General features: G+C 62.7%; 173 protein-coding genes, 3 tRNA genes, 2 rRNA genes, 1 other RNA gene, 6 pseudogenes and 2 riboswitches. Of the genes and pseudogenes, 78 read left to right on the plus strand and 107 right to left on the minus strand.

What is annotated here, in order from left to right; translation table 11 throughout:
* Positions 1 to 250: 250 nt before the first annotated feature.
* Positions 251 to 727, minus strand: coding sequence for a PRC-barrel domain-containing protein (locus HJD22_RS16740; RefSeq protein WP_208653569.1), 477 nt, complete (start codon positions 725 to 727; stop codon positions 251 to 253).
* Positions 728 to 1,116: 389 nt separating this feature from the next.
* Here HJD22_RS16740 and HJD22_RS16745 point away from each other — a divergent pair, with 389 nt between their 5' ends.
* From HJD22_RS16745 to selB, 8 genes and pseudogenes are all read left to right on the plus strand, one after another.
* Positions 1,117 to 2,301 (plus strand): MFS transporter, encoded by a 1,185-nt coding sequence (locus HJD22_RS16745; RefSeq protein ID WP_208653568.1) that lies wholly within the window; start codon positions 1,117 to 1,119, stop codon positions 2,299 to 2,301.
* A gap of 73 nt (positions 2,302 to 2,374) precedes the next feature.
* The gene (locus HJD22_RS16750) at positions 2,375 to 2,791 is read left to right on the plus strand and encodes a hypothetical protein (RefSeq protein WP_248730303.1); all 417 of its coding nucleotides are present in this window, start codon (positions 2,375 to 2,377) and stop codon (positions 2,789 to 2,791) included.
* Between the two features lie 137 nt (positions 2,792 to 2,928).
* On the plus strand, positions 2,929 to 5,997 hold the full coding sequence (gene fdnG / locus HJD22_RS16755; RefSeq protein WP_208653567.1) for a formate dehydrogenase-N subunit alpha: 3,069 nt from the start codon (positions 2,929 to 2,931) through the stop codon (positions 5,995 to 5,997).
* 9 nt (positions 5,998 to 6,006) lie between these two features.
* Entirely contained in the window at positions 6,007 to 6,939 is a 933-nt protein-coding gene (fdxH, locus tag HJD22_RS16760) for a formate dehydrogenase subunit beta (RefSeq protein ID WP_208653566.1), read from the plus strand.
* Positions 6,936 to 7,640 (plus strand): formate dehydrogenase subunit gamma, encoded by a 705-nt coding sequence (locus tag HJD22_RS16765; RefSeq protein WP_208653565.1) that lies wholly within the window; start codon positions 6,936 to 6,938, stop codon positions 7,638 to 7,640. Before fdxH ends, HJD22_RS16765 begins: the two co-directional genes overlap by 4 nt.
* Positions 7,637 to 8,569, plus strand: a complete 933-nt coding sequence (gene fdhE, locus HJD22_RS16770) for a formate dehydrogenase accessory protein FdhE (protein ID WP_217267783.1) — start codon at positions 7,637 to 7,639, stop codon at positions 8,567 to 8,569. Before HJD22_RS16765 ends, fdhE begins: the two co-directional genes overlap by 4 nt.
* Before the next feature lie 63 nt (positions 8,570 to 8,632).
* On the plus strand, positions 8,633 to 10,105 hold the full coding sequence (gene selA / locus HJD22_RS16775; protein ID WP_248730304.1) for an L-seryl-tRNA(Sec) selenium transferase: 1,473 nt from the start codon (positions 8,633 to 8,635) through the stop codon (positions 10,103 to 10,105).
* Positions 10,102 to 11,949 (plus strand): annotated as a pseudogene (gene selB / locus HJD22_RS16780) (selenocysteine-specific translation elongation factor); the annotation flags it as partial. The gene selA and the pseudogene selB, both read left to right, overlap by 4 nt.
* Positions 11,950 to 12,047: 98 nt before the next feature.
* Here the strand turns inward: selB and HJD22_RS18140 are convergent.
* The 4 genes and pseudogenes from HJD22_RS18140 to HJD22_RS16810 form a co-directional block, all read right to left on the minus strand.
* Positions 12,048 to 13,973, minus strand: a pseudogene (locus tag HJD22_RS18140) (filamentous hemagglutinin N-terminal domain-containing protein); the annotation flags it as partial.
* Between the two features lie 61 nt (positions 13,974 to 14,034).
* Entirely contained in the window at positions 14,035 to 15,705 is a 1,671-nt protein-coding gene (locus HJD22_RS16800; RefSeq protein ID WP_217267784.1) for a ShlB/FhaC/HecB family hemolysin secretion/activation protein, read from the minus strand.
* Between the two features lie 447 nt (positions 15,706 to 16,152).
* Positions 16,153 to 16,548, minus strand: a complete 396-nt coding sequence (locus HJD22_RS16805) for a glutaredoxin domain-containing protein (protein WP_208655955.1) — start codon at positions 16,546 to 16,548, stop codon at positions 16,153 to 16,155.
* 42 nt (positions 16,549 to 16,590) lie between these two features.
* A complete protein-coding gene (locus tag HJD22_RS16810; RefSeq protein ID WP_208655954.1) occupies positions 16,591 to 18,000 on the minus strand; it encodes a hypothetical protein in 1,410 nt (469 codons plus the stop codon).
* Positions 18,001 to 18,158: 158 nt separating this feature from the next.
* Between HJD22_RS16810 and HJD22_RS16815 the strand changes: the two genes are divergently transcribed.
* Entirely contained in the window at positions 18,159 to 18,998 is an 840-nt protein-coding gene (locus tag HJD22_RS16815; RefSeq protein WP_208655952.1) for a DnaJ domain-containing protein, read from the plus strand.
* A 2-nt stretch (positions 18,999 to 19,000) separates the two neighbouring features.
* On the plus strand, positions 19,001 to 19,414 hold the full coding sequence (locus HJD22_RS16820) for a hypothetical protein (RefSeq protein WP_208655951.1): 414 nt from the start codon (positions 19,001 to 19,003) through the stop codon (positions 19,412 to 19,414).
* A 16-nt stretch (positions 19,415 to 19,430) separates the two neighbouring features.
* Here HJD22_RS16820 and HJD22_RS16825 read toward each other — a convergent pair whose 3' ends face one another.
* Positions 19,431 to 21,779 carry a mechanosensitive ion channel family protein gene (locus tag HJD22_RS16825; RefSeq protein ID WP_208655950.1) on the minus strand — a complete coding sequence of 783 codons (2,349 nt, stop codon included), beginning with the start codon at positions 21,777 to 21,779 and terminating at the stop codon, positions 19,431 to 19,433.
* Between the two features lie 175 nt (positions 21,780 to 21,954).
* Between HJD22_RS16825 and HJD22_RS16830 the strand changes: the two genes are divergently transcribed.
* Positions 21,955 to 22,962: an amidoligase family protein gene (locus HJD22_RS16830; protein WP_208655949.1), complete on the plus strand. Its 1,008-nt coding sequence runs from the start codon at positions 21,955 to 21,957 to the stop codon at positions 22,960 to 22,962.
* Positions 22,963 to 22,970: 8 nt separating this feature from the next.
* Positions 22,971 to 23,657 (plus strand): gamma-glutamyl-gamma-aminobutyrate hydrolase family protein, encoded by a 687-nt coding sequence (locus HJD22_RS16835; RefSeq protein ID WP_208655948.1) that lies wholly within the window; start codon positions 22,971 to 22,973, stop codon positions 23,655 to 23,657.
* Positions 23,658 to 23,704: 47 nt separating this feature from the next.
* Here the strand turns inward: HJD22_RS16835 and HJD22_RS16840 are convergent, their stop codons facing one another.
* The 3 genes from HJD22_RS16840 to HJD22_RS16850 form a co-directional block, all read right to left on the minus strand.
* Complete coding sequence (locus tag HJD22_RS16840; protein WP_208655947.1) at positions 23,705 to 24,136, minus strand: OsmC family protein; 432 nt, start codon at positions 24,134 to 24,136, stop codon at positions 23,705 to 23,707.
* 93 nt (positions 24,137 to 24,229) lie between these two features.
* Positions 24,230 to 24,730, minus strand: a complete 501-nt coding sequence (tpx, locus tag HJD22_RS16845; RefSeq protein ID WP_208655946.1) for a thiol peroxidase — start codon at positions 24,728 to 24,730, stop codon at positions 24,230 to 24,232.
* 64 nt (positions 24,731 to 24,794) lie between these two features.
* Positions 24,795 to 25,346: a DUF1415 domain-containing protein gene (locus HJD22_RS16850; protein ID WP_208655945.1), complete on the minus strand. Its 552-nt coding sequence runs from the start codon at positions 25,344 to 25,346 to the stop codon at positions 24,795 to 24,797.
* A gap of 161 nt (positions 25,347 to 25,507) precedes the next feature.
* Here HJD22_RS16850 and HJD22_RS16855 point away from each other — a divergent pair, with 161 nt between their 5' ends.
* Complete coding sequence (locus HJD22_RS16855) at positions 25,508 to 26,377, plus strand: aldo/keto reductase (RefSeq protein WP_208656915.1); 870 nt, start codon at positions 25,508 to 25,510, stop codon at positions 26,375 to 26,377.
* Positions 26,378 to 26,386: 9 nt separating this feature from the next.
* On the opposite strand, the gene nfi is transcribed toward HJD22_RS16855, so the two are convergent.
* Complete coding sequence (gene nfi, locus HJD22_RS16860; RefSeq protein WP_208655943.1) at positions 26,387 to 27,097, minus strand: deoxyribonuclease V; 711 nt, start codon at positions 27,095 to 27,097, stop codon at positions 26,387 to 26,389.
* A 126-nt stretch (positions 27,098 to 27,223) separates the two neighbouring features.
* Here nfi and HJD22_RS16865 point away from each other — a divergent pair, with 126 nt between their 5' ends.
* Entirely contained in the window at positions 27,224 to 28,507 is a 1,284-nt protein-coding gene (locus tag HJD22_RS16865) for an exonuclease SbcCD subunit D C-terminal domain-containing protein (protein ID WP_208655942.1), read from the plus strand.
* Positions 28,504 to 31,812, plus strand: a complete 3,309-nt coding sequence (locus tag HJD22_RS16870) for an AAA family ATPase (RefSeq protein ID WP_208655941.1) — start codon at positions 28,504 to 28,506, stop codon at positions 31,810 to 31,812. The genes HJD22_RS16865 and HJD22_RS16870 overlap by 4 nt, the downstream gene beginning before the upstream one ends.
* Positions 31,813 to 31,859: 47 nt before the next feature.
* On the opposite strand, the gene HJD22_RS16875 is transcribed toward HJD22_RS16870, so the two are convergent.
* The 4 genes from HJD22_RS16875 to HJD22_RS16890 form a co-directional block, all read right to left on the minus strand.
* Complete coding sequence (locus HJD22_RS16875; protein WP_208655939.1) at positions 31,860 to 33,179, minus strand: amidohydrolase; 1,320 nt, start codon at positions 33,177 to 33,179, stop codon at positions 31,860 to 31,862.
* Between the two features lie 17 nt (positions 33,180 to 33,196).
* Complete coding sequence (locus tag HJD22_RS16880) at positions 33,197 to 34,660, minus strand: sodium:solute symporter (protein ID WP_208655937.1); 1,464 nt, start codon at positions 34,658 to 34,660, stop codon at positions 33,197 to 33,199.
* Entirely contained in the window at positions 34,653 to 34,865 is a 213-nt protein-coding gene (locus HJD22_RS16885; RefSeq protein ID WP_208655936.1) for a hypothetical protein, read from the minus strand. Before HJD22_RS16885 ends, HJD22_RS16880 begins: the two co-directional genes overlap by 8 nt.
* Before the next feature lie 195 nt (positions 34,866 to 35,060).
* A complete protein-coding gene (locus HJD22_RS16890) occupies positions 35,061 to 36,311 on the minus strand; it encodes a D-amino acid dehydrogenase (RefSeq protein WP_208655935.1) in 1,251 nt (416 codons plus the stop codon).
* Between the two features lie 158 nt (positions 36,312 to 36,469).
* Positions 36,470 to 36,568, minus strand: a riboswitch (glycine riboswitch).
* On the opposite strand from HJD22_RS16890, the gene HJD22_RS16895 reads away from it, so the two are divergent.
* The 3 genes from HJD22_RS16895 to HJD22_RS16905 all read left to right on the plus strand — a co-directional run bounded on the left by HJD22_RS16895 (position 36,566) and on the right by HJD22_RS16905 (position 39,879).
* Positions 36,566 to 37,543: a LysR family transcriptional regulator gene (locus tag HJD22_RS16895; RefSeq protein WP_248730306.1), complete on the plus strand. Its 978-nt coding sequence runs from the start codon at positions 36,566 to 36,568 to the stop codon at positions 37,541 to 37,543. It overlaps the preceding riboswitch by 3 nt.
* 121 nt (positions 37,544 to 37,664) lie before the next feature.
* Positions 37,665 to 38,816 carry an acetylornithine deacetylase gene (gene argE / locus HJD22_RS16900; protein ID WP_208655933.1) on the plus strand — a complete coding sequence of 384 codons (1,152 nt, stop codon included), beginning with the start codon at positions 37,665 to 37,667 and terminating at the stop codon, positions 38,814 to 38,816.
* Between the two features lie 91 nt (positions 38,817 to 38,907).
* Positions 38,908 to 39,879 carry a YihY/virulence factor BrkB family protein gene (locus HJD22_RS16905; RefSeq protein ID WP_208655932.1) on the plus strand — a complete coding sequence of 324 codons (972 nt, stop codon included), beginning with the start codon at positions 38,908 to 38,910 and terminating at the stop codon, positions 39,877 to 39,879.
* Between the two features lie 22 nt (positions 39,880 to 39,901).
* Here HJD22_RS16905 and HJD22_RS16910 read toward each other — a convergent pair whose 3' ends face one another.
* The gene (locus HJD22_RS16910; protein ID WP_208655931.1) at positions 39,902 to 41,647 is read right to left on the minus strand and encodes an IlvD/Edd family dehydratase; all 1,746 of its coding nucleotides are present in this window, start codon (positions 41,645 to 41,647) and stop codon (positions 39,902 to 39,904) included.
* 151 nt (positions 41,648 to 41,798) lie between these two features.
* Between HJD22_RS16910 and HJD22_RS16915 the strand changes: the two genes are divergently transcribed.
* A complete protein-coding gene (locus HJD22_RS16915) occupies positions 41,799 to 42,764 on the plus strand; it encodes a LysR substrate-binding domain-containing protein (protein ID WP_208655929.1) in 966 nt (321 codons plus the stop codon).
* 272 nt (positions 42,765 to 43,036) lie between these two features.
* Here HJD22_RS16915 and HJD22_RS16925 read toward each other — a convergent pair whose 3' ends face one another.
* A complete protein-coding gene (locus HJD22_RS16925; RefSeq protein ID WP_208655927.1) occupies positions 43,037 to 44,740 on the minus strand; it encodes a DEAD/DEAH box helicase in 1,704 nt (567 codons plus the stop codon).
* A gap of 471 nt (positions 44,741 to 45,211) precedes the next feature.
* On the opposite strand from HJD22_RS16925, the gene HJD22_RS16930 reads away from it, so the two are divergent.
* On the plus strand, positions 45,212 to 45,664 hold the full coding sequence (locus HJD22_RS16930; RefSeq protein ID WP_208655925.1) for a YaiI/YqxD family protein: 453 nt from the start codon (positions 45,212 to 45,214) through the stop codon (positions 45,662 to 45,664).
* Here HJD22_RS16930 and HJD22_RS16935 read toward each other — a convergent pair.
* Positions 45,661 to 46,665 carry a glutathione S-transferase family protein gene (locus HJD22_RS16935; RefSeq protein ID WP_208655924.1) on the minus strand — a complete coding sequence of 335 codons (1,005 nt, stop codon included), beginning with the start codon at positions 46,663 to 46,665 and terminating at the stop codon, positions 45,661 to 45,663. The genes HJD22_RS16930 and HJD22_RS16935 overlap by 4 nt on opposite strands.
* 74 nt (positions 46,666 to 46,739) lie before the next feature.
* Entirely contained in the window at positions 46,740 to 47,660 is a 921-nt protein-coding gene (locus HJD22_RS16940; RefSeq protein ID WP_208655923.1) for a LysR family transcriptional regulator, read from the minus strand.
* Positions 47,661 to 47,766: 106 nt separating this feature from the next.
* Here HJD22_RS16940 and HJD22_RS16945 point away from each other — a divergent pair, with 106 nt between their 5' ends.
* Together HJD22_RS16945 and HJD22_RS16950 are read left to right on the plus strand one after the other, a co-directional pair.
* Positions 47,767 to 48,612: a pirin family protein gene (locus HJD22_RS16945; RefSeq protein ID WP_208656913.1), complete on the plus strand. Its 846-nt coding sequence runs from the start codon at positions 47,767 to 47,769 to the stop codon at positions 48,610 to 48,612.
* A 204-nt stretch (positions 48,613 to 48,816) separates the two neighbouring features.
* The gene (locus HJD22_RS16950; protein ID WP_208655922.1) at positions 48,817 to 50,571 is read left to right on the plus strand and encodes a peptidoglycan DD-metalloendopeptidase family protein; all 1,755 of its coding nucleotides are present in this window, start codon (positions 48,817 to 48,819) and stop codon (positions 50,569 to 50,571) included.
* A gap of 88 nt (positions 50,572 to 50,659) precedes the next feature.
* On the opposite strand, the gene HJD22_RS16955 is transcribed toward HJD22_RS16950, so the two are convergent.
* Positions 50,660 to 52,171 (minus strand): NCS1 family nucleobase:cation symporter-1, encoded by a 1,512-nt coding sequence (locus HJD22_RS16955; protein ID WP_208655921.1) that lies wholly within the window; start codon positions 52,169 to 52,171, stop codon positions 50,660 to 50,662.
* Between the two features lie 573 nt (positions 52,172 to 52,744).
* On the opposite strand from HJD22_RS16955, the gene HJD22_RS16960 reads away from it, so the two are divergent.
* From HJD22_RS16960 to HJD22_RS16980, 5 genes are all read left to right on the plus strand, one after another.
* Positions 52,745 to 53,611 (plus strand): nitrilase-related carbon-nitrogen hydrolase, encoded by an 867-nt coding sequence (locus HJD22_RS16960; protein ID WP_208655920.1) that lies wholly within the window; start codon positions 52,745 to 52,747, stop codon positions 53,609 to 53,611.
* 36 nt (positions 53,612 to 53,647) lie between these two features.
* Entirely contained in the window at positions 53,648 to 55,090 is a 1,443-nt protein-coding gene (gene hydA / locus HJD22_RS16965; protein ID WP_208655919.1) for a dihydropyrimidinase, read from the plus strand.
* 61 nt (positions 55,091 to 55,151) lie between these two features.
* Positions 55,152 to 56,531, plus strand: coding sequence for an NAD(P)-dependent oxidoreductase (locus HJD22_RS16970; RefSeq protein ID WP_248730307.1), 1,380 nt, complete (start codon positions 55,152 to 55,154; stop codon positions 56,529 to 56,531).
* Positions 56,528 to 57,877 carry an NAD-dependent dihydropyrimidine dehydrogenase subunit PreA gene (gene preA, locus HJD22_RS16975; protein WP_208655917.1) on the plus strand — a complete coding sequence of 450 codons (1,350 nt, stop codon included), beginning with the start codon at positions 56,528 to 56,530 and terminating at the stop codon, positions 57,875 to 57,877. Before HJD22_RS16970 ends, preA begins: the two co-directional genes overlap by 4 nt.
* A 202-nt stretch (positions 57,878 to 58,079) precedes the next feature.
* The gene (locus HJD22_RS16980; RefSeq protein ID WP_208655916.1) at positions 58,080 to 58,973 is read left to right on the plus strand and encodes an ABC transporter substrate-binding protein; all 894 of its coding nucleotides are present in this window, start codon (positions 58,080 to 58,082) and stop codon (positions 58,971 to 58,973) included.
* 18 nt (positions 58,974 to 58,991) lie between these two features.
* Here the strand turns inward: HJD22_RS16980 and HJD22_RS16985 are convergent, their stop codons facing one another.
* Positions 58,992 to 59,612 carry a TetR/AcrR family transcriptional regulator gene (locus tag HJD22_RS16985; RefSeq protein ID WP_208655915.1) on the minus strand — a complete coding sequence of 207 codons (621 nt, stop codon included), beginning with the start codon at positions 59,610 to 59,612 and terminating at the stop codon, positions 58,992 to 58,994.
* Positions 59,613 to 59,955: 343 nt separating this feature from the next.
* Here HJD22_RS16985 and HJD22_RS16990 point away from each other — a divergent pair, with 343 nt between their 5' ends.
* The 3 genes from HJD22_RS16990 (at position 59,956) to HJD22_RS17000 (ending at position 63,840) form a co-directional block, all read left to right on the plus strand.
* Complete coding sequence (locus tag HJD22_RS16990) at positions 59,956 to 61,311, plus strand: MFS transporter (RefSeq protein WP_208655914.1); 1,356 nt, start codon at positions 59,956 to 59,958, stop codon at positions 61,309 to 61,311.
* A gap of 129 nt (positions 61,312 to 61,440) precedes the next feature.
* The gene (locus tag HJD22_RS16995; RefSeq protein WP_208655913.1) at positions 61,441 to 63,294 is read left to right on the plus strand and encodes an ABC transporter ATP-binding protein; all 1,854 of its coding nucleotides are present in this window, start codon (positions 61,441 to 61,443) and stop codon (positions 63,292 to 63,294) included.
* 300 nt (positions 63,295 to 63,594) lie between these two features.
* Positions 63,595 to 63,840, plus strand: a complete 246-nt coding sequence (locus HJD22_RS17000; protein ID WP_208655912.1) for a hypothetical protein — start codon at positions 63,595 to 63,597, stop codon at positions 63,838 to 63,840.
* Positions 63,841 to 63,898: 58 nt separating this feature from the next.
* On the opposite strand, the gene HJD22_RS17005 is transcribed toward HJD22_RS17000, so the two are convergent.
* Complete coding sequence (locus HJD22_RS17005) at positions 63,899 to 64,699, minus strand: aldolase/citrate lyase family protein (RefSeq protein ID WP_208655911.1); 801 nt, start codon at positions 64,697 to 64,699, stop codon at positions 63,899 to 63,901.
* Between the two features lie 266 nt (positions 64,700 to 64,965).
* Here HJD22_RS17005 and HJD22_RS17010 point away from each other — a divergent pair, with 266 nt between their 5' ends.
* From HJD22_RS17010 to HJD22_RS17025, 3 genes are all read left to right on the plus strand, one after another.
* Complete coding sequence (locus HJD22_RS17010; RefSeq protein WP_248730308.1) at positions 64,966 to 65,694, plus strand: murein L,D-transpeptidase catalytic domain family protein; 729 nt, start codon at positions 64,966 to 64,968, stop codon at positions 65,692 to 65,694.
* Between the two features lie 114 nt (positions 65,695 to 65,808).
* Entirely contained in the window at positions 65,809 to 66,198 is a 390-nt protein-coding gene (locus tag HJD22_RS18145) for a nitrate- and nitrite sensing domain-containing protein (protein WP_340163054.1), read from the plus strand.
* Positions 66,199 to 66,328: 130 nt separating this feature from the next.
* The gene (locus tag HJD22_RS17025) at positions 66,329 to 66,748 is read left to right on the plus strand and encodes a GFA family protein (RefSeq protein WP_208655910.1); all 420 of its coding nucleotides are present in this window, start codon (positions 66,329 to 66,331) and stop codon (positions 66,746 to 66,748) included.
* A gap of 12 nt (positions 66,749 to 66,760) precedes the next feature.
* Here HJD22_RS17025 and HJD22_RS17030 read toward each other — a convergent pair whose 3' ends face one another.
* Positions 66,761 to 68,125: a VOC family protein gene (locus HJD22_RS17030; RefSeq protein ID WP_208655909.1), complete on the minus strand. Its 1,365-nt coding sequence runs from the start codon at positions 68,123 to 68,125 to the stop codon at positions 66,761 to 66,763.
* Between the two features lie 197 nt (positions 68,126 to 68,322).
* On the opposite strand from HJD22_RS17030, the gene HJD22_RS17035 reads away from it, so the two are divergent.
* The 7 genes from HJD22_RS17035 to HJD22_RS17065 all read left to right on the plus strand — a co-directional run bounded on the left by HJD22_RS17035 (position 68,323) and on the right by HJD22_RS17065 (position 74,150).
* Positions 68,323 to 68,799, plus strand: coding sequence for a peroxiredoxin (locus HJD22_RS17035; RefSeq protein WP_208655908.1), 477 nt, complete (start codon positions 68,323 to 68,325; stop codon positions 68,797 to 68,799).
* 131 nt (positions 68,800 to 68,930) lie between these two features.
* Positions 68,931 to 70,253 (plus strand): MFS transporter, encoded by a 1,323-nt coding sequence (locus HJD22_RS17040; protein ID WP_340163055.1) that lies wholly within the window; start codon positions 68,931 to 68,933, stop codon positions 70,251 to 70,253.
* A 102-nt stretch (positions 70,254 to 70,355) separates the two neighbouring features.
* Entirely contained in the window at positions 70,356 to 70,847 is a 492-nt protein-coding gene (locus HJD22_RS17045; RefSeq protein WP_302051018.1) for a GNAT family N-acetyltransferase, read from the plus strand.
* A 107-nt stretch (positions 70,848 to 70,954) separates the two neighbouring features.
* Positions 70,955 to 71,437, plus strand: coding sequence for a DUF4440 domain-containing protein (locus tag HJD22_RS17050; RefSeq protein WP_208655905.1), 483 nt, complete (start codon positions 70,955 to 70,957; stop codon positions 71,435 to 71,437).
* A 155-nt stretch (positions 71,438 to 71,592) separates the two neighbouring features.
* Complete coding sequence (locus HJD22_RS17055) at positions 71,593 to 72,888, plus strand: MFS transporter (RefSeq protein WP_208655904.1); 1,296 nt, start codon at positions 71,593 to 71,595, stop codon at positions 72,886 to 72,888.
* A 67-nt stretch (positions 72,889 to 72,955) separates the two neighbouring features.
* Positions 72,956 to 73,507: a GNAT family N-acetyltransferase gene (locus HJD22_RS17060; protein WP_208655903.1), complete on the plus strand. Its 552-nt coding sequence runs from the start codon at positions 72,956 to 72,958 to the stop codon at positions 73,505 to 73,507.
* A gap of 352 nt (positions 73,508 to 73,859) precedes the next feature.
* On the plus strand, positions 73,860 to 74,150 hold the full coding sequence (locus tag HJD22_RS17065; RefSeq protein ID WP_208655902.1) for a YkgJ family cysteine cluster protein: 291 nt from the start codon (positions 73,860 to 73,862) through the stop codon (positions 74,148 to 74,150).
* 67 nt (positions 74,151 to 74,217) lie between these two features.
* On the opposite strand, the pseudogene HJD22_RS17070 reads toward HJD22_RS17065, so the two are convergent.
* From HJD22_RS17070 to HJD22_RS17085, 4 genes and pseudogenes are all read right to left on the minus strand, one after another.
* Positions 74,218 to 74,298 (minus strand): annotated as a pseudogene (locus HJD22_RS17070) (acetamidase/formamidase family protein); the annotation flags it as partial.
* Positions 74,299 to 74,316: 18 nt separating this feature from the next.
* Positions 74,317 to 75,378, minus strand: a complete 1,062-nt coding sequence (locus HJD22_RS17075) for an AI-2E family transporter (RefSeq protein WP_208655901.1) — start codon at positions 75,376 to 75,378, stop codon at positions 74,317 to 74,319.
* A gap of 75 nt (positions 75,379 to 75,453) precedes the next feature.
* A complete protein-coding gene (locus HJD22_RS17080; protein WP_208655900.1) occupies positions 75,454 to 77,133 on the minus strand; it encodes a methyl-accepting chemotaxis protein in 1,680 nt (559 codons plus the stop codon).
* A gap of 197 nt (positions 77,134 to 77,330) precedes the next feature.
* On the minus strand, positions 77,331 to 77,672 hold the full coding sequence (locus HJD22_RS17085; RefSeq protein WP_208655899.1) for a zinc ribbon domain-containing protein YjdM: 342 nt from the start codon (positions 77,670 to 77,672) through the stop codon (positions 77,331 to 77,333).
* Positions 77,673 to 77,689: 17 nt separating this feature from the next.
* Between HJD22_RS17085 and HJD22_RS17090 the strand changes: the two genes are divergently transcribed.
* A complete protein-coding gene (locus HJD22_RS17090) occupies positions 77,690 to 77,887 on the plus strand; it encodes a hypothetical protein (RefSeq protein WP_208655898.1) in 198 nt (65 codons plus the stop codon).
* On the opposite strand, the gene HJD22_RS17095 is transcribed toward HJD22_RS17090, so the two are convergent.
* Genes HJD22_RS17095 through HJD22_RS17105 form a run of 3 tightly spaced genes read right to left on the minus strand, consistent with a single transcriptional unit; the run spans position 77,884 to position 81,633 of the window.
* Entirely contained in the window at positions 77,884 to 78,021 is a 138-nt protein-coding gene (locus HJD22_RS17095; RefSeq protein ID WP_248730310.1) for a hypothetical protein, read from the minus strand. The two genes, HJD22_RS17090 and HJD22_RS17095, sit on opposite strands and share 4 nt — an antisense overlap.
* On the minus strand, positions 78,015 to 78,929 hold the full coding sequence (gene cobA / locus HJD22_RS17100; RefSeq protein ID WP_208655897.1) for a uroporphyrinogen-III C-methyltransferase: 915 nt from the start codon (positions 78,927 to 78,929) through the stop codon (positions 78,015 to 78,017). The genes HJD22_RS17095 and cobA overlap by 7 nt, the downstream gene beginning before the upstream one ends.
* The gene (locus HJD22_RS17105; protein WP_208655896.1) at positions 78,889 to 81,633 is read right to left on the minus strand and encodes a nitrate reductase; all 2,745 of its coding nucleotides are present in this window, start codon (positions 81,631 to 81,633) and stop codon (positions 78,889 to 78,891) included. The genes cobA and HJD22_RS17105 overlap by 41 nt, the downstream gene beginning before the upstream one ends.
* 441 nt (positions 81,634 to 82,074) lie before the next feature.
* Between HJD22_RS17105 and HJD22_RS17110 the strand changes: the two genes are divergently transcribed.
* From HJD22_RS17110 to nirD, 5 genes are all read left to right on the plus strand, one after another.
* Positions 82,075 to 82,668 carry an ANTAR domain-containing response regulator gene (locus HJD22_RS17110; RefSeq protein ID WP_208655895.1) on the plus strand — a complete coding sequence of 198 codons (594 nt, stop codon included), beginning with the start codon at positions 82,075 to 82,077 and terminating at the stop codon, positions 82,666 to 82,668.
* On the plus strand, positions 82,665 to 83,687 hold the full coding sequence (locus tag HJD22_RS17115) for a CmpA/NrtA family ABC transporter substrate-binding protein (RefSeq protein ID WP_208655894.1): 1,023 nt from the start codon (positions 82,665 to 82,667) through the stop codon (positions 83,685 to 83,687). Before HJD22_RS17110 ends, HJD22_RS17115 begins: the two co-directional genes overlap by 4 nt.
* A gap of 237 nt (positions 83,688 to 83,924) precedes the next feature.
* Complete coding sequence (locus tag HJD22_RS17120; protein ID WP_208655893.1) at positions 83,925 to 85,274, plus strand: NAD(P)/FAD-dependent oxidoreductase; 1,350 nt, start codon at positions 83,925 to 83,927, stop codon at positions 85,272 to 85,274.
* The gene (gene nirB, locus HJD22_RS17125) at positions 85,271 to 87,799 is read left to right on the plus strand and encodes a nitrite reductase large subunit NirB (RefSeq protein WP_208655892.1); all 2,529 of its coding nucleotides are present in this window, start codon (positions 85,271 to 85,273) and stop codon (positions 87,797 to 87,799) included. The genes HJD22_RS17120 and nirB overlap by 4 nt, the downstream gene beginning before the upstream one ends.
* A gap of 73 nt (positions 87,800 to 87,872) precedes the next feature.
* The gene (nirD, locus tag HJD22_RS17130) at positions 87,873 to 88,247 is read left to right on the plus strand and encodes a nitrite reductase small subunit NirD (RefSeq protein WP_208655891.1); all 375 of its coding nucleotides are present in this window, start codon (positions 87,873 to 87,875) and stop codon (positions 88,245 to 88,247) included.
* Between the two features lie 124 nt (positions 88,248 to 88,371).
* On the opposite strand, the gene HJD22_RS17135 is transcribed toward nirD, so the two are convergent.
* From HJD22_RS17135 to HJD22_RS17150, 4 genes are all read right to left on the minus strand, one after another.
* Positions 88,372 to 88,812: an IS3 family transposase gene (locus HJD22_RS17135; protein ID WP_208655890.1), complete on the minus strand. Its 441-nt coding sequence runs from the start codon at positions 88,810 to 88,812 to the stop codon at positions 88,372 to 88,374.
* Positions 88,813 to 88,828: 16 nt separating this feature from the next.
* Entirely contained in the window at positions 88,829 to 89,179 is a 351-nt protein-coding gene (locus HJD22_RS17140) for an IS3 family transposase (protein ID WP_208655889.1), read from the minus strand.
* Positions 89,180 to 89,181: 2 nt separating this feature from the next.
* Positions 89,182 to 89,553: a transposase gene (locus HJD22_RS17145; RefSeq protein ID WP_208655888.1), complete on the minus strand. Its 372-nt coding sequence runs from the start codon at positions 89,551 to 89,553 to the stop codon at positions 89,182 to 89,184.
* Positions 89,554 to 89,652: 99 nt separating this feature from the next.
* Complete coding sequence (locus HJD22_RS17150; protein WP_217267786.1) at positions 89,653 to 90,180, minus strand: MltR family transcriptional regulator; 528 nt, start codon at positions 90,178 to 90,180, stop codon at positions 89,653 to 89,655.
* 109 nt (positions 90,181 to 90,289) lie between these two features.
* Here HJD22_RS17150 and HJD22_RS17155 point away from each other — a divergent pair, with 109 nt between their 5' ends.
* Complete coding sequence (locus HJD22_RS17155) at positions 90,290 to 91,081, plus strand: hypothetical protein (protein ID WP_208656101.1); 792 nt, start codon at positions 90,290 to 90,292, stop codon at positions 91,079 to 91,081.
* Positions 91,082 to 91,123: 42 nt separating this feature from the next.
* Here HJD22_RS17155 and radC read toward each other — a convergent pair whose 3' ends face one another.
* The 10 genes from radC to HJD22_RS17205 all read right to left on the minus strand — a co-directional run bounded on the left by radC (position 91,124) and on the right by HJD22_RS17205 (position 100,141).
* On the minus strand, positions 91,124 to 91,633 hold the full coding sequence (radC, locus tag HJD22_RS17160; RefSeq protein ID WP_208656100.1) for a DNA repair protein RadC: 510 nt from the start codon (positions 91,631 to 91,633) through the stop codon (positions 91,124 to 91,126).
* 442 nt (positions 91,634 to 92,075) lie between these two features.
* Positions 92,076 to 93,359 (minus strand): hypothetical protein, encoded by a 1,284-nt coding sequence (locus HJD22_RS17165; RefSeq protein ID WP_208656099.1) that lies wholly within the window; start codon positions 93,357 to 93,359, stop codon positions 92,076 to 92,078.
* A gap of 14 nt (positions 93,360 to 93,373) precedes the next feature.
* Entirely contained in the window at positions 93,374 to 94,051 is a 678-nt protein-coding gene (locus tag HJD22_RS17170) for a TIGR02391 family protein (protein ID WP_217267787.1), read from the minus strand.
* Between the two features lie 166 nt (positions 94,052 to 94,217).
* Entirely contained in the window at positions 94,218 to 94,523 is a 306-nt protein-coding gene (locus HJD22_RS17175) for a DNA-binding transcriptional regulator (RefSeq protein ID WP_182246418.1), read from the minus strand.
* Positions 94,504 to 94,887 (minus strand): type II toxin-antitoxin system RelE/ParE family toxin, encoded by a 384-nt coding sequence (locus HJD22_RS17180; RefSeq protein ID WP_208656098.1) that lies wholly within the window; start codon positions 94,885 to 94,887, stop codon positions 94,504 to 94,506. The genes HJD22_RS17175 and HJD22_RS17180 overlap by 20 nt, the downstream gene beginning before the upstream one ends.
* Positions 94,888 to 95,047: 160 nt before the next feature.
* On the minus strand, positions 95,048 to 96,247 hold the full coding sequence (locus HJD22_RS17185; RefSeq protein ID WP_208656097.1) for a site-specific integrase: 1,200 nt from the start codon (positions 96,245 to 96,247) through the stop codon (positions 95,048 to 95,050).
* Positions 96,248 to 96,652: 405 nt separating this feature from the next.
* Positions 96,653 to 96,768 (minus strand): 5S ribosomal RNA (rrf, locus tag HJD22_RS17190).
* Positions 96,769 to 96,893: 125 nt separating this feature from the next.
* A 23S ribosomal RNA gene (locus HJD22_RS17195) occupies positions 96,894 to 99,796 on the minus strand.
* Positions 99,797 to 100,010: 214 nt separating this feature from the next.
* Positions 100,011 to 100,086: transfer RNA gene (locus tag HJD22_RS17200), tRNA-Ala, on the minus strand.
* Positions 100,082 to 100,141, minus strand: a tRNA-Met gene (locus HJD22_RS17205). Before HJD22_RS17205 ends, HJD22_RS17200 begins: the two co-directional genes overlap by 5 nt.
* A 233-nt stretch (positions 100,142 to 100,374) precedes the next feature.
* Here HJD22_RS17205 and betI point away from each other — a divergent pair.
* The 4 genes from betI (at position 100,375) to HJD22_RS17225 (ending at position 106,812) form a co-directional block, all read left to right on the plus strand.
* Positions 100,375 to 100,965: a transcriptional regulator BetI gene (gene betI / locus HJD22_RS17210; RefSeq protein WP_217267788.1), complete on the plus strand. Its 591-nt coding sequence runs from the start codon at positions 100,375 to 100,377 to the stop codon at positions 100,963 to 100,965.
* 33 nt (positions 100,966 to 100,998) lie between these two features.
* The gene (betB, locus tag HJD22_RS17215) at positions 100,999 to 102,477 is read left to right on the plus strand and encodes a betaine-aldehyde dehydrogenase (protein WP_208657053.1); all 1,479 of its coding nucleotides are present in this window, start codon (positions 100,999 to 101,001) and stop codon (positions 102,475 to 102,477) included.
* Between the two features lie 49 nt (positions 102,478 to 102,526).
* Complete coding sequence (betA, locus tag HJD22_RS17220; protein WP_208654604.1) at positions 102,527 to 104,212, plus strand: choline dehydrogenase; 1,686 nt, start codon at positions 102,527 to 102,529, stop codon at positions 104,210 to 104,212.
* A gap of 149 nt (positions 104,213 to 104,361) precedes the next feature.
* Entirely contained in the window at positions 104,362 to 106,812 is a 2,451-nt protein-coding gene (locus HJD22_RS17225; RefSeq protein ID WP_208654605.1) for an acyl-CoA dehydrogenase, read from the plus strand.
* Between the two features lie 81 nt (positions 106,813 to 106,893).
* On the opposite strand, the gene HJD22_RS17230 is transcribed toward HJD22_RS17225, so the two are convergent.
* The 7 genes from HJD22_RS17230 to glsA form a co-directional block, all read right to left on the minus strand.
* Complete coding sequence (locus tag HJD22_RS17230; RefSeq protein ID WP_208654606.1) at positions 106,894 to 108,705, minus strand: SLC13 family permease; 1,812 nt, start codon at positions 108,703 to 108,705, stop codon at positions 106,894 to 106,896.
* A 167-nt stretch (positions 108,706 to 108,872) separates the two neighbouring features.
* Complete coding sequence (locus HJD22_RS17235) at positions 108,873 to 109,436, minus strand: carboxymuconolactone decarboxylase family protein (protein ID WP_208654607.1); 564 nt, start codon at positions 109,434 to 109,436, stop codon at positions 108,873 to 108,875.
* A 37-nt stretch (positions 109,437 to 109,473) separates the two neighbouring features.
* Positions 109,474 to 110,814, minus strand: a complete 1,341-nt coding sequence (locus tag HJD22_RS17240; RefSeq protein ID WP_208654608.1) for an aspartate aminotransferase family protein — start codon at positions 110,812 to 110,814, stop codon at positions 109,474 to 109,476.
* A 140-nt stretch (positions 110,815 to 110,954) separates the two neighbouring features.
* Positions 110,955 to 111,932, minus strand: coding sequence for an NADPH:quinone reductase (locus HJD22_RS17245; protein WP_208654609.1), 978 nt, complete (start codon positions 111,930 to 111,932; stop codon positions 110,955 to 110,957).
* A gap of 286 nt (positions 111,933 to 112,218) precedes the next feature.
* The gene (locus tag HJD22_RS17250) at positions 112,219 to 113,208 is read right to left on the minus strand and encodes a patatin-like phospholipase family protein (protein WP_208654610.1); all 990 of its coding nucleotides are present in this window, start codon (positions 113,206 to 113,208) and stop codon (positions 112,219 to 112,221) included.
* Positions 113,209 to 113,404: 196 nt separating this feature from the next.
* A complete protein-coding gene (locus HJD22_RS17255; protein ID WP_208654611.1) occupies positions 113,405 to 113,986 on the minus strand; it encodes a hypothetical protein in 582 nt (193 codons plus the stop codon).
* Between the two features lie 72 nt (positions 113,987 to 114,058).
* Complete coding sequence (gene glsA / locus HJD22_RS17260; protein WP_208654612.1) at positions 114,059 to 114,991, minus strand: glutaminase A; 933 nt, start codon at positions 114,989 to 114,991, stop codon at positions 114,059 to 114,061.
* 162 nt (positions 114,992 to 115,153) lie between these two features.
* Between glsA and HJD22_RS17265 the strand changes: the two genes are divergently transcribed.
* The 7 genes from HJD22_RS17265 to HJD22_RS17295 all read left to right on the plus strand — a co-directional run bounded on the left by HJD22_RS17265 (position 115,154) and on the right by HJD22_RS17295 (position 122,653).
* The gene (locus HJD22_RS17265) at positions 115,154 to 115,681 is read left to right on the plus strand and encodes a CinA family protein (protein WP_208654613.1); all 528 of its coding nucleotides are present in this window, start codon (positions 115,154 to 115,156) and stop codon (positions 115,679 to 115,681) included.
* A gap of 38 nt (positions 115,682 to 115,719) precedes the next feature.
* Positions 115,720 to 116,553, plus strand: a complete 834-nt coding sequence (nadE, locus tag HJD22_RS17270) for an ammonia-dependent NAD(+) synthetase (protein WP_208654614.1) — start codon at positions 115,720 to 115,722, stop codon at positions 116,551 to 116,553.
* 16 nt (positions 116,554 to 116,569) lie between these two features.
* On the plus strand, positions 116,570 to 119,137 hold the full coding sequence (ligD, locus tag HJD22_RS17275) for a DNA ligase D (protein ID WP_208654615.1): 2,568 nt from the start codon (positions 116,570 to 116,572) through the stop codon (positions 119,135 to 119,137).
* Positions 119,138 to 119,150: 13 nt separating this feature from the next.
* Positions 119,151 to 120,110, plus strand: coding sequence for a Ku protein (locus tag HJD22_RS17280; RefSeq protein WP_208654616.1), 960 nt, complete (start codon positions 119,151 to 119,153; stop codon positions 120,108 to 120,110).
* A 114-nt stretch (positions 120,111 to 120,224) separates the two neighbouring features.
* Positions 120,225 to 121,028 carry a glycerophosphoryl diester phosphodiesterase gene (locus tag HJD22_RS17285; RefSeq protein WP_208654617.1) on the plus strand — a complete coding sequence of 268 codons (804 nt, stop codon included), beginning with the start codon at positions 120,225 to 120,227 and terminating at the stop codon, positions 121,026 to 121,028.
* 112 nt (positions 121,029 to 121,140) lie between these two features.
* On the plus strand, positions 121,141 to 121,953 hold the full coding sequence (locus HJD22_RS17290) for a motility protein A (RefSeq protein ID WP_208654618.1): 813 nt from the start codon (positions 121,141 to 121,143) through the stop codon (positions 121,951 to 121,953).
* On the plus strand, positions 121,946 to 122,653 hold the full coding sequence (locus HJD22_RS17295; RefSeq protein ID WP_208654619.1) for an OmpA family protein: 708 nt from the start codon (positions 121,946 to 121,948) through the stop codon (positions 122,651 to 122,653). The genes HJD22_RS17290 and HJD22_RS17295 overlap by 8 nt, the downstream gene beginning before the upstream one ends.
* A gap of 4 nt (positions 122,654 to 122,657) precedes the next feature.
* On the opposite strand, the gene HJD22_RS17300 is transcribed toward HJD22_RS17295, so the two are convergent.
* From HJD22_RS17300 to cobT, 14 genes are all read right to left on the minus strand, one after another.
* Complete coding sequence (locus HJD22_RS17300; protein WP_208654620.1) at positions 122,658 to 124,103, minus strand: cobyric acid synthase; 1,446 nt, start codon at positions 124,101 to 124,103, stop codon at positions 122,658 to 122,660.
* Positions 124,104 to 124,106: 3 nt separating this feature from the next.
* On the minus strand, positions 124,107 to 124,718 hold the full coding sequence (cobO, locus tag HJD22_RS17305) for a cob(I)yrinic acid a,c-diamide adenosyltransferase (protein WP_208654621.1): 612 nt from the start codon (positions 124,716 to 124,718) through the stop codon (positions 124,107 to 124,109).
* Positions 124,719 to 124,723: 5 nt separating this feature from the next.
* A complete protein-coding gene (locus tag HJD22_RS17310) occupies positions 124,724 to 126,049 on the minus strand; it encodes a cobyrinate a,c-diamide synthase (RefSeq protein WP_208654622.1) in 1,326 nt (441 codons plus the stop codon).
* A gap of 1 nt (position 126,050) precedes the next feature.
* Complete coding sequence (locus HJD22_RS17315) at positions 126,051 to 126,818, minus strand: ABC transporter ATP-binding protein (protein WP_208654623.1); 768 nt, start codon at positions 126,816 to 126,818, stop codon at positions 126,051 to 126,053.
* The gene (locus tag HJD22_RS17320; RefSeq protein WP_254280827.1) at positions 126,818 to 127,798 is read right to left on the minus strand and encodes an iron ABC transporter permease; all 981 of its coding nucleotides are present in this window, start codon (positions 127,796 to 127,798) and stop codon (positions 126,818 to 126,820) included. Before HJD22_RS17320 ends, HJD22_RS17315 begins: the two co-directional genes overlap by 1 nt.
* Positions 127,799 to 127,805: 7 nt before the next feature.
* Entirely contained in the window at positions 127,806 to 128,672 is an 867-nt protein-coding gene (locus HJD22_RS17325) for a cobalamin-binding protein (RefSeq protein ID WP_208656788.1), read from the minus strand.
* 49 nt (positions 128,673 to 128,721) lie between these two features.
* Positions 128,722 to 130,554, minus strand: coding sequence for a TonB-dependent receptor (locus tag HJD22_RS17330; protein WP_208654624.1), 1,833 nt, complete (start codon positions 130,552 to 130,554; stop codon positions 128,722 to 128,724).
* A 125-nt stretch (positions 130,555 to 130,679) separates the two neighbouring features.
* Positions 130,680 to 130,894: riboswitch (cobalamin riboswitch) on the minus strand.
* 44 nt (positions 130,895 to 130,938) lie between these two features.
* Positions 130,939 to 131,367, minus strand: coding sequence for a bifunctional adenosylcobinamide kinase/adenosylcobinamide-phosphate guanylyltransferase (locus HJD22_RS17335; protein ID WP_208654625.1), 429 nt, complete (start codon positions 131,365 to 131,367; stop codon positions 130,939 to 130,941).
* Positions 131,319 to 131,960, minus strand: coding sequence for a histidine phosphatase family protein (locus HJD22_RS17340; protein ID WP_208654626.1), 642 nt, complete (start codon positions 131,958 to 131,960; stop codon positions 131,319 to 131,321). Before HJD22_RS17340 ends, HJD22_RS17335 begins: the two co-directional genes overlap by 49 nt.
* Positions 131,912 to 132,685, minus strand: coding sequence for an adenosylcobinamide-GDP ribazoletransferase (gene cobS / locus HJD22_RS17345; RefSeq protein WP_208654627.1), 774 nt, complete (start codon positions 132,683 to 132,685; stop codon positions 131,912 to 131,914). Before cobS ends, HJD22_RS17340 begins: the two co-directional genes overlap by 49 nt.
* Positions 132,682 to 133,215, minus strand: coding sequence for a bifunctional adenosylcobinamide kinase/adenosylcobinamide-phosphate guanylyltransferase (locus HJD22_RS17350; RefSeq protein ID WP_208654628.1), 534 nt, complete (start codon positions 133,213 to 133,215; stop codon positions 132,682 to 132,684). Before HJD22_RS17350 ends, cobS begins: the two co-directional genes overlap by 4 nt.
* Positions 133,212 to 134,330: a threonine-phosphate decarboxylase CobD gene (gene cobD, locus HJD22_RS17355; RefSeq protein ID WP_208654629.1), complete on the minus strand. Its 1,119-nt coding sequence runs from the start codon at positions 134,328 to 134,330 to the stop codon at positions 133,212 to 133,214. The genes HJD22_RS17350 and cobD overlap by 4 nt, the downstream gene beginning before the upstream one ends.
* Positions 134,330 to 135,331 carry an adenosylcobinamide-phosphate synthase CbiB gene (gene cbiB, locus HJD22_RS17360; protein WP_208654630.1) on the minus strand — a complete coding sequence of 334 codons (1,002 nt, stop codon included), beginning with the start codon at positions 135,329 to 135,331 and terminating at the stop codon, positions 134,330 to 134,332. The genes cobD and cbiB overlap by 1 nt, the downstream gene beginning before the upstream one ends.
* Complete coding sequence (gene cobT, locus HJD22_RS17365) at positions 135,328 to 136,380, minus strand: nicotinate-nucleotide--dimethylbenzimidazole phosphoribosyltransferase (protein WP_208656789.1); 1,053 nt, start codon at positions 136,378 to 136,380, stop codon at positions 135,328 to 135,330. The genes cbiB and cobT overlap by 4 nt, the downstream gene beginning before the upstream one ends.
* Positions 136,381 to 136,520: 140 nt before the next feature.
* On the opposite strand from cobT, the gene HJD22_RS17370 reads away from it, so the two are divergent.
* The 4 genes from HJD22_RS17370 (at position 136,521) to HJD22_RS17380 (ending at position 139,293) form a co-directional block, all read left to right on the plus strand.
* Positions 136,521 to 137,600, plus strand: a complete 1,080-nt coding sequence (locus tag HJD22_RS17370) for a PA0069 family radical SAM protein (RefSeq protein WP_208654631.1) — start codon at positions 136,521 to 136,523, stop codon at positions 137,598 to 137,600.
* A 54-nt stretch (positions 137,601 to 137,654) separates the two neighbouring features.
* Positions 137,655 to 137,777 (plus strand): hypothetical protein, encoded by a 123-nt coding sequence (locus HJD22_RS18035; RefSeq protein WP_283101706.1) that lies wholly within the window; start codon positions 137,655 to 137,657, stop codon positions 137,775 to 137,777.
* Positions 137,778 to 137,890: 113 nt separating this feature from the next.
* Positions 137,891 to 138,490 (plus strand): cob(I)yrinic acid a,c-diamide adenosyltransferase, encoded by a 600-nt coding sequence (gene cobO / locus HJD22_RS17375; protein WP_208654632.1) that lies wholly within the window; start codon positions 137,891 to 137,893, stop codon positions 138,488 to 138,490.
* 98 nt (positions 138,491 to 138,588) lie between these two features.
* Positions 138,589 to 139,293, plus strand: a complete 705-nt coding sequence (locus tag HJD22_RS17380; RefSeq protein WP_208654633.1) for a tellurite resistance TerB family protein — start codon at positions 138,589 to 138,591, stop codon at positions 139,291 to 139,293.
* 106 nt (positions 139,294 to 139,399) lie between these two features.
* Here HJD22_RS17380 and HJD22_RS17385 read toward each other — a convergent pair whose 3' ends face one another.
* From HJD22_RS17385 to HJD22_RS17400, 4 genes are all read right to left on the minus strand, one after another.
* A complete protein-coding gene (locus HJD22_RS17385; protein ID WP_208654634.1) occupies positions 139,400 to 141,205 on the minus strand; it encodes an acyl-CoA dehydrogenase C-terminal domain-containing protein in 1,806 nt (601 codons plus the stop codon).
* Positions 141,206 to 141,358: 153 nt separating this feature from the next.
* Positions 141,359 to 142,117 carry an SDR family NAD(P)-dependent oxidoreductase gene (locus HJD22_RS17390; RefSeq protein ID WP_208654635.1) on the minus strand — a complete coding sequence of 253 codons (759 nt, stop codon included), beginning with the start codon at positions 142,115 to 142,117 and terminating at the stop codon, positions 141,359 to 141,361.
* 41 nt (positions 142,118 to 142,158) lie between these two features.
* Entirely contained in the window at positions 142,159 to 143,829 is a 1,671-nt protein-coding gene (locus tag HJD22_RS17395; protein ID WP_208654636.1) for an AMP-binding protein, read from the minus strand.
* 204 nt (positions 143,830 to 144,033) lie between these two features.
* The gene (locus tag HJD22_RS17400) at positions 144,034 to 144,627 is read right to left on the minus strand and encodes a TetR/AcrR family transcriptional regulator (RefSeq protein ID WP_208654637.1); all 594 of its coding nucleotides are present in this window, start codon (positions 144,625 to 144,627) and stop codon (positions 144,034 to 144,036) included.
* An 88-nt stretch (positions 144,628 to 144,715) separates the two neighbouring features.
* Here HJD22_RS17400 and HJD22_RS17405 point away from each other — a divergent pair, with 88 nt between their 5' ends.
* The 3 genes from HJD22_RS17405 to arsB all read left to right on the plus strand — a co-directional run bounded on the left by HJD22_RS17405 (position 144,716) and on the right by arsB (position 147,848).
* Entirely contained in the window at positions 144,716 to 145,903 is a 1,188-nt protein-coding gene (locus HJD22_RS17405) for an acetyl-CoA C-acyltransferase (RefSeq protein WP_208654638.1), read from the plus strand.
* A gap of 159 nt (positions 145,904 to 146,062) precedes the next feature.
* Entirely contained in the window at positions 146,063 to 146,773 is a 711-nt protein-coding gene (gene arsH, locus HJD22_RS17410; RefSeq protein ID WP_208654639.1) for an arsenical resistance protein ArsH, read from the plus strand.
* A 10-nt stretch (positions 146,774 to 146,783) separates the two neighbouring features.
* A complete protein-coding gene (arsB, locus tag HJD22_RS17415; protein WP_248730311.1) occupies positions 146,784 to 147,848 on the plus strand; it encodes an ACR3 family arsenite efflux transporter in 1,065 nt (354 codons plus the stop codon).
* Between the two features lie 26 nt (positions 147,849 to 147,874).
* Here arsB and HJD22_RS17420 read toward each other — a convergent pair whose 3' ends face one another.
* The 9 genes from HJD22_RS17420 to HJD22_RS17460 all read right to left on the minus strand — a co-directional run bounded on the left by HJD22_RS17420 (position 147,875) and on the right by HJD22_RS17460 (position 156,566).
* The gene (locus HJD22_RS17420) at positions 147,875 to 149,020 is read right to left on the minus strand and encodes an MFS transporter (protein ID WP_208654640.1); all 1,146 of its coding nucleotides are present in this window, start codon (positions 149,018 to 149,020) and stop codon (positions 147,875 to 147,877) included.
* A 24-nt stretch (positions 149,021 to 149,044) separates the two neighbouring features.
* The gene (locus HJD22_RS17425) at positions 149,045 to 149,374 is read right to left on the minus strand and encodes a YnfA family protein (protein WP_208654641.1); all 330 of its coding nucleotides are present in this window, start codon (positions 149,372 to 149,374) and stop codon (positions 149,045 to 149,047) included.
* A 41-nt stretch (positions 149,375 to 149,415) separates the two neighbouring features.
* On the minus strand, positions 149,416 to 149,844 hold the full coding sequence (locus HJD22_RS17430; protein WP_248730312.1) for an arsenate reductase ArsC: 429 nt from the start codon (positions 149,842 to 149,844) through the stop codon (positions 149,416 to 149,418).
* Positions 149,845 to 149,859: 15 nt separating this feature from the next.
* On the minus strand, positions 149,860 to 150,642 hold the full coding sequence (pstB, locus tag HJD22_RS17435) for a phosphate ABC transporter ATP-binding protein PstB (RefSeq protein WP_248730313.1): 783 nt from the start codon (positions 150,640 to 150,642) through the stop codon (positions 149,860 to 149,862).
* 32 nt (positions 150,643 to 150,674) lie between these two features.
* Positions 150,675 to 152,063: a phosphate ABC transporter permease PstA gene (pstA, locus tag HJD22_RS17440; RefSeq protein ID WP_208654643.1), complete on the minus strand. Its 1,389-nt coding sequence runs from the start codon at positions 152,061 to 152,063 to the stop codon at positions 150,675 to 150,677.
* A 6-nt stretch (positions 152,064 to 152,069) separates the two neighbouring features.
* Entirely contained in the window at positions 152,070 to 153,440 is a 1,371-nt protein-coding gene (gene pstC, locus HJD22_RS17445) for a phosphate ABC transporter permease subunit PstC (RefSeq protein ID WP_208654644.1), read from the minus strand.
* Between the two features lie 81 nt (positions 153,441 to 153,521).
* Positions 153,522 to 154,538: a substrate-binding domain-containing protein gene (locus HJD22_RS17450; protein WP_208654645.1), complete on the minus strand. Its 1,017-nt coding sequence runs from the start codon at positions 154,536 to 154,538 to the stop codon at positions 153,522 to 153,524.
* Between the two features lie 116 nt (positions 154,539 to 154,654).
* Entirely contained in the window at positions 154,655 to 155,359 is a 705-nt protein-coding gene (locus HJD22_RS17455; RefSeq protein ID WP_208656792.1) for a sulfite exporter TauE/SafE family protein, read from the minus strand.
* Between the two features lie 22 nt (positions 155,360 to 155,381).
* Positions 155,382 to 156,566, minus strand: a complete 1,185-nt coding sequence (locus tag HJD22_RS17460) for a Bcr/CflA family multidrug efflux MFS transporter (RefSeq protein WP_208654646.1) — start codon at positions 156,564 to 156,566, stop codon at positions 155,382 to 155,384.
* A 159-nt stretch (positions 156,567 to 156,725) separates the two neighbouring features.
* Between HJD22_RS17460 and tal the strand changes: the two genes are divergently transcribed.
* The gene (tal, locus tag HJD22_RS17465) at positions 156,726 to 157,661 is read left to right on the plus strand and encodes a transaldolase (RefSeq protein WP_208654647.1); all 936 of its coding nucleotides are present in this window, start codon (positions 156,726 to 156,728) and stop codon (positions 157,659 to 157,661) included.
* Between the two features lie 16 nt (positions 157,662 to 157,677).
* Here the strand turns inward: tal and HJD22_RS17470 are convergent, their stop codons facing one another.
* From HJD22_RS17470 to HJD22_RS17510, 9 genes are all read right to left on the minus strand, one after another.
* Positions 157,678 to 158,184, minus strand: coding sequence for an STAS domain-containing protein (locus HJD22_RS17470; protein WP_208656793.1), 507 nt, complete (start codon positions 158,182 to 158,184; stop codon positions 157,678 to 157,680).
* Positions 158,171 to 159,370, minus strand: a complete 1,200-nt coding sequence (locus tag HJD22_RS17475; RefSeq protein WP_208654648.1) for a PP2C family protein-serine/threonine phosphatase — start codon at positions 159,368 to 159,370, stop codon at positions 158,171 to 158,173. The genes HJD22_RS17470 and HJD22_RS17475 overlap by 14 nt, the downstream gene beginning before the upstream one ends.
* 52 nt (positions 159,371 to 159,422) lie before the next feature.
* On the minus strand, positions 159,423 to 160,214 hold the full coding sequence (locus HJD22_RS17480; RefSeq protein WP_208654649.1) for a VacJ family lipoprotein: 792 nt from the start codon (positions 160,212 to 160,214) through the stop codon (positions 159,423 to 159,425).
* 21 nt (positions 160,215 to 160,235) lie between these two features.
* Positions 160,236 to 161,357, minus strand: a complete 1,122-nt coding sequence (locus tag HJD22_RS17485) for a beta-ketoacyl-ACP synthase III (protein ID WP_208654650.1) — start codon at positions 161,355 to 161,357, stop codon at positions 160,236 to 160,238.
* A gap of 111 nt (positions 161,358 to 161,468) precedes the next feature.
* On the minus strand, positions 161,469 to 165,500 hold the full coding sequence (gene hrpA, locus HJD22_RS17490; RefSeq protein WP_208654651.1) for an ATP-dependent RNA helicase HrpA: 4,032 nt from the start codon (positions 165,498 to 165,500) through the stop codon (positions 161,469 to 161,471).
* Between the two features lie 106 nt (positions 165,501 to 165,606).
* Positions 165,607 to 167,280, minus strand: coding sequence for an AMP-binding protein (locus HJD22_RS17495; RefSeq protein ID WP_208654652.1), 1,674 nt, complete (start codon positions 167,278 to 167,280; stop codon positions 165,607 to 165,609).
* Between the two features lie 248 nt (positions 167,281 to 167,528).
* Complete coding sequence (locus tag HJD22_RS17500; protein ID WP_208654653.1) at positions 167,529 to 168,308, minus strand: class II glutamine amidotransferase; 780 nt, start codon at positions 168,306 to 168,308, stop codon at positions 167,529 to 167,531.
* A complete protein-coding gene (locus tag HJD22_RS17505; RefSeq protein ID WP_208654654.1) occupies positions 168,301 to 170,214 on the minus strand; it encodes a vWA domain-containing protein in 1,914 nt (637 codons plus the stop codon). Before HJD22_RS17505 ends, HJD22_RS17500 begins: the two co-directional genes overlap by 8 nt.
* A 7-nt stretch (positions 170,215 to 170,221) precedes the next feature.
* The gene (locus tag HJD22_RS17510) at positions 170,222 to 170,716 is read right to left on the minus strand and encodes a hypothetical protein (RefSeq protein ID WP_217267789.1); all 495 of its coding nucleotides are present in this window, start codon (positions 170,714 to 170,716) and stop codon (positions 170,222 to 170,224) included.
* 72 nt (positions 170,717 to 170,788) lie between these two features.
* On the opposite strand from HJD22_RS17510, the gene HJD22_RS17515 reads away from it, so the two are divergent.
* Positions 170,789 to 172,885 carry a S9 family peptidase gene (locus HJD22_RS17515; RefSeq protein ID WP_208656794.1) on the plus strand — a complete coding sequence of 699 codons (2,097 nt, stop codon included), beginning with the start codon at positions 170,789 to 170,791 and terminating at the stop codon, positions 172,883 to 172,885.
* Here HJD22_RS17515 and HJD22_RS17520 read toward each other — a convergent pair.
* The 7 genes from HJD22_RS17520 to ffs all read right to left on the minus strand — a co-directional run bounded on the left by HJD22_RS17520 (position 172,880) and on the right by ffs (position 178,505).
* Positions 172,880 to 173,329 (minus strand): YcgN family cysteine cluster protein, encoded by a 450-nt coding sequence (locus HJD22_RS17520; protein WP_208654655.1) that lies wholly within the window; start codon positions 173,327 to 173,329, stop codon positions 172,880 to 172,882. The genes HJD22_RS17515 and HJD22_RS17520 overlap by 6 nt on opposite strands.
* 51 nt (positions 173,330 to 173,380) lie before the next feature.
* Positions 173,381 to 173,677: a YcgL domain-containing protein gene (locus HJD22_RS17525; RefSeq protein ID WP_208654656.1), complete on the minus strand. Its 297-nt coding sequence runs from the start codon at positions 173,675 to 173,677 to the stop codon at positions 173,381 to 173,383.
* Positions 173,674 to 174,819 (minus strand): HRDC domain-containing protein, encoded by a 1,146-nt coding sequence (locus HJD22_RS17530; protein ID WP_208654657.1) that lies wholly within the window; start codon positions 174,817 to 174,819, stop codon positions 173,674 to 173,676. Before HJD22_RS17530 ends, HJD22_RS17525 begins: the two co-directional genes overlap by 4 nt.
* Before the next feature lie 32 nt (positions 174,820 to 174,851).
* The gene (gene recR, locus HJD22_RS17535; protein WP_208654658.1) at positions 174,852 to 175,457 is read right to left on the minus strand and encodes a recombination mediator RecR; all 606 of its coding nucleotides are present in this window, start codon (positions 175,455 to 175,457) and stop codon (positions 174,852 to 174,854) included.
* Positions 175,458 to 175,472: 15 nt separating this feature from the next.
* Positions 175,473 to 175,799: a YbaB/EbfC family nucleoid-associated protein gene (locus HJD22_RS17540; RefSeq protein ID WP_208654659.1), complete on the minus strand. Its 327-nt coding sequence runs from the start codon at positions 175,797 to 175,799 to the stop codon at positions 175,473 to 175,475.
* A 50-nt stretch (positions 175,800 to 175,849) separates the two neighbouring features.
* Entirely contained in the window at positions 175,850 to 177,739 is a 1,890-nt protein-coding gene (gene dnaX / locus HJD22_RS17545; protein WP_208654660.1) for a DNA polymerase III subunit gamma/tau, read from the minus strand.
* Between the two features lie 669 nt (positions 177,740 to 178,408).
* Positions 178,409 to 178,505: signal recognition particle sRNA small type (gene ffs / locus HJD22_RS17550), an RNA gene on the minus strand.
* Between the two features lie 200 nt (positions 178,506 to 178,705).
* Here ffs and HJD22_RS17555 point away from each other — a divergent pair.
* Both HJD22_RS17555 and HJD22_RS17560 read left to right on the plus strand, forming a co-directional pair.
* Entirely contained in the window at positions 178,706 to 179,929 is a 1,224-nt protein-coding gene (locus HJD22_RS17555) for an acetyl-CoA carboxylase biotin carboxylase subunit family protein (RefSeq protein ID WP_208654661.1), read from the plus strand.
* A gap of 32 nt (positions 179,930 to 179,961) precedes the next feature.
* A complete protein-coding gene (locus HJD22_RS17560) occupies positions 179,962 to 181,995 on the plus strand; it encodes a hypothetical protein (protein WP_208654662.1) in 2,034 nt (677 codons plus the stop codon).
* Between the two features lie 5 nt (positions 181,996 to 182,000).
* Here the strand turns inward: HJD22_RS17560 and HJD22_RS17565 are convergent, their stop codons facing one another.
* Positions 182,001 to 183,029: an AbrB family transcriptional regulator gene (locus HJD22_RS17565; RefSeq protein WP_208654663.1), complete on the minus strand. Its 1,029-nt coding sequence runs from the start codon at positions 183,027 to 183,029 to the stop codon at positions 182,001 to 182,003.
* Positions 183,030 to 183,149: 120 nt separating this feature from the next.
* On the opposite strand from HJD22_RS17565, the pseudogene HJD22_RS17570 reads away from it, so the two are divergent.
* A pseudogene (locus HJD22_RS17570) lies at positions 183,150 to 183,905 on the plus strand (TlyA family RNA methyltransferase); the annotation flags it as partial.
* Between the two features lie 44 nt (positions 183,906 to 183,949).
* Here HJD22_RS17570 and HJD22_RS18150 read toward each other — a convergent pair.
* The 3 genes and pseudogenes from HJD22_RS18150 to HJD22_RS18160 form a co-directional block, all read right to left on the minus strand.
* A complete protein-coding gene (locus tag HJD22_RS18150; RefSeq protein ID WP_367947653.1) occupies positions 183,950 to 184,486 on the minus strand; it encodes a hypothetical protein in 537 nt (178 codons plus the stop codon).
* A gap of 26 nt (positions 184,487 to 184,512) precedes the next feature.
* Entirely contained in the window at positions 184,513 to 185,028 is a 516-nt protein-coding gene (locus HJD22_RS18155) for a hypothetical protein (protein ID WP_340163058.1), read from the minus strand.
* A 352-nt stretch (positions 185,029 to 185,380) separates the two neighbouring features.
* Positions 185,381 to 186,016: pseudogene (locus tag HJD22_RS18160) on the minus strand (hypothetical protein); the annotation flags it as partial.
* A gap of 171 nt (positions 186,017 to 186,187) precedes the next feature.
* On the opposite strand from HJD22_RS18160, the gene HJD22_RS17585 reads away from it, so the two are divergent.
* From HJD22_RS17585 to HJD22_RS17600, 4 genes are all read left to right on the plus strand, one after another.
* On the plus strand, positions 186,188 to 187,228 hold the full coding sequence (locus HJD22_RS17585; protein ID WP_208654665.1) for a phospholipase A: 1,041 nt from the start codon (positions 186,188 to 186,190) through the stop codon (positions 187,226 to 187,228).
* Between the two features lie 74 nt (positions 187,229 to 187,302).
* Positions 187,303 to 187,635, plus strand: a complete 333-nt coding sequence (locus tag HJD22_RS17590) for a YqjD family protein (protein WP_208654666.1) — start codon at positions 187,303 to 187,305, stop codon at positions 187,633 to 187,635.
* Positions 187,635 to 188,027, plus strand: coding sequence for a phage holin family protein (locus HJD22_RS17595; protein WP_208654667.1), 393 nt, complete (start codon positions 187,635 to 187,637; stop codon positions 188,025 to 188,027). The genes HJD22_RS17590 and HJD22_RS17595 overlap by 1 nt, the downstream gene beginning before the upstream one ends.
* The gene (locus HJD22_RS17600; protein WP_208654668.1) at positions 188,017 to 188,313 is read left to right on the plus strand and encodes a YqjK-like family protein; all 297 of its coding nucleotides are present in this window, start codon (positions 188,017 to 188,019) and stop codon (positions 188,311 to 188,313) included. Before HJD22_RS17595 ends, HJD22_RS17600 begins: the two co-directional genes overlap by 11 nt.
* Positions 188,314 to 188,332: 19 nt before the next feature.
* Here HJD22_RS17600 and HJD22_RS17605 read toward each other — a convergent pair whose 3' ends face one another.
* The gene (locus tag HJD22_RS17605) at positions 188,333 to 189,523 is read right to left on the minus strand and encodes an NAD(P)/FAD-dependent oxidoreductase (RefSeq protein WP_208654669.1); all 1,191 of its coding nucleotides are present in this window, start codon (positions 189,521 to 189,523) and stop codon (positions 188,333 to 188,335) included.
* 224 nt (positions 189,524 to 189,747) lie between these two features.
* On the opposite strand from HJD22_RS17605, the gene HJD22_RS17610 reads away from it, so the two are divergent.
* On the plus strand, positions 189,748 to 190,863 hold the full coding sequence (locus HJD22_RS17610; protein ID WP_208654670.1) for an efflux RND transporter periplasmic adaptor subunit: 1,116 nt from the start codon (positions 189,748 to 189,750) through the stop codon (positions 190,861 to 190,863).
* Complete coding sequence (locus HJD22_RS17615) at positions 190,863 to 193,994, plus strand: efflux RND transporter permease subunit (RefSeq protein WP_208654671.1); 3,132 nt, start codon at positions 190,863 to 190,865, stop codon at positions 193,992 to 193,994. The genes HJD22_RS17610 and HJD22_RS17615 overlap by 1 nt, the downstream gene beginning before the upstream one ends.
* 35 nt (positions 193,995 to 194,029) lie before the next feature.
* On the opposite strand, the gene HJD22_RS17620 is transcribed toward HJD22_RS17615, so the two are convergent.
* The 3 genes from HJD22_RS17620 to HJD22_RS17630 form a co-directional block, all read right to left on the minus strand.
* Positions 194,030 to 194,464, minus strand: a complete 435-nt coding sequence (locus HJD22_RS17620) for a DUF3617 family protein (RefSeq protein ID WP_208654672.1) — start codon at positions 194,462 to 194,464, stop codon at positions 194,030 to 194,032.
* A 65-nt stretch (positions 194,465 to 194,529) separates the two neighbouring features.
* Entirely contained in the window at positions 194,530 to 195,927 is a 1,398-nt protein-coding gene (locus tag HJD22_RS17625; protein WP_208654673.1) for a hypothetical protein, read from the minus strand.
* Between the two features lie 43 nt (positions 195,928 to 195,970).
* Positions 195,971 to 196,963 carry an SDR family oxidoreductase gene (locus HJD22_RS17630; protein ID WP_208654674.1) on the minus strand — a complete coding sequence of 331 codons (993 nt, stop codon included), beginning with the start codon at positions 196,961 to 196,963 and terminating at the stop codon, positions 195,971 to 195,973.
* 561 nt (positions 196,964 to 197,524) lie between these two features.
* Here HJD22_RS17630 and nhaD point away from each other — a divergent pair.
* Positions 197,525 to 198,151 (plus strand): annotated as a pseudogene (nhaD, locus tag HJD22_RS17635) (sodium:proton antiporter NhaD); the annotation flags it as partial.
* Between the two features lie 113 nt (positions 198,152 to 198,264).
* On the opposite strand, the gene HJD22_RS17640 reads toward nhaD, so the two are convergent.
* The 6 genes from HJD22_RS17640 to HJD22_RS17665 all read right to left on the minus strand — a co-directional run bounded on the left by HJD22_RS17640 (position 198,265) and on the right by HJD22_RS17665 (position 202,211).
* Positions 198,265 to 198,352, minus strand: a tRNA-Ser gene (locus HJD22_RS17640).
* A gap of 125 nt (positions 198,353 to 198,477) precedes the next feature.
* Positions 198,478 to 198,981, minus strand: a complete 504-nt coding sequence (locus HJD22_RS17645) for a YiiD C-terminal domain-containing protein (protein ID WP_208654675.1) — start codon at positions 198,979 to 198,981, stop codon at positions 198,478 to 198,480.
* Positions 198,982 to 198,985: 4 nt separating this feature from the next.
* Positions 198,986 to 199,546, minus strand: coding sequence for a nitroreductase family protein (locus HJD22_RS17650; protein ID WP_208654676.1), 561 nt, complete (start codon positions 199,544 to 199,546; stop codon positions 198,986 to 198,988).
* Positions 199,547 to 199,603: 57 nt separating this feature from the next.
* Entirely contained in the window at positions 199,604 to 200,437 is an 834-nt protein-coding gene (gene queF, locus HJD22_RS17655) for an NADPH-dependent 7-cyano-7-deazaguanine reductase QueF (RefSeq protein WP_208656796.1), read from the minus strand.
* A complete protein-coding gene (locus HJD22_RS17660; RefSeq protein ID WP_208654677.1) occupies positions 200,434 to 201,207 on the minus strand; it encodes an ABC transporter permease in 774 nt (257 codons plus the stop codon). The genes queF and HJD22_RS17660 overlap by 4 nt, the downstream gene beginning before the upstream one ends.
* Positions 201,204 to 202,211, minus strand: a complete 1,008-nt coding sequence (locus HJD22_RS17665; RefSeq protein WP_208654678.1) for an ABC transporter ATP-binding protein — start codon at positions 202,209 to 202,211, stop codon at positions 201,204 to 201,206. The genes HJD22_RS17660 and HJD22_RS17665 overlap by 4 nt, the downstream gene beginning before the upstream one ends.
* 38 nt (positions 202,212 to 202,249) lie before the next feature.
* Here HJD22_RS17665 and HJD22_RS17715 point away from each other — a divergent pair.
* Positions 202,250 to 202,458: hypothetical protein (locus HJD22_RS17715; protein WP_217267790.1), on the plus strand; the 209-nt coding region annotated here is incomplete at its 3' end.

A 202,458-nucleotide genomic window follows, 5' to 3' on the forward strand; every position in this document is an offset into this window, starting at 1 on the left:
ACCGCCCAGCACCGAACTTCTCACCCAGCTGGTCAACACCTCCGAAAACGCCACCAAGAAGCGCCACGAGCTGCTCGCCAAGATCGAAAAGGCGCTACAGGTTCATACCCAGATCAAGAGGAGATCTCATATCGACCTTTGAAAAAAACCGGTCATGAGCGCCGGTTTTTTAACGCAACGAGCAGCTAAATAAAAAGAAGCAGGGACCAAAGGTCCCTGCTTCTCTAGGCAACTAACTCAGAGAATGAGATTAGTTGTCGTTATCGCGCTCATATTCCGGCGCGTTTTCGAGCTCCTCGGAGCTGATATCGGTGCGGATGACATAATCATCGCCGAACCAGCCGGTTCCCATGGCATCGTCATTGTCCGCATCACGGCGTACATCTAGCGAATCCCACGAGATCGCCACATCACGATCGCCCATGCCTAGGAAACCGCCTACACCCACGATTACGGCCTGGATCTGACCATCTTCATCAATGATGAGGTCATTGACAGTGCCGAAGTCGTCATCGTCATTCTGGCCCTGAACGTTGGTACCGATCAGCTGGTCGGCATAGAACGCATTGTCAGGACGGCTTGACATGAAGTTGTCACCGTTCTGACCAACATTGGCGGTTTGATTGGCGGCGTTTGCGTCTTGCTCCCCAGCCACTACTGAACCCGCACCGAACATCACGGCGGGAACCAGCATTGTGCCAAGTGTCATGGAAATTGATTTTTTCATGGGTTTCTCCTTTCGGTTATCCGACAACCCTGTTCAGTTGCATACCAAGTAACTTTGATGCTGCTAATGCTGAAAACATGGGATCTTCGTAAAAATCCATGAAGCACTTACCAAGCTAGTCGAATCATTAACTTCCGTCAAATATGCTCAGGCGTACATGCGTTACCCGGATAAAACCTCATTGGCAGCGTCGAACTCAATCCGAATATGGCTTTTTTTAACATCTCACCCAAGGAGAATATGGGGCGAAACGTGGAACCGAATCTCGATATGTTTTCCTTGAACAGGGTCCGCCCCGGAGAGGATTGGTATAGTAAGTCGACTAAACATTCGCATCGCTAGTCATGGCAATTGATGATGCTCGCGCTGTAGTTGTAGAAAGGGAGAGAATGGTGCCTTCACGACAGATAATTCTGCTCTTGGCCTTGGCGGGATTTGCCAGCATGGCATCGATGCGGGTGACCGATGCCATGATGCCGGCCCTGGCCGGCGTATTCGAACGGCCCGTGGCGGACGTGGCGCAGAACATTACCGTCTTCGCCATCGCCTACGGCGTGATGCAACTCTGTTACGGCCCCTTGGGCGACCGATTCGGCACACTGCGCGTGGTGGCTCTGGCGACACTTGCCTGCGCCCTGGGCGCACTGGGATCGGCGCTCTCCGGCTCACTCTCGACACTGCTGCTGTTTCGTACCCTGAGCGGTGCTACCGCTGCCGCCATCATCCCGCTATCGATGGCCTGGGTGGGCGATAACGTGCCCTATGCCCAGCGCCAGGTGACGCTTGTTCACATGCTCTCAGGCTCGGTACTGGGCCTGATCAGCGGTCAGATCCTGGGTGGTCTGCTTGCGGAGACCCTGGGCTGGCGCAGCGCCTTCATGCTGCTGACGCTACTGTTCCTGTGTGCCGGCGGCTGGCTGCTGGTCACCCTGCACCGCCAGCCGGCACTCGCCATGGCTCAGGCAAGTCCAGGCAAGATCGCCTTTTTGTCGCGGCTGCGCAGTATTCTGGCCATCTCACGGGCCAGGCGCATCCTGACACTGGTCTTTCTCGAGGGCATTGCCGCCTTCGGTGCACTAGCCTTCGTGGCGACACATCTCCATGATCGGCTCGGCCTATCGCTGACCCTGGCCGGCTTCGTCGTGGCCCTGTTCGGTGCTGGCGGCCTGGTCTTTGCTGCCCTGGCCAAACCGTTGGTCAAGGGTCTGGGCGAGACGGGCCTTGCGGCCTGGGGCGGTATGCTGATGGGTCTGGGCTTCTGCCTGCAAGCCCTGGCGATGCATCTTGGGCTGGCCATGGCCGGCGCCTTCTGTGCAGGGCTGGGCTTCTACATGATGCACAGTACCCTGCAGCTCAACGCCACACAGATGGCACCTGCCGCACGCGGCACGGGGATGGCGGTATTTGCCGGCTGCCTGTTTCTTGGCCAGTCGGTGGGTGTCGTGCTTGGCAGTGCAATATTGCGCCTGACCGGCAGCGTCTGGGTGCTCGTTGGCGCCGGCGTGTGGCTGGCGATAGTGGGTGGAATCTTTGCCCGCCAGCTCCGCCATTGGCAGACTAACCGAGGCGAGTAGACGCGGCCGCTTCCGGCGGACTAGTCTGATGACCAGACATCGCTACTGCTCAATCTAGGGAGGTAAGGGAATCATGGAACGATACAAGACGCTACTGCTTGCCACCCTGACCCTGTCGGCCACCTTGATGACGAGTGCCTTTGCCGAGGAGCCGGCAAGCCCCATCGACGAGGCCGAATCGGGGTTGACCACAGAAACGACTGAGCCGCCCACTATCGACACTGGCACGGCGGGGACCACGAGTGGCGTTACCGGCGCGGATATGGATCAGGAGGATGAAACCACTGGCGGTGGCCAGTCCCAGGGGGATGCCATGTTCCAGACCCCGGCCTCCCAATCGGATGCTGGTCCTGCCTACGAGACCCAATCGCCGGAGCGCGAAGAGGCACTGCTTCCCGACGAACCGCTGGGAGCCGACGATAGCGGACGCCGGGAGGATGGCGAGCCGCAGGCCAGCACCAATGACTCACCGGACGGCAGTGACGACTAGGCGCCTTTCGTAACGCATTACAAAACATAACGCCCGCGTTGGGTCGACAGGGCCAGGAGTCGCTACGCTTAACCTAACAATCCTGTTTTGTTAGTGTTTGGCGACAGAACAGCATAATTCAGGCAGGAGGCCTTTCCATGACCCTACGCGTGACTCGCAGGCAATTCTTCAAGCTCGGTGCGACGGGGATGGCCACATCCAGCATGGCCATGATGGGCTTTGCTCCCGACCCCGCAGTCGCATCGATCCGTCACTTCAAACTGACCGGCGCCAAGATCACCCGCAGCAATTGCACTTACTGCTCGGTCGGCTGCGGCGTGTTGATCTACAGCCGCGGCGACGGCGCGATCAACAACATCGACAATATCTACCATGTCGAGGGCGACCCGGATCACCCGGTCAGCCGCGGCTCGCTGTGCCCCAAAGGGGCGGGGCTGCTCGACTACATCCAGAGCGAATCGCGGCTGAAGTACCCTCAGGTACGCGAACCTGGTACCGATGAGTGGAAGCGCATCAGCTGGGACGAGGCGCTGACACGCATCGCCCGGCACATGAAGGAGGATCGCGACGCCAACTTCGTCGACCAGGACGACGAGGGCCAAACGGTCAACCACTGGACCACGACCGGCATGCTGGCGGCTTCCGCTTCGACCAACGAGACGGCTTATCTGACGCAGAAGATCGCGCGCAGTCTTGGCATGGTGGTGCTCGACAACCAGGCGCGCGTCTGACACGGACCGACGGTGGCAGGTCTTGCCCCAACATTCGGTCGCGGTGCCATGACCAACCACTGGGTCGACATCCGCAACGCTGATCTGATTCTCGTCATGGGCGGCAATGCTGCCGAGGCGCACCCTGTCGGCTTCCGTTGGGTGATGGAAGCCAAGGAGCACAACGATGCCCGCCTGGTGGTGATCGATCCGCGCTTCAACCGCACGGCGGCGGTGGCGGATTACTTCGCGGAAATCCGTACCGGCACCGATATCGCCTTCCTGGGCGGTCTGATCAGCTATTTGATCGAAACCGACCAGATCCATCACGAGTATGTGCGCGCCTACACCGACGCGAGTCTCATCGTGCGCGAGGAGTTCGGCTTCGAGGATGGCTTGTTCACCGGCTACGATGCCGAGAGCGGTGAGTACGATACCGACACCTGGCAGTATGAGTACGACGACGAGGGTCACGCCCTGCGTGACGATACGCTCACCCACCCGCGCTGCGTGTTCCAGCTGATGCGAGAGCACTTCAGCCGCTACACCATCGATGTGGTCTCCTCGGTGTGCGGCACGCCACGCGACAAGATCCAGCACGTATGGGAGATGGTCGCCGACACCGTCGTGGACGACAAGACCATGACGATTCTCTACGCGCTGGGCTGGACACAGCACTCGATCGGCTCGCAGATCATTCGCACCGCAGCGATGCTCCAGCTACTGCTCGGCAACATGGGCATGCGCGGTGGTGGCATCAATGCACTGCGTGGCCACTCGAACATCCAGGGCTTGACCGACCTGGGGCTGCTCTCCGATCAGTTGCCGGGATACATGACGCTGCCGGATGATGACGAGCAAGATTACGAAGCCTATATCCTCGATCGCGCCCGGCCAGATCTGATACCTGGCGAGATCTCCTACTGGCGCCACTATGAGCGCTTTCATGTCAGCTTGATGAAGGCGTGGTTCGGCAACGCGGCGACCGAGGAGAACGATTGGTGCTACGACTGGCTGCCCAAGCTCAGCGAAAATCTCTATGACGTACTGCACACCTTCGAACGGATGAGCCACGGCGAGATCACCGGCTACATCTGCCAGGGCTTCAACCCGCTGGCGGCCTTTCCACACAAGGCCAAGGTATCCGCATCGCTTTCTCGCCTGAAGTACTTGGTCGTCATCGACCCGCTGAGAACCGAGACCGCCGAGTTCTGGAAGAACCATGGCGAATTCAACGATGTCGACCCTGCGCAGATCGATACCGAGGTGTTCCGGCTGCCGACCACCAGCTTCGCCGAGGAGGACGGCACCATCGTCAACAGCTCGCGCTGGCTGCAGTGGTTCTGGGCCGCGGCGCCGCCACCGGGCGAGGCGCTCCCCGACACCGCCATCCTGGCAGGGATATTCCTGCGCATGCAGCAGATGTATCGCGCCGAGGGGGGCGCTTTCCATGAGCCGATCCTCAACCTGAGCTGGCCCTATCGCCATCCGGAAGAGCCAAGCCCCGAGGAGCTGGCCCGGGAGTGCAACGGCTGGGCACTGGAGGACGTCGTTGATGAGGATCGCAATATCGTCTGCCGGGCAGGGGAGCAGGTCGAGGACTTCGGCATGCTGCGTGCCGACGGCAGCACGGCAAGTGGCTGCTGGATCTTTGCCGGGTGCTGGACCGAGGGTGGCAACCAGATGATGCGTCGCGACAACTCCGACCCCTACGGGGTTGGTCAGACGCTGGGCTGGTCCTGGTCATGGCCGGCCAACCGGCGGATCCTCTACAACCGAGCCAGCGCGCGGCCCGACGGTACGCCATGGGCCGAGCGCAAGGCAGTCATCTGGTGGAACGGTACCCGCTGGGTGGGCAATGACGTCCCCGACTTTCCCGAGGTGTCCGAACCGGCGCTGGGTCAGGGTCCCTTCATCATGAACCAGACCGGCCGGGGGCAATTCTTTGCCCGTGACCGTATGGTCGAAGGCCCCTTCCCGGAGCACTATGAGCCGTTTGAAACGCCGATCGCCAATAACCCGATGCACCCCAACAACCCATTGGCCAAGAACAACCCCGGCGCCCGGGTATTCGAGCAGGATCGGGCCAATTTCGGCAATTTCGATGAGTTCCCGCATGCGGCGACCACCTATCGCCTCACCGAGCACTTCCACTACTGGACGATGCACAACCGCCTGAACGCCATCGCCCAGCCGGAGAAGTTCATCGAGATCGGCGAGACCTTGGCAAGCGAGCTGGGTATTGCCAAGGGCGACCGCGTACGCGTCAGCTCCAAGCGCGGGCATATCGACGCCGTGGCGGTAGTGACCAAGCGTATCCGTCCGCTGCAGGTGGCGGGACAGACAGTGCATCAGATTGGCATCCCGATCCACTGGGGCTATCTGGGGGAGACCAAGCGCGCTCACCTGACCAATACGTTGACACCATCCGTAGGCGATGCCAACACCCAGACGCCGGAGTTCAAGTCGTTCCTGGTGCGCGTGGATAAGCTTTAAGGAGGCGAGATGAGAGGCGATCAAATCAATCTGCAGAACATCGTCAGACGCTCGGCGACCCAGGTACCCTCCCCGCAGGTGAGAAGCGGGGCTGTCGCCCCGGTCACCAAGTTGATCGACGTATCGCGCTGCATCGGTTGCAAGGCCTGCCAGGTCGCCTGTTCGGAGTGGAACGACCTGCGCGACGAGGTGGGCGAGAACGTTGGCATTTACGACAATCCGACCGACCTCACGCCCAACTCGTTCCAGGTGATGCGCTTCAACGAGTACGAGAACGAGCAGGGCAACCTCGAGTGGTTGATCCGTAAGGACAATTGCATGCACTGCGCCGAGCCGGGCTGTCTCGAGGCGTGTCCGGCACCCGGCGCCATCGTGCAGTACGCCAACGGCATCGTCGATTTCAACTCCGAGCACTGCATCGGCTGCGGCTATTGCGTCACCGGCTGCCCCTTCGACGTGCCGCGCATCTCCGAGAAGGATGGCAAATCCTACAAGTGCACGCTGTGCTCCGATCGTGTCTTCCATGGCCTGGAGCCGGCTTGCGTCAAGTCCTGCCCTACCGGGTCGATCATGTTCGGCACCAAGGAGGACATGCTCGATCTTGCCGAGACGCGTACCGACTTTCTCAAGGGACGCGGCTATCAGAATGCCGGCATCTACGATCCCGAAGGGGTCGGCGGCACCCACGTGATCTACGTGCTGCAGCATGCCGACAAGCCGGAGATCTACAACGACCTGCCCAATGACCCGCGCATCAGTCCGCTGGTCGAAGGCTGGAAAGGGATCACCAAGCCGCTGGCCTCGGTGGCCATCGGGCTTGCGGCGTTTACCGGATTCTTCCACTACGTCACCGCCGGCCCCAAGGAGACGCCAGAGGAGGAGGAAGACGAGGTGCGGTCCGACGAGGCGCGCGACCATGAACGTGAGGAGAAGCGGCCATGAGCGAGCCGAAGCGGCACTCCACCGATCCGGGCATTCTGCGCTACGACCGGTTCTCGCGCGTCAATCACTGGCTCATCGCCATTTCGTTCGTGATGCTGGTGCTCAGCGGGCTGCCCTTCTTCCACCCCTTCTTCTGGTCGCTGACCGGCCTGTTCGGCGGCCCAACCATGACGCGTATCCTGCACCCTTATATCGGGCTGTTCATGACGCTGTTCTTCCTCATCATGGCGGTGCGCTTCTTCAAGGTCAGTCTGATCAAGCGCCACGACATTCAATGGCTCAAGCAGATCAGGGACGTACTTAGCAATCGTGACGAGCGCCTGCCGCCGGTGGGCAAGAGCAACGCCGGGCAGAAGCTGGTCTACTGGATCATGGTGCTCTGCGTGCCGCTGCTGCTGATCACCGGCTTGCTCATCTGGCAACCCTACTTCGCCGACGCGATCCCCATCACGCTGCGCCGGCTGGCCTCCCTGGGCCACGCCCTGGCGGCGTTCCTGGCCATCGTCACCCTGATCATCCACATCTATTCCGGGATCTGGGTCAAGGGCTCGTTCACCGCCATGATTCGCGGCCGGGTCAGCAAGGCGTGGGCCAAGCATCACCACAATCTGTGGTATGAAGAGGAGATGGAGAAAGAGCGCAAGGAGCGCGAGATGGCCAAGCGCCAGCATCAGATCATGACAGGACAGGAGCCGAAGTGAACCACGCATATGGCAATGCCCCCATGGGCGTCATGGATCCCCCCTCCGTGGTACTGCCCGAGCCGGAGCACTTTGCGCAGCGTGCCCAGCGCCTGCGTGGCCTCGCCGAGCGTATCGAGCCACTCGCCGACTTCCTGGCCTTCATGGCGCAGCTCGCCCAGGCCCAGCAACGGGCCCTGGAGCAGAACGTCCCGGCGTGGCAGCCCGAGCCCGAGGCCTTCACCCTGGCGCTGGAGCATGGCATGCCGCCGCTTGGCGTCCAGGCGCTGCGCAGGGATATCGATTTTCACGGCGAGCTTTCGACGATCCTCGATGCCCTCGAGCTACATGTCGGCGCGGCGCAGCGGCCGCTGCTCAATGCCCTGCGCGCGTTGCCCAGGGAGGAGGTGGATCGCCTGGCCGAGGAGGTGCTCGAGGCTCGCCCCGGGCCCGAGGCGAGCCGTGGGCTGATGCCGTTGGTGGCGGCGGCGCTGCAGGTCGCCTGGCTACGCCTGGCACGCGCCCTGCCCAAGCCGCCGAAACGCCCCGCTGGCGAGGCCCGCTCGATCTGCCCCTGCTGCGGCTCGTTGCCGGTGGCAAGCGTGATTCAGATCGATCATCAGCGCAGTGGGGTGCGCTACCTGCAGTGCGGTCTGTGCGCGACCCAGTGGTATCTGGAGCGCTCCAAGTGCAGTGTCTGCGATCAGAGTGGCAAGCTCGACTACCTGAGCCTCGAAGATGACGACGGCGAGCTTCTACTTCCCGTGCAGGCCGAGACCTGCGGCGACTGCCACTCCTACCTCAAGCTCATGCCGCGAGAATTCGACGAACATGCCGAGCCTCTCGCCGATGACTTGGCAAGCCTGGCACTCGACCTGATGTTGAACGAGGAGAAGGCGTACCGCCGCAGCGGCTTCAACCCGCTGCTGATCGTCGCCGACCCCGAGTAATCGGAGATGCATGGACGCCAGGGGGCCTGGCATGCTATGCCATAGGGCCTGGTTATCTCTGGCATGGACAAGACTTCGACCATGGATGTTCGACGCAGCCTCCCCGCGGTCGATGCGCTACTGACGCATCCCGCCCTACATGCAGCCCGTGAGCGACACGGCTGGCGCCTGACGCGGCAAGCCGTGCGTCAGGTACTCGATGAGCAGCGCCGCCGCCTGGCCCGAGAGGCTAGCGGTGGAGAGTGCACTCCTCCCTCCCTCGATGCTTTGGCCAGCCGCTGTCTGGATGACCTGGCGCGTCTTGCCCGGCCCAACAGCCGGGCGGTGTTCAACCTGACCGGCACGGTGATCCATACCAACCTGGGACGTTCGACGCTTGCCGAAGCGGCCATCGAGGCGATGACCGAGGCGGCGCGCCACCCCGTGGCGCTGGAGTACGACCTGGCAAGCGGCGGGCGCGGCGATCGAGATCGCTTAGTCGAGGTGTTGCTCTGCGAGCTGACCGGCGCCGAGGCGGCCACTGTGGTCAACAATAACGCTGGCGCAGTGGTACTGACCCTTGGTGCGCTCGGCGCCGGCCGCGAGGCGGTGATCTCCCGCGGCGAGCTGATCGAGATCGGCGGCGCCTTCCGCATGCCCGACATCATGCAGGCGGCGGGCTGTCGGCTTCGCGAAGTAGGCGCCACCAACCGCACCCACGCCCGGGACTACCGCGAGGCGATGAGCGACGAGACGGGACTGATCGTCAAGGCGCACACCTCCAATTACGCCGTCACCGGTTTCACCAAGAGCGTGGCCGAATGCGAATTGGCCGAGATCGCCCACGCCCAGGGTGTGCCCTTCATGGTCGATCTCGGCAGCGGCGCGCTGACCGATCTCGCCGCCCTTGGCCTGCCCTATGAGGCCCAGCCCCGCGATAGCATTGCCGATGGCGCCGACGTAGTCACCTTCAGCGGCGACAAGCTGCTCGGTGGCCCCCAGGCGGGCATCATCGTCGGCCGGCGCGCGTTGATCGAGCGCATCAAGCGCCATCCGCTCAAGCGCGCGCTGCGCCTCGACAAGATAGCGCTTGCGGCGCTGGAGGCCACGTTGCGGATTTATCGCGACAGCGACACCCCCGATCAGGAGATCCCCACCTTGGCCCTGTTGTCGCGTCCGCGAGCCGAGATCGAGGCCACCGGCGAGCGGCTCTTGGAACGCGCCACCGGCCTGCTCGAAGGGCTCGATGTCACCCTTGCGCCTTGCATGAGCCAGCTCGGCAGCGGCTCACTGCCTGTCGATCGTCTGCCAAGCGTTGCCCTGGTGTGGCGCCCGACCGCCCACGAACGGCGCGAGCGCGAGAGGGGCTTGAAGCGCCTGGTGCGCGCCCTGCGCGAGCTGCCGCGCCCGGTCATCGGCCGCCTGAGCGACGGTGCGCTGCATCTCGACCTGCGCTGCCTGGCTGGGGAGGCCGAGGAGCAGGCGTTCCTCGCCCAGTTCGCCGAGCTGACAGGGACCTTCCCCTTGAAGACAGACGTGCAGGAGCAGGACGCATGATCGTCGGCACCGCCGGGCATGTCGATCACGGCAAGACCGCACTGATCGAGTGCCTTACCGGTATCGACACCGACCGCTTGAAGGAGGAGAAGGCGCGCGGCCTGACCATCGAGGCGGGCTTCGCCTATCCCGAGATGGCACCCGGCATCGAGCTCGGTTTCGTCGACGTGCCGGGCCACGAGAAGTTCATCCACAACATGCTGGCCGGCAGCGCGGGTATCGACACCGTGCTGCTGACGGTCGCCGCCGACGACGGGGTGATGCCGCAGACCGTCGAGCACGTGCAGATCCTCACACTGCTCGGGCTCTCCCGAGGCAGGGTGGCGCTGACCAAGTGCGACCTGGTCGACGAGACACGGCGTGACGCAGTGAAGCGTGAGATCGCCGCGCTGCTGGCCGACACGCCGTTGGCCGGGGCGACGATCCATGCCGTTTCGAGCCGTACGGGCGAAGGTATCGAGGCGCTGCGCGACGCGCTCTGGACCCAGGCCGCCGTGCAGCGTGCCACGCCTGCCCGGGGCGCGTTCCGGCTCGCCGTCGACCGTGTGTTCAGCAAGGCGGGCGCCGGGCTGGTGGTGACCGGCACGGCGCTGGCCGGCGAGATCGCCAAGGGCGACGAGGTACGCCTGGTGCGTTCGGGGCGCAAGGCGCGGGTGCGAGGGCTGCGCCGCCAGCATCGCGACAGCGACACGGCTCGTCAGGGCGACAGGGTGTCGCTCAACCTCGCCGGCAGCGGGGTGGAACGCGAGGCGCTCTCGCGGGGCGACTGGGTGGTCGCCGATACGCTTAAGGCCCCTCTGCTCAAGCGTATCGACATCGATCTCGTCCTGCTCGACAGCGCCGCTGCGCTCAAGCACTGGACGCCGGTGCATGTGCACCTGGGGGTGGCCCACCTCACCGGCCGCGTCGCCTTGCTCGAGGGGCAGCGCCTGGCACCCGGCGAGCGCATGCTGGGCCAGCTGGTGCTCGACGGCAGTGTGCACGCCTGCCTGGGGGACCGTTTCGTTATTCGCGACCATGGCGGGCACGTCACCCTGGGCGGCGGCGTGGTGCTCGATGGCGACCCGCCGCGGCGTGGCCAGCGCGCGCCCAAGCGCCTGGCCTGGCTGGCGGCGCTCACCGAGAGCGTGGCGTCCGGCCCCCCCTACGATCTGCACCACCCGCTTGAAGCTGCCCTAGAACTCAGGTCCGACGGGCTCGATCTCGATTCCATGGCACGCAACGCCAATGCCGGCCAGGCGACGCTGATCGCACTCACAGAGGCGCTTGGGGGACGTGTGGTGACGGTCCAGGGCCAAGCTCGCGCCTTCTCGCCACAGGCCATCGAAGCACTGGAGACAAGCATTCTCGAAGCGGTCGCCGCCCACCACGAACGTGAACCCTCGATGCTGGGTGTCGAGCGCGAGCGACTCAATCGTCAGGTCATGCCGAGTTTACCGAGTCCATTCTTCCGACCGCTGATGCAGGCGCTGATCGCTACCGGGCAGCTCGAAGGGCATGGCCCTTTCGTTGCCCTTCCTGGCCATCAGGCCGCCCTCGACGCGGCCGATGAGGTGTTATGGCAGCGGCTCGAACCCCTGCTTGCGGCGAATCCCTTCCAGCCGCCACGGGTACGCGACCTGGCGGCGAGCGAAGGGCTCGATGAAGAGCGTATTCGCAGCGCCCTAACGGCCTGTGCCCGCCTGGGCAGGCTCTACCAGGTCCGCAGGGATCACTTCTATCTGGCCAAGGCAGTGCACCAGCTGGCCGATATCGTCCAGGCGCTGAGCGATGAGCATGGCACGCTGCGCGGCGCCGCGTTCCGCGACCGGATCGGTACCGGGCGCAAACTGGCGATACAAATCCTTGAATTCTTGGCAACGTCGATACGCTTGGCCCGCCACTGCCCCTGGGTATTGTCGATATCGCCGCTGGCCTCAACGGCCAGGCTTTTGCCAGCGACGATATCGCCATCGCGATTGTTCAGCGCCGTTGCGGAAAGCCGAACGGTGTCGTTGCCTTGCAGGATGCCGGCCGCGTTGCGCACGTCAGTAGCCGCGACGGTCAGTTCGGCGTTACCGGCAATACGGCCATCAGCGTTGTCCAGTGTGCCCAACTCAAGCGCCAGATATCCCCCACCCGTGTGCAGCAATTCCCCTCCCCGATTGACGAGCGAGCCGGACTCGATCTCCAGCGTGCCGCCATTGCTGGCCAACCGCCCCGAGGTGTTATCGAGGACGTCGACAATCAGTGAAAGCGGACCTTCGCCGAGTTGCACGATGTCGCCGCCGACATTGGACAGCTCGTCCGCATCGAGATCGAGCGTGTCGGCGGCGACCCTGGCGTCGTCGGTGCGGAGCGTCTCAGGCGTACTTGCTCTGAGCGTGCCTTGCGCGGCGACAGTGGCACCGCTCATGTCGATCCCACCCCGCCGGGCCACGATGTCGATGTCGCTAGCCTGGGTGTGGCTGTCTCGCAATGTCACGGTATCGGCCTGTGCGTAAAGGCCTTCGGCAGCGATGTGCGAGCCGCTGGCATCGATGACATGGCCGGCTGTGAGATAGAGATTGCCACGTTCGCCCAGGGTCCCGTCGTCACGGACACCGGCGGCCATGAGGGTATCGATATCGCTGCGCAGGGCATCGGCCTCCAGGTGGATGTCGCCCTGGGCGATCATCGCGCCGGTTTTGCGATTGGCTATCTCGCCATCGCTGGTCACGAGCAGTCCGCCACCGGTACGCAGCATGCCATGGTTGACGACGTCGTTTTGGCCGGCCAGCCGCACGTCGCCTTCGGCGACGATGTTTCCATGGTTGGCAACGCCGTCCTGGCCGCTCAGCCGAATCTCGTTTTCGGCGAGCATGCTCCCCCGATTTTCGATGCGTCCGTCGGACTCGACGACGATCTCGCCGGCGTACAGGGTTCCGCCATGATGTACACCGACGCCTCGCTCGGTGGCCAGGAGGTGGATCTTGCCGGCATACATGCCGCCCAGATGCGCCACGTCGATGGCGATTTCGGGCGCCCCTCCCTTGCCCTCCACGACCTCCACCTGCTGGCGATCGACATCGATCCGGTTAGCGCCAGTGGTGACTTCGAGTTCCTCGGCCCAGACGCCGGCCTGGACTTCGACGGCACGTGCCAGGATCGAGGTGTAGTCGCTGCCGCTGGTATCCAGGCCATCTCCCGAGATCCGAATCGTGCCTTCCTCGATACGGTAGCCGGCCAGATCACCGTTCCTGAATTCGGGACGCCCAGTGGTCAGCGTGGTGCCGCTGGCGTTGATGAACCCCGCGCCATCGACATGGATACCGGCGGGATTGGCGATGACGACCTCGGCACGCCGCCCAGCGACTTCCACATGGCCGCGCAGATGGCTGGGATCACGCGAGTTGACCTCGTTGACGATCACCCGGGCTTCGCCGGTGGCGAGATTGGGATTGCCCTGCACCCAGCCGCCTAGCTGGCTCTGGGTGGCACTGCGCGAATTGTTGAGGATGGCGCCCCGGCCATCCACGTCGAACTGACTATAGGTATTGCGCGACACCCCCTGGGTGCTGGGCGTCTGGATGTTGACCTGAGGGGTGCCGTTGGCGCTCTCCAGCACGTGCGGCCGCTGTGCCCCCGGTGCGCTACGATCGGGGAAGATCTGCCCCTGGGCGGGCAGCGCATGCGCCAACCCCGACGCCACCAGAATGGCCCAACCCAATGGCTTTAAACACCAGAGCAGTGGCTTGAAACGCCCGAGCGGGAAAGCGGACGATAGACTTCCGGCGCCTGGCGTCGTGGCCCGTCCTCCCGCCTTGCCCTGGCACGAGCCGGCCTCGGAGACGACGACCAATAGGCACTTGGCCTTGTTGAACACGAGCCGGTAGCAGTGTTTGTTCATCTCGGTTCCCTACGTTTTTCGCTTCTTCGCGCTTTGTCTTTCTTGTCGTCTCTAGCAGCGTCTAAAGCACCAGATTCAGGCTGAACCCCAGGTCGTGCCCATCGGTGCGAAATCCCTCCGGCTTCCCGACCGGCGTGGCCAGGAGGATGTCGTAATGAAAGTGACGCAACAGGGTGCCGCGCAGTCCCACGACCGCACCCGTCAATTGCCTGCCCAGCAACCATTCCGAGCTGGCCCCGCCGACATGCCCATGGTCGATCCCGGCATAGAGCCGCTGGCCGCTGGCCCCCAGCGGCACCTCGAGCTCGTTGCGGACCAGCCAACCGCGTTCGGCGGCAAGGCTGGTGTCGTGGAAGCCTCGTACGGTGTAACGGCCGCCGATGGAGAAACGCTCCAAGGGCGACAATGGCGTCAGGTTGCGCTGCATGCGCCAGTGCCCGCGGTAGCGAAGCATCCACTCGCCGAGCTGAAAGGGGAGGTCGAGGTCGCCATTCGCCGTGACGATCTTGAAGCGCGAGGTGCCTTCATCGAAGGGCTCCTCCGGGGCTGGTCGTGCCCCGAAGGCGCCGGTGCCCCGCTGGTAGCCCAGTCCCAGGTCTAGGGTCGCCCGCCCGACGAACTCGCGATGATGCACGCCGGCTTCCCAGCCGCCCACGGTGCGGCGCTGCACCTCAATCTCGACATCGTCGATATAGTTGCGGGACTGGCGTTGAAAGCCTCCGAACTCGAGTGAGGTCTTTCGTGAGGCGTCGCGGTAGATCAGGCGCGACAGGCTGGCCCCGAGGGTGCGGCTGTTGCCGCTGTATACGTAGTCCTCAAAGGCGCCCGCCACGGTCTGGTGGTAATCGTAGTCGCTGGCCGTGGCGGCCAGATGCCAATAGCCCCAGGGTACGGAGTAGTGCAGGGTGCGACTCTTGTTACCGCGCCCGCCACGGTCTCCGCCCCCCAGGTCCTTGCCTAGATAGACGTAGAACAGATCGTTGATGCCCAGCAGGTTGTCGTAGGCCACGGTCACGCCGTTGAGATAACGGCCGGTGGCATCGCTGCCGCTGTCGTCCAGCGACCAGCCAGGGCGCAGCGGGAAACCCTGCTGATAGTCGATCACCAGATCGCTGCCACCGGGTTCCTCGGCGGGAGCGATCTGGATGTCGACCTCCACGGAAGGCAGGCGCTGGAAGTTCTCCAGCGCCTGTTCGATATCGCGCAGATTGAGGATGGCGCCTGGCCTGGCCGGCACGGCATTGCGCAGGGAGGCGTGCCGGCGTTCGGGTTCAGCGACTCGCAGACTGGCGATACGCCCCGGCAGGAGAGTGAGCGTGAGAACTCCATCGCTGAGATCCTGGGGCTCCACGAGCACGCGGCTGGTGACGAAGCCGCGTTCGATCAGCGCGTTCTGGGCACGCTTGAGCACCAGGTTGACGCCTTGGGCACCCAGGCAACGTCCGATGGGCGTGTCCCCTGGATCGCGACCGACGACCGCATCATCGAGCCACCCGAAGCGCTGGAGCTCATTGCCTCGCCATACCAGTTCGTGGATCACGAAACATGGCGATTCACGGTCGGGAAAGTGCTCCAGCGACTCCAGCGGCACCGACAAGCGCACGTCCGGCACCGTCTCCTGGCGCTCCTGCAGGGCCCGGTCGCGTTCGCGCTGGCGCAGCAGTTCGTCGGAAGGCAACTCTTGAGCCTGGATGCCAACGATGCCGCTCGTCAGCCACGCAATAAATGACAATCCGATGCCTCGGACGGCTACTTGCTTCATTTTGTTAAAAAACAATACTTGATCCCGTGCCAACCAAGCCTCCTCTGCATGTGAGCACTACGCTGAGCTTGCCAGCGACTGTCCACGGCACATGACGTGATGAAGAAGACCAGCGCCAACCCCTGAATGGCATTGGCGCGCTCAATTTGTCATCGGCAAAGTTCGGATTTACTTAAGTAAGGGATTGCTGATGGGTTTCGTAGGAAATTGTTGATGTGGGACACAGGGAATCTTGGACAATTTCTGTAAGCGATTCTCGACACGACACTGGAACCACACCGTGTTCTTTAGGGCAATGGTGGACTACTCAAGAAGGAAGGCATGGCAGAAGCGTTGCCCGACTCGTGCGGGCCGGAGAACATCGGCAAGCCTTCGCCGATGTCCTGACCGAGGTGTAACCTGGTCGTGCAGGGAGGCTCAGGCGTTCTCGAAGCGCTGGCGCAGGTAGGCGTTGATGTCGTTGGATTCGTACATCCACTCCTCGCGGCCATCGTCGTGGGTGATCAGCAGGCAGGGCACCATGGTGCGGCCGCCACCGTTGAGCAGCGCCTGGCGGTGCTCGGGGTTGCGCTGGACGTCGCGCAGTTCGATATCCAGTCCCAGTCGCGCCATCTCCTTGCGCACCTTGACGCAGAATGGGCAGCTTTGAAACTGGTAAAGCGCAAGCGATTGGCTTTCCTTTTCCACGCGAGATTGCTCCTCTGGGGTTCGTTCAATGGCGCTCTTGGGGGTGGTGAGCTTTTCCGACATCAGCATGACCGGCGTCAGCACCACTCTCAAGGTTCGAAAGAAATAGCGTAGCAAAAGCCTCATGAGGCAGGTAATCCTATCCGGAAATGGCAGCCCTCGATCTTATCACCGTTGCGCGCCGCTTGCTGCCGGCTTGGGCGTATCCACCGCTTCGATATCGACGATCTTCGAGCGGCTGATCACCACCTTCCAGCGCTGGATCACCGGCTCCCCATCGCCCTGCACCTCACGGGTGACCAGGTTGATCAGATGGCGCTTCTCCACCGTCTCTCGCACCACCTGGCCATCCTTGTGCCGGTAGACATGATGCGAGGACTTGTCCATCAGGCGCGACAGCACCGACAGGTCGATCACCAGCGTCTCGCGGGTCTGCTCATATCCACTAAGAAAACGCGTCGGCGACATCCGCGAGTGGCTACCGTAGTGAAGCACCACCTCTTCGCGCTGGGTGATGCTGCGCTTGCGGGCCGCCTTGATCGCCTCGTCGAGCTTGGCGTAGCGCTGGTAGTCGAACCACTCGAGCTGGCGCCCCACCAGCTGGTTGCTGTGCGCATCGTAGTATTGGCGACGCCACTTGGGGCGCCCCTTGCGCAGCAATCGCCACAGGGTGTTGCGCAGGTCGTCCTTGAATACCTCGCGCAACGCATAGATCACCGCCAGCACCAGCACGAACAGCGCCGTGACATCGCCCAGCGTCTGGCGGGCCTGCAACAAGGTCAGGGTGACGAACACCATGACCACTGCCGTCGCCAGCCCCTTGACCGCCTTCTGCTCGCCACCGCCGAGCTCCTGGCTCTTGTCCTTGAGCGTGACCGGATACTCGATCAGTCGCCTGAGCAGGCGCATCTTGTTGGACATCCGGGTGGGGTCCCGCGTCACCCGCTGAGAGTTGTACTCCTGCGCCTCGCGGTATTCGCTCTCGGCGGCGCAGATATCCAGCAGCCGGTGCTTGATCTCCCTGTAGTGGCGATCGCGGGAGAGGTGCGCCACCAGGGACAACAAGCGCTGTTCGGTGAACCACGACAGGTAGTTGTCGATGTTCTGGTAGTACTTCAGCAGGCTCTCCTCTTCCGGTTTGGTGCGCCGCAGGCGCTTGAGGATATCCAGCGCCAGCTCGATGAGCTCATCGATGCGCGCCAGCTTCTCTACACTGGCGTCCTGCGCATCGCTGCGTTCGCTGTCGCGCTTGTCGTCGTGCAGCTCGCGACTCGACCGCTCCAGTGCCGCCACGTACTGGTAGGCATAGAGGCTCAGGCTCAGCCGGTACTGTTCGCTGCCAAGCGAGCCGCGCCGCGCCAGCCGGCTCAATACCAGCGGCAGGTGGATGCGATCGCTGAAGTAAGTGCGTTTGACGTGTATGGCACTGTGGTAGAAGGCATTTTCGGACATCACCTCGGTGTTCAGCCCAAGCTCGCCGGGCACGAACAGGTAGACATCGAGCTTGTGCGATACCGATTCGCGCAGCACCCGCGATATCTTGAGAGAGAAGCCTTCCCGTCGCTCGACACTAATCAACGCTATCCATCCCCTTGCCAAACATGCGCTCATCTCCTGGTTTGGTTATATCATGGCAGATGCCGCTGCGGTGACTTGCCTTCCATGCCCAGCGAGGCGACCATGGCGAACCGAGCCCTACCCAACGCGACCAACAATAACGCCCTCGGAGACAGGGAATGCCCATCGCGCGTTTTTCACCCTTCGAGCTTCTGCTGCTGAAGAGCCGACACCAGGCGGACACGGCCGCCCTGCTGCTGCTGGCCTGGGTGTTGGCAAGTCATGGGCGCCTAGGGGAGGCGGAAAGAGCAAAGCTCGGCGAGCTGGCCGCGCATTATCGCCACGGCCATGACCTGCAGCCGTTGATCGAGATCGCCAGCCAGCAGAACCTCGATGCGATTCAGCTGGCCGCCGAGGTGATGCAGAAGCACTGCCTGGGCGAGCAGGCGCACGCCTTTCTACGCCAGGCCATCGGCCTGGCGGTAAGCGGCGGCAAGCTGGCCCAGGCCAACCATCATGTATTGCGCTTCCTCGCCGACCTGCTCGGGGTGTCGCCGGCGGAGTTTTCCCTGCTCTTCGAGGCGGCGGCGGGCAAGGCGTTCGGCAACCCCGACGATCCGAGCCGCAGCGCCTATTGGCAGGCCAAGGAGCACCGTCGCCAGCAGGAGCAGGCGCATGACCAGCAGCGTCATGAGGAGGAGCAACGCAAGCGTGAGCAGCAGCGCCACCAGCAATACGGCAGTGGCAGACAGGAGAGGGCCGGCGAAAGCCACCAGCGCCGGCGCCAGCGGGAAGCGCACCAGACCCCGCCTCCCAACGACCATACCCGCCGCGCCCTGGCCGTACTCGGCTTGCCCCCCGGCTCGACGCGCAGCGAGATTCGTACCGCCTACCGCCGTCTGGCGCAGCTGCACCACCCCGACCGCTTCTTTGCCCAGGGCGAAGCACGAGTCGCCTCCGCATCGCTGCGCTTTCAGAAGATTCGCAACGCCTATGACTACCTGATGCGGGTGAGCTGACCATGCGCGATCTTTACAAGCGCCTGGGCGTCGACCGCCGCGCCAGTGAAGGCGACATCACCACCGCCATCGAGGCCTGCCAGCACGCCACGCTCAGGGCCGATGCCCGGGCCGTACTGGAGGTGAAGTCGCGCCGCGAGGAGTACGATGCCCTGCACGCCACGCTCTGCAGTATCGGCCTGCTCAGGGCAAGGCTCGGCCTGACTCATGGCCCGCACTGGCTGGACAGCGCCGCCAACGACTTCTCGCTGCCCCCCGACGAGACCCGCTCCCCTTACGACGACATGGTTCATCGCGTGAGCCATGCGGTGGCGCTGCACGACCGCTGGCAACGCTGGCATATCCCCTGGCTCATGCCTGGCCTCGTGGTCCTCGGTATCCTGCTCGGCGCGGGTGCCTGCCACTGGCTGTGGTAGTGGCGCCATGCGTCCCCTAGCGGCCTGGATCAGGCTCCGGTGAGCCTCCGCTCGCGCTGGTTCTGCGGCCGGGATCGGCGATGCCGGCCTCTCCAGGCCCTCGCCCGGCGCTGTCGTGCATGCCACCGCCACCTGTCGTCTCTGCTGACGCCTTGTCGACCTCGTCTCCGGTGGCAGCCTCCATCTGGATGCTCATGCGCGGCATCGCCATGTCCAGCCCCTCGGCTTCCATGCGCTGCTTGAAGCGCAGGTTGAAGGCCCGCGACACATCCCACTGCATCACCGGCGCGGTACGCATGCGCATGCGCAGTACCGCCGCGCCTTCCTCGAAGCGGTCGACGCCCTGCAGCTCCAGCGGCGACCAGATGTGGTGGCGCATCATCGGGTCCTGGCGCAGCTCGTCGGCAACCTCGCGCACCAGCGCGATGGCATCGTCGATCTTCATCGAGTGCGGGACGCGCAGGCGCATCAGGGCGATGCCGAACTGGCGCGACATGTTGTGGATCGAGGTGATCTGGCTGAAGGTGATGATGTGCAGGATGCCATCCAGGTCGCGCAGGCGCACCGTGCGCATGGTCAACCCCTCGACGGTACCCATGTGGCCGCCCAGGTTGACGAAGTCGTCGATGGCCAGCGAATCCTCGATGAGGATGAAGACCCCGGTGATCAGATCCTGCACCAGCGTCTGCGCGCCGAAGCCGACCGCCAGGCCAATCACCCCGGCACCGGCCAGCAGCGGCGTGACATTGACGCCCAGATTGGCCAGGCCGACGATGCTGGCGATCACCACGATGGTGGCAAATATCACGTTGCGGATCAGCGGCGTGATGGTCTGCGCGCGCGCGTTGTTGACACGCCGGCCACGCACCCGCGCCGATGAGGTCAGCGCCCGCTGGATGGCGGTATCGGCAAAGATCCAGGCAAGCCAGGCCAGCAGAACGGTAAAGCCCACCGCCAGCAGCGCCTGGCCGATACGCGCACTGGCCACGCCTTGCTGGCCGATGCCGATCAGCGACCCGCCCCACAGTTGAGCGGAGAGCTCGGCGAAGGCGATCCAGCAGAACAGGTGCGCCAGCGCATAGCCGAAGCGCTGCAGGCGCTTGCGGTACTGCGAGATACGCCTGCGCTGGATCACGGTTTCGCTGTAGCGGCGGATCAGCCCGGTGATCACCAGGGTCAGCACCAGCAGCGAGGCGGAGATCAGCGCCCGGGTCAAGGCGCCTCCGGCATCGCCCACCGAGACGAACATCGCCAGCAGCGAAGCGACGACCAGCAGCAGCGCGGGCACATGCCACAGCCCCCCGACGACGCGAATCATCTCATCGGTGGCACTGGCCCGCTTGCGCTGGAAGTAGGGTCGGTTGCTGATCAAATGCTTGACCGGTCGCTTGAAGCGCAGCACGAAACTACCGGCGAGCAGTGCCGCCAGGATGTTGGAGAACACCGACAGCAGCACCGCGAGATCCTCGCCGAGCAGCTCGATCATGCGTATCGACTCCAGCGCGTCGGCCAGCGCCACCAGGGCGCCGATGGCGAAGAAGCGCCGCAGCGCTCGTTGGCGCAGATGCAGCACCGCCACATAGCGATGGCCGCGGGTGAAGACCGAGAACAGGATGTCGAGCACCACCGAAAGCAGGCGACCGCACAACGCGACATAGGCAAATACCAGGCCCAGGATATGCCCGGGGCCTACCTCGACGAACTGCACCGCTGCCAGTATCAGCGCAAAGGCCAGGCCCCAGGGCACGACTCGGCGCAGGAAATGGACCGCCACCATCCAGGCGCGCGGTTCGCGCGGCAATGTCAAAGGCCAGTCGCGGCGCTTGGCCAGCAGTCGACCGCCTCCCATCAACAGGATCACCATTCCCACCCAGGCACCTGCCGTGATCGCCGCATCGATCACCACTCGCACAAGCTCGCTGTAACTGGCCGCCGATAGCAGGGCCGCACCCTCGTCCAGCGCCTGGTCTATCTGCTGTTGCCAGATATTCAGCGGACTCTGACCAGCCTCGGTCTGGTCGCCGAACTCGCTGAAGGTATCGGCAATCGCCCCCAACAGCCCCTGGCGAGGCATCTCGAAACCCTGCTCCTCGGCCTGTGCCGAGGTCTGCTGCAGATCGCGCAGATTCTCCAGCAGGGCGTCACGCCGCTCGGCACTCTCGAGTGTGGCAATGACCTCCTCGAGGGAGCGCTGGAAGGCCTGAGGATCGTGCTGCTCAGCCTCCTCTTCGCCACCGCCCGTCAAGCCCACCAGCGGCGACGTCTGAGCATGCAGCGGCATCGCCACCCATATCAGCATCAGGCCCCACAGCAGCATGACAAGCGCTCGTCCCTGGCCAGCCACCACAATCGATAATCGGGGCATGAATCCCTCCATGTGAGTTGAATCAGACAAGTCTGCATAGACCGACGCATGGGGTAAAGGCTAGTTGCACAATCCCGGAGGCACCGCTAGCGATTCGAAAGCTGTCGAGACGACCACTATGCTGACTTCCACTATGCTAGGGTAACGCTTTGGTCGCACTGGCTCGGGAGCCCGTATGGAACCCCTACCGCCTCCGGTTTCATCCAACCATGAGGGCAACACGCGCCGAGTCGGCGTTGAGATCGAGTTCGCCGGTATCTCACCGACGGATGCCGCTCATCTCGTGTGCATGCAGTTCGGCGGCCAGATCAGCGTGCTCGGCCCCCACCGCATGAAAGTGGAGGGCACCCGCTGGGGAAGCTTCCATATCGAGCTCGATTCTCAGTACGTGCACCCCGATGCCAAGGTGATCGACAAGCCACTCGGCAGCGACGCTCAATGGCGCCGCCAACGCCACCAGATACGCGTCGATCTGCATAACAAGACACGCGAGCTGATCGGCGAAGTGGTGGCCGGCCTGGTCCCCACCGAGATCGTCTGCCCGCCGGTTCCCTGGAACGAGCTCGACGAGCTCGACGTACTGTTCGACGCGCTGCGCGTGCATGGCGCCAAGGGCACCGATGCCAGCCTGCTCTATGGTTTCGGCCTGCATCTCAACCCAGAGGTGCCGAGTTTCGAGATCGACACGATCCTCGCCTATCTGCGCGCTTACCTGCTGCTGGGCGAGTGGCTGCGTCACGAGATCGATGTCGATATCACCCGGGAAGTGCTGCCGCATGCCAATCCCTTTCCCAAGGTCTATGCCCTGAAGGTGTTCGATCCCGCCTATCGCCCCGACCTGGACACGCTGATCGGCGACTACATCGAGCACAACCCGACGCGCAACCGCGAGCTGGACCTGTTCCCGCTCTTCGCCTACCTGCGCCCCGGCTTTCCACATCCGGTCATGCGCAATGCTCTGGTCAAGCCGCGCCCCACCTTCCATTACCGCCTGCCCAACGCCCAGCTCTCCAACCCCGCCTGGGGGGCAGCCATGGAGTGGAACCTGTGGCTCGAGGTCGAGCGGCTGGCAGCGGACACCCCGCGTCTCGAGGAGCAGGCCAGGCACTATCTCGACCACCATCTCCAATCGCCCCTCACCCGCTGGCTCGACAGGATGCGCGGGTGGATGAAAGAATCCTAAGGAGTGGCATGTCTCGCCCACTGATCGGCATCACCACCTCGGATCGCAAGAGCTTGATTGCCTGGTTTTTCGACTGGCTGGCGGTGTGGCGCCATGGCGGTCGCCCGCTGCGCCTGTCGCCCTCCCGCGCCAAGCCAGAGTATCTCGACGGACTGATCATCGGCGGCGGCGACGACATCGAAGCGCGGCTCTATGGCGGCGAGGTGCAGCTCGACGTCCGCGTCGACCCGCAGCGCGACCAGCTGGAGCTCGAGCTGCTTGAGCGCTTCATTCCGCGTGGCTGCCCGGTGCTGGGCATCTGTCGCGGCGCCCAGTTGATCAACGTCTATCTCGGCGGCACTCTGGACAGCGACATCTATACCACGCACCAGGGCCTCAAGCGGCGTCGCACGGTGCTGCCCCGCAAGACCGTGGATATCGTCGCCGACAGCCAGCTGCACCGTATCCTCGAGGTCAGTTGGTGTCGCATCAACAGCCTGCACCATCAGGCCGTGCAACAGGCGGGGCGCGGGATCGAGATCGTCGCCCGCGACCGCGATGGGCTGGTGCAGGGAATCGAGTCCCGCGAGCACGCCTTCCTGCTCGGCGTGCAGTGGCACCCCGAGTGGCTGATCTTCAACCGCCCCCAGCAGCGCCTGATACGTGCGCTGGTCGAGGCCTCTCGCGTCGCCTCGTCGACATCGCGCCAAACGTAAGCGACCGCCCGAAGGCGGTCGCTGATATCGAAGAGGCTGACACCGGCTCAGCTCTCCAGCGTGGCATCCAGGGTGATCTCGGCCTTGAACAGCTTGGAGATCGGGCACCCCTCCTTGGCCTTGTTGGCCGCATCGTCGAATGCCGCCTGGTCGGCGCCGGGGATCTTGACCCGCGTCTCGAGATGGATGGCCGTCACGCTGAATCCCTCGTCACCCTTCTCCAGGGTGACGCTCGCCTGGGTAACGATGCTCTCGGCGGTCATGCCCGCCTCACCCAGTATCATCGACAGCGCCATGGAGTAGCAGCTGGCGTGAGCCGCGCCAATCAACTCCTCAGGGTTGGTCCCCGGCTGCCCCTCGAAGCGCGTGTTGAAACCATAGGGATTGGCATCGAGCACTCCGCTCTCGGTGGAGACCGTGCCCTTGCCTTGCTTAAGATCACCTTCCCAGTGCGCGGAAGCCTTCTTGATGATGCTCATTGCGTCTCCTTGGGTATTTTCCTGGCAAAACGACGTGTTACCACGCCATGATCAATCGAGTCACGACCAATCGAATGAACAGAACGCGAACCGTCAGGTTAGCGCGGCCAGCGCCGCATCGTAATCCGGTTCGTGTTTGATCTCGTCCACCAATTGACTGTAGATCACTTGATCGTTTTCATCGATGACCACCACCGCCCGCGCCGTCAACCCAGCCATCGGCCCGCTGGAGAGTGCCACGCCGTAATCGCGATGGAACTCGGGATGGCGGAACGTCGACAGGGTGATCACGTCATCCAGCCCCTCGGCACCGCAGAAGCGCTTGGCCGCAAAGGGCAGGTCGGCGGAGACGACCAGTACCACGGTATTGGCAAGCGACGAGGCAAGCTCGTTGAACTTGCGCGTCGACATGGCGCAAGTCGGCGTATCGACGCTTGGGATGATATTGAGCACCTTGCGCTTGCCGGCGTAGTCGGCAAGGGTCACGTCCTGCAGCTCCTGGTCGGTCAGCGTCAGGGCGGGGGCTTGCGTGTCCGGTGTGGGAAAATCGCCAGCCACGTCCACCGGGGTGCCGCCACGGGTTACCTGTTTCATGATCGCTCCTGCTGTCGAGGGAACCCCTGTTATGCGGGCGATGACAGCGTTTGGCAAGGCCCGATCAGCCAAGCATCTTGAGCGTCGCCAAGCGACGCTCCAGTGTTTCCCGGCCCAGCTCATGCATCAGGGCAATGTTTCGCTCAGGAATGCTTTCCGGATCGGGGTAGTGTTCCAGCACGCGGGTCAGGCTCGCTTCACGCAGCAGATGCAACATCGGCCACGGCGAGCGATTGGTGTAGTGGCTCTCGTCATCCTCGGCGCCCCCCTCGAAACGATAATCGGGATGGAAGCTCGCCAGCTGGTAGATGCCGTCGTACCCCTGGTCGGCGAGCAGATCCTCGGCCACGCCCAATAGGTCAAGGTAGTCATCGAAGTCATCGCTCCCCTCACTCAATACCAGCAGCGTGGTCTCGACCTCGCTATCCTCGTCGAGCCGGCGGCACTCCTCGAGCAGGGCAAGCAACGTCTCGCTCCAGTCATTGGCCGAGACGGCACGATACCGGATCCGCTGGGCGGCCACTTCGCGAGCGGCGAAGGGGCAGATACCATGCTTCACTACGAAGGTCTCGACCCAAGCCTGGGTAGCGGCAAGACAGCGCATGAGGGGTTCCATGACAAGCTCCTGGGGGGTGGCCGACAGTATAGTGGCCTTGCCCGTAAGGCGCATTGCAAAGCGCTCGAGGCTGGTTCAGCATTCATGAAACTCCTTTTCATTATCATCGAAGCACCATGAGGCCATCCATGTCGTCCGACGCCAGCGCCCCCCTTGCCACCATGGTCACCCTACCTGCTACCGTCAGCCAGCCCGACGTGACCCTACCGGCCATCGGCCAGGGCACCTGGCACATGGGCGAGGACATGACGGCTAACCGTGACGAGGTACGCGCCCTGCAGCAGGGGCTCGAGCTTGGCATGAGGCTGATCGACACCGCCGAGATGTATGCCGAGGGCGGTGCCGAAACGGTGGTTGGCGAGGCGCTTCTTGGCCGCCGCGACCAGGCATTCCTGGTCTCCAAGGTCTACCCGTGGAATGCCGGCCGCACTAGCGCCATCGAGGCGTGCGAACGCAGCTTGAAGCGGCTGGGCACCGATCATCTCGACCTCTACCTGCTGCACTGGCCGGGCAATATTGCCCTCGAGGAGACACTCGAGGCCTTCGAGCGCTTGCAGGAACAGGGTAAGGTCAAGCGCTTCGGTGTCTCCAACTTCGATGCCGACGCCATGGCCGCGCTGCATGCCGTGCCGGGCGCCAGCGAGTGCGCCACCAACCAGGTGCTTTACCACCTGGGCTCGCGCGGCATCGAGCGGCGCCTGCGCCCCTGGATGCGCGAGCATGGCATGCCGATCATGGCCTATAGCCCCATTGCCCAGGGCGGCCGGCTACGCGATGAGCTGATGACCGATGCCGACGTGCTGGAGATGGCATCCAGCCTTGGCATTACCCCGGCGCAATTGCTGCTCGCCTGGTCGATTCGCCCCGTCGCTGGGCAGCGCGATGTAATCGCGATTCCCAAGGCGGTCAGAAGCGAGCATGTCGAACAGAATGCCCGTGCCCTGGATATCGTGCTGGACGACGAGGTGATCGAACGGCTCGAGGCGGCATTCCCCGCCCCGGATCACGACGTGCCGCTCGATATCATCTGACGCGCAGGCCTAGGAGAGCGAATCGAAGAGCGAGCCGGCAGGAGCTGCCTTCACTCGCTTCTGGTCGCGCCGCGAGGCAAGCCGATCGGCCAGGCGCGTCGGTTCGGGCAGCTTGGTCTTGCCCAGGCAGCGCACCACCCATTCGATCGAGCTCTCCAGGCTAATGCGATGCCCCAGCGACACGAACACCGGCTTGACTTTCTCGCGGCTGCGCAGTGCAACGCCGATGGTCTCGCCGCGGTGACGCAGCGGTGTCCATCCGCCGCGCTGCTCGGGCACCTCGTCATGGCGACCGCACAGGATCGACTTGGCAACACCAATGGTCGGCAGATCGAGCCACAGCCCCAGGTGCGAGGCCACCCCCAACCGCCGTGGGTGGGCGATGCCCTGGCCGTCGACCATCACCAGTTCAGGTGTCATGGAGAGCTTGGCGAACGCGTCGAGCGCGGCGGGAATCTCGCGAAACGACAGCAGCCCGGGGATATAGGGCATCCGCGTCGGCTCGCGGTGGACCACCTGCTCGAGCGGGGTGAGCGACGGCCAGTCGAGCAGCACCACTGCTGCGCGAGTGATCGTTCCCTCTTCCTCGAAACCGATATCCACCCCGGCAATGCGCGAGACGTTGCCGATCCGGTCCTCGCGCTCGATGCGCGGGGCCAGCTCGCGTTGCAGGGCAATTGCCGTTTCCGGCGTGGGCGTCCATTCATGCAGAGGCGTCATCTAGGCATCCTTGCGTAACGGCTGTGAGCCTCCCAGTTTAGGCCCTCGGACGCGTCATCCCAACCCGGGCCTCTTCCCGGATCGTGTATCATCGGCGCAGACATTTTCCGTTGAGCCTTGAACGCCGTGCTTACGCTGATTCATACCGCCGACTGGCACCTGGGCCAGACCTTCCATGGCCAGGAGCGCCATGTCGAACATCGCGCCTTTCTCGATTGGCTGCTGGAGACGCTCGCCAAGCGCCGCGCCGATGCTCTGCTGGTGGCCGGCGATGTCTTCGATGTGGTCAACCCGTCGATGAGGGCCCAGGAGCTGCTCTACGACTTCATCGTCGCCGCACATCGCCGTCTGCCGCAGCTGGATATCGTGATGACCGCCGGCAACCACGACAGCGGCAACCGCATCGAACTGCCCGCACCCTTGATGCGACGCCTCAACACGCATGCCCTGGGCCGTGTGCAGTGGTGCGACGACGGCACCCTCGACGCCGAACGTCTATTGGTACCCCTGACCGATGCCGAGGGAGAGACCTGTGCCTGGTGCCTGGCGTTGCCCTTCCTGCGCCCCGCCGAGGTCACCGGTCACGGCCTGACGCCAAGCGATGACAACGAAAGCGAGCGCGGTAACCATTACGTGGCCGGCATCAGCCGCGTACATGAACAGCTGATCGCTGCCGCCCGCGAGCGGCGCGCTCCCGGCCAAGCGCTGGTCGCCATGAGTCATGCTCACCTGCGCGGCGCGGCCGTCTCCGAGGCGAGCGAGCGTCCCATCGTGATCGGCGGTGAGGAGTCGCTCTCCGCCAGCCTGTTCCCTGCGGACATCGCCTACGTGGCACTCGGCCATCTGCACCGCCCCCAGCAGGTCAGCGAGGCGCGAATCCGCTACAGCGGCAGTCCGTTGCCGTTGGATTTCAGCGAAGTGAGCTACCCGCACCAGGTGGTCGAGGTCACGCTCAAGGGCGAATCGCTGATGAAAGCAGAGGCAATTGCGGTACCCCGCACCATTGCCATGCAGCGCATCGGCCCCGCCGGCCTGGATGAGGTGCTGGCCGAACTCGAGGCCCTGGCGCCCGACCAGATGTTACCCCGGGAGCGGTGGCCCTGGCTCGAGGTGCGCGTCACGCTCTCGGCGCCGGTACCCGACCTGCGCGCCCGGGTGGAGGCCGCGCTGGAGGGCAAGGCGCTGCGCCTGCTGCGCCTGGAACGCCAGCTACCTAAAATCGACACTGACAGCGCCCCACAACGCGTCAACCTGGAATCCCTAGGCCCGAAAACGCTCTTCGAGCGCACCTGGCAGGCGCGCTGGGGAGAACCGCCCATCGACGAGGTCATGGCCGATTTCGACCGGCTGCGACAGGAGGTGCTGGATGACGATGACGAGGAACGCCCGAACGGGGAGGCATCGGCATGAAGATCCTTGCCCTGCGCTTGCAGAACCTCGCCTCCCTGCCCGGCCCGCTGGAGCTCGACTTCAGCGCCCCGCCGCTGCGTGACGTTGGCCTATTCGCCATCACCGGCCCCACCGGAGCCGGCAAGAGCACCCTGCTCGACGCTCTGTGCCTGGCGCTCTACGGCAATACGCCGCGGCTGCGTCAGGCCCCCGGTCGCGATGCCCCGCTGCCCGATGTGGAAGGCGAGACGGTCAGCACCGCCGATCCGCGCACGCTACTTCGCCGCGGCACCGCCCAGGGCCACGCCGAAGTCGACTTCCTGGGCCGCGACGGCCGACGTTATCGGGCCCGCTGGGCCGTGCGTCGCGCTCGCGAGAAGGCCAGTGGGCGCCTGCAAGCGGTCGAGCAGTCACTCTCCGACCTCGAAGACCAGCGCCTGCTCACCACCCAGAAGCGCGAGTTCGACCGTCTGCTGCCCGAGAGGCTGGGACTGAACTTCGAGCAGTTCACCCGCGCCGTACTGCTTGCCCAGAGCGAGTTCGCCGCCTTCCTCAAGGCCGATGACAACGAGCGCAGCGACCTGCTCGAACGTCTGACCGGCACTCATGAATACTCGCGGATCTCCATCGCTGCCTATCGCCGCGCCAGCGAGGCGAGAAAGTGCGTCGACGCCCTCGAGACCAAGCTTGCCGACGGCCTGCCCGCCGAGCCCGAGTCCCGCGCCGGACTGGAGCGTGAGGCCGAGGCCACCCAGCAAGCACTCACTTACCTGAAAACCCGTGAGGAGTCGCTCAAGACTCAGCAGCGTTGGCACGGCGACGATGCTCGCCTGCAGGCAGCCCACGCCGAAGGGTGCCGGCAACTGAACGAGGCCGAGACACGCTGGCACGCCCTGGCTTCACTGCGCACCGATCGTGAATATCGCAACCTGATCGCTCCCCAGCGTCATCGGCTGACGCGCCAGACCGAATTACCCGGTGAGATCGTCGCGCTCGAGACAATCCACGCCAACACGCGTCAGGCACTGGAGGCGGCCAACGCCAAGCAGAAAAGTGTCGAAAAGCATCGGGAGCAGGCGGATCGATGCCTGGCCGATGCGCAGCAGGCCAGACAGCGCGCCGAGCCTGCGCTGCGCCAGGCGCGCACCCATGACCAGGCGCTCGCCACCTACGAAAAGCAGCTGGCCGAGCTTATAAAGACCCAGGAAGAACGCCATCAACAAGCCAACAGGGTGGAGCATGAGCGACACCAGGCCCGACAGACCCAGCAGGCACTCGAGCAGCGGCGCGACACGCAGCAGGCCGCTTTGCACCAGTTGATGGGCGACCACCACCAGCTCGGCGATGCACGTCAGGCACTGCAGCACGCGCTTGACCAGGCCGCTAGGCGCAGCCTGGCGCTGAATGAGCTGAGCGCTTGCTGGCGGGAGGCCTGCCGCGCCGAGCAGGCGCATCGACATGTCACTCAGCGGCTGCAAGACGACAAAGCTCACCTGGCGCAATTGAAAACCCAAGGCAAGACCGCGCGCCGGCACCACGACGAACAGGAGCGGCGCTATCGCACGCTGAGTGCTTTCATCGAGCGCAATCGCGCCGCGCGCAGCGAAAGTGTGCTCGAGCTGCGCCAACTGCTGCATGAGGGCGGGCCCTGCCCGGTCTGTGGCGGCCATGACCACCCTTGGCGCCACCAACCGCCGCCTTCGCACGAGGCCGCGCAACTCGTTGCCCAGCAGGCCGAGGAGGAGCGTCAGCTGGAACAGACCAAGCAGGCACGCGATCAGGCCCAGCAGACACTGAATGCCCTTCTCGGCGAATATCGTGCCGTCACGACCACACTGGCACAGTGCCAGCAGGAGCGCCAGGAGGTCGAACGGCGTCTGGCGGAAGCGAGGAATACGCTTGCCACTCATGCGCTGCATGCCGAGCTTGCCGCCATCGACACGGCCGAATACGACGCCTGGCTGACACAACAGCGCCAGGCGAGCGATGCCGAGAGGAGACAAGCCGAGCAGGCGCTACAAACGCTGACCCGCGCCGAAAACGAGCTGGCACCGCTACAGGAGTCGCAGCGCCAGAGTGAACTCACGCTTGCCCAGCTCGACACTCAGCGTAGCGGGCTCGAACAGGAGCGAGCGCGTCTCGCGGCCCAGTTGCCGCCGCTACGCCAGGCGCATGATGAGGCCAAATATCAGCTCGCGTCACTGCTCGGCGAGCATCCTTCGGCGGATGCCTGGCAGCAACATCTCGACACGCGCCAAGAAGCCGCTCGCCAGGCGCGGGACAGCGCCATCGAGCAGTGCCATGCAGCCGAGCGCGACCAGGCCCGGCTCGCTCAACAAGCGATACATGAAGCGCAACGCATCGAGAGCCTCACGCAGGAGCGCGACACGCTGACGCGTGAGCTCGCCGAGTGGCGCCGCGCCCACCCGCAACTCGACGATGCCGGCCTGGCCCGGCTACTGGCGCAATCGGACGAAGATGCCAGACAGCAGGAGCGCGAACTGAACGACGCCGACGAGGCACGCCAGCGCAGTGAGGCGAGCCTCGCCGAGCGACGCCAGGCGCTATTGCAGCATCGTCGCGACCAAGGCCTGGCCGATGAACCAAATGCCGACAACGCAGCGCTGCTGGGCGAGGCAGTCGAGCATGAGATCGAGCGCCGCCGTCAGGGGATGATGGATCAACGGGATGCCCTCGCCCCGCAACTCGAGGCCACCCAACAGGCTCGCGACGAAGCCGCCCATGCGCTACGCGACGACGACCGCCGCCGGGCGCGCCAGCAACACGGCCAGGCCGAACTGGAAGCCGCCCGAGCCGAGTACGTGCGCTGGGGGCGTATCAGCGAGCTGATCGGCTCCGCCGACGGCAAGGCGTTTCGCCGCATCGCCCAAGTCTACAATCTGGAGCAGTTGCTGGAGCACGCCAACCTTCACCTGGCCGGCCTCAGCCGACGCTATCGGCTCGCCCGAGGCGGCACGCCGCTGGGCCTGCTGGTGGTCGATCACGACATGGGCGATGAGCGCCGCTCGGTGCACTCGCTCTCCGGCGGCGAGACTTTTCTGGTCTCCCTGGCGCTGGCCCTGGGGCTCGCCTCCATGGCCTCCGGCGAACTCGTCATCGAATCGCTGTTCATCGACGAAGGCTTCGGCAGCCTGGACCCGCAGTCGCTGGCACTCGCCATGGAAGCGCTGGATGGCCTGCAGGCTCTGGGCCGTCGCGTTGGGGTGATCTCCCATGTGCAGGAGATGCACGAGCGCATCCCGGTGCAGATCCAGGTGGAACCGCTGGGCAACGGGACGAGCCGCGCGCGTATCACCAGCCAATGAGCGCACCGCTCAGGTCATCGGCTGCTTCCGCCGGGAGCAAAGTTTTATCACTCGCGGGCGCTCCCCGCACTCAGGAAAGAGAGAGCACCGGCCGTCATGGCCTCGATGCCGGTTCTCAGGGTCATGGGGTTGCCCGGGAAGTAATAAGGAGAGTGCGGCATATCCAAGTGGCGCATCTTCTCGGCAACGCTTGTCCCCGGCGTCTCCACCCAACGTGATTCTGGCGTGGCACCGATGAACCAGTAGACGTAGGGGATGTCCTCGCCGCCGAAACCAGCGGCTTCTGCATTGCCAAAGAAGGGGAAGTCCTCACTGCCGTTCAGGCGCGGCATCTCATACAAGCACGCCTCGCCGAAGTGCTGGGCATGGGCCTGGCGCACATGACTAACTGCCGTAGGATCGTTGTTCAGGGCGATGGTCTCATTGAGCACTCGAAACGCCGGTGGCTTCGGCGAACGCCCGGCCTCGCACTCGGCGCGGACGATGCGTTCGATGGCGGCCACCACCTGCCGATGCAGAGCGTTGTCGAAGCTGCGAACGTTGATCTCGAGCTCAGCCGAGTGGGGAATGATATTGGCCTGAGTGCCGGCATGCAGCTTGCCGACAGTGACTACCACGGTCTCTTCCGGCGGTACTTCACGGGAAACGATGGTCTGCAATCGGGTGACCACATGGGCGGCGATCACCACCGGATCCACCGTCTGGGCGGGCATGGAGCCATGGCCGCCGTCGCCGTGGATGGTCACCGCCAGGTTGGTGCAGGCAGCCATGGCACGGCCGGCGATATGCCCGACCGTGCCCGCCAGCGCCGGCATGTTGTGCTGTCCCAGCACCACGTCCGGGCGAGCAAAGCGCTCATAGAGTCCATCGTCGAGCATCGCCCTGGCGCCCCCGAAGATCTCCTCGGCCGGCTGGCACACCAGCATCAAGGTGCCGCTCCAGTGCTCCTTGAGCGCCGACATTACACTGGCGGCTCCGACCACACAGCTGCTGTGCAGGTCGTGGCCACAGGCATGCATCAAGGGTACCGTGCTGCCATCCTCTGCGACGGCGGTTTCCCGGCTGGCAAAATCGAGCCTGGTCTCCTCCTTGATCGGCAGCGCATCCATGTCACCGCGCAGCATCACGCTGGCCCCCTCGCCGTTTCGCAGCAGAGCGACGACGCCGGTCCCACCCACGCCGCGAGTCACCTCGTAGCCGAGACGCTCCAGCGCCTCGGCGAGCCGCTCACTGGTCTTAAACTCATGGAAGGGAAGCTCAGGGTACTGATGCAGCTGGCGATAAAGCGCCTGAATATCCTCGAAGCTTGCTTCCACCTGGGCGCGAATCGCCCCTGGGAGATCCACTCCATTGGCTACGGTCGTCATCTTTGCCTCCATAGGAATCATTGGCTGGTGCTGCAGGACAGAACCTGTCCATTGCGGGCGGGTTTGAAGAGCCCCTGCCAGGCCGCCACGATGCCTACATTGAGCAACATGGCCCAGACACCGGCATGCCAGCCCAGCGGCGAAGCCCAGAGAAACTCCATCGCCAGGTAGGCAAGGCTTCCCACCAAGGCACCCGCCATGACGCTGGCACGACGCAACCGTGGCAGGAACAGGGCACCGAGCACCATGGGGAACAACTGAACGATCAAGCCATAGGCACCCAGCAGCAACAGCACCAGCGAGGCGGGATTGCCCAGTGCAAACAGGTAGGCCACCAGCGACAGACCCAGCACGCTCCAACGCGTCACGCTCACGGCGGCCTTCTCGCTGGCCCCTTTCATCACGGTAGGACCGAGCACATCGCGCACCAGTACGATGGCGGCGGTATGGGCCAGGTTGGCACCGGTGGACATGGCCGCCGCCAGTGCACCGGAGAGCATCAGGCCGATGACCCACGGCGAGAAATTGGCCACGTCCATGACCATGCGCAGCAGCACGGTATCGGAGCGTGCGAGGGGCTCGTCGGCAAACACCAGGATACCGGCGAAACCGATGAACAGCAGCGGCACCAGCAGGTAGGCATAGAGCGGATAGAAGACACTGACCTTGCGCAGCGTTCGGCCACTGTCGGCGGAGTAGAACTTCATGAACAGATGGGGCCACATGGCGCCGCCAAAGGCGCTGACTAGCACCGCCGTGCTGAAATAGCCCCAGTTCATGCCGGTAGCGCCGGGCATGGTCAGATACTCGGGCGCAGCCTGCTGCAATTGGGCAAACATCTCGCCCACACCGCCATAGAGGCGCTCGGGGATGGCCAGGCCCAGAAACCAGGCGATGGCAATCATCATGATGCCTTGAACGAGGTTGGTCCAACCGATGCCGCTCAATCCACTGCAGAAGACGTACGCCGCGACCACCAAGAATGCCAGCAGGGCGCCGAGCCAGAACGGAATCAGCCCGTCGGTGGCGGCTTGGAACAGCAGGCCGGCCCCGGCGATCTGGATGGTCAGATAAGGCACCAGCGCCAGCACGCCGATCACCCCCGCCAGTATGCCCAGCGGCTTGCTCTGGTAGTGGTCGGCGATCATGTCACCCTGGGTCAGGTAGCCCTTTTGACGACCGAGCTCCGCCACCCGCGGTCCCAGGGTCCAGATGGTGATTGGTATCAAGGCCAGGTAGGCGAGGATATAGAAGGCCGGCGAACCGTGCTGGTAAGCCCAGCCGGGAGCGCCCAAGAAGGCAAAGGCGGAGAATATCTCGGCGCCGAGGATAAAGAACAGGATCACCACGCCGACGTGACGGCCGCCCGCCACGTAGCCTTCAAGGCTGGAGCTCTGTTGGCCGCTGGCGCGTAGGCCCACCCAGAGCACTGCGGCGAGATAGGTCAGGGTGATGCCGACCACGATCAATGAATCAGTCATGACGGTCACCTCCATGACGGATCACGAAGGCCACCCACATGCCGGCAAACAGTACCAGCATCCACAGGATGTACCAGAAGAACAGGAAGGGAAGCCCCAGCACGGTGGGCTCGATGCGGTTGGCGATCAGGGCGCCAGGCCAGATCATCGCCAGGGTACAGAGCGCGAAGTGCAACCCCGTCAGGAGGTGGTAGGTCTTGGTCATGAGGAAGTCCAGCTCGCCGAAGCGAGTCTTGTTATGGGTTGTAGCTTGACTATGAAACAGATGCGTCGATCGAAAAAATATGTCTTTTAGATGGCTTCCATATCAGTTCGGTATGGGAGAGCATGCTCATTCGTGCACCCTCCGCGGAAACGGAGGGTTGAAAAAAGCAACGTTGCCAGCCTGCATCAATGACGTTCAGGAAGGTCTAGCGACAGGCCGCGAATCAGAAGCCGCTTCTGTCATGACGGCATCGGCGACCATTTCCGCCGTGACCGCCGACAATGTCCATCCCAGGTGGCCATGGCCCGTGTTATAGAACACGGTAGGGAGGCGCCCGCGCCCTACCCGCGGCATCATGTTCGGCATCATCGGCCTCAGGCCCGCCCAGGGAACGACCCGGCGCGTGCAGACTCCGGGGAAGCACTGCTCCACCCAATCGATCAACGGCCGGATCCGGTCTTCACGGATATCACGGTTGTTACCATTGAACTCCGCCGTCCCCGCGACTCGGAAACGCTCATCACCCAGGCGGCTCGTCACCAGCTTCGTCTCGTCATCCAGCAGACTTACCGTCGGCGCTGACTGGCGGCAGGAGGGACGGTCGAGGTGAACCGTAATCGAGTACCCTTTGACCGGATAGATGTTGACGCGGTCTCCCAGTCGGGCAGCCAATGCCCGACTGACGACACCGGCACAGATCACGAGGCTATCGAAGGACTGATGCATCACCTCATTGCCATCATGGGAGGTGATCGTGGCGCCTTCCGAGTCGGCTCTGACATCGCGCACGTCATGCCCGTAGAGCGTGGTGACTCCGTGGCGTTCAATGGCTGCTGCCAACCCATGGGTGAATTTGTGGATATCCCCCGTCGAGTCACTTTCGGTGAAGAAGCCACCGTAATAGTGGCCGGCCAGAGTCGGTTCGATGGCACGCATCTCCTCGGGTGTCACCGCCCGACGCTCAAGGCCACCTGCCGCGAGCAACCGGGACACCCGAGCCGCATGGTCGAAGCCGGCCTTGTCGCGGTAGATGTGCAAGATGCCCTGCCGCTTCAGATCGAAGTCGATGCTCTCATCCTTGGCCCACTGAAACAGATGGTCACGCGCGGCAATCGCAAGCCGTGCCGTCTCGGCAGTGTTTTGCTCATAGCTGGGAATAGCTGCAATGAATTCGGCAAACCAACTGAGCTTGTGCCAGGAGGGCTTGGGATTGACCAGCAGCGGCGCATCACGACGCAGCATCCACTTGAGGCCCTTGATCACGGTAGGCCAATGCGTCCAGACCTCGGCATTCGAGGCTGACAATTGCCCACCGTTGGCATAGGAGGTTTCCATGGCCGCGTAGCGATGCTTTTCGTACAGGGTGACCTGCAAGCCACGCTTGGCCAGGGTGTAGGCGGTGGTGACACCGGTGATGCCTCCACCGATAACGGCTACTCTTTTCATCGTAATCTCCAGGGACGTCGGGTTCTGCTACCCATCGAGATGACAGGCAGCACCCCTTCCGTCATGGAACCTGAGAGATTCACGTGCTGCCTTGGAGGCGGCCGCTTGCTCCTTCGGTGTGCCGACGGACGCTGACGCCGGCAACTCTTCGGAATGGTCTGGTGATAGCGGTCCTTTTGCCTGAGAGGTTCCGGGGCTGTTGCTCCTTCGGCGTCGCTTTCACCGATCGGTGAAACGATCTCTCCCACTATCACGTGCAATGGAACTACTATCGCGCGCCTAGACATCATAAAGAAAATATCAATAATGAATGGCAGCTATCTAATTCCGGTATCGATCTGCGTATGGAGTTTCGTCAACTCAGCTACTTCGTAGCCATCGTGGAGGCAGGCTCCATCTCGGCTGCCAGCCGGCAAGTCCATGTGGCTCAGCCAGCGCTGACGCGACAGATCAAACTGTTGGAAGAGGATTTGCAGGCCCGGCTGTTTGATCGGCACGCCCGAGGCATGCAATTGACGCTCGCAGGTCGGGCGCTTTATGAAGAGGCCATCGTCCTTCTGGATGCACGTACCCAGATCAAGGCTCGTCTGACGGCGCTGGGCAGCGGCCTGACTGGCAAGCTGAGCCTGGGAATTACCGTGACCCATCTCTGGGTACCCCAGGTTGCCGAACTGCTGGGCAGCTACCGGCAACGCTATCCCCATGTCGCCTTCGAGGTCTTTCCGCTACTTTCCGGCCCTCAACTCGATCGCCTGAGGGAAGACACGCTGGATGCCGGCATCCTCTATCTCGATAACGCAGACCAGCCGGGGCTCGAAACCCGACCGCTTCAGCATGATCATTTGATCCTGGCCGTACCGGAGGCATCCGTATGGGCGAAAGCACCACCGCGAACGCTCGAAGAAGTGAAGCATGCCGATTTCGTCTGGGGATTTCGTAGCGCCTCTCCCGCCTATTACGACCGTATGGTGGCCCACTTCCAGCGTTTGCAGTTCGAGCCTCGTGTCGTCCAGTACGGGGCGGACAACATCACTATCCTCAGCATGGTGGCCGCCGGGCTGGGTATCGCCATCGTCCCCTCGGCGAGTAGCTGTCATCCCATGCCTGGCATTCGTTTTTTGCGGATAAAGGCGCTTGACGCATGCGATATGCCGTTATGGATGGCCTGGCGCAAGACCAATGAGTCCCCCGCTCTCCAGAATCTGATAAAACTGGTTGATAACGTTCTTTAAAAAATCCACCTGTTCATAGGAGCAGCGGGTCAGACCTGTAACGGAGATAGAGTGCCCAAGCATCACACCGTGCTTGCCCGGCCATGATAGGCTGTTGAAAAAGCGACCTAAGGAGTGTGCCATGACTGCCGTGGAACTGCTCGACCGCCTGGTGGGCTTCCCTACCGTATCCCGCGATTCCAACCTTGCGCTGATCGAGTGGGTCGAGGCTTATCTCGACGATCATGGCGTGCCGCATTGGCGCATCGAGAACGATGACGGCAGCAAGGCCAACCTGCTGGCGCGCATCGGCCCGGCCGTTGAGGGGGGCGTGGTGCTGTCGGGGCACACCGACGTGGTGCCGGTGGAGGGCCAGCCGTGGAGGAGCGATCCATTCACGCTGGCCGACAAGGGCGACGGGCGTCTCTACGGCCGTGGCAGTTGCGACATGAAGGGATTTATCGCCTGCGCCCTGGCCGAAGTGCCGAACTGGGTGAAACAGACGCTGCACCGGCCGATTTTCCTGGCCTTCTCCTACGACGAGGAGATCGGCTGCCTGGGGGCTCCGCGCATGATCGAGCGGCTGATCGCCGACCAACCGCGCCCGGCGGCGGTGATCGTCGGCGAGCCGACGCTGATGGCGCCGGTGGTGGCCCAGAAGGGCATCACCAACTTGCGCACCACCGTCACTGGCCGCGCCGCCCATTCGAGCCAGGTCAACCAGGGGGTTTCGGCAATCCACGTTGCGGCGCGGCTGGTCACCAAGATCGAGGACATCATGGCCGAGCTGAAGGCCGAGGGACGTGTCGCCGAGGCGTTCAATGTCGCTCACTCGAGCCTGCATGTCGGCAAGATCCAGGGCGGCACGGCGGTCAACATCATGGCCCGCGAGTGTCAGTTCGATTGGGAGATCCGTCACCTGCCCCAGGACAGCTTCGATGAGCTGATCGGCCGCTTCACCGCCTATGCCGAAACGCTGGAGGTGGAGTTCAAGGGTCGCGCCCCCGATGCCGGCATCCATACCGAGCAGTTGACCGAGACCGTGCCGGCACTCGCCGACTACGACAATGCCGCTGCCCTGTCGCTGTGCCACGAGCTGCTTGGCGAGCGCCCTAGCGAGGCGGTGGCCTACGCCACCGAAGCCGGCCAATTCCAGCGCGCGGGGCTGGCAACAGTGATCTGCGGCCCCGGCAGCATCGGCCAGGCACATCAGCCCGACGAGTACATCGAGATCGATCAGCTCGACGCAGGAAGCCGTTTCATGCAGGCACTGGGCGAGCGGTTAAAAGACTAATCCTCATTGCGTTACTTCCCCGGCCTCCCTACCTTCTAGTAAGCGCTCCCTGCGGGCGCGCATGGATGCAGGATCAATCAAGGAGGATGGTATGGCCGCGAAGCGTACCTCGTCGCAGCGACAACATGGTCGCCAGGCGAATCAACCGACACAGATTCCGGCCAGGGGCTGGTGGGACATCCTGTGGCGCATCAAGGATGCGATGGCCAACGATCACGTGATGCTGGTGGCAGCGGGCGTCGCCTTCTACGGCATGCTGGCCATCGTGCCGACCATCGTGGCCACCATCTCGTTGTGGGCGCTGCTTTTCGACCCTCAGCAGATCGCCGCACAGATCGAAGAGATAAGTCACCTGCTGCCCGAGGAGGCGTCGGGAATCATCGTCGAACAGGCACAGCAAGCAAGCGAGGATGCTGCTACCGGCATGAGCCTGGCGGCAATCGGCGGGATCCTGTTCGCGATCTATAGCGCTTCCCGGGGCACGCGCAGCCTGATGGAAGGGCTGAACATCATCTATGACGAGGAGGAGAAGCGCGGCGTCGTCAAGAAGACCCTGGTGATGCTGGGGCTGACCCTGGGTGCGATCATCATGACGATCGTGGCGCTGGGTACCATCACCGTCATCCCGATGCTGGTCGAGATGCTGGGGCTGGACAACCTCCTGGGCACGCTCATCAACCTGGCCCGCTGGCCGCTGCTGATGGTCATCGTCATGGTGGCCCTCGCCGTACTGTATCGTTATGCGCCGAGCCGTGACGAACCGCGCTGGCAGTGGACCGGCACGGGATCGATCATCGCCGTGGTGATATGGCTCGCAGGCTCGATCGGCTTCTCGATCTACGTACGCAACTTCGCCGACTACAACGAGACTTACGGCTCTCTCGGGGCGGTGCTGATCCTGCAGATGTGGTTCTGGCTCTCGGCCTTCATCGTGCTGATGGGCGCCGAGCTCAATAGCGAGATGGAGCGCCAGACCCGGCACGACACCACCAAGGGCGAGAAACGGCCGATGGGCGAGCGCGAGGCCCATGCAGCGGATACCTTGGGTGAAGCGAAGGAGTAAGCGCTCTTGGCATAGAGGAAAATCAGTGCGAGTGCCTGGGTACCTCCGCGCCTCGACACCCCACCAGGAAGTCGAAGTCGCAGCCTTCGTCGGCCTGCAGCACCCGCTCGATATAGAGCTGGCGGTAGCCGCCTTGGCTGGCGACCAGTCGCGACGCCTCGGTGGGGTCGTTTTGTTTCAGGCGCGCCTCGAGCTCCTCATCGCTGATATCCAGGTGCAGCCGCCCGCCATTGCAGTCGAGCTCGATCCAATCGCCGTCGCGTACCGCGGCAAGCGGCCCCCCGGCGGCGGCTTCCGGGGCGACATGCAGCACCACCGTTCCGTAGGCGGTACCGCTCATGCGCGCGTCCGAGATACGTACCATGTCGGTGATGCCCTGCTCGAGCAGTTTGGCCGGTAGCCCCATGTTGCCGACCTCGGCCATGCCGTGATAGCCGCGCGGGCCGCAGTTGCGCAGTACCAGTATGCTTGAGGCATTGACCTCGAGCGCAGGGTCGTTGATGCGCGTCTTGTAGTGGTCGAAATCGTCGAATACCACCGCACGGCCACGATGCTGCATCAGTTCGGGAGTGGCCGCCGAGGGCTTGAGCACGGCACCATTGGGCGCAAGATTGCCGCGCAGGATGCAGATGCCACCATCCTCGCGCAATGGTCTGTCGAGCGGACGGATCACCTCGACGTTGTAGTGCGGGGCGTCCTTGACATTGTCCCACAGGGTCTGGCCGTTGGCGGTCAGCGCCCCCTTGTGTGGCAGTCGGTCGGCCTCGCCCAGCCGGCGCAACACGGCGGGCAAGCCGCCGGCGTAGTAGAACTCCTCCATCAGGAAGCGACCCGAGGGCTGCAGGTCGACGATGGTCGGTGTGCCGCGCCCGAGGCTCGTCCAGTCGTCGAGGGAAAGCTCGACCCCGATGCGCCCGGCAATCGCCTTCAGGTGAATCACCGCATTGGTCGAGCCGCCGATGGCGGCATTGGTGCGGATCGCGTTCTCGAACGCTTCGCGAGTCAGAATCTTCGATAGCTTCAGGTCTTCATCGACCATCTCGACGATCCGATTGCCAGAGAGATGGGCGAGCACGTAGCGGCGCGAATCGACGGCGGGGATCGTTGCATTGTGCGGCAGCGAAGTGCCGAGCGCCTCGGCCATGCAGGCCATGGTCGAAGCGGTGCCCATGGTATTGCAGGTGCCGGCGGAGCGTGACATGCCCGCCTCGGCGGCCATGAACTCATGCAGGGAAATCTTGCCGGCCTTGACTTGTTCCGAAAGCTGCCAGACTACGGTGCCGGAGCCGATGTCGCGGCCCTCGTGCTTGCCGTTGAGCATCGGCCCGCCCGTCACCACGATGGTGGGAATGTCGCAGCTCGCCGCCCCCATCAGCAGTGCCGGGGTGGTCTTGTCGCAGCCCACCAGCAGCACCACGCCATCCATTGGGTTGCCGCGAATCGCCTCCTCGACGTCCATGCTCGCCAGGTTGCGGGTAAACATCGCCGTGGGCCGCAGGTTGGACTCGCCATTGGAGAACACCGGGAATTCCAGCGGATAGCCGCCCGCCTCGAGGATGCCCTTCTTGACGTGTTCGGCGATCTTGCGGAAGTGGGCATTACAAGGGGTGAGCTCCGACCAGGTATTGCAGACGCCGATGATCGGCTTGCCCTGGAATTCATGATCGGGGATGCCCTGATTCTTCATCCAGCTGCGGTACATGAAGCCATTCTTGTCGGCGGTGCCGAACCACTGAGCGGAGCGCAACGGACGTTTCTGATCGGGCATGAGACTTCTCCTTGGGCGTCAAGCACACTGCCGGCAACTCAGCTCAGGCAGAGATCGTTCACCCTAGCCAGCACGGCGATAACCCTCCAATAGCCAATTCCAAGCTTCTTGATATACATTTAGTTATCGAACGGAGGGAGACGCTTGCACCATGGGCATGCTGGCCGATGACTGGTTCTTGCACTCGCGACTAAAGTTGCGCCATCTGCAGCTGTTCCTGGCGCTGGAGGAGCAGCGCAACCTGCATCGCGCCGCCGCCGTGCTGGGCATGAGCCAGCCGGCCGCGTCCAAGTTGCTGGGCGATCTCGAGAGCCAGCTGGGTATCCGGCTGTTCGATCGCCAGCCGAAGGGGCTCTCGCCCAACTGGTACGGCGAAGTAATGATTCGCCATGCGAAGGGTATGCTTGCGCAGCTACGCCACGCAGGCGATGAACTCAATGCCCTGCAGCAGGGCAATACCGGAGTGGTAGCGGTAGGCACGGTAATGGCACCCGCCGTGACGCTGCTGACCAGCGCGATCGAGCGCGTTCATCGTGACCACCCGGGGCTCAAGATCAGTGTCGATGTGGATGTCAGCAAGGCCCTGGTACCGCGCCTGCTGGAGGGCGAGTTCGACTTCGCCATCACCCGCATACCGGCCGGCCTTGCGCCGGAGGCCTTCGTGTTCGAGGAGATCGGCGAGGAGGAGATCTGCTTCGTCTGTCGCGAGGGGCATCCACTCACGGCGTGCGCCCCGCTATCGCTTGCCGACATGCTCCCCTACCCCTGGTCCCTGCAGCCTCCCGGGGCCCTGATGCGCCAACGGGTCGACTACCTGTTCAACCATCACGGTCTCGCCGCGCCGCGCCGGATCGTCGATACGCCGGACATCCTAGTCTCCCTGGCGTTAGTCGACAAGTCGGACACCGTCACGGTCACCACCCGCCAGGTCGCCGAGCTGCTCTGCGCACCCCAGCGCTTTTGCATACTGCCCTTCACCGAACGCCTGAGCGTACAGCCATATGGGCTGGTCAGCCTGCGCCAGCAACGGCTGTCGCCCGGTGCGGGAATCGTGATGGCGGCCCTGCGCGAGCTGATCGCCGAGCGGCAGCACGAGGAAGCCAGCATCATTCGATGAAAGCCTCGACCTTGGTGCGGTGCCCGAGCAGAAAGGCATCCGCCATGTGCCGCAGGGGGACGATGATCGGCGCCTGGCAGTTGCTCGGCATCTGCAGAGGAGCCTCCTTCAGGAAGAAGGCGTTCGGCAATATCGCGGTGATGATCGATAGCGCTAAACCTCAGCACAAGGATGCCGGGCCAGGCAAGATCATCGGGCACCAAAAAGCGGGCCGGGGATTACTCCCCGGCCCGCCTTGTCCGCTACCTCACCCGCCTGATGGCGAGTTGCGATCAGGCGCTGGTGCGGCGCCGAATCGGTGCGTCATCGTCGTTGCGGCGACGCGGCGCACGTTCGGGTGCACCGCTGTCTTCGCTGATCTCCAGCGGACGACCGGCGACGCGCGCGCGCGCCATCTTGGCCAGGATGCTGGCCGGCAGCGAGCTTGGCAGCTCGACCACGGAGAAGGCGTTGCGGATATCGATACGTCCGATACGCGCACCTTCGATGCCCCCTTCGTTGGCCAGCGCACCAACCAGCTGACCCGGCTTGACGCCATCCTTGTGACCGACCGATACGCGATAGCGCGTCATGCCTTCACGCGGCGCGCTGTCGCGACGGCGCGGCTTGTCGTCACGCGGGGCGCGATCGCTGCTGCGCTCGGCACGCGGTGCCGGCATGCGGCCAATCGGCGCCTCGTCGGCACGCGCCATGGCAGCGAAGGCACAGGCCAGCTCTATCGGATCGTGACCTTCGGCGACCAGGCGCTCGATCAGCGCACGCTGCTCATCGGCACCGCTGGTCAGGGCACCCACGACCCGCGCATGGAAGGCTTCATCGCGATGGGCGCGAATGGTCTTCTCGTCGGGCACCGGCATGTCGCTCATGTGCTGGCCGGTGGCCTGCTCCATCCAGCGCAGCTTGCGCGTTTCACGCGCACCGGCGAAGGTGATCGCGATGCCAGTACGACCGGCACGACCGGTACGGCCGATGCGGTGCGTGTAGGCTTCGCTGTCCTGCGGCAGGTCGTAGTTGATGACGTGGGTGATGCGCGCCACATCGAGACCGCGAGCGGCCACGTCGGTGGCGATCAGCACGTCGACCTTGCCACGCTTGAGGCGCGTGATGGTACGCTCGCGCAGGCTCTGGTCGAGATCGCCCGACAGGCCGGCAGCATTCACGCCGCGTGCGGTGAGCTGCTCGACCAGCGTGGTACAGGCGGCACGGGTACGCACGAAGACGATCGCCCCATCCACCGGCTCGACCTCGAGGATGCGTGACAGCGCTTCCAGCTTGGCGCCGCCTTCGACGCGCACCATGCGCTGCTCGATACTGGCGGCAGTGCCGACGCTCGCCTCGATGACCACCTTGACCGGGTCGACCAGGTAGCGATTGACGATACGCTCGATCTCCGTCGGCAGCGTGGCCGAGAAGAACACCCGCTGGGCATCCTTGGGGGTATCGGCAACGACGCGCTTGACGTCGTCGATGAAGCCCATGCGCAGCATCTCGTCGGCTTCATCCAGCACCAGGGCGGAAAGGCCGTCGAGCTTGAGGCTGCCGCGATCGAGGTGATCAATCACCCGACCGGGTGTACCGACTACGACCTGCGCGCCGCGCTTGAGGGCGCCGAGCTGCTCGCGGTACTCCTGACCGCCGCACAGGGTCGCAACTTCGAGACCCTTGAGGTTCTGGCCATACTTGCTGAACGACACGGCCACCTGCTGGGCCAGCTCGCGGGTCGGTGCCAGTACCAGCACCTGGGGCTCGCGACGCGAAAGCTCGAGGCGCGAAAGAATCGGCAAGGCAAACGCGGCGGTCTTGCCGGTGCCGGTCTGGGCCTGGCCCAGCATGTCGCGCCCTTCCATCAGCGCGGGAATGGTCTGCGCCTGGATCGGCGAAGGAGTTTCATAGCCCAGTGTTTCGAGGGCAGAAAGCACGGCAGGCAGCAGTGCCAGTTCGCCGAAGCTCGGCGAGGCGACAGAAGTCGAGGTCATTAATCACACCTTGGTAGGCCGGTCATTACCGGCAACAGAGTTTTGTGGCGCCCCTGACGCGAAATACGCGAGTTCGACGGTCATGATCGAAGCTGCCCCTGGGCAGAACCGTCGGCGGAGTCTGGGACGCCGGTCGCACCTGGCATCCGGTTCGCGTACTCATCCCCAGCCTGGCTGGGTCGAACCGCGCTATCGGCTGGGCATGAAATGCCCGGATAACGCTCGGCGAACCGCTGTGGCGACCGTTTGCGCTGTGCTCGTTCGATGAACGTGTGCACTGTAGCGCTCCATCTACATATCCAGACGCGGCAGCAATGCTTGCCTGGCGTCTTGCAAAGCGTCGTCTGATTTCGCTGTCGGTCATCATGCCGACAACGGGGACGATCCATTACGATGGTGGGGTCAACACATGCGAGGAGCGCGCATGCTACCATCGTCGACCTACTCTTGCCAACCTTTTCTGGAGCTGCCATGCCCACGCTGTGGATCGATGCCGATGCCTGCCCGAAGGTCGCGCGCGACATCATCGTCCGCGCCGCCGAGCGCACTCGCACCTCGACCTGGTTCGTTGCCAACCATCAAGTGCCGCTGCCCTCCTCGCAGTGGGTCAAGCCGCTGGCGGTGGCCAGCGGCTTCGATGCTGCCGACAACGAGATCGTCGCCCGAATAGAAGAAGGAGACCTGCTGATCAGCTCCGACCTGCCGCTGGCCCTGGAGGCCATCGACAAGGGTGCCGAGGTGATGACCAATCGCGGCGAGATCCTCGACAGGAACAACATTCGCGCACGGGTGCAAATGAGGGATTTCATGGAGACGCTGCGCGCTAGCGGTGAGCATACCGGAGGTCCCAAAGGCTACTCCGATACTGATCGCCGCGAATTCGCCAACGCACTTGATCGGTGGCTGGCTAGACGTAACGCTTAATCCTTCTCTCGCACACCCCACCCCGGCAGCCGCTCGCGATCGTGCGGGCGAGTGAAATCGAGCTGCGGCCCCTTGGGCACGATGCGGGTGGGATTGATGGAGTCGTGGCTGAAGTAGTAGTGACGCTTGATGTGATCCAGGTTCACCGTCTCCGCCATACCCGGCCATTGATAGAGTTCGCGCAGGTAGTGAGAGAGGTTGGGATACTCCTCGATGCGCCTGAAGTTGCACTTGAAGTGGCCGTAATAGACAGCATCGAAACGCACCAAGGTGGTGAAGAGCCGGATGTCGGCCTCGGTCAGCCACTCCCCCGCCAGGTAACGCTGCCTGCCCAGACGTACTTCGACCCGATCGAGCGCCTCGAACAGCGCTGTCACGTGCTTCTCATAGACATTCTGATCGGTGGCGAAGCCGCTCTTGTAGACGCCGTTGTTGATGTTGTCGTAGACATCGGCATTGACCGCATCGATCTCCTCGCGCAGCACCTCGGGGTAGAAGTCGAGGCGATTGCCCGTCAGTTCGTCGAAGGCGCCGTTGAGCATGCGCAACAGCTCGGCAGATTCGTTGTTGACGATGCGTCCCTGCTGCTTGTCCCATAGCGCGGGTACCGTCACGCGCCCGGTGTAGTCGGCATTGGTCAGGGTGTAGAGCTGATGATGAAACTCCACGCCATTGACCGGATCGCCACTCGAGCCCTCGTCCACTTTGTAGCTCCAGCCCTGATCGAGCATCAAGGGGCTGACATGGGAGACTCCGATCAGATCATCCAACCCCTTGAGCTTGCGCATGATCAGCGTGCGATGCGCCCAGGGACAAGCCAGCGAGACATAGAGATGGTAGCGTCCCGCCTCGGCGGGTAGTCCCGGCTGGCCCTGCGGCCCCGGCTGGCCGCCGCGCGTCACCCAATCACGCAGCTTGGCGGATTCACGCACGAACTCACCGCCATGCTTGCTGGTGTCATACCACTGGTCGTGCCACTGACCGTCGATCAATAGTCCCATCGGGTCGCTCCTGATTCGAGGATATGCGCCTAGCCTAGACCGCCAGGCACATGTCTCAAGCGCAACATTTCCTCTCAACCATTCGATTCGCTCGAAGTGCCCACTTGCGGGCAACAGGCGGTAACCGCCTCGCACAGTGCCGCCGCCATGGCGTGGGTGGCGGGGCCGGCCCGATCACGATCACGAAAGATCAATTGCATCGGCACTTCCCGCACCCCACCGGCAGAGAGCGGCAATGGCGCCAGGCGGCTCGTCTGCAACGACTCGCGGATCAACGTTTCGGGCACCCAGGCGAACCCCAGGCCACGCTCGAGCATGCCCACCGACGTGGCCAGGTGGCTCACCGTCCAGCGCTGCTCGGCCTTGAGCCAGCCGGCATCCACTGCCTGTCGCAGCGCGGAATCCCTGACCACCAGCTGACGATGTTGCTCCAGGTCGCGCAGATCCAGCTCGCGCCCCAGTCGATGCAGCGCGTGGTCGGAGTGCGCCACGCACAGAAAGCGCACCGTCGCCAACCCCTCACCCAGAAATCCTTGGGCGGCGAGCCCTGACACCACCAGGTCGGCTCGTCCGTCGTAGAGCATCTCGATACCGCCATTGAGCACCGTCTCGTGCAGCTGTACGCGAACATGCGGATAGGCATCGGAAAAGGTGCTCAAGGCGTGCGCCAGGGCGTCGGTCGGGAACAGCTGATCGACGGCCAGTACCACTTCAGCCTCGAGCCCCTCGGCCAGGCTTCCGGCCACATCCTCAAGCGCCGCCGCACTCTCCAGCAGCTGACGAGCACGTCGCAACAGCAGCTCACCCGCTTCGGTAAGCCGGACCTGACGCCCAACCGGTTCCAGCACCTTGATGCCCAGCTGCTCCTCAAGCTTGTGCACTGCATGATTGAGCGTGGAAGGACTCTTGTGAACGACTTCCGAGGCTCGCGCGAAGCCGCCATGATCGACAACGGCGGCCAGCATCTGCCATTGCGCCAGGGTGACACGGGACATTTCGATTTCCTCGCATGATGAAAGCAAAACTATGCGCTTTCTGCTCACCCCCTGCATCACCGACAATGCCTGGCATCGGCAACGAGCCTTCAACGGAGCAATCGCCATGCCAATCGATCAGCCGCTTCGCCGCATCACCTCGGCAATCAAAAGTCAACCCAGCCAGGATGGCGACGGCGTCAAGATCAAGCGGGTCCATGACTTCGCTGGGGGTCTCGATCCGTTCCTGATGATCGACGAGCTGGGATCGGATCGCCCCGACGACTACCTGGGCGGGTTTCCCAACCATCCGCACCGCGGCATCCAGACGCTCACCTATGTGATCCACGGCGGTCTTACCCATGAGGACCATCTTGGCCACTCGAGCACCATCGAGGCCGGCGACGCTCAGTGGATGCACACCGGACGCGGTATCATCCATTCGGAAATGCCGCTCACCGATCGCCATGGGTTGCAAGCCTTTCAGCTATGGCTGAACCTGGCAGCCGACGAGAAGCTGAGCGAAGCGCGCTATCGCGATGTTCGTGCTGCCGAAATGCCGCACCTAGAAACCGATCTTGCTCGCCTGGTGGCGATTGGAGGAGCATGGCGGCTGGGCGATCGGCAGGTGGTCGGGCCGCTGGATGCGCTGGCAGGCAATGGCGCCGCCGCGCACGTGATGCTAACGCCCAAGGGCGAACTCACCGTTGAGCAGACATCGCCCACGCTGCTGGTGTATGTCTTCAAAGGCTCGCTCACCATCGCTGGCGACGACGTAGCCCAGGGCCACCTGGCGCGTCTTGGCGAAGGCGAGACGCTGTATCTGGCTAGTGACGAAGGCGCCGAGGCACTGCTGCTGGCTGGCCACCCACACCATGAGCCCATCGCGCACTATGGTCCCTTCGTGATGAACAGCCGGGCCGAAATCGAACAGGCACTCAACGACTACCGTGAAGGCACGTTCACCGACTGATGCTCTAGCACCGCTGTTAAAAGCCAAATAACCTTATAAATTACAGCCTATTCGTTTTTTCTTATTCTCCGATCGCGCCAAAGCCCTGCGCCAGCAGGGTTTTTGGCCGCTTTCTGTATGGACGTACAGACTAGGCATACCCCTTAGCATGGGTTAAGGTTCGTAGGCCTTTTCACGTTCATCCTACAAGTACGGCATTTCATCATGTTGCGAATCCTTCATTCGCTACCCCGCACACACAAGTTACTTCTGTTACCGGTCGCCACCATGGTTACCGTGCTGGGTACGCAAAAGATTTTTACCTCCCTCGATAATAGCTCTGTCGATAGCGTTGCCTCCGGGTCGAACTCCGTTACGCTCGATATCGATGCCAGCGACACTGTTTCGATGGAGTTGATCAAAGACCCCATGGCGGAAGCGGTGCAACTGGCATCAAGGGCGCTGGATGCCACCCGCGAACACGTCCCGATTGCCGAACTCATCGTGCAGGACCTGATCGATATCCGCCCGATCGCCCTGGCTCATGCCGAGAACTCGCCCCCGGAAGCCTTCGCCGGCGAGGGTGACTCGGAACGCGACACCGTACTAGCCTCGACGGAAGCTCTCGAGCCCCCCGCCACCGAGACCGAAGTCGAACTCTCTCCCCGAGCGAAACGCCTGGATGACGATGTCCTGCATCTCGTGCTCCAGCTCGCCAATCCTGATGCTCACGACGCCGATTACGACCTGGCCGGCGGCACCTCCTACGACGACTTCTCCTCCGATCCGCTACTGCTGTTCGACGATAGCGAAGTCTATTTCGAGGAGGAGTTGTTCGCGAAACGCGAGTTCGTGCCGGAGTGGGAAACCTACACGGTACAGCAGGGCGACACCTTTGCAGTGACCGCTCAGCAAACCCTGGGGCTGGGTTATAGCGAAGTACTGAGACTGCTCGAGAACATGCCCGACCAGAACGTACTGACGCGCTGGCGAGCCGGACACAATTTCGACTATCAACTCAACGAGGCGGGCGAGCTGGCGGCACTGCGCGTCATGCGCAATGCCCGCAGCGGTTACCTGATCGAGCGCACCGAAGGCGACTTCGAGGTCTCCAGCATCGAGAAGGCCGGTGAAGCGACCCAACGCCTATTCGCCGGTACGGTGAGTGGCAGCTTTGGCCGCTCCGCCGAAGCGACCGGCCTCTCCTCTTCCGAAGTCGCCGAACTCTCCAAGCTGCTCGAGAAGAAGCTCGATTTCCGCCGTGATACGCGGCGTGGCGACCGCTTCCAGGTACTGATCGAGGCGGATGTCATCGATGGCCAGAATCTCGATTCCCGGGTACTTGCCGTACAGTACGAAGGGGCGCGCATGGATCTGACGGTAGTACGCAACAGCGCGGATAACCGTTTCTATACGCCAGATGGCGCCAGCCTCGATCCGGCCTTCAACCGCTATCCGTTCAATGGCAGCTATCGGCAAAGCTCATCGTTCAACCTGCGTCGCAAGCATCCGGTCACAGGGCGCGTCAGCCCCCACTACGGTACCGACTTCGCCATGCCCATCGGTACGCCGGTCAACGCCCCCGCCGATGGCCATATCGAGAAGGTCGGCAACCACCCGCTGGCGGGTCGCTTCGTGGTGATACGCCACGACAATGGCTACCGCACTCGCTACCTGCACCTCTCGCAGCCCCAGGTCACGCGTGGCGAACGCGTCAGCATGGGCGAGCAGATTGCCCTTTCCGGCAATACCGGGCGCAGCACCGGGCCGCATCTGCACTATGAGGTGATCGTCAACGATAACCAAGTGGACCCGATGCGCGTCGAACTGCCCGAGAACCAGAGCCTTCAGGGCGATGCCCTGGCCGCGTTCAAGCGTGAGTCGGAACGCCTGCTGGCCACGCTCGAGAATGGCGCCGAGAGTGGTACCGTCATCGCAAGCACCGGCAATCGCAACCAAGTGCCGCCACGCCAGCGCTGACGCTTGGTGTGGTATGCCTAACGACAATGCACCGCTCATGGCGGTGCATTGTCGTTTCTGCGTTGAGGATTCGACGTTGTAGCGGCGGCTACGGCTGCGGCTCGACATCGATCGCCGTCGCCGCCACCATCCCGCTCGATTGTGCCAGAAGGTGACTGGCGATGAAGTAGGTCACCCCGCCCAGGAGGGAGCCGGTAAACCAGCCGTAATCGTAGAACCAGTTCATGGTGCCGGTCATCAGCGACAGCAGGGTCAATGCCACCGGGAGGCCGAAGGCGATGAAGCCAGCCGGGTTCACGGCGGGATAGGCACGGTTGTCCAGATAGAGGCTCGGCACATCCAGCTGCTGACGCTTGATCAGGAAGTAGTCCACCGCCATGATGCCGGCGATCGGGCCAAGCAGGCTGGAGTAGCCTAGCAGCCAGTTGGAGTACATGCTCTCGAGCGACACGCCGGCGGTGATGATGCCGGCCGTCTGCATCAGGTCGTATGCCATCAGCAGTACGCCGATCGCTCCAGTGATCAGTACACCACGGGTCTGGTTGATCAGCTTCGGTGCCACGTTCTGGAAGTCGTTGGTGGGCGAGACGATATTGGCCGCGGTATTGGTCGACAGGGTCGCCACGATGATCAGGATCATGGCGATACTGACCCAGAACGGGTTGTCGATCAGGCCGATCAGGTTGACCGGATCGGCAACGGTCTGGCCGACCAGCGAGGCGGAGGCCGCCGTCATCACCACGCCGAGCGCCGCGAAGAAGAACATCGTCAGCGGTAGGCCGATCACCTGCCCGACGATCTGATCCTTCTGGCTCCTGGCGAAACGGCTGAAGTCGGGAATGTTCAATGAGAGCGTGGCCCAGAATCCCACCATGGCTGTAAGCCCGGCGAAGAAGTAGCCATAGACCGGTGCCCCTTCAGGCCGCGACGGCGGCTGCGCCAGCAGCTCGCTCATCGACATGTGCGGCCAGGCCCAGAACATCAGCCCCACTGCCACCGCCAGCAGCAGCGGTGCAGCCAGCGTCTCCAGCCACTTGATCGACTCCGCGCCACGAATCACCACATAGAGATTCATCGCACCGAACAGGAAGAAGCCGATCACCTCGCCAACGCCGCCGAGCGCCTGCCAAGGCGGAAAGATCGCTGACATCAGCAGGTGCAGTGCCAGGCCGCCAAACATGGTCTGGATGCCGAACCAGCCGCAGCCGACCAGCGCACGGATCAGGCACGGCACGTTGGAGCCGAGAATGCCGAACGACGAGCGCAGTACCACCGGGAAGGGAATGCCGAACTTGGTTCCAGGAAAGGCGTTCAAGGTAAGCGGAATCAACACCACGATATTGGCCAGCAGAATGGCGAACAACGCCTCGCCGACACTCAACCCGAAGTAGGCGGTAAGCACGCCGCCAAGCGTATAGGTCGGCACGCAGATCGACATGCCCACCCACAGCGCGGCGATATTCCACTTCGTCCAGGTTCGCTCGCTGGCCTTGGTCGGGGCGATGTCATTATTGAAGCGAGGGCTTTGCCGTACATCCTCCCCCTCCTCCAACTCGATCAGGCCTTGCCTGTTCAACATGCGTGAACTCTTTTCAGTCATTGTTATTCTCCTCGTCGATGATGATTCACGACGCCTTTTTTGCGACGTTTCAAATATGACGCAATAAGCATGCCCATCCACGCACATGCATTGGACGATCAAAGGCATCGGTCGCGACAACTTTCCTGATTTATCGACAAGCTCATGATTAATTTTAAAAACTGTCATTCAAGACAGGATACAACAGAAGAATCCTGAAGTTCATGAGGCGAATAAATCCGGAAATTTTTCGCTAACATGCATCCTAGACTCAAAATAAATTGGTGCAAGATAAACGCTAAAAGGGACTCTAACAGGCCACGATGCCATCCATAACCAATTATTTTATAAATAAAAATAACCAAACTACCAACGATCACCAATTGAGTGCAGCATCTCACCAAAGTGGTGTAACTACGATTATCTCAACCATTAGCCTTTCAATTACAATAACTTACTACAGCCAATAAAAAAACTTGCATCAATGATATGAACGGGTCTAGCTTTCAAAAACTGTCTTCAAGGTCAGCTTTAGGGGCAAGGGATCAAGCCTCCGTGGTCCCGATAACAAACACAACAAACGAGGAAGTCACTGTGCAAAAAATGAAGATCGGCCTCATTCAGATGGGGCTTAAAGCCAGTACCGACATGTCTCCCGAGGCGATACGCGATGCCATGAACGAGGCGCACCTGCCATTGATCCAGCAGGCAGCCGATGCTGGTGTGCAGGTGCTCTGCTTCCAGGAAGTCTTCAATCAGCCCTACTTCTGCCCTAGCCAGGACGCCAAATGGTATGCCGCCGCCGAACGCGTACCTGAAGGCCCCACTTGCCAGTTGATGCAGAAGCTCGCCGTCAAGCATCGCATGGTGGTCATCGTGCCGGTCTATGAAGAGACTGAAACCGGCATCTACTACAACACCGCTGCGGTGTTCGATGCCGACGGCAGCTACCTCGGCAAGTACCACAAGACGCACATCCCGCAGGTCGCCGGTTTCTGGGAGAAGTTCTTCTTCAAGCCCGGCAAGTCCGAGTGGCCGGTATTCGATACCGCCTACGGCAAGATCGGCGTCTACATCTGCTACGACCGGCACTTCCCCGAGGGGTGGCGGGCGCTCGCCCTGAATGGCGCCGAAGTGATCTTCAACCCCTCCGCCACCGTGGCCGGTCTTTCGCAGTATCTGTGGGAGCTCGAGCAACCCGCTTCCGCCGCTGCCAATGGCTGTTTCATCGCCGCCATCAACCGGGTTGGCAGCGAGGCGCCGTGGAACATTGGCGAGTTCTACGGCTCCTCTTATATCGTCAATCCCCGCGGCAAGATCGAGGCCCAGGCCAGCGACAAGGAGGATGAGCTGCTGATCCACGAGATCGACCTGGATATGGTGCGCGAGGTGCGCAACAACTGGCAGTTTTTCCGCGATCGACGCCCCGAGACCTATACCCGTCTCACCGATGGCGAGTGACCTCGAGCCAACCCATAACGACAAGCGAGAAAGATCATGACCCTACTGATCCGGGGCGGCACCGTCGTTACCCATGACGAGTCCTATCGCGCCGATATCCTGTGCGAGGATGGCAAGATCCAGGCGATCGGCACCAACCTCGAGACGCCGGCCGATTGCGAGGTGATCGACGCCGGTGGCATGTACGTTATGCCCGGCGGTATCGATCCGCACACCCATATGCAGCTGCCCTTCATGGGCACCGTGGCAAGCGAGGATTTCTATACCGGCACCGCCGCGGGGCTTGCCGGCGGCACCACCACGATCATCGACTTCGTGATCCCAAGCCCCGGCCAGTCGCTGATGGAAGCCTTCGAGACCTGGCGCGGCTGGGCGGAGAAGGCCGCCGCCGACTACGCCTTTCACGTCGCCATTACCTGGTGGGACGACAGCGTCAGCGAGGAGATGGGCACCCTGGTGCGCGAGCATGGGGTCAACAGCTTCAAGCACTTCATGGCCTACAAGGGCGCGATCATGGCCACCGACGACATCCTGGTGCAAAGCTTCTCGCGCTGTCTGGAGCTCGGCGCGGTGCCCACGGTGCACGCCGAGAATGGCGAACTGGTCTATCACATGCAGCAGAAGCTGCTGGCCCAAGGCATGACCGGCCCGGAGGCGCATCCGCTGTCGCGCCCGCCCCAAGTCGAGGGCGAGGCGGCAAGCCGGGCGATCCGAATCGCCAGCACCTTGGGCACGCCGATCTACCTGGTGCACGTCTCGACCAAGGATGCCGTGGACGAGATCGCCTACGCCCGCCAGCAGGGTCATCCGGTGTATGGCGAGTGCCTGGCCGGGCATCTGGTGCTCGACGACAGCGTCTATCTCGATACCGACTGGGGACGCGCCGCTGCCCATGTGATGAGTCCTCCGTTTCGCCCCAAGGGGCACCAGGAGGCGCTGTGGCATGGCCTGCAGTCCGGCAACCTGCAGACCACCGCCACCGATCACTGCTGCTTCTGCGCCGAGCAGAAGGCCGCCGGCCGCGAGGACTTCACCAAGATTCCCAACGGCACCGCGGGAATCGAGGATCGCCTGGCCGTGCTGTGGGACGAGGGTGTCAACAACGGCAAGCTGTCGATCCATGACTTCGTGGCGATCACCTCCACCAACACCGCCAAGATCTTCAACCTGTACCCGCGCAAGGGGTCGGTGCGGGTCGGCGCCGATGCCGACCTGGTGGTGTGGGATCCCAACGCCACGCGCACCATCTCCGCCAGCACCCATCACCAGAACGTCGACTTCAACATCTTCGAGGGCAAGACGGTACGCGGCATCGCACGGCACACCGTGAGCCAGGGCAAGTGGGTGTGGCGTGACGGCGAACTGCATGCCGAGCGCGGTGCCGGGCGCTATCTCGAGCGGCCGGCCTACCCCGGCGTCTACGAGACGCTCAAGCGGCGTGCCGAGATCGACGCCCCCAAAGCCGTCGAGCGCAGCTGAGACGCTCACTGCACGATGTAGAGACACGATAGCGAAAGCCAATAACAACGAGGCGATTACCGTGACCCACTCCCTGAATCACCTGCCCCGGGTCGGGGACGACCCGGCAATCAGCGCAGAGCGCCTGGCCGGCAACTTCAGCGACCTGCATCCGGCGCTCAACTCACGCCAGGCAAGCATCGAGAGCCAGCGCTGTCTCTATTGCTACGACGCTCCCTGCGTCGAGGCGTGCCCCTCGGATATCAATATACCGCGCTTCATTCGCCAGATCGGCGAGGAGAATATCAACGGCGCGGCGCACACCATTCTCGAGGCGAACATCCTGGGCGGCAGTTGCGCCCGGGTCTGCCCCACCGAGATCCTCTGCGAGCAGCGTTGCGTGCGCAACCACGACAGCGAATGCCAGCCGGTGCTGATCGGCCTGCTGCAGCGCCATGCCACCGACAACATGCGCTTCAGCGAGCACCCATTCAAACGCGCCCCCAACAGCGGACGCCACATCGCGGTGATCGGCGCCGGCCCGGCCGGGCTCTCCTGCGCCCACCGCCTGGCACTGCTCGGCCACCGGGTGACGATCTTCGAGGCCGAATCCAAGGCGGGCGGCCTCAACGAATACGGGATCGCCCGCTACAAGATGACCGATGACTTCGCCCAGCGCGAGGTCGAGTTCCTGCTGCAGGTCGGCGGTATCGAGATCCGCCACGGCCGGCACCTTGGCCACGACCTGAGTCTCAAGCAGCTGCATACCGATTATGACAGCGTCTTTTTGGGTCTTGGGCTTGGCGCCAGCCGCCAGCTAAGCCTGACCGGCGAACAGGCGCCCGGCCTGATGGCTGCCGTGGAGTACATCAAGGAGCTGCGCCAGGCAAGCGATCTGCGCGAGCTGCCCATGGCCCGACGCTGCGTGGTGATCGGAGCCGGCAACACCGCCATCGACATGGCGACGCAAATAGCCCACCTCGGCGCCGAGGAGGTGACCCTGGTGTATCGGCGCGGCGTGGAGGCGATGTCGGCCACCGCCCACGAGCAGGAGATCGCCAGGGCCAATGGGGTACGCATCGTGACCTGGGCACGGCCCCAGGAAGTACTGCTCGATGCCCAGGGCCAGGTGGCCGGCATGCGCTTCGAGAAGACTCGTGATGAGCAGGGGCGGCTCGTGGCGACCGGCGAGCAGGTCGAGATCGCAGCTGATGCCCTCTTCAAGGCGATCGGCCAGACCTTCGACAACGCGAGCCTCGCCGACCCGCTGGCCCGGGACCTTGAACGCATCGGCGACCGGATCGAGGTCGACGAGCAGTTCCGTACCAGCGTGGCGGGCATCTATGCCGGGGGCGACTGTGTCGCGCCGGGCCAGGATCTCACCGTGCAGGCCGTGCAGCACGGCAAGCTCGCCGCCCACGCCATTCATCAGGATCTCTTGGCCAAGCAGGAGGCCGCATGACCAATTTTCCCAAAGGACTCGGCGAGACGCTGGTCAACGGCGTCGATCTCTCCATCGACTTCGCCGGCATCAAGGCCCCCAACCCCTTCTGGCTGGCCTCCGCTCCGCCCACCGACAAGGCCTACAACGTGGTCCGCGCCTATCAGGCGGGCTGGGGCGGCGTGGTATGGAAGACGCTTGGCGAGGACCCGCCGGCGGTCAACGTCTCGTCGCGCTACTCGGCGCATTATGGCAAGAACCGCGAGGTGCTCGGCTTCAACAATATCGAGCTGATCACCGATCGCTCGCTTGAAATCAACCTGCAGGAGATCGCCCAGGTCAAGAAGGAGTGGCCGGATCGCGCCCTGATCGTGTCGCTCATGGTGCCCTGCGAGGTGGCCTCCTGGAGACACATCCTGCCGCTGGTGGAGGCAACCGGCGCCGATGGCATCGAGCTCAACCTGGGCTGCCCCCACGGCATGCCGGAGCGCGGCATGGGGGCCGCCGTGGGCCAGAATCCCGACCTGGTCGAGCAGGTCACCCGCTGGTGCAAGCAGTACTACTCCAAGCCGGTGATCGTCAAACTGACACCCAACATCACCGACATCCGTGTCGCCGCGCAGGCCGCGCTGCGCGGTGGCGCCGATGCGGTATCGCTGATCAACACCATCAACTCCATCACCAGCATCGACCTGGACAACATGGTCGCCAAACCCACCGTCGGCAGCCAGAGCACCCATGGCGGCTACTGCGGCAGCGCGGTCAAGCCCATCGCACTCAACATGGTCGCCGAGATCGCCCGCGACCCGGCAACCCAGGGGCTGCCGATCTCCGGCATCGGCGGCATCTCGAACTGGCGCGACGCGGCGGAGTTCGTGGCCCTCGGCGCCGGCAGCGTGCAGGTGTGTACCGCCGCCATGCTGCACGGCTTTCGCATCGTCGAGGAGATGAAGGATGGCCTGACGCGCTGGATGGCCCAGAAGGGCTACCGCTCGATTGCCGAGTTCTCCGGCAAGGCGGTGCCCAACACCACCGACTGGAAGCACCTGGACATCAACTTCAAGACCATTGCGCACATCGATCAGGACAAGTGCATTCAGTGCGGGCGCTGCTACATCGCCTGCGAGGACACCTCGCATCAGTCGATCGCCAAGCTGGCGAGTGCCGAAGCCGCGCGCCGCTACGAGGTGATCGACGAGGAATGCGTGGGATGCAACCTATGCCAGATCACCTGTCCGGTTCAGGATTGCATCACCATGGTGCCCCAGCATACCGGCAAGCCCTATCTGAGCTGGGACGAGGATCCGCGCAACCCGTTTCGCCGGCTCCCGGCCGAAAGCGGCGCAACGAGTTCCGTCACGTCTTGACCGTAAGGAAACCAGGCAATAAAGAGACTGGGTAATAGCAAGGTGCGACAGATTCAAGAAGGCCTCATCGCTGGCAGCGATGAGGCCTTCTTGGCGTCTTATCGAACGCAACGTTCCCTTGCCAGTCGGCGACAACGCTCGTGCGCCATGCAAGAATGAGAAACGCTTGTATATACTAACGATTCTCAGACATGGGGACACCATGAAATCGACCGCCTTTTTCGCCACCACACTGCTTGCGCTGACCGGGGGCCTGCTCGCCACCGGTAATGCCATCGCCGAAAACGACCGGAGCACTGCCGAGCGGGTCGCCACCTTCGACTTCGGCAGCCTGGATACGCTGGACGAACTGGGGCTTGATGATCGCGTCGTGGCCCTGCCCAAGCAGTCGCTGCCCGAGTATCTCGAGCAATACCAAAGTGACGACTATATCGACCTGGGCGGACTCAGGTCGCCAGATTTCGATGCGCTGCGCGATGCAGACCCCTCCCTGATCCTGTACACCGGCCGCCAGAACGAGTGGCAGGAGCAGTTCGAGGAGATTGCCGAGGCGATCAACGCCGGTCTGGGCGGCGATGATGGCTATATGGCCGGCTTCGATGCCAACGTCACGCGCCTGGCCGAGCGCTTCGCTGCCGGCGAACAGGCTGAACAGGCCCTGCATAGCCTGCATGCGCGTATCGACGAGACCCGCCAAGCGCTCGACGATGCGCCGCAGGTACTCGTCGCCACGCATAACGAAGGCAACCTGACGCTCAACACTCATCCCGTTGTGCATGAGGTATTGGGGCTGAGCGAACCGCAGATCCCGGAAAGCGTGCCCAGCGAGACCCGTGGCACTCGCACTTTCACCCCCCTCTCGGCCGAAACCATCGCCGAGATCGGCCCGGACGTGGTGCTGGTCATCGACCGCAGCGCCGCCATCGGGGGCGACGTGACCCTCGATCGCGATGCGCTGAGCGAGGCGCTCGAGCAAGCCGGTGCCGAGGATGTGCGCATCGAGGTGCTGACACCCGAGCTTTGGTATCTCTCCGGTGGTGGCCTGCAGAGCCTGAGCCGTCAGATCGAGGAAGTGGCTACCGCGCTGGAGCGCTGACAAGGCCAGGTTTGTCGCTCAGGGCGACAGACCGATGCCGCGCAGAATGATACTGGTCACCGACTGCACCGCCCTCTCGAACTGCACCTCGTCGAGAGGGCGGTCGTCGTTGATCAGGCATATCTGGTAATCGAAGTCGGCATAGTGCTGAGTCGAGGCCCAGATCATGTAGAGCAGGTGCGAGGGCTCCACGGGCAGGATCAGGCCCGCCTCGATCCAGTCGCGAATCTTGGCCTCCTTGAGTTTCGCCCACTCGTAGAGATTGTCGCGCAACCGCTCCTTGAGGATCGGCGCCCCCTGCATCACCTCCGCCGCCCACACCTTGGAGCCATGCGCACGGTTGAGCGAGTGATTCATCTTGGCGCGAATATAGCTCGACAGCACGATGCGCGGGTCGTCATAGAGCTCGAAGCACAGGGCATCCTGCTTCCACACCTCGAGCAGCCCCAGCAGCACCTCCCGATAGAGCTCCTCCTTGGTCGCGAAGTAGTAGTGCACATTGGACTTGGGTATATCGGCCAGCTGGGCGATCTCGCCCATCGAAGCGCCGGCATAGCCCTTCTCGGCGAACACTCGCTCCGCCACCAGCAGAATCTTGTCGATATTGCGCTGACGGATCGCACCCTTCTTCTTTGCCATCTTTCGCTCATTCCCCAAACGGCCGACATCGTCTCTCGCATGCAAGCCTACCACTACGGCACGCTAAAGCAGGCGATATCTCGAACGCCTGCCCCTTCCTGGCCCACCCGGCGAGCCGCACGCACCAAAGTGTGACGATCTTCTCGGGGCACGCGCCGGAATGATTTTCTAGTCAAATGATTTTCTGGAAAAAACCAAGACTTGGCAAGGGAGTTGCTTATAACCGGTAGTGGTGACTGACGTGGACCAGGCCCCTTCCGGGAGCACGAGTGCGTCAGACCAGACCTTCAATGGCGAAGGCCCGTGATCGTGAGTTCCATTGTCACTCGACGAGGCTATTCCCATGGAAATCCGCAACAAGGCCAACAGGATCCGCCTGTTCAGCTTCAACACCCCGCAGATGCGCGCCTTCCACCTCTCCTGGTTCGCCTTTCACATCTGCTTCTTCGGCTGGTTCGGTATCGCTCCCCTGATGGCGGTGGTACGCGAAGACCTCAGCCTGACCCAGGCGCAAATCGGCAACACCATCATCGCCTCGGTGCTGATCACCGTCATCGTCCGCCTGTTGATCGGTGTACTGTGCGACCGCATCGGTCCGCGCCTGGCCTACACCTGGCTGCTCTGCCTCGGTTCGCTGCCGGTGATCAGCATCGCCTTCGTTTCGAGCTTCGAGGGTTTCTTCCTGGCGCGCCTGGCCATCGGTGCCATCGGCGCCTCCTTCGTCATTACCCAGTATCACACCACCATGATGTTCGCCCCCAATGTGGTGGGCACCGCCAATGCCACCTCGGCGGGCTGGGGCAACCTGGGCGGGGGCACCACCCAGATCCTGATGCCGCTGATCTTCTCGGGCCTGCTGATGCTCGGCGTCAATGAAGCGTTCGGCTGGCGGCTGGCCATGGTGGTCCCCGGTGTGGTGCTGTTCCTGACCGGTATCGCCTACTACTTCCTGACCCAGGATGCCCCCGACGGCAACTTCAGCGAGCTGCGCGCACGCGGCGAGCTACCCCCCGCCGCCAAGGGCAGAGGCAAGGGCTCGGGCAGCTTCATGGATGCCGCCCGCGATATCCGCGTCTGGGCGCTGTTCGTGGTCTACGCCATCTGCTTCGGCGTCGAGCTGACCATCAACAACATCGCCGCCATCTACTTCTTCGATCACTTCGACCTGACGCTGGCCACCGCTGGCCTGATCGCCGGCCTGTTCGGGATGATGAACCTCTTCGCGCGCACCCTAGGGGGCGTCTTCTCGGATTTGTTCGCCAAGAACTGGGGGCTCAAGGGGCGCGTGCGCTGGCTGTTCATCGCCCTAGTGTGCGAAGGCATCGCCCTGATGTTCTTCTCGCAGATGCGCGTGCTGACCATGGCGATCGGCATCATGCTGGTTTTCAGCCTGTTCGTGCAGATGGCCGAAGGTGCCACCTACGGCGTGGTGCCCTTCATCAACAAGAAGGCGCTGGGCGCCGTGGCCGGGATCGTCGGGGCCGGCGGTAACGTCGGCGCCGTGGCGGCCGCCTTCCTGTTCCGCTCGGAAGCGATCACCTATCAGCAAGGGCTGTTCTATCTTGGCTTTACCGTGCTGGTACTCGCCAGTTGTGCGCTACTGGTACGCTTCTCTCCCGAAGAGGAGGCCGAAGAGGCCGCCGCCTTCCAGGAGGCGGTGGGTGACGACACCGGTGCCGGAGCCCTCTCGCTACGCTAGCCCCGTGATTCGACATGGTAAAAAGCCGCTCCCCGTGGAGCGGCTTTTTCATGGCCTTAGCACGCCAGGTAAGCCCCATCTGCTGACGCTTGCTACACTACGCCCCAGCTTCGTTATCCAGGATTCTCCTTGCGCCCTTCGCCAATCCACACTTCCAGCGGCAACTTGCTGAGCGGCTTCTTCGGGGTCTTCCGTTACAGCCGCCAGGCGCTCGCGCTGGTGTGGCAGACCTCCCGCCGGCTGACTGTTGGCCTGGCCATCTGCACGTTGATTGCCGGCGTATTGCCGGCGGTGGCCGCCTGGATCGGCCAACTGATCGTCGACGCGGTGGTGGAGGCGATGGCCTTTCACCGCGAGAACGAGGTGTCCGTCTCCTTCGACAGCGTATGGCCGGTGCTGCGTTACGCCCTGCTCGAGGCAGGCGCGATCGCCGCCATCGCCCTGGCGCAGCGGGGGTTCTCGGCGCAGCAATCGCTGCTGCGGGCGCTGCTGGGCCAGAAGGTCAACGTGATGATTCTCGAGAAAGCCGGCACCCTGTCGCTCTCGCAGTTCGAGGATTCGGAGTTCTACGACAAGCTGACCCGCGCCCGCCGCGAAGCGTCGACACGACCGCTGGGGCTGGTCACCAAGACCTTCGGCCTGTTGCAGAATGCCATCTCGTTGGCCAGTTTCGGCGTGCTGCTGGTGCAGTTCTCGCCCTGGGCTCTGCTGATCCTGGCGATCGGCGCGCTCCCGGTGTTCCTTTCGGAGGCCAAGTTCTCCGGCGATGCGTTCCGCCTGTTCCGCTGGCGCTCGCCCCAGAATCGCATGCAGAGCTACCTGGAGACGGTGCTGGCCCGAGAGGACAGCATCAAGGAGGTCAAGCTGTTCGGCCTGGAGCCACTGCTGCTTGCCCGTTACCGCGCGATATTCGATTCGCTCTACGACGAGGACCGCCGCCTGACGATTCGTCGCGAGAGCTGGGGCTTCCTGCTGGGTCTACTCGGCACGCTGGCATTCTATGGCGCCTACGCCTGGGTAGTGGTCGACACCATCGCCGGGCAACTGACGCTTGGCGAGATGACCATGTATCTGATGGTGTTCAAGCAGGGCCAGGCGGCGCTCTCGGCAAGCCTTACCGCGATCAGCGGCATGTACGAGGACAACCTCTACCTCTCGAATCTCTACGAATATCTCGAACAGCCGGTAGCGGCCGAGCGTGGCACCCTGACCCAGGGCATCAGGCCCGGCGATGGCATCCGCTTCGAGGGCGTCGGCTTCATCTACCCCGGTGCCGACAAGCCAGCACTTGCCAACATCACGCTGCACCTGGCGCCCGGCAGGAGCCTGGCACTGGTGGGCACCAACGGCTCGGGCAAGACCACGTTGATCAAGCTGCTCACCCGCCTCTACGAGCCCAGCGAAGGGCGTATCCTGCTCGACGGCAGCGATCTGCGCGACTGGGACATCGAGGCGCTGCGCAGTCGGGTCGGGGTGATCTTCCAGGACTTCGTGCGCTATCAGCTCAAGGTCGGCGAGAACTTGGGCGCCGGCGACGTGAGCGCCTTCGAGGATGAGGCGCGCTGGCGGGAAGCCGCCCAGCGTGGACTGGCCGAGGCGTTCATCGCCGCCATGCCCGGCGGCTACCACACCCAGCTGGGGCGCTGGTTCAAGGGCGGACAGGAGCTCTCCGGCGGGCAGTGGCAGAAGATCGCCCTGTCTCGCGCCTACATGCGCGCGAGCGCCGACATCCTGGTGCTGGACGAACCCACCGCCGCCATGGACGCCGCCGCCGAGGCGGCGATATTCGCCGACTTTCGCAAGCACAGCCACGCCAAGATGACGATCCTGATCTCCCACCGTGTCTCCACGGTGCGCGCTGCCGACCAGATCATGGTGATCGACGGCGGCGTGATTCTCGAGCACGGCGATCACTCGAGCCTGATGGCCGCCGATGGCCGTTATGCCAGCCTGTTTCGGCTGCAGGCCAAGGGTTATGAGTAGCCATTGCTGATAAACGGTTGACGCTTACCCCGGCGATTGGCTAAAAGAGAAGAGTCGCGCCACGTGGCGCGGCACTTACCCTCAACGAGAATCGTCCCTCATGCTCTGGCTGCAGCCCGTCAATATCACTGGCAACTCACATCGCGTTTTCAATAACGCAATGCGAGCATGCCCGTTGCCGTGCGCCAGTAGTTAATCGAAGGACGCTGGCCGCGGCACTTGTCGCGGTCAAGCTATCACCTCTCCGGTCATACCCTGTTCGCACAAGTCCCGGCCTCCGAAAGAAAGGAGACCGAGAACATGGCAATTCGACTCATCAAGCGACTTTTGCGCGGCATCCGTACTCGCCACACCACCCGCCAGCACTACAATGCGCTTCGGGAGTATGATCCCCGCATGCTCAAGGACGTCGGGCTGCGCTGGGAGCGCGGCAATCTGGTGGCGATCAACCCGGAGCGCGAGCTGCCGGTAGCCGCTGGCGCCGAAGCAGCCGCAATGAAGAAACGCCCCGATGCCTGTCCCAGCTGCGGAGTCAGGCTGACGTAGACAAAGCCCCGGTCACAGGGAGTGACCGGGGCTTTTTCGCTCCCGCGAGCACGCTGATTCAATACAGCGACGAAGGGTTGGCGGACTCGCCCCCGGCCTTGTAACGCCCAATGGTCTTCAACGCCGCCTGGCGCAGCAGGCTGACATCGATACCTACCGCAATGAATTGGCAGCCCAGTGCCCGATAGCGACGAGCATCCTCCTCCCGTGGGGCGAGGATACCGGCCGCCTTTCCCGCTACCTGCACAGCGGCGATGGCATGTTCGATCATCTGTTGTACCTCGGGATGGCCAGGATTGCCGGGATGGCCCAGTCCCGACGAGAGATCGATCGGCCCGATGAAGACCGCATCGACTCCCTCCACTGCAGCGATCGCCTCGACGTTATCGATCCCCGCACGCGACTCCACCTGGACGATCAGGCACAGCTCCTCGTGAGCCGTGCTCAGATAATCCGCCACGCCATCCCAGCGGGTAGCGCGCGTCAAGCCACCGCCTACGCCACGTATGCCACGCGGTGGATAGTACATGGCACGCACCAACGCCTCGGCCTGCTCGGCGCTCTCCACCATCGGCACCATCAAGGACTGCACCCCGATATCGAGAAGCTGCTTGATCAGCGCGGTGTCATGATTGACGGCACGCACCACTGGCGCCGACGAGTAGGCTGCCACTGCCTGCAGCTGGCCGAGAATCGAAGGCACCGTATTGGGAGCATGCTCCCCGTCGATCAGCAGCCAGTCGAACCCCGTCGTTGCCAGAATCTCGGTGGCATAGGCAGTACCGAAGCCGGCCCAGCAACCATACTGAGCGCCACTCTTAGCCAAAGCCGCCTTGAAGACGTTGTGAGGCATATGCATGAACGCATCCTTCAAACGTAGAGAGGTACATAAGACATAGCAGACCAGCCACTCTCGCGGCGAAGAATGTCACACCAGAGGCTCGGTCCCAGTCGCACTGCCCTTATAGCCCCAACGGCCGACCAAGCGCTGCAAGCAAGGCCGCGTCATCCTCCCTGCTAGGCAACCGTTCATTGCCGGGTCCTCCTACGTTGATGGGACGACTGGCCATTGCGGCCCGCCAGGCCATAATAAGTGCGTGTCAGCATCCACCCAATAGGCTTCCGATGACATGCTCTTTTACCTCGACGCTGTCGATCGCATCACTGGCCGGCCTGCTAATGATCGCAGCCCAACCCGGCCATGCCGACGGTTTTTTCTCCCATGTTGCGTACTCCACCTCAAGTCATGGACACACCCTCGAGCGTACCCTTAGCCGGCTGGCCCCCGGTGCCGACCCGCAGGTGCTGCAGCTGGCCGCCAGTGCGCTGGCCTGTGCCGACCCGGATGCCGCACGACTGACGGTGATCGACTACTCGCTACCCTCCAACGAGCCACGACTCTGGGTGTTCGATCTCGAAGCGCAGGCGCTGATGTTCGAAGAACTGGTCTCCCACGGGCGCGGCTCCGGCGATGCCGAGGCCACGCTCTTCTCCAACATCCCCGAGAGCTACCAGTCGAGCCTGGGGCTGTTCAGGACCATGAACAGCTACTATGGTCGCAACGGCTATTCACTGCGCCTGGAAGGACTCGAATCGGGAATCAACGATCTCGCCTATCAGCGCGCCATCGTCATCCACGGTGCCGATTATGTCAGCGAATCGTTCATCGAGCAGACCGGCCGGCTGGGACGCAGCCACGGCTGCCCGGCGGTACGCCAGGAGATCACCTATCCGCTGATCGACAGCATCAAGGAGGATCAGTACCTGTTCGTCTACTACCCCGACGCCGAGTGGTTCGAAAGCTCCTCTTACCTGAACTGCAGCCGTGATGAGCGAACGCTTGCCATACAGTAAAGCAGCACGAATCGCCTAGCGCGGCCATGCCAGTCCTGATTGGCACCGTACTTGCTTCGAAATTGGGCAAGCGGCTTAGGCGGGAGACAATGCATGACACGAGAGACCCCGGGAATGACGCCTGCAGAACGCCTGCTACTGGCAGCCAAGCGCTGTGAAATCGACAATCTCGAGCACCTTGCCACCACCTGCGAGATCGTCGGCGACATCAGCCGCTTCATCCATGCCCTGCAGAAGGAGCGTGGTGCTTCGAACATCTACCTGGCCTCGTGTGGCGAGCGCTTCGCCACGCGACGCGAGGAGCGAATCGTCGAGAGCCTACGTAACGAGCAGGCCATCCGCCAGCGTCCGCGCAACCGCATCACGCTTGCCGACGATCCGAGCTACAACCGCTACCGCCAGGAGGTTCTGCGCTTTCTCTACGAGAAGCAGCGCAAGGTGGAGAACATCACCGAGCGGCGCAAGGCAGATTCCGCCAAGGAGAAGCAGGTGGCTCACGCCTGATCGCGTGTACTGAGCAAGACCGACGACTAGGCCACCGCAAGGTGGCTTTTTGTTACGGACGCAGCCGCGAAGTCTGAAACGATGACTACACTGCAAAGGCGCGAACACGACAACCATGCAGGAGCCCAGCATGACCATCGAATGCCAAGGCAGCTGCCTATGCGGCGCCGTGAGCCTCACCGTCACGATCGAGGGCCACAGCGTTGCCGCCTGTCACTGCAGCATGTGTCGCACCTGGTCGGGAGCGCCAATGCTGGCGCTTGAAGGGGTCAAGGAGGTGCACATCACCGGTGAGGAGAACATCGCGGTTTACGCCTCCTCCGAGTGGGCCGAACGCGGTTTCTGCCGCCAGTGCGGCACTCACCTCTTCTACCGGCTCAGGGAGAGCGATCACTATGCCCTCCCGATAGGCCTGGTCGACCGTGGCGAGGCGTGGCACTTCGAGACCCAGATCTTCATCGACGAGAAACCGGCCTTCTACGCTTTCGCCAACCAGACCCAGGAGTTGACCGGCCAGCAGGCGCTGGAGATGTTCAACGAATCGCGCTGAGCCTGGCTGAGCTCAGCGCGCCAGGCGCGCAAGCACCGCCTTGCGGCTGCTCTCCTGCATCTCGGCATAGAGCGCGAACTCATCGGTCACCGGGCAGCCCAGGGCCTGTTCGAGTTGTGCCCGGTTGGCATTGCCCGCCTGCAGGCCACGCGAATCGTCACCCAGGTTGGACTGGAATATCCCTGCCGCGCTCACCGGCAGGAAATCCTCGTAGACGATCGGCCGAGCCTCGACCAGCCCCTGAGCGATCAGCGCCTCGATCTCGTTTTCCGCCGCCTCGCCCGTGACCTCGTGCCCCAACGGGGTGAGTTCATAGCGGAAGTAAGCCAGTGCCTGACGGCGCAGCTCGGCGGCATCATCGGGGAACGCCTCGAAGACGCGGCCAAGCCGAGCCTGGTGCAGCGCATTGTCCTGGCTTGAGGACGGCTCCTGAGCCTCGGCCAGCAGGCGGTCGTAGAGCGCCCTGCCCTTGGGCGTCAGGGCCACGCCGCGCTGCTCGATCTCGCCGAAGCGAGCGGTATGGGTGCCCTTCGTCTCACCGACAAAGTGGATCGACTCCTCGAGCGCCTTGAAGCTGGTCTGGCGCAGCAGGATCGGGCACTGACGGCGCGGCGGACCCTCGATAATCGCCTTGGGGTTGATACCCCGCTTGGGCATGCGCCACTGCACCTCGTCGATGTCCAGCGTGCGCGGCGTGAGATGGTTGATATGCGGCCCGCGGAAGCAGACCACGTCGGCAATCAGGCGATGCTCGCCATGCAGTGCTTCATAGGTATCGAGATCCACCGTGGCCTCCTGATGCCAGCGGAAGGTCTCCAGCGCCTCGGCCACGAAACGCTCGGCCTGCTCGGCATTGAGCCCACCCTGCCGCTCATGGGTCTCGATCAGCTCGCGGGCACCGGGAGTGAAGATATCGCGCGACGCCAGCACCTCCTCGGCACGCGCCCGCAATGCTTCATCCTCGATCAGCTCCAGCCGCAGCAGCGAGGTGAAGACGCGAAACGGGTTGCGCCGCAATGCCGCCTCATCCACCGGGCGAAACGCGGTAGAGTGCACCGGCACACCGGCCTGGGAGAGGTCGTAATAGCCCACCGGTTGCATGCCCATGACTGCAAACAGCCGACGTAGCATGCCAAGCTCCTGTGGCGTGCCGACACGGATCGCCCCATGGCGCTCCACGCTGAGTCGCACCAGCTCATCGGCCGCTTGCATCTTGCTGTGCAGGACTGGGTCGGCGGTCAGCACCTCGCGGTTCACCTCATCGACCAATTCGAGCAGGGTGGAGTATTGCGGCACTTCCTGCTGGTACATCGCCGACATGGCCGCGGAGAAGCGATCGCGAATCTCGTCGGAAGTCATCAACGGCGCGGTGTTCATGGCGTTTCCTTGTTTTTCGGTTAGAACTGCGATCCTGCAGCATACTCACCCAGCCCGCCAGGCGCTTGTGCCGGGGGCACGCTTCCCAATGCTCAGGCGTACATGCTAAAGCGCGTCAGGACCGGTTCTCTTTCACTACTTGCCGCGATTGCTGCTAGGCTCATGTAACGCTCATACGATCAAGGAGGAGAGACTTCATGCCCATCTCGGTAGGCGAGGAAATCCCTGACGTTACCCTCAAGACCAATGGTCCCGATGGGCCTCAGGACATCTCGACGGGAGAGTTCTTCGCCGACAAGCGCGTGGTCCTGTTTGCGGTCCCCGGTGCCTTCACTCCCGGTTGCTCCAACAATCATATGCCAGGTTTCGTCATCCATGCCGATGACATCCTCGCCAAGGGGGTCGGCAAGATCGCCTGCCTGGCCGTCAATGACGCCTTCGTGCTCGGCGCCTGGCAGAAGCACCAGAATGCCGAAAAGCTGACCATGCTCGCCGACGGTAATGCGCAATTCACCAAGGCCCTGGGACTCGAGATGGATGCCAGCGGCTTCGGCATGGGCACGCGCTGCAAGCGCTTAGCATTGATCGCCAACAATGGCGTGGTGGAGTATCTCGGCGTGGACGAAAAGGGCGTCCATGAAAGCAGCGCCGAGACCGTACTCAGCCAGCTGTAATCAGTCAGGCGTTAATAATAGCCGGTGACCGGATCGGCTTGGCAAGTCACGCCCTCTCTCTGGCCCTTTGTGGCATATAACCTATCGAAAACGTTTTTTCCTGGGCACGCCAAGCTGGCACGGTCTCAAGAATCTCATCAGAACCCAGGGAGAATGCGATGCGGGCGTTACTAAGACCCGTCCGAGCAATACTAGGAAGTGTGGCGTTACTGCTGCTCGGCAATGGTTTGATCAATACTCTACTCACCTTGCGGGGGGCTCACGAAGGCTTCTCGACCCCGCTGCTGGGCATGATCATGTCCGGCTATTTCGTCGGCTTTGTCTGCGGCACATGGGTCAGTGGCCGACTCATCCGGCGTATCGGCCATATTCGTGCATTCGCCTTCTGCGCGGCGATCTGCGCCTCGGGGGCGCTTTTGCACATCATCTTCATCGATCCCTGGGCCTGGCTGGTACTGCGCTTCCTCTATGGCCTTTCGTTCGTCACGTTGATGACGGTGATCGAAAGCTGGCTCAACAGCCAGGCGGCTGCCCATGAGCGGGGCAAGATCTTTGCCATCTACATGGTGGTCAACCTGGGCGCCATTGCCCTTGCTCAACAGATCCTGCGCCTGGACACCCCCGACGGCTCGCTGCTGTTCGCCATGACCACCATCCTGATCTGCTGGGCACTGCTGCCGATCACCATGACCCGGCGCAGCCAACCCACTGTGCCCGACAACCCCAAGAGCACCTTGAAAGCGCTGATCGGCTTTGCCCCCATGGCCGTAGCCGCCGCGACGCTCTCGGGACTTGCCATGGGCGCGTTCTGGGCAATGACGCCGGTCTACGCCCAGCAGGTGGGTTTCGATACCGCCGGGGTGGGCCTGGTGATGAGTATCTCGATACTCGGCGGTGCGCTCTTGCAGATTCCCATCGGGCGCTTTTCCGACAAGCATGACCGCACCGTAGTGTTGATCTGCGTGACCGTGATGGCCGCCGCCCTTGCTGCCCTGATGCCACTCGCGCCGACCCAGACGATACTGATGGGGATGTTCTTCGTGTGGGGCGGGCTCTCCTTCTCGCTCTATCCACTGGCGGTGGCGCAACTGGTCGATCAGTTGCGCCCCGAGGAGGTGGTCTCTGGCTCCGCCGACATGCTGGTACTGCATGGCGCAGGCTCTGCCGTCGCTCCGCTGGCGGTCGGGGTGGTCATGAACGTCTTCGGCGCTCAGGGGCTACCGCTCTACATCGCCTGCGTACTGGCCCTGCTTGCGGCCTATGCGCTCTATCGGCGGCGCCGTGTCTCGGGAATCATCACTCATACGGCGCACTTCGAACCGATGGTCCAGACCAGCAACCAGGCACTGGCAATGGCCTTCGACGATACCCAGCCCGACCTCTTCGACGACCCCAGCTTCTACGAGGAGCACGAGCGGCAACGCATCATCGATGCCGTGACCCAGGGGCGTTGATCAAGCTCGTCACGCTGCCGTCTCCCCTGCGGTGACGGCAGCGTGACGCACTGCGGGGTCAGCGTCGTATAATCCCGAGACTGGTGGACGACACGGGACGACGTGATGGAAATTACCCAGATGACCGAGGCCGATTTTCGGCGCTTCTGGCCCACCTTCAAATCGGTCGTTGAGGCTCAGGAAACCTACGCCTTCGACCCGCAGATCGGCTATGAAGAGGCTTACCGGCTGTGGTGCGGCGTGCCGCAAGCCACCTTTGTGGCGAAAGAGAACGGCGAGACGCTCGGCTCCTACTACCTCAAGCCCAATGCGGCAGGTCCCGGCGACCATGTCTGCAACTGCGGCTACATGGTCGCTCCCGAGGCGCGAGGCAAGGGGCTTGCCCGCAGGATGTGCGAACACTCTCAGCAAATGGCGATCGAGTCGGGATTTAGCGCCATGCAGTTCAATGCCGTGGTCTCCACTAATGAGGTCGCGGCCAGGCTATGGCAATCGCTTGGCTTCGAAATCATCGGCACGGTGCCAGGCGGCTATCGTCACAAGCGTCATGGATTGGTGGATACCCACATCATGTACAAGGCGCTGCGCGACTAGTCGGGATATCATCATGCTTCCCTTTTAAGGGTGATTGGCCCGGCTCGATAATGGACGCTTGTTATGGCACCTTAGGCTTTCATACTTTTGCCTCAGGGAATTTGCTTATGACACCGAAGCTGTTGAGCTTGACCGTAGCCTCCTCCCTGCTTGTCGGCTGCGCTGCTCACCAGGCGCCACCCGCCACAGGCGAGGGAGAGCAGGCGCAGGTCTGCAGGGAGACCAGCGAAGCGGAGATCGCCTCGCTGTTCGAGCGCTGGAATGACTCCCTCCAGACCGGCGAGCCCCGCAACGTGGTCGCAAACTATGCCGAAGATGCGATTCTGCTGCCCACCGTCTCCAACGTTCCACGCCTGACCGCCGCTGAAAAGCAGGACTATTTCGAGCACTTCCTCAGCGCCCGTCCCTCCGGCGAGATCGACATGAGCCACATCCAGATCGGCTGCAACACCGCCGTGGACGCCGGTCTCTATACCTTCACCTTCGCCGAAACCGGTGCTGTGGTCAGCGGTCGCTACAGCTACACCTACCGCTGGGATGGCGACGAATGGCTGATCACCAGTCACCACTCCTCCGCGATGCCCGAGTAAGCGCCGCTCATAGAACAGTCATAGACTGACCCATCGGCCTGCGGTTACCGCGGGCCACTCACCTCCGGGTCCAGAGTTTGGATACCTGAAGCCGACAATGGCCGCTGTGGCACGGTTACTGCTTGTATAAAGCGTACCCGTCACTAGGAACTGCCATGCGAACACTGCTGCGCCCGATCCGCTCGATTCTCTGGAGTGTGGCACTGCTGCTGCTCGGCAATGGGTTGATGAACACCTTGTTGACGCTACGCGGTACTGCCGAAGGGTTCTCCTCCACCCTGCTGGGCATGGTCATGTCCGGCTATTTCATTGGCTTCATCTGCGGTACCTGGGTCAGCGGCCGACTGATACGACGCATGGGCCATATCCGCACCTTCGCCTTCTGTGCGGCGATCTGCGCATCAGCGGCACTGCTGCATGTCATCTTCATCAACCCCTGGGCCTGGCTTGCCTTGCGCTTTGCCTATGGCCTGTCATTCATCACACTGATCACGGTGATCGAGAGCTGGCTCAACAGCCAGGCAGCCAGCCATGAACGAGGGCGTATCTTTGCCAGCTACATGGTGGTCAACCTCGGGGCGCTGGCCATCGCGCAACAGATACTGCGACTGGATAGCCCCGAGGGCTTCCTGCTGTTCATGTTGATCTCGATCCTGATCAGCTGGGCACTGCTGCCGATCACCATGACCCGCCGTGCCCAACCGAAAATTTCCGAGCGCCCGAAGAGCAGCCTGAAAGCGCTGTTGGGCTTTGCTCCTCTGGCCGTGGCATCAGCGGCACTGTCGGGCATGGCCATGGGGGCGTTCTGGTCGATGACGCCGGTCTACGCCACGCAGCTTGGCTACGATACCGGCGGGGTGGGTCTGGTGATGAGTGCCGCCATCGTCGGCGGCGCACTATTGCAGATCCCCATCGGGCGCTTCTCCGACCGACACGATAGGCCTCGCGTACTCACCTGGGTAGTACTGCTGGCAGCGGCCGTGGCCGCCATGATGCCACTGGCACCAACCCAGGAGGCGTTGCTGGGCCTCTACTTCGTCTGGGGCGGACTCGCCTTTTCGCTCTACCCGCTCGCCGTGGCGCAACTGATCGACCAACTCCACCCCGACGAAATCGTCGCCGGCTCGGCCGACATGCTGGTCATGCATGGTGCCGGCTGCGCCGTGGCGCCCATGGCGGCAGGCACGATCATGCACGCCTTCGGCAGCCACGGCCTGCCGATCTACATCGCCTGCGTATTGAGCCTGCTTGGCATGTTCGCCATCTATCGCCGCCGCCATGTGACCGCGCTCGTCACCCATACGGCACACTTCGAGCCGATGGTGCAGACCAGTACCCAGGCACTGGAGATGATCTTCGACGACACCCAGCCCGACCTGTTCGATGATCCCAGTTTCTATGAGGAGGACGAGCGGCAGCGCCTGATCAATACCTTCAGGCAACCTGTATGACCCTACAGACGCAAATGACCATGCATACGCTAATATTGGGCTAGCTGATGCGCTCGGAGCTCTTGCCATGCCACGGTACGATCACTACGCCCCCTCTTGGACGCTGCGCGACGCCCAGATAGCCGATATGGCGGGGGTACAGACGCTCTATACCCATCATGTGCTGTATGGTACCGCCTCGTTCGAGGAGACGCCTCCCGGCGTGGAGGAGATGCGGGCCCGGTACGAGGCGGTGCTGGCCGCCGGCCTCCCCTACCTGGTGGCGGTCGAGGAGGGCGAGGTGATCGGTTTCTGCTATGCGACCCCCTACCGGCCCCGTCCCGCCTATCGCTATACCCTCGAGAACTCGATCTACATGGCGGAAGGGGCGGCTGGTCGCGGTATCGGCACGGACCTGCTGCGAACCTTGATCGCACGCTGCGAACGGGGCCCGTGGCGACAGATGCTCGCCGTCATCGGCGGCAGCGACAATGCAGGCTCGATCGCCCTGCATCGCAAGTGCGGCTTTGAGCCTGCCGGCACATTCCGCTCGGTCGGCTTCAAGTTCGGTGCCTGGCGGGACACGGTACTGATGCAGCTTGCACTGGGACCCGGGGACCGTACTCACCCCATCACTTGACATCATCTCGATATGAAAATACGCAAGTCCGCAAACAAGGATCTGAACAGACTCGTTGAGTTGAATCACCAAATAGACAGGCTTCACCACGAGAACGCTCCAAATGTCTTTCTACCCCCTTCAGAAGATGAAAGAGCCTTCCTGAGCAGCATGGTCCCGAGAACAGGGGCAAGCGAAATGCACCTTGAAGTCATGCAGTTCAACGAAAGGGGCCAACGATTCTATGAAAGGCTGGCCTTTGTAACCCAGTCACGGATTCTGGCAAGGCCGTAGCGAGATAGTGAATCACGTTAGGCCATGGTTGTATGAAGAGGTGTGCTACCCTGACGGCCCACTTGCCGTCGGCGCCATTATGAACATCAACGTGACCACGCTTCCCGAGCCGGGCATCAGCTGTTCGAACTGCCATGCGTGCTGCTGCCGCCTGGAGGTCATGCTGATCTCGGATACCGGGGTGCCGGAGCACCACAGCGTCTCCGATGAGTGGGGCGGTGAGGTGATGGCGCGGCTGGCGGATGGATGGTGCTCGGCGCTGGATCGCAGCACGATGATGTGCAGCATCTACGAGAACCGCCCCTGGATCTGCCGGGAGTTCGAGATGGGCTCCTATGAGTGCATCACTGAGCGCGAAGCGCACATGTAAGGCGCACCACAGCGGCCCCGCCCCGCCTACCGCTACAGGGCGAAAAAATCCGGTCATATTGGCGATTGATGCCGTACTTGGTCATGCCATCCTTGATCAGCTCAACGCGAAGATGAATCCAGCCAGCCATCTCGATGACGCCGCAGAAAGGGCGTTCCGCTAGCCGTCACTCACCCAATACGTGAACATCGTCTCCCAGTACATCCTCGATATAGAGCATCTGCACGGCAACCACCACCACCACGGCGATTGGCGCGGCCAGGATCACCCCCGCCAGACCGGCGACGGCACCGCCGGCAAGCTGGACAATCACGGTGTATGCCGGGGGAAGATGGACTACGCCCTTGGCGGCCAACGGCATGACCACGTTGGCCTCTACCGTTTCGATCACGAAGTAGAAAAGGATGGCGTAAAGCGCCAGTTCCGGCCCCTCCATCAAGGCTATCAGTGCGGTCGGAATCATCCCCAGTATCGGCCCGAGATAAGGTATGAACGTGAGCAAGCCACCAATCACTCCCAGCGCGATCGGCATCGGCACGCCAAGAAAGGTCAGCCCTATACTGACACCGACACCGACGAACACCATGGAGATGAGGCGGCTCAATAGCCAGAGCCGCAAGGACCGCCCCTCCATGGCGAGCACTTCCTGTATCCGTTCACGGTGCGCCTTCGGGAACAGGCTAACCACGTTACCGGCATACATGGCGGGACTGATCACCAGGTAAATGCCGATCAGCAGTATGAGAAAGAAGCTGGTAATGGCCCCGAACGTCGTCGAAAACATCCCGGTGAACTGTCCGATCATTTCCTGATTGATGAATTGCGTCGGCTCCTCCATCTCCTCTATTTCATCCAAGGCCTGCTCGCCGCCCGGCAGCTGCTGCAACACGCTGGCGAATTGCTCAATGGCTGCAGGCAATTGCTGGACTAGCTGGGGCAACTGCTCTGCCACCTGGGGACCGATAAGAGCACCAAGTCCCACGATAAACAGCACGATCAGGAAAAAGGCCAGCGACAGTGTCCATTTGCGTGTCAGCGGCAAGTACCGGCTAATTAAGCGAGCCATCCCATCGATCGCCACGGCAACCAGGATGCCGGCAAATACCAATAGCAGTACATCGATCAACTGACCGGCAAAGTAGATCAGCACAGCCACCAGTGCGGCCAGACTGATCACGATCAGTGACCGTTTGGCGAAGCGTGCGGTGTTACCGAAGCCATCTTCCATTACAGCTCCTTGCGTTGGGGATTCTACCGCCGAGTGTAGCTGCCCAGTCCCGCCCCGATAGGATGAATCTCCTTTTTATGCCGCGTAGCGGCCGTGACGCAGCTTTTGGCCAGGTGCCGCAGAGGTAGGCGCCGCGAGCGCCGCGCCATGTGTCATTATCTCCATTTCACCCACGAGTTCATGGCCCGTTGCCCGGGTACGGAAAGCCCGGATGGCGTTGACCAACTGGCACGTCTCGCGTTGCAGCTGCTGGGTTGCGACAAAGGTGGATTGCAGTTCGATGGCACTCTGCTGGACGCCCTGCTCCATCTGGTTGACCGCCTCGCCGATCTGACCGATACCGTTGCGCTGTTCGCGGGAGGCTGAGCTGATCTCCTCCATGATATCGTTGACCCGGCTGCTGGCGCCCAGCACCCGCTGGATGGAGGCCTCGGTCTGCTTGACGACCTCGGCCCCGGCATCGATCTCGGCGCTGGTCTGGTGAATCAGCTGGTGAATCTCCTTGGCGGCGGTGGCGGAGCGGCTGGCCAGGTTGCGCACTTCACCGGCGACCACGGCGAACCCCCGCCCCTGATCGCCGGCCCGCGCCGCCTCCACCGAGGCGTTCAGCGCCAGGATATTGGTCTGGAAGGCGATGCCATCGATCACCGAGACCACCTCGGCCATGCGCCGCGAGCTCTCGATGATCGACTGCATGCGACACACCACCTGCGACATGCCCTCCCCGGCACCCTCCACTTCACGCATGTTGGAGACTGCCAGCTGGCTGGCCTGCTGGGCATTGTCGGCATTCTGCTGCACGGTGGTGGTCAGCTCCTCCATGCTCGCCGCGGTCTGCTGGATGGAGGCCGCCTGGCCGTCGCTGCGCCGAGAGATCTCCTCGTTACTGGAGCGGATCGAATCGACCGCCGGCTTGACGCTGCCGATGCCGGCATTGACGTCGGCGACGATGCCGCCAAGGCCCTTCTTCATAGTGGCGAGCGCCTCGACCAGACGCCCGATGTCGTCGTTACCGTGCGGCGGCACCTGTACCGTGAGATTGCCCGCCGCCACCTGCAGCACGAAACGTCGCGACTCGTCGATACCGCCCGTAATGCTGCGATGGATGCTGATACCGAGTCCCAGCAGGATCGCCAGCAGGCCAGCACCAAGCACGAGCATCGGCCACGCGGCAAGCACCGAGCCCTCGCGCCAGAGCGAGGCCATCATGGCTATCAGCGCGCCACAACTGAGCAGCGTCAGTGCCGCGGTGCGCAGGCTCGCCGAGCGCCATTCGGTCGCTCCCAGGCGCGCCAGCACGCCCTTCCGGCGAACTTCCCCGCGCTGCAAGCGGTAGCCGCCACCCTTCCCTTCCCGAATCGCACGGTAGGCATCGTCAGCCGCCTGCACATCCTCCCGTGAGGGGCAGACCCGCAGCGAAGCGTAGCCCACCACCTGGTCCATCTCCTTGACCGGTACCACGCTTGCCCGCACCCAGTAGTGGTCGCCATTCTTGCGCCGGTTCTTGACCAACCCCGACCATACCTCTCCCTCCTTGAGTGTCTTCCAGAAATTCTCGAACGCCTCGGGCGGCATGTCGGGGTGGCGTACCAGGTTGTGATCGGCGCCGATCAGCTCCTCGACCGAGAAGCCACTGGCCTTGACGAAGGCCGGATTGGCATAGGTGATACGCCCCTTGAGATCGGTGCGCGAGATCAGCAGATCCTCCTCCGACAGCAGGTACTCGTGTTGGGTAACCGGGGTATTCAGACGCATGTGGCGCTCCCTTCGGGCATGAACCAACCGCGCAGCTCGCCGGGGTACCTTTATCGAACAGGTATCAAGTCATGGCGAGGCGCGCGGGATGGGAGTGGATGATCGATAGGAGCACTATCGGTTAAGCGAAGGGATTGTTTAGCCACAGGCCCGAGAATGCGGGCAATTGAGGACATGGCTTACAAAATGCACAGCGATCAGGCCTTTTTGACGAATTCGGACTTCAGCTTCATCGCGCCCACGCCATCGATCTTGCAGTCGATATCGTGATCGCCATCGACCAGGCGGATGTTCTTGACCTTGGTACCGACCTTGACCACCAGCGACGAGCCCTTGACCTTGAGATCCTTGATCACCGTGACCGTGTCGCCATCCTGCAGGAGGTTGCCGTTGGCATCGCTTACCGCGCGCGCATCGCCCTCCTCGGCGCCCGCCCTCTCCTGCGGCCACTCATGGGCGCACTCTGGGCAGACGAATAGGGTCAGCTCCTCGTAGGTGAATTCCGAACCGCACTGCGGACAAGGGGGTAGCGAGCTCATGGCAAGGCCTTCTGGACATGGAAGCGGGAACGCGAGGCTGCGCAGTTTACCGGCTGCGCCCGTGCATTCCCACCCGGCTCGGCAACCCCGAGCTACCTGACCAGCAGCGCCACGACGCTCAGAGCCAGCAGTCCTCCTCGATGACCTTCGCCGCCTGGTCCAGGCCGTGGGCAGGCGCCGCGATGGCGATGCCCTTGGAGGCCAATTGCGGCTAGGTGAAGCCGATCGCCATCAGCAGCGCGACCGTAATGGCGCCCATCAGATACCAGTGAAGACCACGCCTCAGTGCTTCTATTCCCTTGATCGTCACACCGGGATGCTTGTCGATCCAGGCAAGTGGAGTCAGCACGAAGACCCCGGTGGAACCATGCTGGCCTTTTCGGGCGCCTCGGCCATGCGCACCACGCTGCCCACCATGATCAGGCACGGCGAGGGCAGCGGGCTCACTGCCAGCTGGCGCGGCATGTCGTCCAAGGTGCCGATCAATGTCTGCTGCTCCGGCAGGCTGGCGTTGGCGATCAGCATCATCGGCCAGTCGTCGGGAAGCCCCGCGCGGCGCAGCCCGGCGCAGATGGCGTCGACCTTGGAGAGTCCCATGTAGAACACCAGGGTCTCGTCGCGTCGCGCCAGGGTCGCCCACTCCGGCTCGCCCCCCTCGCGGCACACCTGGGCGGTGATGAAGCGCAGCTGCTGGGCATGGGCGCGGTCGGTCAGGGCCATGCCCATCGCCGCAGCAGCGCCGGAAGCGGCGGTGATGCCAGGCACTATCTCGGTGGGAACGCCGGCCTGGGCAAGGGCGGCAAGCTCTTCGCCCATGCGCCCGAACACGCCGGGGTCGCCACCCTTCAGGCGCACCACCGACTTGCCCTCGCCTGCCAGCTTGACCAGCAGCGCACCGATCTCGGCCTGCGGCACGCTATGGTGGCCGGCCTCCTTGCCGACATAGTAGCGCTCGCTGCCAGCGGGAATCATCGCCAAGGTGTCATCGCCCACCAGACGATCGTAGACGACGGCATCGGCCTGCATCAGCAGTCGAGCGGCGCGCAGGGTGAGCAGATCGGCACTGCCGGGACCAGCACCGACCAGGTAGGTCTTGCCCGGCAAACACTCGCCCCGTGTGGGTACGGAAACCCTACCGGCATCTCGTGTTGCGCCCAGTGTTTCCGAAAGAGCGCAGGAAACCCCTGCACCCAGCCGGGGCAGGAAACCCAGCAGATCACTCAGCTTCGGCTTCCAGCTTTTCATTTGTGCCAGCATGGGCGGTTTCCTCTTCGATCAGAGATTTCAATTCGGGAATGCAGGAGCCGCACTGGGTGCCGCAGGCGAGCCTGGCGCCCAGTGCCTCGATAGTGGTATCGCCGCTGCGAATGGCGGTGACGATGGTCTTGCGACCCACCTGGTGACAGCTGCATACGGTCGGCCCCGCATCGGCCTCGCCGCTATCGCAGCCGGCCAGCAGTCGGCGGCGATGCTGCGTCTCAAGCGTCTCGCCGCGCAGCGCTTCGCCGAAGCGCTCGTCAAGCCAGGCAAGGCCGGGCAGCTCGGCGGGCGGGGCCACCATCAGCCACCAGCGCAGACGACCATTCTCGATCCCGGCAGCACGCAGTCGGCCGCTGCTGGCATCCTCGGCCCACAGCGTCGGCTCGCCCGGCAGGTGGGCAGTGGCCCAGCGCATCCAGTCACGTGAGGTACCATCGCGCTCGCCGCCCGCCAGTTGCCAGCGCTGGCAGTGCGCCAGAGGAATGCGTGTCCAGTAGTGGGTCTCCTCGCACCAGCTCGGCAGGCCGGTCGGTGGGTCGGCCACCAGCAGGGTGGCTTCCCAGCCGTGCGCCAGGGCAGCCAGCATGACAGCGCCGTGCTTGGACTCCGGTTGGCCGGAGAGCGGGTCGAGGTGCGCCTCGAGCAGGCTGCCGGTACGCGCCCTGGCGCTGAAGCGGTCGCTCCAGTGAATGGGAATGAAGACTTCACCGCGGCGCTGTCCCTTGGCCACGCGCACCCGACCGCGAAACTCGCCGCCGGGGGTGGTCAAGCAGGCAAGCTGCTGATCCTTGAGGCCATGGTGGCTGGCATCATCGGGGTGCACCTCGATAAAGGGCTCGGTGCGGTGATTCATCAGGCGCGGGGCGCGAGCAGTACGCGTCATGGTGTGCCACTGGTCGCGCACACGACCGGTATTGAGGCGCAGCGGCCGCGACGCGCTGAGCTGCTGAATCGGCAGTTGCGGGCGCACGGCGATCAACCGGGCCAGGCCATCCGGCGTGGCGAAGCGGCCATTCTCGAACAGCCGCGCGGTACCATGGGGGGCACTCGCCGTCACCGGCCACTGGATCGGCGCCAGGGCGTCGTAGGCGGCGCGGTCGAGGCCAGCCAGCCCCGAGATATCGAACATCCGACGGCTATCACTCGGGTTGTCATCAGCATTCTCGAAGGCGGAAAGGCGCGCATGCTCATCGAATATCTCGCCGGGATGGGTGTAGCCGAAAGCCTCGCCAAAGCCCATGCGCCGGGCAACCTCGCTCATGATCCACCAGTCGTGGCGCGCCTCGCCGGGCGGCGGCAGCATGCCGCGCTGGCGCGAGATGCGCCGCTCGGAGTTGGTCACGGTGCCATCCTTCTCCGACCAGCCCGAGGCGGGCAGCACGATGTCGGCATAGGCCAGCATGTCGGTGTCGGCCACGCACTCGGAGACGATCACCAGTGGGCATTTTTCGAGTGCCGCACGCACGCGGTTGGCATCGGGCAGGCTCACCGCCGGGTTGGTGGCCATCACCCACAGCGCCTTGATCTCGCCGCGCTCGATCGCCTCGAAGATCTCCACCGCCTTGTAGCCTGGTCCTTGTGGCAGGCTCGGCGCCAGACTCTCGGTGCTCCAGAAGCGCGCCACCCGGTCGATGGCGCCAGGCGTGTGGTAGTCCATGTGCGCGGCGAGCTGGTTGGCAAGCCCGCCCACCTCGCGACCGCCCATGGCGTTGGGCTGCCCGGTGATCGAGAAGGGCCCCGCCCCGGGCAGACCGATCTTGCCGCCGGCCAGATGGCAGTTGATGATCGCGTTGCACTTGTCGGTGCCGCTTGAGGACTGGTTGATGCCCTGCGAATACATCGTCACCACGTGCAGCTGGCTGGCGAACCAGTAGTAGAAGGTCTCCAGGCGCTCGGGGTCGACGTCGCAGTCGCCGGCGATCGCCTCGATGCTCGCATCGCCTTCGCGGGCCGCCGCCAGCGCCTCGTCGAGCCCTTGGGTGTGGCGCTCAAGATAGGGTTGGTCGAGACGCCCGCGGTCGGCCATCCATGCCAACAAGCCGTTGAACAGCCGCGCATCGCTGCCCGGCTTGAGTCCCAGGTAGAGATCGGCGATCTCGCAGGTATCGGTGACGCGAGGGTCGATCACCACCACGCGCATCAGCGGGTTGCGCTGCTTGGCGACCCGCAGGCGCTGGTAGAGCACCGGATGGTTCCAGGCCAGGTTGGAGCCGACAAGCACCACCAGCTCGGCCTCCTCGAGATCCTCGTAGCTGCACGGCACGGCATCGGCGCCGAAGGCGCGCTTGTAGCCGGCCACCGCCGAGGCCATGCACAACCGCGAATTGGTATCCAGGTGCGGCGTGCCGAGAAAGCCCTTGAACAGCTTGTTGGCGACGTAGTAGTCCTCGGTGAGCAGCTGGCCCGAGAGGTAGGCCGCCACCGCCTGGGTGCCGTCGGCATCGCGAATCGCCGTGAGCCGCTCGACCACGGCCTCGAGCGCGGCATCCCAGTCGACCTCGACGCCATCGACGCGCGGCCGAATGAGACGGCCCCTGTCGCCCAGAGTTTCGTGCAGCGCCGCGCCCTTGACGCACAGTCGGCCGTAGTTCGCCGGGTGTTCGGTATCACCGCTCACCTCGGTCATGACGCCCTCTTCCACCGTTGCCGTCACGCCGCAGCCGACGCCGCAATACGCACATGTCGTTCTGACCTGATGCATGGCGTGCTCCTCTCGCCACGAGCCCAGAATGAAAAACGAGCCCCGAAATAAAAGACGTCCAGCCTCTGCTCCCCTATCGGGGGCGAGGCTGGACGTCGCTGTCTGGAGCGAAGTCGGCGTTGACTCCGCAATGCCTTGCTTAAGCAAGCGCCATGCCACTTTTACCGCCAGCGGGACGAAAGGCCCAGCGGGTGGGCAGCAAGCCATAGCAGAATCCACCATGGAGAGGCCGAAAACTCAGCCGCGAAACGAAAAGTGCACCACGAAATAGCAACACAGGGGTATTTCGCACTACATCAATGCACCGCTTCCACACGCGTCCTTTTACCAAGGCGCCATGAGCCGACGGCATCTGAGGGCAGGCATTGACGCCTGGCGCTGCGTGTCGCCCAATGGCCCATCCCTTGCTAAGGTAAGCCAAACGAACACCGCGAGTTAGCCATGCCCTCACCGCTGAAAGTTCTTCTGGTCGACGACGAGCCCGTGCGTGCCGCCATGGTCGAAGAGGCGCTGATGAGCGAAGGCCATCAGGTGATCTGCCATCTGACCACTCCCGCCAGCCTCAACGCCATGGTCGCCCGGCATCAGCCCGACGTGGTGATCATTGACATGGAATCCCCCGACCGCGACACGCTGGACAGCATGGCGCTGCTCAATCGCGAGAACCCGCGCCCGGTGGTGTTCTTCGCCGACCAGCACGACCCCGACACCATGCAGGCGGCGCTCAAGGCCGGCGTCAGCGCCTATGTGGTCGATGGCCTGATACAGGGCCGGGTCAAGGCGATCATCGAGGTCGCCATCGCGCGTTTCGATTCGTTCCAGTCGATGCGCAGCGAACTCGACAAGGCACGCAACCAGCTCACCGAGCGCAAGCGCATCGAACGTGCCAAGGGGCTGTTGATGAAGCACCAGAGCTGCGACGAAGAGCAGGCCTACCGGATGCTGCGCAAGATCGCCATGGACCGCGGCCAACGCATTTCCGAGGTCGCCGAAAGCGTCATCGATATTCTCGAACGTCTGGAGAAAGGTATATGAAAGCCCTGCCACCCCCCGAGCTTCAGCGCGTGCAACTAGGCTTCGTGCCACTGCTCGACTGTGCCCTGCTGGTAATTGCCCGCGAACAGGGCTTCTTCGCCGAGCAGGGGCTGGATGTGGTGCTGTGCCGACAGAACGCCTGGTCGACGCTGCGCGACAAGGTCGCCGCCGGCCTGCTCGATGGCGGCCAGATGCTCGCCCCCCTGCCACTGGCCATGACCCTGGGGCTCGGCAGCGAGCCCTGCAAGACCCTGGCGGCGCTCAACCTGAGCCGCAACGGCAACGCCATCGTGCTCAGCCAGGCCCTGGCCGAGCGCGCGAATGCCGGCTACTCGGACGAGCCCGCCGCCAGCGCCCGTGCGCTGGGTGGCTACCTGCTGCGCGGGACACCCGAGCGCCCTCCGCGCCTGGCGATGGTGCACCCGCACTCCTGCCAGCACTATCAATTGCGCCAGTGGCTGGACCTGGGCGAGATCGATCCACAGCGCGACGTGGAGCTCGCGGTCATGCCGCCGCCGCGCATGGTCGAGGCGATGCAGCGCGGTGAGATCGACGGCTTCTGCGTGGGCGAGCCCTGGGGTACCCTGGCCGAGGCGCGCCACACCGGGCGGATCGTCGCGACCGGCGCCCAGCTGTGGCCCGACCATCCCGAGAAGGTGCTGGGCGTGACACGCCGCTGGGCCGAGCGCTACCCGGCCACGCTCTGCCACCTGATCCGCGCACTGCACTACGCAAGCCAATGGCTTGCGCTCGACCCAAGCCACCTGCGTCAGGCGCGTGACTGGCTGGCCCTGCCCCCCTATCTCGACCGCTCGGTAGAGCATCTCGATCACCTGCCACTGGGCGAGGCGCCACTGCTGCAGCGCATGTGCGGCACCGACATGCTGCGCCCCGAGGCCAGCGCCATGCAGCGCTTCGCCACACAGATGCTGTCCGCCGCATCGCCGACCCTGGCCGAGCATGACACGCTTGAGACCTGCTACAGTCCCGTGCATTACGACACCGCCACGCACCACTAATGTGCAACAACCAGGAGGCTGCCCGTTTTCCCACGCCATCTCCCGCCCTTCAAACTATTGAAAAACAAGCTAAATAACGCCTACTGGCATGCTCTGGTCAGGCTATTGCAACACTAGCCTACCATGGCGATCAATGGCGATCGTCCTAGACATGACGAAGACGTCTCACACTTCCCGGACAAGCGGGAAGTGGCGAGGCGTCTTTTTTTATGCGTCATTTTTGTCAGGAGTAGCGGCATGACCTCTCGACACGCTTCGCAAACCGCTGGCAAGCAAGATCGCCTGCTGATCATCGGCAACGGCATGGCCGGCCACCGGCTGCTCGAGAAACTGCTCGAGCAGCCGGGGCGTCCGGCACGCATTACCGTGATTGGCGACGAGCGTGTGCCGGCCTACAACCGCATCCTGCTCTCGCCCCTGCTGGCCGGCGAGATGGAGCGCGAGGCGCTGACCCTGCGCGATGCCCAGTGGTATGCCGAGCAGGGCATCGAGCTGATCCTCGGCGAGCGGGTCTCCCATATCGACCGCCAGGCACGTCGCGTCACCACCTCCGGCGGCCGCGAGCTCGATTATCGACGCCTGGTGCTGGCAACCGGCTCGCGCCCGATGATGCCCGAAGTGCCGGGCATCGCCCTTGCCGGCGTGCATGGCTTTCGCGACCTTAGCGACGCCGCGTCCTTGGCCCAGACCTCGCAGCAAGGCCACCGCGCGGTGGTGATCGGCGGCGGCCTGCTCGGGCTCGAGGCGGCCGAAGGGCTGCGCAAGCGCGGCATGGTAGTCAGCGTGGTGCAGCGTGCCGACCGGTTGATGAATCGCCAGCTCGACGCGACCGCCGCCGAACTGCTCGAGCGCGAACTCAGCGCACGCGGCCTGGAGGTGATCACCGCGGGCCGCCTGGCATCGCTGGAGGACAACGGGCAGGGCCAGGTGGCGGGCATCACCCTCGAGGATGGCCGCTTCCTGCCCGCCGATTGCGTGGTGGTCGCCGCCGGCATCGTTCCCAATGCCGAGCTTGGCCGCCAGGCCGGTCTCGCGTGCCAGCGTGCGATCAACGTCGACTCCACCCTGACCACCTCCGACCCGGCCATCCATGCCCTCGGCGAGTGCTGCGAGCACCTGGGCCAGACCTATGGCCTGGTCGAGCCGATCTGGCAGCAGGCCGAGGTGCTGGCTGCACATCTATCTCAGGAGTTAGGCCAGGAGCGCGGCGCCTCGGTCGAGGGCTACGTCGAACGGCCCTGCGCCACCAAGCTCAAGATCAGCGGCGTGTCGCTCTACTCCTTCGGCCCCATCGAGGCCGACGCAGAGCACGACGTGCTGACCTACCACGACCCCGAACATGGCGACTACCGGCGCCTGCTGCTGCGCGCAGGCCGCCTCGAAGGTGCCGTCCTGTATGGCGATACCAGCATGGGCCCCTGGTACTTCCAGCAGGCCCTGGCCGAGCGCGACCTGAGCGCCTGCCGCCAGGCGCTATTGTTCGGTGCCGGCGACGCCACCTCTCTTCTCGAAAGCCATCTCGAATCCCAGCGTCTCGAATCCCAGCTTATCGCTACCGACACCCCCTTGCAGGAGGAAGCGGCATGAACACCTCGAATTCAGCCAAACAGCGTCTCATCATCATCGGCAACGGCATGGTCGGTCACCACTTGGTCGAGCAGCTCGTCGAGACCGGCGCCACCGAGCGCTTCGTCATCACCGTGTTCGGTGAAGAGCGCCACCCGGCCTACGACCGCGTCCACCTCTCGGAGTACTTCACCGGACGCGACGCCGTGTCGCTTGCAATGTGCGAGGCGGACTACTACGCCGCCAATGGCATCGAGCTGCGCCTCAACGAGACGATCACCGGCATCGATCGCGATCACCAGGAAGTGGTCACCGATGCGGCGCGCCATGGCTATGACCGCGTGGTGCTGGCCACCGGCTCCTTCCCCTTCGTGCCGCCGATTCCCGGCAACGACCGCGCCAACTGCCTGGTCTACCGTACCCTGGACGACCTCGACGCGATCCGCGCCGCCGCCGAGAACGCCACTACCGGCGTGGTGGTAGGCGGCGGCCTGCTCGGCCTGGAGGCGGCCAATGCCCTGCGCGGTCTCAACCTGGATACCGCCGTGGTCGAGTTCGCCCCTAGGCTGATGCCGATGCAGGTCGATGCCGAAGGCGGCGAGCTGCTGCGCGAGAAGATCGAGGCCCTCGGCGTGCAGGTGCTCACCGGACGCGCCACTCAGGAGATCATCGATGGCGAGGCGAGCTTCCACCGCATGGTGTTCCAGGATGGCAAGGTGCTGGAGACCGACCTGATCGTCTTCTCCGCCGGCATCCGCCCGCGCGACGAACTGGCCCGCGATTGCGGCCTGGAGATCGGCGAGCGCGGCGGCGTGGTGGTGGACGACCACTGCCTGACCAGCGACCCGGCGATTCTCGCCGTCGGCGAAGTGGCGGTGTGGAACGGCTCCTGCTTCGGCCTGGTCGCCCCCGGCTATCAGATGGCCAAGGCGGCCGCCGCCACCCTCACCGGGGGCGATCTGAGCTTTGCCGGTGCCGACATGAGCACCAAGCTCAAGCTGCTCGGCGTGGACGTCGGCTCGATCGGCGATGCCCATGGCGAACGCTCCGGCGCGCGCACCTACCGCTATCTGGACCAGATCAAGCAGCAGTACCGCAAGCTGGTCGTCTCCAGCGACGGCAAGAAGCTGCTCGGTGCGATGCTGGTGGGCGACAACAGCTACTACGACACGCTGATGCAGTACTACAGCAACGGCCTGGAGCTGCCCACCCAGCCCGAGAGCCTGATCCTGCCGGCAAGCGAAGGCGGCGCCCCCACCCTGGGCCCCGATGCGCTGCCCGACACGGCGATGATCTGCTCGTGCCACAACGTCACCAAGGGCTCGATCTGCTCGGCGATCGATGCCGGCGCCACCGATCTTGTCAGCGTCAAGACAGTGACCAAGGCCAGTACTGGCTGCGGCGGCTGCACGGCGCTGCTCAAGAGCGTGGCCGAAAACGAGTTCGAGAACCGTGGCGTGGAGGTCGACAAGTCGATCTGCGAGCATTTCGCCCACACCCGCCAGGAGCTCTACTCGATCGTGCGCGTGGAGGGCATAAGGACCTTCAGCGAGCTTGCCGCCAAGCACGGTACCTCGCACGCCCACGGCTCAGCTCCAGGGCTTGGCTGCGATATCTGCAAGCCGGCGGTGGCCTCGATTCTCGCCTCCTGCTACAACGAGCCGATCACCGATGCCGCGCACATCCCGCTGCAGGATACCAACGACACCTTCATGGCCAACATGCAGAAGAACGGCACCTACTCCGTCGTTCCACGCGTCGCCGGTGGCGAGATCACTCCCGAAAAACTGATTGCGCTGGGCCAGGTCGCGAAGAAGTATGGCCTCTACACCAAGGTCACCGGCGGCCAGCGTATCGACCTGTTCGGCGCTCGCCTGGAGGACCTGCCGGACATCTGGGGCGAGCTGATCGAAGCTGGCTTCGAGACCGGGCATGCCTACGGCAAGTCGCTGCGTACCGTGAAGTCGTGTGTCGGCAGCACCTGGTGCCGCTACGGCGTGCAGGACAGCGTGGGCATGGCGATTCGCCTGGAGGACCGCTACAAGGGCCTGCGCGCCCCGCACAAGATCAAGTTCGGCGTTTCCGGCTGCACCCGCGAGTGCGCCGAGGCGCAGAGCAAGGATATCGGCGTGATTGCCACCGAGAACGGCTGGAACCTGTATGTATGCGGCAACGGCGGCATGCGCCCACGCCACGCCGAGCTGTTCGCCACCGACCTCAGCGACGAGGAGCTGTTCAGCTACATCGACCGCTTCCTGATGTTCTACATCCGCACCGCCGACCGCCTACAGCGCACCTCGGTATGGCGCGAGAACCTGGAAGGCGGGCTGGACTACCTCAAGGAAGTGGTGATCGAGGATAGCCTGGGGCTGGGTGCCGAACTCGAGAGCCAGATGCAGACCGTGATCGACGCCTATGAGTGCGAATGGGCCAACGCCATCAAGGACCCGGAGAAGCTCAAGCGCTTCAAGAGCTTCGTCAACGATGCCCGTCCTGACCCGGACATCATCATGACCAGCGAGCGCGGCCAGCTTCGCCCGGCCTGACCAGCGGGTGGCGCCAAGGCCGGCCAACACGCAACGGCCCGGCGCCGCCGCCCTGACTTTGGAGGAGAACCACATGAGCACCGCAACTGCACTAAAGGAAGAGACCGCCGTGAGCTTGCAAACGATCTGCACCAAAGCCGATCTGGTTGAATTCTCTGGCGTTGCCGCCTGGATCGAAACCGAGCAGGGCCCGGCTCAGGTAGCGATCTTCTTCCTGCCCGATCGCGACACCGAGCTCTACGCCATCGACCACCGCGACCCCTTCTCCGGCGCCAACGTGATCGCCCGCGGCATCGTCGGCGATATCAAGGGCGAGCCGGTGGTCGCCTCCCCCGTCTACAAGCAGCACTTCCGCCTGGAAGATGGCCAGTGCGTGGAAGACGAGAGCGTGAAACTGCGCACCTGGCCGGTGCACTTCGATGGGGACAAGGTGGTGATCGAGGTGTGAGATTACCGCCTTTGGGAAAGAGAAAAGCCGCCGATGCTGGGGAAGCGTCGGCGGCTTTTCACGTGGCTGGAAGCGGCGCAAAGACCGTCCCAGTCCCCAAGGGTGGACTTGTGGACACGCCCCATCAGTTAACCTCCTCGAACTCTACCGGAGTCCGGTAACCAAGGCCACTGTGCAGCCGATGGCTGTTATAATAGCCATCAATATAGCCCTTTATATGTTTTCGTAACTGACGCAACGTCATGAAGCTGGTGGCGTGCAGCAATTCTCCCTTCAGCGTTTTAAAGAAGGACTCCACTTCGGCATTGTCGGTGCATTGTCCCGGGCGGTTCATGCTGTGCCGTACCCGGTGTTGATTCAGCAGCACCTGGGTCTTGTGAACCCGGTACTCGATGCCGCGATCCGTATGGAACAGCGGGTCAGGTGCTGGATTCCTGCTTGTGAAGGCCTCGCGCAGCGTGGCTCGGGCAAAGTCTCCACTCAGCCTTTCTCCCAATCGCCAGCTGATGATTCGACGTGAGAAGAGGTCCAGGACCACCGCCAGAAAAACGTATTTCTTACCCAACTTGATGTAGGTGACGTCACTGCTCCACTGACTGGTTTACCGCAACCGGCTTTTTGGCCTCGAGCCGGTAATTTGGCAGGGCTTTCAGGTCGTCCCGACGTTTGCTCAGGCGGCGATAGACACGCGTGACTCGGGCCTTCATACCCCATTCCCTCATCAGTCTGGCCACCCGGTTCTCACCCACTACAAGACCTTCTCGGCGCAGGGCCTGATAGACCCGGGGACTGCCATAACGGCCCTTGCTGGCGTTGTAGACTCTGCGGACCTTCAACAGCAGGTCTGCATTTTCAGCGTCTCTCTGGCTGGGCTTCCGGTTTGCCCAGGCGTAGTAGCCAGACCGAGAGATGTTCAGGTGGCGACACAGCACCTTTACCTCGTGCTGTCCTCGGTGTTTCCAGACGAACCGGAACGCTTCCGTCGTTCCTCTGCCTGAAAACGTTGAAACTTTTTTAGGATGTCATTCTCCTCCTCAAGCTCCGATACGCGGCGCTTCAGACGAGCGACCTCATCCTGCTCCTGGATCTTCTGCTTAGCATCAGGCGGGGCTTTCTTGACCCGTTTCATGGCGAACTGTCCCTCTCGGTATTCCTTTCGCCAGCGTGACAGCATGAAGGGGTGGATATCCAGTGCTTCAGCCACTCCCTGGACGCTCCGGTGGGCCTGGTGGCTCCACTCCACCGCTTTGACTTTGAACTCGGTGCTATAGCGTTGCGTTTTCTTCCCCGTGATCATCTCGGGCATCGGTTCTCTCCTGTTGGGGAGTTATCGATGCGTGTCCACTGGAGTGGGGGAAGTCCACGTCCGGCAACAGCCATTTGTTAGGGATTTCTGTCCCCCACGCTATCGTTGCTGTAGAGGCTTTGATTCAGTCCTCTTTTGACAACGCTCGCCTTCAATTTCAGAAATACGGTTGCTTAGCACCAGCAATAAACGCGCGCAGCCCGCTGAATAAAAATGTCGTGCCTCAAACGTAGCAGCATCACCAACCGTCTTACTATAGAGGTCCTCGCACTTGCTTCGAAAGCTTTGGCCCTCGAGCGAAATCCCTACTTTGTGCGCAAAGTCATTTCTTATGGTTCGCACTTTATTAATAGCCTGCATCTCATCTTTCGCGATCAGCCCCAACGAAAAAGCAACCTTGGTACGAGAAGAAAACGACGTCAGTGGACCGCTAGGCCCGTCACGCAAAACTTCTTGAGTCACTTTGTCCTCGACCAAAAAGCGCTCTAACAGCCTAGATAGCATCTCGTCGAGCATTGCAGCCCACACAAGAACGAGACCACGTTCGGTGCCACTCGCGTTCTCTCGATTGGCTTCATCAAGAAATTGGTTAATGTCATGCTGTAAAGCTCCCGCTTTTAGTTGCACTGCTGATTAGAGTTTTCCAATTGGTTGTATTTCGCCTTGCGCTAGTGTAAGCCGGAGAACTCTAATTGCGAATGCCGCTATTTTAGGGGAGGGTTACAAAATAGGAACAATGAATCCACAGCAGATCTGCGAAGACTTTCTCCGAAAAGAAATTCGTTACAACAGCGAACATCATATCCTGCCAAGCGAAAGCGCCGTCGCGGATCGGCTGCTAGATCGTGGGATTGAGATGAAGCACGTCTATGAAGAACTGCATGGAAAGCTTCACCTCCACCCACCAGCACTCTCGCTCCTCCTTGGTTTGGTTCTGAGTGCAGCCGCGTTCTGGAGCCCGGAGAAAATACAGAGGGCGCGAACTGCGCGAGACGATCTCACCAAAACCAATCACCAAATTGCAAAGAAGGCGACAGAGTTAGCAATGCTGCTGGAGCGACGTTCTGACCTGCATAATACATCTGGCTTTAGTAGTGCTACTCACTATCACGTCTGCGCCGTGCTTGAGGCTGCCTCCCAGCACAATTATCTATTCACGTCTTATGTACAGAATCGCCTGGATGCTTTGAGAGGACAGTTTGACCTCAAATATTGGCCTTCGCTGAGCGATTTCGTGCAGGTATTGGCATTAGATGCGAAGACCGCCAACATGACTGCAACGGATCCCTTGACCGCTGCCGCAACTGCGGCAGTCCGTGCATCCAAGGCAGATTTCTTCAAAGCGCTGTTCGCTGCTATTGAGGAGAACTGCGCCGATAATTACGGCCGCTTACCAAACGGCTTCAAGCTTTCCGACCGGGCACTGGCCTCACTAGGCAACTGCGCATTGGATCTTGACCCCGACGACTTGGTCGATGATGCATATATCAAACGATTCCGGCAGCGTGAACGCAGTGGAGCCAAGTAGCAAAGTCCGGCGAAGCAAAAAAGGGGGCCGAAGCCCCCTGGGTCAGATCAGGCCACGTTCGGCAAAGGACATAGTATCGCTACCGGCGACAATGACATGATCCAGCGAGCGTACATCCACCAGCGCCAGAGCCTCCTTGAGCCGATTGGTGATGGCTTCATCGGCACGGCTCGGCTCGGAATTTCCGCTGGGGTGATTATGCGAGAATATCACCGCCGCCGCATTGAGCCTCAGGGCCTCCTTGACCACCTCGCGTGGATACACCGAAGCACTGTCGATGGTGCCCCGGAACATCTCGGTGTATTCGATCAGGCGATGCTGCGAGTCGAGGAAGAGTACCGCAAAGACTTCGTGCTCGAAACCAGCCAGCTTGGCACACAGGTACTCTTTGACGAGTGCCGGTGAGGTGAAGGACATACCCCGCTGTATTTTCTGGTCGATGACCTGACGCGCGGCGTCAAGAATCTGATCTACCGACGCCTGCAGGTAGCGCCCTTGCGCGTCACGGACCAGCAGAGAGGAATCGAACGAGGAAAAGGACAGTTGTGTCATGATCGTGCTCCGGTTGCTCGGGCGGAATTGCCCGGAACCGGCGTCAGCACGGCGCAGCGCAAGCTGTCATAGGGTCATGAACGGCCATGGCCGCAAGCGTGCAAGCACGCGCAGCCCTTGACGGCGAGAACGCCGTGGTACGGTGAACGGAACAGCAAGACCGCCCATACCTACCCACTACACACACTCGCCCTTGGCAAGCGGAGCGCGCAGGCCCTTATGGGCCGGAGGCGTCAGGGATCAAAGCCAGATGGCCGCGATTCGGAACGAAGCGCGGGGCGTAGCCCGCGAGCCCGACAGCGGCACGCCGGGATGCAAATCTTGGGTGTGGATAAATTTCAAATAGTGTTCTGTATGCCACACTCGCATGGTGCCAAGCACCATGCAACGTCAGTCACGTAGGAAGCCTGGCTTGGCTACGCCGGAGTACTCATAAGGGGTTTCACACCTCGTGGCGGGCTGCTGTGCGATTATGTCTGAGATCTGAAACTACGGCGATCAACCTATTGACCGGCTCGGCCAATCGTTTCGGTAATACACGATGCTCGGAAAATTTTTTTTCATTGGCAATCCAGCGCTTCGCAACCCATATATCGTCTTCGGGGTGATTGTTGTCCACTCCGTTGCAATACTTGTAGCCAACAAGTGCATCGGTATGCGATAGCAGGATACGGGCCATGGTCATGTGAAAACGGTGCGCCTGAAGATCTGCTGGCCCCTTGGGGCGAGGAAGCGTCAGGCGAAGACATTTCTGATCATTGAAGTCCCTCCAGTCAGGCCCAACAACCTGCCCGGCACGCTCCAGCATCTTACGGGCCTGGTCGTTCTTACCATTGACTATCGCCACAGCAACAGTTCCCTTCGAATACTCCAGCTTTTCAGCCAGTAGATTCATCCAGTTCACCAGTTTGTTCAGTGTTTTATCGTCGGCAAACACCAGAAACTGATGGCGCTGCTCGTCGTCGAGAAACGCCGGCAATTGCGCATAGAGTGGGTATAGCAAGTCATGGAGATAGATGTAGGTCTGCCGGCGCCCTTGCTCATGGCTGCGGGTGGTCGCAGTCAATACCCGCTGTGCCCATTCCGGCGTAAGTTCGGGCAGGGTCATTTCGGTGATATCGATGGAGATGAGTGGGAAGCCGAGCGACTTTCCGATCAACGCCTTGCGACCGTCAAAGGCATGGCCAAGTTCGATTTCAACACCGCCAAGCACCATCGGCTCAGCCTGGACCGGCGGCCCAAGCACAGCCACGTCGAGCCGGAACTTGCTGCCAAAAGGCGTCTCTAGGGGATGTTCATTTGCCACTCGGTCGGCGCCAAGCAGCAAGTTCCCCTCCAGCGGATAATCCGATGAGTCCACATCCTTGAACGACCAGGGCATTGCAAGCCCAGCACGCAAGCGCCTTGAGAGTTCGTCCGCGACAAGTACTTTCGCCCGCCGGTGTTCGGGGCTTTCTTGCACAACACGCCACCGGCTGGCTTCTTCATCATCGAAGTGCGCTTTAGGGTTAAAGGTGTGTTGGGCAGGGAGTACCCGAAAATGGGATCGCCGACGCAATTTTCCATTTTCAAAAGAGGGGCTGACCCACGTCACCATCTGTCGCGATCCGTCGGGAGAGACTAATGGCCAAAGCTTGCGCGCATGTTCACGGCTGCGTACACCACGTGCCAGGATTGTGGTTTGGAAAACTCCTTTCCGGGAGAAAACTACAATCGCCTCGTCCATTTTCTCTTCCCCGGTTACGCCGATACGGCAGCTAGTCTCGTGGCACTATCCAACTTACGATGAACCAGCGATACCAGCGTCAGGATGTCCAAGGCGTCCTGTTCGGACATAGGCCAATTCGTTTTCGCGGCATGGGCAAGCGGATTGCGTACCGCCCCAAACAGACCGATCAGCAGGTTTACAAAGCCTCTCTGCTCGCTTTTTTCAGACTCCGTACTCAGTGTCTTCAAGACAAGTACAGGTTGCTGACCGCCAAATGCCTTATTCACAAGGTCAGCACCATCGCCACTCAGACCCGAGAGCTGGCGAATCCGCTCGGCAACGCCCTTGGTCGCTTCAAATACCGCGTGAAAATAGTTCTCGTCCATGAGTTCTGCGCGACAGTAGTTCAGGACTTCTACATGCACAGCGCGACTTTCCAGCGCCGCCTTGAGTCGCCCGGCTCGTGCACGGGCTTCGTCCAGCGTATTGGCCTTATCGGCATATCCGACTTTGCCATCTTCACGCACATAGAAACCCGAGAAAGCCAAAACAACATTGAGTTCATCGCGGCGCCAGGCAAATGTCCCAGGATTGCTTGCGTAGCTCACGGGATTCATCGCGCGATTGATGAACATGATGAGATGGTTACCAACCTGATGCTGGTTCTGAGCGCCAGCCAACGCATTGAACAGCCGTTTCCATTTGGTCATGTCCGGGGATGAGTCGGCTACCTGGATCTCTTGTAACAACCGCCCGATCTGCGTGCCAGTCAGACCTTGTGCGGTGTCGGCAAGAACGCGGCAGGCAGCTTCCAGGTGCTGGGAGCTGAACGGGGCAATTTATGACGCCACTATCTGTATCTCCGTCTTACACTCATCAGATAATGGCCTGCAAGCCCTTGTCAGCGATGACGTTGAGCAGCTTGAGCGCCGGGCCGGCTGGGTGCGTTTCACCCTGTTCCCACTTGCGTACCGTCGAGGCGGTGGTGTGCAGATGATGGGCGAACACTGGCTGACTGAAGTGCAGCGCTTCACGCAGACGCTTGATGTCGTCGGCGCTGAACTCGCGCACCGGCGGCGGGCAGATCGCGTCGAATTCACGCATCGTCACTTTGCTGATCGCGCCGGCGTCGTGCAATGCGGCCAGATCACCGCGCAGGGATTCAATGATTTTGCTCGTCACAACACACCTCCAGTAGAACACCAGCCTGCAATGCCTTCACCAACTCCTTGGCCGATAGCTCTAGAAATACCTTGCCGGCATATTGCAGCGCTTTTTTCTCGTCCCGCGTGATGTTCGCCTTGTCGCTTTTCGGGAACCCATGCAGGAATACATAACGGTGGCCAACACGGGCTGATAACAAGGTGCGGTAGCCACCGCTCTTACCCGCACCAGGGCGGGCGACCCGCTTCTTGTAAAGGTGGCCACCCAAATCGGCATCAATCAGCCCACTCTCCATTTCCTGGACCGCCTTGCACAAGACTGTATCGGACAGTTTCTCGGCAGTTTGCCACCGCGCAAAGTCCTTTCGCTTCAAGACGTTCATACCCGTCCACCATCAAAACTATACCCGTAACGGGCATGATTGTCTAGCCCTTGCAAGTGGCAAGTCGCCACCCATCCCCAGAGGTCGTCCATGTCCAATAGTCGCAACGTTGTTGCGACTATTGGGTCGGCAAACCCGAACGCCGGGATACTCAGCCTGTTCATACGGAAGCCCCCTTGGCGTGTGGAGCCCCTGTAATCGTCTTGCGCCGGTTTGCCACCAGTTCGGCTGCCTCACGCACCGGATCATCCTCGGTGTGGATATAGCGCATGAACATGGTCACCGTCTTATGCGCGGTCAGCACCATGCCGACCTTGACCGGGATACCCGAGTTAGCGATGTCGGTAGCCGAGCGGTGGCGGATGCCGTGGGTGCCAACGTGAGGTACGCCAGCCGCTTTGAGCGTCCGGGTCCAACCGCCGTAGTACTCCCCATAGGTCAAGTGGGTAAGCGGGTTGCGCGGCGACGGCAGGACATAACGTGCACCGGGCTGCCGAGGCGCAGTGGAAAGCAGCCGATAGGCTTCCTCGCTCATGGGTTTGGACATACCACCGGTCTTGCTGTCGGGCCAGACCACCCGGCGGTTCTCCAGGTCAATCCATTCCCATTCGAGTAGCACGATTTCGGAACGCCGGGCAGCAAACTCGAATTGCAGACGGATCGCCAACGGGACGACATAGGGCACCAAGCCCTCGGCCTCGACTTGGTCAAGGTGCTTGAATAGCTTGGCCATTTCTTCGTCTGTAATGAGGCGAGTGGTCTTTCCCCCGGTATACAGCGGAACGTGTCGGCACGGGTTCGAGCCATCAGGTCGATAGCCCCAAATCTCAGCCAGGTTGAACATCTTACGTAGGACAGATAGCGCCTTGTTTGCCTCACCCGGCTTGTAATCCAGTTTTTTCATCATCGCCGCCACGTCAGCGCGCTTCACATCCTGTACCTTCATACGACCCAGGATTGGAATGATGTTGCGGTCAATATTGCCTTGGTAGCCTCTCTGAGTGCTGGGTTTGTTGCGGTGCTTGGAGTAGTCCTCCATGAACTTCACACACAGTTCCTTGACCGTCGGCGCTTTGCGCGCTTCGGCCTTGGCAGCTCCGGGATCGCCACCCCGGCGTACCTCAGCCAACCAACTCTGTGCCAATGAGCGGGCTTGCTCAACGGTCAATTCTCCGTACAAACCCAATGCAGGCTTGCGCCGCTCGCCGGCGTTGGTCCGATACTGGAGCATGAAGACTTTGCGACCGGCCGGTGTAATCTTGCACAGGAAGCCGGGAACGAGGGTGTCACGCAGCTCGACGGGCTGCGCTTGGGGTTGTGCCGCATCGATTGCGGACTTGGTGAGCTTGATCTTGGCCATAGCTGACTCCTTGGAAAGACCCGTTTCCAGGAGCCTGTTAGGAGCCAAGCGGATGGAAGCCGGGTCAAATTTCGGAAAGCACCGGCATATGATGAATTAGCCTAAGTTTTTGATAAACTTGCTGTAGAGAGCTTAGGCGTAGTCCAGCGAAGTACGGTGCTGGAGTCATGCTGAAATAAAAAAGCCCCGTGCGGTGAGCACGGGGCGTTGCGATGGATGCCTGGCGATCGGGCCGGCCATAAAAAAGCCCCGTGCGGTGAGCACGGGGCGTTGCGATGGATGCCTGGCGATCGGGCCGGCCATCCGGCGACCGGCGCTCCGGGACGCTCCCTGGAAGCCCCGTGGGTTTTGTTTCGCGCAATAAAATACCCCAGCTTCGGCAGAAGCTGGGGTACGGGGATAAGTGCCTGACGATGACCTACTCTCACATGGGGAGACCCCACACTACCATCGGCGCTGAGCGGTTTCACTGCTGAGTTCGGCAAGGGATCAGGTGGTTCCCGCACGCTATGGTCGTCAGGCGTAACTGGTGATGACGTCGCATGCGGCGTCATCGCAATCTAAATCATGCCAACCGTGATCGTCTCTGCGGCGTGGCCGCGCGTATCCGTCAATTGCGCGTAATGCGCAGACCCCTTGGGGTTATATGGTCAAGCCTCACGGGCCATTAGTACACGTTAGCTCAACACATTGCTGTGCTTCCACACCGTGCCTATCAACCAGCTGGTCTCGCTGGGCCCTTCAGGAGGCGCAAGGCCTCAGGGAAGTCTCATCTTGAAGGGGGCTTCCCGCTTAGATGCTTTCAGCGGTTATCCTGTCCGCACATAGCTACCCGGCAATGCCACTGGCGTGACAACCGGAACACCAGAGGTGCGTCCACTCCGGTCCTCTCGTACTAGGAGCAGCTCTTCTCAAACTTCCGACGCCCACGGCAGATAGGGACCGAACTGTCTCACGACGTTCTAAACCCAGCTCGCGTACCACTTTAAATGGCGAACAGCCATACCCTTGGGACCGACTTCAGCCCCAGGATGTGATGAGCCGACATCGAGGTGCCAAACACCGCCGTCGATGTGAACTCTTGGGCGGTATCAGCCTGTTATCCCCGGAGTACCTTTTATCCGTTGAGCGATGGCCCTTCCATACAGAACCACCGGATCACTAGAACCTACTTTCGTACCTGCTCGACGTGTCTGTCTCGCAGTCAAGCACCCTTATGCTCTTGCACTCAATGCACGATTTCCAACCGTGCTGAGGGTACCTTCGTGCTCCTCCGTTACTCTTTAGGAGGAGACCGCCCCAGTCAAACTACCCACCACACACTGTCCTCGACCCGGATAACGGGTCTGAGTTAGAACGCCAATGATGCCAGGCTGGTATTTCAAGGTTGGCTCCGCCCGAACTGGCGTCCGGGGTTCATAGCCTCCCAGCTATCCTACACAAGCAACATCAGCATCCAGTGTGAAGCTATAGTAAAGGTTCACGGGGTCTTTCCGTCTAGCCGCGGGTACACAGCATCTTCACTGCGATTTCAATTTCACTGAGTCTCGGGTGGAGACAGCGTGGCCATCATTACGCCATTCGTGCAGGTCGGAACTTACCCGACAAGGAATTTCGCTACCTTAGGACCGTTATAGTTACGGCCGCCGTTTACCGGGGCTTCGATCAGGAGCTTCGCCCGAGGGCTAACACCATCAATTAACCTTCCGGCACCGGGCAGGCGTCACACCCTATACGTCCGCTTGCGCGTTTGCAGAGTGCTGTGTTTTTAATAAACAGTTGCAGCCACCTGGTATCTTCGACCGCGTCGGGCTCGAGGAGCGAGTCCTGTCACCCTAATGCGGCGTGCCTTCTCCCGAAGTTACGGCACCATTTTGCCTAGTTCCTTCACCCGAGTTCTCTCAAGCGCCTGGGTATTCTCTACCTGACCACCTGTGTCGGTTTGGGGTACGGTCTCACATGGTCTGAAGCTTAGAGGCTTTTCCTGGAAGCGTGGCATCGATGACTTCCAGACCGTAGTCTGTTCGTCTCGTGTCTCGGCATTCTTACTTAAAAGAGTGATCCGGATTTTCCTAAATCACTTGCCTACTCACTTTCACCAGGACAACCAACGCCTGGCTCACCTAGCCTTCTTCGTCCCCCCATCGCAACCATGTCAGGTACGGGAATATTAACCCGTTTCCCATCGACTACGCGTTTCCGCCTCGCCTTAGGGGCCGACTCACTCTGCTCTGATTAGCATAGAACAGAAAACCTTGGTCTTCCGGCGGGGGAGTTTTTCACTCCCCTTGTCGTTACTCATGTCAGCATTCGCACTCGTGATACCTCCAGCAGGCTTCTCAACCCACCTTCATCGGCTTACACGACGCTCCTCTACCGCTCATCCTAAGATGAACCCGTAGCTTCGGCACCTGGTTTGAGCCCCGTTACATCTTCCGCGCAGGCCGACTCGACTAGTGAGCTATTACGCTTTCTTTAAAGGATGGCTGCTTCTAAGCCAACCTCCTAGCTGTCTGAGCCTTCCCACATCGTTTCCCACTTAACCAGGATTTTGGGGCCTTAGCTGACGGTCTGGGTTGTTTCCCTTTTCACGACGGACGTTAGCACCCGCCGTGTGTCTCCCACGCTTGCACTCACCGGTATTCGGAGTTTGCCTCGGGTTGGTAAGCCGGGATGGCCCCCTAGCCGAAACAGTGCTCTACCCCCGGTGGTGATACGTGAGGCGCTACCTAAATAGCTTTCGAGGAGAACCAGCTATCTCCGGGCTTGATTAGCCTTTCACTCCGATCCACAAGTCATCCAAATCTTTTTCAACAGATCCTGGTTCGGTCCTCCAGTTGATGTTACTCAACCTTCAACCTGCTCATGGATAGATCGCCCGGTTTCGGGTCTATTTCCAGCGACTGGTCGCCCAGTTAAGACTCGATTTCTCTACGCCTCCCCTAGTCGGTTAAGCTCGCCACTGAAAATAAGTCGCTGACCCATTATACAAAAGGTACGCGGTCACAGAACGTGTCTGCTCCCACTGCTTGTACGCATACGGTTTCAGGATCTATTTCACTCCCCTCGCCGGGGTTCTTTTCGCCTTTCCCTCACGGTACTGGTTCACTATCGGTCAGTCAGGAGTATTTAGCCTTGGAGGATGGTCCCCCCATGTTCAGTCAAGGTTTCACGTGCCCCGACCTACTCGATTTCACGCGACTCAGATTTAAGCTACGGGACTATCACCCACTATGGTCGGCCTTCCCAGGCCGTTCGCCTATCAGTTGTCGTGCTTAAGGGCTGGTCCCCGTTCGCTCGCCGCTACTAGGGGAATCTCGGTTGATTTCTTTTCCTCAGGGTACTTAGATGTTTCAGTTCCCCTGGTTCGCCTCCCAACACCTATGGATTCAGTGTGGGATACCCAGCTTACACTGGGTGGGTTTCCCCATTCAGAAATGCCCGGGTCACAGGTTGTTTGCCACCTCACCGAGCCTTATCGCAGGCTACCACGTCTTTCGTCGCCTCTGACTGCCTAGGCATCCACCGTATGCGCTTAATCGCTTGACCATATAACCCGAAGGGGTCTACCCGACCGGGTCTGGCCTACGATTACGTTCGACAATTGCCGGATACGCTTGAGACGTATCACGTCGTTCTCTCCTTGCGGAGAAAACGTGTCAGCATGATTTACATTGTTAAAGAGCGACTGTTCGAAAACAGTGATAAGCACAACCGCGTTGCGTTTATCACTGGTCACGATGGCGGACTGTTCGAGGGGGCGTGGTGGAGCCAAGCGGGATCGAACCGCTGACCTCCTGCGTGCAAGGCAGGCGCTCTCCCAGCTGAGCTATGGCCCCAGATTCGAACAGGGGACCCCATCATTATGAGTGATGTGCTCTAACCAGCTGAGCTACGTAGCCATCCGTATAAGGCGTACATCGCAACGCCCAAACAACGGGGCAGGATTATGCATGCAAGACAAGGAGATGGCAAGCTCGACCTTCTCACCGAAGGGCAAAAAGAGCGGTTCGCCATCGCCTTGTTTTTATTGATTGAGCGTTCAATAAAAAAAAGTATAATGAGCAACCTAGACACCAGCAAGACGTTACGCAACCCGCTGCATGATTCCGAACAGGAGCCGACCAATGCCGAAAGTGGGAATGGAGCAGATTCGCCGCCAGCAACTGATCCAGGCCACCATGGAGGCCATCGACGAAGCGGGGCTCGCTGATGCCACCGTGCTGCGCATTGCCCGCCTGGCCGGTGTTTCGGCAGGCATCATCAGTCACTATTTCGATGGCAAGGAGGGCTTGCTGGAAGCCACCATGCGCCAGATTCTCTACGATCTTGGCCAGGCCGTGGCCAGGCGCCGCCAAGCACTCCCCGAAAAGAGTCCACGTGCACATCTGCGCGCCATCATCGATGGCAACTTCGACCGCAGCCAAACCAGCCAGTCGGTCATGAAGACCTGGCTCGCCTTCTGGGCCAGCAGCATGCACCGCAAGCCGTTGCAACGGCTGCAGTACGTCAACGATCGCCGGCTCTTTTCCAACCTTTGCTATCAATTTCGCCAATGCATGCCCAAGGAAGAAGCGCGCCGTGCAGCCAGCGGTCTGGCCGCGATGATCGACGGCCTGTGGTTGCGAGGCGCATTGGCGCCTGCCGAGCTCGATGTCGAACGTGCACGTCGACTGGCCTATGACTACCTTGACGGACAACTTGCCGGGCGTACCTAACCGCGCTTGCTCATCTTTTTTTAGGAGACTCCCATGGCAACACTCGACCTCCAGCAACTCTATCTCGATGGCAAGCGCGTCGACGCGAGCTCCGGCGAACGCTTTCAGGTCATCAATCCCTATGACGGCTCGCTGCTCGCCGAGGTTCAGTACGCCTCTCAGGAGGATGTCGATCACGCCGTCGCCTCGGCACGCCAGGGTCAGAAAGTCTGGGCTGCGATGACCGGCATGCAGCGCTCGCGCATCATGCTGCGCGCCGTCGCGCTCTTGAGGGAGCGCAATGACGAGCTGGCCAAGCTCGAGACGCTCAACACCGGCAAGCCGATCGCCGAGACCGCCTCGGTGGATGTGGTCACCGGCGCCGACGCGCTGGAGTACTATGCCGGTCTCGCGCCCGCCATCGAGGGCACGCAGATTCCGCTGCGAGAAAGCTCCTTCGTCTATACCCGTCGCGAGCCGCTCGGCGTGGTCGGTGCCATCGGTGCCTGGAACTATCCGATCCAGATCGCCTGCTGGAAAGCCGCGCCGGCGCTTGCCGCCGGTAACGCCGTGGTCTTCAAGCCCAGCGAAGTGACTCCGCTGTCGGTGATGAAGCTCGCCGAGATATTCACCGACGCCGGCCTGCCGGATGGGGTATTCAACGTGGTACATGGCGATGCCCGCGTCGGCCAGATGCTCACCGCTCATGAAGGCATCGATAAAATCTCCTTCACCGGCGAAGCCGGGACCGGCAAAAGGGTGATGGCCGCCGCCGCCAGCTCGAGCCTGAAGGACGTGACCATGGAACTCGGCGGCAAATCGCCGATGATCGTATTTGGCGATGCCGACCTCGATCGCGCCGCCGATGCGGCGATGATGGCCAACTTCTACTCCAGCGGCCAGATCTGCACCAATGCCACCCGCGTCTTCGTGCACCGCTCCATCAAGACGCGCTTCGAAGCCAAGCTCAAGGAGCGCATCGCGCGCATCAAGGCCGGTAACCCGCTCGATCCCGGCGTCAATTTCGGTCCGCTGGTCAGCTTCGAGCACCAGCAGAAGGTGCTCTCCTATATCGAGCTGGGCAAGCAGGACGGCGCCACGCTGCTGACCGGTGGCGAGGGCATGGACCCGAAAGAAGGCGAGGATTTCACCCAGGGGGCCTGGGCGCCTGCGACGCTGTTCACCGACTGCACGGACGAGATGCGCATCGTGCGCGAGGAGATCTTCGGCCCGGTCATGTCGCTGCTCGCCTTCGACGACGAGGATGAGGTGATCGAGCGAGCCAACGCCACGCGTTTCGGCCTGGCCGCCGGCGTCTTCACCGAGAGCCTGAACCGGGCGCACCGTACCATCCATCGTCTGGAGGCGGGAATCTGCTGGATCAATACCTGGGGCGAGTCCCCCTCCGAGATGCCGGTGGGCGGGTACAAGGAGTCAGGCGTGGGTCGTGAAAACGGCATTGCGACATTGGATCACTACACCCAGATCAAGTCCATACAGGTGGAGATGGGGCCGTTCCAGTCCGTCTTTTGAGCCTCGCTTGCACACGTTTCACCTGTCGAGTCACTGCACGGAGGGCTGAATGTCCCAGTCTCATGAATTCGATTACATCATCATCGGTGCCGGCTCGGCCGGCAACGTGCTCGCCGCGCGGCTGACCGAGGATAGCGATGTCAGCGTGCTGCTGCTGGAAGCCGGCGGACCCGACTATCGCCTCGACTTTCGTACCCAGATGCCGGCCGCCCTCGCCTACCCACTGCAGGGCAAGCGCTACAACTGGGCCTTCGAAACCGATCCCGAACCGCACATGGACAACCGTCGCATGGAGTGCGGGCGCGGCAAGGGTCTGGGCGGCTCGTCGCTGATCAATGGCATGTGCTACATCCGCGGCAACGCCCTCGACTATGACAACTGGGCCAAGGTCCCGGGACTCGAGGATTGGACCTACGCTGACTGCCTGCCCTACTTCAGGAAGGCCGAGAGCCGCGACATCGGCCCCGATGAGTATCATGGCGGCGACGGGCCGATCAGCGTGACCACGCCCAAGCCGGGCAACAATGCGCTCTACCATGCCTTCGTCGAGGCCGGACAGCAGGCCGGCTACCTGCGCACCGAGGACGTCAACGGTTACCAGCAGGAGGGCTTCGGCCCGATGGACCGCTTCGTTACCCCCAAGGGACGGCGTTCCTCCACGGCACGCGGCTACTTGGATCAGGCCAAGTCCCGCGACAACCTCACCATCGTCACCCACGCTACCACCGACCGCATCCTGTTCGACGAGAAGCGCGCCGTGGGAGTGAGCTACCTGCACCGTAAGCAGCCGGTGGAAGCGCGTGCACGCCGCGAGGTGCTGCTGTGCGGCGGCGCCATCGCCTCGCCACAGATCCTGCTGCGCTCCGGTGTCGGCAATCCCGACCACCTCAAGGAGTTTGACATTCCGCTGATCCACGACCTCAAGGGCGTCGGCGAGAATCTCCAGGATCATCTGGAGATGTATATCCAGTACGAGTGCAAGCAGCCGATCTCGCTCTATCCGGCGCTCAAGTGGTTCAACCAGCCCAAGATCGGCGCCGAGTGGCTGTTCCTCGGCTCTGGTGTGGGTGCCAGTAACCAGTTCGAGGCGGCGGGCTTCATCCGCTCCCGCGACGAGGAGGAGTGGCCCAATCTGCAGTACCATTTCCTGCCGATCGCCATCAGCTACAACGGCAAGAGCGCCGTCCAGGCGCATGGCTTCCAGGCCCACGTGGGCTCGATGCGCTCCGAGAGCCGCGGTCGCATCCGCCTCACCTCGCGCGATCCGCGTCAGGCGCCCAGCATCCTGTTCAACTACATGTCCAAGGAGAAGGATTGGCAGGAGTTTCGCGACGCCATCCGCCTGACCCGCGAGATCATCGCCCAACCAGCTCTCGAGCCCTACTGCGGCAAGGAGATATCGCCAGGGCCTGAGGTACAGAGCGACGCCGAGCTCGACGCCTTCGTGCGAGCCCATGCCGAGACGGCCTATCACCCCTGCGGCAGTTGCAAGATGGGCACTGATGCCATGTCGGTCGTCGACGGCGAGGGGCGTGTACATGGCCTCAACGGTCTGCGCGTGGTCGATGCGTCGTTGTTCCCGGTCATTCCGACCGGCAACCTCAACGCGCCGACCATCATGCTGGCCGAAAAGATCGCCGACCGCATTCGTGGACGCGAGTCCCTGCCTCGCTCCACGGCGCCCTATCATGTCTCCACCGGCACGCCGGCACGCCGGCTTCCCGCCACGGCCTGATCGCTTCGCACGCTCGCGCCACACCCCGCTCATGCGGGGTGTGGCGTTTCAGTCGTGCGTATCTGGTCTCCCCTCGATAAATGAACTAGGCTAGACCATTCAAACGCTCGTTAGAATGCATCCATGCACGCCCTGAATGGAGACCTTGCATGTTCCATCTGCTCCTGATCGTAATCGCGTTGGTCGGCCTGCTGATCATCATGCGACGCGAGGCCGGCGCCCTGCCGACGCTTGCGCTGCTCGCCGCGCTTGGCCTCATCGGTATCCTGTTCGGCGCACCGCTGACCGGCGTGCTGTTTCTGATCGCCGCCGCCATCGTGGCCGTTGCCGGCTTGCCGACACTGCGCCGCCTGTGGCTCACGCCGAGGATATTCGCCACCTTCAAGAAGGTCGCACCCCGCGTCTCGGCAACGGAGCGCTCCGCACTGGAGGCCGGCACTGTCGGCTGGGATGGCGAACTCTTCTCGGGCAAGCCCGCCTGGAATGCTCTGCTGGACAATGTCGACAGCGGTCTCACCGTCGAGGAGCAGGCTTTCCTCGATAATCAGTGCTCGGTTGCCGCCGGCATGTGCAACGCCTGGGAGATCACTCGCGAGCGCGCCGATCTGCCCGCCGAGCTGTGGGACTACCTCAAGCGGGAAGGTTTCTTCGGCATGATCATTCCCAAGCAGTACGGCGGGCTTGGCTTCTCCGCCAAGGCGCAGTCCGCGGTGCTGCAGAAACTCGCCGTCAACGAGACACTGATGGTCACCGTGGGCGTGCCCAACTCCCTCGGCCCGGGCGAGCTGCTGCTCAAGTACGGCACCCAGGAGCAGAAGGATCACTACCTGCCGCGCCTCGCCGATGGGCGGGAGATCCCCTGCTTCGGCCTGACCGGCCCGCGCGCCGGGAGTGACGCCACCTCGCTTCCCGATATCGGCGTGGTCTGCAAGCGCACGGTCGATGGCGAGGAGGTGCTTGGCCTGGAGCTCACCTTCGAAAAGCGCTGGATCACCCTGGCCCCCATCGCCACCGTAGTCGGCCTGGCCTTTCGCATGTTCGACCCCGAGCGTCTACTGGGCGGCGAGGAGGATCTCGGCATCACCTGCGCGCTGATCCCGCGCAATACCCAGGGCATGGAGATCGGCCGTCGCCACTACCCCATCGGCAGCCCCTTCATGAACGGGCCGATCAAGGGTGAGAAGGTCTTTGTTCCCCTCGAGACACTGATTGGCGGACCGAAGATGGCCGGCCAGGGGTGGCGCATGCTGGTCGAGTGCCTGTCGGTGGGACGCTGTATCACCCTGCCCTCCGGTGCCACCGGCACCGCGCGTTACGCGCTCGGCTGGGCCGGCGGCTTTGCCCGCGTACGGCGCCAGTTCAACCTACCGGTGGCGGAGATGGAGGGCGTGCAGGAGCCGCTCGCGCGCATCGCCTCGATGGCCTATATCTCCCAGGCGGCGGTGATGCAGACCGCCAACATGATCGACAATGGCGAGAAGCCTTCGGTACCCTCGGCGATCCTCAAGAGCCAACTTACCGAGTACCAGCGCCGGCTGCTCGGCGATGCCATGGATATCCATGGCGGCAAGGCGGTCACCCTCGGTCCGCGCAACTATATCGGTATCGGCTACAGCGCCAACCCGGTGGCCATCACCGTGGAAGGCGCCAACATCATGACCCGCAACCTGATGATCTTCGGGCAGGGGGCGATCCGCTGCCATCCCTACGTGCTCGAGGAGCTGGCCGCCAAGGGTGCCAACGACGTCAAGGCCTTCGACAAGGCGTTCTTCGCGCATGCCGGGCTGATCTTTGGCAATGCGGCGCGTGCCTTCACCCTGGGCCTGGGACTTGGCAAGTCCGCCACTCCCTTCGATGAGGTGGCAGCGCCCTACGCGACGGATATCGCTCGTCTCTCCGCCGCGTTCGGCCTGTGCGCGGATGCCGCCATGGCAAGCCTGGGCTCGACGCTCAAGTCCCGCGAGATGATCTCGGCACGTCTGGGTGACGTGCTCTCCAACCTCTATCTGGCCTCGATGGTGCTGAAGCAGTGGCACGAGTCGGACAAGGTCGAAGGCGAGGCAACGTTGATGCACTACAGCTGCCAGACCCTGCTCCATCGTGCCGAGCAGGCGATGGTCGAGCTGTTCGACAACCTGCCCAACAGGGCCCTGGGCGGCCTGCTTTCCGTGATAGTGGCGCCCATGGGGCGGCACTGGAAGACCCCGCACGACGACCTGGCGCGAGAAATTGCCCAGAACGTCTCGCGTCACACGCCGCTGCGCGGCAAGCTGCTCGCCAATACCTGGGACAAGCTGGAGGAGGGTCAGAAGGACAACCCGCTGGCGCACTACAACGCCCTGCTCGCCGACCACGATCGCGCCGAGCCGCTCTATCGCAAGGTCAACAAGGCCTACGCCAAGGGTGAGCTGCCCGCCTACGCCCTGCATCCCGAGCAGCGCTTCGAGGCGGCCCTGGAAGCGGGTGTGCTCAGCGAGGAGGAGGCGAGCTTCATGAATGCCTATGAAGTGGAAGTGCTCGCCATGCTGAGCGTCGACGACTTCGCCTTCGATGCCTTCGCCCAGAAGCGCGACAAGGTGGTCTGGCACGGCACCGACTGATCGATCGCCCGGCGCGAGACAGCCAAGACCAGTGACGCCCCGGCGCTTTGTACCAAAGCGCCGGGGCGTTTCGTTATCTGCCTACAGCGGCCAAACCAGCATGATCATGGGGATCGAGATCACCAGCACCACCAGCGACAGCGGTAGCCCGAGCTTCCAATAGTCATGGAAGCGGTAGCCGCCTGGGCCCAACACTAGGGTGTTGGACTGATGGCCTATGGGGGTCAGGAATGCGCAGGAGGCACTGACCGCCACCACCATCAGAAAAGGATCCATTGACAGTTCGAAGCCCACCGCGAGACTGGCGGCAATCGGCGCCATCAGCAGGGCCGCCGCCGCATTGTTGATCACGTTGGAGAGCAGCATCGAGATAAGAAACAGGCCGATCAGGGTGGCAACCGGGGGCCATTGATCGCCCAGCGTCAGCAGCCCCTGAGCCACCAGCGCAGCGCCGCCACTGGACTCCAGCGCCTGCCCCACCGGGATCATCGCCCCGAGCAGGACGATCACCGGGCCATCCACCGCCTGGTAGCCATCGCGAAGCGGCAGCACGCCCACTAGCAAAGTCGCCACGGCCGCCGTCGAGAGCGCCACGGCGGCTGGCAACACGTCGAACAGGGTCATGGCGATGGCCAGCGCAAAGATCGCCACCGAGATCACCAGCATGCGCGGCTGACCTAGGCTCAGGTTACGATTCGCCAACGGCAGGCAGCCCAGCAGGGCCAGGCTCTCGGCGAGACCGCTCTCGTCGCCTTGCAGCAGCAGGACATCGCCGGGGCGAAACTTGACCTCGCGCAGTCGCTGCTTCAGGCGCTCGCCATCGCGCGCCACCGCCACCAGGTGCAGGCCGCGCTGGTTGAGCAGGCGCAGCTGCACGACCGTGCGATTGATCATCATCGAGTCGTTGCGCACCACTGCCTCGACCAGTTGCAGCTCCTCCCGGTCGCCCGGATCGAACACCCTCCCCTTGCGATCCTTTCTGGCTGGCGCCTGCTCCGGGTCGGCGTCGTGACTGCCCAGGCTCAGTCCTGCCTTGTCTTCCAGCAGCTTCAACTCTTCCGGTCCCGCCTCGACCAGCAAGATGTCGCCTTCACGCAAGGAGCCACCAAACAGATGACCTGGCTTGCGCTGGTCATCGCGTACCACGGCCAGCACCGGGATGGTTTCGCCGCACGCCTCGTGCAGCTCGCGCAGCGTCCAGCCGACCGCCTTTGCCTCTTGCGAGACTTCCAGCTCGCTAAGATAGCTGGAGGTATCGAACAGCTCCTCGGCGGAGGCCTGCCCCTCCCGTCTAGGTGTCAGCCGCCAGCCTAGCAGCAGGATAAAGACCAGGCCGGCAAGCGCCACCACGATACCCACCGGGAAGAATGCGAACATACCGAAGCTCTCTTCGCCATGGCTGCCGCGATAGCTGGAAATGATGATATTGGGGGGAGTGCCGATCAGCGTGAGCAGGCCACCGAGCAGCGAGCCGAATGCCAACGGCATCAATAACAGCGAGGGGGGGGTGTCGTGCTCACGGGCCATGCGAATGGCCACCGGCAGCATCAGCGCGAGCGCCCCGACATTGTTCATCACCGCCGAGAGCATGACGACGGTGCCGGTCAGCACTGCCAGCTGCAGGGTCAGGCGTCCACCCACCTTCAGTGCCTGGCGAGCAATCAGGTCGACCAGCCCGGAGCGCTCGAAGCCCTTGCTCAGCACCAGCACAGCGGCAACGGTAATGACCGCCGGATGCGCAAACCCCATGAAGGCCGCATCGGCATCCACCAGCCCCAGCATGACGCTTACCAGTAGCGCAGTGAGTGCCACCAGATCGTAGCGAAACCGTCCCCAGACAAAACCCGCCAGAGTGAGCCCCAGCACGATGAATACCAGCGATGCATCCGACATTCGTGCCCAGCTCCTTTTGATACGACGAGACGCAACGCTACTGCGCGCAATCAAGAAAAACCGCATCCTTGCGGTCCTGACAAAGTAGCTAACGTAGCTGATTACAGGGTTCCACGAAACTTATCTACACGCATCGACCCATGCCAGGGCAACGAGAAGGCAACACATTACGGCTCGGCGAATGGCAACGGTGCCTCACTGTCACGGCTGACGGCAAATACGTTGAGCGTCATCGCCACCAGCGCGTAGTAGCCGAATATCCCGACCAGTTCGACTACGGCGGGCTCGCCGAAGGTGTCGATGGCCTCGGCATAGAGCGTTTCATCGATGCGCTTGGTCGCATAGAGCGTGTGGCCGAGCCGATAGATCAGGCGCTCGTCATCGCGTTCGAATGCGGGTTCACGCCCGGCGCGCAGCGCCTCGATGAGATCATCGGCAAGACCCGCCTCGCGGGCGATGGGCTCATGGATCTGCCACTCCGCCTGGGATTGCCACCAGGCGGCAGTGAACAGGATGGCAAGCTCGGTCAGGCGCAGCGGCAGACGCGTTTCGTAGCGGCAGAAGGCCCCCAGCCGCTGGGCGTGGTCGGCCAGGGCCGGGCTATGCACCCAGGCAAGGAAGGGGCCGTCGAGATTGCCGCGCGGACCGCTCAGGATATCGCTCAGCACGCGCCGCTGAGCGTCGTCCATGGTGGTATCGTCAAGCGGTGTGAGGCGGGAGTGAATGGCCAAGGTAGTGCTCCTGCAGGTAGCCAAATGGCGGTGTGTGTCAACGACTGCCCATGACCTGACCGATGGACTGGTCGATGGCGCGCCCAAGCTTGTCGACCAGCTCGTCGAGATGCGCTTCACCGAGAATGAACGGCGGGGCCAGCAGCACATGATCGCCGCGCCGGCCATCCAGGGTACCGCCCATCGGGTAGCACATCAGCCCCTCGGCCATGGCCGTCTTCTTGATCAAGGCATGCAGTTTCATGTCGGGATCGAAGGGCGACTTGTCATCGCGGCGCTCGACAAGCTCCAGCCCCCGGAAGAGCCCGCGGCCGCGGATGTCACCCACATGCGGATGCTCGCCGAAGCGCGCCTGCAGCCGCTGCGTGAGTCCCTCGCCAAGCTGCTGCACCCGAGGCAGCAATGCACGCGACTCGATCGCCTTCTGTACGGCAAGCGACGCAGCACAGGCGGTGGCATGGCCAATATAGGTATGGCCATGCTGAAAGAATCCAGTGCCCCCCTTGATCGCCTGATGAATGCGCTCGCTGACCAGGGTAGCGCCGATCGGTTGATAGCCGGCACCAAGGCCCTTGGCGATGGTGATCAGATCGGCACTGATCCCCTCCTGCTCGGCGGCGAACAGCGTGCCGGTGCGCCCCATGCCGCACATCACCTCATCGAGGATCAGCAGCACCCCATAGCGGTCGCACACCTCGCGGATACGTGTGAAGTAGCCCGGCACTGGTGGCACCGCGCCCAGGGTAGCACCGACCACCGGCTCGGCGATGAAGGCCATCACGTTCTGCGCGCCAAGCTGAAGGATCTGCTCCTCGAGTTCATGGGCCAGGCGGATACCCATCTGTTCGGGCGTCTCTCCCTCGCGCATCTCGCGGTAGGCGTAACAGGGGCTGACATGGGTGACATCGATCAGCAAAGGCTCGAACTGCTGGCGCCGCCACTCATTGCCGCCGGCAGCCAGTGCCCCCAGGGTATTGCCGTGATAGCTCTGGCGGCGTGCGATCACCTGCTGGCGCTGCGGCTGGCCAATCTCGATGAAGTACTGGCGGGCGAGCTTCAACGCTGCTTCGACCGCCTCGGAGCCCCCCGACAAGAAATAGACCGACTCGAGCCCCTGTGGAGCACGCTCGATCAGAAAATCGGCGAGCTCCTCCATCGGCTCGGTGGTGAAGAAGGAGCTGTGTGCATAGGCCAGCCTGCCTACCTGATCGCGGATCGCCTCGATCACCTCGGCATCGCTGTGTCCCAGGCAGGAGACCGCCGCCCCGCCGCTGGCATCAAGGTAGCGCTTGCCCTCGGCATCGATCAGATAGGGACCATCGCCTTTGATGGCAGTCGGATAGTGCTGCTTCAGGTTACGGTGAAACACGTGACTCATGGGGCTCTCCGGGACGTCACCTTACAATAGGCAAACCATTATACATCCAGTACCTTGGCTCACGCTGTGAACGACACCAGATACGACAGCGCCCGTCTCCTCGAGGCGGGCGCTGTCGCTCAGGCCAATGCAGGGTTGCATCACGGGAGCAGAATGGTCGAGCCGGTGGTCTTGCGCGATGCCAGCGCCTCCTGCGCCTTGCCGGCATCGGCAAGCGGGTAGCGGCTTGCGATATCGACCTTGACCTTGCCGCTACCGAGCATTTCGAATAGCTCGCTTGCCATCGCCTCGAGTCGCTCGCGCGTATCGGCGTAGCCGTTGAGGCTCGGGCGTGTGACGAAGAGCGAGCCCTTCTGATTGAGGATGCCGATATTGACCCCCTCCACCGCTCCTGACGCGTTGCCGAAGCTGACCATCAGCGAGCGCGGCTTGAGGCAGTCCAGCGAGGTCTCCCAAGTATCCTTGCCCACCGAGTCGTAGACGACATCCACCATCTCGCCGTTGGTGAGTTCACGTACCCGCTCGACCACGTTCTCCCTGGTGTAGTCGATGGTCGCCCAGGCGCCATTGGCCATGGCCAGATCCGCCTTCTCCTGGGAGCTGACGGTACCGATCAGCTTGACGCCAAGCGCACGCGCCCACTGGCAGGCGATGGAGCCTACCCCGCCAGCCGCAGCGTGCCACAGGATCGTCTCGCCCCCCTTGAGCGGGCAGGTCTGGCGCAGCAGGTACTGCACAGTGAGCCCCTTGAGCATGCTCGCCGCGGCAGTGTCGACATCGACATCGTCTGGCAGCGCCACCACCTTGGCGGCCGGCAACGTGTGAAATTCGGCGTAGGCACCCAGCGGCCCCTGGGCGTAGGCGACGCGGTCGCCCTGCTTGAGATGGCTCACACCCTCGCCCACTGCATCGACTATTCCCGCCCCTTCGGTGCCCAGCCCCGAGGGCATGGAGGGCGCCGGGTACAAGCCGGTACGGAAGTAAATATCGATGAAGTTCAGGCCCACCGCCTGGTTGCGGATACGGACTTCGCCCGCCTCCGGTGCCTTGGGCTCGACATCGACATACTCGAGCACATCGGGACCGCCGGTACGGGAAAACTGGATACGCTTGGCCATGGAGGCATTACCTTATTCGGCTAACGGAGTCGGTCCACCATACAAACGCCACCGCGTCGGCAGGTCAAGTGGACCTTGCGCATACTCCGCCGACTGATCAGGAGTATCATCGCAACTGATCAGGGGTATCATCGCGACGCATTTCATCCTCCCCAAGCGCCCCCTCGTCATCGAGTTCGGTCAGCTCTTCATCAGGGTAAGCCGCGCGGCCAGCTACCTTGGTGTTCTGTGAGGCCGGAGCCTAGCTGCAGGGCGCCGTCAGCGTTCCTAGGCCATCAATGCCCGCTCACTGAGCGGTTGCAGTCTCCTGCTCCTTACTCAGCGCACGCTCAGCATCCTCCTCGCCCTGTGCGATCAGGTGTTCGATACGCTCCGGCGACCAGTCCAGCAACGGCGAGGAGACCTGCTCGGCAGGGTGCGGCTCACGCTGGATCCGGGTTATTCTCAAGCCCGAGTTCGGCAGTGAGACAGTGGCGGCATCATCGTCATAACGAGCCCCCAGGAACATCCGTCTGAAGTGATCGAGATACTCTCCCAGTCCGACATAATGGCGCTCCTGCGGGGTGCGCTTGAAAAGCTCGGCGGTGATGATGTGATAGTCGTCATCACCACCCTCCTGCCTTAGCCGACTGATTGCTGCCGGCATGATGCCCTGATGCCAGATATCCCCATCCCAGTAGGCCCTCCCATCATGCCAGGCAGGCTGGCACAGTAAGGGAATAGCGCTGCTGGCGCCGATCATGGAGGGCAAGATTGCCTGTTGGTCGCTGTCGAACCAGACGGTTTGCGCCTGAGCAATATCGACAGCACGGATGATCAGGCGCGGTCCCTGCTGCGACGCGCTGCGGTACTCGGTTGCATAGGCGCTGACAGTGCCCATCAAGCTGGCGTTGCTGAATCCTGCCATATACGGGTAGGAGAGCAGCCCGCTCAAACCACCGCCAGGCACTCCGGCCAGAATCGGCGGGTTACCAAACGCAAGCCCAGTAAGGGTACCGTTCAGGTGCTGAAAGTAGGGGGTCGGCACCGGAAAGAACGGCGCGGAAGGCTGTGTCATCCGGCGCCAGAATTGCTCCAGCGCTGCTACGCCATAATCGGCATCCTGGCAGTGCGCGGCGATGATGAAACCGCTGATGGCACCGCTGGAGGCTCCCACGACGATCATGGAGCGCAGAGCATCGCCATCCATGTGCCGTACCAAAGCGCGGTAGACCCCGCTCTGGTACGCCCCGAGCGCACCGCCTCCGTTTAGCATCAGTACAAGGCGTTTGGCCATGTTGTCAGCTTCCTTGCTCGCGCCGCCCTCAAGGCGCCGCATCGATGAATCAACATGCGCATCCCAGGCTCACGCCTGCGTAGCGTTACTTCCACCTCACATAAACGTAACTCCAGAACTCAAATGATTCTTTTCTCGTCTCATGAAATCCCGCCTAATCAAACCTTTCTAACACGCTAATTATAATTATAAAAATTTACTGCCAAGACAGACCCTCGAACGCCGTCAAGCCCTCGACGAAGCGCTGCTTCTCCTCCTCAAAGCCCTTGGGGTCGTGCTTGAAGCGGCGCAAAATTGCCTGTTCGTCGATACTCAGGGTATCGGTCAGCTCATCGAGACTCGAGGCCGGATGCCGCCCCCCCAAGCCGATGCGCACACCGCCCCGTCCCGCGTACCAGCGCGTGATGCCACAGCTACGGTAGAACATCTCCTCCTGCTGATCGCGAGCCTCGACACGCAACGGCGCCTTGAGGGCCAGATCGCTGATCAGCCGATGGCTGGCGTCGGGCGACTGAGAATCGTCATGGAGTGAACAGGAGAGCGTTACGGTCATGCCGATCCCCGCCTCGTCCAGCACTAGCAACGCCAGCGCCTGGGGGTGATCGCGCTCATCGACCAGAGCCAGCAGACGCGCGGCTTCATGCACGAAGAGTTCGCGCCGCGTGCCGACGAAGCTCACCAACGGTGCCAGGCCCGCGTCGTGACCGTACACTTCGGCGCACAGGCGAGCCAGATAGGCATCGCGCTGGTCGGCGGTCTTGATATGCACCACTTTCATTGCTAATTCCTTCATGCCGAGACGGGACGGATCGGTCAAAACCGCGCAGCCTATCACAATCGTGTGGGTGGGCTAGAATACACCCCACTGCCACTGCGCAGAGAGATTGCGCAACAGGCGCATTCCCGCAAGGCTGTTGCCGCTGGCGTTCAGTGCCGGACCGATCAGACCGACACCGAGGCGTCCGGGCACTACCGCCATGATGGCCCCGGAGATACCGCTCTTGGCCGGCACGCCCACCTCGACGGCAAACCTGCCCGACTCGTCGTACATGCCGGTGGTGAACATCAACGTCAGTACGATGCGCACCGTCCGTTCGCTGATCAACGCTTCGCCCGACACCGGATCCCTGCCCTGGTTGGCGAACACCGCCGCGATCCGGGAAAGATCGAGACAGTTCATCTCGATGGAGGTCTGCTTGGCGTAAGGCACCAGCTTGTCCTCCTCGCTACCCTCAATCACGTCATGATTGCGCATGAAATAGAAGAGCGCGCGATTGAGATCCTTGTCCTCCGCCTCGTACATTGGGTGGTTGTAATCGATCGCGGGATTGTCCGCGAGGGTGCGCACGAAGTCGAGCAGCCGCGCGAAACGCTCGTCGCCATCCCTGCCCTTGATCATTGACGTGACGACGATCGCCCCGGCGTTGATCATGGGGTTGGAGGGTATCCCCATCTCGCCCTCTTCAAGGGTGGCGATGGAGTGGTAAGGATCACCGGAGGGCTCCCGGCCCACATGGCGAAACAGCACCTCTGGGCCGTTATCCTCAAGCGACAGCGCAAGTGACAAGGCCTTGGAGGCGCTCTCGAGAGGAAAGATCTGCTCGGCGCCTCCCGCCTGCGCCTGTGCGCCGCCGTCCCCCGTCATGCCGATACCGACCAACTCCTGGTCGGAGTTACCGATCTCCTCCATGAAGGAAGGCATGCTGCCATCGTGGTGGACGCTCAGCTCTTCATCGATCACCTGCTTGAGGTGCTCCTTCATCTTTTGATCGAACTGTTCCATGTTCAGGCTCCTGCCATGCATGTATTGCTTGGCGCTGCGCATCGACGGGACGTCGAAAGCCAGGCCGAAGAGCACAAAATGCATAAATAGCCTAGGTTAAGGAGTAGCAGATGAGAAGGCGTCACGGTGCAAGGCATGCACCTCGAACCAAGAGGAAGAGCAATGGAACTGCTTGATAACATCGTCAATTACCTTGTCGATCACGACATCAAACTGGCCACTGCCGAGTCCTGCACGGCGGGCCTGATCGTCTCCGAGCTGGCCCGGGTGCCGGGCAGCGGACAGGAGATCGACTGCGGCCTTGCGGTCTACTCGCCGGAATCGAAGAATCGCTACCTGAGCGTCAGTTTCGACACCATCGACGAACATGGACTGACCAGCGAACCGGTGGCTCGGGAAATGGCCTTGGGGGCGCTCAACAACAACAATGCCGATCTGGCGCTCTCCAATACCGGCGTTGCCGGCCCCAGCGCTCCCGATGACGGCACCCCGGTGGGCACCGTCTGTTTCGGCTGGGCCTTTCGTCATGAGGACCACGTCCATCAATTCTGCGAAACCCGGCGCTTCGATGGCGAGCGCAACGAGGTGCGCCTGGCGGCAGCGCACTATGCTTTGGAGCGCATTCCGCACTACCACCGAATCGTCTGTAGCGGCAAAGACGAAGGCGGCAACCGAGAAGCGGCAAGCTGAACCACCCCATCATCCAGCATTCATGGAGGAGAGCAGCGATGACTCAGCAGGAGTACACCGAAGCGCAACGCCAGATCGCCATCGATCTGCAGGTCAAGCCCGAGATCGACGTCGAACAGGAGATCCAGCGGCGTCGGGATTTTCTCTGCGATCAGATGGAGAGCTCGGGCCAGCACACCCTGGTGCTCGGCATCAGCGGCGGGGTGGACTCCACCGTCGCCGGCCGCATCGCACAGTTGGCGGTGGAGAAGGCCCGGGAGCAGGGGCTCGAGGCAAGGTTCGTGGCCATGCGCCTGCCCTATGGCGTACAGCATGACGAGGACGACGCCCAGCGGGCACTGGACTTCATCAAGCCCGACGAGATTCTCTCCACCGACGTCAAGCCCGCCAGTGACGCGATGCTCGAGTCCCTCGAGGCGGGGGGCCTCGCCTTCAAGGATGCCGGGCATCGTGACTTCGTGCTCGGCAACATCAAGGCGCGCCAGCGCATGATCGCCCAGTACGCCGTGGCCGGCGCCCGGGGTGGGCTGGTGATTGGCACCGACCAGGCGGCCGAGGCGCTGATGGGGTTCTTCACCAAGTACGGCGATGGTGCCTGCGACGTTGCCCCCCTGACCGGCCTCACCAAGCGTCAGGTCCGCGAGCTCGGCCGCGTTCTGGAAGCGCCTCGCGAGCTGGTGCACAAGGCGCCGACCGCTGATCTCGAATCGCTATCCCCGCAGAAGACTGACGAGGAGGCCTTCGGCATCCTGTACGACGAGATCGATGCCTTCCTTGAGGGCAAGCCGGTTGGCGATCACGTCTATGAGGTCGTGCTGCCGACCTATCGCAATACCGAGCACAAGCGCAACCTGCCCATCATGCCGGATTGACAGGGAGGAGACGAGCATGGCGGGCAGCGGCTCGACACTTGACTCGGCACTTGAAGAGTATCGACGCAAACGGGAATTCTCCGGCACTCCCGAACCCGAGGGATCGGTACGCAAGCGAAGGAAACGCACTTCCGCTCCGCGCTTCGTGATCCAGAAGCACGCCGCCAGGCGCCTGCACTATGACTTTCGCCTGGAGATCGACGGCGTGCTCAAGAGCTGGGCCATCCCCAAGGGCCCGTCGGTGGAGATCGGCGAAAAGCGCCTGGCGGTGGAGACGGAGGATCACCCGCTGGATTATGCCGACTTCGAGGGGGTGATCCCCAAAGGGCACTACGGTGCTGGCCGGGTGATCGTCTGGGATACCGGACGTTTCCATGTCGAGGATGATGCCCTGGAGGGCTATGCCCGGGGTAAGCTTAGTGTCGAGCTCGAGGGGAGCCGGCTCAAGGGTCGCTGGAGCCTGGTAAGGACCAAGGGCGGGGACGCCAAGCAGTGGCTGCTGATCAAGTCACGAGACGACAGCGACAGCGAGCAGACCCCGCCCCGCCCCGACGAGGATGAGCAGAGCATCATCTCCGGCCGGGGCTTCGATGAGCTAGACCAACCTGAACGCGCCGCGCCATCCGAAGCGCCCGACGCATCCAAAGTGCCCTACTCCAGCGCCGAGAGCACCCACGATCTGCCCGACGAAGCGCGCCAGGCGCCATTTCCCGAACTCAAACCGTTGATTCCGCAATTGGTCGATGAGGTTCCCAAGGGAGACGGCTGGCTCCATGAGCTCAAGCTCGACGGCTATCGCCTGCTGGCGGAAAAGCGCGGCGACGAGATACGGCTGTTTACCCGCAACCGCAACGACTGGACGGCACGCTTCCCCGACCTGACCCGGCAGCTTGCTGAGCTTGCCTGCGACAATGCCGTCATCGACGGCGAGGTCGTGGTCTACAACAGCGACGGCACAACCGACTTCCAGGCGTTGCAGAACGCCTTGAAGGATCAGGAGGAAGCGGAGCTCGACTTCGTCGCCTTCGACCTGCCCTACTTCGAGGATCATGACCTGACTCGGGTCGCCCTGCCCGAGCGCAAGGCGCTGCTCTCCCGACTGCTCGATGCCTCTCGATCGATGCCCAACGTCACGCTGGGCGAAGGTATCGTCGGCCAGGGCGAGGCACTGATGGAGAAAGTGTGCGAGATGGGCGTCGAGGGGGTCGTCTCCAAGCGACTCGATGCACGCTACGCCTCAGGCAAGCAGTCCAGCTGGCTCAAGACCAAGTGCATCAACAACGACGAGTTCGTGATCGGCGGCTACACCGAGCCCCAGGGCGAGCGACGGCATTTCGGCTCGCTGCTGCTCGGCTACTACGAAGGCGAGCAGTTGATCTACTGCGGCCGGGTCGGCACTGGCTTCTCCGCCAAGGCGCTCAGCTCGCTCGGGGCTCAGCTGCGCGATCTACAGTGCGAGAGTTCGCCGTTCCAGCGCGGCCCGGAGCGCGATATCTCACGACTGGCCCGGTGGGTAAACCCCGAGTTGATCGCCCAGGTGCACTACACCACCTGGACTCGCGACGGGCGGCTGCGCCACCCCTCCTTCCAGGGGCTGCGCGAGGACAAGCGTCCCCGACAGGTCAAACGCGACATACCGGAGCGCGCATCCATGGCTTCACGCAAGACACCATCATCTTCGTCACGCACCGCACGCCCCTCATCCTCCAAGGCCTCGCCGGAGGTGCGTCTGACCAGTCCCGACAAGATCCTGTTCGACAAGCACCAGCTGACCAAGCAGGACCTGGCCGACTTCTATCAGGACATCGGCGACTGGATCATGCCCTACCTCGTACGGCGACCCTTGAGCCTGCTGCGCTGCCCGGACGGCGACACCGGTGAGTGCTTCTTTCAGAAGCATCCACAGAGCACCTTCAGCGATCCGGTAAGGACGCTTGCGATCGAAGACGAGGAGGTGCTCTATATCGAGGACCTTGCCGGCCTGCTCACCCTGGTGCAGTACGGGGTGCTCGAGATACACCCCTGGGGGTCGACCATCGACGACCCCGACCGCCCCGACTCGCTGACCTTCGATCTCGACCCCGGTCCCGGCATCGCGTGGCCGGCACTGGTCGAGGCCGCCAAGATCCTGCGCAACATCCTACTCACCCTGGGGCTCAACTCCTTCGCCAAGCTCTCCGGCAGCAAGGGGGTGCATGTGGTGGTGCCGCTCACGCCCCAGGCAGAGTGGAGGGAAGCCAAGTCCTTCGCCAAGGCAATCAGTCAGCGGCTGGCCCGTGAGATGCCCGATACCTTCATCGCCACCGCCACCAAGGCCAAGCGCCACGAGCGTATCTTCATCGACTATCTTCGCAATTCGAAGGGGGCGACCAGCGTCGCCTGCTATTCGACCCGCGCCAAGGGCGAGGCCAGCGTCGCCGTCCCCATTCGCTGGAAGGAGCTCTCACCCCGCCTGACCCCGGCCCACTACCGCATCGACACCCTGCGCTCGCGGCTCGGGTCGCTGCGCAGCGACCCCTGGAAGGGCTATTGGGAATGCGACCAGACCATCGACCACGACATGCTCGAGGCACTCGAGTCCTGACAGGAGATGAACCATGCCACGTTCACTATGGAGCGGCACCATCAGCTTCGGTCTCGTCAATATCCCGATCCGCCTGTTCACCGCCGTCAGGGATCGCTCGATCCATTTTCACATGCTCACGCCGGATGGCTCATGTCGATTACGGCGCAAGCTCTACTGCCCCGAGACCGAAAAGGAGTATGACTTCTCCGAGGCCGCCAAGGGCTTCGAGGTGGCGCCCGGCGAGTACATCATCCTCGACAAGGAGCAGGTGGAGGAGCTCAAGCCCGAGAAGGGCGAGGACCTGGTCATCGAACAGTTCGTCGATGTCTCGGAGATCGATCCTATCTTCTTCGACAAAACCTACTATCTGGGGCCCGACAAGGGTGGCAAGCGCGCCTATCAGTTGTTGCTCGCCACGCTCGAGGAGTCGAAGAAGGTCGCGCTGGGGCAGTTCGTGATGCGCAACAAGCAACACTTCGTGGTGCTGCGCCCCTCCCAGGGCTCCCTGCTGATCCACACCCTCAACTACGCCGACGAGATCGTGCCACAGCAGGAAATCCCTGGCCTGGAGGAGTCCAGGAGCCGTGTCGCCAAGGAGGAGATGAAGATGGCCCGGCAGCTACTGGATGCCATGACCGGCCCGTTCGAACCTGAGCGCTTCACCGACGAGTTCACCGAGTCGGTCGAGGAGCTGATCGAGAAGGCGCGCAAGGGCAAGACCATCAAGACCGGCAAGGGGGGCAGCGGCAAGCGCAGGACCAACGTCGTCAATCTCACCGATGCCTTGCGGGGAAGCCTCGAGGCGGAGAAGAAGGGCGCCACGAAAAAGAGCACGCCAAAGAAGAGCGCCGCCTCATCGAAGAGCTCATCATCAAAGAGCTCCTCCTCGAAGAGCAGCGGCAATGCAGCGCCAGGCAGTAGCGGGGCTAAGCAAGACTCGGCGAAGAAGAAGGAGGGCAGCACCCCGAGAAAGCGGACGGCATCGAAGTAGCAGGCTCCAGGGCAAGTTACCTGCGCAGTGACATTTTTCTGTCACCTAATGCCTGGATCATGAGGTCACTCTTATACTCACGCTTGTCGCCCGCCCCCTACCGAGATTCGTGCCATGAACGACGCCCCCGCGCCAGCCCCTGAAACCGAGCCCCAGCGTCCGCTGCCCTACACCATCGCCCATCGGGGACTCTCGGCTCACGCCCCGGAAAACACCCTGAGCGCGGTGCGTGCCGCCCACCGCAGCGGCTGCAAGTGGGTGGAGCTCGACATTCAGCTGCTCGGCGATGGCACTCCGGTGATCTGGCATGACAACGGCGTGAGGCGCTGCTCGAACAGCCGCGGCAAACTGGCGCGACTGGATTTGGCACGTGCCAAGGCGCTGGATGTGGGCGTCTGGTTCGGGGCCGATTTCGTCGGGGAGCGCATCGCCACGCTCGAAGAGATGCTCTCGCTGCTCGACGAGCTCGAGATGGGGCTCAACCTGGAACTCAAGGTCAACCGTGGCCGCGACCCGCGCCTGCTGGTCGAGTCCGCCATGCCCATGGCACTGGCCGCCCTTCCTCCCGAACGCCTGGTGGTCTCCTCCTTCAACCCGGTGGCGCTGGAAGCGGCCCGCGACCTGCAGGCCGATCCCGACCGTCTGCGCCTGGGCCTGCTCTTCGAGAAGGCCCCGCGCGACTGGCTCCGGCAGGTCGAACGGTTCAAGGCCTATAGCTTGCATGTCGACTGGCGCAAGCTGAAGGAGACGCGTGCCCGTGAGATCAAGGAGGCGGGGGTGCAGCTGCTCTGCTATACCCCCAATGATCCCATCGCCTTCTCCAAGCTGTGGTCATGGGGAGTCGACTGCGCGATCAGCGACGACCCGCCGCTGTTCAATCGCCACCTGCCCAGCCAGACCGTGACAGGCGCGAATTGAGGCGCGCGAACTGATCCAGGTCAATTAACCGACACTCCTGTTCAAGCCGCCTGGGACGCTGGCCGATAGCCTTATGAAATGCAATGATATCGCTATCGGCAAGGACTCCTGAATGAACCCATCCACGATTATCGGCATGTTGGCCAGCATGCTGCTGCTGGCCAGCGTGCTGCTGTTCACCGCCGAATCGCCGGCCAGTTTCCTCAACCTGCCCGGGCTTGCCATCGTCATTACCGGCACCCTCGCCTCCACCTTCATCAGTTACCCACTGCGCGAGGTCGTGCGGGTGGTGCGCCTGGTGGGCATCGTCTTTCGCCGCGAGAACACCTACGCCCGCGACGACATCAAGGAACTGGTCGACATGTCGCGGCTGTGGTTCAAGGGCGATGTACGCGCGGTGGAGGAGGCACTGCAATCGACCCGCAATCCGTTTTTGCGCACCGGCATTCAACTGGTGATCGCCAATACCAAGGAGGGCGAAATTCTCGATCTGCTGCGCTGGCGCATTGCCCGGCTAAAGGCCCGCGAGCAGGCCGAGGCACAGATATTCCGGACCATGGCCACCTATGCCCCCGCCTTCGGCATGATCGGCACCCTGGTCGGGCTGGTGAACATGCTGGAAGTGATGGAGGCCGGCGATGTCGGGGTGATCGGCCCGCGCATGGCGGTGGCCCTGCTGACGACCTTCTACGGCATTCTGCTGGCCAACCTGCTCTTCAAGCCGATCGCGGTGAAGCTCGAACGGCGCACCGAGGAGCGCCTGATCGCCATGAACATGGTGCTCGAGGGTATCTCGTTGATCACCAAGCGCCGCCTGCCATCGTTCATCGAGGAGACCCTCAACTCCTTCATGGCCAACTATCAGGACGAGATCAACGACCGCTCGATGCCCCGCCGTGACGACGAGGCCGAGCAGCATGTCTGATCCGCGCCAGCATCAGGATCTGCTGCCGGGCAGCGGTGGCGAGGATGAGGGGGAGAGCTGGCTGATCAGCTATCTCGATGTGCTCACCCTGCTGATCACCCTGTTCGTGCTGCTACTCTCGTTGGCCGGCAACGGCTTGGCCGAGCAGGGCCAACTCGACTCGGGCCTCTCCAGTTCAGTGAGCGAAACCGACAGCCAGTCCCGCACGCAGTCCCAAGACGGCAGCCAGCTGGCCGGTCAGCTGGCTGTCGGCCTGCAACTTCGTCAGTCCGGCCTGCTGCCGCAACTCGAGGGGAGAATGCCATCCGGCGTCTCGGTCACGCAGGGCAGCGAGGGGGTGACGCTGCGCATCGACGACAACCTGCTGTTCGCCAGCGGCCAGGCCGATCTCACCGGCGAAGGCCGCCAGGTGCTGGCAGGGCTGCTCGAGACGCTACTTGCCTTCGATGGGCGTATCTCGGTGGAGGGCCACACCGACAACGTGCCGATCTCGACCAGCCACTTCCCGTCGAACTGGGAGCTCTCAGGCGCGCGTGCCATTGCCGTGGTGCGCTACCTGGAGCAGCGCGATATCGACGACTCGCGCCTGCGCGCCATCGGTTATGCCGATACCCAGCCCCTTGAGAGCAACGACACGGCCGAAGGCCGCGCCGCCAACCGGCGGGTCGAGTTGGTACTTCACGAGGGAACAAGTCGCTGAACCATCAGCTCAGCGTGGCCAGGATCGCGTCGATATCGAGGTGCTGCTCCAAGGTATCGGCCAGCCGGTCGAGTTCCGCCTGGCGATGCGCCTGGTAGTCCACCGCTGTGCCCCCAGCGAGACCGCAGCGGGCGAGCAGCGCCGTACAGGCCTGCGGCTGGTCGAACAGGCCGTGAAGGTAGGTGCCCATGATCTGACCGTCTTCGCTGACGGCACCGTCGGGCCGGCCGCCCAGCTCGACAAGCGGGCGCTCCAGCGCAGGTCCCTGGCTCACGCCGTTGTGGATCTCGTAGCCGCTGATCGGCACGCCCTCGGCTAGCAAGCGCCCACTTACGTTGCGCAGCTGCTTGCCCGCCACCATGCGCGTCTCGAGATCGAGCAGCCCCAGGCCGAGGGAGGAACCTGGCGAGCCTTCCAGACCATCCGGATCGTGGACCATACGGCCCAACATCTGGAAGCCGCCGCAGATGCCCAGCAGGTGGCCGCCATAGCGTAGATGGCGCTGAATTGCAGCCTCCCAGCCCTGAGCACGCAGCCACTCAAGGTCGGCTCGGGTGCTCTTGCTGCCGGGCAGAATGATCAGATCCGCCGGCGGGATCGCCTGGCCGGGCCCCACGAAGCTGAGTTCGACTTGGAGATGCAGGCGCAGCGGATCAAAGTCGTTGTGGTTGCTGATGCGCGGCAGCGCCGGCACCGCCACCTTGAGCGTGGCACCCTGCCCCACCCGACCGCTGCGGCCAATGCTGTCCTCGGCGTCGAGCAATAATCCCTGCAGATAGGGCAGCGTCCCATATACCGGCTTGCCGGTACGCTCGGTGAGCCAGTCGAGGCCCGGTTCGAGCAGGGCGATATCGCCGCGGAAGCGGTTGACGATAAAGCCACGGGTACGTGAGCGCTCGCTCTCGCTGAGCAGTTCCAAGGTACCTACCAGTTGGGCGAACACCCCGCCGCGGTCGATGTCGCCGACCAGCAATACCGGGCAGTCGACCATCTCGGCGAAGCCCATGTTGGCGATGTCGTTTGCCCGCAGGTTGATCTCCGCCGGGCTACCCGCCCCCTCGGCGATGATCACATCAAAGCGTGACGACAGCGCCTGCCACGCCGCCAGCACGCTGTCCCGCGCGGTGCGCTTGTAGGCGTGATAATCCAGGGCGTCCATGTGGCCGTGCACCCGCCCGCGCAGGATCACCTGGGCACCGCGGTCGCTCTCCGGCTTGAGCAGCACCGGGTTCATGTCGCTGTGGGGCTCGACGCCTGCCGCCAGCGCCTGCAGCGCGGTGGAGCGGCCGATCTCGCCGTCATCCACGGTTACGGCGCTGTTGAGCGCCATGTTCTGCGGCTTGAATGGCGCCACCGACACGCCGCGCCGCGCCAGCGCCCGGCACAGCCCCGCCACTACCGTGCTCTTGCCGGCATCCGAGGTGGTGCCCTGGATCATCAAGGTCGCCATGGGTTATAGCTCTATGCCTTTCTGGGCTTTTACCCCCTGCTCCTTGAAGGCATGCTTGACCACTTTCATCTCGGTGACGGTGTCGGCCAACTCGATGAGCTGCTCGGGGGCGTAGCGGCCAGTGACCACGGCGTGCTGCATTTCCGGGCGAGCCTGCAGGTCGTCGAGTACCCGGTCGAGATCGAGATATTCGTAGCGCAGGGCAATGTTGAGTTCATCGAGCAGCACCAAGTCGAAGCTAGGATCGCTGAGCATGCCGCGGGCCACCTCCCAGGCGGCTTCGGCGGCCTGGATGTCGCGCTCGCGATCCTGGGTATCCCAGGTGAAGCCCTCGCCCATCACGTGGTACTCCACGCCGGGCTGACGGCGGAAGAAGGCTTCCTCGCCGGTCTCCCGAGTACCCTTGATGAACTGCACCACGCCTGCCTTCATGCCGTGGCCAAGCGCCCGGGCCAACATGCCGAAACCGGAGCTGCTCTTGCCCTTGCCGGGGCCGGTGAGCACCAGCAGCAGACCCTGCTCCTTCTGGGCGCTGGCGATGCGCTCGTGCATGATCTTCTGCTTGGCGGCCATGCGCTGGGCGTGGCGCTGGGGGTCCTTGGCATTCTCTCGCATGGGGGTCACTCCTCTGTGAAGCGCAGCGGCTCGCCGCGGAAGATGGCGGCGGTTAGCGCCGGCGCCGAGGGGAAGTAGCCGTGGAAATAGCTGGCCACCAGCCGGTCTGCGACATAAACCGGCTCGGCGGGGCTGCCGGCCAGGCGTCGGGCGTGGGCGGCAGGTACCAGCGACGTTTCCAGCAGCGAGTGGTGATAGGTGTGGCCACGCAGCTCCCCGGCTTCGGTCGCCAGGCTCTGCAGCCCAAGCGCACTGAGCTTACCGACCATGCGCACCGTGCCGGGCAGCAGCCCCAGCATGGTGTTCTCGCGGCCATCCCCATCGGTCAGGGTTTCCATGCACGCCATCAACCCACCGCACTCGGCCAGGATCGGCCTGGCGGCAGCGTGATGGGCGCGAATCGCGGCAAGCATCGGCGCGTTGGCGGCGAGCCTCTCCGCATGAAGCTCCGGGTAGCCGCCGGGCAGCCACAGGGCGTCGCACCCGGGTAGCGCGTTGTCGGCCAGCGGCGAGAAGAAGCGCAGCTCGGCGCCCATCTGGGTCAGCAGGTCGAGATTGGCGCGATAGAGGAAGGCGAAGGCGTCATCACGGGCCACGGCGATGCTCATCCCTGCGAGCAGCTTCGGCGGTGGCTCGGGAGCCTCGGCTTCGAGCGCCACCTTGGCCGGCAGGCGGTCGAGGCCCGCTTCCCTCAGCACCTCGGCGGCGGCATCGAGCTGAGCGTCGAGACCCGCCAGTTCGCTGGCCTGCACCAGGCCCAGATGGCGGTCGGGAATCTTCATCGCCTCGCTGCGTGGAATCGCACCGAGCAGCGAGAGCCCCGTCGGCATGCTCTCCGCCAGCAGCCTTCCGTGGCCGGGGCTGCCGACACGGTTGGCGATCACCTCGTGGATGGCGAGCTCGGGATGGTAGTTGGCAAGCCCTTGGGCCACGGCGCCGAAGGTCTGGGCCATGCCCCAAGCGTCGATCACCGGCAGCGCCGGCAGCCCGGCCAGGATCGCCAGATCGGCGCTGGACGGGTCGCCGTCGAACAACCCCATGGAACCCTCGACCAGGATCAGGTCGGCGTCTCGGGCCGCCTCGGCCAGGCGCCAGCGGCACTCGTCCTCTCCGGTCATCCAGGGATGCAGCTGGTAGACCGGCTGGCCAGAGGCCACTTCCTGCACCATGGGGTCGAGGTAGTCGGGGCCGTGCTTGAACACCCTGACCTTGCGGCCGGCGTTGCGGTGCAGCCGCGCCAGCGCGGCGGTGACCATGGATTTGCCCTGGCCGGAGCCGGGAGCGGTAATCAGGGCGGCATGGGCCTCGCCGCAAATCGTCGAAGTCGTCATATCACCTCACGGGTACGAAAACGGGGGCGCCATCGATCTCGGCGGTGGCCAGGCGCTGGCCGTAGAGCCGCTCCAAGGCAGCGGGCACCAGCATGCTTGCCGCCGGCCCCCAACACGCCTCGCCATCGGGGTAGAGCAGCAGCAGATGGTCGCACCAACGCGCCGCCAGGTTGAGGTCGTGCAGGCACATCATCACCGCGCGGCCTTCGGCGGCCTGCTCGGCGAGCAGCGCCATCACCGCGGTCTGGTGATGCAGGTCGAGGTGGTTGCTGGGCTCGTCGGCGAACCAGATCTGCGGCGCCTGGGTCAGCACCGTGGCGATGGCCAGGCGCTGCCTCTCGCCGCCCGAGAGCGTGCTCACCAGGCGCTCGGCCAGGTGGTCGACGTCGAGTCGCTCGAGTGCCGCCTCGGCCAGTCGAAGATCCTCGCCACCCTCCATCTGCCATGCCGAGAGCCACGGGTGGCGGCCGATCAGCGCCGTCTCGCGCACCGTGGCGGGAAAACCATCATGGCGCTCCTGGAACACTAGCCCCAGCGTACGCGCCACCTGCCGACGACCGAGCGACGCCAACGAACGACCGTCGACAAGCACCTGCCCCCTGCGCGGTGAGCGCAGACCGGCCAGGGTATGCAGCAAAGTCGTCTTGCCGGCGCCGTTGGGGCCGAGCACGCCCCACACCTGACCCGGCTCGACACTGAGTGTCAGCGACCGACCGTCGCGGCGCTCCGGCACGTCGATCACCAGCTCGCGAATCTCGAGGCGGTTCATCAGCGGCTCCGATACAGCAAGTAAAGGAAGGTGGGCACGCCGAGCAGCGCGGTAATCACACCCACCGGCAGCTGCTCCGGGGCGATAAGCGTGCGCGCCAGGGTATCGGCCAGCACCAGCAGGGTGCCGCCGGCCAGGGCGCAGGCCGGCAGGATCAGGCGCTGATCGTTGCCCAGTACCAGGCGCAGCATATGTGGCACTACCAGCCCGACGAAACCGATGCTGCCGGCAGTGGTCACCGCCGTGGCGGTGAGCGCGCTGGCAACCAGATATATGGTCCACTCCAGCGGTTTCACGTTGACACCCAGGGCAGCGGCCTGCAGTGGCCCTCGGGCCATGACATTGAGGCTGCGCCCCAGCGGCAGCAGCAGCAGGCAGATCAGCAGCAGCAGCGCCAGCGGTGGCCAGGGGGAGCGCGAGTAGGAGAGATCACCCATCAGCCAGTAGAGCATGCCGGGCAGCCGTTCGGCGGGGCTTGTCGCCAGCATCAGGGTGATCACCGCCCCCCAGCCGGCAGCCACCACCACCCCGGTGAGCAGCAGCCGCGAGGGCGTCCAGCTACCGGTGCCGTGGGCCAGGCCGAAGACCAGCAGCATTGAGAGAAACGCCCCGGCGAAGGCGGAACCGGTGATCACGGCCCCGCCAAGCCCCGCCAGCATTGCCGCCAGCGCCCCCACCGAGGCGCCACCGGAAAGGCCCAGCACGTAGGGGTCGGCCAGCGGGTTGCGCAGCAGCACCTGCATCAGGGCACCGGCTACGGCAAGCAGGCCACCCACGGCGAAGGCCGAGAGCGAGCGCGGCACACGCAAGTCGAGGATCAATGTACGCGCCAAGGGGCTACCCTCGCCACGCATTACCGCCCACACGTCGCCGAGCGACAGTGCCGCGCTGCCCACCGTGACCGACAGCAGCAGCGCCGCCAGCCCCAGCAGGGCCAACGCGGCCAGCGGTGGCCATAGCGAGCGCCGGGGCATCGCCATGCTGGCCTCAGCGCTTGTCGCGGGCACGGTCGAGCTTCTCGCAGAACAGTCGGCTGCCTTCGAGCAGCCGCGGCGTGGGCCGCTGGATCAGCGACGGCGGCACGAAGTAGAGGTTGTCGCGCTCGATCGCCGTCAGGCTCGGGTACTGCTCCCAATGCGTCAGCCAGCCGCGGTTCTCCTCGCCCATGCCGCCGGCCAGTATCGCCTCGGGGTCGGCGGCGAGCACCGACTCGTCGTCGATGCGCGGCACCAGCCGTGAGAGTTCACCGAAGACATTGACGCCGCCACACAGGGTCAGCACCTTGCCGATCAGGTGCTCGTCGTTGATGGTCATCAGCGGCTCGTCCCACACCTGATAGAACACCGGCACCGGCTCGGCGTCGGCGTAGCGCTCGGCAAGTTCCGCCATTCCATCACGAAACTCGCTGGCCACACGCTCGCCCTCTTCCCGGGTATCAGCCAGCAGCGCCAGCAGCTCGATGGCACTGGAAACGCCCTCGAAGTCTCGTGGCTCGATATAGAACACCGGCATGCCCAGCGCCTCGATGGTCTCGAGCTGCTCGGGTGGGTTGCCGGTCATCCAGCCGATCACCAGGTCCGGATTCAATGTCACCAAGGCTTCCAGATCCATGCGAGTGTGGCTGCCTACGGACGGCACCTCTTGCGCCTCGGGCGGGTAGTCGCTGTAGGCCACCACCGCGACTACCTTCTCACCCGCTCCGGCGGCAAACACCAGCTCGGTGGCGCCAGGAGAAAGCGCGGCAATGCGGCTGGCCGGTGCCTCCAGGCACACCTCGCGGTCGCGGTCGTCGATGACACAGAGCGAATCAGCGCGCGCCTCGCCGGCCCCCAGACCTGACAGGACCAGGGCCAGCCAAGCACCGGAAAATGCAGCGGGGCCAAGGGCCCCGCCGAACCGGCCGCTACTGGCCGAAGTGAACACTGACGAAGGCCGCACGGCCGGCGTTGAGGTAGTCACGTGAGGTTTCGTACTCCTTGTCGAGTGCGTTCTCAACAGTGAAGCGAGCCGACCACAAAGGGGCGAACTGCCAGCCGGCACGCAGGTTGACCAGCCCGAAGCCGCCGAGGCGTTCTTCGTTCACGGCATCATTGTAGCGGTGATTCTGTACCACCCAAGAGCCACCCAGGCTCCACTCACCCAACTCACGGTCGACATCCAGGCGCATGCTTTGAGAAGCACGGCGCTGCAAGCGGTTGCCGGTCTCGCGGTTCTCGGGGTCGAGATAGGTGAGTGCCGCGGCCAAGGTCCAGTCATCGATCTGGGTGCCTGCGGAAAGTTCTATCCCACGAATGCGTGCCTCGTTGATGTTCATCGGCGTCCACAAACCACTATCGGTGGGCGCCCAGGCGATCATGTCGTCGAGATCGGTCTGGTAGACGGCCAGATCCCAGAAGTAGTGCTGATACTGCCCGCGAATGCCGACTTCGACACTCTCGGAGGTTTCCGGCCCCAGCTTGGGATTGCCGCTGCCCGGCCAGTAGAGATCATTGAAGGTGGGCGCCTTGAAGGCGGTGCCATAGCTGGCGCGCAGCGTATGGTAATCGTCCAGCGCGAAGCCCAGTGCCAGGTTGCCCGTCACTTCGTCGCCGAAGTCCGCATAGTCGTCGTAGCGCAGGCTGGCCTGGACGGTGAACGGGGCGAAATCGAACAGTGCCTGGGTGAAAACAGCGATATTGTCACGGCTGTCACGGTCGTAGTCATTGCTGCTGGAGACACGATCCTCGGCGTACTCGGCACCGGCAATCAGCTCATGGGCGCCCATGTCGAAGGTGTTCTCCCAGCGCGCGGTACGCGTACGGGTGTCGATCGCCGAGACACTGGCCGGACTCCACTGTGTCGCATCGCTGTAGTTGTCGCTCTCGTCGCGCGCCTCGCTCAGGGTCACGCGGCTGCGCCAGTGATCGGTGATCGGCAACTCGCCGTAGACGCCCGCCACCTGCTGGACGAAATCGATCTCACCGGTATCGTATTCGCTGTTCCCTCGGGCGCGCAGTGCCAGTACCCCGATTTCGCCCCCCCCGTCAAAGATGTGCGAAAGCCGCGCGAAGCCGGTGGTGTTATCGAACCCTTTATCCTCACCCTCGCGCCTAATCGCGGCGCCATCGGTGGAGAAGTGGCTGCCGGCGAAGCTGTAGCGGGTACCGCCACTGCTACCGGACAGTCCCGCCGTATAGCGCTGGGTATCGAACGAGCCGCCTCCGGCCGAGATGAAGGGTTGAGGAGCCCCCTCTTCTCCCTCGCGAGTGAGCAGTTGCACCACCCCGCCCACGGCGTCGGCCCCATATAGACTGCCACGCGGGCCGCGTACGATTTCGGCGCGCTGGAACATGCGCGGATCGAGATACTGCCAGGAAGCCCCGCCGGCAGTGGCCGAGCGCAGCCGGATGCCATCGATCATCAGCAGCGTCGAGTCGTTGCTGGTGCCGCGAATGTAAACGCTGCTGCTCTTGCCGTAGGTGCCATTGCTCTGAATATCCACCCCCGGCTGGCCGCGCAGCAGCTCGGTCAGGCTGGTGGGATCCTGGCGGCGCAGGGTGGCCTCGTCGAGCACGGTGACCGAAGCGAGACTCTGCTCGGCGGTACGGGGAGCAAGCGCTGCCGTGACCACCACGGGATTGAGCGTGAGCGACTCGTCCCGGGCGGCAGTGTCAGAGGGGGATTGGGCGACTGCCGCCAATGGCGCGCAGCACAGGCACAACGCGGCCAGGTTGTGGCCGGTAATTCTGCTTTTCATGGTGTTTCCCTTGCTCGCCGTGCTCACCCGCACGGCCGGATTCTTTTAATTGCCGGTGCAATGGGAAACGAAGGGATAGGGTAAACGAGGTGCGCGATCCGCCCTGCCCCTGGGCCGCCCACCGCAACCAGGTATGCTCTCAAGGCCGGTCTCCGGGCTTGCGAGCGAAGCGATGGATCGCTTGCGGACCGTCGCCTTCCCATGCGCTGAGGCGCACAGTGGCAACTTGACGGACCTTGACTCGCTTACCGTTGCGGGGGCAGCGTCGGAATGACTGAAAAGCGCACCGACTTCCCGTTTAACCTGGCATGTGCCAGGCACCTGTGAGAGCGCGTAACCTAGCAACAAGGCCACCAGGCGTCAACGCAGTGCAGCGAGCCGCCGCTAGATCAATGGCTTGACCAGGCCATGGCGCACATGCCAGACCGCTTTCGAGCGCGCGGCAGCGTCTTGGGCAAGCCAGCCATTGAGGTCGCGAAGGCGGCGAGCGACAGGTGACATGGGCACGATGCCTCGCCCCATCTCCAGCATGACAAGCACCACCGCAGCGTTCTGCTCGACCTCCCAGTCCCGCAAGTCGTCGAGGGTCGAACACAACTCCGCCCTGAGTCGGTCGTTGTCGCTTGAGCGGTGAAGCGCTGTCTCGATCCAGCGCTCCCACCCCTCGAGCACCAGGCAGCCTTGCCCGTCGGCATGGCCTCGCCACTCCTCGAGCATCTTGCCGTCATAGGCCGAATGCCAGCATGGCGACGCAACCCGCGCGTTTACCGCGGCACGCTTGCCGGCGCAGGTACCGCCGATGAAGAACAGCATTGCCACTCCCCCTGCCGATGGATGAAGGTGAGCTGGCGCCCCTCACCCTGGTTGACGCTCCCCTCCCAGAAGTCGACCCCCTCGAAGCGCCGGCGCAGCTCACGGATCACGCCGCCATGGGCCACCGCAAGCACCTGGCGGTGACCTTCGGCCTCGGCTCTTGCCAGCAGGTCGACGAACCAGGCCTCGAGACGCGCCCGCAACTGGGCCGCCGACTCACCACCGGGCGGCGCCTGCTCGCCACGACTATCGATCCAGGCACGATAGGCGGGCCGCTGCTCGAGTTCATCATAAGTCCGCCCTTCGTAATCGCCGAAATCGAGTTCACGCAAGCGAGCATCGAAGCGTGGCGCGTGAGCATGGGCATGCCCCTCCATGACGTGCGCCAGGGACTGGCGGCAGCGGATCAGGTCGCTACAGTAGAGAGCGTCGAACGCAAGCGGGCTCAGCGCCTCGCGCAGCGTGTCCAGCGCCGGCAAGGCATCCGGCAGCAGCAGCGGGATATCGCGCTGGCCCTGGTAGCGCCGCTCCCGGTTCCAGCGCGTCAGCCCATGACGGACGACCACCAGATCCAGCCGATCAGCAACAGCCATAACTCTCCTCCCTCGATTGCAGCGCCCACGATATCGCCGTTGACTCCCTTGAAGCTTCGCACCATCAGCAGCGCGTAGAGCAGCAGAAATGGCAGTAGCGCCCCGCACAGCAGCAACCAGCCCGGCTGCACCGCTTCCGGAAAGAGCAGACCAAGTGCGACAAGCGGCACGAGGGAGAGCAGCAGATCGCGCGCTCCCAGATGCCGCTTCCAGGTCCAGGCCAGGCCCTCGGGTCGCGCCGCCGGCGCCAGCACCAGCAGTGCCACGGCGCAAAAGCGCCCCAGGGCGATGATCGCAATCAACATACCGAGACTCACCCCAGCCACGAGCAATGCCCACAGTAGTGCCCCTTTCCAGGCCAGCAGAAAGAGCAGTGCTATGATGCCGAAACTGCCGACATGGGGATCCTTCATGATCGCGAAGCGACGCTCGAGCGGTGCATTGCTGCCCAGCGCATCGGCCAGATCCATCACGCCATCCAGGTGCAATCCACCGCTCAGCGCCACCCACAGCGAGAGCAGCGCAAGCGCCAGCAGCGGCATCGGCAGCCAGCTGTCGAGCCACTGCCCAGCCAGTGCCAGGATGCCTCCCAGCAGCGCTCCCACCAATGGATAGCAACGCACCGCCCAGCGGCTGGTCGCAGGCGTCCAGGGACACTCGACCGGTATCGGCAAGCGGGTCAGGAACTGGATCGCCAGCAGTAGACCATGGCCGGCATCTCTCATTGGGCGCGCTTCCATGTCTGGGCAAGACCGGCGACGATCTGGATGACCTCGTCGGCCTCTTTGGCGACCAGGCGGTGTATGCGCTGCAGGAATGCCAGGTAGCGCCAAGTCTCATCATCAGTGGGCGGCTGACCCTCGTTGATATCGTTGGAGACGATCACCAGCGCAATACCCCGAGCGCGGGCCTCCTCCAGCAGTGCCCTCATCATCGCCTCCCCCTGCGTCTCGTCAAGCGCACTGTCGTACAGCCACTGGCTTGCCCACAGCGTCAGACAGTCGAGCAGCAGCGTGCTGCCGGATTCCACCTGTGCCAAGGCCGCGGCAATATCCACCGGCGCTTCGAGGGTCGTCCAGCTTGGCCCGCGCGAATGACGATGGCGTGCGATGCGCTCGCCCATCTCGCCATCCGACACCCTGGCAGTCGCCAGATAGTAGAGTCCGCCAGCGCGCACGCGCTGCCACTCGAGCGCCAGGGATTCCGCCACAGCGCTCTTGCCGGAGCGCGCCCCTCCACTGATGAAGGCGATCATGCCTGACTCCGCCAGGCCGCCAGGGCCATCAACAGACGCGCGTTATCGGCTCGCGTGCGCACCGCCACCCGTAGCCAGGCGCCCGAAATGCCGGCGAAGTTGTGGGTGTGGCGCGCAAGGATGCCCTCCTGCAGCAGGAACTCGAACAACCGTGGCGTCGCCTGGGGGCGGCGGGCATCCTGGAACAGCAGGAAGTTGACCTGTGATGGCACCACCCGAAACGCCATTTCTTCCAGCGCCTGGCGCAGCCGCGGCAGTTCGGCCGCAAGCCAGTCATGGGTGCGCTGGACGTATGCACGATCCTCGAGCAGCGGCGCGACCAGATCAGCGGCGAGAGAATTGATGCTCCACGGCATCTGCCGGTCGGCGGCGCGCTGCACCGTCTCGGCATTCGCCAGCAGATAGCCGAGCCGCAACCCGGGAATCGCGTAGAGCTTGGTCAGCGAGCGCAGCAGGATCAAGTTGTCGTAGCGGGACAACAGCGGGGTCAGCCGCGCCTCGAAGGACAGGAAGTCGACGAAGGCTTCATCTACCACCAGCGTGCAGCCATGCTCGCGGCCTGCCTGGAGCATGCGCTCGATCAAGTCCCGCTCGATGAGGGTGCCAGTGGGATTATTGGGCCGGCATAGCAACACCACCCCTGCGTCTTGCATCGCCCCGATGGCGCTGGCCTCCTCCAGAGAAAAATGAGGGGCCTCTAGCGCCAACGTGCGGACTTCGAGGCCATAGTGACGACAGGCCCGGTCATACTCGCCGAAAGTGGGCTGTATGATCACCGCCCGCCCGGGACCTGATCGCCTTGCATGCAGGGCCACGGCGAGAAAGATCGCTTCTGCCCCACCGTTGGTCAGCAGCACCCGGTCGACAACGACGCTCTCAGCGTCGGCAATCGCCTGGCGCGCATGGACGTAGCGCGGATCGGGATAGCGGGCGAGACCATCGAGGGTGGCGGACGCGCGCTGCGAAAGCCATGCGGGTGGCCCCAGCGGATTGATATTGGCACTGAAATCGATCAGCTCATGGTCGCTTGCCAGACCGAAACGAGCCAGCAGCGGTTCGGGTTGCCCGCCATGGCTTGGCCACTCATCGATCATCGTCTCTCCCAGCTTTGCCATTATCCGCTCCAATGCAAGCCTATCGGCACGAACGCGACCAACGCTATCAACACAACCAACAGCACGACGAAACCGATCCAGCCGGCGTGCATCAGCTGAATGGTGCGGCGGATATGCTCAACATGCAGAGGCTCGCTCGGCTCGCCCAGGGTCGCACGCTGCGAAACGTGACCCGCATAGACATTGGTGCCCCCCAGTTGTACGCCGAGCAGCCATGCCACCATCGCCTCGGGCCAGCCGGCGTTGGGGCTCGGATGGCGCGGTGCGTCACACCAAGTGCCTCTCAGCGCCCCTTGCATACGCGCACCGGGCACTCCCCATGCCGCCAGCCACAGGGTCAAAGCGGTCAGTCGTGCCGGTATCCAGTTGGCCAGATCATCGAGCTTGGCCGAGGCGTAGCCAAAATCGGTGTGGCGTTCATTGCGATAGCCAACCATCGAGTCCAGCGTATTGATCGCCTTGTAGGCGAGCGCTAGCGGGGCGCCGCCCAGCAGCGCCCAGAACAGCGGCGCGGTGATGCCATCGACGCCGTTCTCGGCCACCGTCTCCACGCTGGCACGGACCACCCCGGCCTCGTCGAGTTCGCGGGTGTCGCGGCCGACGATCATCGACAGCGCCTGTCTCGCGCCCACCAGGTCGCCCTCTCCCAAGGGCACGGCGACCGCCAGGGCAGCATCGCGCAGCCCCTTGATGGCAAGCGTCGTTGCCAGCAACCACAGTTCGGCCAGCAGGCCAAGCCAGGGGTGCAGGCGCGTCAGCATCACGATGATACCCCAGGCAAGCGCATAGACGCCGAGCACTACCGTGAGCGTGAGCAGCAGGCCCTTCGCTCGCCGGGCAGCAGGCGAGCCTGAATTCCATCTGCGCTCCAGATACGCGATGACGTGACCCATGCCGACCACCGGGTGCGGCAGAGTGCGCGGATCACCGATCAGTAGATCGAGAGCAATGGCCAGCAAAAGCAGAACCAGCAGTGACCCGCTCAGTGGCTCGACGCTCATGGGCTGGGCGCGTCTCGCCCCACGCCCGCCGAGGCGAAGGTGGCCATCTCCGAAAGCATGCGCGTCGCCGCCTGCAGTATCGGATAGGCCAGCGCCGCCCCGGTACCCTCACCAAGGCGTAACTCAAGATCGAGCAGCGGCTCGCCCTCCAGCAGCGCCAGCGCAACCTCATGCCCAGGCTCGCGGGAGCGGTGGCCGAAGATCATCGCACGGCGCGCCTCGGGACGCAGCCGGCAGGCGACCAGCGCTGCCACCGTGGCGATGAAGCCATCCACCAGCACCGGCGTGCGGCGAGCTGCCGCGCCCAGATAGGCCCCGGTCATGGCAGCGATCTCGAGCCCACCCAGCTTGGTCAACACCTCGAGCGGATCCTCGGCATCCGCCCGGCGCCCCTCGATGGCACGCTCGATGACCGAGCGCTTGTGAACCAACCGCTCAGCCTCGATTCCGGTACCGGGACCCACCAGCTCATCCAGCGGACTGCCGCTGAGTACCGCCAGCAGCGCACTACTGGCGGTGGTGTTGGCGATCCCCATCTCGCCGACGATCAGACAGCGGCAGCCGGCCTCCAGGGCGCGGTTGGCGGCGCGAATACCCACCTCGATGGCGCACACCGCCTGCTCGCGGGACATGGCGTCTTCGCAAACGATGTTGGCCGTGCCTGGCCTGACCTTGTCATGCACCAAGCCATCCCCTTCGAGCTGACTTGCGACCCCTACGTCGACGACCTCCAGACGCGCGCCGATCTGCCGGGCGAAGGCGTTGATCGCCGCCCCGCCGGCGACGAAGTTGGCCACCATCTGCGCGGTGACCTCCTGGGGGAAAGCCGAGACGCCCTCGGCGGCCACGCCATGATCGGCGGCAAACACCAGCACTCCGGGCGGCGCGACCTTGGGAAAGTCCTGCCCGGTGATGTGGGCAAGCTCGACGGCTAGTGACTCCAGTCGCCCCAGGCTGCCCGGCGGCTTGGTCAAGGTGTCGAGATAGGCGGCCACACGCTTGCCGGCCTCGCGATCGGGCCCGGCAAGGGTGGCTAGGGTAGCGTTCAGCACGGCGGCTCCTGGGAAAAACAAAGCGACGATATTAGCAGATGTCTTACAGCGTGCAGGCTTGTGAGCCTCTGGCCGCCTCACTATACTGTATTTATTTACAGTTATCTCTCGACGACATGCGAAGGCAGGAGGAGCCCATGAGCTCGCAGAAGCCGCAACCTTCACTGGCGCGCAAGGGCCGGGGCGCCACCTTCGATCCCCACAACCGCTTTGCGCCTACCCAGAGCGAGGCCGTCGACGATGGCTGGTGGCAGGAGGAGGCGCCACTGCGTATCGCCACCGAGGTGCGCGACGAGGCGACCAAGAGCGCGCTCTCCTGGAACCGTTCGCCGGACTTGGGCTTCGACCGCTCGATCAATCCCTACCGCGGATGCGAGCATGGCTGCATCTATTGTTATGCCCGGCCAAGCCATGCTTACTGGGACCTCTCGCCCGGGCTCGATTTCGAGACCAAGCTGATCGCCAGGACCGGGCTGGTGGAACGTCTGAAGGAGGAGCTATGCAAGCCGGGCTACGTATGCCGGCCGATCAACCTCTCGGGCAATACCGACTGCTATCAACCCCTCGAGGCCGAGCGCGGTACCACCCGGGCGATTTTGGAACTGCTGCTGGAGTGCCGCCACCCGGTCACGCTGGTGACCAAGAGCGCCCTGATTCTGCGTGACACCGACCTGCTCGCTGCCATGGCGGAGAAGCGCCTGGTGCGGGTGTTCGTCAGCTTGACCAGCCTCGATGCCGAGCTGAAGCGCTCTCTGGAACCACGCACCGCCTCGCCCCAAGCGCGCCTTAGGGTGATCCGCGAGCTGAACATCGCCGGCGTGCCGGTGGGCACGCTGCTGGCCCCGATGATCCCCGGCCTCAACGACCATGAGCTCGAAAAGCTGCTCGAGGCCGCCAGCCGCGCCGGCGCGCGCACCGCTGGCTGGGTGCTGCTGCGCCTGCCCCATGAGGTCGCGCCGCTGTTCGAGGCCTGGCTTGCCGAACACTATCCCGAACGTGCCGCCAAGGTGATGAGCTTGATGCGACAATGCCGCGGGGGCGAGACCTATGACGCCCGGTTCGGCAATCGCATGCGCGGCGAAGGGGTCTTTGCCGAGCTGCTCTCCCAGCGCTTTCGCAAGGCGAGTCGCCGGCTCGGCATGCAGGATCGCGCCGAGATGGGGCTCGATTGCAGCGGCTTCCGTCCGCCCCACGCCCAAGGCGACCTGTTCACCTGACGACGACTCCCTTGGGTAAGATGGCGCGCATACAAATGATAGGGAATAGACGCGATGAGCGCCGCTCACGGCAAGCCACTGCTAGCACTCTGGCACTGGCCCGCCGATGGTGAGCCGCACCTCGCCAAGGCTGAGGGGCGCCTGCGCTTCAAGCGCTTCGCGGTCGGAGAGCGCTAGCGTGAAGTCGCCCTGTAGCGCGACGCCGTACTGACGCCGTCCGCCGGCTGGCGTACCCTTTACTCGAATGCCCTCTACACGAATGCCACCAGCATGTCCTACCGGGAGTCCGCATGAGCGATCGCGAAACGCGCCACAAACAGGCGATGCAGAAGCTGAAGACGCATGTCGACGAAAAGGCCGCCATGGCCACCGAGCAGCGTGGCCTGCTGCTGGTCTTCACCGGCAATGGCAAGGGCAAGACTACCGCCGCCTGGGGCACGGTGACCCGCGCGCTGGGCTACGGCTATTCGGTGGGGGTCATCCAGTTCATCAAGGGACTCTGGGAGTGCGGTGAACGCGAACGACTGCATGACGACGCCAACCTGCAGATGGCGGTGATGGCCACCGGATTCACCTGGGACACTCAGAATCGCGAGAGCGATACCCAAGCCTGCCTGGAAGCCTGGCGCGAGGCGGAAAGGATGCTGTCCGACCCCTCGCTCTATCTGGTGGTGCTCGACGAGATCACCTACATGCTCAAGTTCGGCTATCTTGACATCGATGTAGTCAAACGCGCCTTGGAGCATCGCCCACCGGAACAGACCGTCATCGTGACGGGACGTAACGCTCACCGTGAACTGGTGGCCATGGCCGATACGGTTACCGAGATGCAGGAGGTCAGGCATGCCTTCAATAGCGGAGTCCAGGCTCGGCGCGGCATCGACTATTAAGCATAGAGCATGTAAACATGCGGGCATGAACTGGTAACGTTGACGGCAACGGGAGTATCGTGCTGTCTATACGGTCAACAATCGATAAGGAGCGTTACATGAATGCCAAGGAAATTTTCGACATGGTGTTGAAACAGGCAACCGGCGGGCGCGTTGACAGCAACAATGTGTTCGATCGGCTGGCCCAGTCGCTCTCCTCTCAGTCCACGGACGCCAAAGGCGCCTACGGCGGGGGCGACAATGTCGAGCTGCGCAGCCTGGTGAGCGGCGGCATGCTGGGACTGCTGCTCGGCACTAGACCTGGCCGCAAGCTGGGCGGCAAGGCGCTCAAGTACAGCATGATCGCAGGCCTAGGCGTCTATGCCTGGAACGCCTGGCAGGAGTATCAGTCGCAGCAGCATGGCGAACGCACCCCAGACCAGGGCCCCTCGCTAAAGCAACTGCAGGGAGCGGCGCAGGAGCAGCGTAGCCTGCTGCTATTGCAGGCGATGATCATGGCCTCGCGGGCCGATGGCAATTTCGATGATACCAAGAAAGCCAAGCTGACCGAGCAGATCGATGCCCTGGGTGCCGACACCGAACTACACGCCTGGGTCGAGGAGCAGTTCCAGGCACCGCTCGATTTCGAATCCTTGGCACGTCAGGCCGATTCGCATCAGGCGGCCCGCGAGATCTACATGGTCAGCGTGGCGATGATCGAAGGGCAGCCCCCGGTGGAACGGCCGTGGCTGGAAGAGCTGGCCAAGGCGCTGGGTCTTTCGCCAAGCGAGGCACGCGAGCTGCAACGCCAGGCCCTGGCCTAAAAAAACGGCGGCCCTAGGGCCGCCGTGAAGAAAAGGTCAGAGCGCCTGACCGAGAGAGACTTTTCATACGCCCCGCTTGTCGGGGCGCTTCGATGTAAGACCAACGTCAGATTTCGAAGCCCAGTCCGAAATCCTCTGCAGATATTGCCATCAGCGAACCGGCGCCCGCCTGGATCATCTGGGCATGGGCGCGGGTACGCGGCAGCAACCGCTGGTAGAAGAAGCGAGCGGTGTCGAGCTTGGCCTTGTAGAAGGCTTCCTCACCGCCCCCGAGTGCCTGGCTTGCCTGCTTGGCGGCCCGCGCCCATAGATAGGCCAGCGTCACATAACCGGAGTACATCAGGTAGTCGACGCTCGCCGCACCGACTTCTTCGCGATCCTGCATCGCCTTCATGCCCACGCCCATGGTCAGCTCGCCCCATTCGGCGTTGAGCTTGGCCAGGGGCCCGACGAACTCCTTGAGCGCGGCGTTATCGGCCTCTGCCTGGCAGAATTTGTGGATCTCCTTGGTGAAGACCTTGAGATTCTCGCCTTGGCTCATCAGTACCTTGCGGCCCAGCAGGTCGAGGGCCTGAATACCGGTGGTGCCCTCATAGAGACGCGTGATCCGCGAATCGCGCACCAATTGCTCCATGCCCCACTCCTGAATGAAGCCATGGCCGCCGAAGACCTGCACCCCTTCGTTGGTCGCTTCGAAGCCCGCTTCGGTGAGGAACGCCTTGACGATCGGCGTCAGCAGACCAAGCAGCGTTTCGGCTCGCTCGCGCTCCTCGGCATCCGGGCCATGCTCGACTAGGTCGACCATCTGCGCGGTATACATCACCAGCATTCGCCCGCCCTCGGCGAAGGCCTTCTGGGTCAGCAGCATGCGACGCACGTCGGGATGCACGATGATCGGATCGGCCGGCTTCTCGGGCGCCTTGGGGCCAGAGAGCGAGCGCATCTGCAGACGGTCGCGGGCATAGGCCAGGGCATTCTGGAAGCTCGCCTCGGTCAGGCCCAACCCCTGGATACCGACGCCGATACGCGCCACGTTCATCATGGTGAACATGTACGACAGCCCCTTGTTGGGCTGGCCGATCATGAAACCGCGGGCATTGTCGAAGTTCATCACGCAGGTGGCGTTGCCGTGAATCCCCATCTTGTGCTCGAGCGAGCCGCAGGAAACGCCATTACGCTCGCCCGGATTGCCGGCGGCATCGGGCAGATACTTGGGCACCACGAACAGCGAGATTCCCCTGGAACCCTCAGGCGCATCGGGCAATTTGGCGAGCACCAGGTGGACGATGTTCTCGGCCAGGTCGTGATCGCCCGCGGAGATGAAGATCTTGGTGCCGCTGATATCGTAACTGCCATCGGCACCGGGCACCGCGCGGGTCTTGATCAGGCCAAGATCGGTACCGCAGTGCGGTTCGGTCAGGCACATGGTACCGGTCCACACGCCCTCGACCAGCTTGGTGAGGTAGGTGGCCTTCTGCTCGTCGCTGCCGTGGTGGCGCAGCGCATCGGCGGCGCCGTGGGAGAGCCCCGGATACATGCCCCAAGCCAGGTTGGTGGCGCAGATCATCTCGGAGAGCACCATGCCAAGCGAGTGCGGCAACCCCTGGCCACCGAATTCCGGCTCGGCGGATAAGCTAGGCCAGCCCCCCTCGACATACTGCTGGTAGGCTTCCTTGAAACCTTTGGGCGCTTTGACTTCCCCGCCCTCCAACAGGCAGCCCTCCTGATCGCCGCTCTGATTGAGCGGTAGCAGCACTTCGCGAGTGAATCGCGCACCCTCTTCGAGAATCGCGCTCACCACGTCGGGTGAGGCATCCTCGCCGCCCGGCAGTCGGGCGTAGTGGGCAGGATAGTCGAACAGTTCATCCATCACGAAGCGCAGGTCGCGCAGGGGGGCCTGATAATCGGGCATCTCGTTCTCTCCTGGAGGTCGTGAAGCGGACCTGCACGGCACTCATCTGGCCCGCTTCAAACATGCGTTTGAAACTAGCCAGTCGGAGAGTTCGAGTCAAGCGTTCGTTTAAAAACCGGATACGACCTTGGTCGTGTCCAGCCAGGCGATCGCCTACTGCATACGGATACCGCCATCCAGGCGAATCACCTCGCCATTAAGCATCGGATTGATGATGATCTGCTCGGCCAGCAAAGCGAACTCCTGAGGCTTGCCCAGGCGTTTGGGGAAAGGCACGGCCGCAGAGAGTGCGGCCACGGCCTTCTCCGGTAGATCGCCCATCATGGGCGTTTCAAACACACCGGGGGCGATACTCATTACCCGAATGCCATGACGCGAGAGCTCCCGCGCCAGCGGTAGCGTCATACCGACCACGCCCGCCTTGGAACCGCTGTAGGCGGCCTGCCCTACCTGGCCATCGAAGGCCGCCACCGAGGCGGTGGTAACGATTACTCCACGCTCGTCATCCTCCCCCGGTGGATTGGCGACCATTGCCGCCGCGGCCAGGCGCAGCACATTGAAGGTTCCCACCAGATTGATCTCGATGGTACGCGCAAAGGCCACGAGATCTGCGGGATTGCCCTCACGGTCCAGCAGCTTGGCCACGCTGACCACCCCGGCGCAGTGCACCACTCCGGAAAACCCGCCTAACGCCACGGCTTGATCCATCGCCGCCTGCATGTCGGCTTCGGAGGTGACGTCGCCACGCACTGCCACGGCGCCCGCACCGAGCCGTTCGGCCAGGGCCTCTATCTTGTCGCTCAGGTCACTCAGCATCACCCGAGCGCCCCCGGCGATCAGTCGCTCGGCGGTGGCCGCCCCAAGTCCCGAGGCAGCACCGGTAATCAGAAAGGTATTGTCCTGCAGCTGCATTCAGGCTCTCCCGCACGCATTGATATTAGGAATTTGTCCGCTCATGACGCGGGACTCTCGCCAGCGGCTTCCGCTGCGGCCTGGGCACGCAGCTTGAAGCGCTGGATCTTGCCACTGGGTGTCTTGGGTAGTGCATCGACAAATTCGATCACCCGGGGAAAGGCATGGGTGGAGAGGCGCTCGCGTACCTGCTGGCGAATCTCGTCGGCCAGGGCGTCGCTGGGCTCATAGCCCTCGCGCAGCACGATGAATGACTTGATGATCTCACCGCGAATCTCGTCGGGCTTGCCGACCGCCGCGGACTCCGCCACGGCCGGATGCGTCATCACGCTGTTCTCGACATCGGTCGGGCCGACCCGGTAGCCGGCGGTGGTGATGATGTCGTCGTCACGTCCGGCAAACTGGAAGGTACCATCCTCCTGACGCACGACCACATCCCCGGTCAGATAGTAGCCTTCGGCGAAGGGGTGCTTCTCCTGCCAGGTGTAGCCGGCGAAGAAGTGGGCGGGAGAGGCGGCGATATCCACCGCCAGCACGCCGGGTTCCCCCGCCGGGAGCTCATTGAATTCGGCATCCAGAATCGCCAGCCGGTAGCCCGGCAGCGGCACGCCCATGGCGCCGACGTGCTTGGGGTGGCCGAGCGCATGGTGATTGCAGCAGGTCATGCCAGTCTCGGTCTGCCCATAGTGGTCCATGACCGGACAGCCCAGCGAGCGCTCCACCCATCCCACCACCTCGGTATTGAGGGGCTCGCCCGCCGAGCTTGCAACGCGCAGCGAGAGTGTGCGGTGCGCATCGTCAAACAGTCCCGAGGCCTTCATCAACCGGTAGGCGGTGGGAGCGGCGGCGAAGTTGGTGATGCCGTGGCGCTGCATGAAGCCAAGCGCTCCCTCGGCACTGAAGCCCTCCTCGCAGAAGTGAGTGGTCACCCCCAGCAGCAGCGGGCCGGCAATGGCATAATAGAGTCCGTAGGCCCAGCCGGGGTCGGCCATGTTCCAGAAGCGGTCCTCCTCGCGCAGATCGATGGCAAGCTCCATATAGAGCGCGAAGGCCGGCATCGCCGAGAGCGGCACCGCCACCCCCTTGGGCTTGCCCACCGTACCGGAGGTGAACATCTGCAGGAACGGGACGTCCGCTGCAAGCCTGGGCGGCACCTCCTGGATCGGCTCATGGGCAAGCGCCGTCTGCCAGTCGAGATCATCCACATGGGCGGCATCCGCCCCACCCACGCACAGCACTATCGGGCAGTGCGAGATGCCATCGAACTTGAAGCGATTGGCACGGTCGGTAATGACCAGCTTGCTGCCGGCACGTTCCAGGCGATACTCCACCGCATCGGGCCCGAAGGCGGTGAACAACGGCTGATAGACGGCGCCGATACGCCAGGTAGCCAGCACCGCTATCAGCAGCTCCGGCGTGCGTGGCAGCATACAGGCAATGCGATCGCCCACGCCCAGCCCATGCAGCCGGAACCAGCCGGCCAGCCTCGCGCTGGCTGTTTCAAGCTCGGCATAGGTGAGGCGCGTGACCTTGCCCTGGCCATCCTCATGCACCAGCGCCTCGCGCTGGCCGAGTCCGGCACGCAGATGACGACCACAGCAGGATTCGTAGGCGTTGAAGCAACCATCTTGATGGTCATCGAGACGTGCGATCACTTCATCGATCGAGAACTTTTGAAGGTACTGGCGATACTCTTGTGGCGTTTTTGTCATTATGTTCTCCATTGCCCGGTGTCCGTCCCGGGACATCACTTGTCTTTGACGTAAACGTTAAGTTATGTGATGCACGATAACTTCCCAAGCAAGCGCTTGGTACAACGCTAGAATGAAACGTTATCGGCGGCAAGCCGCCAAGATGATGAAGAGACTAGACAATGGTCTTGAAGAACAGAAAGAGCCATCAGGCGCATCGCACGCTCAGCCCCGTAGGCTCGCGCTCCCGGGTGGCGTGATCATGCCGATCAGCTCGGAAGCCAGCTCCTCCGGGGTACGCGAACCGGCGGGGTCGTACCAGCGCACCGTCCAGTTCAGCGCACCGAGCACGAAGCGCGATACCAGGAAGGTATCGCCACGAATCAGACCGGCAATGACGGCATCATCGATGACCTCCTGCCACAGCGCCTCGTAGGCATCACGCAGATGGCTCAGATGTTCGCGCGCTTCCGCGTCCAGGCGACGCCACTCGTAGAGGGCAACCACATGGGCGTTGCGGTCGGTAAGCAGAGTCTCGAGATGAGCGCGTGCCATGGCATGCAGCCGCGCTTCCGGGGTGCCATCACAGCTGGCCAGTGCCTCGCGGGCGATCGTCAGGGCGTTCTCGGTGCCCTCCTCGATCACCGCACAGAGGATCTCCTGCTTGTCGCGGAAGTGGTGGAACAAGCTGCCGGACTTGATGCCCATCTCATGGGCCAGCATGCGCACCGTGGTGCGATCGAAGCCCTCCTGTACGAACAGCTGGGCGGCGAGCCGGGTCAGCTCCTTGCGGCGGGGAGAGTCGTTCACTACATTCATCGCATTTACACTAGCGCTTGCTTGGTTATGCTTGAGCAGAACATAGCCCCCGCCAACGGTCAACGGGCTTGAAACCAGGAGGCTTCAAATGGCCAACTCGCACGATATCGTCATTCTCTCCGCCGCTCGCACCCCGATGGGCGGCATGCTCGGCAGCCTCGCCAGCGTCACCGCCCCGGAGCTGGGCGCCGTTGCCATCCGCGCCGCCATCGAACGCGCCGGTATCGAGGCCGATGAGCTCGACGAAGGAATCATGGGCTGCGTGCTGCCCGGCGGCGTCAAGCAGGGACCCGCTCGCCAGGCGATGCGCCAGGCCGGCGTGCCGGACAGCATCGGTGCCACCACCATCAATAAGCTGTGCGGCTCGGGCATGAAAGCGGTGATGCTGGCCCACGACCTGATTCGCGCCGGCAGCGGCGAGGTGATGCTGGCCGGCGGCATGGAGTCGATGTCCAATGCCCCGCACCTGTTGACCCGCGCCCGGCACGGCTATCGCCTGGGCCACGGCGAGCTTAGAGATCACATGTTCCACGACGGCCTTGAGGATGCCGAGACCGGCAAGCTGATGGGCGCCTTTGCCCAGGCCATCGCCGACGAGCGCGGCTACTCCCGCGAGCGCATGGATGACTTCGCCATCGCCTCCCTGGAGCGGGCCATGGGTGCCCATGAAGCGGGTCATCTGAGCGCCGAGATGGCACCGGTCACGGTCAGTTCGCGCCAGGGCGATACCCTGGTCGAGTACGACGAGCAACCCTTCCAGGCCAAGCTCGACAAGATCCGCACCCTGCGCCCAGCTTTCGCCAAGGACGGCACCATCACCGCCGCCAATGCAAGCTCCATCTCCGATGGCGCCTCGGCGCTGGTGCTGGCCAGCCAGGCGGCCGCCAATGCCCATGGCCTTCGCTCCATCGCTCGCATCCTTGGCCACAGCACCCATTCACAGCACCCCAGCGAGTTCACCATCGCCCCGGTGGGTGCGGTGAGTAAGCTGCTCGACACGCTCGACTGGAGCGTGGATGACGTCGACCTGTTCGAGATCAACGAGGCCTTCGCCGTGGTCACCCTGCTGGCCATGGATGGACTCGGCATTCCCCATGACAAAGTCAACGTGTTCGGCGGCGCCTGCGCCCAGGGCCACCCCATCGGCTCGACGGGGTCGCGGATCATCGCCACCCTGATCAATGCCCTGCGCGTCAAGGGCGGCAAGCGCGGTATCGCCAGCCTGTGCATCGGTGGCGGTGAGGCCACCGCAGTCGCCATCGAGTTGACCGACTGAGCTTGCCGATGCCCCCTCATCAAGCCGCCCTTGGGCGGCTTTTTTGTTATGTGGGATCCCGTGCAAACATATGTCACTTTACATATACGAAAAAACGCATATCATGATATTGATTCGACAGGATGACCGCGCAGACGTGAGCTTGACTCAGGAGAGACGATGAACGAGCTAGCCAACATCGAGCGCGAGCTGTTTCGCGTGCCCGATACCGACACCCTGTTCGACGCCAAGCCGAGCGACCATCCACCGCGCATCCTGCTGCTCTACGGCTCGCTGCGGGAGCGCTCCTTCAGCCGCCTGGCGGTGGAGGAAGCCGCTCGCCTGCTTCAGGCGATGGGTGCCGAGACGCGCATCTTCGATCCCCGAGGCCTGCCGCTGCCCGACAGTGAAGAGGCGAGTCACCCCAAGGTGGCGGAGCTGCGCGAGCTAGCGCAGTGGGCCGAAGGCATGGTGTGGTGCTCGCCGGAGCGCCACGGCGCCATGACCGGCATCATGAAGGCACAGATCGACTGGATCCCGCTCGCACTGGGCAGCGTACGACCTACCCAGGGCAAGACGCTGGCAGTAATGCAGGTGTGCGGTGGCTCGCAGTCGTTCAATACCGTCAACCAGCTGCGTATCCTGGGGCGGTGGATGCGCATGTTGACCATTCCCAACCAGTCGTCGGTGCCCAAGGCGTTCATGGAGTTCGACGACAACGACCGCATGAAGCCCTCGCCCTTCTATGACCGCATCGTCGACGTCATGGAGGAGCTGGTGAAGTTCACCCTGCTGGTACGTGACCGCGCCGACTATCTGACCGACCGCTACTCGGAGCGCAAGGAGTCCGCCGAGGAACTCTCCCAGCGTGTCAATCAACGCGCCATATGAGGAGTGTGACATGACCCAGCAGGAGCAGGCGCTCGGCATCGCGGAGGGCATGGGCCTGTTCGAGCGCTTCCTTTCCGTCTGGGTGGCGCTGGCCATCGTCGCCGGCGTCATGCTCGGCCAGTTCGCTCCCGCCATCCCCGAGACGCTGTCGCGCTTCGAGGTGGCGCAGGTGTCGATTCCCGTCGCCATCCTGATCTGGGCGATGATCTTCCCGATGATGACGCAGATCGATTTCGCCGCGGTACTGGGCGTGCGCCGTCAGCCCAAGGGACTGGTGATCACCACCACCGTCAACTGGCTGATCAAGCCTTTCACAATGTTCGCCATCGCCTGGTTCTTTTTGATGGTGGTGTTTCGCCCATGGATTCCCGAGCCGCTGGCGAGTCAGTACCTGGCCGGGGCGATCCTGCTCGGTGCCGCACCCTGCACGGCGATGGTCTTCGTGTGGAGCAGTCTTACCCGCGGCGACGCGGCCTATACCCTGGTGCAGGTATCGCTCAACGACATCATCATGCTGTTCGCCTTCGCCCCCATCGTAGTGTTGCTGCTCGGCGTTTCCAACATCGAGGTGCCGTGGGACACCGTGGCGCTGTCGGTGGTGCTCTACATCGTCATACCGCTGGTGGCGGGCTACCTGACGCGCCGTACGCTGATCGATCGCCACGGCACCGAGTGGTTCGACAACGTCTTCATGAAGCGCCTGGCGCCGGTGACGCCGATCGGCCTGATCATCACCCTGGTGCTGCTGTTCGCTTTCCAGGGCGAGGTGATCCTGACCAACCCGCTGCATATCGTGCTGATCGCCATCCCGCTGATCCTTCAGACCGTCCTGATCTTCTTCATCGCCTACGGCTGGGCCAAGGCGTGGAGAGTCCCTCATTGCGTGGCCGCCCCCGGCGCGATGATCGGTGCCAGCAACTTCTTCGAGCTCGCCGTGGCTGCCGCCATCGCACTGTTCGGGCTGCAGTCCGGCGCGGCGCTGGCCACGGTGGTGGGCGTGCTGGTGGAGGTACCGTTGATGCTCGCCCTGGTGCGTATCGCCAACAATACCCGCCAGCACTTCCCTGCCTCCTGATTGGCCTTCATGCGCTAGGCCTTGGCTCAACGGCGTATCGACAGCAAGGCCACCAGGGCCCCGGCCATCAGTGCGGAACTGAGCCACAAGGCCAGCGTGCCGGCATGATCGAGCAGCAGGCCGAAGGCCAGGGGGGCACAAGCCTGGGCGACCCGCGCCGGCGCGATGATCAACCCCTGGCGTCGCCCGAAGCCTTGCGGACCAAACAGTGCCAACGGCAAGGTGCCGGAAGCAATGGTCATCATCCCGTTACCTGCTCCGTGCAACAGCGCAAAGCCCGCTGCCGGCATTCCCATCAACGTCAGCAGTGCCGCTCCCAGCGGATGCAGGGCGGTGGCCACGCGGGCCGACACCAGCGGATGAAAGCGCCGCAACAAAATGAATTCAGCCAGCCTTGCCCCCACTTGTGCCGGCCCCACCAGCGCTGCCGCCGCCACGGCCACCGAGAGCGAGGCGCCGGCCTCCTGCAGCAGCCGGGGCAGATGCGCGGCCATGGCAGTGGAGACGAACCAGCCGGCCGCAAACACATAGGCCAGCAGCAGCATCGCCTGTCGCGGGCGCTGGGGTGCACCTTGCGAGGCACTGTCGAGGCTCGCGACAGGCTCCGCCCCTGCGATAGGGAGTCGCGCATTGAGCGGCACGCCGAGAACAAGATGCAGGCTAGCCCATATCCAGCAGGCTCCCCGCCAGCCCAGATCCGACTCAAGCCAGGCGGAAAGCGGCCAACCCACGGTACTGGCAAATCCCGCAATCAATGTCACACCGGTAATCGGTCCACGGGCCGCACTACCCAATAGACGGCTCAACGTGGCGAAGGCGGCATCATAAAGCCCCAATGCCATACCCATGCCGGTCACGGCCCAGGCCAGTACCAGCCCCACCAGACTCTCCGCCATGGCCAGCAGCGCAAGGCCCAGGGCAAGCACGACATTGGAGGCCAGCAATATGCCGCGCCCACCTCGGCGATCGATCGCCTTGCCTACGCTCGGCCCCAAGATGGCGGTAATCAGCAGTGCGCCGGAGAAAGCGGCAAATACCCAGGAAGGCGACACACCCAGTTCCCGGGCCATGGGCACAGCGAGAATGGCGGGGAGATAATAGCTCGAGGCCCAGGCCAAGGTCTGAGCGGAGCCCAGGGTCAAGGTGAGCGAAAGAGTGGAAGGAGAGACCACGGTGTATCCTCGTCAGCCGAGCATTCAGACGCTGCGTGGGCCGAACAGGATCACTCCGGCGCCGATCAAGCAGATGCCCGTCCCGATCAGATCCCACTGATCGGGCGAGCGCCGCTCGACCGCCCATAGCCAGAACAGCGACGTGGCAATGTAGAGGCCGCCATAGGCGGCGTAGGCGCGTCCGGCATAGTCCGCGCTTGAAAGGGTCAGCAGCCAGGCAAACAGGACCAGGCTTGCCATGCCAGGCAGCAGCCACCAGGCGGACTTGTCCAGCCTCCACCAGGCCCAGAAGGCGAAACAGCCGGAGATCTCGGCCAGGGCAGCGGCGATATAGAGCAGTGGCGTGGGAAGCATCTCATCTCCAGTCAGAACCTGAGCCCGACCGGAGTGACCGATCAGCCGAGCTTGCGCTTCTTGGCCTCCACCCAGAGTTGCAAACGGCCACGAATCTCGCGTAGCGCTTTGCGATAGGCGTTGGGGTCGTCGCTCAAGCGCGGGTCGGGAATGTCCCAGAATACCACGTCGGCATCACCACCCTGCCACTCTCGGCAGCGCTGTCGGGCCTTCTCGCAAAGGATGATCACGCTATCGAAGTGCTGGTCGACATAGCGCTCGAGCGGCTCGCTGGCCAAGCCATCAGTGGCGATGCCGAGATGATGCAGTGCTTCCAGCGTACGCACATGAGGTTGATCGGGCTCTACGCCAGCACTGAACGCGGCAAAGCGTTCACCCGCGATATGGTTCAGCAGCGCCTCGGCCATCAGCGAGCGGGCGGAATTGGCATTGCATAGGAAGAGGACACGGTACTTCATCGTATTGGACATCGCCAAGCCTCGCTACTAGCCAAAGCGACCGGTTATATAGTCATGGGTACGCTGCTCGCGGGGGTTGGTGAAAATATCGTCGGTCTCCCCCACTTCCACCACCTCACCGAGATGGAAGAATGCCGTCTTGTGTGCCACCCGCGCTGCCTGCTGCATGTTGTGAGTGACCATGGCGATGGTGTAGTTCTCACTCAGTTCATCGATCAGCTGCTCGATCTTACCCGTGGCGATGGGGTCGAGTGCCGAACACGGCTCATCCATCAGGATCACTTCCGGGCTGACCGCAATGGTTCGCGCAATACACAGCCGCTGCTGCTGCCCACCGGAAAGCCCCGTGCCCGGCTGATCCAGACGGTCCTTGACCTCATTCCAAAGCCCAGCGCGGATCAAGCTGCTCTCCACGATGTCGTCAAGCTCGGCACGACGTTTGGCCAGACCGTGCAAGCGCGGTCCATAGGCGACGTTTTCGTAGATCGACTTGGGGAAAGGGTTGGGCTTCTGAAACACGATCCCCACCCGGGCACGCAACAACACCACGTCAAGAGACGCATCATATATGTCGTCGTTATCGAGGGTGACCTCACCTTCGACACGACAGCCGGTTATGGTGTCGTTCATGCGATTCAGACAGCGCAGGAAGGTCGACTTGCCACAGCCTGACGGGCCGATGAAGGCGATTACCTCATTTTCGACGATATCCAGATCGATGCCGTGCAGTGCCTCGTTCTCGCCATAGGACACCTTGACGCCACGGGCGCTCATCTTGATCCGCTCGTTCTGCGTGACACGCTTGGCCATGGTCGTGGGTACAGCGACGCTGACAGTCATGGTTACCACCTCGTCTCGAATTTCTTGCGTAGCCAGATAGCTACGGCATTCAGGCTCAACATCAGCGCCAGCAATACGATGATTGCCGCCGAGGTACGTGCCTCGAAGAAGTTGCGTAGCTCGTTGCCCTGCCATAGATAGATCTGCACCGGCAGCGCCGTGGCCTGATCCAGGGGGCTGGACGGCACATTGGCGACAAAGGCGTTCATGCCAATCAGCAGGAGCGGCGCGGTTTCGCCAAGCGCCTGGGCCACGCCCAGGATCGAGCCGGTGAGGATACCCGGCAGCGCCAGCGGCAGCACATGGTGGAACACCGTCTGCACCCGCGAGGCGCCGATGCCCAGCGCCGCCTGACGGATCGACGGCGGTATCGAGCGCAGCGCCGCCCGCGTGGCGATGATGATGGTGGGCAGCGTCATCAGGGTCAGCACCAGCCCGCCCACCAGTGGCGCGGAGAGCGGCAGGCGCAGGTAGCCGATGAAGATCGCCGCCCCCAGCAGACCGAACACGATCGAGGGCACCGCGGCGAGATTGTTGATATTGATCTCGATGAGGTCGGTGATCCGATTCTTCGGCGCGAACTCCTCCAGATAGATGGCACTGGAGACGCCGATTGGTACCGAGAGCGCAATCACGATCAGCATCATGAACAGCGAGCCCATGAAGGCCCCTGCCAGACCCGCCGAGGCGGCCGAACTACGAGAATCGGGATTGAGGAACAGCGCCGTACTGAAGGCGTTGCGAATCACTTCGCGTTCATACAGATCATCGGCCCACTCGCGGGTCTGGGCACTGAGCTGCTGCTGGCGATCCGGCAGAGTGCGATCGATGTTGCCCTTGAGCCACACATCGACATTGGCGCCTGCCAGCATCTTCACGGTAACGGTCTGGCCGATCAGCTCGGGATTCTCGATCACCCGGTCACGCAACGCGAAGCGCTCGCCACTCGCCACCAACGCCCGTAGATCACGGCTTTGCCTGGACTCGATCTCACCTGGCAGCTGGGCTTTGAGCGCTTCATCGATCAAGCCGTTCCAGTTGACCAGGCTAAGCTGGCTCATCCATGCAATTTCACGCTCGCGAAACTGCGCCGGACTTTCGCCAGCCTCGCGCACCGGCCTCTCCTCGACCTGGATCACCTCAGGATCGAGGTAAACATCGAGATAGAGGGTAGCCTGCCAGAACGCCGGCACCCCTCGCCACAGGATACTGGCAAACAGGATGGCGACCAGCACCAGACCTGTCGACACCGCGGCAAGCCCCATGCGCCGAAAGCGCCGTTCACGCGCATGGCGTCCCGCCAGAGAGCGCTCGATGGTAGCGAGCCGCTTGTGGCGCCGGCTTTCGCCATCGGCAAGCGCCAAGCCCGTGTCGGTAGTTGAACGAGTCATGAGGCGTCACTCATATTGCTGGCGATATTTACGCACCACGACCAGTGCGATGACGTTGAGGCCCAAGGTAATGGTGAACAGCGTAAGGCCAAGGGCGAAGGCCACCAGCGACTGCGGACTCGAGAAGTCCATGTCGCCGGTCAGTTGGTTGACGATGGTCACGGTAATCGTCGAGACCGCCTCGAACGGGTTGGCATGCAGTACCGGGTTGTTGCCCGCCGCCAGCACCACGATCATGGTCTCGCCAACGGCGCGACTCGCCGCCAACAGGAAGGCGCCGACGATACCGGGCAACGCCGCTGGCAGCACTACCTGCCGGATCGTCTCAGACTTGGTGGCGCCCAGTCCCAGGGCACCGTCACGCAACGACTTGGGCACCTGGGTGATGATGTCGTCGGAGAGGGAAGAGACGAAGGGAATGATCATGATGCCCATCACCAGACCCGCCGTGAGCGCGCTGGTGGTACGGATATTGATGCCGATCAATTCACCCACTCCCGACAGGAAGGGGCCCACCACGATCAGCGCAAAAAAGCCATACACGATGGTCGGGATGCCGGCGAGAATCTCGATGACCGGCTTTGCGATACTGCGCAGCCAGGGCGGCGCGTACTCGGCCATGTAGATCGCCGTCATCAATCCCAGGGGCACTGCCACCAGCAGCGCGATGGCACTCACCATCAGCGTTCCCCACAGCAGTGGCAGAAGCCCGAACTGGCCCTGACCACCCGTGCCGGAGGTGCTGAAACGCGGGTTCCAGACGGTACCGAAGAAGAACTCGGCCGGACTGACGAAGCGGAAGAAATTGATGGTTTCGCCGATCATCGACAGCACGATGCCCACCGTGGTCAGGACCGCCACCCCGGAGCAGAGCGCCAGCAGGATAGTGATCAACCGCTCGACCTGGTTGCGCGCTCGCAGTTGCGGAGAGATTCGCCGTCGAGCTGCCACCAGGCCAGCGACGGCAGCCACCGCCATGGCCGCCAACAGGATCAACCGTCCGAAGGTTTCCAGTCGTGCCATCTGCTCGGCCGCAGCGATCTCGTAGGGCTCCGCCACCCCCGCAACGCCCTGTCCGGATGCCAAGGCACCGATACGGCGCATCAGCACCTGCATCTCGCGCTCGCTCAGGCTCGCAAGCTCGACCGGCAACTCACGGGCCACCAGCAGTTCGATGATATCGGTCTGGAATAGCGACCATAGACCCAACAACAACAGTGCCGGCAGCCCACACCACAGGGCCACCAGCACACCGTAATACCCCGGACGTGAATGCAGTCGCGCTCCGCCGGTGGCCACCGCCTTGCTGCGCGTCAGGCCCGCCTGGTAGGCCAGGGCCATGACGATCAGTACGGTAGCGATCAGGGCAAGGTTCATCTTGTCTCCATGCCTGGCACTTCAGATCGGCGGAAGGCGGCCAGGCCGCCTTCCTTCAACTATCACAGCGAATGATCGAGACTACTGGCCGGTCGCGACGGTACGCGCCTGGAACTGCTCCAGCGCCTCGGCACGCTCGTCGTCATCCATCGGAATCAGACCAGCATCCTCCAGCGGGCTACCAAAGCCGGAGGTCATCTCGTTGAGAAAAAACTCGGTGTATTCGGCCAGACCCGGCACCATATCGAGATGCTCACCCTTCACATAGAAGAACAGCGGGCGCGACACCGGGTACTCGCCGGAGCCGATGGTCTCGAGGCTAGGCGTCACGCCATCGACGGTGGCCACTTGCAGACGATCGCGGTTCTGATCGTAGAAGCTCAGACCGAATACCCCCACTGCATCGGACTGGGCATCCAGACGCGCCAAGGTCTCGGTGTAATCGCCAGCGATCTCGATGATCCGTCCATCGCCACGCAGGTTGTTACAGGCATCACCCTCGACCTCGGCAATACTCTCGCAGCCCACGTGCAACACTTTCTCTTTGAATACTTCTCGGGTGCCGTGGTTTGAGGCCGGGATGACCAGCACGATCTCCTGGTCCGGCAGGTCACTATCGATTTCCGACCAGCGGGTATAGGGGTTGTCGACCAGTTGACCCTCCTGCTCCACCTGGGCGGCAGCGGCAGTGAAGACATGCGCAGGGGTCAGGACGAATTCGCCACGATCGGCGCGCGAGGCAAAGACGATACCGTCGTAGCCGAACATCACTTCGAGAATCTCGTTGACGCCATTGGCGTTACAGTTCTCGATCTCGCCAGAGCGAATGGCACGCGAGGAGTTGGCGATATCGATGGTATTTTCGCCCACCCCTTGGCAAAACTGACGCAGTCCGCCGCCAGAGCCACCGGAGCCGACTACCGGCGTATTGAACTGCGGGAAGGAAGCACCGAACTCCTCCGCCACGATGCTGGCAAACGGCAGTACGGTGGAAGAACCGGCGATCTGAATGGTTTCCCGAGCCATGGCCGAGGTCGAGACACCAACGGCGAGGGATGCGGCAACTGCAACACCCAGCGTGCGCTTATTGAAGCTCATCTTCACTGTCCTCTCTGCGTTAAGCACTGGCTCGTGTCAGGCCAGCACGTATTCGGCTTATCTGCCGATAGCGAGAGTGATTCTGAGCATGCTTGATTGCAGAATTATGACATTCGTCACAACAACAGCCCCAGCGCCGCCAAGGTCGAGAGGGCCAGCGACGAATACTTGAGCGCCTGACGATTGAGTCGATGGGCGCACGCCTTGGCAAGGGCATTGCCGATCAGGATCCACGGTAGCAGCGAGAGCGCCATGGCCAGGTGCCAGAGCTGGATCTGACCGGCCAGAGTCAGCGCGATGATCGTCATGCTGGCACTGCAGACGAAGAAGGCGGCCAGGTTGCCACGCACGCTATCCGGCGGCAGGCGATGCATGAGAAGCGCGATGGGCGGACCGCCGATCGCCGCCACGGTCCCGAAGATGCCAGACAGCACCCCTGCGATGAGCAGGCTTACCCGATTGACCGGCAGAGTGAAGTGAAACAGACTCACGGCCACCGCCGAGAGCACGATCAGCGCAATGACGTTTTCAAGCAGCGCCATAGGCGCCGTCAGCAGCAGCCAGGTACCCAGCAGGGTGCCAGGCACCCGCCCCACCAGCGCCACGCCAATCACGCTGACCCGTACCTCGTGGCGATACTGACCCAGCATCATCAACGAGACCAGAAAGCCGAACATCACCAGCAGCACTGGCACCAGCCGCGGCTCGAGCATCAGCAGGATCGGTGCACCCACCACGGCCAGGCCAAAGCCGGTGGCACGCTGCACGAAGGCGCCCAGCAATAGCGTCGAGCCGCACCCCGCCCATATCCACCCGCCCATTCCCCACCAGGCACCGAAGTCCTCAGCCACGAGTGGCATCGCCGCTGAGCACACGAATACCGACATTGGCGATCGTGGCGACCAGCAGCATGGTCAGCACCATCGGCCAGGCGCTGTCGATGGCAAAGGCGCCGACCATCACCCCGGCCAGCGCCCCGCAGGTGAACTGGATACTGCCCTGTAGGGCGGCGGCGGTAGCACTCATGTGATGGAAGTGATCGAGCAGCGAAGAGATCGCGTTGGGGGCGATCAAGCCGACCATACCGGTGAACAGCATGATCAGCGGCACCACGCTCCACAGCGACTCGAGGCCGGTGGCGACCACCAGCACCAGCCCCAGCGCCGCCACCAGCTGTATGCCCAATCCCAGGCGCAGGTTCTGTTGCGGCGTGCGGGTGCTCAGCAGGCGGATATTGACCCGTGTCGAGGCCGCCATGATGAGCACGTTGACACCGAACACCACCGGGTACATCGCCGGCGACAGCTCGAAATGCTCCATGTACAGAAATGGTGAGGCGGTAATGAAAGCGAACATGCCGGCAAAGGACATGGAGGCCGCCAGTACGTAGCCCATCGCCTCGCGGTGGCGCAGTACGCTGGCGTAGTTGGCCAATACCTGCCTGAGCGAGGCGGTGGGCTGCCCGGGGGCCCGTGTCTCAGGCAGCTGCGTTCCCATCAGCCACAGCAGGAAGGCCGCATAACCCGCCAGGAACACGAAGATCAGCCACCAGTCGGCCAGATGCAGCAGCACGCTGCCCACCGCCGGGGCCACCAAGGGTGCCAGCATCAGGATCATCGCCATGGTCGACATCACCCTGGCCGCCTCGCGCCCGCTGAAGCAGTCGCGCACGATGGCCGCCGAATTGACCACGCACGCCCCGCCCCCCAGCGCCTGCACGAAGCGCCAGAACCACAGCTCGCCAAGGCTGTCGACTTGGGTGATGACGAGACTGGCGACCAGGAACAGGGCAAGCCCCGAGAGAAGTACCGGCTTGCGCCCCAGGCGGTCCGAGAGCGGTCCGCAGATCAACTGGCCGATGGCGAAGCCGAGCAGGAAGACGCTGATCGACAGTTCGGTGTGATGAATGCTCGCACCGACCGACTCGGCCAGTGCCGGCATCGCCGGTAGATAGGCATCGATGGCGAACGGCGCCAAGGCAGTATTGGCAGCGACCAGCAGGGCGACACGGCGCGAATCAAGCTGCACGGGAACTCCTTGTCATCATGATAGTGAGATGGCATCACAATAGATAGGAGACTAATAGTACTCGCTTCAGCGGCATTTGGCTCGCTGCGGTAGGCGCATCGCAGGGCAATTGGTAAAGTGAGTCACGACCCTTCGTGTTCACCCATCAGGACGCTCATCATGGCCAAGGACAAGCTTTCACAACTCAAGGAAATGACCACCGTGGTCGCCGATACCGGCGATATCGAGGCCATTCGTCGCTTCACGCCCACCGATGCCACGACCAATCCGTCACTGATCCTGCAGGCTGCCCAGCATGAGGGAAGCCGCGAAAGAATGGCTGAACTGGCGCGCCAGAGCACCGATATCGATGACGCGCTGGACGCCGTGGCCGTCGAGATCGGCAGCGAGATCAGTGCCCTGGTGCCCGGGTATGTCTCCACCGAAGTCAGCGCCAGGCTCTCCTTCGACACCAAGGCGACCCTGGCTCGGGCGCACTCGTTGATCGAACGCTACGAACGGCGCAGCGTCGGGCGTGAGCGCATCCTGATCAAGATCGCCTCGACTTGGGAAGGGATCCGCGCCGCTCACTCACTCGAGCGCGAGGGCATCCGTACCAACCTGACGCTGCTGTTCAGCTTCGCCCAGGCCCAGGCCTGCGCCGATGCCGGCATCACGTTGATCTCACCCTTTGTCGGACGCATTCTCGACTGGCACAAGGCGCGCGACCCGCAGGCCGATTTCCATGGCGATAACGACCCCGGTGTACAGTCGGTCAAGCGTATCTATGAGCACTACAAGGGCCATGGCTACAAGACCATCGTGATGGGCGCCAGCTTCCGCAACGCAGCAGAGATCGAGGCGCTGGCGGGCTGCGACCGGCTGACCATCTCGCCCAAGCTATTGGCCGAACTGGCCGGGAGCGAGGGCGAACTGCCGCGTCGCCTGTCGGCCCTAGAAGCCGAAACCTCCCCGCCCGAGGCGCTCAGCGAAGCGGATTTCCGCTGGGAGATGAACGAGGATGCCATGGCCACCGAAAAACTCGCCGAGGGCATCCGCAAGTTCATGGACGATCAGCGCAAGCTGGAGATACTGCTGGGAGAGTTGCGGAAATAAGAAGAGCGGCAGCAAGCTAGCGAACGGGATCGTGCTGCTGTGCCTCGAGGAGTTCCACCAGTGGTCGGAACTCCTCGTGGTTGTGTTCGTTCATGCGCATCAAGATGCGGTGCGCCTCGAGGATACGCTGCTGCATCCCTGCCTCGTCGGCGTTGATCTGCGGCAGCTCGTCGAGCTCCTGAGGCTCGGTCACCGGCGACTCCACCAGGGTGAAGTAGTGGGAGAAGCCCATGACATCGAGCATCCGCCGCACATCGGGATGATCGGCCACGATGGTCGGCGGACGCTCCAGCCTGCTGCGCACGGCCATGGCGACCTTGGCAAGAAATCCCAGCGCCGTGGAGTCCACATTGCTGACGTCGCGCAGATCGATCATCACCGCCCTCAGGCCTGGCGTATTGGCCAGGCGCTCGACCTGATTGTCCAGCGTTGCACAAAGCGTCAGGCGTACGTCTCCGCACAGCTTGAGAACGAACACGCCGGAATCGAATGCCGCTTTCAGCCGACCTTCACACATTAGCATCGTCAAACCCGCTCAACGTCATGATCGTCAGGTCATCCGGAAGCTGGTCTTCCGGGGTCTTCGCGTGGGCAGGCGTTGCATTGCCCTCCTCCCTCGCTTCGTCGCCACTGACCAGCCTCCCCCGTAGTGCGGCTGCGCCATCGCACACCCGCACCAGTCGCTCGAGCTCCTTCAGCCGGGCATCCAGCCCATTACCGGGCAGACACTCCAATACGCCATCAGAACATAACCATAATCGGAACTTTTGCGGCAGTGCACAACCCAGCGCAGGATATCGCGCATCCGGGAACAACCCAACCGGCATGCCTTCGCCGGGCAATACCTCAAACCCCTTGCGGCTGACCAGCATCGGCATCGGCATCTGAGCGCCGAGCGAATAGTGCAGATAGTGGCGTTGAAGGTCAATGACCCCAACGAATAGGGTGGTGTGCTTGCCTATCTTGGTCTCGAGCAGCTCTCGATTGAGCTCGGACAGCCAGCGTGCCGGCAGAGCCTCCGGCGACGCGCCGTCCCAGCGACCCAGCCAGCTGTTGCACAAGTACTTGAGTAATACGGTCACGAATGCCGAAGAGGCGCCATGCCCCGAGACATCGGCAAAATAGAAGACGCAGTAGCGCTCGTCAAAGCGTTGAAAATCGAGAAAGTCGCCAGAGAGATAGAGCGAAGGAGAGAGCGAGAAGTCGCAGGTCACCCCTCCTACCGTCAAGGGATTGGGTGGCAACAGCTTGCGCTGGATATGTCCCCCGGCCTGCTGGTCGAGACGCAGCGTCTCCAGATGGATCTCCAGGTCGGCGTTGAGCACCGCCAACCGTTCGCGGTCGCGCTCGTGCTCCTGGGCCAGGCGATGAATCTCGATCACCCTGGCGATCATGCGCCTGAGGACATCGCCGTGGCGCAACGGCTCGACGATGTAGTCGACGAGCCCAGCCTCGACGGCCTTTAACAGATCGCGATCGAGACGCGTGTCGCTTACCACCAGCGTTGGGCAGCGCTGGGCAAGCCCTGGCCACTCGTGACTCGGGACTGCATGCGCATGGGCCACGATCAAGGCAATACTATCGGGTAGTTGCTCGGCGCTCGCGGCGGCGACCACCGCAAAATCACCCTTGGCAATGGCCTCGGCCAGCGCATCACGCTCGTCGCCCGGCCGATCGAGCAACCCGATCAGGATTTTCGCACTGGCCATCGCTTGCCTACCCTAGGTCCGTTATTGCTGTGCCTCGAATGCACTCTCATCATCATTCATCGAAAGCGTCGTCATCGAAGGCGTCATCATCGAAATTGAAGTCGAAATCATCGCTAGCGAAGGGGTCGTCACCCAACTCGCCATCGCTCACCTCGAAGCGGCGGCGCTGCAGATAGGTATCGCGGATGAAGCTGTAGCGATCGCCACTGATCAGCGCCTCCTGTTCGAGCAAGCCGGCCCGCACGTGCACCACATTGAGCGCCGTCAGTGCGATCCTGAGCGCCTCGTCATCGAGGTGATAGATGGGGTAGGTATAGATGTCCAGCGGCAGGCCGGCAGTATCGCGCACCGTGCTCGGCCCAAGAAACGGCAGGACCAGGAAGGGCCCTTCGCCCACACCCCAGGCGCCGAGTGTCTGGCCGAAGTCCTCCTCGCGACCCGTGATCTCCATGTGCGTGGCGAAGTCCCAAAGCCCGCCGATCCCCACCGTGCTATTGATCAAAAAGCGGCTGGTGGCGATCCCAGCATTGCCGGGCTTGCCTTGGAGCAGACTGTTGAGCGCGGTCCGAATCTCCCCCAGGTTCGAAAAGAAGTTGCCCACCCCGGTCTGCACCGGTCGCGGGGTAATGGCATCGTAACCCCTGGCTACCGGCCGCAGAATGGCTCGGTCAAGAGCCTCGTTAAAGGTGAATACCCGGCGGTTGAAACCCTCCCAGGGGTCGTCCGGGTGCCGCTCGACGGTCTGTGCTCCGGCACATCCGGCCAGTAGCGCTGTCGCCAACAGCACCGCCACGCATCGAACGCACCTTGCTCGCCCTCTCCCCCACCATCCATTGCCGCTCATCGTCTTCGTCCTGTCGGGTCATCAAACCTTGCGTAGCACCACGTTGCCGGCACTGTATCCGGCGCCAAAGGAACACACCACTCCGAGCTGCCCCGAGGCGAGATCATCGCGATGAAGGTGAAAGGCGATGATCGAGCCTGCGGAACTGGTATTGGCATAACGATCGAGAATGATCGGCGCCGTCCTCTCGTCGGGCTCATGGCCCAGCACACGACGCGCAATCAGGTCGTTCATGTGCCGGTTGGCCTGATGCAGCCAGAGCCGGCTCAGATCGCTGCCCTGCAGATCGAGGGAGGCGAGATGCTCGTTGATCATCTGCGACACCATCGGGCAGACCTCCTTGAAGACACGCCGCCCCTCCTGCACGAACAGCTTGTCTGGCAGCAACGGGTCGCTGTCGGTGATCCGGTTGAGAAAGCCCGAATTGTTGCGGATCGCATTGGAGAAGCGCGTGCTCAGCCGTGTGCCGAGTATCTCGAATCGCCCATCGGCGGTCGCCAGATCGTCCGCCTCCAGCACCACCGCCGTGCAGGCGTCACCGAAGATGAAGTGGCTGTCACGTTCGCGGAAATTGAGGTGCGCCGAGCAGATCTCGGGATTGACCACCAATGCACGGCGCACGTTGCCGGCGCGAATGGCATTCGCGGCATTGTCGATGGCAAAGGTGGCCGAGCTGCAGGCGACGTTCATGTCGAAAGCATAGCCCCGCGTACCCAGCAGCGCCTGCAATTCCACCGCCACTGCTGGATAGGGTCGCTCCAGGTTGGAGCAGGCAACGATCAGCAAGTCGATATCGGCAGCCTCGATACCGGCGGCCTCCAGCGCCTGGCCCGCCGCGACCCGCCCCATTTCGCACTGGATGGAGGGAGCGTCGTTGTGTCGCTCGGCAAGCCTAGGACGCATGCGTTCGGGATCGAGAATTCCCGAGGCATCCAGTACATAACGGCTGTGTATGCCCGACGCCTTGACGATGAATTCACTACTCGAATACTGCAGAGCCTCGCGCTCGCCGGCGGCGATCGCCTCGGCGTGGCGCGCATTTTCACGATCCACCCAGGTATTGAACGACGCCACCAGGGCATCGTTGTCGATGGCGTGCTCGGGCGTATAGAGCCCTGTGCCGCTGATCACCGCATTCATCATGGCGTTCTCCCTCTGACGACGTCGGGACATGGCGAACATGCCGCACGCGTGTCTATCTATTGCTATGCTAAATCTCGCCGCCCCACGGCGTGTCGGCGTGTACCTCACCGGTTAGGGCTGGCGTCCGCTAATCTCTGACCAACGACGCTCAAGGCGCTTGCTCGAGACGGGCAACAAGGTGCCAAGTTGCTGAGCGAACAGCGATACCCTGAGCTCTTCAATCCACCACCCGAACTCCACCAAGTCGGGATTTGGCAGGCCGGCGCGTCGACTCGTCTCGAGTCGGCTGGCAAGACGCGACTCGAAATTCTGCACCTCCTGCATCATCATCTGGTCGCGCATGCGCTCGCGGGGCGCCTTCTCCAGCCGCAGCGAGACCGCTTCCATATAGCGTGGATACTGCTCGAGCCAGCCTCCCGCCTCAGTGATGAAACCGGGATGGACCAGGCGCTGCATTTGCGCTTTGACATCACTGTAGACCAGCGCCAAAGCGAAGCTCAGGTTGCCCTTCAAGGCCTTGGCGACGGCTAGATGACCGCTCAGGGCCTTTTCCAGCACCACCACAAGCTGCTCACCGTGGGGCACCAGAGCCGCTCTTGTCTCGGCCAGACGCTGGTCGAGCGCCTGGCGCGAACGAGGCAGCGGATCCACCGCCACCACCTGCTGGAAGACCGCCAACACGACATCGTCAACGAGTTCGCGCTTGCTGCCCACCTTGGTGAAGAGCAGTGCACAGCGCTCTAGGTCCGGCAATTTCGTGACCATGCGCGCCTGGTCAGGCAGCCGAGCCATCGCTAGGCGCGCTATCCCCTTGCGATGCGCCTCACGCGCCTTGAGGGGATGGTCGAACAGCTCCACGGCCAGCCCCTGCTCGCTCTCGACTAGCGCCGGGAAGGCCTCGACGCGAATCCCCGCTTGGTTGGTGACGCGCGACTCCGGCAAAGCTTCAGCGGGCAGATCCTCGAGCACTTCGCCGGTGCCAGCGGTATCGGCCAGCGCCCGGGCCCCTTCGCTTGCCGCACGCTCAAAGCGCCGTATCAGTTCATCCAGGTCGCGCCCTTCGCCAAGCGTCCGGCCCTCATGGTCGACCACTCGGATATTCATGCGCAGGTGCGCCTCGAGCAGCTCCTCCTGCCAGTCGCCCGGCGTGAGACGCAACCCGGTCTTGACGCGCAGGAACTCGCCCAGCGCCGCCGTCAGCGGCACATCGTCGAGCAGCAGCCGCTCTAGGGCGGCGTCCACCCAATCCGGAATCGGCACCACCTGGCGGCGTACCGTCTTTGGCAGCGTCTTGAGTAGCGCAATGCACTTCTCGCGCAACAGCCCCGGCACCAGCCAGTCGAGGCGTGCCGCCGGCAGTTGCGAGAGCATGGCCGCCGGCACCGTCATCGTCACGCCGTCGTCGCTGGCACCGGGCTGAAAATGATAGGCGAGCGGGTAACGTACGCCTCCGAGCATCAACTCGTCGGGATACTGGACCTCGGTGACATCCTCGGCGTTGCGTGCAAGCAGGCTCGCCTTGTCGAACTTGAGGATGTTGGAGTCGTTGGCTTCAGCCCTCTTGCGCCAATGCTCGAAACCCTTGCCATTGGTGATATCCGAGGGCAGGCGCTGATCATAGAAGTCGAACAGCACCTCCTCGTCGACCAGGATATCGCGCTTGCGGGCGCGATCCTCGAGATCCTCGACCTCTTCGATCAGAGCACGATTGTGGACGAAGAACTCGGCCCCGGTGCGGTACTCGCCCTCGATCAGGCCGCGGCGAATGAATATCTCGCGCGATTCCGTCGGTGCGATCGGCCCATAGTGCACCTTACGTCGGGCGACGATAGGCAAACCGAATAGCGTGACCTGCTCGAAGGCGACCACCTGGGCGCGCTTCATCTCCCAGTGCGGCTCGCTGTAGCTGCGTTTGACCAGATGTCCGGCCAGCGGTTCGATCCATTCCGGCTCGACTCTTGCCACCTGCCGCGCAAACAGCTTCGAAGTCTCGACCAGCTCGCCGGCCATGATCCACTTGGGGCTCTTCTTGGCCAGGCCCGACCCCGGGTGAATCATGAATTTGCGGTTGCGTGCCCCAAGGTATTCACGATTCTCGAGCAGTTGGCCGAGATGGGAGAGAAGGCCGGTAAGCAGTGCCTGGTGCAGCTTGACGCCCCCCTCACGGCGGCGGCGCGCCAGTTCGGCGTCGCTCGGAGCGCGCTCCAGTGCCTTCGCCTCAGGGAGAGGCGGAGGCGCGGGAACCTGGATCTCCATGTCACGCAGCAGTTGCTTGAGCTGACGAAAAGTGTCGTGCCATTCGCGCAATCGCAGGTAGCTCAGGTAATTTTCGCGACACCAGCGCCTGAGCTGATTGCCTGACAGCGCCTCACGCGCCGCCTCGAAGCCGTGCCATAGGTTCAGCCATGCGGCAAAGTCGGAATCGGCGTCGTTCCAGCGTCGGTGTGCTTGATCGGCGGCCTGGCGCTTGTCGGCCGGGCGATCGCGGGGGTCCTGCACGGCCAGCGCCGAGACCACGATCAGCACCTCGCGCAGCGCACCGTTCTCGGCACCGGCCAGGACCATGCGCGCCAAGCGCGGATCGATGGGCAGCCTGGCGAGGCGCCGCCCCAGGGTCGTCAGCCGGTTATCCTCGTCCACCGCGCCAAGCTCGAACAGCAGCCGGAATCCATCCTTGATGAAGCGTGAGTCGGGGGCATCGACGAACGGAAAGGCCTCGATGTCGCCAAGCTTGAGCGACAGCATCGAGAGAATCACCGAGGCGAGATTGGTGCGCTGGATTTCCGGCTCGGTGAACGCCGGTCGCGCGAGGTAGTCCTCCTCGTCGTAGAGGCGAATGCACACCCCTTCGGCGATACGCCCACAGCGCCCCTTGCGTTGGTCGGCACTGGCCTGGCTGACCGGCTCGACCGGCAGGCGCTGCACCTTGGCGCGATAGCTGTAGCGGCTGATGCGTACCAGACCGGGGTCGATCACGTAGCGAATGCCCGGCACGGTGAGCGAGGTTTCGGCCACGTTGGTCGAGAGCACGATGCGCCGTCCGCGATGAGGCTGGAAGATGCGGTTCTGCTCGGCGTTGGAGAGACGCGCATAGAGTGGCAGGATCTCGGTATCGCGCAGGTCGGCGCGACGCAGGGTATCGGCGGTCTCGCGTATCTCGCGCTCGCCGGGCAGGAATATCAGCACATCGCGCGGGCCGTGAAGCCAGCGTTTCTCGCGCTCGATCGTCTCGATCTCCTCGACGGCATGGAGAATGCCCTCTTGCAGAGTGCGGTCCTCCTCGTCCTCGGCCTCGCGAAGCAACGGCCGATAGCGCAACTCGACAGGATGGGTGCGACCACTCACCTGCACCACCGGTGCCGGCCTCAGCTCGCCATTCGCCTCTCGAGTTCCGAAGTGAGCGGCGAAGCGCTCGACGTCGATGGTCGCCGAGGTAATGATGATCTTGAGATCGGGGCGTCGCTCGGTGAGCCGCTTGAGATAGCCGAGCAGGAAATCGATATTGAGGCTGCGCTCATGTGCCTCATCGATGATGATCGCCTCATAGCGACCAAGGTCCGGGTCGTGCTGCGTCTCGGCCAGCAGGATACCGTCGGTCATCAGCTTGACCAGGGTGCGCTCGTTGGTCTGGTCGGAGAAGCGCACCTGATAGCCGACCTGCTCGCCCAGTGGCACCTGCAGCTCCTCGGCAAGCCGTGCCGCCACCGAGCGCGCCGCCAGCCGCCGGGGCTGGGTATGGCCGATCAGCCCACGGCGCCCAAGGCCGAGCTCCAGGCACATCTTGGGCAGCTGGGTGGTCTTTCCCGAGCCGGTCTCACCTGCAATCACCACCACTTGGTGCTCGCTCAACGCCTCGAAAATGTCCTTTCGGCGTTCGGCGACCGGCAACTCGTCAGGATAGTGAAGATGCAGCGGCAATTCGCGCCGCGCCGCCACCTGGGCACAGGAGGTCTCAATACGCTGCTCTACCTCACGCAGGCCACGATCCACCGGCTTGCCATCGCGGGCACGGCGCTGCAGGCCCGCCAGGCGCTTGCCCAGTTCACGAACGTCGCGCAGGCGACACTCGCCCAGGCGTCGTTGCAGGCTCTCCAGTCGGGAGATCACGCTGTCGGCAGGTTGCGAAGTCGATGTGGGACTCAAGAGATCCTCATTGAATCGAACGAAATCTGCCCGCCCCGGAGTTCCGAGGCGGGCAGACCATTGTACCGCCGAGCGGCTTAAGGTGCCTAATCGTGACGAATAGGAATCACGCGTTGTGCTGATTTCCGCTATCGCGAAGCTCGCGGCGCAACACCTTGCCCACGTTGGTCTTGGGCAACTCGTTGCGGAACTCGACGTACTTCGGCACCTTGTAAGCGGTGAGCTCCTTCTTGCACCAGGCGCGCAGGGTTTCACCATCCAGATCCTGGTTGCGGGAGACCACGAACAGCTTGATCACCTCGCCGGCATTCTCGTCAGGTACGCCAACCACGGCGGCTTCCACCACATCGGGATGCTGGGCGACCACATCCTCGATCTCGTTGGGATAGACGTTGAAGCCCGAGACGATGATCATGTCCTTCTTGCGATCGACGACCTTTACATAACCGTCTGGCTGCAGCACGGCGATATCGCCGGTGCGAATCCAGCCCTCGCCATCCATCGTCTTGGCGCTCTCGTCCGGCAGGTTCCAGTAGCCCTTCATCACCTGCGGCCCTTGAACGCAGAGTTCGCCCGGCTCCTCGAAGGGCAAGGCGTTGCCATCGGCATCGACGACCTTCACCACAGTGCCCGCCACCGGCTTGCCGATGGTCCCCAGCTGAATGGCATCGACCGGGTTGAAGGTGACGACCGGCGAGGTTTCGGTCATGCCGTAACCTTCGGCGATCGGGCATCCAGTCACCTGCTCCCAGCGCTCGGCGGCGGCCTTGGTAAGCGCCATGCCTCCGGAGATGGTCAACTTGAGACGCGAGAAGTCGAGTTGCTTGAAATCGTCGCGATTGCACAGCGCATTGAACAGTGTATTGAGCCCAATGAAGCCGGAGAACTGGACTTTCTTGAGCTCCTTGACGAACGCTGGCAGATCGCGAGGGTTGGTGATCAGTATCGAGTGGTTGCCGGTCTGAAACAGGAAAAGGCAATTCACGGTAAAGGTATAGATGTGGTAAACCGGCAAGGGTGCGATGATCGTTTCGCACCCCTCGCCAAGCCCCGAGCCTATCGCCGCACGCGCCTGCAGCATATTGGCGATCAGGTTGCGATGGGTCAGCATCGCGCCCTTGGCAAGCCCCGTGGTGCCGCCGGTGTACTGCAGTACCGCCAGATCCTCCGGCTTCTGTGCTACATCCTTGTGCGAAAGCTTATGCCCCTTGGCCAGCGCATCGCGAAACGACACGGCTCGCGGCAGGGAGAATGGCGGCACCATCTTCTTGATGTGCTTGACCACCGCATTGATCAACAGCCGCTTGGGGAAGCCGTGCATGTCACCAAGCTCAGTGACCAGCACGTGCTTGATCTCGGTGCGCTCGAGAATCTTCTCGAGCTTGCTGGCCATATTGGCGAGGATCAGGATCACCTTGACACCGGAGTCCTTGAACTGATGGGTCATTTCACGCTCGGTATAGAGCGGATTGGTGTTCACCACCACCAGGCCGGCACGCATGGCACCGAATACCGCCACTGGGTACTGCAGCACATTGGGGAGCTGGATGGCGATACGGTCGCCAGGTTCAAGGGTAGTCTCGTGCTGCAGCCAGGCGGCGAAGTCCTTGGTGAGGCGATCGAGTTCACCATAGGTCAAGGTCTGTCCCATGCAGGTGAAGGCCGGCTTGTCGGCGAATCGCTCGAACGATGCCTTGAATACCTCCAGAATCGACTGGTAGTCGTCAAGCCCTTCCAGGGGCGGCCCGCTAAGTACCGGGGCTGTGGCGTGCTCGTTCATGCTGATCTCCGCAGTTGATGTCGGTTCGTTGACCAACTCTTGTTCTCACTGACCTTGTGACTCGAAAGTGCTCATCTTTATCCATGCATCGGGGCTATCGACAATGAAACGCTAAAACGACCGATTGAAACCAGTGTTGGAAAATGCCATCAAACGTTCATCGTGACTATGCCACTTTTGGCCAGTCTCTTCTCAAGCGTATGTTTTCTGGGCAATATTCAAATCGCTACGTCGTAGGCAAGCGATGATCAGGCAAGCTGGCGGGCAACGATCTCTCCATCACGCCACACCAGAAGCTCCCCTGACGTCATGCGCACCCAGCGCTCGTTATCGGTAAGGGGTTCGGTGGCGAGCACCGAGACCACGTCGCGGTCGGTGGTGTGCTCGATGAAATCGACGCTCATTTCGGCATCGGAGAGACTCGCCTTGCCAAAGGGGGCGCGGCGCGTGATATGGGCAAGCTTCGTGGAACAGAACGCGTAGAGATAGATGCCATCGGAGAGCAGCAGATTGAATACCCCCATTTCGCGCAATCGCAGGCAACCATCGTGAAGATAGCGCCACATGTCTTCCGGGTTCTTGGGCGGTTCGCTGAAGTGACGCCGCAGCTCCCCCAGTAGATAACAGAAGGCATGTTCGCTATCGGTATCGCCCACCGGGCGATAGAAGCTCAGCGGCAGTGAGGACCAGCCATTGAGCTGACCATTGTGAGCATAGCACCACTGCCGCCCCCACATTTCGCGCGTGAAGGGGTGAGTATTGGCCAGCCGCACCTGGCCTACGTTGGCCTGGCGAATGTGACTGATGACCACATGGGACTTGATCGGATATTCGCAGATCAGTCGTGCGATAGGAGAGTCCGCCGAGGGATGGGGGTCGCGAAAGTCGCGATAGCCACCCTCTTCATAGAAGGCGATACCCCAGCCATCCCGGTGGGGCCCGGTGCCGCCGCCGCGAGTCAGAAATCCGGTAAAGCTGAAGCAGATATCGGTGGGAACATTGGCACTCATGCCAAGCAGTTCACACATTCGGCACCCTCCGCCGGCGCGACCGATGTCTGGCCTGCGACCGTCGCCGCCAGCCCAGCAGCAGTACGACAAACGCCAACGCCACGAGTGCCCATACCAACCAGCGGCTCGTCGCCTGGGGATCCAGGCCCAGCTCCCTTGCACCCTGCTCCAATCGTGGCACCGCCTGTTGCCACAACGCCTGGGCCTGCCTCGGCAGACGGTTGATGGCATTGACGACACGATCCGCAAGCGGAGGGGTGTATTCCGCGACCTCGGGCTCGGGCTCACTGGGCAGGCGTTCGGCGTGCAGCCTGGGGGCCTCCAGCAGTGCGGCATCAAGACCGATATTTGCTTGGGCATTGAGCAGGATGCGCGGCAGACGCAGCTCATGCTCCTGGCCATCGAACTCGACGATGGCACGCAGCAACAAGGGGACGCTGGTCTCGTCAGGCAGCGTCGGCAGTTCGATGCGCCAGCGACGCTCACCGCTCGTCGCCACGTTCAACGCCTCCCCCTGCAGCTCAGCGAAAAGACGCGTATTGGCGACACTGAGCTGCGGATGTTCGGCACGCAGCTCGACCTCACGCTGCGCATCATCGACCTCGGCACTGATCGCGGGCAGCACGTTGACCGCCTGCACCCGCTGTCGCTGGAACGCCGTACTTGCCGCTTCGATCACCAGCCGCGCATTACCTGCCTGAGCCGGCGCCGGCAGCACGCCAACGAAGCGACCCCCATCGGGCTCGAGCAGGGTCGCTGTCTGCCGGTTACCCGGCAAGCCAAGCAACTCGGCCTGCACGCGCAGATCCTCGGGTAGCGCCTCCTGCTCCAGCATCTCGTCGCCTTCGGTCAGCCAGGCAGCCAGGGGCAGGGCAAAGCCCAGATAGAGCGTGGTGGGCAACTCACCGGTACGCAGTGCCAAGGGCGACGCGATGCCGATGCGGCTCTCGCTACCGATCGCCCCTTCGATTCGCCATTGGCCCGGCTGGGGCGAGGGGACGGTGATCAGATCGAAGCGCGGCTCGCTCTGCCTGCGTACCTCGCCACTGCGACTCTCGCGGCTGTAGCGGGTACCGTCGGGCGCGACCAGGGTCAACGGCGGTGAGTCAGGTTCATGGAAAAGCAGCGCAGTGAAGGAGTCGACCTGAGCGTCGATATCGAAACGCCCCTCCGCCAGGGGCACCTGATCGACAGGAAATATGCGCTGCAGAATATCCAGGAAGGCACGCAGCAGGGCATCGGGAGTTTCAGCCAGAGAGGCGAGCCCGTCGGTGCTCTGGGCAAGCTGTTCGGCCAGGGCCAGATCGGCATCGGGCGAGAAGGCAACGGCATGAATCACCACCCCTTGCTCGGCAAGCGCGGGTGCCAGCTGTTCGGTCAATGTACGTCGGGAGGCAGCGTCCCTGGCTTCCTTGTCCTGCCCGGCTGCGGGCAGGTCGATCATGCCGTCGGTCATCACAATCAGGTGTCGTTGCCCTTCACCGGTGGTGGCGTCATCTCGGCTGCCGGCCTGACGTACTGCCGCCTCGATATCGGTATAGGGTTGATAGTCGACGAGCGCCGGTTTCAACCTCAGCGCCTGCTCACGCCAGGCATCGTCTACCGGCGCCACCGGCAGGGGGTTGTCGACGCGCACACCGAAGGTCCAGAGCCCACCATGCACGCCGGAGGGAATCAGGGCAACCAGCAGCTCCAATGCACTGGCCCCAAGCTGTTCGGGATCGTTGTCGCGCATGCTGCCGGAGACGTCGAAGATGATCCGGACCTCCGCCACCGTGTCGCGATCCGCCTGACGATCGATCATCAACAGTGGTGCATCCCCGGAGGGAGGCTCCTGAAACGCTTGTGCTTGTGCCTGCGCCACCAGCGGCGCCAATGCCAACAACAGCCAGCTCAACCCCACCGCCAGAATGACGCGCATCATGTTTTCCTCAGCCGAGCTTCGGCTCCCGACGTTGGCGGGGGGCCGACGTGGGAGTCTGCTCACCACGGGGTCGTACCCCTCTTTCGCCTCTTTCGCCTCTTTCGCCTCTTTTCCTTCTCTCCCCTCTTTCATCCCGCTCCGCAACGTCCGGCGCCTCTCGCCCGCGCAGCAACCACCACAGGCCGATACCCGCAGCCGTGCCCAGGGTTACGGCGACCAGCAAGAGCGCCACCGCCCCGCTCAACATGGCACCATCGCGCTGCAGAAAGGAGATGGCGCCGACCAGCACGGCAGGCGCCAGACCAGTGTAGAATTCGCCCTCTTCCACCAGCGGCAGGCGAAAGCGGATCGGCATCCACAATATGCCGGCCACGGCGCCGACGAGCGCCAGGCGAGGCAACAGAGGAAGAAAGCGAACCCCCATGTAACCGGTCGCGAGCACGACCAGCGACAAGAGGGCATAAATCAGCCAGAGTAGTGGCATTGAATCGGAAACCAGCATGGTATCTCCCGTGTGCGTCACCTGCGACGCACGATGGTAATGAACATCCTCGATTATGGTACACCGCACCACATGAAAGCACAGCCGCCTAGTGACAACTCATCTTCCGAGACACCCACACCAGTCAACCGGTTCCGGCGCAAGCAGGACCCGCATTGGCACTGGCTCGAGCAGCGCGACGAGGCACAGGTAAGCGAGTTTCTGGAGGCGGCCAATGCCGAGTGCGCGGCGTGGTTCACTCCTCTCGCCTCGTTGGAGGAGGCTCTCTACCGCAGCCACCTTGCGCGTCGGGAGCTGGCCGTGACCGGGCTTGCCACGCCGCTGGACCATTTCACCTACTGGAGCGAAACCGCCGCCGAGGCCGATTACCCCCGCTGGTGGCGCCACCCCCTCGCGCGACCTGATGCCAAAGAGTGCTTTCTCGATCTGGAAGCGCGGGCCAGCGAATGCGACTTTCTCGAGCTTGGCGAAATGGCGCTGTCGCCCGACGAGCACTGGCTCGCCTGGACGGAGGATACCAGCGGCAACGAGTACTTCGAGCTGTTCCTCAAGCACCTACCGGACGGCGAGCCGCAGCGGGTACTCGGCGAGATCGGGCCTGAGCTGACCTGGGCCGAGGACAACCGCACCCTGCTCTTCACCCGCTACGATGCCACTCAGCGTCCCGACAGCATCTGGCGGCTAAGCTTCGATGCCGACGGTAAGCCCGGCGAGGCGGTGCTGATACTGCGTGAGGAGGATCCCGAATTCTGGCTCGGCCTGGGCAAGACGCGCTCCCGGCAATGGCTAGTGCTTGAGAGCGCCTCCAAGGACACCAGCGAGTGCCATCTGATTCCCGCCCACTCGCCCCAGTCAGCGCCCTGTTGCTTCCGCCCCCGCGAAAGCGGCGTGGAGTACGGCATCGACCATCGACCGGGGCATTTCTACATTCAGCACAATCGCGAGGCGCCGCACTTCCGCCTCGATGTGGCAACGGAGGGCTCACCACAGACGTGGCTGCCATTGCTGCCGCATCGCCAGGATCACACCTTGGAGGGAGCGGACGCCTTCGCATGGGGCCTAATCGTCACCGAACGCGACCATCAGCAGGCACAGGTGCATCTACGGGTGATCGAACTTGACGATGCGCATGCCATTATCCGCGACGAGCGCCTGCCGCTGCCGGAGGCGCCCTGCAGCCTGATGCTCGGCGACACGCCACATTTCGCCTCGCGGCGGCTGAGGCTGCGCGAGGAATCCTTTACCCTGCCGGTGCGCTGGATCGAGCACGACCTGGATAGCGGCGAGCGACAACTGCTCAAGGTCCAGCCGCTGCATGGCGATCTGCAGCCGGAGCAGTTGGCCTGCCAACGGCTGTGGGCCGAATCGCATGACGGAGAACGCGTACCCGTCTCGATCGTGGCCCGCGCCGACCTGCTCGGTCGCAAGCCTCTTCCCACCCTGCTGTACGGTTATGGGGCCTACGGCGAGGTGCTCGATCCCTGGTTCTCCATGGCGCGCCTTGAGCTGCTGGCACGGGGCGCGGCCTTTGCCGTGGCTCACGTGCGGGGTGGTGGGGATCGCGGCGAGCCCTGGTACCTGGCGGGTAAACTCGAACACAAGGAGAACAGCTTTCGCGACTTTCTCGCCGCCCGCGATGCGCTGGTCGAGACGGGCTTGAGCGATGCCCAGCGCATTGCCGCCTATGGCGCCAGCGCCGGTGGGCTGCTGGTCGGCGCCAGCCTCAACATCGCGCCGCACGCCTTCTGCGCCGCCGTCCTCGATGTACCCTTCGTCGATGTACTACGGACCATGGAGAATCCAGACCTGCCGCTGACCACCGCCGAGTATACCGAGTGGGGCAATCCCGACGAACCCGCCGCGCGTCACCGCATTCGCAGCTACTCGCCACTGGACAACCTAAGCGACCGCCCCTACCCCAGCGTTTTTCTTCAGGGCAGCTGGCACGATACCCGGGTGCCCTACTGGGAGCCGGCCAAACTCTATGCTCGCCTGACCGAGCTTGGCGCCAGCCACCCCGAGTCGGAGCGCCGCCCTGTCCTGCTACGCACCGACATGGCTGCCGGGCATGGCGGCGCCTCGGGACGCTTCAAGGCGTGGCGCGACAATGCCCGGCAGGATGCCTTCATTCTATGGGCGCTGGGGCTGGCCGACACCGAAGCGTCATGAGTCGATCGGCAGAATGGCGATGATATGCTCCTCGAGGTCCGCCTCGGGGACCTCGCGCTGCGAGACGGCGAAGCTCTGCACGCTGATGCCTTTGCGGTGCATGCGCTGCGAGTCGCCGGAGATCAACGGGTGCCAGCGTGCCAGCTTGCGCCCTTCGTAGACACGCCGGTAGCCACAGGAGCGCGGCAGCCAGCGAAAGTCCTCGACTCGCTCGGGCGTCAGTTGGATGCAGTCCGCCACCTTGTCGAAGCGGTTGTCGTAGTCGCCGCAGCGGCAGCTGCCGATATCGAGCAGTTCGCAGGCGACCTTGAGCACCGCGATATCGCCGCTCGCTTCATCCTGGATCTTCAGCAGGCAGCACTGCCCGCAGCCGTCGCACAGCGCCTCCCACTCCTGCTCTGTCAGCTCATCGAGCGGGAAACGTTCCCAGAAACGTTCGCGCATCCTCTCTCCTTGCGCTTGAGCGCGTCATCGAATGGCACGGCGAAACCGCATTCAATAGCGCGACTCGGTAGGGGTGCGATAGAGATCGAGCAGGTACTCCTCCTTGGCCGGCGGCATCTGCAGATAGAAGCCCTTGTCGCGGATGCTCGCCATCACATCGACGACGTTGGCGCGCGCCAGCGGCTTGCTTTCGCGCAGCAGCATCGTCGTTACCAGAATCGGCTTGCCGAAGTGCTCGAGAAGGGCCTCCGGCACTTCGCCTAGGCCGCGCTGCTTGTCGATATAGAGATACAGCTCATCCTTGCGCGGGCTCTTGAAAATCTCACAGATCAGGCGATCTTCGCTCATGCGGGATTCTCCTCGGCCAGTACCGCCTGCAAGGGAGCGGCAAGTCGCTCGCCTCGCCAGCCGTCGGGCAGCGTCAACGGCTCGCCTAGCAGGCTAGCCGTGACCAGCCCCTCCAGCTCGCGGCGGCGCATCAACACTTCAGGGGCGATGCCCAGCTGCTCCGCTTCGGCATTGACCACCCGCTTGAGTGCCTTGAGACGCTTCTTGAAGGGAGCCGCCAAGGGGGAAAGCTGAGGCTCGGGCAGCTGTGATTCATCGAGATGGTGCGCCTCGCGTACGAACGTCAGTAGCGTATCTCCTTCGCGCTTGACCAACGGTGGCTTGATCCCCTCGATGGCGGCCAGCTCGAAGCGGTTCTCAGGCATCTTCTCGGCGATCGCATAGAGCAGCTTGTCGTTCACCAGCCAGCCGCGGGGCAGATTGCGACGCCGTGCCTCGCCCTCACGCCACAGCGTCATGCGCCGATAGGCCTCGATCTGGCGTGACGAAAGCCGCCACAGCTGTCGATGACGCAGATACCACTGACCGTCACCCTCCACGCTGCGCCCGGCCTGGGCGACCAGTTCGGCACAATCCCTCTCCAGCCAGGCCAACCGGCCCAGCGCCTCGAGGCGGGCACACTGCAGCTTCCACACTTCGAGCAGGTAGACCACATCGAGGGCGGCATAAAGCCTTTGTGCCTCGGAGAGCGGCCGTACCAACCAGTCGGAGCGGGTCTCCTCCTTGGGCAGGTTTGCACCGGTCCACTTCTCGACCAGCCGCTGGTAGCCAATGGCGGCGTCCTCGCTCAGCAATGCTTGAGCCATCTGCGTGTCCACCAGCGGCGAGACGACTACCCCCGCCCATACCGCCAGCACTTCAAGGTCCTCGCTACTGCTATGCAGCAGCTTCAAGGGACCATGCGTGAGCAGATCGCGCAGCGCCTGCGTTGGTGCGACGGCCTGGGGATCGATCAGGTAGACCTGCTCGCCAGCGGTGAACTGCACCAGGGCGGGAATCGGGTGGAAGGTGGACTCGCGAAAGAATTCGGTATCCAGCGCCACGACATCGGCCTTGGTCAGCTCGGCACAGGCGGCATCCAAGGCCAGTGACGTATCGACCCAGACGATATCGGGCGCGGGGGACTCAGGTGGGATAGACATAATCGCTCGAGTGGACGCAGGGCGCCGGTGGTTCATTCACTTGTAAAGGGCAGGCGGCCGTTGAAGGCGCGGCTCAGCGTGCCGCCATCGACATACTCGAGCTCGCCGCCCATGGGGACGCCGTAGGCGAGGCGCGACAGACGCACCTCGCAACCGTTGAGCTGGGCGGCAATGTAGTGCGCCGTGGCTTCGCCCTCGACGGTGGGGTTGGTGGCAAGGATCACCTCCTCGACACTGCCCTCACGGATCTGCACTTCGAGCGCATCGAGTCCGATATCCTCGGGGCCGATGCCATCGAGCGGCGAAAGGTGGCCATGCAGCACGAAGTAACGTCCTTTGTAGCCGCCCGCTTCCTCTATCGCCAGCAGGTCGGCGGGAGACTCCACCACGCAGAGCGTGGCGTCATCGCGCCGCTGACTGATGCAGAGTCCGCAGATCTCCTCCTCGGTCAAGGTACGACAGCGACGACAGTAGCCGACCTCTTCGAGGGCCTGGGCCAGCACGACGGCCATACGCTTGCCACCCTCGCGATCGCGCTCGAGCAAATGAAAAGCCATGCGCTGGGCGCTCTTGGGCCCGACACCCGGCAACACTCGCAGCGCCTCCAGAAGGCGGTCGACCAGGGGAGAAAAACTCATACGCTCCGCTTCCTGCTAGAAAGGCATCTTGAAGCCAGGCGGCAGATTCAGGCCGGCGGTCGCCTCCTGCATCTTCTCCCGAGTGGTCTGCTCGACCTTGCGCACCGCATCGTTGACGGCAGCGGCCAGCAGATCCTCGAGCAGCTCCTTGTCCTCCTCCATGATGCTGGGGTCGATCTCGACCTGGCTGACATCATGGCGCCCGTTCATGGTCACCTTGATCATGCCGGCGCCGGCTTCGCCGGTCACCTCGGATTGCGCTGCCTCTTCCTGCATGCGCTGCATCTTTTCCTGCATTTCCTGGGCCTGCTTCATCAGGTTGCCCATTCCACCTTTCAACATGGGAAGTCCCTCTCGGTGATCAGATAAATTAACGGTACCAGTTCAGCCAATCAGTGTGTCGGCGCCTGGAAGGATACGGAACTCTCGACCAGCCGTGCCCCGAAGACCTGCTGCAGCTCGCGAATATGCGGATCCGCCTGCAGGGCTTCAACCGCCTGTGCATGGCGCGCGGCGGTCAGGCGATCGGCCTGCGCCTTGGGTGTCTCGATCGCGCTTGGCAGCTCGCCCACCTCGATCGACACTCGACGCGCGATGCCGGCATCGGTCAGTGCCTTCTCGATACGCTCCACATGAATGTCGGCATTCATTGCCGCATGCGAGGGATCGAGGCGCAACCGCAACACCTGCCCTTCGTCGTGCTCCACCATGCAGTGCGCCGCTAGACTGCGGGTCAAGCCGGTCAATGGCAACCGTTCGAAAATCTCGAGCCAACGAGCATGGTCGAATAGACCCTGCACAGCCGACGCTTCGCTCGCCGGCATGGCCTGCTCCATAGCCCGCGTGCCAGGCGGATAATCCTCAGGTTCAAGAGCGCTGCGAAGCGGCTCGTCGTGATAGTCGCCAAGATCGACAGGCGCGCCCTCCTCGTCGGCCATGGCCGCGTGCGGCTCGTCTGGCAGGGACTCCCAGGGCGGCGGCTCGGCAGGATGCTCGTCTGGCGGGGGCATCTGTACCGTTTCGCCTGGCGCGTCGGGCGCTGGCTCGGCGGCATCATTATCGTCGATACCGTCAGGCGCCGACGACGGACTAGCAGCAGGCGATTCGACATGCTCGGCCAAGTCAGAAGAGGAGGGTTCGGCCTTGAGCGGCAGCGGCGTCTGGGCGGGTTTGGGGACACCCTGGGGGCGGAAGGCGAGCATCCGCAGCAGCGTCATCTCGAGCGCGGTGCGAAGCTCCGGTGCATGGACCATGTCCGCTCGCCCTTGCAGGCCGATCTGGTAGTAGAGCTGAACATCCTCGGCGGTGAAGCGCGCGGCCAGGGACAACAGCATCTCGCGATCGCCGTGCCCATTATCCAGCGCGTCAGGCACCATCTGTGCTACCGCCAGGCGGTGCAGCATGCCGAGCAGGTCATCGAGCACACCGGAAAAGTCGGGGCCCTGCTCGGCAAGAGCGGCGATCTCGGCCAGCACACGGGCGGCATCGACCTCGGCCAGCGCCTCGACCAGAGCCAGCAGATGACGATGGTCCAGCGTGCCCAGCATGGCGGAGACATCGGCGTGACGCACCTCGCCCTGGCCGAAGGCGATCGCCTGATCGGTCAGGCTCATCGCATCACGCATCGAGCCGTCGGCTGCCTTGCCCAGCAACCACAGGGCGCTTTCGTCGAAGGGCACACCTTCGGCCTCGAGCACCTTGGCCAGGTGCGAGACGATACGCTCCGGCGGCATGTTCTTGAGCGTGAACTGCAGACAGCGCGACAGCACCGTGACCGGCAGCTTCTGCGGATCGGTGGTGGCGAGCAGGAACTTGACGTGGGGAGGCGGCTCCTCGAGCGTCTTGAGCAGCGCATTGAAGCTGTGGGTCGAGAGCATGTGCACCTCATCGATGAGATACACCTTGAAACGTCCCTGGGTCGGCGCGTACTGGACGTTGTCGAGCAGCTCGCGGGTATCCTCGACCTTGGTGCGGGAAGCTGCATCCACCTCGATCAGATCGACAAAACGTCCCTCGTCGATGGCACGACAACTCTCGCAGCTTCCACAGGGAGACGAGGTCACGGTGCTATCGTCGCGGCCACCCGCCGTACAGTTCAGGCACTTGGCGAGGATTCGCGCAAGTGTAGTCTTGCCCACACCACGGGTGCCGGTGAACAAATAAGCGTGATGCAGCCGCCCTTGGTCGAGCGCATTGACCAGCGCACGCTGCACATGATCCTGACCAACCAGCTCGTGGAAGGTGCGAGGCCGCCATTTACGGGCCAGTACCTGATAGCTCATGCAGCTCAAATCCTTGCAGCGAGACTGTGGCTGCCGGTTAAGGCATGCGACGGCAGCGCCTTCGATAAGACGATGCCCAGACGTTCATTCTAGCGACTGGATACCGGGGGGGAAAGCAAGAGAGCCACTTGGCAAACGAGGGCGCAGCGTAAGGCCACCTGGCCCTCGCGCGAAGAAACCTGACCCTCGGGCTTACCTGCTTACCCAGGCTAGACTGCTTTATCAGCCAGTAATGATGGAAGTGCCAGTTGCCTCGTGTCGTACTCTACTGGGACGAGTTTCTCGGCCACCCACCTATGGAAGAGGCCTTACTGGAGGTCAACCCTGCCGATCAATATGAGGAAATAATTGCCTAGTTCTATTCGGCAGACTTGAGTGAACTCTTCTGTGCCGACAGCCTCTGCCCCGCCTATTACGATGGCCTACTCATGTGTGGTCAGACAGGCACCACATCAAGAACGCTTACGTTAAATACATTGCCTCAGGTGGAAGCCGAGTGGAAGATATTATCGATAAAATGGATTGATCTCATACCATGGCAATAGCAAAGCCCGGCCAAAACCGGGCTTGCTTGTAAAAGGCGGGATACTGGCCTTGACTGATAGGCGAGCACTGCTGCACTGCACTATCGCAAGAATATAAAGGCCATAACTCATAACTGGAGGCAGCCCCCGACAGCCACATCCCGGCACACGCAGCCACCACTACCGTTGCTCCCTTCCGGGCCTGGCGGGGTTCGCAGTTTAGCGTTGCGGGAGGACCGACGAGGGCCACCATAACTTCCCGGTTTCTGTCGATTAGCGACGCAGGCCAATGGCCTGCCCGAGCGGTGCGCACTATACCAGCGCAACTAGGGAGCCTGCAAGGCCAGCCAACGGCGATCGCTTTCGGGCGATCGCCCGTATCTAGTCTAGGCTTAACAGAGTAGCGTGGTCTCACACATGACAAACAATAGGAGACACTTCCATGGAAAAGGATTCCAACAAGGGCTACGTGGCCCTGCTCGGCTGGAGCCTGAGCGCTGTCGAAGCGGCGGAAAAATTCGACAGACGCTATGTGGTAGTGGCCCCTGAATGGGCAGAGGAGTACTGCAAGACCCACGATATCCCTTATGTGTCCTGGAATTTCGAGCGTCTCAATGACCGCTCCTTGGAAATTGCCGAGACACTGAAGGAGATGGAGGTAGATGTTGCCATTCCCCTCTTCGAGGAGACCGTCGAGTGGGCGGGCGCCATTAACTCGCTGCTGCTGGACAACCCTCGTCTCTATGGCCAGGCGCTGCTGTTACGCGACAAGGCATTGATGAAGCGACGTGCCCAGCTCGGTGGCATCCGCGTGGGTATCTTCGAGGAAGCTCATGACAAGGAGGACGTCATCCGCTTTCTCAAGCGCGTCAACCAGACGCTGCTCAAGCTCGATGGCGACCCCAACGACCCAATTCATCTCAAGGCCTTCGACAAGGCCGGTTGCCTGGGCCACCGCGTCATCCGCACCCCTGACGAGGTCGACAGCATCCCCGACGAGGAGTTTCCGGTACTGATGGAGTCGCACCTGGATGGCTGGGAATTTGCCGTCGAGGCATGGATTCACAACGGCAAGATCCGCTTTCTCAACATTTCCGAGTACGTGACACTTGGCTATTCGGTCTTTGTGCCGGCTACCCCCGAACTCGAGCAGTATCGCCCGCAGATCACCGCCCAGATCGAGAAGCTGATCAAGACCTTCGATATCGATTTCGGCTTCGTGCATCCCGAGTACTTCGTCACCAGTGACGGGGAGATGTACTTCGGCGAGGTGGCCTATCGCCCGCCCGGTTTCAAGGTCTTTGAACTGCTCGAGCGCGCCTATGGCTTCAATGCCTACCAAGGCCTCATCCTATCCTTCGACCCCAAGACCACCGAAGAGGAGATCACTTCGTTCTTTCCCAAGGAGGTGGTCGATGCCAAGGGCGTCGCCGGCTGCTTTGGCGTCTACCCTCGCCGCCGCGTCGTCAGCCGTCTCGAGATGCCCGAGGAGACCGAGGATCACCCCTATTTCGAGTCTCATGAGTTGACCGCGCCACTGGAAGAGACCGTGACCAAGCGTACCGCATTCGGTACTCACTGGGGGCTGCTGTACTTCTTTGGCGAGGATCCGCATACCATGCGCGATCTTCTCAAGCATCAGGAAGAGCTCGATTTCTATGTATAATCCGGGCACACCCCAGGCGATCAGGAGTCTGCGTGACGATCCTAGATGGTGACCAGAGCGCCGAACCCGGCAAGTTGGAAGGCGTGCTGACGAAGCTGGACGAGGCACTGACCATTCTCGACTCCTCCGCCGATTTCGCCAAACCCGCCAAGGTGCGCCGCGTATTCGATACCGCGCGCCGTGTCATGCTTCAGGAGGGAGGGTGTGCCGCCATCGAAGCGCGTGCCCAGGCGCTCGATGAGGCGGGTGTCTTCAACGGCTCCGATTGGGCCGCTCCTCAGTTACTGGTGCCCGCCCTGACGCCGCACTCATTGGGCAGTCGCGATCCCGATATGGTGGTGATCGAAGCGCTCAGCGAGCTGCGTCTGCTGGCCGTAGCACGGGGAGAGTATACGCATCCGCTGATCTCCTCGGAGCAGGCGCATCACTACCTGACCCAGGTACTGGCCATCAACCTGGGACTGCTGTTCTCCTCTCCCAGCGAAGCCGAGCGCGAGAGCCAGGGCCGTCTCGCGGTAATGACGCGGCTGCTGTTTCGACACCTGGCCGATCGTATCGGCTACGAGCATGTCATCGATCGGATGATCGACGAGATCTGGCGAATCCTGCAACAGCGGCCGATCCAGGTCGATCCGATCAAGCGCATGATCACCCAGATCGCCGCGTGCCGTGCCAATCCCGAGATCGACCTGGGCAGTAGCGGTCAAGGTGCCGATCGCCTGATCAGCAGCCTGTATGGCGCTACCCAGGCCTGCCGTGAAGATCCGGGTATCGAGGTCTACCGCGAACGACTCGAGGCGATGGACAGCGGTGCCCTGCAGTACGAAGCGACAGGCTTTGCCCGCGCCATGCACGATACCGGCCTGGTCTCTCCCTATCACACGGCCCTGCTGCGCCATCTGCTTGACCATGGCGACTATCTGTTGTCGGAAGCGCTGGGGCTGTCGGCTACCGGACGCGACTGCCTGCTCTGCTACCGGCAGCTGATCGAGGCGCTGGTGAAGGAGGCGGTATATGCAGAGACCAGCCAGGCCGTTTATGGATTGGCGCTGATGCTCGAACGAGGCATTCTCTACCAGAGCCCCCTGGCACCGGCACTGTGGCGCCAACTCGCCCTGCCGCTCTCCGAGTGGTCACAGCTGCGGATACGCACGGCATATGGCGAAGGCACAAATCCCAGAGCACGCCTGCTCGAAGGGGTCTTGTGTATGCTCGGCCAGCCGCTAGGGGTGGGCCAGGGCAACAATCCCACCTGCCAGTCGGCACGTGCACTGTCGATGTGGGCCTACAACGATCCCGACTATCTACTGCAGATGGTCGCCTGGGCGGCACGTGACGACGAGATCATCATCCACTTCGAAGGTCAGCCTATCTCCTCGATGGCCAGCCTTTCTGGCGTGGCCAAGGAGCTGCCTATGGATCTCGATGCGGTATCACTGCTGGTGGTACCGCATCTCGATCGTATCTACGCCGAAATGGGTCGACGCTGCCTGGAGCGCGAAGGCGACCCGCACCGCTGGGTCAATCCCGAGTTCCATGGCTGGTGGGCGGGGCGCGGCTTTCGCATCAATGTCGATGTCGCTACTGGCCATCTCTCGGAGCTGGAGGACTTCGTCCGCCACTTCTATGCCTGCTACCATCCCTATTACAATGGCAACCAGCCGTTGATCCATCCTCAACCGGCGGGCATTGCCATTACCGATAGCGCGGCGCGCTTCATTGGTTGGCACGCGATTACCATTCTGCGCGCTACCCTTGACCCCCAGGATGTGATGCGCCTCTACTTCTTCAATCCGAACAACGACAGCGGCCAGAACTGGGGCGATGGCGTGGTGGTCAGCACCGCCGGTAACGGCGAGCGTTTCGGGGAGGCATCGCTACCCTTCGAGGAGTTCGCTTCACGCCTCTACATCTTCCACTATGATCCACTCGAGCGCGGTGAGCTTGCCAACGTGCCTCAGGAGGAGCTCGATCGAGTGATCGGCTACGTGCATCGCAGCTGGGGGACGGATCGAGTACCTGCCAACGAACTGCAGGCCGACAGCGGCCGAGGCGAGCCAGGTTGACATAGTCAGCCTGGGTCGGAATAGCGATGTTGCAGGTAACGCGCCCAAAACGGAGCGAAGGCCATCAGGGTGATCATGCGCAGTAGGTGATGGAAGGCAACGAAGACCGGATCGATATCCAGCGCCACGGCGAGAATGGCGATCTCGCCGATACCTCCCGGCGCCAGCGCCAGCAGTGCCACGTCACGTGGTACGCCCAGCCACTGGTGTATCGCCTCGGCAAAGACCGCCAGTACCAGAAGGGCGACCAGCGTGGCGACCACCGCCTGGAACACGTACTTGCCCAGCCGGCCTCGGGATAGTCCGTGGAAACGCGAGCCGATGGCGCTCCCCAGCACCCACAGCATGACGTTCATGCCCCAGTCGGGCAACTTCAGGCTGGCAATGTCAGCCCCTGAAAGGAGGGCCGCGAAAAGCAGCGGCGCCAGCAGCGACGGACTTGGCAGGCGAATCCAGCGGCCCAGTGGAATCATTATCGGCACGGCCAGCAGCATCCAAAGATGCTGGGGCGGTGGCGTTTCGAGCCCGGCTACCGCGCCGCCCTCCCAAGCCCAGAACAGCGGTGGCAACAGCAGGATTACCAAGATGATGCGCAGTGACTGGGCAATGGCGATACGCTGCGGGTCGCCACCGCTCTTGTCGCCAAGCAGGATCATCGCCGTCATCGCACCGGGCGCGGAGGCGAACCAGGCGCTCACCGGATCGAACCCGCAGCGACGATACCAGGCTGCCGCGGCCGTCGTGGAGGCCGCCACGCCGAGCAGCAGCAGCAATGCCGACAGCGGCCAATCAATCACGCGCTCGGCCAGCTGTGGCGTGACCTGGCTGCCTAGAACCAATCCCATCACTCCGAGGAATGTCTCGCGCAGCCCTTCCGGCACCCCAACATCCACCCCTCGCGCCGAGGCAATCAGGTTCGCCACCAGTGGACCCAGCATCCAGGCCAGTGGCAGGCCGGACAGCTGAAAGACCATACCACCCACCGTCCCAAGCGCCAGCGCCCTTGCCAATGACCGTGCCGCGGCCTGTGTCACGCCTCTCTCCTTCCTTATGTCGTCTTCGTTAATCAGCTAATCAAACCCAGTATTGCACGACTGGAGTCGTGATGGCCTCCCAGCGCTATAATGATGCCTCACTAATGCCATGGATCCGCTATGCCCCGCCTCGATCAACTGCTTGTCACTCAGGGTCTGGTGCGCTCTCGAGCACGGGCGCAACGCCTGATTCGCCACGGCCGGATCAGCCTGCAGGACAGCGGTCGAATCTTGACCAAGCCCGGCGAGAAGTTGCCGGACGATACGTGCCTGCAGGTAGCGGAAGATCCCGAGGAGCGCTATGTCTCGCGCGCCGGACTCAAGCTCGAGGCACTGTTGGAGCGCCTTGGCATGCGCCTGGATGGCCAGCTGATTCTCGATGTGGGCCAATCGACCGGAGGCTTTACCGATTGCGCGTTACGTTTTGGAGCACTGCATGTCATCGGCATCGAGGTCGGCCATGGTCAGCTCGATGCCGAGCTGCGCGGCGATCCTCGCGTCACCTGCCTGGAGGGGCTCAACGCCCGTGCCATGGCCAGGGAGCCACGCCTGAACGACGCCATTGCCCGACATGCGCCATTAGGGTTGAGCATGGCGGTGATGGATGTCTCCTTCATCTCCCAGACACTGATCCTGCCCGAGCTGACGAAACTGCTGCCGCCAGGGGGCGAGCTACTGTCACTAGTGAAGCCACAGTTCGAGGTCGGACCGGGCAAGGTCAATGCCCGGGGCGTCGTCACCGACCCGAGCTTACATGGCGAGGTGGAAGCGCGCATTCGGCACTGCGCCGAGCAGAGTGGCTTTCAGATACTGCAGTGGAGCGACAGCCCGATACTCGGCGGAGACGGCAATCGCGAATTTCTTCTCCATGCCCGCCTTCAGGCGGGAGAATGCGACAAGCCTAGGCCTTCCTCCTCTCTTCAGCGTCCTTCGCTACCGCCTTCGCCATCGAGCGAATCCGAGTCCGAGCCCAGGTCGTGGAAATCGCCAGGATCGCCTTTGGCCCCGGGACCGGGATGTGCTGGGATCACTGCACCAGAGGGAAGGCTACTCACCTTCTTTGCGACCCCATCCGGACGATGCAGCCAGATATCCAGCTGGTTGAAGGCGATATCGACGCCATGTTCGGCGAACAGCTCACCGACCCGGCAGTTGATCTCATCGGTGGCATAAAGGCGATCGCCCAGGCTGTTGACGAACACCCGCAACTCGAAATTGAGGGTGCTGTCGCCATAGTTCATGAAGAACACCTGGGGTTCGGGATCGCGCATGACCCGGCCATTCTCGTCGGCGGCCTGGTGCAGTAGCCTATGCACCAGGGCCTGATCCGAGCCGTAGGCTACGCGGTAATTGAGCACCACACGCGTCACGTTGTCCGACAGCGACCAGTTGATCAGCTGGTCGGTGACGAAGGTTTTGTTGGGGATGATGATCTCCTTGCGGTCGAAATCAGTCACCGTCGTTGCCCGAATGCGGATACGGCTCACCGTACCGGTGAGATTGCCCAGCGTAAGGGGGTATGCGCCGTGATCAACCTGACCAGTTGCACGCTCATACCGAGCAGACCGGCGAGCATCGAGGCGAGCGCCACGGGCCGCGACGAGAGGTTGACCTCGACCCCGCGAATCACGGTGGCAATCAATAGCACGGGAATCAGCGCGACCCCCAATCCCAGCAACAGCCAGCGCAACCGGGCCACGTACTCCGGCGACCACAGGAAGTGCTTGGATGCCACCCCCTCACGCACCAACAAGCGTCGTGCCCAGGCGATGACTCCCCAGCCCAGGGCCAGATGCCAGAGTGCCTCGCCGAACAGAACGGCCAACCCCTCGCCTCCCGCCACCGCAGCAGTGCCGGCGGCGGCCATCGCCAGCGGCCCAGGCGCCGCCAGCAGAGCATTGAGCAGTACCGCCTTGGGCGTATGCGTCTGGCTGTCGCTGCTGAAGCGGCCGATCTGCTCGTGCAGTTGCGCCAACCTGGCACGGATGCGACGCCGCATCCAGAGCAGGCCCACGGCCAGCAGCAGCAACGGCACGCCGATCAGTACACGGGGCCCTAGCAGTTGCCAGCGTGCGGGCAGTAGCTCGCGCCACGGCGATCTCCTCCTGCAGGTCGCGGCGCATGTCGACTTGGGGCAATGACTGGCGCTGTTCACGCAGGATTCGCGACAGCAACAGGCTGCCACGGATGGTCTCGATCTGCTCGTTGAGGCTGCGCTGAATCTGCCGGACCTGCTCGAGTTCGCGGCGCGTCTCGATCCCTAGGCGCACCAGGCTATTGGTACGGTCGGTGGCACGCAGCAGTTCGAGACTCAGGTCGCGGTTGATCTCCTGAGCACGCGCAAGTACGGGATGTCCGGCGGCGATCAGGGGGTCGTCGCGCGCCGCATCGGCAATCGCCTGTTCGGAAAGCAAGCGACGCTGGCGGTCGATGACACTCTGCAGCATGGCCAGCAGCGTCTCCTGAGCCTCGACCTGGCGAGACAGCAGGTCGCGACGCTGCTGGGCCAGCTCGCGCAGTCGAGTATTCGTGCTTAACTCGCGCTGGTGATAAAGCAGCTCGAATTCAGCAAGCCTGCGCTCGACTCGCCGCCTTACCAGCCGCGGCTCATCGGCGGCGAGTCCCTGTGACTCGAGCTCATCCACCGCTCGACGGCTCAGCTCGGCACTCTGCATGGCCGCCGCAATGGCCTGCTGGGCGCGCTCCGGCAGCGTCTGGGCATTGAGTAGCTGGGCATTGACCTCAGCCAGACGATCCTGAAGCTGCTGCAATCGAGGATAGCCAGCTGCTGGCGCCGCTCGAGGTGGATCCCCTTCGGCAGCCTGCAGCTGTTGAAGACGCTGATTGAGCGCCTCGCGCTCGGACATGAGATCGTCAGCGGCGCTTGCAGGAGCAAACGCCCCAACCAGCCATAGCAGCAGGCACGAAAGAGCGTATCGATAGAGATAGCCGACAAGCCCGGACGCAGCGAGACGATGGATATTCATTGACCTTTTCACGCGACTCCTCGTCTGCGTATGCTATCTGGCTTGACGGCAATTCTCTGTCTCTCTGGCTTGGCGTGACAATCATCCGTCGTGCAAAACCAAGCACGCCCAGTTGACTTGGCCGGGCGGCATGGTAGAAACGGTGCTCCATTACCCTTTTCGGTACCCATCATGACCTCGCTTCGCCCTGCCGCTGCCTCTCTGGCGCTTCTGACACTGGTTTCTGCTTCCCTGGCCAATGCCAATACGGGGAGCGCCGAGATCGAGGCGCGCATCGAAGCCCTGAATAGCGAAATGGAAATGCTTCAGGAGCAGCTCGAACGGCAGCGGGTCCTCGAGCGCACTTCACAAGTTCAAGGCGAAGGTGAACGGCAAGCCGATGAATTTCCTCCCGAGGTAGAGAGGGAGTTGACCCAGCGTCGACAGCTCGAGCGCGAGTCGACCCGCAACCCATTTTCACTCACCACCCACCGGCTCAATTACGTGCTGCCGTTCAGTCATACCTCGAATCCCAACACCACGGCGTTTCGCGACGTCACCGACGCTTCTTCACCGGATGATATCGAGGTGAAATTCCAGGTCAGCGCCAAATTCAATCTCGTCGAAGACATCTTTGGCAACAATGGCGATCTCTACTTCGCCTATACCCAGCGCAGCTGGTGGCAAGCCTACAATACCGACGCTTCCTCACCGTTTCGCGAAACCAACTACGAGCCGGAGGTCTTCCTCGATTTCGACAGCAACTGGAGCCTGCTCGGCTGGACCAACATCAACAACCGGATCTACTTCAATCACCAGTCCAACGGTCGCTCAGACCCGCTGTCACGCAGCTGGAATCGCCTCATTCTGGAGAGCGCATTCATCCGTGGCGATTGGGCCGTCTCCGTTGCCCCGCACTGGCGCATTCCGGAGTCGGATGGTGATGACGACAATCCCGACATAGAGCGCTACATGGGCTATGGCGACATTACCGTAGCGCACCGTATCGGCAATGATCATGAAGCGAGTCTGATGGTGCGCGGCAATCCCAGCGCCGGCAACATGGGAACACAGATCAATTACACCTGGCCGCTATTCGGCAATGTACGCGGCATGGTGCAGTACCACTATGGCTACGGCGAAAGCATGATCGATTACGACCAGCATCAGCATCGTTTCAGTGTCGGCTTCAGTCTCAATCCGCTGTTTACGACCAGCGAACGAGATCGCTGATTCGCCAGCAGGCGTTGAAGTCATTAAGGTTCCTGCTATGCTGAGGTCGTCATTCATCGTCAGAGGAAGACCCAATGGCATTCCGTAAATCGAACGCTGAGTCCACGTCCGAGCAGCTCAAGGCCGATCTGCACCACTTGACCAAGACCATCGAGGATCTGGTCAGTGCAACCGCTGACGACTCACGCGGCAACATCAAGGAGCTCCGACAGCGTGCCGAGAAGCGCCTGCGCGAAACTCGCTCGCGCCTGGGCGAACGCGGCGAGCACCTCTACGATGACACACGCGATCAGGTGGTCGATCAATTCAGCGCCTGTGACAAGTATGTTCACTCCAACCCCTGGACCAGCGTCGGGATCGGGACTGCTGTCGGGGTCGTTATTGGATTACTGATTGGGCGCAGCTGATGGAACAGGGCCAAGGACCGGCCGAACGTCTGTTCGGCGCTACCAAAAGGCTACTTCTTACCCTTCTGAGCACTAGCGAGACGCGCCTGCGTCTCGTCATCGTCGAGCTTGAAGAAGAGCGTGCCCGGATGATCACGCTGCTGTTGCTCGCGGCTATCAGTGTGACACTGCTGATGCTGGGGCTGGCGGTACTGACGCTATTCGTCGTGGCCCTCTTCTGGGACACCCACCGTCTCGAGGCGATTGCCATCTGCAGTGCGGTACTCCTGCTCGGCGGTGTCGGCATGGCTGCCTGGGTGGTGAAGCTCGCCAAGCGTCGCACCCTGCTCAAGAGCACGCTCAAGCATCTTGTCACCGACCGCAAACTGCTGGAGTCGTCGCGTGAGCAATAATCGTGTCTCCAAACGCCAGCAACGCTTGCAGCGCAAGGTGGAGCTCGAGGCTCGCATCGAACAGCAGCGTATCGACATGCTGCTCGATGCGAGCGTATGGCACGATGCGAGTCACAGCGTCGACAATTCCTGGCACCATCTTCAGCGCTTCAAGGCGCCTCTTTTCGGCATTGGCGGCTTTCTGATGCTGCGTAGTGCCCGAAAACCCCGCTCGCTGCTGCGTGTCGGCAAGCGCATACTGACGGGCGTGCTGCTGTTCCGGCGGGCCAGACGGCTGCTGCGCTAGCCTCAATCGTCACCGGTCGTCAGACCGCCTCGGCGCACGCCACGCCGGAAGCCCAGGCCCATTGGAAGTTGTATCCCCCCAATTCACCGGTGACATCGAGCACTTCGCCGATAAATCGCAACATCGGCAAGCCGTTCACTTCGAATGTCTTCGACGAGATCGCCGAGGTCTCGACGCCCCCCATCGTCACTTCCGCCGTTCGCCACCCCTCGGTACCGGCGGGCTTTACCCGCCAGCCGTTGAGCCGCTCGCCCCACTGCTCTAGCTGGGCGTTGGAAAGATCGGCCAGCACCGGCGTCTCGCCATACCACTCGCCCATCGCCTGGGCCAGACGCTTGGGTAAGCGCTCACTCAGCCAGGTAGCGAGCTGACGTTTGGGCGTCTCCCTGCGCGCAGTCGCCAGAGCCTTTACTACCTCAAGGCCCGGCATCAGGTCGATTTCGAGTTCGTCGCCCGGCTGCCAGTAGCTGGAGATCTGCAGCATGGCGGGCCCAGAGAGACCTCGATGGGTAAACAGCATCGGTTCGCGATAGGCCCCACGGCGTTTGCCCGCATGCAGGCAGTGAACGCTCACCTCGCAGGAAAGACCGGAAAGCTCGCCTGCCCGCGCCTTCCAGTGCGAGGTCAGCGTGAACGGCACCAGCGCCGGGCGGGTCTCGGTCACCGGCAGGCCGAACTGGCGGGCGATGTCGTAACCGAAACCGCTCGCGCCCATGCTGGGGATCGATAGCCCGCCGGTTGCGATGACGACTGCACCCGTCTCCACCCGCCCTCGCGAGGTCTGTAAGCGCATACTGTCACCGCAACGCTCAAGCGAGGTCACGCTCGTGCCAAGGCGCATCTCCACCCCTGCCCACTCGCACTCGGTCAGCAGCAGCTGGACGATATCCTTGGCCGACTCGGCGCAAAACAGCTGCCCAGGCGCTTTCTCGACATACTCGATGCCATGGCGCTCGACAAGCTCAACGAAATGCTCGGGCCGATAGCGCTTGAGCGCCGAGATCGCAAAGGCCGGGTTGGCCGAGAAGAAGTGGCGATGATCGGTGGCAAGATTCGTGAAGTTGCAGCGCCCCCCACCGGACATGAGGATTTTTCTGCCCGCCTTGTTAGCGTGATCCAGCAGCAGTACCCGGCGTCCTCTATAACCGGCAGTCAGAGCACACATCAGGCCAGCGGCACCGGCGCCGATGACCGTCACATCGTAGGTCATGACTCTCTGGCTCCCGTCCATCTCATCGTCAGGGCGAGCATTCTAGCAACCCCGCCTTGCCACGTCGTCACCGCCCGGCAGCAAGATCACACTTCCCAGACACAGAGCATGTGAAACACGGCAAAAAACCGTATTCTTGTCACATTTGGCGAGCCATGAGCATATAGCCTGGGTGACGCAGTACGCTGGATAAGAACTGTCCGAATTCGACTCGACGAGACACCATGCCCCGATCATCTTTGCGCCGTGCAAGCCGGCCCCTTGTACTGCTTGCTCTTCTCGCCATCGTGCAACTCTCTCTACAGGCCGCACTGGCCGACGATCGAACCGCCGTGATTGGCGCGCGAGCCGAACAGCGCACCTGGTCGGACCCGCTCGAAGCGCTCGGCACCCTACGCGCCGACGAAAGCGTTACGCTCTCCTCCACGCTCACCGAGATCGTCAGCGAACTCAACTTCAACGATGGCGAAGAGGTCGAAGCCGGCCAGCTGCTGGTGCGCCTGGAAGACAGCGAAGCACAGGCTCAGCTGCGCGCCGCCCAGGCGCTGCGCGACGAGCGCCGCAATACCCTCGATCGTTCGGCCCAACTGCAGTCCCGTAACCTGGCGCCGCGTGCCGATGTCGAAGATAATCAGGCTCGCCTGCGCCAGGTCGAGGCGGAGATCGAAGCGATCCAGGCTCGCCTTGCCGCCCACCGCATACGCGCCCCCTTCGATGGCGTGGTCGGTTTTCGCAATATCAGCCCCGGAGCGCTGGTGACCCCCGGCATGGAATTGCTGACACTCGACAAGCTCGATGTGGTCAAGCTCGATTTCAGGGTTCCCGAGGTGCATCTTGCCGCGCTTTACTCCGGCCTACGCCTTACCGCCACCAGTGCTGCCTTCCCCGATGCGATCTTCGAAGGCGTCATCGAGAGTGTCGGCTCACGGATCGATCCTGTCAGCCGTAGCGTGTCGGTGCGCGCCGAACTGGCCAATCCGGACCAACATCTGCGTCCTGGCATGTTGATGGAGGTGATACTACAACGGCGTCCACGACAGACCGTCGTCGTTCCCGAGTCAGTGATCATTCCCAGCGGTGAGCGCCAGCACGTGCTGGTCATCGATGAGACGGACGAGCACCGTATCGCCCGCCGCGAAGTGCGCATCGGTGAGCGCCGCGCGGGGCAGGTCGAGATAGTCGAAGGCCTCGAGAGCGGTGAACTGGTGGTCAGCCATGGTGTGCAGCGGGTACGCGACGGCGAACGGATCAAGCTGCTGGGCATCGCCAGCGACGCGACGTCGATCCGCGAAATTCTCGAGCAGGCACGCCCCCAGCCTGACCGAGAGGAAGAGGTCTGATGCGTCTATCCGACATTTCCATTCAGCGACCGGTGCTTGCCACCGTCTTGACGCTGCTGATCGTGGCATTTGGCTTTCTGGCGCTGGAGCGTCTGCCGCTTCAGGAGTACCCCGCCATCGATCCCCCCGTGGTGAGCATCGACACCCGCTACCCCGGCGCCTCTGCCAGCGTGGTGGAGACCCGTATCACCCAAGTGCTGGAGGACCGCATCGCCGGTATCGAGGGCATCGAGCTGATCACCTCCAATAGCGAGGATGGCCGCTCGCGGATCGAAATCGAATTCGGCCTGCAGATGGACATCGACGCCGCCGCCAATGACGTTCGTGACCGTATCTCCGGCGCCTTGCGCAACCTGCCTGATGAAGCCGACCCTCCCGAAGTACAGAAGGCCGACAGCAGTGAAGACGTGATCCTGTGGCTGAGCCTCTCTGGCGAGGAGTACTCCATCCCTGAGCTGACCGACTACGCCAACCGTTACCTTGTCGATCGAATCTCGGTGCAGCCCGGTGTGGCTCGGGTACGGGTAGGCGGCGGGCGCGACTACGCCATGCGTATATGGATAGACCGCAACGTCCTGGCGGCACGCGGCCTCACCGTAGGCGACGTGGAGAATGCCTTGCGCGCCGAGAACGTCGAATCGCCGGCAGGCTCCATCGAGTCCGTCGAGCGACAGTTCATCGTACGCCTGCCGCGCAGCTTCAACGAGCCCGACGACTTCCGCTCCTTGGCACTGACCCGAGGCGAGGATGGCCATGTGGTGCGTCTTGGCGAGGTGGCGCGGGTCGAGATCGGCTCGGTGGATGACCGCTCGATATTTCGCGCCAACGGTATTCCCATGGTTGGGCTGGGTATCATGAAACAGTCCACCGCCAACGTGCTGGAGGTCTCCCAAGGCGTCACCGCGGAGATGGAGCGCCTGCAGAACATCCTGCCGGACGGGATGGAGCTGACGCTCAACTACGACTCTTCACTGTTCGTTGCCGGCGCCATCGAGCAAGTGGTGATGACACTCTTCATCGCCATGGGCCTGGTGGTGGTGGTGATCTTCGTGTTTCTGGGGAATTTGCGTACCACGCTGGTCCCAGCCGTCACCGTACCCATCGCCGTGATCGGCTCCTTCATCGCCTTGGCTGTCCTCGGGTTTTCGATCAATCTCCTCACGCTGCTGGCACTGGTTCTGGCCATCGGCCTGATCGTCGACGACGCCATCGTGGTTCTGGAGAACATCAATCGGCGCATGCATGAATATGGCGAGACGCCACTCGTGGCCGCGTTTCGGGGCACCCGGCAGATCGCCTTCGCGGTGATTGCCACCACCCTGGTGCTGATCGCGGTCTTCGTGCCGCTGAGCTTCATGCAGGGCGATATCGGCCGTCTGTTTTCCGAGTTCGCCTTGACCCTGGCGGCAGCCGTGGCGATTTCGAGCCTGCTGGCACTGACCCTGACACCGATGATGGCCTCGAAGATTCTACGCGCGGACATGCACGAGAGCCGCATGGCTCACGCCGTGCAGAAGGTGCTGGACGTCTCCCAGCGCGGTTATCGCGCCGTGCTGCTCAAGGCGCTCAAGCTGCGGCTACTGGTGGTGGCCCTGTTCGTGGCGACGCTGGCCTTCACCGCCTGGATCGCCAGCACGCTGCCCAACGAGTACACACCGCAGGAGGATCGGGGCAATTTCATGATCATGGTCAACGGTCCCGAAGGCGCCACCTACGACTACATTCTCGACTACATGGACGAGATAGAAACCCGCCTGGAGCCGATGGTCGCCTCCGGTGAGCTGGAACGGGTAGTGGTACGCGCCCCCCGCGGCTTTGGCAATATCGAGAACTTCAACAACGGCTTCGCGATCATCAACCTTGCCGACTGGAGCGAACGACGCAGCGCCTGGGAGATCATGGCCGACGTCCGTGGGCAGCTCGCCGGCCTACCGGGGGTCACGGCGGTACCGGTGATGCGACAGGGCTTCGGCCAGCGCGTGGCAAAGCCGGTGCAGTTCGTTCTCGGCGGCGGCACCTACGAGGAGCTGGCTCACTGGCGCGACATGATGTTCGCGCATATTCGCGACCACAACCCCAACCTGACCGGTGTGGATAGCAACTATCAAGAGACCCAGCCGCAACTGCGAGTAGAGATCAACTATCAGCGCGCGGCGGATCTCGGTGTCACACTCAGTGAAATCGGCCGCACCCTGGAGACCCTGCTGGGCGGGCGCAACGTCACCACCTACGTGGATGACGGCGAAGAGTACGATGTCATCATCGAAGGCGATCGCAGTTCCCAGCGCAGTGCTCGGGCGCTGGACAACATTCAGGTGCGCTCGAGTCGCAGCGGCGAGCTGATCCCGCTGGCAAGCCTGATCACCCTGAGCGACTACGCCGGGCCCAGCACGCTCAACCGCTTCAATCGAATCCGCTCGATCACCATCGAAGCCAACCTGGCCGACGGCTACCCGCTCGGAGAAGCGCTGGAGTACCTGGAGCAGAACGCCGCCGAAATCCTGCCACCGGAGGCACAAACCGACCTGGCCGGTTCCTCGCGGGATTATATGGAGGCCAGTGGTGCCACCACCTACCTGCTGCTGCTCGGCGCGCTGGTGGTGTTCCTGGTGCTGGCGGCCCAGTTCGAGAGTTTCGTGCATCCCTTCGTGATCATGCTGACGGTGCCGTTGGCCATGAGCGGCGCCATGCTGGGGCTTTATCTCACGGGGCAGACACTCAATATCTATAGTCAGGTAGGGCTGGTCATGCTGATCGGCCTTGCCGCCAAGAATGGCATCCTGATCGTCGAGTTCGCCAATCAGCTCAGGGACCAGGGCGTGGCCTTCCATGATGCCCTGGTCGAGTCCTCGGTCACCCGCCTGCGGCCAATCATCATGACGGCGGTAACCACCATGGCCGGTGCCATTCCATTGATCATCTCAAGCGGTGCCGGCGCAGAAACCCGCTTGGTGCTTGGCACGGTGATTTTCTGCGGTGTAGCCGCGGCGACGCTCTTCACGCTGCTCGTGGTACCGGTAGCCTACGATCTGCTGGCACGTCATACCGGCTCGCCCGGCGACGTGCAACGTCGCTTGCAACAGGAGACGGACGATCACCATAACGAGGTACCACTGACCAAGCAGAACTAAGCATGCGTTAATGCGGGCTACCCGCCTAGGCGAGCCTAGCAGTCATTCAACCGCCGACCTTCGATGAGCGTCGTCATGGTAATGTCGCCCATTGGGGTCGCAGTCTGTATGCGTGTGGTGCCTTCATAGCGATCCTGCTGGAAGCGCATCTCGCCCATGATCATGAGTTCGCCCTCGTCGCTCTGGCACGACATGACATATGTCATCTCATCGGCGCCAGCCTCCCGCTCGAGGAACTCGCATCCCTGTTCATGCTCCAGCCTGTCTGAGTGGGCATCGTGGATCGCCTCGGCAGTGAGGCAGGCAGTGTGGGTCCCAGTCCACTCGGGCACCGGAAAATCACCTATCACCGTCGCGATGCTGGTGAACTCCCACTCACCGGGTGCGAGATTGGGCGTGTCAGCCAGCGCCGCGATTGGCCAAAGCACTATCGTCGCCACTACCACTACTGTCAGACGTCGTTGCAACATCGGTCACGTTCCAGTCACGATTCGCTATCGACAAGCTGATCGTAACGTCTCATGCAGCGGCTTCGCTACTCGGCATCGAGGAGTTGCACCTTGTACTTGCCCTGCGCACGCTCGAGATAGTCAACGAGCTTCTGCAGGGGCAACGCGCCGGGCAATGGATAGCGCGCGGCCACCTTGCGCTTGAGCTCAGTGTGGTAACGACCCAGAGAACCGAAATCGCGGGGGTGCAGATCCTCTCTCACCCCAATGAACTGTCCGCGTTTGCTGGCGCGCGCCAGAACCCCCTTCCAGCGCTCGATCGGTGGGAATCCCACCGCCTCGACACCGTTGTTGAACAGCATCAGATTGACCTCATCGTACGGCTCGCTACTGTCGAGATAATGCTCGATGGCCTTGGCCGAGGGCTCCATATTGAACTTCATCCAGAAAGGTACCGAGCCGGTGCGCAGCGCCCAGTAGGGCTCGAGCATGATGAACGACTCCACCAGCAAGCGGTTGGACTTCATGCCACGCTCGCGGTACCAGTCGCGATAAAAATCGGCCACCAGCGGGCTCAGGTCATCCGGTTCGGTAAAGAGCAGCCGCTTCACCTTGTACCCCTGTTGGGCAGCGAAACGCAGGATATCGTCGCGCAGCGCCGGTTCGAAGCCCCATTCCGCCTCCGGGCTCTCTCCGTCGGGCTCCGGCGAATCCCAGCGACGCACCGGCGAGTCGTAGCGCTCGAGATACTCTTCGACGCGTTCACTACCCTGATAAAATTCCTCTTCGGTCGCCCCACCCAATGCACCATGCTGAAAGAAGTGGCGCTCACCGAGCCGTTTCGTCGGCCATTTACGCTGACATTCGACGACGATGATGGTACCGCCGGGCTCGAGATGAGTTTTCAGGAAGTGTTCGTAGGCCTTGCCCAGCACCAGGCGCTTGACCCTGAAATAATCCATGTACTCCACCATCAAGCGGTCCTGATTGGCGTCGTGCATATGGTGAAGCTGCAACTCGGGATTGGCCTCAAGCAGCCTGGGACCATACTTCTTGCCGAACTCCAGTGCCCCCTTAGGGTCGTCGTTGTCCCCGCCTAGATGGCGAACGGGAAGGAAGAAGGTTTGTGGCAGCCAAGGGATATCGAAGGCTGCCGCGAGATGCGTCATAGCACCACTCGCGGAACCGATCATCACCGCCTGATGACGGCGCTTGGGATAGCGCGCCGTCACCCACTCGGCGATTCGCTCGGCATTGATCTGGTCGAGCTTGGGTGCGGCATGGCCCTCCATGGCACCGCCTAGCGCAAAGACCTGTTCACGAGCGGATTGTGGCAGCTTGTTTACGGCCGGCACCAGTGATCCCAACAGCGGCGTCTTGCCAAGTGCGGGGTAATCCTTGCCATTGAGAAAGTTCGAGGTGGCACGCAGCATGCCAGTGGCGGAGTCGAAGTCGGCGATATAGGACGGAGCACTAGGTCGCATGGAATCCTCCTGAAGACGGTGGGAAAGAGCAGTAGGCGATCTTTTAGGCATGCCGCTTGCGGCAAGCGTAGAAGACCAGCGGTACCGCAACGGCTATCGCGGCCAGGGCGAGCCCCTTTCCCACGCTGCCATTCTGAGCGCCATGCTCGCGTTCGAGCCAACCGCCACGCACGGCATCGTAATAGGGTTGCGTTTCGAACAAATTGCCGGCATTCGCTTCGATGGGCAGGCCTTCGGCAAAGTGATCCTTGCTTACCTTCTGCTGCATCATCTTCTCGCCAAGCGCCGGCATCAACGTGCGCAGTAGTGCCATCATGCGGCCGGCGTTGCCGACGAAAACCTCACGGCAGGGGTGAGTTGCATTGCGCACGATAGTGGCAGCGACCTGCTCGGGAGGGTATACCGGCGTCATTGCCTTGACCGGCTTGCCGGTGTAGTTGGCGGCCTTCTGGAATAACGGCGTGTCGATGGAGGCCGGGAGAATGGTCGATACGGTAATGCCCGGCGCATCGGCAAGCTCCATCCGCAGGCACTCGGAGAGGCCCCGTATTCCCCACTTGGAGGTGACATAAGCGCTGGTAAAGGGCTGTCCCGAATGAGCCACCATGGAAGAGACATTGATCAAGCGTCCGGACCCTTGCTCGCGAAACTGCCGAATGGCAGCACGTGAGCCGTTGACGCAACCGATCAGATTGGTTCGCAGTACTTGCTCGAACGCCTCGCGTGGCGTCTCCTCCAGTCGCCCGAACAGCGTGACCGCTGCATTGTTCACCCATGCGTCGATATGATCATAGGCCTCGACGGCGGCACTGCTCAGATGCTCCACCTGATCGGCATCGCCCATATCGGTAGGGATGACGATACCCCGCCCTCCCAAGCGCTCACACTCCCGAAGCGTCTCCTTCAAGGAAGCCTCTCCCCGGGCGGCTAGCACCAGTGTGGCGCCAGCATGCGCAAAGGCATGCGCGGTAGCACGTCCAATACCGCTCGAGGCACCGGTGATAACGACTACCATGTCACGCAGCTTGATTGTCATGAATAGCAACTCCCTGTTGAATTACCGGACTGTCAGGTATCCTGCCCGCTAGGTAGAGATAGACCGTCCCAAGCGGAATAGCGCTCTGGTAGCGCCACGATGGTCACTACCGTCATAAGGCAGGCACCTCAGTGAACCTACTACTAGGTGTAGTAAAACGCCGACAGGTGTCAATGCATCAATAATTGCGCTAGGCGATCTGAAGAGGAGGCGAATGAAAGACATAAAAAAGCCCGGCCATAAGGCCGGGCTTTAATCGTTGCATCCCTATCATGCTCTCCACGAACATCCTGTTCGTGCATCCTTGATACATCGAGCCTTCCATGCTCGGTCTTCCCTGATGAGCGCTCCTTGCTCTACCCAGGCAGAGTGACAGCTTAAGCTGATCAGCGAGCTAACCCAGGTTATGCGATTTCGTAAGAGATTACCGACAGCTTCAACATTTTGCTGACCGTTCCCCTTCAAAGCCATGATATATCTGCATGACACATGCCTACGGCTCGCTGTCCCTCCTCGCCACCATGCTATATTCGCATCAGCTTTCTTCTCCCCTCCATCAGGATGCTTTGCCATGCCCTACTGCACCTCCCCCCGTACTGGGCATGATGACAGGCCTTGGGTATCTGCAGTTCTTCGGCTACTACCGTCAGCCTACCGCGCTCGCTGGAGCGCAAGCGCATCCGCTACACGCAGCGCGGCGATGAGCGCAAGCTAAAGCAGTTGGGCAGCGTGGTCCCCTTCGACGTGTTCAATCGTGTGGCGCGGGCCGAGTGGGATACCCTGCTGTTCTTCTACGGGGTAGTGATGTGCGTGGGCGGCCTTGGCTTCATGGGCTACCTAGGCCTGCTTTCCGATGCACTCTATGCCGGCTGGGATGCCACCTGGGCCAATATCGCCCTGGGGGTGGTCTCCGCCGTGGTCGACAACATTCCGGTGATGTTCGCGGTACTGACCATGCAGCCGGAGATGTCGCATGGCCACTGGCTACTGATCACCCTGACCGCTGGAGTCGGCGGCAGCCTGCTCTCCATCGGTTCGGCGGCCGGCGTGGCGCTGATGGGCCAGGCCCGCGGCAACTATACCTTCATGGGCCACCTGCGCTGGGCACCCGTCATTGCCCTTGGCTATATCGCAAGCGTCGCGATGCACCTGTGGCTCAATGCAGAGAGCTTCCTGATCTACCACTAAACGCAAGTCAGATATCCAACACGCCTGACCCATGCCGGGCGCGTTGATTTCAGGCAGGGCTTGAAAACGAAAAGGGGAACCAAGCGATTGCTTGATTCCCCTTCGATATTCTGTGGCGGAGAGGGAGGGATTCGAACCCTCGAAGCCTTTCGACTTACACACTTTCCAGGCGTGCTCCTTCGACCACTCGGACACCTCTCCGCATTGTCATCCCATCAGGTAGCGCTACTTATGTCGAGATCGCTGGCTGACGGAACGGCGCATACTGTAACGAGCTAAGCCCGCGTTTGCAAGCCGTTTCTCGGCGCCGGATCGAGATCGCAACGTCACTGACCAGGCAAAATGACGTAATCACCGCACGCTTCCATGCAGTGCGTTTCATCGCAATAGAGATGCTGCACCAAGGTGATACGCCCCTTGCCGCGTTCGTCGAGACGCTGTGCGAGCGTGGGAGCCGAATATTCGTCCAGTGGCCGGCAGACAAACCGATAGTCGCCACGCACCGGCGCGCGGAAGCGCTGGCTGGCCTCGGCAATGACCACATCCTGGTTGCGTCCTAGACTGCGCAGCCACAGGGTAGCCCAGCACCAGCCGATCAGCGCGCTCTGGGAGGCAAGGGCACCGCCGAAGCCGGTACCCTTGTCGTTGAGACTGGCCTCGAGTGAGAGCTGCCAGGTCAGAATACCGCCCTCCCAGCGCATGGCGGAGATACCCAGGTGCTCGACCTGTGGAATCGCCTGTTCGAGCCAGCGTTGGAACGCGACGAGATCGTCGATACTGCCTCTCTCAGGCAGGGGCAGGCGCGGATAGTGCTCTCCTGTCTGGCGCATCGGATCAGTTCCAGCGTTCGAGGTAGTCGGCAGGATCGCGCTCGGGCAGTGGCTTGTGACGCCCGCCCGGCTGCCCGAGGTAGACAAAACCGACGATCTCGTCGTGTTCGTCAAGGCCAAGTCCCTTGCGCACCGTGTCGTTGAAGGCGTAGCGACCACTTCGCCACATGGCGCCCAACTCCTGGGCATAGGCCGCCAGGAGGATGGAGTGGGCAGCACAGCCAGCCGAGATGATCTGCTCGACCGGCGGTACCTTGGGGAGCTCCGGCGTGACGCGGGCAATCACGGCAATCACCATGGGGGCGCGAAATGGCTTCTTGCGCGCCGCATCAAGGTTGTCGTCACCGATATAGGGGTCGTCACGGTAGTCGGCTTCGGCAAAGAGCTCGCCGAGACGGGAAAGCCCCTCGCCGGAAAACTCGATGAAGCGCCACGGCGTCAGCTCCTTGTGATCGGGCGCCCGCAGCGCTGCGCGATAGAGCGTATCGAGCTGTGCAACGGAAGGCGCCGGCCCTATCAGCTTTCCCATGGAACTGCGTTCGTGCAGCAACGTTAAGGCGTCCATCTGGCATCTCCTTTCAGCGCACGAGTAACGGAATGTCTCCTAGCTTACCGCGTCGGGTCACTGTCTCGCCAGACGCAGCGATGCCGGCGGTCGCTCGCCCGGGGTAGCGCGCCAAGGGCTGATGTCCAGCCCGCCGCGGCGCACGTAGCGCGCCATGACCAGCAAGCGCTCGGGCCGGGCGTAGGCCATCAGGTCGCAGAAGATATGCTCGACGCAGTGTTCATGGAAATCCTGATGCTGACGATAGGAGATCAGATACTTGAGCAGCGCCTCGCGCACGAGCTTAGGACCGCAATAACGAATCATTACGCTGCCCCAGTCCGGCTGACCGGTCACAGGACAGTTCGACTTGAGCAGGTGGGAGTGCAGCGTCTCCTCGACGATCTCATCTCCCACTTTGAGCAGTGCTGGGGATGGCGTGTAGTGATTGATCTCGACGTCGAGTCCATCGACGCACTCGCCGGGCAGCCGTTGGGTGGCAAGCGCTTCGTCATCGACATCGAAAAGCTCGACGGAGAGCGGTGTACCGGCTGCCCGTGACAGATCATGCATCAGAGTGTCGTGTACCGCCTCGCGGGAGTCGAAGCGGGTCTGGTTGAAGCTGTTGAGATAGAGCTTCCACGACTTGGACTCGATCAGGTTGGGCGATTCGGCGGGCAGGCGGAAGCGCGCCACGGCGACGATCGGCTTGCCACGGCCATCGAGCCAGGAGAGCTCGAAGGCGTGCCACTCATCGGCACCGATGAATGGCAAGGCGTCGTCACGGATGCCCAGCGGCGCGCGATTGGCAGCCCGAGCGATGGGAAACAGCAGGCTCGCATCATACTGTTCGGGATAGGCGGAATCGCGTCCCAACGGCGCATGCTCGAGTGTTTCTGGTCGTTTCATCAGCTTCTAATCCCCTTGCCTCGCTCCAGCATCACCAAGGCAATGCCGAACAGCACCACGATGAAGGCCACTATCGCCGCCAGCGCCCAGCCCACCGGGATATCGGAGACGCCGAGGAAGCCATAGCGGAACACGTTGACCATGTAGAGAATCGGATTGAGCATCGATATGCCCTGCCAGAAGTTCGGCAGCAGCGAGATCGAGTAGAACACGCCACCCAGGTAGGTCAGCGGAGTGAGCACGAAGGTCGGCACGATGGAGATGTCATCGAACTTGTTGGCCAGCAGCGCATTGATGAAACCGCCAATCGAGAACAGCGCCGCGGTAAGCACCACCACGACGATGGTCAACAGCGGGTGCGTCACGCTGATGCGGGTAAAGAACAGCGAGACGAGGGTGACAATCAGCCCCACGCCCAGCCCACGTGCCATGCCACCGAAGATGAAGCCGGCAAGGATCACCCAGTTGGGCATCGGCGAGACCATCATTTCCTCGATGGAGCGCTGGAACTTGTTGGAGAAGAACGACGAAGCGACATTGGAGTAGCTGTTGGTGATCACGGACATCATGATCAGTCCCGGCACGATGAAGTCCATGTAGCTGAACCCATCCATGTCGCCGATCCGCGCGCCGATCAGGTTGCCGAAGATGATGAAGTACATGGTCATGGTGATCGAGGGCGGCAGCAGCGTCTGAGGCCAGATGCGTGTGAAGCGTCGCACCTCCTTGCTCACCAGGGTCCACAGGGCGACGGCGATCTGCAACGCACTCATGGGCGCGCCCCCTGCCGCTCGGCCCTGGCACCAGCATCGCCAAGGTCGATGCTTTCTGCCGCCCGCGCCACATCGCGATCGGCATTGGCGCCGGCAACCATCGAGACGAACATCTCCTCAAGCCGGTTGGAACGGTTGCGCATCGACACCACCTCAAGGCCCTGCTCGGTCAGCTGTGCGAAGGCATCGTTGAGCTGCTGGCCACGCTTGACCGAAACCGCCAACTGACGACTCTCCACCCTCTCGACCTCGAACCCGGCAAGACGTGGCGCCTCGGCCACCGGTGCGGCCAGATCGAGTAGGAAGGTCTCGACGTTGAGCTCGGCCAGCAGCTCACGCACGGTGGTATTGCGCACGATCTCGCCGTGATTGATGATCGCGATATTGCGACACAGGCGTTCGGCTTCCTCGAGATAGTGGGTGGTGAGGATGATGGTGGTGCCCTCATCACGATTGATGCGACGCATGTAGTCCCACATGCTGCGGCGCAGCTCGATATCCACCCCGGCCGTCGGCTCGTCGAGAATCAGCAGCTTGGGCCGATGCATCAGCGCCCGAGCGATCATCAGGCGGCGCTTCATGCCGCCGGAGAGCATTCGCGCGCTGCCCTTGCGCTTCTCCCACAGACCGAGGTCCTTGAGCAGACTTTCTGCGCGGGGTCTGGCGTCACGCATCGGCATGCCGTAATAGCCCGCCTGGGCGTGGATGATATCCTCGACCTTCTCGAACTGGTTGAAATTGAACTCTTGGGGAACCACGCCGAGATGATACTTGGCACGCGCGAAGTCGCGGTCGATATCGATACCGAACACCGACACAGTGCCGGCACTCTTCTGCACCAATGAGCTGACGACGCCCAGCGTGGTGGACTTGCCGGCCCCGTTGGGGCCCAGCAAGGCGAAGAAGTCGCCCTGCGCGACGTCCAGGTTGATGCCCTTCAGAGCATGAAAACCATTGCCGTAGACCTTGGTCAGCCCACGAATGGAGAGCGCCGGTTCGGCCATCGAATACCCCTTCGGCAAAGAAAATTAGGACACTAAAGATGCGGGCGATCATCGAAAAAACAATCCCTTGTCACGCTATCTGGGCAGAACATGATCAGGGAGAGGGGCGAGATGAATTCTGGAGCGAGAAACGAGATACGGCCGGGCTGGCGCTCCAGCTCGCGACCTGTCTTGTCGAGCGAATTTTGGAGCGGGAAACGAGATTCGAACTCGCGACCCCAACCTTGGCAAGGTTGTGCTCTACCAC

It is taken from the genome of Halomonas sp. TA22 (assembly GCF_013009075.1).
GTDB lineage: Bacteria > Pseudomonadota > Gammaproteobacteria > Pseudomonadales > Halomonadaceae > TA22.

Bases quoted from the DNA above. Each gene is read 5' to 3' on its own strand.
- HJD22_RS16740 (WP_208653569.1), bottom strand. From the start codon at position 727: ATGAAAAAATCAATTTCCATGACACTTGGCACAATGCTGGTTCCCGCC.
- HJD22_RS16745 (WP_208653568.1), top strand. From the start codon at position 1,117: ATGGTGCCTTCACGACAGATAATTCTGCTCTTGGCCTTGGCGGGATTT.
- HJD22_RS16750 (WP_248730303.1), top strand. From the start codon at position 2,375: ATGGAACGATACAAGACGCTACTGCTTGCCACCCTGACCCTGTCGGCC.
- fdxH (WP_208653566.1), top strand. From the start codon at position 6,007: ATGAGAGGCGATCAAATCAATCTGCAGAACATCGTCAGACGCTCGGCG.
- HJD22_RS16765 (WP_208653565.1), top strand. From the start codon at position 6,936: ATGAGCGAGCCGAAGCGGCACTCCACCGATCCGGGCATTCTGCGCTAC.
- selA (WP_248730304.1), top strand. From the start codon at position 8,633: ATGGACAAGACTTCGACCATGGATGTTCGACGCAGCCTCCCCGCGGTC.
- HJD22_RS16805 (WP_208655955.1), bottom strand. From the start codon at position 16,548: ATGAGGCTTTTGCTACGCTATTTCTTTCGAACCTTGAGAGTGGTGCTG.
- HJD22_RS16815 (WP_208655952.1), top strand. From the start codon at position 18,159: ATGCCCATCGCGCGTTTTTCACCCTTCGAGCTTCTGCTGCTGAAGAGC.
- HJD22_RS16820 (WP_208655951.1), top strand. From the start codon at position 19,001: ATGCGCGATCTTTACAAGCGCCTGGGCGTCGACCGCCGCGCCAGTGAA.
- HJD22_RS16825 (WP_208655950.1), bottom strand. From the start codon at position 21,779: ATGCCCCGATTATCGATTGTGGTGGCTGGCCAGGGACGAGCGCTTGTC.
- HJD22_RS16830 (WP_208655949.1), top strand. From the start codon at position 21,955: ATGGAACCCCTACCGCCTCCGGTTTCATCCAACCATGAGGGCAACACG.
- HJD22_RS16835 (WP_208655948.1), top strand. From the start codon at position 22,971: ATGTCTCGCCCACTGATCGGCATCACCACCTCGGATCGCAAGAGCTTG.
- HJD22_RS16840 (WP_208655947.1), bottom strand. From the start codon at position 24,136: ATGAGCATCATCAAGAAGGCTTCCGCGCACTGGGAAGGTGATCTTAAG.
- tpx (WP_208655946.1), bottom strand. From the start codon at position 24,730: ATGAAACAGGTAACCCGTGGCGGCACCCCGGTGGACGTGGCTGGCGAT.
- HJD22_RS16850 (WP_208655945.1), bottom strand. From the start codon at position 25,346: ATGGAACCCCTCATGCGCTGTCTTGCCGCTACCCAGGCTTGGGTCGAG.
- HJD22_RS16855 (WP_208656915.1), top strand. From the start codon at position 25,508: ATGGTCACCCTACCTGCTACCGTCAGCCAGCCCGACGTGACCCTACCG.
- nfi (WP_208655943.1), bottom strand. From the start codon at position 27,097: ATGACGCCTCTGCATGAATGGACGCCCACGCCGGAAACGGCAATTGCC.
- HJD22_RS16870 (WP_208655941.1), top strand. From the start codon at position 28,504: ATGAAGATCCTTGCCCTGCGCTTGCAGAACCTCGCCTCCCTGCCCGGC.
- HJD22_RS16875 (WP_208655939.1), bottom strand. From the start codon at position 33,179: ATGACGACCGTAGCCAATGGAGTGGATCTCCCAGGGGCGATTCGCGCC.
- HJD22_RS16880 (WP_208655937.1), bottom strand. From the start codon at position 34,660: ATGACTGATTCATTGATCGTGGTCGGCATCACCCTGACCTATCTCGCC.
- HJD22_RS16885 (WP_208655936.1), bottom strand. From the start codon at position 34,865: ATGACCAAGACCTACCACCTCCTGACGGGGTTGCACTTCGCGCTCTGT.
- HJD22_RS16890 (WP_208655935.1), bottom strand. From the start codon at position 36,311: ATGAAAAGAGTAGCCGTTATCGGTGGAGGCATCACCGGTGTCACCACC.
- argE (WP_208655933.1), top strand. From the start codon at position 37,665: ATGACTGCCGTGGAACTGCTCGACCGCCTGGTGGGCTTCCCTACCGTA.
- HJD22_RS16905 (WP_208655932.1), top strand. From the start codon at position 38,908: ATGGCCGCGAAGCGTACCTCGTCGCAGCGACAACATGGTCGCCAGGCG.
- HJD22_RS16910 (WP_208655931.1), bottom strand. From the start codon at position 41,647: ATGCCCGATCAGAAACGTCCGTTGCGCTCCGCTCAGTGGTTCGGCACC.
- HJD22_RS16915 (WP_208655929.1), top strand. From the start codon at position 41,799: ATGGGCATGCTGGCCGATGACTGGTTCTTGCACTCGCGACTAAAGTTG.
- HJD22_RS16925 (WP_208655927.1), bottom strand. From the start codon at position 44,740: ATGACCTCGACTTCTGTCGCCTCGCCGAGCTTCGGCGAACTGGCACTG.
- HJD22_RS16930 (WP_208655925.1), top strand. From the start codon at position 45,212: ATGCCCACGCTGTGGATCGATGCCGATGCCTGCCCGAAGGTCGCGCGC.
- HJD22_RS16935 (WP_208655924.1), bottom strand. From the start codon at position 46,665: ATGGGACTATTGATCGACGGTCAGTGGCACGACCAGTGGTATGACACC.
- HJD22_RS16940 (WP_208655923.1), bottom strand. From the start codon at position 47,660: ATGTCCCGTGTCACCCTGGCGCAATGGCAGATGCTGGCCGCCGTTGTC.
- HJD22_RS16945 (WP_208656913.1), top strand. From the start codon at position 47,767: ATGCCAATCGATCAGCCGCTTCGCCGCATCACCTCGGCAATCAAAAGT.
- HJD22_RS16950 (WP_208655922.1), top strand. From the start codon at position 48,817: ATGTTGCGAATCCTTCATTCGCTACCCCGCACACACAAGTTACTTCTG.
- HJD22_RS16955 (WP_208655921.1), bottom strand. From the start codon at position 52,171: ATGACTGAAAAGAGTTCACGCATGTTGAACAGGCAAGGCCTGATCGAG.
- hydA (WP_208655919.1), top strand. From the start codon at position 53,648: ATGACCCTACTGATCCGGGGCGGCACCGTCGTTACCCATGACGAGTCC.
- preA (WP_208655917.1), top strand. From the start codon at position 56,528: ATGACCAATTTTCCCAAAGGACTCGGCGAGACGCTGGTCAACGGCGTC.
- HJD22_RS16980 (WP_208655916.1), top strand. From the start codon at position 58,080: ATGAAATCGACCGCCTTTTTCGCCACCACACTGCTTGCGCTGACCGGG.
- HJD22_RS16985 (WP_208655915.1), bottom strand. From the start codon at position 59,612: ATGGCAAAGAAGAAGGGTGCGATCCGTCAGCGCAATATCGACAAGATT.
- HJD22_RS16990 (WP_208655914.1), top strand. From the start codon at position 59,956: ATGGAAATCCGCAACAAGGCCAACAGGATCCGCCTGTTCAGCTTCAAC.
- HJD22_RS17000 (WP_208655912.1), top strand. From the start codon at position 63,595: ATGGCAATTCGACTCATCAAGCGACTTTTGCGCGGCATCCGTACTCGC.
- HJD22_RS17005 (WP_208655911.1), bottom strand. From the start codon at position 64,699: ATGCATATGCCTCACAACGTCTTCAAGGCGGCTTTGGCTAAGAGTGGC.
- HJD22_RS17010 (WP_248730308.1), top strand. From the start codon at position 64,966: ATGACATGCTCTTTTACCTCGACGCTGTCGATCGCATCACTGGCCGGC.
- HJD22_RS18145 (WP_340163054.1), top strand. From the start codon at position 65,809: ATGACGCCTGCAGAACGCCTGCTACTGGCAGCCAAGCGCTGTGAAATC.
- HJD22_RS17025 (WP_208655910.1), top strand. From the start codon at position 66,329: ATGACCATCGAATGCCAAGGCAGCTGCCTATGCGGCGCCGTGAGCCTC.
- HJD22_RS17030 (WP_208655909.1), bottom strand. From the start codon at position 68,125: ATGAACACCGCGCCGTTGATGACTTCCGACGAGATTCGCGATCGCTTC.
- HJD22_RS17035 (WP_208655908.1), top strand. From the start codon at position 68,323: ATGCCCATCTCGGTAGGCGAGGAAATCCCTGACGTTACCCTCAAGACC.
- HJD22_RS17050 (WP_208655905.1), top strand. From the start codon at position 70,955: ATGACACCGAAGCTGTTGAGCTTGACCGTAGCCTCCTCCCTGCTTGTC.
- HJD22_RS17055 (WP_208655904.1), top strand. From the start codon at position 71,593: ATGCGAACACTGCTGCGCCCGATCCGCTCGATTCTCTGGAGTGTGGCA.
- HJD22_RS17060 (WP_208655903.1), top strand. From the start codon at position 72,956: ATGCCACGGTACGATCACTACGCCCCCTCTTGGACGCTGCGCGACGCC.
- HJD22_RS17065 (WP_208655902.1), top strand. From the start codon at position 73,860: ATGAACATCAACGTGACCACGCTTCCCGAGCCGGGCATCAGCTGTTCG.
- HJD22_RS17075 (WP_208655901.1), bottom strand. From the start codon at position 75,378: ATGGAAGATGGCTTCGGTAACACCGCACGCTTCGCCAAACGGTCACTG.
- HJD22_RS17080 (WP_208655900.1), bottom strand. From the start codon at position 77,133: ATGCGTCTGAATACCCCGGTTACCCAACACGAGTACCTGCTGTCGGAG.
- HJD22_RS17085 (WP_208655899.1), bottom strand. From the start codon at position 77,672: ATGAGCTCGCTACCCCCTTGTCCGCAGTGCGGTTCGGAATTCACCTAC.
- HJD22_RS17090 (WP_208655898.1), top strand. From the start codon at position 77,690: ATGGAAGCGGGAACGCGAGGCTGCGCAGTTTACCGGCTGCGCCCGTGC.
- cobA (WP_208655897.1), bottom strand. From the start codon at position 78,929: ATGCTGGCACAAATGAAAAGCTGGAAGCCGAAGCTGAGTGATCTGCTG.
- HJD22_RS17105 (WP_208655896.1), bottom strand. From the start codon at position 81,633: ATGCATCAGGTCAGAACGACATGTGCGTATTGCGGCGTCGGCTGCGGC.
- HJD22_RS17110 (WP_208655895.1), top strand. From the start codon at position 82,075: ATGCCCTCACCGCTGAAAGTTCTTCTGGTCGACGACGAGCCCGTGCGT.
- HJD22_RS17115 (WP_208655894.1), top strand. From the start codon at position 82,665: ATGAAAGCCCTGCCACCCCCCGAGCTTCAGCGCGTGCAACTAGGCTTC.
- HJD22_RS17120 (WP_208655893.1), top strand. From the start codon at position 83,925: ATGACCTCTCGACACGCTTCGCAAACCGCTGGCAAGCAAGATCGCCTG.
- nirB (WP_208655892.1), top strand. From the start codon at position 85,271: ATGAACACCTCGAATTCAGCCAAACAGCGTCTCATCATCATCGGCAAC.
- nirD (WP_208655891.1), top strand. From the start codon at position 87,873: ATGAGCACCGCAACTGCACTAAAGGAAGAGACCGCCGTGAGCTTGCAA.
- HJD22_RS17145 (WP_208655888.1), bottom strand. From the start codon at position 89,553: ATGCCCGAGATGATCACGGGGAAGAAAACGCAACGCTATAGCACCGAG.
- HJD22_RS17155 (WP_208656101.1), top strand. From the start codon at position 90,290: ATGAATCCACAGCAGATCTGCGAAGACTTTCTCCGAAAAGAAATTCGT.
- radC (WP_208656100.1), bottom strand. From the start codon at position 91,633: ATGACACAACTGTCCTTTTCCTCGTTCGATTCCTCTCTGCTGGTCCGT.
- HJD22_RS17165 (WP_208656099.1), bottom strand. From the start codon at position 93,359: ATGGACGAGGCGATTGTAGTTTTCTCCCGGAAAGGAGTTTTCCAAACC.
- HJD22_RS17170 (WP_217267787.1), bottom strand. From the start codon at position 94,051: ATGACCAAATGGAAACGGCTGTTCAATGCGTTGGCTGGCGCTCAGAAC.
- HJD22_RS17180 (WP_208656098.1), bottom strand. From the start codon at position 94,887: ATGAACGTCTTGAAGCGAAAGGACTTTGCGCGGTGGCAAACTGCCGAG.
- HJD22_RS17185 (WP_208656097.1), bottom strand. From the start codon at position 96,247: ATGGCCAAGATCAAGCTCACCAAGTCCGCAATCGATGCGGCACAACCC.
- betI (WP_217267788.1), top strand. From the start codon at position 100,375: ATGCCGAAAGTGGGAATGGAGCAGATTCGCCGCCAGCAACTGATCCAG.
- betB (WP_208657053.1), top strand. From the start codon at position 100,999: ATGGCAACACTCGACCTCCAGCAACTCTATCTCGATGGCAAGCGCGTC.
- betA (WP_208654604.1), top strand. From the start codon at position 102,527: ATGTCCCAGTCTCATGAATTCGATTACATCATCATCGGTGCCGGCTCG.
- HJD22_RS17225 (WP_208654605.1), top strand. From the start codon at position 104,362: ATGTTCCATCTGCTCCTGATCGTAATCGCGTTGGTCGGCCTGCTGATC.
- HJD22_RS17230 (WP_208654606.1), bottom strand. From the start codon at position 108,705: ATGTCGGATGCATCGCTGGTATTCATCGTGCTGGGGCTCACTCTGGCG.
- HJD22_RS17240 (WP_208654608.1), bottom strand. From the start codon at position 110,814: ATGAGTCACGTGTTTCACCGTAACCTGAAGCAGCACTATCCGACTGCC.
- HJD22_RS17245 (WP_208654609.1), bottom strand. From the start codon at position 111,932: ATGGCCAAGCGTATCCAGTTTTCCCGTACCGGCGGTCCCGATGTGCTC.
- HJD22_RS17250 (WP_208654610.1), bottom strand. From the start codon at position 113,208: ATGGCCAAACGCCTTGTACTGATGCTAAACGGAGGCGGTGCGCTCGGG.
- HJD22_RS17255 (WP_208654611.1), bottom strand. From the start codon at position 113,986: ATGAAAGTGGTGCATATCAAGACCGCCGACCAGCGCGATGCCTATCTG.
- glsA (WP_208654612.1), bottom strand. From the start codon at position 114,991: ATGGAACAGTTCGATCAAAAGATGAAGGAGCACCTCAAGCAGGTGATC.
- HJD22_RS17265 (WP_208654613.1), top strand. From the start codon at position 115,154: ATGGAACTGCTTGATAACATCGTCAATTACCTTGTCGATCACGACATC.
- nadE (WP_208654614.1), top strand. From the start codon at position 115,720: ATGACTCAGCAGGAGTACACCGAAGCGCAACGCCAGATCGCCATCGAT.
- ligD (WP_208654615.1), top strand. From the start codon at position 116,570: ATGGCGGGCAGCGGCTCGACACTTGACTCGGCACTTGAAGAGTATCGA.
- HJD22_RS17280 (WP_208654616.1), top strand. From the start codon at position 119,151: ATGCCACGTTCACTATGGAGCGGCACCATCAGCTTCGGTCTCGTCAAT.
- HJD22_RS17285 (WP_208654617.1), top strand. From the start codon at position 120,225: ATGAACGACGCCCCCGCGCCAGCCCCTGAAACCGAGCCCCAGCGTCCG.
- HJD22_RS17290 (WP_208654618.1), top strand. From the start codon at position 121,141: ATGAACCCATCCACGATTATCGGCATGTTGGCCAGCATGCTGCTGCTG.
- HJD22_RS17295 (WP_208654619.1), top strand. From the start codon at position 121,946: ATGTCTGATCCGCGCCAGCATCAGGATCTGCTGCCGGGCAGCGGTGGC.
- HJD22_RS17300 (WP_208654620.1), bottom strand. From the start codon at position 124,103: ATGGCGACCTTGATGATCCAGGGCACCACCTCGGATGCCGGCAAGAGC.
- cobO (WP_208654621.1), bottom strand. From the start codon at position 124,718: ATGCGAGAGAATGCCAAGGACCCCCAGCGCCACGCCCAGCGCATGGCC.
- HJD22_RS17310 (WP_208654622.1), bottom strand. From the start codon at position 126,049: ATGACGACTTCGACGATTTGCGGCGAGGCCCATGCCGCCCTGATTACC.
- HJD22_RS17315 (WP_208654623.1), bottom strand. From the start codon at position 126,818: ATGAACCGCCTCGAGATTCGCGAGCTGGTGATCGACGTGCCGGAGCGC.
- HJD22_RS17320 (WP_254280827.1), bottom strand. From the start codon at position 127,798: ATGGCGATGCCCCGGCGCTCGCTATGGCCACCGCTGGCCGCGTTGGCC.
- HJD22_RS17330 (WP_208654624.1), bottom strand. From the start codon at position 130,554: ATGAAAAGCAGAATTACCGGCCACAACCTGGCCGCGTTGTGCCTGTGC.
- HJD22_RS17335 (WP_208654625.1), bottom strand. From the start codon at position 131,367: ATGCTGTTCTTCATCGGCGGTACCTGCGCCGGCAAGCGTGCCGCGGTA.
- HJD22_RS17340 (WP_208654626.1), bottom strand. From the start codon at position 131,960: ATGGCTGTTGCTGATCGGCTGGATCTGGTGGTCGTCCGTCATGGGCTG.
- cobS (WP_208654627.1), bottom strand. From the start codon at position 132,685: ATGAGAGATGCCGGCCATGGTCTACTGCTGGCGATCCAGTTCCTGACC.
- HJD22_RS17350 (WP_208654628.1), bottom strand. From the start codon at position 133,215: ATGATCGCCTTCATCAGTGGAGGGGCGCGCTCCGGCAAGAGCGCTGTG.
- cobD (WP_208654629.1), bottom strand. From the start codon at position 134,330: ATGGCAAAGCTGGGAGAGACGATGATCGATGAGTGGCCAAGCCATGGC.
- cbiB (WP_208654630.1), bottom strand. From the start codon at position 135,331: ATGAGCGTCGAGCCACTGAGCGGGTCACTGCTGGTTCTGCTTTTGCTG.
- HJD22_RS17370 (WP_208654631.1), top strand. From the start codon at position 136,521: ATGAGCTCGCAGAAGCCGCAACCTTCACTGGCGCGCAAGGGCCGGGGC.
- HJD22_RS18035 (WP_283101706.1), top strand. From the start codon at position 137,655: ATGAGCGCCGCTCACGGCAAGCCACTGCTAGCACTCTGGCACTGGCCC.
- cobO (WP_208654632.1), top strand. From the start codon at position 137,891: ATGAGCGATCGCGAAACGCGCCACAAACAGGCGATGCAGAAGCTGAAG.
- HJD22_RS17380 (WP_208654633.1), top strand. From the start codon at position 138,589: ATGAATGCCAAGGAAATTTTCGACATGGTGTTGAAACAGGCAACCGGC.
- HJD22_RS17385 (WP_208654634.1), bottom strand. From the start codon at position 141,205: ATGCCCGATTATCAGGCCCCCCTGCGCGACCTGCGCTTCGTGATGGAT.
- HJD22_RS17390 (WP_208654635.1), bottom strand. From the start codon at position 142,117: ATGCAGCTGCAGGACAATACCTTTCTGATTACCGGTGCTGCCTCGGGA.
- HJD22_RS17395 (WP_208654636.1), bottom strand. From the start codon at position 143,829: ATGACAAAAACGCCACAAGAGTATCGCCAGTACCTTCAAAAGTTCTCG.
- HJD22_RS17400 (WP_208654637.1), bottom strand. From the start codon at position 144,627: ATGAATGTAGTGAACGACTCTCCCCGCCGCAAGGAGCTGACCCGGCTC.
- HJD22_RS17405 (WP_208654638.1), top strand. From the start codon at position 144,716: ATGGCCAACTCGCACGATATCGTCATTCTCTCCGCCGCTCGCACCCCG.
- arsH (WP_208654639.1), top strand. From the start codon at position 146,063: ATGAACGAGCTAGCCAACATCGAGCGCGAGCTGTTTCGCGTGCCCGAT.
- arsB (WP_248730311.1), top strand. From the start codon at position 146,784: ATGACCCAGCAGGAGCAGGCGCTCGGCATCGCGGAGGGCATGGGCCTG.
- HJD22_RS17425 (WP_208654641.1), bottom strand. From the start codon at position 149,374: ATGCTTCCCACGCCACTGCTCTATATCGCCGCTGCCCTGGCCGAGATC.
- HJD22_RS17430 (WP_248730312.1), bottom strand. From the start codon at position 149,844: ATGTCCAATACGATGAAGTACCGTGTCCTCTTCCTATGCAATGCCAAT.
- pstB (WP_248730313.1), bottom strand. From the start codon at position 150,642: ATGGCCAAGCGTGTCACGCAGAACGAGCGGATCAAGATGAGCGCCCGT.
- pstA (WP_208654643.1), bottom strand. From the start codon at position 152,063: ATGACTCGTTCAACTACCGACACGGGCTTGGCGCTTGCCGATGGCGAA.
- pstC (WP_208654644.1), bottom strand. From the start codon at position 153,440: ATGAACCTTGCCCTGATCGCTACCGTACTGATCGTCATGGCCCTGGCC.
- HJD22_RS17450 (WP_208654645.1), bottom strand. From the start codon at position 154,538: ATGAGCTTCAATAAGCGCACGCTGGGTGTTGCAGTTGCCGCATCCCTC.
- HJD22_RS17455 (WP_208656792.1), bottom strand. From the start codon at position 155,359: ATGGGCGGGTGGATATGGGCGGGGTGCGGCTCGACGCTATTGCTGGGC.
- tal (WP_208654647.1), top strand. From the start codon at position 156,726: ATGGCCAAGGACAAGCTTTCACAACTCAAGGAAATGACCACCGTGGTC.
- HJD22_RS17470 (WP_208656793.1), bottom strand. From the start codon at position 158,184: ATGCTAATGTGTGAAGGTCGGCTGAAAGCGGCATTCGATTCCGGCGTG.
- HJD22_RS17475 (WP_208654648.1), bottom strand. From the start codon at position 159,370: ATGGCCAGTGCGAAAATCCTGATCGGGTTGCTCGATCGGCCGGGCGAC.
- HJD22_RS17480 (WP_208654649.1), bottom strand. From the start codon at position 160,214: ATGAGCGGCAATGGATGGTGGGGGAGAGGGCGAGCAAGGTGCGTTCGA.
- HJD22_RS17485 (WP_208654650.1), bottom strand. From the start codon at position 161,357: ATGATGAATGCGGTGATCAGCGGCACAGGGCTCTATACGCCCGAGCAC.
- HJD22_RS17495 (WP_208654652.1), bottom strand. From the start codon at position 167,280: ATGAACGAGCACGCCACAGCCCCGGTACTTAGCGGGCCGCCCCTGGAA.
- HJD22_RS17500 (WP_208654653.1), bottom strand. From the start codon at position 168,308: ATGTGTGAACTGCTTGGCATGAGTGCCAATGTTCCCACCGATATCTGC.
- HJD22_RS17505 (WP_208654654.1), bottom strand. From the start codon at position 170,214: ATGATGCGCGTCATTCTGGCGGTGGGGTTGAGCTGGCTGTTGTTGGCA.
- HJD22_RS17510 (WP_217267789.1), bottom strand. From the start codon at position 170,716: ATGCTGGTTTCCGATTCAATGCCACTACTCTGGCTGATTTATGCCCTC.
- HJD22_RS17515 (WP_208656794.1), top strand. From the start codon at position 170,789: ATGAAAGCACAGCCGCCTAGTGACAACTCATCTTCCGAGACACCCACA.
- HJD22_RS17520 (WP_208654655.1), bottom strand. From the start codon at position 173,329: ATGCGCGAACGTTTCTGGGAACGTTTCCCGCTCGATGAGCTGACAGAG.
- HJD22_RS17525 (WP_208654656.1), bottom strand. From the start codon at position 173,677: ATGAGCGAAGATCGCCTGATCTGTGAGATTTTCAAGAGCCCGCGCAAG.
- HJD22_RS17530 (WP_208654657.1), bottom strand. From the start codon at position 174,819: ATGTCTATCCCACCTGAGTCCCCCGCGCCCGATATCGTCTGGGTCGAT.
- recR (WP_208654658.1), bottom strand. From the start codon at position 175,457: ATGAGTTTTTCTCCCCTGGTCGACCGCCTTCTGGAGGCGCTGCGAGTG.
- HJD22_RS17540 (WP_208654659.1), bottom strand. From the start codon at position 175,799: ATGTTGAAAGGTGGAATGGGCAACCTGATGAAGCAGGCCCAGGAAATG.
- dnaX (WP_208654660.1), bottom strand. From the start codon at position 177,739: ATGAGCTATCAGGTACTGGCCCGTAAATGGCGGCCTCGCACCTTCCAC.
- HJD22_RS17555 (WP_208654661.1), top strand. From the start codon at position 178,706: ATGGAAAAGGATTCCAACAAGGGCTACGTGGCCCTGCTCGGCTGGAGC.
- HJD22_RS18155 (WP_340163058.1), bottom strand. From the start codon at position 185,028: ATGCGGCGTCGCATCCGTGCCAGGTTGGCGCAACTGCACGAGCAGATC.
- HJD22_RS17585 (WP_208654665.1), top strand. From the start codon at position 186,188: ATGACCTCGCTTCGCCCTGCCGCTGCCTCTCTGGCGCTTCTGACACTG.
- HJD22_RS17590 (WP_208654666.1), top strand. From the start codon at position 187,303: ATGGCATTCCGTAAATCGAACGCTGAGTCCACGTCCGAGCAGCTCAAG.
- HJD22_RS17595 (WP_208654667.1), top strand. From the start codon at position 187,635: ATGGAACAGGGCCAAGGACCGGCCGAACGTCTGTTCGGCGCTACCAAA.
- HJD22_RS17605 (WP_208654669.1), bottom strand. From the start codon at position 189,523: ATGACCTACGATGTGACGGTCATCGGCGCCGGTGCCGCTGGCCTGATG.
- HJD22_RS17610 (WP_208654670.1), top strand. From the start codon at position 189,748: ATGCCCCGATCATCTTTGCGCCGTGCAAGCCGGCCCCTTGTACTGCTT.
- HJD22_RS17615 (WP_208654671.1), top strand. From the start codon at position 190,863: ATGCGTCTATCCGACATTTCCATTCAGCGACCGGTGCTTGCCACCGTC.
- HJD22_RS17620 (WP_208654672.1), bottom strand. From the start codon at position 194,464: ATGTTGCAACGACGTCTGACAGTAGTGGTAGTGGCGACGATAGTGCTT.
- HJD22_RS17625 (WP_208654673.1), bottom strand. From the start codon at position 195,927: ATGCGACCTAGTGCTCCGTCCTATATCGCCGACTTCGACTCCGCCACT.
- HJD22_RS17630 (WP_208654674.1), bottom strand. From the start codon at position 196,963: ATGACAATCAAGCTGCGTGACATGGTAGTCGTTATCACCGGTGCCTCG.
- HJD22_RS17645 (WP_208654675.1), bottom strand. From the start codon at position 198,981: ATGCGCCAGACAGGAGAGCACTATCCGCGCCTGCCCCTGCCTGAGAGA.
- HJD22_RS17650 (WP_208654676.1), bottom strand. From the start codon at position 199,546: ATGGACGCCTTAACGTTGCTGCACGAACGCAGTTCCATGGGAAAGCTG.
- HJD22_RS17660 (WP_208654677.1), bottom strand. From the start codon at position 201,207: ATGAGTGCGTTGCAGATCGCCGTCGCCCTGTGGACCCTGGTGAGCAAG.
- HJD22_RS17665 (WP_208654678.1), bottom strand. From the start codon at position 202,211: ATGGCCGAACCGGCGCTCTCCATTCGTGGGCTGACCAAGGTCTACGGC.